Below are 223,291 nucleotides of genomic sequence, written 5' to 3'. Positions count from 1 at the left end.
CATCGACTACGGCACCTCTGAAGCCCACACGACCTATGGCGTGATCGGCATCAAGGTCTGGGTCTACAAGGGCGACATGCTGGCCAACGGCGAATTGCCGCCGGAAACCGCTGCCCCGCGCGAAGAAGAACGTCGTCCGCGCCGCGCTCCGCGTGGTGATCGTCCGGACGGTGCTCGCACCGGTCGTCCGGGTGGTCGTGGTCGTGGTGGTCCCCGCAAGGCGGACGCTGCTCCGGCGCCTGAAGGAGAATAACCATGCTGCAACCCTCTCGCAGAAAGTATCGCAAAGAGCAGAAGGGCCGCAACACCGGTCTGGCGACCCGTGGTACCCACGTGTCGTTCGGCGAATTCGGTCTGAAGGCCACCGGCCGTGGCCGTCTGACCGCTCGCCAGATCGAAGCTGCTCGTCGTGCCATCAATCGTCACATCAAGCGTGGCGGCCGTATCTGGATTCGCATTTTCCCGGATAAGCCCATCTCGCAGAAGCCTGCCGAAGTCCGTATGGGTAACGGTAAGGGCAACCCGGAGTACTGGGTTGCTGAAATTCAGCCCGGCAAGGTGCTCTACGAAATGGAAGGGGTTAGCGAAGAGCTCGCGCGTGAAGCTTTCCGCCTGGCCGCTGCCAAGCTGCCGATTTCGACCACGTTCGTCGCGCGTCATATCGGTGCTTAAGGAGTACTAACATGAAAGCTAGCGAACTCCGTTCGAAAGATGCCGCCGAGCTCGGCAAAGAGCTCGAAAGCCTGCTGAAGGCACAATTCGGTCTGCGCATGCAGAAGGCCACGCAGCAACTGGCCAACACCAGCCAGCTGCGCAACGTGCGTCGCGACATCGCGCGCGTTCGTACCTTGCTGACCGAGAAGGCAGGGAAATAAAGATGAGCGAAACTCAAAACACCCAAGTGGCCAAGCGCCAGCGCACGCTGGTTGGCAAGGTCGTCAGCAACAAGATGGACAAGACTGTCGTCGTGCTCGTTGAGCGCCGCGTCAAGCACCCCATCTTCGGCAAGATCATCATGCGTTCCGCGAAGTACAAGGCGCACGATGAATCGAACCAGTACAACGAAGGCGATACGGTTGAAATCGCTGAAGGCCGTCCCATCTCGCGCTCGAAGTCGTGGCGCGTGGTGCGTCTGGTTGAAGCCGCACGTATCATCTAAGTAAAGCAGTACATCGGAACGGCGCGCCGTTCTGATATAAGACGGCAAGGGATCAAACCCTTGCCGTTTTTTTTCGCCCGGATCTTTTGCTTCGAACTCAGGAATCAGGACATCATGCGCGGTTTCATGAATGCGGCGCGGTTTGGCTTGTTGATGGCTTGCGCATGGATGGCGGCGCTGCCGGCCGCCGCTCAGACTGCCGCGCCGTCGGGACAGCAGCCATCGCCGGCGCAGGATCCTGCAGCCCTGGGCCGCGCCTTGCTCGACGCCGGTCCCGATGCCAGGGTACGCATGGACGGCCTGTCGCGCGATCACGCGGCGATCTTCGGCACTGAAGACGCGAATGAGCAGGCCTTGATGGACCAGGATCGGGCCATCGGGGAACGCAGGGAACAGATGCGGATGCTGGAGAAGCTCTTCAGCGAGAAGCCTGCGGCCGGATCGCATCCGCCGACGATGATTCCATTGAAGCCGGGCGGGGACATGACCATGCCGGCTCTGACGCCGACCCCGTCCGGTTCGCAGCTGGACCGCGGCGCCCAGGACACGCGCCGCAGCCTGGATGACATGCAGCGGCGCGTCGACGGATTGCGGCGCGAGGCCGATGCGTTGGGGCAGCGTGGCCGCTGAGGGCCGGCCCCGTCAAGGGCGCCGCGCCAGTTCCCGCAACCGCCCCGCGATTCCCGTCGGGAAGTAATAGACCGACACCACGAACAGGATTCCCAGCCACAACAGCCACCGGTCTGGCTCGAACAGCAGCGCCAACGGCGCCACGCCCGACACCGCGTCGTGGATCACGTGGAGCCCATCTTGCAGATAGCTCTGCGCGAACACGAACAGGCTTGCGCCCACCACGGCGCCGTACATGGTGCCCATCCCGCCGATCACCAGCATCAGCAGAATGTTGAGCATGATCTCGAACGACAGCGAGGTATCCGGGCCGTTGTAGCGCAGCCAGAGCGCGTACATGGCGCCCGCAAGCGTGGCGAAGGCGGCCGCCAGCAGATTGGACAGGCTGCGGTAAAGCACCGTGCGGTAGCCGATGGCTTCGGCGCGGAACGGGTTCTCGCGTATGGCTTGCAACACCCGGCCGAAGGGCGAATTCACGATGCGCAGCAACAGCAGGAACAGCACCACGCAGACCGCTGCGATCAGGTAGTAGGTGATGACGCGGCCGTCCACCGTCACGCCGAAGATCTGCTCCGAGAAAGGCCGGAAGGCCGGCCGCAGCATCTGCGGCACCTTGAAGTTCAGCCCATCCTCGCCACCCGTCAGATCGGACAATTGCGACACCAGCGTCTGGAACGCCGCAGCGACGGCCAGGGTGATCATGGCGTAGAAGATCGCGCGCACGCGCAGGCTGGCCAGGCCGATCAGCAAGGCGAACGCAAGCGATACCACCAGGCCGCCGCCCAGGCCTGCGAACACCGCGGTCCAGCCCGGTTCCATGCGGATGCTGGCGATCGCCACGCCATACGCGCCGATGCCGAAGAACATGGTGTGCGCAAAGCTGACGATGCCGGTGTAGCCCAGCAGCAAGTCATAGCTCGCGACCAGGATCACGAACACCAGGATCTTCGCGGCCACCGCCAGCGACTTGGGACCGGGAAAGAGGAAGGGTGCGGCGGCAAGCAGGGCCACGATGGCGATAAGCGCCAGGGCCAGCAGCGTGCTGCGCGGAGGATCGCCGGAAAGCAGGCGTACGGACATGTCGGCGGTTCCTAGCGATTCGTGACCGGGTACACGCCTTGGGGACGCCACAGCAAGATGGCGACCATCAGCGCGATGTTCGAGAACAGGGCGGCCTTGGGCAGCAGGAAGCCGGTGTAGTTGGCCATCAGCCCCACCAGCAGCGCGCCGATCAGGCAGCCCACAGTGGAACCCAGGCCGCCGATCATGATGACGATGAAGATCAGCACGTTGACCTGCGCGCCCAGCTGCGGCACGACCGATTGCTGGTACATGCCCCATAGCACGCCGCCCAGTCCCGCCAGCATCGAGCCGGCCACGAACACGCCGACGAACAGATGACGGATGCGGTAGCCCAGGCTTTCCACCATCTCGCGGTCCTCGACGCCAGCGCGGATCAGAAGGCCCAGCTTGGTTCGGTTGAGCAGCCACAGCATGCCGGCCAGCACCAGCAGCCCCGTCAGCAGGGCGACAATGCGGAACTTCTCGATGGCGGCATCGCCCAGCAGGAATGCGCCGCGCAGCGCCTCGGGCAGCGGCAGGGAAATCGTCTGCGGACCCCACAGCATCTTGATGATCTCCTCGCCGATGATCATGCCGCCCATGGTGATGAGGATCTGCTTCAGATGCTGGCCGTAGACAGGCCGCACGATGACGCGTTCGAACGCCAGGCCCACTGCGCCCGCGACCAGCATGCCGACGATCATGGCGGGCAGCACCGCGCCCAGGTTGATCCACAAGCTGCCCGACTGGGTCCAGTCGGCCATGGAGCCCAGCACGGTTGCGGCCATGTACGCGCCGATTGCGATGAACAGGCCGTGGCCGAAGTTCAACACGTCCATCAGGCCGAAGACCAGCGTCATGCCCGAGGCCACGATGAAGATGATCATGCCCATGGCCAGCCCCGCCAGGGTCAGGGTGACCCAGGTGGAGAAGGAACCCACCAGGGGCAGGGCAAGTGCGGCCAGTGCGACCACCAGCAGCACGGGGCGCAGGTCCGCGCGCACGCGCGGCAGCGGGGTATCGAGTTCGAGCGTGCTCATTGATGGCTTCCCAGCGACAGGCCCAAGAGGCGCGTCTGTAGTTCATCGTCCGCGGCCAGTTCGGCCATGCCGCCTGCATGGACGACGCGGCCGTTGTCCATCACGGCGACGTGATCGCCGACCAGGCGCGCGAAGTTGAAGTTCTGCTCGACCAGCAGGATGGTGGTGGACGCCTGCTTCAGTTCAATGAAGGCGTCGATCATGTTCTGGATGATGGCGGGCGCCAGGCCTTTGCTGGGCTCGTCCACCAGCAGCAGCCGGCGCGGCTCGATGATGGCGCGCGCCACGGCCAGCATCTGCTTTTGACCGCCCGACAGCTTGCCGGCGGGATGTAGCCAGAACTTCTTCAATGCCGGAAAGAACCCGAAAATCCATTCCAGCCGCGCCGTATCCAGCTGGCTGGCGTTCCTGGCCTGGCGCGCCGCGAGCAGGATGTTCTCCTTCACGGACAGGTCGGCGAAGATGCCCATGCTTTCGGGCACGTAAGCCATGCCCATGCGTGCCATGTCGGGCGGCGAGGTGCGCGTGCCCGGGCCGCCGACGGGCGTGCCGTCAAAGCGCACCTGGCCTTGCGATGCGCGCCACAATCCCATGATGGTGCGCAGCGTGGTGGTCTTGCCGGCGCCGTTGCGGCCCAGCAGCATGGTCACGGCCGCCGGCGCGACCGCCAGGTCCACGCCGTGCAGGATGTGGTACGCGCCGATGTGCGTGTGCACGTTCTTCAATTCCAGCAACGCCTGCGTCATGCCGCCTTCTCCGCCGGGCTCACGCCCAGATAGGCCTGCTGCACGATGGGCGAGGCGATCACCGCCGCCGGGTCGCCGTCGGCCATCAGCTGGCCGTTGTGCAGCACCACGATGCGGTCCGCCAGTTCGCGCACCACGTCCATCTTGTGCTCCACGAGCAGAATCGTTTTCGTCGGATCGTTCTTGAGTTCGCGGATCAGGTCCAGCACGACGGGCACGTCGTCCACGCTCATGCCTGCCGTCGGTTCGTCGAACATGAAAACCTGCGGCTCCAGCGCGATCAGCATGGCGATCTCCAGCTTGCGCTGGTCGCCGTGCGGCAAGTCGGCGGCAGGCTGGTCACGGCGCGCGGACAGGCGGGTGCGTTCCAGCAGCGCGTCGGCGCGTTCGATCAGGCCCCGGTCGTCGCTCCAGGTGCGCCAGAACCGGATCTGGCGCCAGCTCATGCCTTGCTGGCGCGATTGCAGGGCCAGGCGCACGTTCTCATGCACGCTCAGGCGCGGGAACAGCTGGGTCAGCTGAAAGGCACGCCCCAGTCCCGCATGCATGCGCGCGGGGGCGGCCAGCGGGGTCAGGTCGCGCCCGTTCAGGCGCACCGTCCCGGCGCTGGCGCGCAGCTGCCCGGAGATCAGGTTGAAGTAGGTGGTCTTGCCCGCGCCGTTTGGGCCGACTATGGCGGTCAGGGTGCCAGGCGCAAAGCTGCAGCTGACTTCATTGACCGCCACGTGTCCGCCGAAACGGATCGTGAGCGATTGGGTTTCCAGCATGGATGGACTGCGCGCTCAGCGTTTGTTCTGGATCGGCACCGACATCTGGTCCGGCGTGATTTCCTTGACCAGGTCCTGCACGGCCCACGGCACCGACGGATCGTTCTTGATGCGGAAGTGGTACATGGACTGCATGGCCTGGTGGTCCTCGGGGCGGAAGGTCATCTTGCCCTTGGGCGTCTCGAAGCTCATGCCTTCCATGGCCTTGATCAGTGTGTCGGTATCGGAGTCGCCCTTGGTCTTGGCCAGCGCGGTGGCGATGGCGATGCCCGAGGCCATGCCGCCTGCGGTGAAGAAGTCCGGCGGCTGGCCGTAGCGCTTCTGGTGCTCCGCCACCAGCCAGTCGTTGATCGGATTCTTGGGGATGCCGTAGTAGTAATAGGTGGCGCCTTCCATGCCCGCCAGCGACTTCAGCGGCGTCATCGCGGCCAGCGTGTTGCCGCCCGTGGCGATCTCGATGCCGAAGCGCTTGGGGTCCAGGTCGGCGATCTTGAACGGGTTGCCCGCGCCCGCCCACAGGATGAAGATGATCTTGCGGCCCGGCTTGTCCTTCAACGCATCGAACAGGCGCTGCGCGCCGGCGGTGAAGTCGGTGGCGTTGGCGGGCAGGTATTCCTCGTGCACGATCTTGGCGTTCTTCAAGGCGCCCTTGAACGCCTTCACGCCGTCGCGGCCGAAGGCGTAGTCCTGCGCCAGCATGGCGATCGAGGTGCCGGCCTGGTCGAAGGCGACCGCGTTGGCGATGGCGTCCTGCGACGAATTGCGGCCGGTGCGGAAGATGTACTTGTTCCACTTGTCGCCCGTGATCGAATCCGCCACCGCGGGTTCGACCAGCAGGATCTTTTCGTACTCCTCGGCGATGGGCAGCATCGCCAGCGCGACGCCGGAAGAGGTGGGGCCGACGGCGATGTCGGCGTTGTCGTCCGCGTAGGCCGAGGCCAACTGCGCGCGCGCCACGTCGGGCTTGCCCTGGTTGTCTTTTTCGATCACGCGGATCTTGCGCCCGGCGACCGTCATGGTGCCTTGCGTCGCATATTCCAGCCCCAGCATCAGGCCGTTCTGGGTTTGCTTGGCGTAGGCCTCCAGGGGGCCGGTCTTGTCGTAGACGTGGGCGACGACGAAGTCTTTCGCCGCGATGGCGGAATTCATGCAGAGGCCGGCGAGCGCGGCGAGCAGGACGCGTTTCATGGGTATCTCCTGTTATTGGGGGCGGTCAGCCGCCGTGTGGTCCGGCGTGGCAAGGAACTGGCGGATGGCGTCGATCTGCGCAGCGACATTGAGAGCAGGGGCGTGGCCGCAATCGGGGAAGTCGATGCGCTGCGCGCGCGGCCCGCGGCGGGTCATGGCGTCGGCGACTTCGGGCAGCAGCAGGTCCGAATCGGCGCCGCGCAGCAACAGCAGCGGCATGCGCAGCGAGTCGTAACCATTCCAGCGGTCGTAGTCCCGCGGGTGGTTGCTGAACTGGCCGACGATGGCCGGATCGTAGTGCAGGGTGATCCGGCCGTCCGGCAGCCGGCGCACGGATGTTTCTGCCATACGGCGCCATTGCTCGTCGCTCTGCCAGCCGTAGGGCTTATAGGCGACGCGCAGCCAGGCTTCGAGTTCGGTGACCGTATCGAAGGCCGGCGGCGCGCCGACATAGGCCACGATGCGGTCGATGGCGGCCTGCGGCAGTTCGGGCCCGATGTCATTGACGACCAGGTGCGAGATCCGGTCGCGCAGGGTCGTGGCGGCAGCGTGCATGCCGGTGGCGCCGCCCATGGACGTTCCCACCCAGCGCACGCGATCCAGCGACAGCCCGTCCGCCAGGGCGCGGGCCAGCGTTGCATAGAAGTCGAGCTGGTATTCGGCGACCGGGTCGGGGCTCCATTGCGACAGGCCGCGGCCGATCGCGTCCGGGCAGATGATGCGGTAGTCGTCCGCCAGCGCCTGCGCCAGGTCGTCGAAGTCGCGGCCAGTGCGGGCCAGGCCATGCCACATGATGACGGGGGGCGCGTCCGCGGCGCCCCATTCGGTGTAATGCAGCTCGCGGCCTGCGCAGCGCAGATAGCGCGAAGCCGGCGCGTGGCGGCCGGCTGGTGCGGGCGCTGGTGCCATGAGTCTCCTCCCGGGTTGTCCAGGTTGTGTGCTTATCGGGCTGAATATAGACTTGCGCCAAGCGCGCCTTCAAGGCGCCGGACACCCCGCAGCAGGGTGAGTCAAGAATATGTAGACGCAGGATCACGAGCGCCCGGCCGCGGCGCAGGCGTCCAAGGAGACCGAACCATGTCCGATACGGAATTCGCCATTTCGGCCAGCGCTGGCGCTGACCGGCGCGACGAATGGCGCGCGGCGTTGTCGCACGCGTTCGGTCCCTTCGAGGTGCATGGCGGCCGGCCCGACAATTTCGCCGGACATGTGCGCTACGCGCGGCGGGGCAGCCTGCAGTTCAACGACCTCCATTACCAGGGACAGAAGCTGGAGCGCACCGCCGGCAACGTGTCGCGCCTGGATCAGGAGTTCTATACCTTCGGTCTGCCGCTGGCGGGACCTCTGGTTGTGCAGCAGCAGGGGCGGGAGTTCCAGGTCGAACCCGGCTGCGTCTATCTGATGAACCAGAGCCTGCCCTACCAGGCCACGGCACAGGGCGCTGCGGGGTACCGCAGCCTGAGCGTGTCTTTTCCGCGCAGCGCGCTATTGCAGCGCGATTCCCGCGTCGGCGCCTTCTACAAGCTGCGCGTCGACGACGGTTCGCCGCGCGGCGCTTTGCTGGCCAGCTACATGGACCACTTGTTCAAAGGCGTGGACGGCTGGTCGGATGTCGAGGCGGCGGAACTGGGCGAGCGCCTGATCGACCTGATCGTGCTGTTTCTGGTGCAATCAGGGCAGGGGCATGCATCGGAGTCGGACAGCAGCGTCACGCTGGCGCATCGGCAGCGCGTGCTGGCCTACATCCGCCAGCATTTGGCGGATCCCGCGTTGTCCCCGCAGCAGGTGGCGCAGGGCTGCGGCTTGTCGGTGGCCTATCTGCATCGCATCCTGCGCGCGGGCGGCCTGTCGGTGGAATCCTTCATCTTCGACCAGCGGCTCGACAAGTGCCGCGAGCTTTTGTTGAGCCCGCAGCACAGCCACCGCAGCATTGCCGAACTGGCCTATCAGGTGGGTTTCTCGCACCCCTCGCATTTCAGCCGACTGTTCAAGCGCCGCTTTGGCATGACGCCGCGCGATTTGCGGGCAAGTTCCTGAGCGGCCTTCTGCCGCGGACATCCCGGCCCGGTTCTCCAGGCATGAGGCAAAAAAAAGCCCCGCAGAAATCCTGCGGGGCTTTGTTGTCACTGCCAGGTCAGATGTGCGTGATGAACTTCGTGACCAGGTAGCCGTCGAACGTTTCCAGACCGCCTTCGCTGCCGATGCCGCTGTCCTTGATGCCGCCGAAGGGCGTCTCGGCCAGGGCGCTGCCGAAGTGGTTGATGTTGACCATGCCGGCTTCAAGGCCGTTGGAGACCTTGGTGGCCGTCTGCAGCGAGTTCGTGAACACGTAGGACGACAGGCCGAAGGGCAGGCTGTTCGCGCGGCGCAGCACTTCATCGGTATCCGTGAAACGGACCACCGGCGCGACCGGGCCGAAGGGCTCCTCGGTCATCAGCATGGAGTTGTCGGGCACTTCGGTCACGACCGTGGGGGCGAAGAAGAAGCCCTTGCGGTCCAGCGGGCCGCCGCCGACCACCACCTTGCCGCCGTGCTTCTTGGCGTCGTCGATGAAGGCGCTCATGGCGGGGACGCGGCGCTCGTGCGCCAGCGGGCCCATGTCGGTGCCGGCTTCCAGGCCGTCGCCGACCTTGATGTTCTTCAGCACTTCGGAGAAGCGCGCGAGGAACTGCTCGTAGGCGCCGTTCTGGACATAGAAGCGGGTCGGCGACACGCACACCTGGCCGGCGTTGCGGACCTTGAACTTGGCCAGCATGGTGGCGGCGCGGTCGATGTCGGCGTCGTCGAACACCAGCACGGGCGAGTGGCCGCCCAGTTCCATGGTGACGCGCTTCATGTGGGCGCCGGCCAGCGCGGCCAGCTGCTTGCCCACCGGCACGGAGCCGGTGAACGACACCTTGCGCACGATGGGCGAGCGGATCAGGTAGTCGGAGATCTTGGCGGGTTCGCCCCAGACGATGTTCAGGCAGCCCTTGGGCAGGCCGGCGTCGTGGAACATGCGCGCAATGGCCATGACGGCGCTGGGCGAGTCCTCGGGACCCTTCAGCACTACCGTGCAGCCGGCGCCGATGGCGGCGGCGATCTTGCGGATGGCCTGGTTGTACGGGAAGTTCCAGGGCGTGAACGCGGCGCAGACGCCGATGGGTTCGCGCACCACGATCTGGCGCACGTCAGGATTGCGCGGCGGGACCACGCGGCCGTAGATGCGACGGCATTCCTCGGCGTGCCAGTCGGCGTGTTCGGCGCAGGAGGTGACTTCGCCCACGGCTTCCGCCAGCGGCTTGCCCTGGTCCAGCGTCATGTTGCGGCCGATTTCCTGGGCGCGTTCGCGCGACAGCGTCGCAACCTTGCGCAGGATGGCCGAGCGGTCCATGGGAGAGGATTTCTTCCACGACTCGAACGCGCGCTGGGCGGCGGCTAGCGCGCGATCCAGATCCGCTTCGGTGGCGTGGGGCAGCTGGCCGAGAACTTCCAGCGTGGCCGGGTTGATGACGTCCTGGGTGCGCCTGCCCTCTCCGGCGACGAATTCGCCGTCGATATACAGCGCCAACTGTTCATACATGCCTGTCTTCCCTTGCGAAATAGGAGTGGATAGCGATCACTGTCGCCCACGCCAGTCTAAACCAGCTTGTCCGCGGCGGGGAGGGCCAATGCCCGGCGGCGCCTTGGAGCCAATCTGCTGGCGCAAGTCTTGCGTGCCCGCGCCGGCATGGACAAAATGGTGCATCTTTGGCTGTCTATCCGGCTACCTATTGTGCAACCCCTCGATGCGCGTCCGCCCAGCAAGCCCAGTTTCTACTCGCGCACCTTTTTCCGTTTCATAGACTGGTTGCGCAACCGGATCGCCCAGGCCTCGCTGGTCGGCGACCGTCCCATTTTCGACAATGACCAGTTTTCCTGGGTCGCCGCGCTCGAGGCCCAGGCGCCCGCCATCCGCGCTGAGCTGGCAGGCCTGCTCTCCGAACGCCAGCACCTCCCCGCCTTCCATGAAATCTCTCCCGACGTGGGCCAGATCACCTCGGACGACCAATGGAAGACTTTCGTCTTCATGGGCTACGGCCTGCGCTCCGAGCGCAATCTGGCGCGCTGCCCGGCGACCGCCCGGGCGCTGCAGGGAATCCCGGGCATCCGCACGGCGTTCTTCTCCATCCTGGAGGCCGGCAAGCGCATCCCCCTGCACACGGGGCCGTACAACGGCGTCCTGCGCCTGCACCTGGGGTTGGTGGTACCCGAACCGGCCGAGCAATGCTGGATCGAGGTCGGGGGCGAGCGTTACAGTTGGCGCGAAGGGCAGGCGGTGGTGTTCGACGACCTGTACCCGCACCAGGTCCACAACGACACCGCCGGACTGCGCGCCGTGCTCTTCGTGGACTTCGAGCGTCCCTGCCGCGCTCCGGTAAAATGGCTAAACCGCCTGGTGCTCATGGCTGCCCCCTTCACGGACGAAATCCGTCGCGGCAAGGCCAACCACGATGCCTGGGAGAAGGGCTACTACCGCCAGAAATAGGGGCGGATAGCCTCGGTTCACCCCGGTCACGGGGAAAGCGTGGCTTTTGTGGGTTATCCACACAAAGTGCTTGCGCTCAAAAATTAACCACGTTAGAATTATCAGCTTTCCCAGATTGTCGATCGAGTTGGCCCGCGCCTATGCAGGTTAGCCCGACGTGTTGGGGGAATACCCGCAGGATTTCAACCCAGGGTCGTTGCGTTGCCAACCAGTTGCGTGAGTAGGGCGAAAGCTCCAGACATGCCAACACAAAAGCAGGGCGGCAGACCTGACGGGACCAAAACTGGCAGGAATTGCAGTGTTCCCTTGTTGGGAAAACCGTATTTCCAGTTAAGTTGGAACAGGAAAAATCATGATCCAAATGCAGACCACGCTGGATGTGGCCGATAACACTGGTGCGCGTCATGTCATGTGCATTAAGGTGCTCGGTGGCTCCAAGCGCCGTTATGCCGGTATCGGCGACATCATCAAGGTGAGCGTCAAAGATGCGGCTCCGCGCGGACGCGTCAAGAAAGGCGAAATTTACAATGCCGTGGTGGTTCGTACCGCCAAGGGCGTGCGCCGTAAAGACGGTTCGCTGATTCGTTTCGGTGGCAATGCCGCTGTGTTGCTCAACGCCAAGCTGGAGCCCATCGGCACCCGCATCTTCGGACCCGTTACGCGTGAACTGCGTACCGAGAAGTTCATGAAGATCGTGTCGTTGGCCCCGGAAGTGCTGTAAGGAGCCCTACGATGAACAACATTCGTAAAGGCGACGAAGTCATCGTCCTGACCGGCCGCGACAAGAAGCGTCGCGGTACCGTGCTGGCGCGCGTCGATGCCGACCACGTTCTGGTCGAAGGCGTCAACGTCGTCAAGAAGCACGTGAAAGCCAACCCGATGGCTAACAACCCGGGCGGGATTGTCGAAAAGACCATGCCGATTCACATCTCGAACGTCGCGCTGTTCAACCCGGCCACCGGCCGTGGCGATCGCGTCGGCGTGCAAGAAGTCGAAGGCCGCAAGGTTCGCGTGTTCCGTTCCAATGGTGCCGTTGTCGGCGCCAAGGCGTAAGGGGCGATAGACATGTCTCGTTTGCAAGATCTCTACAAGAGCAAGGTCGCTGCCGACCTGCAAGCCAAGTTTGGCTACAAGAGCACGATGGAAGTGCCGCGCATCACCAAGATCACCCTGAACATGGGTGTGTCGGAAGCGGTGTCGGACAAGAAAGTCATCGAGCACGCTGTTGGCGACCTGACCAAGATCGCCGGCCAGAAGCCCGTCGTGACGAAGACCAAGAAGGCTATCGCCGGGTTCAAGATCCGCGAAAACTACCCGATCGGTTGCATGGTCACGCTGCGCGGTCAACGCATGTACGAATTCCTGGATCGCCTGGTGGCGGTTGCGCTGCCTCGCGTGCGCGACTTCCGCGGCATCTCGGGTCGTGCGTTCGACGGCCGTGGCAACTACAACATCGGGGTGAAAGAGCAGATCATTTTCCCCGAAATCGAGTACGACAAGATCGACGCGCTGCGTGGGCTGAACATCAGCATCACCACCACCGCGAAGACCGACGAAGAAGCCAAGGCGCTGTTGACGGCCTTCAGCTTCCCGTTCCGTAACTAAGGGGCTGATGACGTGGCTAAACTTTCCCTCATCAATCGCGACATCAAGCGCGCCAAGCTGGCTGACAAGTTCGCCGCCAAGCGCGCTGAGTTGAAGGCGATCATCGACGACCAGTCGAAGACCGACGAAGAACGTTACCAAGCTCGGCTCAAGCTGCAACAGCTGCCGCGCAATGCCAACCCGACGCGTCAACGTAACCGTTGCGTGGTCACCGGTCGTCCGCGCGGCGTGTTCCGCAAGTTCGGCCTGACGCGCCACAAACTGCGTGAAATGGCGATGAAGGGTGAAATCCCCGGCATCACCAAGGCCAGCTGGTAGGAGAAACAATATGAGCATGAGCGATCCCATCGCCGATATGCTGACCCGCATTCGCAATGCGCAGCAAGTGGACAAAGTTACGGTGAGCATGCCCTCCTCGAAGCTGAAGGCGGCCATTGCCGCTGTGCTGAAGGACGAAGGCTACATCGACAGCTTTGAAATCAAGGGCACCCAGGCCAAGCCTGAGCTCGAGATCACCCTGAAGTACTACGCTGGCCGTCCGGTCATCGAGCGCATCGAACGCGTTTCGCGCCCCGGTCTGCGTATCTACAAGGGCCGTACCAGCATTCCTCAGGTCATGAACGGCCTGGGCGTGGCTATCGTTTCGACCTCGCGCGGCGTCATGACCGACCGTAAGGCTCGCGCCAACGGCGTCGGCGGCGAAGTGCTGTGCTACGTGGCCTAAGGAGAAATTCGAATGTCACGTATCGCTAAGTATCCGGTCGAACTGCCCAAGGGTGTTGAAGCCAACATCCAGCAGGATCAGATCACCGTCAAGGGCCCGCTGGGCTCCCTGACCCAAGCCCTGACCGGCGACGTCACGATTGCGTTGGACAACGGCAAGCTCACGTTTGCCGCCGCCAACGACAGCCGTCACGCCAACGCCATGTCGGGTACCGTGCGCGCTCTGGTGGCCAACATGGTCACGGGCGTGAGCAAGGGCTTCGAGCGCAAGCTGACCCTGGTCGGCGTGGGTTACCGCGCATCGATCCAAGGCGACGCCGTTAAGCTGCAGCTCGGTTTCTCGCACGACGTTTTGCACCAGTTGCCGGCCGGCATCAAGGCCGAGTGCCCGACCCAGACGGAAATCGTCATCAAGGGCGCCAACAAGCAAGTCGTCGGTCAGATGGCCGCTGAAATCCGCGCGTACCGCGAACCCGAACCCTACAAGGGCAAGGGCGTGCGTTACTCGGACGAACGCGTCGTCATCAAAGAAACCAAGAAGAAATAACGGCGCACGCAAGGACGAATCATGGACAAAAAAGTTTCCCGTTTGCGTCGTGCGGTTCCGACCCGCCGGAAGATCAACGAGCTGCGCGTTCATCGCCTCTCGATTTTCCGCTCGAACCAGCACATCTACGCCAACATCATTTCGCCGGAAGGCGATCGCGTTTTGGTCAGCGCCTCGACGGTCGAAGCCGAAGTGCGCGCGCAACTGTCCGGCCAGTCCGGTCAGGGCGGCAACAAAGCCGCTGCGTCGCTGGTCGGCAAGCGCGTGGCCGAAAAGGCCAAGGCTGCCGGTATTGAACTGGTCGCTTTCGATCGCTCGGGCTTTCGTTACCATGGCCGCGTGAAAGCGCTGGCCGATGCCGCGCGTGAAGCCGGCCTGAAGTTCTAAGCGAGGATCTGTCAAATGGCTAAAGTACAAGGCAAGAACGCCGCGGAAAAAGAGAACGATGACGGCCTCCGCGAAAAGATGATCGCGGTCAACCGCGTGAGCAAAGTGGTCAAGGGTGGTCGCACCATGAGCTTTGCCGCGCTGACCGTGGTTGGCGATGGCGATGGCCGCATCGGCATGGGTAAGGGCAAGGCGCGTGAAGTGCCGGTGTCCGTTCAGAAGGCTATGGAACAGGCCCGTCGCGGCATGTTCAAGGTCGCTCTGAAGAACGGCACGCTGCACCACACCGTGGTTGGCAAGCATGGCGCCGCTACCGTGCTGATCTCGCCCGCTGCTGAAGGTACCGGCGTTATCGCCGGCGGCCCGATGCGCGCTATTTTTGATGTGATGGGTGTGCGTAACGTGGTTGCCAAGAGCCTGGGCTCGAGCAACCCCTACAACATGGTTCGCGCCACGTTGAACGGCCTGCGCGCCTCCATGACCCCGGCTGATGTTGCTGCCAAGCGCGGCAAGTCGGTCGAAGAAATCCTGGGGTAAATCATGGCTCAGAAGCAGATCAAAGTGACCCTCGTGCGCTCGGTGATCGGTACCAAGCAATCGCACCGTGACACGATTCGCGGTTTGGGCTTGGGCCGTATCAACAGCAGCCGCGTGCTGGTCGATACGCCCGAGGTGCGTGGGATGATCCGTAAGGTGGATTATCTCGTTTCCGTCTCGGAAGCCTAAGGAATCACCATGTCGGATATGCAACTTAATTCGCTGAAGCCCGCTGAGGGCAGCAAGCACGCCAAGCGCCGCGTCGGCCGTGGCATCGGTTCGGGTCTGGGTAAGACCGCCGGCCGTGGTCACAAGGGTCAGAAGTCGCGTTCGGGCGGTTTCCATAAGGTTGGCTTCGAAGGCGGTCAAATGCCGCTGCAGCGTCGCCTGCCCAAGCGTGGTTTCACCCCGCTCGGTCAGCACCTGTACGCCGAAGTCCGTCTGTCGGACCTGCAAGCCCTGCCCATCGACGAAGTCGACGTGCAAGTGCTGAAGGCCGCTGGCGTGATTGGCCAGGCGGTTCGTTTCGCCAAGGTCATCAAGTCGGGTGAACTCTCGCGCAAGGTCGTGCTCAAGGGCATTACCGCGACGGCCGGCGCTCGCGCCGCCATCGAAGCCGCGGGCGGCTCGCTTGCTTGATCACGAGGTGACGAGTGGCTAACGCGCAGGCATTGGGCAAAACCGGAGCACGGTACGGCGATCTGAAGCGCCGCCTCGTGTTCCTGGTGCTCGCCCTGGTGGTTTACCGTTTGGGTACACACATCCCCGTGCCGGGCATCAACCCGGATGCGCTGGCGGACTTGTTCCGTCAGAACCAGGGCGGGATCCTGGGCCTGTTCAACATGTTCTCGGGCGGGGCGCTCTCGCGCTTCTCGATTTTTGCCCTGGGGATCATGCCGTACATTTCGGCATCCATCATCATGCAGCTTATGTCTGTGGTGGTGCCGTCGCTGGAATCGCTCAAGAAAGAGGGCGAAGCCGGCCGTCGGAAGATCACCCAATACACCCGCTACGGCACGGTTGTGCTGGCGCTGGTGCAGGCTGTGGGCATTTCGGTAGCGTTGGAGTCCCAGCAGGGACTGGTGATCGATCCGGGCATGCTGTTCCGCTTTACGACCGTCGTGACCTTGGTCACCGGCACCATGTTCGTCATGTGGCTGGGTGAGCAAATCACGGAACGTGGTCTGGGCAACGGGATTTCCATCCTGATCTTCGCAGGTATCGTTGCGGGTCTGCCCGCGGCGCTGGCTGCACTGTTGGACCTGGTCCGCACCAACTCGATGTCCGTGCTTTCGGCACTGTTCATCGTGGCTCTGGTGGTGCTGGTTACCGCTTTTGTGGTGTTCGTGGAACGCGGACAGCGCAAGATCACGGTGAACTACGCCAAGCGTCAGGTCGGCAACAAGGTCTACGGTGGTCAAAGCTCGCATTTGCCGCTGAAGCTGAACATGGCAGGGGTGATTCCGCCGATCTTCGCATCGTCGATCATTCTGTTCCCGGCCACGATCACGAGCTGGTTCTCCAGCAGTGAGAACATGCGCTGGCTTAGCGACCTGGCTGCGGCCCTGTCGCCTCGTCAACCGCTCTACATCACGCTGTACTCGGTCGCGATTATTTTCTTCTGCTTTTTCTACACGGCTCTGGTGTTCAACAGCCGCGAAACGGCGGACAACCTGAAGAAGAGTGGTGCGTTTGTTCCGGGCATCCGTCCGGGCGAACAAACAGCGCGCTACATCGACAAGATCCTGATGCGTCTGACGCTCGCAGGTGCCATCTACATCACGTTGGTGTGCCTGTTGCCGGAATTCTTGGTGATGCGCTGGAACGTTCCTTTCTACTTCGGTGGTACGTCCCTGTTGATTATTGTGGTGGTGACGATGGATTTCATGGCGCAGGTTCAGGCCTACATGATGTCTCACCAGTACGACTCGTTGCTCAAGAAGGCTAACTTCAAGGGCGCGGGTTTGCCGATGCGGTAAGCAAAAGAATGTCCAAGGACGACGTCATTCAGATGCAAGGTGAGGTTCTTGAGAACCTCCCGAACGCGACATTTCGCGTCAAGCTCGAAAACGGCCACGTGGTGTTGGGCCATATTTCCGGCAAGATGCGTATGCATTACATCCGGATCCTGCCGGGTGACAAGGTCACAGTGGAGCTCACGCCCTATGACCTGACGCGAGCCAGGATAGTTTTCCGCTCCAAATGAGCGGAACCGGATTACGGAAAATTAGGAGTCAACCATGAAAGTAATGGCATCGGTTAAGCGGATCTGCCGCAACTGCAAAGTTATCAAACGTCACGGCGTGGTGCGCGTTATCTGCACCGACCCGCGTCACAAGCAGCGTCAAGGCTAACTCGGGTTAGCGACTACGCAACGGATTTATTCAAGGAACAGTCATGGCCCGTATTGCTGGCATTAACATTCCGCCGCAACAGCACGCCGAGATCGGCCTGACCGCCATTTTTGGCATCGGTCGTACGCGCGCTCGCAAGATTTGCGAAGCGGCAAACGTACCCTTTGACAAAAAGGTCAAGGATCTGAGCGACGCTGAATTGGAACGCGTCCGCGAACATGTTGGTTTGTTCACGGTTGAAGGCGACCTGCGTCGTGAAGTACAGCTCTCGATCAAGCGTTTGATCGACCTGGGAACCTACCGCGGCATGCGTCACAAGCGCGGTTTGCCCGTGCGCGGCCAGCGCACTCGCACCAACGCCCGCACCCGTAAGGGCCCGCGTCGTGCTGCTGCGTCCCTGAAGAAATAATCGAGGAACTGGATTATGGCGAAAGCTTCCACCAGCGGCGCTTCGCGCGTGCGCAAAAAGGTCAAGAAGAACGTCTCGGACGGCATCGCGCACGTTCACGCGTCGTTCAACAACACCATCATCACCATCACCGATCGTCAGGGCAACGCGCTGTCGTGGGCCACGTCGGGCGGTGCTGGCTTCAAGGGTTCGCGCAAGTCGACCCCGTTCGCCGCGCAGGTCGCTGCTGAAACGGCTGGCCGCGTTGCGCTGGAGTACGGCATCAAGACGCTGGAAGTGCGCATCAAGGGCCCCGGCCCTGGCCGCGAATCGTCGGTCCGCGCTCTGAACGCGCTGGGCATCAAGATTTCGTCCATCGCCGACATCACGCCCGTTCCGCACAACGGCTGCCGTCCGCCGAAGCGTCGTCGTATCTAAAGGGAATCCACATGGCTCGTTATACTGGACCCAAATGCAAGCTCTCGCGTCGCGAGGGTACTGATCTGTTCCTGAAGAGCGCCCGCCGCTCGCTGGATTCCAAGTGCAAGCTGGATTCCAAGCCTGGCCAACACGGCCGCACTTCGGGTGCCCGCACTTCCGACTACGGTCTGCAGCTGCGCGAAAAGCAAAAGCTCAAGCGCATGTACGGCGTGCTGGAAAAGCAATTCCGCAAGTACTTCGCTGAAGCCGAGCGTCGCCGTGGCAACACCGGCGAAACGCTGATCCAGCTGCTGGAATCGCGCCTGGACAACGTCGTCTACCGCATGGGCTTCGGCTCGACCCGCGCCGAAGCTCGCCAGCTGGTGAGCCACCGCGCCATCGAACTGAACGGCCACACGGCTGACATCGCTTCGATGCTGGTCAAGGCTGGCGACGTCGTGTCGGTCCGCGAAAAGGCCAAGAAGCAAGGCCGCATCAAGGAATCGCTCGACCTGGCCACCAGCATCGGCATCCCCCAGTGGGTGGAAGTCGATACGACCAAGTTGACCGGTACGTTCAAGTCGGCCCCCGATCGCGCTGACGTCGCTCGCGACATCAACGAATCGATGGTCGTCGAACTGTACTCGCGTTAATCAGGCCTGCCGGCGCTACCTTCGCAATGCGCCGGCGAGCTGGTCTCGCGACCCGTTCGCACGTCCCGCAGCAGCCCGCTTTCCGCCTTCAGGCGGAGCGGGCTTTGCGGTAAGTATTGGCCGGTGTTTTTCGCGCCGTCCGCATTTCAAGTTTCACCCTGTCCATCAGCCTTATCGGTGTAACGAGCCGAGGGTATTGAAAAGGAACACAGTAAATGTCCACTCAAGGTTTCCTGAAGCCGCGCTCCATTGAAGTCGAACCGGTCGGCACGCACCATGCCAAGATCGTGATGGAGCCGTTCGAGCGTGGCTACGGTCACACGCTGGGCAACGCCCTGCGCCGCATCCTGCTGTCTTCGATGACCGGCTACGCGCCGACCGAAGTCCAGATGACGGGCGTGGTGCACGAATACTCGACCATCCCGGGCGTTCGCGAAGATGTCGTCGACATCCTGCTGAACCTGAAGGGCGTGGTCTTCAAGCTGCACAATCGCGACGAAGTGACCCTGGTTCTGCGCAAGACCGGCGCGGGCACCGTGCTGGCCAGCGACATCGAGCTGCCGCACGACGTCGAGATCATCAACCCCGGCCATGCCATCTGCAACCTGACGGATGCAGGCAAGCTGGAAATGCAGATCAAGGTTGAAAAGGGCCGCGGCTACGTGCCGGGCAACGTGCGCGCGCTGTCGGAAGACCGCACCCACACCATCGGCCGCATCGTTCTGGACGCTTCGTTCAGCCCGGTCCGCCGCGTGAGCTACGCGGTTGAAAGCGCCCGTGTGGAACAGCGTACCGACCTGGACAAGCTGGTCCTGGACATCGAAACCAACGGCGTCATCTCGCCCGAGGAAGCGGTGCGCCAGTCGGCTCGCATCCTGATGGACCAGATCTCGGTCTTCGCCGCCCTGGAAGGCGCTGGCGATTCGTACGAAGCCCCGGTCCGCGGCACGCCGCAGATCGATCCGGTGCTGCTGCGCCCGGTCGACGACCTGGAACTGACCGTGCGTTCGGCCAACTGCCTGAAGGCCGAAAACATCTACTACATCGGCGACCTGATCCAGCGTACCGAAAACGAGCTGCTCAAGACCCCGAACCTGGGTCGCAAGTCGCTCAACGAGATCAAGGAAGTCCTGGCCGCACGCGGCCTGACGCTGGGCATGAAGCTCGAAAACTGGCCCCCCCTGGGCCTGGAGCGTCCCTAAGTCTTGAAAGGGTGCCGCCTCTGGAAAGGGGCGGTTCCCGCAGGCAGCCGGCCTCGCGCCGGCCAGTTTGCGAAACCGTCGTAAAATGCACCGTTTTCTACCGGACCGCGGCCTGATTGCAGGTTGATAGAAGAGCCGGCAACCCGATGGCTGACGCCATCTTTAGATTCAAAGGAAACTTATCATGCGTCACGGTAATGGCTTGCGTAAGCTCAACCGCACCAGCAGTCACCGTCTTGCCATGTTCCGCAACATGGCCGTTTCGTTGATCACCCACGAAGCCATCAAGACCACGCTGCCGAAGGCGAAAGAATTGCGCCGCGTCATCGAACCCCTGATCACGCTGGGCAAGGAGCCCACGCTCGCGAACAAGCGTCTGGCTTTTGCCCGTCTGCGCGATCGCGATGCGGTGGTGAAGCTGTTCGCCGAAATCGGCCCGCGCTACGCGGCCCGTAACGGCGGCTACACCCGCGTGCTGAAGATGGGCTTCCGTCAAGGCGACAACGCTCCCATGGCTTTCATGGAACTGGTTGACCGTCCGGAAGTCGATGAAGCCGCTGAGGACAGCGCCGAATAATTTCGGTAGCTCGATAAGCGACAAGGGCGGGTCTTCGGACCCGCCCTTGTTTTTTTTGTGCGGCCGCCGCGCGCTACGAGGCGTGCAGCTCGCTACGCAGTTGCGCCGCTGTTGCGGCCAGCGCCTCGGTTGCGGGCTGCGGCGGCATCTTGAAGGTCAGGTCCTGCTGCTCGATGTATTGGGTGGACGTGACGTCCTGCGGGTGATGCATGGGGATGACGTGGGCGTGCGCATGCGCCACGTGGATGCCGGTGAAGGCGAAGCCCACGCGTTCCACGTCATACAGGCGCTTCATGTGGCGTCCGAGCTTCTGGCCCAGGTTGAGGATGCTGCCTGCCAGGTCGGCCGGCATATCCTCGTAATAGGGATAGTGCTGCTTGGGGATGATGAGCACATGCCCGGGGCGCACCGGGTGGATATCGAGAAAGGCCAGCAGGCGTTCATCCTCGTGGACCACGTGCGCGGGGATTTCGTGACGGGCGATGCGGCAGAACAGGCAGTTATCGGACATGCGTGCCTCGGTGGGTGCGGGTGGCATGGCGGCGCGTTCAGGCCCGGCGGATCCGGACGATGGCCGCAATACCGATAAAATACCCCGAGTTACGTCCCATACGGGTATCCCGAGGAGCCTCCATGTTGCGAGATGACGACGTTGTGCTGGTCATCAGCAATGCGCCCGACCTGCTGCTGGCCAAGCGGATTGCGCATGTCCTGGTCGAAGACGGATTGGCCGCCTGCGTGAACCTTGGCGCGCCGGGCCTGTCCATCTACATGTGGAAAGGAGAGGTCGAAGGGGCGGAAGAAATCCCCATCCACATCAAGACCACATACGCGCGCCACCAGGCCGTAGTGCAGGCCCTGGCGCAGATGCATCCCTACGATGTGCCCGAGATCATCGTGCTGCCTGTCATTGGCGGCGCGGCGCCCTATCTGGACTGGGTGCGTGAACAGACGGCCGTCACGCAGAACAAGAGAGACTGATGTTGCAACTAGTCGGTATCGGCGCGCTCCGGCGCGAGTCCCGCGCGCCGCGCGCCTTCTTCAGGCAGTGGCTGGCCTTGTTGGCCATGATGCTGCTGTTGCTGGGCTGGCAGGCTGCCGCGCGCGCCGAGGCCGAGTTCCTGGAGCCCGAGAAGGCCTTCGTGTTCAGCGCCGAGATGGTGGCGCCTGAAACGCTGGAACTGCGCTACCGCGTCGCGCCGGGCTACTACATGTACCGCGAGCGCTTCGGCATCACCATCAGTCCCATCGGCGCCGCCAAGCTGGGCGAAGCCGTCTATCCCAAGGGCGAGGTCAAGTACGACCCGACCTTCGAGAAGGACATGGAGGTCTTCCACCAGGACGTGGTGATCCGCGTGCCGGTGGCTGCGGGCGGACAGCCCTTCACCCTGACCCTGACCGCGCAAGGCTGCGCCGATGCGGGGCTGTGCTACCCGCCCATGGACAGCAGCGTGAAACTCACGCCGGTGGCAGGTGGCTATGCACTGGCTGGACCGGGAGGAATCCCGGCCGCCGCGTCTGGCGCATCCAGCGGGCTCGGCGCGCTGGTCAACGCGGGCGACACCGGCCTGGCCGACGCCCTGGGCGGCCTGGGCTGGGTAAAGACCGCCGGCGTGTTCCTGGTGCTGGGCCTGTTGCTGGCATTCACGCCCTGCGTGTTGCCCATGATTCCCATCCTGTCCTCCATCGTGCTCGGCGGGGCCGCGCAGGCCAAGCCGTCGCGCGGCCGCGGCCTGGCTCTGGCCGCGACCTATGTGCTGGGCATGTCCGTCGTCTACACCGCGCTGGGCGTGGCGGCCGGATTGAGCGGGGCCGGACTCGCCGCCTGGCTGCAGACGCCTTGGATCCTGACCCTGTTCGCCATCCTGCTGGCTGTGTTGGCGCTGGCCATGTTCGATGCCTTCACGTTCCAGATGCCTGCCGGCATCCAGGGCTGGCTGTCGCAGCGCTCGGCGCGCATTCCGGGCGGGCGCTACACCGGCGCCTTGGTGATGGGCGCCTTGTCGGCGCTGATCGTCGGCCCCTGCGTGGCCGCGCCGTTGGCGGGCGCGCTGTTGTATATCTCGCAGACCGGGGACGTGGTGCTGGGCGGATCGGCGCTCTTCGCAATGGCCTGGGGCATGGGCGTGCCGCTCTTGATCGTGGGGGCGTCCTCGGGCGCCTTGCTGCCCAAGGCCGGTCCCTGGATGGACGGCGTGAAGCGCTTGTTCGGCATGCTCTTGCTGGCGACCGCCTGGTGGATGCTGATCCCGGTAGTGCCGACCTGGGTGCAGATGACGGGCTGGGCTTTCCTGGCCGTGGTTGCCGCCGTGATGCTGCGGGCGTTCGATGCCTTGCCCGATGGCGCGGGCGCTGCGCGCATGTTCGGCAAGGGTGTGGGCCTGTTGCTGGCGCTGGCGGCCGCGGCCTGGCTGATCGGCGCAGCCAGTGGCGGACGCGACGTGCTGCAGCCGTTGTCGCACCTGGCGGCGCGCGGCGATGCGCCCGTGGGCGCGGCGGCCAGCAGCGGCGAGGTGCACTTCACCCGCGTGCGCAACAACGCGGAACTGGACGCCTTGCTGGCGCAAAGCCGTCAGCCGGTGATGCTGGATTTCTACGCCGATTGGTGCGTGTCGTGCCGCGAGATGGAGCGCTTCACCTTTACCGATCCGGGCGTTGCGCAGCGCATGTCGGGCATGCTGCTGGTGCAGGCCGACGTGACCGCGAACAACGCCGATGACCGCGCGTTGCTCAAGCGCTTCCGCCTTTTCGGCCCGCCGGGCATCATGTTCTTCGAACCGGGTGGCAAGGAGCTGCCCGAGGCGCGCGTGGTGGGCTTCCAGGACGCCAAGCGCTTTACTGAATCGCTGGACAAGGTCCTGCTGCGCTGAACGCGCGCGGCTTTGCCGCAAGCGTGATCCGCCATACAAAAGGCCGCTGCATGGAACCGACCGTGCAGCGGCCTTTTTTTGCCGCGTGGCCTTTCTGTTCTGCGGACGCTAGCCCTGGCGCGTCGCGCGCACGTCGTGGTTCTGCCAACCCAGTTCAGCTGAGATGGCGTCGGCGCAGCGCTTGATGTCATCGATCAACGGACTGGTCCAGCGCACGTCGAACACGCCGGCTGCGCCGATGGCTGTGATCACCAGCACCACGTTGCCGTTGGAGTCGAACACGGGGGCGCTCAGGCCGTTGATGCCGGGGATGGGGTCGCCCATGGCGCGCGCGACGCCGCGCTGGCGGACTTCGCGCAGGGTCCGTTCGAACTTTTCTGTCTTGCCCAAAGAAGGCACGGCGCCCAGGCGCAGATGGTCTTCATGCAACAGGCTTTCTATTTTTTTGGGCGGCAGCAGCGCCGCGAACACCTTGCCCGTCGCCGTGTTGGTCAGCGACATGACCGTGCCGGTGCGCATGTTGACGTGGATGGGGTAGTTGGATTCGTGCAGGTGAACGATGACTGGCCCCAGGTTGCCCAGCACCGCGATGGCGATGGTTTGTCCGGTTCTTTCGGCGAACTCGCGCGTCATGGGGATGGCGATCTTGATGGGATCGAGCCGGTGCAGCGCCGCCAGCCCCAGCTGCAGCGCGAGCGGCCCCAACTCGTATTCGCCGGTGTTCGGGTCTTGCCTGACCAGGCCCAGATTGCCGTAACTGACGAGATAGGCGTGGGCGTTGGCGCCCGACATGCCGGCGGCTTTGGCCAGCGCGCCCAGCGGCAACGAAGACGAGTGTTCCAGCAGCGCCAGCAGAATCTTGCCGCCGACTTCGATGGACTGGATGCCGCGCCTGCGCGGCGGCGAGGCAGGAGCGTGATCGGCATTGCGCTTGCCGGAGCTGGGTCTGGTGGCCATTTTCTTTTATCGAATGAGATTGCCTATGTTAGTACTTTCGCTAATCGTGAACCATATTGACATTATCAAATGCGTTCTCTACAGTCGAAAGAATAAGAAGGCTGCCCCGGTTTTGCGATCGGGAGCAAGCCGCCCCAAGGGTATGGAGACAACGTGGAAGATTCTCGTCAATACGACTGCGACGTGTTGGTGGTCGGGTCGGGCGCGTCGGGCATGGCTGCCGCAATCACCGCGGCAACGTCAGGCCTGAAGGTCCTTATCGTTGAAAAAGAGCCGCGCTTCGGCGGCTCCACCGCGCGTTCCGGCGGCTGGCTGTGGATACCGGGCACCTCGCTGGCCAAGGTGCAGGGCATCCATGAAACGCCGGACGAAGGCCGCGCCTATCTGCGCCACGAAGCCGGCGACAGCTACAACGCTGAACGTGTGGATGCCTTTCTGGAGCAGGGGCCGCGCGCGGTGGACTTCTTCACGTCGAACACCGAAGTGCAGTTCGACATGCCGCTGGTGTTCCCCGACTATCACGCGGAAGCGCCCGGCGGAAAGCAGGGCGGACGCTCGATGGTGGCGCGGCCCTACGACGGCCGCAAGCTCGGCGCCCACGTCAGGGACCTGGCGCCCGCGCTGCCCGAGCTGACTGTGTTCGGCATGATGCTGGGCTCTGGCAAGGAGATCGTGCACTTCATGCGGGTCACGCGCTCGCTGGCCTCGGCCTGGTACGTGGCCAAGCGCCTGACCCGGCATTTCCTGGACGTGGCCAGGCATGGCCGCGGCATGACGCTGACCAACGGCAATGCGCTGGCGGGCCGGCTGGCGGCCTCCGCGTTCAAGCTGGGCGTGCCCCTGTGGCTGAACGCGCCGGCCAAGTCCCTCATCATCGAAGACGGCGCCGTGCGCGGCGCGGTCGTGCAGCGCGATGGCGCGGCCGTGCGCGTGCGCGCCGCGCGCGCCGTGGTGCTGGCTTCCGGCGGCTTTCCGTACGACATCGAACGCCGCAAGCAGCTGTATGCACACGCACCCAACGGCACGGAACACTACTCTCCGTCGCCCACGGGCAATAGCGGCGACGGGCTGCGCCTGGCCGAGAGCGCGGGCGGGCAGGTCAACACCGCCTTGCCCAATGCCGCGGCATGGGTGCCGGTGTCCGTGGTGACGCGCAAGGACGGCAGCCCGGGCTACATGCCGCACTTCATCGACCGCGCCAAGCCGGGCGTCATCGCCGTCACGCGCAATGGCCGTCGCTTCACCAACGAAGGCAGTTCGTACCACGACTTCGTGCAGGAGATGGTGCGCGCATGCGAGGGGCAGGGCGAGACCTGCGCCTGGCTGGTCTGCGACCACAAGACCCTGCGCAAGTATGGTCTGGGCAGCGTGGCGCCGTTCCCATTGCCCATCAAGCGCTATCTGGACACGGGCTATCTGACTCGCGGCGCGTCGGTGGCGGAACTGGCGCAGAAGACCGGCATTGATGCCGGCAGCCTGCGTCAGACGGTCGAAGCATACAACCGGGAGGCGGCGCTGGGCCGCGATCCGCAATTCGGCAAGGGCAGCAAGGCCTACAACCGCTATCAGGGCGATGCGCTGCATGGCCCGAATCCCTGCGTGGCGCCCATCGTGAAAGGGCCGTACTACGCGATCAAGGTCATGATCGGCGACATCGGCACTTTCGCCGGCCTGAAGGTCGATGGCCAGGGCCGCGCACTGAACGAACTGGGGGCGGTCATACCCGGCCTGTACGCCGTGGGCAACGACGCCTGCAGCATCATGGGCGGCAACTATCCGGGCGCGGGCATCACCTTGGGTCCGGCGCTGACCTTCGGCTATATCGCGGGCCAGAGCATTGCCGCCGCCGGCAAGGCCGCAGCGCGCGTGCAGGCGGACGCTTCCGCGCAGGCGGCCGCATGAGTGCCGCGCCGGCGGGACTGCTGCAGGGCAAGCTGGTCCTGGTGACGGGAGCGGGGCAGGGTAACGGACGGGCATTGGCGCTGGGCCTGGCGGCCGCGGGCGCGCGCGTGGTGGCGACCGACGTGCAGGCCGACAACGCCGCGCAGACGGCAGGCGCCATCATCGACACCGGCGGCGACGCCTGGAGCCACGCGCTCGACGTGACGGACCCCGAGGCATGCGCGGCGGTCGCGGCGCAGGTTCAATTGGAAGTGGGGCCGATCGACGTGCTGGTCAACAACGCCGGCATCCTGATCCGCGAAGGCATAGACAGCCCGCGCGCCGCCGAGAACTGGCGTCGCGTGCTGGACGTGAACCTGAACGGCAGCTTCAACATGATCCACGCCTTCCTGGGGGCGTTGCGCGCCACGCGCGGCGTCATCATCAACGTCGGCTCCATCGCGTCGTTCGCCGGGGTAGGCGCCACCCTGGGCTATTCGCCGTCCAAGGGCGGCGTGAAGATGATGACGCAGGCCATGGCGCGCGACCTCGCGCCCGACGGCATACGGGTCAACGCCATTGCGCCGGGCGTCATCGAAACGCCGATGACGCAGTACACGCGGGACGATCCCGCCCGGCTGGCGAACTTCATGCAGCGCATTCCGCTGGGACGGGTGGGACAGCCCGAAGACCTGGTGGGACCCGCCGTGTTCCTGGCTTCGCCGATGGCGCAGTACGTGACAGGCGTGTCCCTGCCGGTGGACGGCGGCTATCTCGCGGTATAGCGCCAGGCTCCACGGGCGAGAGGCAGAAAAAAGAATCATCGACGTGCAGCACATCTGAAAAACACAGGAGACAACGATGAAAGCAACGGGGATTTTTTCCACCTTGTCCAAGGCGGCCGTCTTGTGCGCGCTGGCGGTGGGCGCGCAGGCCTACGCCCAGGACATCAAGATCGGCTTTAACGGCGACCTGTCGGCTTCGCCGTCCGCGCAAAGCGGGCAGGCCGCGGTGCTGGGTTTGCGCACGGCCATTGACGACATCAATGCCAATGGCGGCCTGCTCGGCCGCAAGTTGGTGCTGGTGGTGCGCGATGACCTGTCGCAGCCGCCGAAGTCCATCCAGAACATGGCGGACCTGATCGATAACGAGAAGGTCGTGGCCATCGTTGGTCCCACCAATTCCGGCAACGCACTGGCCTGGAAGCACATCCCGAACCAGAAGAAGATCCCCGTCATGGGCGCCATCGGTTCCGGCACCGACATCACCAAGCCCATGCGCGCGGGCGCGGACAACTACATGTTCCGCGTTGGCATGGTGGACCGCGAACAGGTGGACGGCGTGATCGGCTACCTGAAGAAGAATCCCAAGGTCAAGAATGTAGGCTTCATGATCGAGACCACCGGCTACGGCCAGAGCGCGCTCAAGGACCTGGAGGAAGTCGGCGCGGCGCAAGGCGTCAAGGCCGTGGCGGTCGAGAAGTTCGGTGTGGCCGATACCGATATGACGTCGCAGCTGAACAAGCTGAAGGCGGCGGGCGTGGATACGGTGGTGATCTGGGCGCAGAGCACGCCGATCGCGCACGTGTTCCGCAGCATGGAGAAGATCAACTGGTTCCCGCTGACGCTGACCTCGTGGGCGGCGGACAATATCGCCTTCTACGATACGGCGGGCAAGACGCTGTCGGAGAAGCCCTTCTTCCTGCGCACCATCACCGACAACCGCACGGCCGCGCAGCAGAAGCTGTATGACCGCGTGTCGGCCAAGATGACCTCGCCCACCGCGTTCGGCTTCCTGGCGCATGCCTATGACGGCATGAACCTGCTGGGCATGGCGATCAAGCAGGCGAACTCCACCGATGGCGAGAAGGTGCGCCTGGCGCTGGAGAACCTGGATGGCACCTACGAAGGCGCGATGAAGACCTACACCAAGCCATTCTCGGCCACGGTGCACGATGCGCTGCTGGTAAGCGATTACAAGTGGGCGCACTGGCAGGACGGCAAGCTGGTGCCTTACGCCGACGACGTGACCGTCGCCGTCGCCAAGTAGCAGGACAGCGACAGGCATAAGGGGCCATCATGTTGGCGACATTGTTGCAGGCGCTCGTCAGCGGGCTAGCAGTGGGGGGCGCTTATGCGCTGGTGGCGCTGGGCTTCAGCATCACGTTCACGACCACGCGCACGCTCAACTTCGGGCATGGGGAATTCGTGTCCGTGGGCGCGTTCATCGGGGTAGGCGCCTTGTTCCTGTTTGCCGGCAAGCCGGTCACCACCGCGGCCTTCACGGGGCTGGAATTGAGCGGTTGGGAGTATCTGCTGGCGGGGCTTGCGGCGGTGCTGGTGATGGGCATGCTGGGCGTGCTGCTATACGTGTTCGGCGTGCGGCCGTTCGCTTCGCGCCCGGGCATGGCGTGGGTCATGAGCACGCTCGGCTTTGGCATCCTGCTGCAGAGCGCCGCGTTCGCGGTCTGGGGACCGGCGCCCGTCACGGTGCCGGCGCCCTTCGGCGACGACGTGATCCGCGTGTTCGGCGCGGGCGTGCGCAGCCAGGAACTGCTGTTGCTCGCCGTGGCGGTGGTGGTGATGGTGCTGTTCGACCGCATCATGAACCGCACGGTGCTGGGCAAGGCGATGCGGGCCGTGGCCGCCAATCCCGCGGTCGCCAACCTGATGGGCATCAATGTGAACGCGGTGATGACCGGCGCCTTCTTCGCCAGTTCGGCGTTGGCCGGGCTGGCGGGCTTTCTGGTCGCGCCGATCACGTCGGCTTCGATATTCATGGGCCTGGCCATCGGCCTGAAGGGCTTTTCCGGCGCGATGATAGGCGGCCTGTCGAATCCGCGCGGCTGCGTGCTGGGCGGCTTTGTGCTGGGGCTGCTGGAGTCCTACGTGAACCTCTGGCAGTCGCAATGGCGTGAAGTGGCGATCTTCGGATTGGTGATCCTGGTGCTGGCGGTCAAGCCCACCGGCCTGTTCGGCAAGCGTCTGGCGGAGAAGGTATGAAGCGGCACGGCCAGACCTTGATAACCGTGGCGCTCGCGGCGGCGCTAGCCTTGTTCGCCGCCCTGGTGGACAACGATTACTACCTGCGCATCGTGTTCATGGCTTGCGTGTACTACTTGTGCGCGGCGGGCGTGAACGTGCTGGTGGGGTATGCGGGACAGAAGTCGCTGGGGCAGGCGGGCCTCTTTGCAGCCGGCGCCTACACGGCGGCGTTGCTGACCTCGCGCTGGCAAGTCGATCCATGGCTGGCCCTGGCCGCGGCGCCCGTGGTGGCCGGCGTGTTCGGCGTGCTGATCGCCCTGCCGTCGCTGCGCGTGAAAGGGCCTTACCTGGCCATGGTGACGCTGGCCTTCGGCATCGTCATGGAGAAGATCGTCACCGAATGGGTGGACGTGTTTGGCGGCCCTTCGGGCCTGTTCGGCATCATGCCGCTGACCTGGGGCGGCAACCCGTTCACCAACCAGCAGTGGGTGTGGTTCGCGCTGGTGCTGTGCGTGGCGACGCAGCTCCTGCTGCGCAACGTGCTGGACGGGCGCTTCGGGCGCGCGCTGCTGTCGGTGCAGGCCGACGAGATCGCCTCGTCTTCCGTCGGGGTGCGCGTGTATCGCGCCAAGGTCATCGCCTTCGTGGTGGCGGCCGTGACCTGCGGCATTGCGGGCGCGCTGGTGGCGCAGCAGAACCAGTACATCAACTCGGACTTCATCGGCTTCAACCTGTCGATCTTCATCCTGCTGCTGGTGCTGTTCGGCGGTGCGGGCTCGAAGGCGGGGCCGGCCGTGGGCGCGATTGCGCTGACCATCATCGACGCGATGCTGGCGCGCTGGCCCTCGGTGCAGCATTTCTTCTACGGCGCATTGCTGCTGTTCGCGCTGTACTTCATGCCAGGCGGCGTGATGGGACTGTTCTCGCGCCGCACGCAGCGGGTCGCGGATGCGCGGCCGCAAGGCGCGGGCGAGGCGGCGGCCCCGCCCGCGGCCAAGCAGGCCGTTGGGGCGCAGGAAGACCTGCTGCTGGTGGTTGAGAGCCTCTCCAAGGCCTATGGCGGCGTGAAGCCGGCGCAGGACATTTCCTTCTGCCTGCGGCGCGGCCACGTGCATGCGCTGATCGGGCCGAACGGCGCGGGCAAAAGCACCCTCATCAACATGCTCAGCGGCGTGGTGCTGCCGGATGCGGGCGTGGTCCGTTTCCAGGGCACGGATATCGCGGGCGAGCGGCCGCATGTGATCTGCAAGCTGGGCATCGGCCGCAGCTTCCAGAACCTGCGCCTGTTCGGCGAGCTGTCGGTGCTGGATAACGTATTGCTGGGCCGCCACAGCCGCATGAAGAACGGCTTCTGGGCTGCGCTGCTGGGACTGCCGCGAGCACGGGCCGAGGAGCGTCGCGCGCGCGAGCACGCCTATCGCCTGGTGCGCATGGTGGGTCTGGAGCATCTGGCCGATACGCCGGCGGGCAGCCTGCCGTATGGCCTGCAGCGCAGGGTGGAACTGGCGCGCGCATTGGCCACCGAACCGACCTTGCTGCTGCTGGACGAGCCGGCGGCCGGGTTGAACCCGCAGGAGACCGCGGAACTGGGCGAGCTGCTGGTGCGCATCGGCGAGTCCTGCGGCATCACGCTGTTGATGGTCGAGCACCATATGGATCTGGTGATGGCGATTTCCGATCACGTGATCGTGCTGGACTACGGCATCAAGATCGCCGAGGGCAAGCCCGCCCAGGTGCAGGCGGACAAGCGCGTGATCGAGGCGTATCTGGGAACCGGCATGGCCTGAGGCCAGGCCATAGGCGTAGGAACAGGCCGTAAGACGATGCTGAAACTAGAATCCGTGCAGATTTCGTATGGCGCGATCCAGGCGGTGCGCGATGTGTCGCTGGAGATCCGCGCGGGCGAGATCGTGACCATCATCGGCGCTAACGGCGCGGGCAAGAGCACGCTCTTGAAGGGCGTGGCGGGCCTGGAGCCCTTGCAGCGCGGACGCGTGACCTTCGACGGGCGCGATATCACGCAGGTGGCGGCGCATCAGCGCGTGGGCCTGGGCCTGGCGCTGTCGCCGGAAGGGCGCGGCGTGTTCGCGGACCAGACCGTCTACGACAACCTGGTGCTGGGCGCCTACATCCGGCGCAGGGATCCCGCGGCAGTGGCCGAAGGCGTGGAGCGCGGCTACCGGCTGTTCCCGCGGCTGCGCGAACGGCGCGAGCAGCTGGCCGGCACCTTGTCGGGCGGCGAGCAGCAGATGCTGGCGATGGCGCGCGCGCTGATGAGCGAACCGCGCCTGCTGTGCCTGGACGAACCCTCGCTGGGGCTGGCGCCTTTGATCGTGCAGGACATCTTCGCGGCGATCTGCAAGCTGCGCGACGACGGGCTGACCATCGTGCTGGTGGAGCAGATGGCCAACCAGGCGTTGGGCGTGGCGGACCGGGCCTATGTGCTGGAGACCGGCCGCATCACCCTGAGCGGCTCGGGCGCGGAACTGCTGCGCGATCCCAACGTGCGGGCCGCATACCTCGGCGCGCATTGAGTCCAGGCCCCAGGCGCGATACCATGTCCGCGGCGCCGCGTGGGCGGCGCGTCCCATTCCCCTTCCAGGCCGGCGCCCGTGACGTCCCCGACAGTTGATGCAAGCCAGGACCGCACAGGTCTTATCTATCTTCAATTGATGTTCGTCATGGCCACATGGGGCCTGAACATCGTCTCGGTCAAGTACCTGACGCTGCACATGGATGTGCAGGCCCTGGCGGCCGTGCGCATCGTCATTGCGTTCATCACAGTCACCCTCATCATCAAGGCCCGCCGCGGCCGCATCCCCCGGCTCGGGCGCGCGGAGCTGGGCTGGGTTGCGCTGGCGGGCTTCCTGGTCGTGTACGCGCACCAGATTGCACTGGTGACAGGCCTGCGGGTGTCGTCAGCCGCGAACGGCACGCTCATCATGGCGACCAGCCCCTTGCTGTCGGCGTTGCTGGCGGCCATCTTCTATCGCGAGAAACTGACGCTGGTGCGCATTTCCGGCGCCTTGCTGGGTCTCCTGGGCGTGGGCATGGTGGTGGTCGGCAGCGGCGCGCGGATCGGCCTGACGGGTTGGGGCGATGCGATCGTGTTCGTGGCGGTGCTGGTGTTCGTCTGCGGCGGGCTGGTGATCCAGCGCATGTCGCGCAGCATGGATCCGCTGGGCATGCTCTGGTACATGTACCTGGCCGGCGGCCTGATGCTGGTGGTGCACGCGGCGCTGACGCCCGCGTCCTACCAGGGCGATACCTGGCAGATGACGTGGTGGCCGTGGCTGGTGCTGCTGTTTTCCGCGGTGATCGCCTCGGGCGTCAGCAACATCGTCTGGAATGCCGGCATCGCGCGGCTGGGCATCAGCCGGGCAGCCTTGTTCGTGAACTGGCTGCCGATCTTCGGCCTGCTGTTCGCGGCCCTGTTCCTGGACGAGCACGTCACGCCCACGCACGTCGCGGGACTGGCCTGCGTGCTGGCGGGAACCTGGCTGGGATTGCGGCGCGGGGCGCCGGCAGCGGGCCGCAATGCGGCCGCCAAGACTTGATTTGCGGCAGGCGTCGCGGGCGGCCCATGGTGGCCTGGCCCGCGATGCCGCAAGCGCTTAACGCTGGCTCTTCAGCAGCTTCGCGGCTTCGATCGCGAAGTACGTCAGGATGCCGTCGGCGCCGGCGCGCTTGAACGCCAGGAGTGCTTCCATCATGACCTTGTCGTGGTCCAGCCAGCCGTTGGCGGCGGCGGCCTTGATCATGGCGTACTCGCCGCTGACCTGGTAGGCGAAGGTGGGCACGCGGAACGTGTCCTTGACCCGGCGCAGCACGTCCAGGTAGGGCATGCCGGGCTTGACCATGACCATGTCGGCGCCTTCCTGCAGGTCGGCGGCGACTTCGCGCAGGGCTTCGTCGAGGTTGCCCGGATCCATCTGGTAAGCCATCTTGTTGGACTTGCCCAGGTTGGTGGCCGAGCCCACGGCGTCGCGGAACGGGCCGTAGAAGGCGCTGGCGTACTTGGCGGAGTAGGCCATGATCTGCGTGTGGATGTGGCCGTTGGCTTCCAGCGCGCGGCGCACGGCGCCGATGCGGCCGTCCATCATGTCGCTGGGCGCGACCATGTCGACGCCGGCCTCGGCTTGCGTGAGCGCCTGCTTGACCAGGATTTCGACGGTGGCTTCGTTGATGACGTAGCCGTTCTCGTCGATGACGCCGTCCTGGCCGTGGCTGGTGTAGGGGTCCAGCGCCACGTCGCACAGAATGCCGAGTTCGGGGACGTGCTTCTTCAGTTCACGCACCACGCGCGGGATCAGGCCATTGGGGTTGGTGGCTTCGATGCCGTCGGGCGTCTTGAGCGAGGGGTCGATGGCGGGGAACAGCGCCAGCACGGGAATGCCGAGGTCCACGCATTCGCGGGCCACCGGCAGCAGCGTGTCCAGCGAATAGCGGACCACGCCCGGCAGCGACGGCACGGCTTGCTGCAGGCCAGTGCCTTCGGCCACGAACACGGGATAGATCAGATCGTTGACCGTCAGGGCGTTTTCGCGCACCAGGCGGCGGGTGAAGTCGTCGCGGCGCAGGCGGCGCGGGCGGGATACCGGGAATTCAGGGGAGATGATCTGCGGGTTCATGGTACGACCTTGGGTGAAATCCAGTTTTCTATGTGCGCGCCGGCCTCTTCCAGGCCGATGCGTTCGGGCGCCGAGAAGGGGATGGTGTGCAGGGCGCCGATATCGGCCAGGTCCTTGCGCACGGAGAACACGGTGCGCACGCGCTGGCCGTAGGGCAGCTTGTCGGCCTTGGTCAGCAGCGCCAGCACCGGGCGGCCGGTGGGGGCGATGAAGTTGGCGAGGCGGCGGTCCAGTTCGGTGACGCCGCGGCGGATGTCGATGAGCAGCACGATGCCGGCCAGCGATTCGCGGTCGCGCAGATAGCCGCCCAGGATGTCGGCCCATTTTTCTTTTTCGTCGCGGGCCACGGAGGCGTAGCCGTAGCCGGGCAGGTCGACGAGATAGCCGATGTGGCCTTCCGGATCCAGCGGGTCGGGCAGGCTGAACATATTGATCAGGCGCGTGCGGCCCGGCGTCTTGCTGGAGAAGGCAAGGCGGCGCTGGTTGCACAGCACGTTGATGGCCGTGGATTTGCCGGCATTGGAGCGGCCGACAAAGCAGACCTCGGGAGCGCCGGCGGCCGGCAACTGGTCGAGGCGAGCCGCGGACGTGAGGAAAGAGGCGCGATGTAGGAGGGACACGGGTGGCTTTGGATACGGTTGGTTTCGAGCCCTATTGTATAATCCGGCGTTTGCAACAGTGGTCCCCGTGCGCGGAGCCGTCTTTTTTGCTTACTGTTTCGCTTGCTGAACGCTTTATCCGGCAAGTTCGCAGCAACATCGCAGGCAGGAAGGCAAAACAGGTTCGATACGGTATTCCAGGGTGTGCGGGCAGGCGTGGGCGCCTTTTTGCGCCTTGATCGATGCGATCGTCGAGGTCTTCATGAAGCGTGTGCTGTCCCGGATGTTGGTTGCGAGCGGGCTGTTGCTCGGCGCCTCCGCCTTATCTACTACGAGTTTCGCCGCCGAAGGCGCCGCGGGCCCGGTAAAACCAGATGCCGCCAAGGGCGGACAGCTGTTTGACCAGGGCGATGCGGCCAGGGGCATCATCGCCTGTGCGTCCTGTCATGGCGCGGCGGGCAATAGCACCATCCCGGTGAACCCCAACCTGGCCGCGCAGTCCCACGAGTACCTGGCCAAGCAATTGGCCGACTTCCAGGTCAAGCCCGGCGCCAAGCTGCCGGTGCGCAATGGCGCGGGCGGCAATCCCACCCCGATGACGGCCATGGCGCAGAACCTGACGCCCGCCGACATGCAGAACATCGCGCTGTACCTGGCGCAGCAGCCGCTCAAGGAGCCCGCCACGGCCGGCCAGGAGAAGCTGGTTGATCTGGGTCAAAAGATCTGGCGCGGCGGTTTGCCTGATCGCAAGGTTCCGGCTTGCGCCTCGTGCCATTCTGCCAATGGCGCGGGCATTCCCAGCCAGTACCCCCGGCTGTCGGGCCAGTTCCCCATGTACATTGAAGAGCAGCTGAAGCTGTTCCGCAGCGGCGACCGCAAGAACGACGTCATGTTCGCCATCGCGGACCGCATGTCGGACGCCGACATCAAGGCCGTGTCGGACTACGCCGCCGGTCTGCGGTAGGCGCCAGCCCGCCACGCGCGCGGCTGGTCCGCGTTCTGCAAACTCAGCGCAGCGGAACCTGCTTCCGCCGCGCGCTGTCTATGAGGGGGGTAGCCGATAGCGCGGCCCCCCTTTTTTCATGAATTCGACCCGTACACACTCCCGTCCTTCCCTGCGCAGCCTGCCCGGCGATTTCTTCGAATTGCTGGGTTCGATGCGTTTCGCCGTCAGCCTGCTGATGTTCATCTGCGTGGCGAGCCTGGTCGGGACCGTCCTGCAGCAGAACCGCTCGTCCAACAACTACATCGATCAATTCGGGCCGTTCTGGTTCGAAGTGTTCGACAAGTTCTCCATCTGGCACGTCTACAACAGCTGGTGGTTCCTGCTGATCATGGGGTTCCTGGTCGTGTCGACCTCGGTCTGCCTGATCCGCAACGCGCCCAAGATGCTGCGCGATGCGCGCTCGTTCCGCGAACATGTGCGCGCCAGCAGCTTGCGCGCCTTCCCGCACCGGGTGGAAACCGAAGAGCCCACCGACGTGCCGCAGACGGCTGCGGGCCTCAAATCCCTGTTGGGCCGGCTGGGTTATGCGGTGCGCGAACGCCAGGATGCGGATGGCGTGCTGCTGGCGGCGAAGAAGGGCAGCGCCAACCGCCTGGGCTACGTGTTCGCCCACGCCGCCATGGTCATCATCTGCATCGGCGGCCTGCTGGACAGCGAGTTGCCGGTGCGCCTGCAGGTCATGTTCGGTGGTAAGAAACCCATCGTCGAAAACATGCTGATCTCGGAAGTGCCGGAAAGCGGCCGCTTGTCGGTCGACAACCCGAGTTTCCGCGCCAGCGTCCTGGTGCCCGAGGGCGGCCAGGCCAGCACGGCGGTCGTGATGGTGGGCGACGGCGCCCTGGTGCAGCCCATGCCCTTCACGCTGAAGCTCAAGAAGTTCGTGGTCGACTATTACTCCACCGGCATGCCCAGCCGCTTCGCCAGCGAGGTCGAGGTCACCGACCCGGACACCGGCAAGAGTTTCGATTCCACCATCGAGGTCAATGAGCCGCTGCGCTTCAAGGGCATGACGGTCTACCAATCCAGCTTCGACGACGGCGGCAGCGCGGTGACGCTGAAAGGCTATCCGCTAGTAGGATCTGACGCCGCTACCTTCGCGGTTGACGGTACGGTGGGCAAGACCAGCGAAGTAACCGCTCACACTGCCCGCGGCGCGCGCAGCATGGGGATCGAGATCACGGCCCTGCGGCCCATCAACGTCGAGGATCTGACCGGCGGCGTGCCCAAGGGCGGCAACCAGAGCTTTGCCGATCATGTCGCGTCGGTGTCCGGCAGCGCCGCAGGCAAAAAGAACGAAAACCTGCGCAACGTCGGTCCCAGCGTCGAATACAAGCTGATCGACGATGCGGGCCAGGCCCACGAATTCCAGAATTACATGCTGCCCGTCGAGCTGGACGGCGCCGCCGTGTTCCTGGCCGGAGTGCGCAACAACGCCTCCGAGCCGTTCCGCTACCTGCGCATTCCGGCGGACGACGACAGCTCGATCGCCGAATTCATGCGCCTGCGCGCGACTCTGGCCGACCCCGCAGCGCGCCAGGAGGCCGCGCGCCGCTTCGCGGAACGCAACAGCCCGGCGGGGACGGATCGCCAGCCCCTGCAGACGGCCGCCGAGCGCGCCCTGGAAACCTTCGCCTCCGGCGGCTTGCAAGCCGTGGCGGCGTTCCTGCAGGCCAACACGCCGCCGCAGGACCTGGAACGGGCAGCCGACGTGGTGATCCGCCTGATCGGCGCCAGCATGAACGAGTTGCGCGCCATCGAGCGCGAGCGCGCCGGCCTGCCCCCCGTGGCCACCGAAGGCCCGGAGGCCGAACGCGCCGCCGTCTGGTCGCGCCTGTCCGTGGCCGCGCTGTCGGACCTGACCGTCTATCCGGCGCCAGTGTTCCTGTCGCTCGCGGACTTCAAGCACGTGCAGGCCAGCGTGTTCCAGGTCAGCCGCACGCCCGGCAAGAACACCGTCTACCTGGGCAGCCTGCTGCTGGTCCTGGGCGTGTTCTCGATGTTCTATATTCGAGACCGCCGCATCTGGATCTGGATCAAGCCGCAAGGCGGCGGCAGCAGCGTCCTGGCGGCCATGACGTCCCAGAAGCGTACACTCGACTTCAACCAGGAGTTTGAACGCTTCAAGCAGGCGCTGCTGCGCCAGAAGAGGTCTTAAGGTTTCCTATGTCCACTACGACCACTACGCATCCCGCGCCGGCGCAAACGTTGGCTGCCTCGCCTGATCAACTTTGGCAGGACGCCCTGTCCGAAACCGGCGACGGCCGCGCGCAGCGCGGCAGGCCCGACTGGACCGACGTCGTCTTCTTCCTGTTGCTGGCGGTGGGTGCGGGATTCGCGCTGACCCGCTACAGCAACGCGATGGACTATTACGAGAAGATCATCCTGTGCGGCACCGTCCCGGTGCTGGCCTGGATGGGCTGGCTGTGGCGCCCGCTGCGCCACCTGATGGTCGCCTGTGCCATTGCGGCGGGGTTGGCGCTGATGCTGTACGGCAACGACCTGGCCCGGGCCGAGCAGGTGTTCTTCCTGAAGTACCTGTTCTCGTCGCAGTCGGCCATCCTGTGGATGTGCGCGCTGTTCGCGCTGGCCATGGTCTGCTACTGGATCGGCTTCTTCAGCCCTACCGCCGCCTGGCTGGGCACGGCGCTGAGCTGGGGCGCGGTGTTCGCCGGCGTCACGGGCCTACTGGTGCGCTGGCGCGAAGGACACTTGATGGGCCCGGACCTGGGCCACATCCCGGTCAGCAACCTGTATGAAGTGTTCGTGCTGTTTGCGCTGATCACGGCGCTGTTCTACCTCTACTACGAACGCAAGTACGCCACGCGCGCGCTGGGCGGTTTCGTGATGCTGGTGGTGACGTCGGCCGTGGTGTTCCTGCTGTGGTACTCCTTCACGCGCGACGCCGGGCAGATCCAGCCGCTGGTGCCGGCGCTCAAGAGCTGGTGGATGAAGCTGCACGTTCCGGCCAATTTCATTGGCTACGGCACCTTCTCGCTGGCCGCCATGGTGGGCTTTGCCTACCTGGTGAAACAACATGGCCAGACCACGTCCTGGGCCAAGCTGGCGCCGCTGTTCGTGCTGGGCGTGCTGCTGTGCGCCGAGCCCATGGTGTTCCGTACCGATGGCCTGTCGGCCACCTGGATGCTGTACTTCGGCGTGGGCGCGGTGATCGTGGGCGCCATCCTGCTGGGACGCCGCCGCATCGCCGCGGCGCTGCCCTCGCTGGAAGTGCTGGACGACATCATGTATCGCGCCATCGCGATCGGCTTCGCGTTCTTCACCGTCGCCACCATCCTGGGCGCGCTGTGGGCGGCCGACGCCTGGGGCGCGTATTGGCAATGGGACCCCAAGGAAACCTGGGCGCTGATCGTCTGGCTCAACTACGCGGCCTGGCTGCACATGCGCCTGATCAAGGGCCTGCGCGGGACCATGGCGGCCTACTGGGCGCTGATGGGCCTGCTGATCACCGGCTTCGCCTTCCTGGGCGTGAACATGTTCCTGTCGGGCCTGCACTCCTACGGCGAACTGTAGGCGCTGACGGCCTGTTCAGGCAGTCAGCACGACCATCACCGGCTGGGGCGAGTACACCTTGACGCCAGGCGCATTGATGGTGTTCTGCAGGGTCAGGCTCGTCATGCGGACGATGGGCGCGCCGCGAACCAGCATGGTGAACGCGCCCGTCATGTAGCGCGACTGGCCCATGAAGGTCTGCGAGATCAGGCCGCCGCCCACGCCGGCGGTATCGCCCAGCGTGACCGGTATCACCGTCGCCATGTTGTGCACCGGCGCTGCCATCAACCATACATTCCAGACCACGGGGATACCCATGGACGAGGTCGCCGTGTCGATGTGCGGCACCGGCGGCACCGGGGTCTTGCAGACGTCGGGAACGCCCACGGCCAGGCTGGGCAATTGGCAGACTGCGAGCATGTTGATCTCCTTAGGCGGCGAGGGGGCGGCGATGCCGCGTGGGGTCAAAGGGAGGCGCGTCCGGCCGACCAGAGTTCGGCTTCAAGCAGGGGCGCGTCGTTTTCGATGATGCCGCGGCGTTGCGTCCAACGCGTGCCCTGGGTCAACGCGCGATGCATGCGCGTGCGCAGGAAGGTGGCGTCGCGCAGGTCGGCCCCGCCCAGGTCGGCCAGCGAGAAGTCGGCGTCGGTCAGGTTGGCGCCGCGGAAATCGGTGTCGGCGCAACGCGCGCGCTGGAAGATGCACAGCGACAGGCTGGCGCCGCGCAAGGAGGCGCCGTCCAGCGTTGTCTCGGCCCAGATGGCGCCGTCGAAACGGCCGCCCTGCAGGTCGGCGCCGCTCAGGTCGGCCTGAGGGAACAAGCACTGCGGGGCCGACGCGCCAGCGAAGCGCGCGCCGCGCAGCGACGCGCCCTTGAAGCCGGCCTGGCGCAGGTCGGCATTGCGGAAGTCCGCGCCGTCCAGCTGGCTGTCGGTGAAATGGCAGAGCGGGTAGGCTTGCGAGGAGAAGTCCTGCGCCGTCAGATCGCATTCGATGAACATGGTGCTTTCCGCGCCGGCGCCCGCCAGCACGATGCTGCGCAGGTCCAGCTGGTGGAACAGGGTGTAGCTCATCCGGGCCTGCGACAGGTCGGCGCGCGTCAGCACGCCGCGCGAGAACACCGAGCGTTCCACGCGGGCGGATCGCAAGGAGGCGCCTTCGAGCGAGGTGGAGTTGAACGCCGCTTCCCTCAGCTCGGCCCCTTCCAGGCTGGCCTGACCCAGATCGCATTCGGTGAAGCTGACGCCATGGGCGTGGCTGCGGTCCAGCACCGCCCCGCGGGCCTGACAGCGGAACAGCCGGGCCATATCCAGATTGGCGTCCGCGGCGTCCACGCCAGTCAGCACGCAGTTGAGGAATTGGCTGTCCTGCAACTGGCAACCGCTCATCCTGGCGCCGCTCAAATCCACCTGGTCGAAGAACGCGCCCGCCAGGTCCAGGCCGCGCAGGTCCCGGCCCGCCAGGCTGCGGTGCGCTATCGGCTCGCCGTGGCGCACCTGGTCCAGCAACTGATCCAGGTTCATGCGGCGTTCTCCGGCTGCCGGGCCGGCCAGAGCTTGGCGCCTTGGGTATGGGCGTCGTCCAGCCCGGTGCTGCCGTCCATCTGCGCCTGCGCGACATCCGCGCGAAAGAGGTTGGCGCCGGTCAGGTCGGCGCGCAGCAGGATGGCCTTGCCGAGCAGGCTGTTGATCAGGTTGGCGTTGCGCAGGCGCGCGCCGGTGAAATCGGCGCGCACGAAGTGGGTGTCGGGGGCGGCCATGCCGCTGAGGTCTGCCTCCCGCAGGCTGCAGTTCGAAAAGTCACTGGCGGCGACTTGCGCGCCACGCAAGTCGGCGCGATCGAGCATCGCGCCACGCATGCTGCCCACCTTGAACCGCATGCCGCGCAGGCAGGCGCCGGCAAGCGCTACGCGTCCCGCGTAGGCGCAGCCATCGAGCGTGGCGTTCTCCATGCTATGGCGGCCCGAGAACTCCACGTCCATGAAGCTGACGCGCAGCAAGTCCGCGCCGGAGAAGTCGGCGTTCGCCATCGTGCCCTGCATGAACACGCATTGATTCAAGCGCGCTTGGTGAAAGCGGCAATCCTCGAAGGCGGCCATCATCGCGGCCCATTGCTCGAAAGACGCGCCGCTCAGGTCGCAGCCGCGCAAGCGCGCCTGATGCAGGCGTCCCAGCAACCAGACGCTGCCGGCAAAGCTGCAATCTTCGCAGTTGGCATGGTCCCAGATGGTTTCCTTGATGCGGCTTTCGGTGAAGTCCGTCTGCACGCACTGCGTGCGGCCCAGGTTCGCGCGCGACATATCGGCGCCGCGCATACTGGTGCGCGCCAGGTCGGCGCCTGCCAGCACGGCGTCGGTGAGGTTGCAGCCGTCCAGCCGCGCGTCGGCGAGATTGGCGCCGGCCAGGATGGCGCGCTGGAAGTCGACGCCGGAAAGATCCATGCCGCTCAGGTCCGCGCCAGTCAGGTTCATGTCGCGGCAATCGCGATTGCCTTTCAGGCGGGCTTCCAGCTTCGAACGCGTGCGCCGTGCGCGCAACGGCGGCATGGGCGGGGGCGGCGAGAACTGATGCGCCGATTGCTGATAGGCCTGATGCACCTGCGGACCCAGGGTCTGGCTGAGCGGGGGCGGCACGCCTGGTGCATCCGGCGCGCCGCGCTCGGCCTGCGTGTGCGGGTTGGCATCGAAGTCGGCGATGTGCCGCTTCACCTTGCGTGGGTCGAAGCCGGCGGGAAGCTTGCCGTCATCCTCCAGCTTGCGCAGTGCGTCCATGTCGACCCCCGAGACCGCGGCCATGGAGGGCAGGTTGGGATCGGCCAGCGCGCGCGCGCCGGGACCGCCCGACAGGCGTTTGGCCTCTTCCAGCTCCCGCTGCATGCGCAGGATGGTCTGCGGCAGATCGGCCAGGTTAGGCGCCTTTGGCGGCGGCTGCAGGGGAACCATGTACAGATCGGGATCCAGGCCCTGGGCGAGCAGCGATTCGCGCTCGCGGGCATGCCGCCGTGCGGCGCCGGCATGCAGGTTGCGGTTCGACGGACGCTGGGCCGTGGCTTCCATGGCCGCCTGCGGCAGCTCGCCGCAGATGTCTTCCGGTACGAGCTGGGCATCCAGCAGGGCATGGACCGCGCCGAGCTCGGTATCGAGGCGCTGTCCCACCACAGTCTGGTAATGCGCCACGTCGCGCTCCTGGCCGGCGTGTTCCAGCGCGGGCATGATGTGCAGGATATCTGCCGCATCGTCTTCGCGTACCGGCAGCGCGCCATGCCAGATCAGCGCCAGCTGCGTGCGGTCGGGGAAGAACCAGGCCGTGGTCAGGCGCAACGCGACTTCCTCGAGCGCGCTGCCATCGGCCTGGCGGCTGAAGAAACAGCGGGCGCGCCAGTCGGGCAGGCGGCCGCGCAGCACCTCGCGTTCAGGGTGCATGTTCCACAGTTCATAGTCGGCGCCGCCGGCAAGCGCCGAATTGGCGGGCCCCCATTGGTCGGGCGGGGCGGCATTGAAGAAGCGCCAGTCCATGTCGGACGCGAAGCCCGGGAAGTCATGTTCCAGCCACTGCTGGCCATACTGGCGGCCCAGCAGCGCGGCCCGCTGCGGCCAGTCCATGGGCATGGCGGTGAAACCGGCGGGCGCGACGCGCTGGGAGGGCGATGCGACGCGTTCCTGCGGGTGTTCGATGTTGGGCAGCCGGCGCACGCGCACGCCGTTGACGTCCCCTTCCTGCGCGCCTATGCCCTGCGGGTTTTCTGCGCAGCCGGGGCCGCCGTAGGCGCGGCTCCAGTCCAGACGCATGCGCTCGAAGGGCTGGGGGGCGGTGGCCTTGCCATCGAGCCAGTAGCGGTCGCCGAAGACCAGCAATGATTTGTCGATCGCGCCCACCTTCAGGCGCACGGCGCAGGCGCCGGGACTCTTGGGATCATGCGGATAGGCGTGGCCGGCGACCAGCACTTCCGGACACAGCTTGGGCGTGGCCAGGTCCAGCAGGCCGCCAGCTTCGGCGCCTGCCAGCTTCCAAAGTTCCTGGTCCATGAGCAGCGTGGGCGCGTGCGCGATATCGACCAGCGCGAACACCGCCACGCCCAGCACGTCGCGGCGTTGCCAGCGGTAGGGGCGGGTAAGCAGGCCCAGGCGGAACGGCTTGATGGTCTTCATGGCTATCCGGTGGCCTGGTCCACGACGACCTCCCGGGTCGCGGGATCGACGCGCACCTGTATGGTCTTGCCGACGCCGAAATCGGCCAGGTGCAAGGGCGACAGGGGCACGCTGAGCGTGCGCGACAGCGCGGGCGTGGCGCTGGTGGCGGCCACGTCCAGGTCCAGCTCGATGACGAAGTACAAGGTATCGCCGATGCGGCGGCGCGTGTCGCGTGCCGCCGTCACCCGCGCGGTGCCGGGCAGTCCGCTGACGCGCAAACCGTCCTGCCGCTGCACTTCCTTGCGTCCCGCCGCGCGACGCTGGCGCTCGCGCCACAACATGTACGCCGCCTGCGCCAGGGACAGCAACAGGCCCAGCCATACCCACTTGGCCCAGCTGGGCCATGCATCGATGAAGTCGGACATGGCGGCCTTAGATGATGCTCCAGAGACCGACCATCGACGCGCCCAGGCCCACCTTTTCCGCAGTGACCGCGTCGAACTGGTAGCTGGCGCCGGTGGTGCGGTACGAGACCATCTGTCCGATGCTGCTGACCATGGCGTAGTTGGTGAACGAGAGGTTCAGCATGACCGTGGTGCGGAACAGCGCCAGGCGATGCATGCCGAATTCCGCCTTGGCCACTGCCAGGCCGATGGAGAATGGCGTGGCCTGAAGCCAGCTTTCCTTGGAAAGATCCTTGACGTTGGCAGCGTCCATCACGACATCGGCAGGGGTTTTCAGCGTGATGTTGCCGTCGGCCTTGACCAATACGGTGGATCCCGTCGACTCCATGTCTATCTTGCCCTTGGCCTTGAGATCCATGGTGGACGTTTCGGACTCCACGTGCATCGCGGTCTTGGCCTTGACGTCCATGTTCGCGTCGGTGGAAAGCACTTCGACCTTGCCCTTGGCCTTCTCGGTGAGCATGCCGGTCTTGACGTGATGCAGCGAGTCGCCTTCGTTCACGTAGACCTGCTCGCCGTTCTTCAAGGTTTCCTTGAAGAGACCCGTGATCTCGCGTTCCTCGCCCTTGGCTGCGACCGTCGTCTTCAGGCCGTTGTCGAACTTCTCGTCCATCAGGCCGTCTTTCACGTTGACCGTGCGCGATGCCTTGACGGTGTATTCCTCGTGCCCCTTCACGAAAACGTCGCGCGTCTTGTCGACATGCAGCTTGTCGGTGCCGGTGACCTTGATGTCGCGGTTGCCGCCGATCCTGGTGGTGTCGTTGTCGCCGATGGTGGTGCTGCGGTTCTCGTCGGTCGAATGGAATTCGTTGGCTTCCACCTCGGTGCAGAGTTCGCGTTCCGCATGCAGCCAGATGCGTTCGCTGCCGCTCTTGTCCTCGAACATGAGCGCGTTCGCCGTCGCGGGCGTGCCGCTCTTGGAGCGGCTCAGGAAGCCGCTTTGCGTGGCGTTGTCCGGCAGGTCCCAGGGCGGCAGGTTGTTGGCGTTGAAGACGCGGCCGATCACGATGGGGCGGTCGGGCTGGCCGCCGATGAAGTCGACGATCACTTCATCGCGCACGCGCGGCAGCTGGATGCCGCCAAAGCCGCCGCCGGCCCAAGGGCTGGACACGCGCACCCAGCACGAGCTGTTCTCGTCCTTCTTGCCATAGCGGTCCCAATGGAACTGCACCTTGATGCGGCCCATCTTGTCCGTCCAGATTTCCTCTCCTTCCTTGCCCACTACCGTGGCGGTCTGCGGGCCATGGGTGCGCGGAACGGGAGTCACGCGCGGCGCGCGGAATTGTGTGCTGGACGGCAGCACGACGAACTCCAGGTCGAAGTCGCCGGGATCGGGCTGGCCGCTGGCATAGCCTGTTTCACGGATCCGGTAGTAGGTGCTGACGACGAGGTACTCGCGGTTCTCGGCCTGGCGCGGATGATTGCGCAGCGTGAAGAGATGGCCCGTGGCCAGCCCGCGGGCGTTGGAGCCGCCGGCGCTTTGCTCCTTTCTGCATTGCAGGTCTTCGAGCCGCACGCGGGTGTAGTGCTCCGCGTCGTCAGGATTGGTGTAGCCCCCTTGCCATTCGTACATCTCCAGGTCGCCATGGTCGTGCGCGCCGGGGTTGTTGCGGCGCGCTTCCAGGCTGGCGGCGGGCGTGAGCGGATGGTAGTCCGTGGTGGCAAAGGCGCCGGGCGTGATCTGTTCGGCCACTTCCCATTTGTAGACGTGGTCTTCGCGCGGGATGGTGATGCGGTCCGGCCCGTAATAGGGAATCTGCTCGTAGCCCGAGACGGGCTCGTGCTGCGTGATGTCGTCGGTGAGGACCAGGGTGTGCTTGCCCTTGTCGTGCTTGAACCAGAAGTAGATGCCCTCGTGCTCCATCAGGCGGCTGATGAAGGCGTAGTCGGTTTCCTGGTACTGGACGCAGTATTCCCAATTGCGGTAGCTGTCCACCAGCTTGAACTCGATGGGATAGTCGTAGTCCTTCAGCACTTCCCGGATGACGTCGGGCACGCTCTTGTTCTGGAATATCTTGTTGTCCGAGGTCTGGGTCAGGTACCAGAGCCACGGCCGCACCGTGGCGCGGTAGATGGTGTAGCGCGAGGTGTTGTTCTCGCGGCCCACCAGCGCGCAACGCGTGATGTGTCCGCTGAGATAGCGCGGTGCGGCGGACCCGGTTTCGATCTCCAGCGTCAGCGGCTTGCCCAGCAGCGACTTCATATCCAGCGAATAGGATTCCGAGACCAGCTCGACCTCCAGTTCGTACAGCTGCGAAAGGCTCTCGGCGCCATGCATGGCGCGGAACTTCAGTTGCTCCGGCGGCAGGGGCGTATGCGCCTTGACGACACGTTCGCTGGGCACGTTGCGGTCCATCTCACCGTCTCCTTATGAGAATGCTTCGCCTGTTGCTGCGTTTGCTGCTTTCGATTTCTTCGCGGGCGCGCGCCAGGCGCGTCACGATGACTGCAATGGGATGTCCGGCCACGCGATGGGGCCGCTTGCATAGGCGGGCAGGGGCTCGTCACGAACGGGTCTGCGCCGGGGAAATCTGTCTCTGGATCTGATGCGCGCCGGTCTTGCCGCCAGCGTGAGCGCCGATTGTAGGCAGGGGCGAAAGCGCCGGAGAAGCGCTCTCACATGCTTTTGTGTTTTTTACGCTTCGGTAACAGTCCTTCCGTGATGCGCCCGATTCCGTAAGGTCTGTGTCCAAAAATCAATGCAGCAGGGAGACAAGTGTTCAATTGTTTACTCGGGTGTTAGCTATCTGTAAGAAAAATCTGTAGTTGTTAGGTTGCCGTTGCATGCGGAAAGAGATGCCTAGAATTCACCCTTCCGTGAAGCAGCGCGGAGCGTAGTGGTTGTATCCAGGCAGCATCCCAGCAGGCATTTAACTGATGACTATGGAATTCGCCGACATCCTCAATACACTCGATTCACGTCTGCCCTGCGGGGAAGACCTCGAATACGACGCCGACTTCCTGCAACTGCAGCAAGCCGCGGCGGGGCGCGACGAACAGCAGTTCGGGTCGACCATCATTGCCGCGCAGCCGCCTGACTGGCGCGAAGTCGAACGCCTGGCGCGCGCGCTGCTGGAACGCACCCGCGACCTGCGCATCATTGGCCTGTTGACCTCAGCCTGGACCGAAATCCGCGGCCTGCCCGGCTATGGCGATGGCCTGGCGCTGGCCGTCGATACCCTGGAACGCTATTGGGAGCCGGTGCATCCACGCCTGGACAGCGTGGGGGAAGACGATCCCATGCCGCGCATGAACGCATTGGCGGCCTTTGGCGACATGCAGGGCTGTGCGCGCAGCCTGCGTTCGGCCAGCCTGATCAGCGGCGTGCATGGACAACTCACCGTGCGCGATACCGAAGCGCTGCTGGACGGCAGCCGCCAGGATGCGGACGGCTATCCAGGCGGGCGTCCGCGCCTGGTCGAACGCTTGCGCCAGGCATGGACGCAAAGCGATGCCGACGTGCAGGCGCTGGCCTCAGCCGCCGATGCGCTGCGGCGCATTCAGAAACTCGTGACGGACAAATTGGGCGCCGCGTGGGCGCCCGACTATGCGGCCATCCTGCGCACGCTGGACCTGGTGCTGGACGCGGCGCGCGATCCGCAATCCGCGAGGCCGACCGCGGCGCCGGCCGACGAGGCGCGGACCGCGGCAGAGGCGCCAGCCACGCAGCCGGTCGCGAGCGCGGCGGATCACGCCGCACGCTGGCAGGACGCGACGATCCAGTCGCGCGACGAGGCCGTGGCGATGCTGTCCAAGGTCTGTGCGTACTTCGAGGCCAACGAGCCCGGCCATCCCGCGCCTTACCTCATCCGCAGGGCGCAGCAGCTCATCCCAATGAGTTTTCACGACATCATCAGGAATCTGGCGCCCCAGGGGCTGGAGCAGTTCGAGGCATGGCTGCCGCGGTCCGAGGCGAACCGGCAGGAACCGTAAGGCGGGCCAGCCGCCGCACCAACAAGAGGAGACGACATCATGGCGACCAGCCTGAAGGGAAGCGGCCAGAAGTTCATTGCAAGAAACCGCGCGCCGCGGGTGCAGATCGAATACGACGTGGAGATCTACGGCGCTGAACGCAAGATCCAGTTGCCGTTCGTGATGGGCGTGCTGGCGGACCTGGCCGGCAAGTCCGAAACGCCGCAGCCGGAAGTGGGCGAGCGCAAGTTCCTCGACATCGACATCGACAACTTCGATGAACGCATGCGTTCCATCCAGCCGCGCGTGGCGTTCCAGGTGCCCAACACGCTGACGGGCGAAGGCAACCTGAATGTGGACGTCACATTCGAGAGCATCGACGATTTTTCGCCGGCCACCGTCGCTCGCAAGGTTGGCGCGCTGAACGAATTGCTGAGCGCGCGCACCCAGCTGGCGAACCTGTTGACCTACATGGACGGCAAGACCGGCGCCGAGGAACTGATCGGCAGCGTGCTCAAGAATCCAGCGCTGATGAACGCGCTGGCGGCCGCGCCGAAGCCGCAAGAGGAGCCGCGCGCATCCGATGCCCCCGCGCCGGACCCGGCCGCCTGATTTCCGCTTGAATCGCTTTTCGGAGAATGCCATGACCGCAGTGGCCAAACGCGCCGACGCGCGTGCTGTCGAGACCCTGCAGGCGGACGATCTTTCCGCCCTGCTGAAGAAGGAATTCAAGCCCAAGACCGAGCAGGCGCAGGAGGCGGTGGAACACGCCGTGCGCACGCTGGCGCATCAGGCGCTTGAGAACAGCGGCGTCGGCCTGTCGTCGGACGCCTACCGCACCATCCAGGCCATCATCGCCGAGATCGACCGCAAGATGTCGGAGCAGATCAACCGCGTGATGCACCACCCCGACTTCCAGCAGCTGGAGGGCGCGTGGCGCGGCCTGCATTACCTGGTCACCAACACCGAGACCGACGAACTTCTGAAGATCCGCGTGATGTGCCTGTCCAAGTCGGAACTGGGCCGCACGCTCAAGCGGCACAAGGGCGTGGGCTGGGACCAGAGCCCGATCTTCAAGCGCGTGTACGAGGAAGAGTACGGCCAGTTCGGCGGGGAGCCCATCGGCTGCCTGGTCGGCGACTACTACTTTGACCACAGTCCGCCCGACGTGGAACTGCTGGGCGAGATCGCCAAGATCTCATCCGCCGCGCACTGCCCCTTCATTGCGGGGGCTTCGCCCAACGTGATGCAGATGGATTCGTGGCAGGAACTGGCCAACCCGCGCGACCTGACCAAGATCTTCACCAACACGGAATACGCCGCATGGCGCAGCCTGCGCGAATCCGAGGACTCGCGCTACATCGGGCTGGCGATGCCGCGCTTCCTGGCGCGGCTGCCCTACGGCGCGCGCACCAATCCCGTCGACGAATTCGACTTCGAGGAAGACACAGACGGCGCGAACCACGACCGCTACACCTGGACCAATTCCGCCTATGCCATGGCGGCCAACGTGAACCGCTCGTTCAAGCTGTACGGCTGGTGCACGTCCATCCGCGGCGTGGAGTCCGGCGGCGCGGTGGAGAACCTGCCGTGCCACAGCTTTCCCACCGATGACGGCGGCGTGGACCTGAAGTGCCCGACCGAGATCGCCATCAGCGACAGGCGGGAGGCCGAACTGGCCAAGAACGGCTTCATGCCGCTGGTGCATCGGAAGAACTCCGACTTCGCCGCCTTCATCGGCGCGCAGTCGCTGCAAAAGCCGCACGACTACTACGAGGCCGACGCCTCGGCCAATGCCAAGCTGGCCGCGCGCCTGCCGTATCTCTTCGCATGCTGCCGTTTCGCGCATTACCTGAAGTGCATCGTGCGCGACAAGATCGGCTCGTTCCGCGAACGCGACGACATGGAGCGCTGGCTGAACGACTGGATCATGAATTACGTCGATGGCGATCCGGTGAACTCCTCGCAGGAAACCAAGGCGCGCAAGCCCCTGGCCGCGGCCGAGGTGCAGGTGCAGGAGATCGAGGACAACCCGGGCTATTACTCCGCCAAGTTTTTCCTGCGGCCGCACTATCAGCTGGAAGGGCTGACGGTGTCGCTGCGGCTGGTTTCCAAGCTGCCTTCGCTCAAACAGAACGAAGGCTGAGTGGCGCTGACAAGTCGGGGCGCAACCGTGCCCCATAACTCCAGGAGACAGATGTGGCAGTGGATATGTTCATGAAGATCGATGGCGCCAACGGTGAATCCAAGGACGCCAACCACAAGGACTGGACCGATATCGTGTCCTTTTCATGGGGCGCAACCCAGCCAGGCAACCTGGCCAGCGGTGGCGGCCTGGGCGCGGGCAAGGCAAGCTTCAACGATCTGCACGTAGTGGCCCGCATCGACAAGGCCGCGCCAGCCGTGATGAAGCACTGCGCCAGCGGCAAGCACCTCAGCAAGATCGAGCTGTCCATGTGCAAGGCGGGCGGCGAGCAGATCGAGTACTCCAAGATCACGCTGGAGGACGTGCTGGTGTCGTCGGTGCAGATATCCGGGGACCGCAGTGCCGAAGGCGTGGTGGTGAACTTCGCGTTCCAGGCGGCCAAGGTCAAGCAGCAGTACTGGGAGCAGACCGACAAGGGCGGCAAGGGCGCGGAAAGCCTGGTGGCTTGGGACATCAAGCAGAACAAGGAAGTGGGCTAGGGCGGAGACACCCATGTCCATCGCTGCGGTTCCCTTCGGCGCGCTCAGCCTGGCTGGCCAATTGGACGAGCTGCAGGCGCAGGTGCGCCGGCAGCCCGCCGACGCGGACCTGCGCGCCCAGCTGTTCCAGCTGCTGGCGGTGCAGGGGGATTGGGCGCGCGCGGCCGAGCAGCTCAACGTCTGCGGGCATCTGAACGCGCAGGCGCGGCCGACGCAGGTGCTTTACGCCAGCGCCATCGCGGCGGAACGCGAGCGCGAGGCCGTGCTTGCCGGGCAAGGCGAACCCGCGCTGCTGGACGAGCCCGCTGATTGGCTGCGGGCCATGATATCGGCGCTGCGCCTGGACGGCACTGCGCCAGGCCAGGCGGCCGAGCTGCGCGGCAAGGCTTTCGAGGATGCCAGCGCGCGTGCCGGCCTGCTGGAACTGGCGGCGCAAGAGACGGCGCAGCCGTTCCAATGGATCTGCGATGGCGACAGCCGCCTTGGTCCGGTGTTCGAGTTCCTGGCGGGCGGGCGCTACGTGTGGCTGCCCTTCGCCGGGCTCAAGCGCGTGCGTCTGCTTGCGCCGGAAGGCCTGTGCGACCTGGTCTGGGCGCAGGCCGAGATCGAACTGGAAGACGGCCGGGTGCGGCAGGGCCTGGTGCCGGCGCGCTATCCGGCAGCGCCCGGCGCGCGCATGGTCGAACTGTCCGACTCGGCCAAGCTGGGCAGGACGACCGATTGGCGCGCCTTGCATGGCGATACCTACGCAGGCGTGGGGCAGAAGATGTGGCTGACGGATGCCGCGGAAGTCGCGCTGCTCGAGGTACGCAGCCTGGAGCTGGCGTGATGGGCCACGCCGATCGTCCGCGCGATTGGGAGCCGTTGTCGCGCGGCCAGCGCGCGGCGCGAGACCGGTTGCAGCCGTCGCTGCTGGATCGCCTGATGGACAACGAGCCCGCCAAGCGCGAAGAACCGCGCGAAAACGCCATGTTGACGCATGAGGCGCTGCGCGCGGCGGTGCTGCGGGACCTGCGCTGGCTGCTCAATACCGTCAACCTGCAGGCGTCCCAGGACCTGTCGGCGCACCGGCCGGTAGCGGCCTCGGCGCTGAACTTCGGCGTGCGCGCCATGGCGGGAAAGCGCATGTCGGAGATCGACTGGATCGACGTCGAAGAGTCGATCCGCGCAGCGATCTCCGCGTTCGAGCCGCGCATCCTGGACTCGTCGGTGGAAGTACGCTGCGTGTCCGATGCCGGCACGCTGGAACACCACAATGTGCTGAGCCTGGAGATACGCGGCATGCTGTGGTGCGTGCCGCAGCCGCTCGAGTTCCTGTTCCGCACGGACATCGACCTGGAAAGCGGCCACATGGATCTGCGCGATCTGGGCGGTGCCTGATGGACGATCGCCTGCTGGATTACTACAACCGGGAACTGGTCTATCTGCGGGAGCTGGGCGCGGAGTTTGCGCAGGCCCATCCCAAGGTGGCGGCGCGGCTGGGCATGAATGCCACGGAGGTCGCCGATCCTTACGTCGAGCGTCTGCTGGAGGGCTTCAGCTTTCTGACCGCCCGCATCCATATGAAGATGGATGCCGAGTTTCCGCGCTTCTCGCAGCGGCTGCTGGAGGTGGTCTATCCCAACTACCTGGCGCCCACGCCGGCGATGGCCATCGTGCAGTTCGCGCCCAGCATGAACGAAGGCACCTTGGCGGGCGGCTTTGAATTGCCGCGCGGCACGTTGCTGCGCGGCCGCGTGGCGCGCGGCGAGCAGACGCCTTGCGACTTCACCACCGGCCACGCCCTGCGCCTGTGGCCCTTGCAGGTCACGCAGGCGGAATTCACCGCCGCGCCGCAGGATCTGCCGCTGGCGCGGCTGGGCCTGGCCGGGCGCGCCGCTCGCGTGCTGAGCGCGCTGCGCATCCGGATAGAGGTTTGCGGCGGGCAGCGCCTGGAGGACCTGGATCTCGATCAGCTGGTGTTCCACCTGAACGGCCAGGACCTGCAAATGCAGCGTCTGCTTGAAGTCGTGATGGGGCATACCGTGGCGGTGCTGGGCCATGACACCGCGAGACCGGTGGCATGGATCAACAGACTGCCGCCGGACGCGGTACGCCACGAAGGTTTTGCCGACGAACAGGCGTTGCTGCCGGGCGACGCCCGCGTGTTCCAGGGCTATCGCCTTCTGCAAGAGTATTTCGCATTCGCGCAGCGCTATCTGTTCTTCAGCATCAACGGATTGAAGCGGGGGCTGCGCACGCCCGCGATGCCCCAGGGCGCGCAGCGCGAAACCCGCGCATTCGATCTGACTCTGCTGTTCTCGATGGCGGCGCCGGAGCTGGAAGGCGCGATATCGGCCGCCAACCTGGCGCTGCATTGCGTGCCGGTGATCAACCTGTTCGCCAAGCGGGCGGACCGCGTGGCGGTTACGCCCAGGACTTCCGAGTACCACGTCGTCATCGACCGCAGCCGCCCGCTGGACTACGAGGTCTACGGGGTGACGCGCGTCGCGGGCCATGCCGCCGCGCAGCGGCAGGAGCAGGAATTCCGGCCGTTCTACGGTTCGCTGGGCAGCGATCCCGAAGAGCACGGCGCGTACTTTTCCATGCGCCGCGAGCCGCGGCTGGTGTCCGATAGCGCGCAACGCAACGGCACCCGTAGCGGCTACATCGGCAGCGAAGTGTTCCTGTCGCTGGTGGACCGGCGCGAGGCGCCGTTCTCGGGCGACCTGCGCCACCTGACCCTGGAAACCCTGTGCACGAACCGCGATCTGGCACTGCTGTTGCCGCTGGGCGGCGATACCGACATGACCTTGCGCGTGTCGGCGCCGGTGCGCGCGGTCAAGGTGCTGCACGGACCCACGCGGCCCCGCGCGGCGCTGGCCGAAAACGCGGCCACCTGGCACCTGATCAGCCACCTGGGCCTGAACTACCTCAGCCTGACCGACCTGGACGCCGAGCAGGGCGCGCAGACCTTGCGCGAAATGCTGCACGTGTACGGCAACCTGGCCGAGCCGGGCGTGCGCAGGCACATCGCGGGCCTGCGGCACGTCAGCGCCACGCCGGTGCATCACCGTCTGCCCGTGCCCGGCCCCATCGTCCACGGGCGCGGCGTGCGCATCGCGCTGCAGGTGGACGAGACCGCGTTTTCGGGCATCAGCCCTTATCTGTTTGGCGCCGTGCTGGAGCAGTTCTTCGCCCGCCACGTATCGATCAACCTGATGTCGGAGCTGGTCCTCTCGACCCTGCAGCGCGGCGAGGTCGCCCGCTACAAGCCCCGCATGGGACGCCGGCCCGTGGTCTAGGGGCTGTGCACATTAAAAGGAGCGCGTGATGAAGTCCGCCGCACATCTGAACCGCATGGCTTACGACCCCGTCCATCTGCTGGGCGAGCTGCTGCGCCGCGAAGACGACGGCAGCTATGCCGTGGCCTGCGATGGCCGCGTCTGGACCGTGCAGCGCGCCGCCAGCTGCCTGCTGGAGCCGCAGCCGGGCGACGAAGTGCTGATCAGCGGGCCGGACCCCGCCCGCATCTACCTGATCGCCGTCACCGTGCAGGCCGATCCCGCACGCACCACGCTGCAGGCGGAGGGCGAATTGCTGCTGCGCTCGGGCAGCATCCGCATGGTGGCCAGGCAGCTGCATGCCACGGTGGGCGAAGTCCGTCTGGTGGGCCGCAGCTACGAGGCGGTGATGGACCGCATGACGCTGATGGCGCGGCTGTCGCAGCGCAGCGTCAGCGAGATGGACCAGGTGCGCGCTGGCGCCATCGATTTCCAGGCCGAGCAGAGCGCGCGGCTGCACGCGGCCTACACGGTGGTGACGGGCGGCGACCTGGTGAAGGTGGACGCCAAGCAGATACACATGGGGTAGGACGGTGGATATCGCCCAGCCCGTTGCCGACCCCGTCCATCCGTCCGCCGCGCCTGATGGCGCGCTGGCGCAATGGTGGCGCGCGGTCGAACGCGAACCGTACGCCCATGACCTGTTCCATGCCTTGCGCTGGATCGATGCGCTTTCGGGCGCGCGCAAGCCCTTGGGACGCGACACGGTCGCGCGCCACGAACCCGTGCGGCTGCGGCAGGAGCCGTCGATGGCGTTCGCGCCGTCCACCGTGGCCGCCGCGCGCGCCGCCACGGGCGGGCGGCCCGCGGAACTGTCGATTTACAGCTTCGGCCTGTTCGGCCCCAATGGACCCTTGCCCCTGCACCTGACAGAGCATGCCCGCGAGCGTCTGGCGCATCACGGGGACCGCACGCTGTCCGCATTTGCCGACGTGTTCCATCACCGGCTCATCCTGCTGTTCTACCGCGCCTGGGCGGACGCGCAGAGCACGGTCAGCCTGGACCGCAAGGATGAGCGCTTCACTCGCTACGTAGCCAGCCTGCTGCATATGGGCGAGCCGTCGATGCGCCGCCGCGACGCGGTGCTGGACCACGCCAAGTACCACATGGCGGGCCATCTGACGCGACAGACCCGCAACCCGGAAGGGCTCAAGCACATCTTGCAATCGTTCTTCGGCCTGCCCGTGCGCATCCGCGAGTTCGTGCCGCAATGGATCCGCCTGGAACCAGCCCAGCGGCTGGGCCTGGGCGGCTTTGCGGGGCTGGGGCGCGACACGGTGCTGGGCGTGGCGGTGCGAGATGCCCAGCACAAATTCCGCATCGAGATCGGCCCGCTGGCGCTGGAGGACTACCAGAGCTTTCTGCCGGGAGGCATACGCGCCCGCCAGCTGACGCATTGGGTCAGGCATTACATCGGCATGGAGCTGGCCTGGGACCTGAGACCGGTGCTGCGCGCGGAGGACGCGCGTGGCGTGAACCTGGGCGCCGCGCGTCCGCTGGGCCTGTCCTCATGGCTGGGCAAGCGCCGGCCCGAGCAAGGCGAGGCGGGCGATCTTCTGCTGGACTACGAAAGCCGCGGCGCCAGGCCGCCACGTGGCCGTGCGCCGGCCTCAACCTCAACGACGACGCGCGCGTGACGCGCCACCCTGCCATGTCCGATATCGGCCGCATCGACCTCTTCGGCAAGCTCAATCCACTGCTCTACCAGACGCTGGAGGGCGCCACCGCGTTCTGCAAGCTGCGAGGCAACCCCTATGTGGAGCTGGTGCATTGGGTGCACCAGATCCTGCACGCGCAAGACAGCGACCTGCATCGCATCGCGCGCCGCTTCGAGCTGGACCTGGCCGCCTTGCAGGCCGACCTGACGGCGGAGCTGGACCGCCTGCCGTCCGGCGCGGGCTCGGTCTCCGACCTGTCCGAACACATCGACCATGCGGTCGAAAGGGCCTGGGTGCTGGGCTCGCTGCGCTATGGCGCGGCGCGCATCCGCAGCGGCCATCTGCTGGCGGGACTGGCGCGGACCTATGCGCTGCGTCACGTGCTGCTGGGCATGTCGGCCCAGTTCTCGCGCATCGCGCCGGACACGCTGTTGGAACAGCTGCAGGAGATCGTGCAGGGCTCGCCGGAAGACGCGGCCGAGACTGCGCCCGTTGCCGCTGCCGGGGCGCCGGACGCGGGCGGTTCCGCGCTGGCGCGGTTCGCCGTCGACCTGACGGCGCGCGCGCGCGCGGGCGAGATCGACCCGGTTTCGGGACGCGATGAGGAAATCCGCCAGCTCATCGACGTGCTGATGCGGAGGCGGCAGAACAATCCGCTGTTGGCCGGCGAGGCCGGCGTCGGCAAGACGGCCGTGGTGGAAGGGCTGGCGCTGCGCCTGGCCGCAGGCGAGGTGCCGCCGCAGCTGCGCGATGTGGCGCTGTACCTGCTGGATATTGGCCTGCTGCAGGCGGGCGCGGGCGTGAAGGGCGAATTCGAGCAGCGGCTGCGCGGTGTCATCGACGAGGTGCAGGCCAGCGAGAAGCCGGTGGTGCTGTTCATCGACGAGATCCACACGCTGGTGGGCGCGGGCGGCGCGGCAGGGACCGGAGACGCGGCCAATCTGTTGAAGCCGGCGCTGGCGCGCGGCGAGCTGCGCACCATCGGCGCCACCACCTGGTCGGAATACAAGAAGTACATCGAGAAAGACCCCGCATTGAGCCGCCGCTTTCAGGTCATACAGGTGCACGAGCCCGACGAGGCGCGCGCATTCGGCATGTTGCGCGGACTGGCTGAAACGCTGCAGGCGCATCATGGCGTGCTGCTGCTGGACGAGGCGATCGAAGCGGCGGTGACGCTGTCGCACCGCTACATTCCGGCGCGCCAGCTGCCCGACAAGGCCGTTGCGTTGCTGGACACGGCCTGCGCGCGCGTCGCCGTCAGCCAGCATGCGGCGCCGCCCAGCCTGGAGGATGCGCGCAGGCGGGTCCAGGCGCTGGAGCTGGCTCAACGCATCGCCGAACGCGAGCTGCGTCTGGGCGAGGGCGATGCGCAGCGGGTCGGACGCCTGGCGGCCGAGCAGGCCGTCGCCGCGAAAGAGGAGCAGGCGCTGGCGGAGCGCTGGGAGTCGGAACGCGCGCTGGCCGGAGAGGTGCTGAATTTGCGCCAGACGCTGGAGCTCGCCTCCTCCGATGCGCAGGAAGACCAGCGCCGCGCACTGGCGCAGGCGCGCATAGCGCTGGCGGCCAGTCAGGATGAATCCGCGATGGTGCATTGCGCGGTCGATGCCGCCGCCGTGGCCGCAGTGGTGGCCGACTGGACCGGCATTCCCGTGGGCCGCATGCTGCGGGACGAGGCGCGCGCGGTGCTGGACCTGGCGGACACGCTTTCGGCGCGTGTGATCGGCCAGCGAGATGCCCTGGAAGCGGTGGCGCGCCGCGTCCAGACTTCGCGGGCCGGCCTGACCGACCCGGACAAGCCGGTAGGCGTGTTCCTGCTCTGCGGCCCCAGCGGCGTCGGCAAGACGGAGACCGCGCTGGCGCTGGCCGAGGCGCTTTACGGCGGCGAGCAGAACCTGATCACCATCAACATGAGCGAGTTCCAGGAGTCGCACACGGTGTCCACGCTCAAGGGTGCGCCGCCGGGGTATGTGGGGTATGGCGAGGGCGGCGTGCTGACCGAGGCCGTGCGCCGGCGGCCCTACAGCGTGGTGTTGCTGGACGAGGTGGAGAAAGCGCATGCCGATGTGCACGAGATCTTCTTCCAGGTCTTTGACAAAGGCTGGATGGAGGACGGCGAGGGGCGCTATATCGATTTCCGCAATGCGGTGATCATCCTGACCTCCAACGTGGGCGCGGAACGGATCGCGACGCTATGCCGCGATCCCGAGCTGCTGCCCGACGCCGCCGCGTTGGCCGCGGCATTGCGCGAGCCGCTGCTGCAAGCCTTTCCAGCCGCGCTGTTGGGGCGGCTGGTGGCGGTGCCCTACCTGCCGCTGCCGGACGCCATGCTGGCGCGCATCGTGGACCTGCAGTTCGAGCGCGTGGGCCGCCGCCTGCTCGAGCAGCACGGCATCGTGCTGGAGGTGACGCCCGAGGCCACTGCGCTGGTGGTGGCGCGCTGCGCGGAAGTGGAGTCGGGGGCGCGCATGGTGGATGCCGTCCTGACCAATACCGTGCTGCCCCGGATCAGCCGGGAACTGCTGGGCGCCTCCATGCAGGACCGCAGGCTGAGCAAAGTAGGCCTGTCGGTCGCCGACGGGGAGTTCCGCTATGACTACGCCTGAGGCCTCAGCGGTTCTTGTCGCCGGGTTCTGGCTTGACGGGCGCGGGCCGCAGGTAGCCGCCGATCTCGCGCAGATGATCGGACGCGCTGCGGCCGTCTGCCGCGTCGCGCGGGCGGCCCAGCGCGTCGTCGACGGGATGGGCCCGGTGCTCGGCCAATGCGTCGTGCGCGGGCAGGGCGGACGGGGTGCCGTCCGAGAAGATGCTGGGCGTGTCGTCGCCCGGCGCATCGAACAGCGCCAGGGGATCGGTGGGCGGGCGCGACACCGCGCCGTCGCCGGGCGGCAGGTGGCGCAGGGGATCTTCCGGGTTGCGCGCCTGCGCGGAGTCCAGATCGAAGGGGTGTGTGGAGACGTCCGGCGCGCTGCCCACGGGCAGGGTGCCGGGGCCGATCAGGTCGCTGAAGATGTCGTCGTCGACCACGGCGGCCGCGCTGGCCGCCGGAGCCTCCGGCGCGGCCGCTGCGGCGCGCAGCCGGTAGTCGCCGATCTGCAGCTCGTCGCCTGGATGCAGCGGCACTTCCTGGTCGCGCGCGAGCGCCTGGCCATTGACGCTGACCGTGCTCATGTCGCTCAGGTTGAGCAGAAAGCCGGCGTCATCGTCGTTGACGCGGATCGCCGCCTGCACGCGGCAGATGCCGCGCGTCGGATCGGGCAGGGCCAATTGGTTGTCGAGACTGCGGCCTACCGTGCCGCCGGGCGCCGTGAACACGGCGTGGATGGGTTCGAAGGCCGGATCGCCGGCACGCTGGAACACGGTGAGTTTCACGCCTGTCTCCTGGGCGCCGTCGGCGCGTTAACGGATCTGGGACGCTTGCGCCGCCTGGAATGCCGGTCCCCACTGGGGGTGTCCGGCCTCATTCGGCGCGAGCTGGAACGAGGGCTGCAGCTGCAGGATGCGCGCGAAGCTGTCCTCGCACAGTTGGCGATAGTTGGTCACGCAGTAGCTGAAGGCCTGCAGCTTGAGCGCTTCGACCCGCATGGGCGTGGGCGCGGTGGCAAGCGCGTCGGAAGTCGCCACCGTGCGCACGACGGCTCCGAAGCGGCTGGCGGCATATTCGTCGCGCACCTGCTGCAGCGCTTCCACGGCTTGCGGCGATGGGGTGGAAGCACAGGCTGCAAGCAGCGCGAGCGTGGATATCAAGCAAATGCGTGCGGACTGTTTCATGGCGCGGGCGTGTCGTTCGGAGTGTGTAGGCCTGGTCATTCCGCCGATGATAGCGGCCCGCCGTGCAAGGTATGCGTCGCGGCGTAACAGACGTGTGTACTTTTATTTCCGAGGTCTTATGAACGGTCCATGCCTACGAGTGATTCCGACGGGACGGCGGCGCACCGCGGCGATTCTCGCGGCTGCGTTGACGGCGGCGATGCTCGCGGCATGCTCGTCGACGGCCAAGCGAGTGCCCGTGCCGTACGCGATCGAACTGCGCGCGGATCCGAAAGTGAACCAGAACGCCAGCGGCAGGCCCTCGCCGGTGCAGGTGACGATCTATGAACTGAAATCGGCCAGCATCTTCGAATCGCGCGACTTCTTCACCTTGCAGGGCGATGCGCATGCGGCGCTGGGCGCGGAGCTGCTCAATGTCGACCAGGTCATCCTGAAACCGGGTGAAACCAAGGTGGTGCAGTACCCAGGCAACGCCGAGGCGCGCGTGGTGGGCGTGGTGGCGGCCTATCGCGAACTGGAGCAAAGCAAGTGGCGGCTGCTGGTGTCGTTGCCCGAGGCGCAGAACACCAACATCTACAAGGTCTGGCAGTTTTCGCCGAACGAGGAGACGGTGAAGGTCGCGGTCAAGCGCGACGGGCTGGAAGAAGTGGATCGCAGCCGTTCGTGGTGGCCCTTTTAGAAGCGAAGAGAACCGCACATGGTGAGTAGAGACAAAGTGATCTGGTCGGAGGGCATGTTCCTGCGGCCGCAGCATTTCCAGCAGTTTGAACGCCATATGCTGCATACCGCGCAGCAGCGCGCAGCCACGCTCCAGGGATGCTTCTGGGGCTTTGGCCAGCTGTCGCTGGACCGCGACGCGCTGGCGATCGGCAAGGTGGCGCTGACCCGGGCGCAAGGCGTCATGCCCGATGGCACGCCTTTCGATTTCTCGCATCCGGACGCGGCGCCCGCGGCGTTCGAAGTACCGGCGCAGACGCGCGGCGCGCGCATCATGCTGGCCCTGCCGCGCGTGCGCGCCGGCGCCAGCGACGTCATCTACGAAGGCGAGGAAGACACGCTGGCGCGCTATCTGGTGCACGAGGCCGAAGTGGAAGACAGCGGCTCCGTGGCGCTGGAACCCGTCCTGATGCAGCTCGGACGCTTGCGGTTGCGATTGATGCTGGAGGACGAACTTACCGACGACTGGCTGGGCCTGGGCGTGGCGCGCGTGCTGGAGCGGCGTTCGGACAACCGGGTGGTGCTGGACGAAGGCTATGTGGCGCCGTGGCTGGCGGCGGGCGAGCATCCGGTTCTGCGGGGCTTCGTCGATGAACTGCAGGGGCTGCTCGACGCGCGCAGCGAGGCGCTGGCCTCGCGCCTGTCGCAGCCCGGCCGCGGCGGCGTTTCCGAGGTGTCGGACTTCATGCTGCTGGAAACCGTCAACCGCTATATGGGTTCGATCTGGCATGTGCGGCAGCTTCCCGCGCAGCATCCCGAACGTCTGTTCCACGACTGGCTGATGCTGGCCTGCGACCTGGCCACCTTCACGTCCGCCACGCGCCGGCCCGGTGTGCTGCCGGACTACGTGCACGATGATCTGCAGGGCAGCTTCACGCCTTTGATGAACGAGCTGCGCCGCTCCCTGTCGGCCGTGCTGGAGCAGCGCGCCTTGCAGATACCGCTGCAGGACCGCGGCCAGGGCGTGCGCGTGGCGCAGATCCAGGACGCGGAACTGTTGCAGTCGGCCGGCTTCGTGCTGGCGGTGCATGCGGACCTGGGCGTGGAGACCGTGCGGGCGCGCTTTCCGGCGCAGGTCAAGATCGGTCCGGTGGAACGCATCCGCGACCTGGTGCACCTGCAATTGCCGGGCGTCGCCGTGCGCGCGCTGCCGGTGGCGCCGCGACAGATTCCGTACAGCGCCGGACATGTCTATTTCGAACTGGATAAGAGCGGCGAATTCTGGAAGCAGCTGGAGCGCACCGGCGCGCTGGCGTTGCATCTGGCGGGCGATTTTCCCGGGCTGACGATGGAGTTCTGGGCGCTGCGCGACTGAGCGCGGCCAAACCAGGCGGAGACAACTATGCATGCTTCGGATCACACGCTGGCCGGCCCTCCGGGCGGCATCGGCGAAGGCGCTGCCAATACGGCGGGCAGGCTGCGTCCCCACGATTACGTCATCAGCGGCGCCAATCCGCTGGTGGCGGCGGCCAACCCGCTGCTGGACCTGATCCCGCAGATCCGCGCCACGGCGACGCATCCCTCGCCTGCGATGCTGCGCGAGCACCTGCTGGACGAAGTGCGGCAGTTCGAGCTGCGCGCGCAGCAGGCGGGCATCCCCAACGAAACCATACTGGGCGCGCGCTACTGCCTGTGCACGGCGCTGGACGAGGCCGCGGCGCTCACGCCATGGGGCGGGGGCGGCGTGTGGTCCGCGCACAGCCTGCTGGTCACGTTCCACAACGAGACCTGGGGCGGAGAAAAGTTCTTCCAGCTGCTGGCCAAGCTGTCGCAGAACCCCGGGCAGCACCTGGATCTGCTGGAGTTGCTGTATTACTGCCTGCTGCTGGGCTTCGAAGGGCGCTACCGCGTGATCGACAACGGCCGCTCGCAGCTGGAAACGCTGCGCCAGCGCCTCTTGCGGATCCTGCGCGGCGCGCGCGGCGATTATCCGCTGGCGCTGTCTCCGCATTGGCGCGACGAGCCGGCGCAGACGCCATTGCGCCGCCTGCCCGTGCCGCTGTGGGTGTTCGGCGCGTTGGCAGCCGTCCTGGCGCTGGCCCTGTACTGGGGCCTGGGCTGGCGTCTGGGCAGCGAGTCCGACGGCGTATTCGCGTCCATCGCCAAGCTGCGTCCGCCCACGGTGCAGATCGCCCCGACCGCCGTGAAGCGGCCCGCGCCCGCGCCGCGGCTGGCGGTGTTCCTGGCGCCCGAGATCCGCGACCAGTTGGTCACCGTGCGCGATGAGGTGGACCGCAGCGTGGTGGTGCTGCGAGGCGACGGCGTATTCGAATCTGGCGCCAGTTCCGTGCGCGACCAGTACCTGCCGGTGCTGTCGCGCGTGGCCGATGCCTTGCGCGAGACGCAGGGCAGCATCCTGGTGCGCGGCTACTCCGACAACACGCCGATGCGCAGTGCACGCTTTCCGTCCAACTGGCATTTGTCGCAGGCGCGCGCGGATGCGGTCAAGGACATGCTGGAGCAACGCCTGGGCCAGACGGCCCGCGTGCGCGCGGAAGGGCGCGGCGACGCTGATCCGGTGGCGCCCAATGACACGGCCGCGGGCCGCGCGCTGAACCGGCGGGTGGAGATCACGGTGCTGGTGCCGCCGGTGGCGCACGAGCAGGGAGGACAGGAATGATCTACAGGCTGTTCGGATGGTTCTTCAGCCGCCGCGTGTGGAACTTCCTGGGGCTGGTGGCCCTGGCGGTGCTGATCTGGATCGCGGGGCCGCTCATCGCCATCGGCACGGTGCGCCCGCTGGAAAGCGAAACGGTGCGCATCGCCGTCATCGTGGCGATGTTCGCGATCTGGCTGCTGCGGCTGTTGTGGCGCAAATGGCGCGAAGGGCGCTTGAACGCGCAGCTGCTGAGCCAGTTGCGGCGGCCCCGGCCCAAGGCGGAAAAGCCGCTGGAGGAAGCCGCCGGCAACGACGAGATACGCCAGCTGGAGGCGCGCTTTCACGAGGCCGTGGAACTGCTGCGCAAGACCCGCTTCGAGAGCCGCGGCAGGCGCGGCGCGCTGGACCGGTTCTCCAAGCAGTACCTGTATCAGCTGCCCTGGTACGTGATCATCGGCGCGCCGGGCGCGGGCAAGACCACCGCGCTGGTGAATTCAGGCTTGAACTTTCCTCTGGCCGAACGCTACGGCAAGGTGGCCTTGCGCGGCGTGGGCGGCACGCGCAATTGCGACTGGTGGTTCACTGACGATGCCGTGTTGCTGGACACGGCGGGGCGCTACACCACGCACGAAAGCGATCCGACCGGCGACGAAGAAGAGTGGCGCGGCTTTCTCGGCCTGCTGTCCAAGTACCGCGGCCGCCAGCCCATCAACGGCGCCATGCTCACTGTCAGCGTCGAAGACCTGCTGTCGGCGTCGGATGCGGAACGGGCGCAGCATGCGGCAGTGCTGCGACGCCGCCTGCAGGAATTGCGCGAGCAGCTGGGCATCGCATTCCCGGTGTATGTGCTGGTGACCAAGACGGATCTGCTGTCCGGCTTCGAAGAGTACTTCGCTTCCTTTACCCGAGAGGAGCTGGCGCAGATCTGGGGCTTTACCTTGCCGTATGCGCGCGCGCAGGAGCCGGGTTTCGACCTGTATGAAGCCTTTCACGAAGAGTATGCGCTGTTGCAGCGGCGGTTGGATGACGCCTTGCCTGAAGTGGTGGCGGCCGAGAGCGATCCTGCGCGGCGCGCGCTTGCCTACATGTTGCCGCAGCAGTTCGCGGGCCTGCAGGCCATCCTGGGCCATTTCCTGAGCGATGTGTTCGCGACTTCGAAGTTCGAGGCGCGGGTCATTCCGCGAGGCGTCTACTTCACCAGCGGCACGCAGGGCGGAGAGACCTTCGACCAGGTGACTGGCCATCTGAAGCGCTACCTGCGCATCGACGGCGGCGCCGCGCCCGCGGCCAGCGTGCCGGGCGAGGCGGAAGGACGCAGCTACTTCCTGAAGAACCTGCTGCAGGACGTCATCTTCCGCGAGGCCGGCCTGGCCAGCCGCAACCTGCGTTGGGAACGCCGCTATCGGCAGTTGCACTGGGCGGGGTACGGCCTGGTGACAGCGGCCTTCCTGGCCTTGGTCGCGGGTTGGACGATGAGCTATCGCAACAACGCCGATTACGTGGAAGAGGTGGCGCGGCGGGTGCCGGCGGTGGAGAAGCTGAGCCGCGACATCAAGATCACGCGCACCGGCGACCTGCTGGGGCTGATGCCCTTCCTGGACAGCCTCTGGTACCTGCCCCAGCACGAGGGCTTCGAGATCGACAATCCGCCCCTGAGCTATCGCTATGGCCTCTACCAGGGCCAGAAGCTGCGGGCGGCGGCGCAGGGCGTGTACGGCAACACGCTGGACCAGGTGCTGCTGCCGCAGGTGGCGCGGCGCGTCGAGACCGCCCTGCGCGACGCCTCGGCCAGCGACCTGGAGTATTCCTACGAGGCGCTGCGGGCCTATCTGATGCTGTACGAGGCCGAACGCTACGACGCGGAGTTCATGCATGCGTGGCTGCTCTCGGACATGCAGGCCACCCTGCCTGAAGGCTACACGCGGCGCCAGTATGAGCAGCTGTCGCTGCACCTGCGCAACCTGACGCAGAGCCACGTGCTGGCGTCGCCGTTTCCCAAGGACGACGCGCTGGTGGCCCAGGCGCGCGAGAAGCTGGCGCGCTACACGCTGGCGCAACGCGCCTACAGCCGGCTGCGCCGCACCCTGGCCAACGCCGACGCGGCGCCCGAGATCACGGTGGTGACGCTGGGCGGCGCGCAGGCCAGCGCCGTCTTCGTGCGCAAGAGCGGCAAGCCGTTGAGCCAGGGCATTCCCGCGCTCTACAGCTATCGCGGCTATTGGGACGTGTTCAACAAGCGCGTGACCGGCGTGGCCGAGGTGCTGCGTTCGGATGATGCGTGGATCCTGAACATCCCGTTGCGCAGCCAGCTGGACCAGACGGCGCAACGCCAGCTGGTGGTCGACATCAAGCGCTTGTACATGAACGACTACGTGGCGCAGTGGGACGGCTATCTGAACGATATGCAGCTGGCGCCCAGCAAGTCGCTGCTGCAGAACATCCAGATGGCGCGCACCTTGTCCGCGCCGGAGTCTCCGCTGGTGCAGCTGGTGCGCGGCGTTGCGCGCGAGACCTCCTTGCTGCGCGATACCGGCAAGGATGACCGCTCGCTGGTGGACCAGGCGCGCGACCGCGTCAGCAGCACGCGCGAGGCGCTGGAGCAGATGTTCGGGCCAACCGGGCCCGGCGCGGCCATGCGGGCCGACGCCACCGACGAGAAGCTGGAGCGCATCGTGGACCAGCATTTCGAGCCGTACCGTCGGCTGGCCGAAGGCGAGGGCGCGGCGGCCGGCGCCACCTCGCCGATCGCAGCTACCACCGGCCTCATCAACGAGCTCTATACCTATCTGACGGCGGCGGATGCGGCCTTGCGCAGCGGCAGCCCCGCACCCAGCTCGGATTCCGTGACCAAGCTGAGGGCCGAGGCGGGCCGCTTGCCAGGGCCGCTGCGCGACGTGCTCAACTCGCTGTCGGTGAACGCGTCCGGCGAGGTGTCCGACGTGGCCCGCGCGCGCATGGGCGAGACCGTGTCCGCCACCATCGGCATGTTCTGCGGCCAGTCCGTGGCCGGACGCTATCCGTTTTCGAGCCGTTCGGCGCGCGACGTGGCGCCCAACGATATGGCGCGGCTGTTCGGGCCCAATGGCCTGATGGACGACTTCTTCCAGAAGAACCTGGCGAACCAGATCGACGTTTCCGGACAGCGCTGGCGCTTCAAGCCCGGCATCGACGGCAAGTCGGGGGAGAACTCCACCACGCTGGACGCGTTCCAGCGCGCGGGCGTGATCCGCGACGTGTATTTCATGGCGGGCAACCCCATGCCCTCGTATCGGGTGGCCATCAGGCCCGTGGAAATGGACGCGGGCATTACCCAGTTCGTGATGGACGTGGATGGCCAGGCGGTGCGCTACGCGCATGGTCCGCAGGTGGCGACCACGGTGCAGTGGCCCGGTCCGCGCGGCAGCAACCAGGTGCGCATCGAGCTCACGCCGCAGGTCGGCGCGGCTGGCATGACCACGTCGGGCCCCTGGGCGCTGAACCGCATGCTGGACCGCGCCCAGCTGCGACGGGGGGCCACGCCGGAGGTCACGCTGGCCACATTCGATCTGGGCGGGCGCAAGGTGGTGCTGGAGATCACCGCCAGCAGCGTCAAGAGCCCTTTCCATCTGGCCGAGATGCAGGCGTTCGCCTGCCCGGGCGCGTCGTGAACAGGACATGGACATGGAGCTAGCAGTGGAGCGTGGGCGTGTGGGCTGGTACGGCAAGATTCCGGCGGCGGGCGACTTCGTGCACCGGCGCCTGCCGCGCGAGCTGATCACCTGGTGGGACCGCTGGCTGCAGTTCGGGCTGGCGGCGCTGAAGCAGGCGCCGGACGTCAATGCCGCGCGCGGTTTCGCGTCGGCGCCCATCTGGAATTTCGCGATTCCCGCCGGGCCGGGCGCGGGTGTCGCACAGCTGGGCTGCATCACGCCCAGCCGCGACCGGGTGGGCCGGGGCTACCCGCTGTGCGTGGTCATGGCCGTACCGCCCGCGCAGTACCACAGCAGCATCCTGGATGGCGCCAGCGACTACTACCGGCAGATCGGCGCCAGCATGCTGGCGGCGGTGCGCCATGGCTGCCCGGCGGAGCAGTTCGACCGCAGCCTGCAGCAGGTGCGTACGCCTGCCGCAGCGCCGGGCGCCGCCGCGCCGCGCGGCGGCAGCGACATCATGGATATCCTGAGCGCCGGCCGCGAGCAGGATTCCGCGCCGCTGGCGCGCCGCGCGCTGGGCGCCTGGCCCGACCTGCCGTTCTGCTTCAACCCCAGTTCCCACACCAGCTATTGGTGGACCAACCAGGCGGACGGCGCGGCCTTGCAGACCTACATCCATGGCGGCGCGCTGAACGCGACGCTGTTCGCCAGGCTGTTCTCATCCCTGCCGACCTGGCATCCCTGAATCTGCCGGAGGACCGCGCATGCTACGAACTTCAGCTGTGCCGCCTGGACCGGGCGCGGGGGGCTTCCCGGCCGCGCCAGATGTGGAGCGCCTGGACGATATCCTGCGCCTGTCGCCCGGGCGGCAGCGTGAACAGGAGATCCTGCGCGTGGTCGCCGGCCTGTCCGCGTCCCTGGCCGCCATGCACGAAGGCGGCCGGGCACATGGCGGCATTTGCCCAGATGCCGTGGTCCGCGACGGGCAGGGTTTTGCCGTCCTGGCGCCGCCTTTCGATGCGGCGCCCGATGACGAAGACGCAGCGCGGCATGCCGGTTACGCCGCGTTCGAACAGTACACGGACGATCCGGGGCATTCTTGCGGCCCCTGGACGGACGTGTACGGGCTGGCGGCGCTGGCGTACTTCCTGGCGACGGGCGCGGCCCCTCCAGGCGCGCTGGCGCGCCGTGTACGGGACGATTGCCCGCCTCTGGATGAGTGGCATCCGGGCGCCTATCGGGCGGCCTTCTGCGCCGCCGTGGACGAGGGCCTGGCGATGGAGGCGCAGGCGAGGCCGCGGACAGCCGTGGCGCTTGCTGCGGCGATGGGCGTGATCCCGCCGGCGGTGCCGGCTCCTGCGGCGGTTTCTGTGGCCGCTCCTGTGGAGGATCCGGAGCCGGACATGACCGCGCCTTCATTGATGATGGAGACGCCCGCCGGCGACCTTGCCGATCCGCCGCCGGCCGCCGCTCGCCTGACCGCGATGCGGCCGGAACACCCGACGCGCGCGCGGCGCATGCTGCCGCTGGCCGTGGCGGGCCTTTTGCTGCTTGCGGCGGGGGGATATGCATGGCTGCGGCCGGCACAGCCGCCGGTGGAGCTGGCTGGCGTGGCGCCGCCTCAAGCTCAGCAGCAACCCCAGCCCCAATCGGAGCCACCGTCCCAACCGCCGCCGCAACCCCTGCCGCCGTCGGAACCACAGCCGCAACCCGCGCCCGCGCCGACTCCACCGACCCCGCCGGATTCCCCCGCCGCGGCCCTACCAGCCTCGCCGCCGCAGGCCGCAGCCACTGGCTCCACCATGCCGTCCGCCAGCCCGAAGCCAGATAGCGCCCCTGAGCCTGAAGCCGCGGCAGCCCCCGCCGCGTCAGAGCCCGCCGCGCCCGCGACGCCGCCGCCTCAGGCGGCGCCTGTCACGGTGCGCGTGGCCGTGCGTCCGTGGGGAGAGGTGGTGGTCAATGGCCGCTCGCGCGGCGTCAGCCCGCCGCTGCGCGAACTGTCCCTGCCGCCAGGCCGTTACCAGGTGACGGTGCGCAACGCATCAGCGGGCGATTACCGCATGACCCTGACAGTAGCGCCGGGCCGGCCGGCTTCCATCACGCATGAGTTCGAGTGAAATGAGCGGCATCGCGCCCCTATGCGGCGCGCGGTCCGCGCCGCGGATGGCGGCAGCCCCTCAGGGCAGCGTGGATTCGCCCTTGAGCAGGTCGTCCAGCGTTTCGCGCTGGCGCACGACGTAGTACTTGTCACCGTCGACCATGGCTTCCGCCGCGCGGGGGCGGGCGTTGTAATTGCTGGCCATGGCCATGCTGTAGGCGCCCGCGGACTCCACCGCCAGCAGGTCGCCCTGTTGGAGAGCAAGCTTGCGCTGCCGGGCCAGCCAGTCGGCGCTTTCGCAGACCGGGCCGACGATGTCGTATAGGGTTTCGTCGCCCGCGCGCGGATGCACGGGGCGCACGCCGTGGAAGGCTTCGTACAGCGCGGGACGCAGCAGGTCGTTCATGGCGGCGTCGACGATGGCGAAGTTGCGCGCTTCCGAGTGCTTCAGGTACTGGACCCGCGTGAGCAGCACGCCGGCGTTGCCCACCAGCGAGCGGCCGGGCTCCAGCACCAGGTGCAGATGGCCGAAGCCGCGCGCGTTCAGGCGTTCGAAGACACGGTCCAGCAAGGCCTGGGGCGAGGGCGGGATCTCATCCGTATAGCGGATGCCCAGGCCGCCGCCCAGGTCCAGATGGACGATCCGGATGCCGGCCTGATCCAGCTTTTCGATCAGGTCCAGCAGCTTTTCCAGCGCGTCGAAATAGGGACTGATGTCGGTGAGCTGCGAACCGATGTGGCAGTCCACGCCCACGATTTCCAGGGCCGGCAGCGACTGGGCCAGGCGGTAGACGTCCAGCGCCGATTCGATGGCGATGCCGAACTTGTTTTCCTTCAGGCCGGTGGAGATGTATGGATGCGTCTGCGCATCCACGTCCGGATTCACCCGCAGCGAAACGGGCGCGCGCAGACCCATGTCATGCGCGATGTCCGACAGCCGGCGCAGTTCGGCTTCGGACTCGACGTTGAAGCACTTGACCTTGGCGGCCAGCGCGGCGCGCATTTCCCAGGCCTGCTTGCCCACGCCGGAAAATACGATCCTGGACGGGTCCGCACCGGCCGCCAGGGCGCGCTTGAGCTCGCCGCCGGAAACGATGTCGAAGCCCGCGCCCAGGCGCGCGAATTCCTTCAGGACGGCCAGGTTGGAATTGGCCTTCATGCCGTAGCAGACCAGCACCGGATGCTGGCCGACGGCATTGCGGTAGGATTCCCAGGCAGCCTTGAGCGCGGCGCGCGAGTAAACGTACAACGGCGTGCCCAGCTTTTCGGCCAGGTGATCCAGCGGCACGTCCTCGGCGTACAGGACATTGTTGCGGAACTGGAAGTACGGATGACCGGCCAGTTCAGGCTGCGCGGGGAATCGGGGGGTCATGGAATGGACTGCACCGGCGGGATGGCCGTCGGTTGCGGCTGCGGCTGCGTGCGCGAGGGCGGCTTGCCGTCCGGCGTCGGCATGTACAAGGGGCCCTTATACCCGCAGGCGGCAACCATGCCGGTCGCCAGCAGCGTGGCTACAATGCGAAGGACCATGCGGCGAAATGCCAAGTGGAACACTGGGAACTCCTAAATCTTGCAGGCTCGATTATGACCGAAACCGAATTTCTTGCGTTGATCGACCAGGTGCTGAACAGCATCGAAAGCCAGGCCGATGACTGGGCGGCTTCGCTCGATGTCGACGTCGAAACCAGCCGCAGCGGCAATGTGCTGACGATGGTTTTCGAGGACAACACCCATGTGGTGGTGAACAGCCAGGCTGCCATGCAGGAGCTGTGGGTCGCGGCGCGCAGCGGCGGCTTTCACTACCGCTACGATGGCCAGCACTGGAACGATACCCGAGGCGGCCCGCAGTTGCCGGATGCCCTGTCGCAGATCTGTTCCGCGGCAGCCGGCGTACCCGTGACGATACGCCTGTAAAACGTCAGCTTCAGGCGAAAAAAAGGCCGGCCCCATGGGGCCGGCCTTGTCATTTGCGCGTCAGAACGGAATCTTCTGGGACCAGGGCGTGTTGCCTTGCGTGCCTACGCCCGGCGCCACCTTGATCCGGGTTTCCTCGCTGGTGCTGCCGTTCAGGCCGTTGAGGAACTCACCCAGCGTGTCGGCCTCGGGCAAGCCCAGGCGCGCCACCGCTTGTCCGGGCGGGAATTCGGAGAAGTAGAACTCGCCGTTTTCGACCAGCAGGCCATCGGGGCGGGGACGCGGCTTCTCTTCGGGCACGCCCTTGAGGACCGTCTGCATGTAATCGACCCAGATCGGCATGGCGACGCCGCCGCCGGTTTCGCGCGAACCCAGGGACTTGGGCTGGTCAAAGCCCAGCCATGCGGTGGCGACCAGCGACGGGGTGTAGCCGGAGAACCAGGCGTCCACCGATTCGTTGGTGGTGCCGGTCTTGCCTGCGATGTCGTTGCGCTTGAGCAGGACGCGGGCGCGCGCTGCGGTGCCGTAGGTGGCCACGCCGCGCAGGATGTCGTCCATGACCCAGGCCGTGCGCGGATCGATGGCGCGGGCCGCGGCGTCGCCGGCCACGACCGGCTTGGACTGCATGATGACCTTGCCGCTGCTGTCGGAGACGCGGTCGATCAGGTAGGGCGTGACGCGGTAGCCGCCATTGGCGAACACCGAGAAGGCGCCGGCCAGCTGCAAGGGCGTGACCGAGCCCGCGCCCAGCGCCAGCGGCAACACGGCGGGCTGGCGGGCCTTGTCGAAGCCGAAGCGGGTCAGGTAGTCCTGCGCGTACTGCGGGCCGATGGCCTGCAGGATACGGATCGACACCATGTTCTTGGACTTGTACAGGCCCTGGCGCAGGGTCAGCATGGGTTCGTACTGGTTGCCGTAGTTCTTCGGGTTCCAGGCCTTGGAGCCGGTCTGCGCGGCCGTCAGTTCGAAGGGCTGGTCCGAGATCTGCGTGCCCGGGGTCAGGCCGCGTTCCAGCGAAGCGGCGTAGATGAAGGGCTTGATGTTCGAACCCGGCTGGCGCCAGGCTTGCGTCACCCGGTTGAAGTTGCCGCGGTAGAAGTCAAAGCCGCCGACCATGGCGCGGATGGCGCCATCTTGCGGCGACAGCGCCACGAAGGCCGCCTGCACCGAAGGCAGGTTGATGATTTCCCAGTTGTCGCCGAACTTGCGGATGTAGACCACGGAGCCGCGCTTGATGCGCTGCTCGGGCTTGGCCTTGTCGTTCAGCGCGCGCGCCACGACGCCCAGCACCTTCTTGTCGGTGACGGTGATGATCTCGCGCGAGCTGCGCGCCAGCTTCACTTCGGTGGGGCTGGCCGACAGCACCAGCGCCGTCAGCAGGTCACCGCTGTCGCTGAACTTGTCGAACACGCCGTCCAGGAATTCGTCCAGCGCCTGCGGGTTATTCTCGGTGCCCGGCGGCAGGTCGAGCTGTTCCTCGGGGCCGGGGTAGGGCGCGCGGCGCGTGTATTCCAGCACGCCTTCGCGCACGGCGCGGTAGGCCGCTTCCTGGTCCTTGGACTGCACGGTGGTGTAGATATTGATGCCGCGCGAATAGACGTTGTCCTGGTACACGTTGAACAACAGCTGGCGTGCCAGTTCCGCCACGTACTCGCCATGGATGGAATAGCCGCCGGCCGGCGTGCCTTCCGCGGACTTCATGACGATGGGCTGGGCCAGCGCCTGCTGGTATTCCGGTTCGGTCAGGTAGCCCAGCGAGTGCATGCGGCCCAGCACGTAGCGCTGGCGCAGCTCGGCGCGCGGGCGGTTGGCGATAGGGTTGAAACGCGAGGGCGCCTTGGGGATGCCGGCCAGCATGGCGGCTTCCGCAGGCGTGACTTCGGACAGGGGCTTGCCGAAGTAGGTGCGCGAGGCGGCCGCGAAACCATAGGCGCGGTGGCCCAGGTAGATCTGGTTCATGTAGAGCTCGAGGATCTGGTCCTTGGTGAGCTCCGACTCGATCTTGAAGGTCAGCAGCAGTTCATAGAACTTGCGCGAATAGGTCTTTTCCGACGACAGGTAGAAGTTGCGCGCCACCTGCATCGTGATGGTGCTGGCGCCCTGCGACTTCGACATGCTGACCAGGTTGGTCAGGCCGGCGCGCGCCACGCCCATCCAGTCGATCCCGCCGTGCTGGTAGAAGCGGTCGTCCTCGGCCGCCAGCACCGCGGACTTCATGACGTCCGGGATTTCGTTGAAGCGCAGCACGTTGCGGCGCTCTTCGCCGAATTCGCCGATCAGGACGCGGTCCGCCGTAAAGACGCGCAGCGGCACCCGGGGGCGGTAGTCCGTCATGGCGTTCAGGTCGGGCAGGTTGGGCCAGGCCAGCGCCAACGCCATCCCAGCCAGCAGCACGCCGCACAGGAACAGGCCGGCAAAGAAAATGCCGGTTTTTACGAAGAATCGCAGTATCGGGGAACCGCTCTTGGCGGGCTTGTCTTTCTTGGAGGAATTCTGGGGCTTGCTCATCGCGGCGATTTTACGGGTATCTCCGGGTCCGTCTTGGCACGGGGCACCGGTTTCTGTAACAAAATCGTTCAGTGTGGTAGGCGGGCAACTGGCGGCTGATGTGATAATGCCGTCATGAACTTTTCCGCTAACTCATGTCCGGAGGCTGACCCGGACCCGGCGTCCTCCTGCGAGACGCCCGAAAACCAGCCTTGCGCGATCGAGTGCACAGGCAAGGCCGCCACGCTGCCGCATGACCTGCCGGTTTTCCTGGTCGGGATGATGGGCGCGGGCAAGACCACCATAGGGCGTGGCCTGGCGCGTGCCCTGGGGCGCGAGTTTATGGACTTGGATCATGAGCTCGAGGCGCGTTGCGGCGTGCGGGTGCCGGTAATCTTCGAAATCGAGGGCGAAGCCGGTTTTCGTCGCCGGGAATCTGCCGCCTTGGAAGAGTGTACCCAACGGCGCAACATAATTCTTGCGACCGGCGGCGGCGCGATCCTGGCGCCGGAAAACCGTCAGCGCCTGCGCGAGCGCGGCATCGTGGTCTACCTGCGCGCCAGCGTGGACGAACTGTTCCGCCGCACCTGCCGCGACCGCAACCGTCCCCTGTTGGCCACGGCCGACCCGCGCGGCACGCTGCGCGACCTCATGACCCTGCGGGAACCCCTCTATAAGGAAGTAGCCGACCTGGTGGTGGAGACGGGCGCCATGCCCATACACACCCTGGTCAAGGCGCTGCTGCCGCAACTGCAAGCCTTCGAGAAGCGCATATGAACGTAGTACACGTGGACACCCCGGGCGGAGCCTACCCGATCCACATCGGCCCCGGCCGCCTGGACGCCCTGGACCAGTGCATCCCCGCCGACGCCACCGCGATCGCCGTGGTGACCAACCCGACCGTCGCCGCCCTGTACGGCGAGCGCGCCGAAGCCGCGCTGGCCCGGACCGGCAAGCGGGTGCTGCGCATCGAATTGCCCGACGGCGAGGCCTATAAGGACTGGCAGTCGCTGAACCTGATCTTCGACGCGCTGCTGGGCAACCGCCTGGACCGCCGCTGCGTGCTGGTGGCGCTGGGCGGCGGCGTCATCGGCGACATGACCGGTTTCGCGGCCGCGGTCTATATGCGCGGCGTGCGCTTCCTGCAGGTGCCCACGACCCTGCTGTCGCAGGTCGATTCGTCGGTGGGCGGCAAGACCGCCGTCAACCATCCGCTGGGCAAGAACATGATCGGGGCGTTCTACCAGCCGGTCGCCGTCGAGATCGATACCGACGTGCTGAACACGCTGCCGGCGCGCGAGGTGTCCGCGGGCCTGGCGGAAGTGATCAAGTACGGCCTGATCCTGGACCCGGAATTCTGGTCCTGGTGCGAGGACAATGCGCAGAAGCTGCGCGAACTGGACCCCGAGGCGGTCGCCTACGCCATCCGCCGCTCCTGCGAACTCAAGGCGCAAGTGGTGGGCAAGGACGAGCGCGAGTCGGGCCTGCGCGCCATCCTCAACCTGGGCCACACCTTCGGCCACGCCATCGAATCCGGCCTGGGCTACGGCGCCTGGCTGCATGGCGAAGCCGTCGGTTGCGGCATGGTGCAGGCTGCCGAGCTGTCGGCCGACGTCGCCGGCTTTGACCGTGCCGACGTGGAGCGCGTGCGCGCGCTGGTGGCCGCCATCGGCTGTCCCGTCGTGGCCCCCGACCTGGGCGCCGACCGCTGGCTGGACCTGATGCAGGTCGACAAGAAGACCGAAGGCGGCTCGATCCGCTATGTGCTCATGACCCGCATCGGCGAGGCCATGATGCGCGCGGCCCCCGACGACGCCGTGCGCGCCGTGCTGGCCCGCACCACCCAATAGCCGTGATGGAGACGGTGTTGCAGATGAAAGAACTGGCTTCCTATGCATCCCACCCGTCTCAATCGCGCGGGCGGACCTATGCCGAGCCGCCGCCGGAAAACCGGACGGAGTTCCAGCGCGACCGCGATCGCATCGTCCATTCCAGCGCCTTCCGGCGCCTGGAGTACAAGACCCAGGTCTTCGTGAACCACGAGGGCGACCTGTTCCGCACCCGCCTGACCCACAGCCTGGAAGTGGCCCAGATTGCGCGCACGCTGGCGCGCAGCCTGGGCCTGTCCGAAGACCTGACCGAAGCCATCTCGCTGGCGCACGACCTGGGCCACACGCCGTTCGGTCATGCGGGCCAGGACGAACTCAACGCCTGCATGCGCGAATTGGCGCCGGAGGCGGGCGGCTTCGAGCACAATCTGCAAAGCCTGCGGGTGGTGGACGAACTGGAAGAACGCTACGCGGACTTCAACGGCCTGAACCTGTGCTTCGAAACGCGCGAAGGCATCCTCAAGCATTGTTCGGCCGCGCATGCGCGGCAGCTGGGCGACGTGGGCCAGCGCTTCCTGGACCGCACCCAACCCTCGCTGGAGGCGCAGTTGGCCAACCTGGCGGACGAGGTCGCCTACAACAACCACGACATCGACGACGGCCTGCGCTCGGGCCTGATCACGCTGGAACAGCTGAAGGAAGTGTCGATCTTCGAGCGCCACCACGCCCACGTGCTGGAAAGCTATCCGGGGCTGGCTGCGCGTCGCGCGGTGGCCGAGACCATACGCCGCATGATCAATACGCTGATCGTCGACCTGACGCGGACCTCGTTGGCGCGCATCCGCGAGTTCGCGCCCGCCACTGCCGACGACGTGCGCCGCGCGCCGCCGCTGGCGACCTTTTCGCCCGAGATCCGGAGCGAGGCCGACGCGCTGAAGAAATTCCTGTTCGACAACCTGTACCGCCACTACCGCGTGTTGCGCATGACGACCAAGGCGCGGCGCATCGTGCGCGAGCTGTTCGCGGCTTTCCTGGACGATCCGCGGCTGTTGCCGCCCGACTATCGCCGGCCGGCTTTCAACGAGCAGGCCCGCGCCATCGCCGACTACATCGCGGGCATGACGGACCGCTACGCCATCCGCGAGCACAAGCGCCTGTTCGAGATGGCCTGAGGCCCGCGGGCCTCAGGCTTGCGCCGCGGCCTCAGCCCGCCAGATAGCGCTGCGTCAGCAGCACCCAGTAGGCAGCGCCCACGGGCAGGCTGTGGTCGTTGAAGTCATAGCCCGGGTTGTGCACCATGCAGGCCCCATGCCCGCTGTTGAAGCCTTCCGCCGAGCCATCGCCATTGCCCACCAGCAGGTAGGACCCTGGCACTTCCTCCAGCATGAAGGCGAAGTCCTCGCTGCCGGTCAGCGCGCGGGTCTGGAGTTCCACCTGGTCGGCGCCTACCAGTTCCACCGCCACCTGGCGCGCGAAATCGGTTTCTTCGCGGGTGTTGACCAGCACGGGATAACCGCGGCCGTAGTCGATGGTGGCGCGCACCTGATAGCTGGCCGCCTGGCTGTGGACCAGTTCCGTGATGCGGGCTTGCAGCGTGTCGCGCACGCCGCGGTCCAGCGCGCGCACGCTGAGTTTCAGCGTGGCGGTCTGGGGGATGACGTTGTTGGCTTTGCCCGCGTTGAATGCGCCGACCGTGATCACCGCCATGTGCAGGGGATCGATATTGCGGGCGACGATGCTTTGCAGGCCCAGCACGATGGCCGCGCCAGCCACCACCGGATCGGCGGCGCAATGCGGCATCGCGCCGTGCCCGCCCACGCCTTCCAGCACGATGGTGACGTTGTCGGACGAAGCCATCGCGGCGCCGTCGCGCAGCAGCAGGCGGCCTTGCGGATGGCCCGGCATGTTGTGCATGGCGAAGATGGCGTCGCAGGGATACTTGCTGAACAGTCCGTCTTCCATCATGCGCTTGGCGCCGCCCAGGCCTTCCTCGGCGGGCTGGAAGATCAGGTTGAGCGTGCCGTCGAAGTCGCCATGCCTGGCCAGGTGGTGCGCGGCCGCCAGCAGCATGGCGGTGTGGCCGTCGTGGCCGCAGGCGTGCATGACGCCTTCGTTGCAGCTGGCGTGTTCCAGGCCCGTCGCTTCCTGGATGGGCAGGGCGTCCATGTCGGCGCGCAGGCCCAGGCGCTTGCCGCCGCTGCCGCGGCGCAACTGCCCCACCACGCCGGTGCCGCCCAGCCCGCGTTCCACTTCATAGCCCCATTGCGTCAGGCACTGCGCCACCAGGTCGCTGGTGCGGAATTCCTGGAAGCCGAGTTCGGGGTGGCGGTGGATGTCGCGGCGGATCGAGACGAATTCGTCGGCCTGGGCGGTCATCGCCTGCAGGATGGGATGCATGTCGGAGAGGTCCTGGAATCGGGTCACTGGTTGCCTGCCAGTTTCACGTGGCTGGAGATTTCGCGAAAGCGCTCGGTCTCGGCGCGGTACATGGCGTCGGCCTGTTCCGCGCTCATGGGGGCGGAGACTTCGATGTTCTGGTGCGCCAGGCTGTCCTTCACCGCCGCATCCTGCATGGCGGCGTTGAGCGCTGCGTTCAGGCGCGCCACCACGTCTTGCGGCGTGTCGCGCTTGACGAAGTAGCCAGTCCAGGTGGTGAAGTTGAAGCCCTTGATCAGTTGGCCTTCGTTGACCGACGGCACGGTCTTGAGCGCGGGCAACTGGCTGCGCTGCGGGTCCAGGCTGGCCAGCAGCTTGATGCGGCCCTGCTCGGCCAGCGCCACCTGCTGCTGCGACAGCGGCAGGATGGCCAGGTCCACCTGGCCGCCGCCGATGTCCTGCATCAACGGCGCGCCGCCCTTGTAGGGCACATGCATCATGTTGGCGCCGATGGTGCGCGCCATGTGCTCGCCCAGCACGTGGTACAGCGAACCCACCCCCACGCTGCCGAACGTCAGCGGCTGGGTGGCCGAGCGCGAGCGCGCCAGCGTGACCAGCTCGTCGGCATTGTTGGCGGGCAGGTCGGCGCGCGCCACGATCACCAATGGGGCCATGCCGATCATCTGCACCAGGCGGAAATCCTCGCTCTTGAGCTTGACCGCGGGATTGGCAATGGGGGACAGGATCAGCTCGTTGGGCGAGCCCTGGAACAGGTAATAGCCGTCAGCCTTGGCGCCCAGCACCTTCTGCGCGCCCAGCGCGCCGCTCACGCCGCCCAGGTTCTCCACCAGCACGGGTTGGCCCAGTTGCTTGGAGACGGGCGGGGCCACCACGCGGGCGATGGAATCGGACGCGCCGCCGGCCGGGTAGGGCACCATCATCATGACGGGCCGGTCGGGATAGTCTGCGGCCCGGGCGCCCTGGGCCAGCAGCGCCGCGCCCAGCGCCAGCGCACAGCCGGCCAGGCGCAGGCCATTGGAAAGCATGCTCACGAAATTCCCCTTGGAATGATCTAGTCGTGATCCGCATGCTAGGGACAGGCCTCGCTAGTTGTCTAACGAATTGTTATTCTGGAAGCTAGAAAAAAAACTCATACTTAATCGGGACCCGGGCATGAATCTCAAGCAGCTCGAACATCTGCTGGCCGTGGCCGAGGCGGGTTCCTTCAGCCGTGCGGCCGAACGCCTGTACCTGACCCAGTCGGCGCTCAGCCGCAGCATCCGCCTGCTGGAAGAAGACCTGGGCGCGCGCCTGCTGGACCGCATGGGCAAGCGCACGGAGCTGACCCCGCTGGGCCTGACCGTCGCCGGCCGCGCGCGGCGCATCCTGTTCGAATCGGGCGAGCTGCGCCGCAGCGCGGAACTGCTGACCCAGGGCGACCGGGGCAGCATCAGCATCGGATTGGGTTCAGGGCCGGGCGTCATGCTCATGACGCCGCTGCTGGCGCACGTGGCGCAGCACTATCCGCAGTTGCGGCTGGACGTGATGCGCGGCTCGCCCGAGGCCCATCTGGCGCTGTTGCGCCAGCGGCGCCTGGACGCGCTGGTGGTCGATACGCGCGGCATCGTGCCGGCGGCCGACCTGCGCATCGAACCCATCTCGGAAATGCGCGCCGGATTCATCTGCCGCCGCGGCCATCCGCTGGCCCAGGCCGGGCGGCCGGCGCGCTTCGCGGAGGTTGCGGCCTATCCGCTGGCGTCCACGTTTCTTGCAGCGGATACCGTGCGCATCGTGGTCGACCATTTCGGCGTCGAGGCGGATCCGCAGACCGCGATGCGCCTGCGCTGCGATGAAATCGGCAGCGTGCTGGAAGCGGTGCGCGTGTCGGACGCGGTATTCCTGGGCATCGTGGGCGCGGCGCGGGTCGGCATCGCCGCGGGCGAACTGACGGAACTGCCTACCGACCCGCCGCTGCGCAGCCACGCGCTGTTTGCAATGGTGACGCTGACGGGCCGCACCGAGGCGCCGGCGATGGCGCTGGTGCGTGAATTCGTGGCCCAGCGCCTGCGCGATTGAACGCGCCGATTGACGTGCTTCAGCGCTGCTTGCGGTAGGGCTCGTCCTCGGGCACGAAGGTGGCTTCCGCGAGCGCGTCGCGGGTCCATTCCTGCATGGCGGGCAGCGCCTGCACGGCGTCCATGTAGTCGCGCACCGGGCCGGACGCCGCGATGCCATAGGTCGTGAAACGCGAGACCACCGGCGCGAAGAAGGCGTCGGCGATCGAGAACTCGCCGAACAGGAACGGCCCGCCCTGGCCGAATGCCGCGCGCGTGTTGCGCCAGATCGCTTGCAGGCGCTCGATGTCCTGTTGCGCGGCCGCAGGAAAGTCGATGCCGGGCAGGTGCGCTTCGACGTTCATGGGCAGCGCCTGGCGCATCGCGCCAAAGCCGCTGTGCATCTGCGCGGTGAGCGACCGCGCGCGGGCCCGGGCGCGCGCGTCCTGGGGCCACAGGCGGGCTTCGGGATGGCGTTCGGCCAGGTACTCGCAGATCGCCAGCGTGTCCCAGATCGCGAACTCGCCATCCAGCAGCACCGGAACCAGCCCCGCGGGCGACACCGCGCCCACGCGGCGCGAGAATTCCTCGGTGAAGAAGCCGAGCTTCTGCTCGGTAAAGGGTATGCCTGCGGCGCGCAGGGCGATCCATGGCCGCAGGGACCAGGACGAGTAGTTCTTGTTGCCGATGATCAAGGTGTACATGCCGCGATCCTTCCTAGCCGTTGATGTGATGATTCAGGCGCCGGTTCAGCGGCGCAGCAGCTTGCCCAGGTATTGTCCGGTGTGGCTGGCGGACGTGCCGGCCACGTCTTCGGGCGTGCCCTGCGCCACCACGCGCCCGCCGCCGTCGCCGCCTTCGGGACCCATGTCGACCACCCAGTCCGCGGTCTTGATGACGTCCAGGTTGTGTTCGATGATCAGCACCGTGTTGCCGCTGTCGACCAGCTGGTTCAGCACCTGCAGCAGCAGCTCGATGTCGCGGAAATGCAGGCCCGTGGTGGGCTCGTCCAGGATGTAGAGCGTGCGGCCGGTGCTGCGCCGCGACAGTTCCTGCGACAGCTTCACGCGCTGCGCTTCACCGCCCGACAGGGTGGTCGCGCTCTGGCCCAGCCGGATATACGACAGGCCCACGTCGATCAGCGTGTGCAGCTTGCGGGCGATGGCCGGCACGGACTCGAAGTATTCCAGCGCCTGCTCGACCGTCAGGTCCAGCACTTCGCTGATGTTGCGGCCGCGATAGCGGATTTCCAGCGTTTCGCGGTTGTAGCGCTTGCCGTGGCAGACGTCGCAAGGCACGTACATGTCGGGCAGGAAATGCATTTCGACCTTGACCACGCCGTCGCCCTGGCAGGCCTCGCAGCGCCCGCCCTTGACGTTGAAGCTGAAGCGCCCCGGGTCGTAGCCGCGGGTGCGCGCTTCCGGCACGCCCGCGAAGAGTTCGCGGATGGGCGTGAACAGGCCCGTGTAGGTCGCGGGGTTGCTGCGCGGCGTGCGGCCGATGGGGCTCTGGTCCACGCTGATGATCTTGTCGAAGTTCTCCAGCCCCTGCATCGACACGTAAGGAGCGGGTTCGCTCTGCGCATGATGCAGCTGGCGCGACACGGCGACCGCCAGGGTGTCGTTGACCAGCGTGGACTTGCCCGAACCGGACACGCCGGTCACGCACACCAGCCGGCCCGCGGGGATGCGCAGGTCCACGTTCTTCAGGTTGTTGCCGCTGGCGCCCGTCAGGGTCAGCCAGGACAGTTCGTCGTTGACGGGGCGTCGCTTCGGGATGGCGATGGCGCGCGCGCCGCTCAGGTACTGGCCGGTCAGCGACTGGGGGTCGCGCTGCACGGTTTCCGGGTCGCCCTGCGCCACCACCTGGCCGCCGTGCTCGCCCGCGCCCGGTCCCATGTCCACGACCCAGTCGGCCATGCGGATCATGTCTTCGTCGTGCTCCACGACGATGACGCTATTGCCTAGGTCGCGCAGGTGCTGCAGGGTGCCGATGAGGCGGTCGTTGTCGCGCTGGTGCAGGCCGATGGAGGGCTCGTCCAGCACGTACATCACGCCGGTCAGGCCCGATCCGATCTGGCTGGCCAGCCGGATGCGCTGCGCCTCGCCGCCCGAGATGGTATCGGCGCTGCGGTCCAGCGACAGATAGTTCAGGCCGACGTTGTTCAGGAAGCTCAGGCGCGCCTCGATCTCGCGCACGATGCGTTGCGCGATCTCCTGCTTGGCGCCCGTCAGGCTCAGGTCGCGGAACCAGGTAAGGCAGGTCGACAGCGGCATGGCCTCGACCTCGTAGATGGCCTGGCCGTGGCGTTCGCCGCCGCGCGGATCCTGGCCGATCAGCACGTTGCGGGCCTCGGGCCGCAGGCGCGAGCCGCCGCAGTCCGGGCAGGTCTTGATGTTGCGGTACTTGCCGAGCTCTTCGCGCACGGTGGCCGAATCGGTTTCGCGCCAACGGCGCTCCAGGTTCGGGATCACGCCTTCGAATGTATGGCGCTTGACCGTGCTGCGGCCTTTTTCGTTCAGGTAGAGGAACGAGATCTCTTCGTCGCCGGAGCCGTACAGCACCTTGTCGCGCAACGCCTCGGGCAGTTCCTCGAAGGGCGCTTCGATGTCGAATTCATAGTGCGCCGCCAGGCTGGTCAAGAGCGAATGCGTGAAGGCGTTGCGGCGGTCCCAGCCGCGGATGGCGCCGGCCGCCAGGCTCAGCTCCGGGAAGGCGACCACGCGCTTGGGGTCGAAGAAGCCGACCTGGCCGATGCCATCGCAACTGGGGCAGGCGCCCATGGGATTGTTGAAGCTGAACAGGCGCGGCTCCAGCTCGGGCAGGCTGTGGCTGCACACCGGGCAGGCGTAGCGGCTGGAGAAGACCTGTTCGCGGCCGCTGTCCATGTCCAGCGCCAGGGCGCGGCCCTCGGCCAGCTGCAACGCGGTCTCGAAGCTTTCCGCCAGGCGCTGCTTGCTTTCAGGCTTGATGCGCAGCCGGTCGATGACGACGTCGATGTCGTGCTTCTCGGTCTTCTTCAGCGGCGCCATGCCGTCGATTTCGGTCAGCTGGCCGTCCACGCGCAGACGCACGTAGCCCTGCGCCTGCAGGCTGGCGCATTCGTCCTCGAAACTGCCTTTCTTGCCGCGGGCTATGGGCGCCAGTACCGCCAGCCGGGTTTCGGGCGTCCAGGACAGCACCGCGTCCACCATCTGGCTGACGCTTTGCGCCTGTAATGGCAGGCCGTGGTCAGGGCAATAGGGCGTACCGACCCGCGCGTACAGGAGGCGCAGGTAGTCGTGGATCTCGGTGATGGTGCCGACGGTGGAGCGGGGGTTGTGGCCCGCGGCCTTCTGTTCGATGGAGATGGCCGGGGACAGGCCCTCGATCAGGTCCACGTCCGGCTTGTCCATCAGCTGCAGGAACTGGCGGGCGTAGGCGGACAGGCTTTCCACGTAGCGGCGTTGGCCTTCCGCGTACAGCGTGTCGAAGGCCAGCGACGATTTGCCCGAGCCGGACAAGCCGGTGACGACCACCAGCTTGTGGCGTGGCAGGTCGAGCGAGACGTTCTTGAGATTGTGGGTGCGCGCACCCCGAATGCGTATTGTCACGTCCATCGGGCTCTTTTAAGCGGTTTCAAAGGCCAACTTGGTACTATAGCGCGCCGAATCCCCCTGCGTTCGGGGCAGTACTCCAGCCTGGATAGACCCGGGGGGCGGCGCCGCACCGCCAGATCAGACCGTGGGCGTGTGACATCCACGCGCGCGGGCGAGTCCTAGTCATCGTTGAATTTTTCGCATGCAGGCAGATAAAAAACTGAAATTGACCCCGTCCGAACGCCGCGCCAGCGTGGCGCTGGCCGGACTTTTCGCCGCGCGGATGCTGGGGCTGTTCCTGTTGCTGCCCGTCTTCGCCGTGGCCGCCGCCGGCATGCCGGGCGGGGACGATCCGGCCCGCGTTGGCCTGGCGCTGGGCATGTACGGCCTGACCCAGGCCTTCATGCAGATTCCCTTCGGCCTGGCGTCCGACCGCTGGGGCCGGCGTCCCGTGGTGCTGTTCGGCCTGCTGCTGTTCGTGGCGGGCAGCATCGTCTGTGCACAGGCGTCCGACGTGTACTGGATCACCATCGGCCGCGCCATCCAGGGCGCCGGGGCGATTTCCGCGGCCGTCACCGCCTGGCTGGCGGATTCCACCCGCGACGAGGTCCGCACCCGGGCCATGGCCATGGTGGGCGGGTCGATCGGCCTGTCCTTCGCCGTGTCGCTGGTCCTGTCGCCCGTGCTGGTGGGCTGGTGGGGCCTGTCCGGCCTGTTCTGGACCATCGCCTGTCTGGGCGTGATCTGCCTGGCCGTGGCCGGCTGGGTGGTGCCCGTGGTGCCGCTGACCCAGGCCCGCACCATGCAGGCGGCCCGGCCGCGCGAAGTCCTGACCCACAGCGACCTGCTGCGCCTGAATTTCGGCGTTTTTGTCCTGCACCTGATCCAGGTGGCGCTGTTTGTCGTGGTGCCCGCCCTGCTGGCGAAGGTGGGCGGCCTGGACGCGCGCGAGCTCTGGAAGGTCTATCTGCCGGTCATCCTGGTTTCCTTCGTGCTGATGGTGCCGGTGGTGTTCGTCGCCGAAAAGCGCCGCGCCCATCGCGGTGCCCTGCGCGCCGCCGTGGCCGGGCTGGCGCTGGTGTGCGCCTTGCTGCCCGCGGCCAGCCATGGCTTCTACACCCTGGCAGCCGCCCTGACGGGCTTCTTCGTGGCCTTCAATGTGCTGGAAGCCCTGCAGCCGTCGCTGGTGTCGCGGGTCGCGCCGCAGGCCTACAAGGGCCTGGCGCTGGGCTTCTACAACACCGCCCAGGCCGCCGGCCTGTTCGCGGGTGGCGCGCTGGGCGGCTGGCTGGCCTCGCATTCCGGTTCCAGCGCCGTTTTCATCGCCGCCGCCGCCCTGTCGGCGATCTGGCTGGCGGTGACCTGGGCCCTGCGGCCGTTGCCCGAGGCGGACCGCCCCGCGTCGGCGCGGGCGGGCTGAAAAATCGCGGATCGCACCCCGAATAGCGGTCAATAGCCACGAAAATCGGGCCGCCGGGGTGGACGGCTTTGTCACATCCTGGTTTGGCGCGGCGGGCGCTTTTCGTCGATAATACGCATCAAATCAGGGCTTCACTCAGGGTTCAACCCGGCGTCGCCGGTCATCGTTGCGGTGACCGGCGTGTTTCATGAAGCCGGTCTTCAACATCATCGCTTTTATGTTGTTGCCGGCGCGTCCGCGGCAACGCACACGCAGGCTGTCAACAACAGAGGGACAACGGCATGGCATCGGTTAACAAAGTCATACTCGTGGGCAATCTGGGACGCGACCCGGAAGTCCGCTACAGCCCCGAAGGGGCGGCAATCTGCAATATGTCCATTGCCACCACCTCCACCTGGAAAGACAAGGCTTCGGGCGAACGCCGCGAAGAAACGGAATGGCACCGCGTCGTCATGTACAACCGCCTGGCTGAAATCGCCGGCGAGTACCTGAAGAAGGGCCGCTCGGTCTACATCGAAGGCCGCCTGAAGACGCGCAAGTGGCAAGACAAGGACACCGGCGCTGACCGCTACAGCACCGAAATCGTTGCCGACCAGATGCAGATGCTGGGCGGCCGCGAAGACGGCGGCGGCGGTGGCGCAAGCTTCGGCGGCGGTGGCGGCTACGACGACGCGCCTTCGCGCCCGCAGCAGCAGCGCGCCCCGGCCCAACGCCCGGCCCCGCAACAGCGCCCGGCTCCCGCCGCGGCTCCGGCCAGCAGCGGCGCTAATCTGGCGGATATGGACGACGATATTCCGTTCTAAGCCACAGCGCGGCATCAGACTTCAACAAGAACCCGGTAAATTCCTGATTTACCGGGTTTTTTGTTGCCCCTGGTGGTAGTGTGGGCCGACGCGTTCGAGAGGCCGACTCGCGGATGGGGCGCCATTCCGGCATAGGTGAGGCGAAGTCCCGGTGTTGCTTGAATTATTTTGTTTCACAAAACCCCCTTGCGCTATCTACCTAGTAGTAGATAAGATTCATCCATCGACGCAGCAAACCAACCACCCGCCGACGTCGAAACCAGAAATACAGTAGGACCGCTTTTTTATTTCCCTTCTTGTCTACCTATAAGTAGATAGTTTTTTGAATCGCTACGCAATCGTTATCTGGAGATCAACCATGAAGACCCTCGTATCCGCCCTGATCCTGTCCGCTTCCTTCATTGGCGCCGCCCAAGCCGGCGAACTGGACTATCCGCCTGCCCTGAACACCGAAAGCACGGTGACCCGCGCCCAAGTGCAGCAAGAGCTGGCCCAGGCCCGCGCCAATGGCGAACTGGTGTCTGGCGAAGAAGGCTACGCCGCCACGATCTTTGCCGCCTCTGGCGACAAGAGCCGCGCCCAGGTCCAGAAGGAACTGGCCGCCGCCCGTGCCCAAGGCCTGACCGACAGCGCCGAACTGGCTTACCCGCCCGTGCAAGGCTGAGTTTTTTTCCCTCGATGTTTATCTATAAGTAGATAGCTCCATCGAAACCCTGATGCAGCACCTGATCCTTACTGGAGATCAACCATGAAGACCCTCGTATCCGCCCTGATCCTGTCCGCTTCCTTCATCGGCGCCGCCCAAGCCGGCGAACTGGACTATCCGCCTCCCCTGAACACCGAAAGCACGGTGACCCGCGCCCAGGTGCAGCAGGAACTGGCCGAAGCGCGCGCCAATGGCGAGCTGGTGTCGGGCGAAGAAGGCTACGCCGCCACGATGTTTGCCTCGGCCGGCGACAAGAGCCGCAAGCAAGTGCAGCAGGAATTGGCCGCCGCCCGCGCGCATGGCCTGACCGACAGCGGTGAGCTGGACTACCCGCCCGTGCAAGGCTGAGCTTCATGCCGGTACATGCGGATCCCGGGGGGCGGGATGATTCCCGGCCGGGGTCCGCAAGGGTTTTGGAGCAGTGGCAACGCTGCCGGAACCGATGACGAATCAACCTATTAGTAGGTAATATTCAGCCATGGACACTCCTACTTCCAACACCACTCGCGAACAGCTTCTGGCCCATGCCGAGAAGCTGATCCGCACGCGCGGATGCAACGGCTTCAGCTACCGCGACCTGGCTGAGCATGTGGGCGTAAAGACGTCCAGCATCCACTATTACTTTCCGGGCAAGGACGACTTGCTCTACGAGGCCGTCGAAGCCTACAGCGCACGCGCGCTGGCAGCCATGCGCGGGATCGACACGTCGCTGCCGGCGCAAGCGCAGCTCGACCAATATCTGTCGATGATGGAATCGCGCGCCTGCGGGTCGGGCGAGCTCTGCCTGGCCGGCATGCTGGCGGCCGAGGTCAATTCGCTGCCCGAACGCGTGCGTGGCGCATTGCAAGGATTCTTCCGCGCGCACGAAGCCTGGTTGGCACGCGTGCTGGCCGAAGGCGCGGCGCAGGGCACGATGAAGTTCTCTGGCACGCCGGAGGCGGCTGGCCGCGCGGTGTTCGCCACGGTGCAAGGTTGCATATTGGTGGCGCGCCTGTTCCAACAGCCCGCGGCATTGTGCGAGGCCATCGGCGCGCTGTACGTGGAGTGCGACGGCAAGCACGGCGGCGCCGCCTGAGCGTTCCCGCTCCACGCAGCCCATCAACCACGGCCGCCATGCGCAAGCAGGCGGCCGTTGTGTTTTGCGCGGCGGGATCAGGCCGCGAGCAGCGCCCGCGCCATGTCGACGCTGGTGCGCGCCTGGATACCCAGGTCGCGCATGCGTTGCTGGAAGGTTGCCTGTGCGTCTTCGAAGCCCGCGACGGGGCTCATGCAGTCCGTCAGCAACACCAGGCGCGACAGGTCGCGGCCGGGCAGGTGCTCGGCCAGGTGTTCGACAGTGGCCTTGACGCAATGGCTGCCGGCCTGGCCGGCGATCAGGATGAGTTCGGCGCGGTCCAGCGAATCGAGCAGGCTGCGGTTGAGCTGGCTGCGCGGATCGTCGGCATCAGGGACTTCGGCCATCAGCGCGCTGTAGTGTTCGGTCCAGGGGTTCATGCCCTTGGGCACCTTGCGCACGATGAACTGGCGCTCGTCTTCCCAACGGCTGTAGGCCGCGCGCACGTCCGCATGCACGTTATGGCCCCAGGTGCCGATTTCGCAATGCAGCGGCCACACCATCAGCGTGTAGCGGCCGCGCGCTTCGAGTTCGTCCAGGTACGACAGGGTACGCGGCAAGTCGTCGTCGTGGCGGGGCCGGAAATCGCCCGCGCGCAGCTGCGCCGCCGTGATCTGCGTGTACGGCGCTACGGGCTGGCCGTCGCCGGTGGACCAGAAGGTCGGATGGGCGATGTCCAGGCGATGGTGCGAATCCAGCGTCACCGTGATCGAGGTAAGCGCGGGCGCGGTCGTGTCGATGAAGTGCGCGAGCCGCTGCATGTCGGCGTGGGCGCCGGCCACAGGCAGGGCGGGCGCGTGCGCGGCGCCCGTCACGGGATCCGTGGGCAGGTACGACTCGGGCAGGTCGCAGAAGTCATTCTGCGGATCGATGATCAGTAGATGATTGGAGCGCGGCATGACGACGTTCGGGACAGGCGAACTCGAAATATAGAACGGGATGGCCATGTCTTTCTAGAAAAGTACCAGATGCTCGGCGCGGTCTGGTAACTGCTTGAGCAGCTCGCGCCACTGCAGCCAGACGCTGCCCCCGGCTGAAACGGCGATCACTGCGATAACGATCCACATGTCAGGCTCCTGGAAAATTTCGCACGGCCGTGCGAAATTAAGGTAAAGAATTGCCGGCACGGGCCGGCGCTGGAAATACGGCTACTCGAGGTACTTGAAACTGCGGTAGGTGGAAATCAATCGTTCATAGGCCGCCCGCACGCGCTGGGGAGCCTTGGGATCCCGCAGGAAGCGGGCATCGTGCATCAGCCCGATCATCAGGCTGTAGACCTCGAATACGAGCTGCTCGGGATCCGTGTCCGGCCTGACGTGGCCGGCTTCGAGCGCCTGGTTGACCGTGCGCAGCATGGCGCTGCGCCAGCGCCGTAGATTGCCCTCCAGCACCGAGCGCAGCGGGGATTCCACGTCGTCGTATTCGAAGGCGCCGGCCACGTAGATGCAGCCCGTCAGCGTTTCGACATTGCTGGCGCGCTCGATCCAGAGCGAGACCAGGGCGTTGAGCCGCGGCAGGCCGCGGGGATGGGCCAGGGCCGGGGTGAACACGGCTTCAAGGAAGCGCCGGTCGTATTCGTCCAGCACCGCCTGCTGCAGGGCTTCCAGCGAGCCCACGCGCGAGAACACGCCGCTCTTGCTGATGCCCAGGCGCTTGGCCACCTGGCCGAGCGACAGGCTCTCCATGCCTTGCGCCGCGGCCATGTCCAGGGCCGCGTCCACAATGGCCGCGAAGGTCAGCTCGCTTTTCTCGGTTTTGGCAGTCATGCGGCAAATTTAGCACGACCGTGCGAAATTGGCCTCGCTTTTTTTCAGGGTCGCGCCCCGCAAAAAAAACCGGACAGCCAGGCTGTCCGGTCTTGTTGCGGCAAAGCGCGCCGGGATCAGGCCTGGTTGGCCTTGAACTCCAGGCGGTACTTGTGCAGCAGCGGCTCGGTGTAGCCGTTGGGCTGGGTCAGGCCTTCGAACACCAGCGCGCAGGCAGCCTTGAATGCCAGCGAGGTGTCGAAGTTGCCGGCCATCGGGCGGTAGAGCGTATCGCCCGCGTTTTGGCCGTCGACCACCTTGGCCATGCGCTTGAAGGTTTCCATGACCTGCTCGCGGTTGGTCACGCCGTGGCGCAGCCAGTTGGCGATGTGCTGGCTGGAGATGCGCAGCGTGGCGCGGTCTTCCATCAGGCCGACGTTGTGGATGTCCGGCACCTTGGAGCAGCCCACGCCCTGGTCGATCCAGCGCACCACGTAGCCCAGGATGCCCTGCACGTTGTTGTCGAGCTCCTGCTGGATGTCCTGCGCGGACCACTTGGACGGATCGCCGACCGGCACCGTCAGCAGGCCGCCCAGCAGGTCATCGCGCACGCTGTCGAGCTTGGTGCGTTCCAGCTCCTGCTGCACCGCCTGCACGTCGATCTGGTGGTAGTGCAACGCGTGCAGCGTGGCTGCGGTGGGCGAAGGCACCCAGGCGGTGTTGGCGCCGGCCTTGGGATGGGCGATCTTCTGTTCCAGCATGGCGGCCATCAGGTCCGGCATGGCCCACATGCCCTTGCCGATCTGGGCGCGGCCGCGCAGGCCGGCATCCAGGCCGACCAGCACGTTGTTGCGCTCGTAGGCGGTGATCCAGGCGGTGGACTTCATGTCGCCCTTGCGCAGCATCGGGCCGGCTTCCATGCTGGAGTGCATTTCGTCGCCGGTGCGGTCCAGGAAGCCGGTGTTGATGAAGGCCACGCGCGCGGCGGCGGCCTCGATGCACGCCTTGAGGTTGATGCTGGTGCGGCGCTCTTCGTCCATGATGCCCATTTTCAGGGTGTTGCGCGGCAGCTTGAGCAGGTCTTCGACGCGGTCGAACAGTTCGCTGGCGAAGGCGGCTTCGACGGGGCCGTGCATCTTCGGCTTCACGATGTAGACGGACCCGGTGCGCGAATTCAGCTTGTGCTTGCGGTCCTGCAGCGCGGCCAGGCTGGTGACCACGGCGTCCAGGATGCCTTCGGGGATTTCGCGGCCCTCGCGGTCCAGGATGGCCGGGTTGGTCATCAGGTGGCCGACGTTGCGCACGAACATGAGCGAACGGCCATGCAGGGTCAGCGGCGAACCGTCGGGACGCGTGTAGTCGCGGTCGGCGTTGAGCTTGCGGGTGAAGGTCTTGCCGCCCTTGGTGACCTCTTCGGTCAAGTCGCCCTTCATCAGGCCGAGCCAGTTGCGGTAGATATGGACCTTGTCCTCGGCATCCACGGCGGCGACGGAATCCTCGCAGTCCATGATGGTGGTGAGCGCGGCTTCCACCAGCACGTCCTTGACGCCTGCGGCGTCGGTGGCGCCGATGCTGTGGCTGCGGTCGATCTGGATTTCGAAGTGCAGGCCGTTGTTCTTGAGCAGGATGGCCGTAGGCGCGGAGGCCTCGCCCTGGTAGCCGGCCAATTGCGCGGGATTCTTCAGGCCGGTCGAGCCATTGGCCAGCGCCACGCGCAGTTGACCGCTTTCCACGGTGTAGCCGCGGGCGTCGGCATGCGAGCCCTGGGCCAGCGGGGCGGCGGTGTCCAGGAAGGCGCGGGCGCGGGCGATGACGGCGGCGCCGCGTTCCGGGTTGTAGCCGCGGCCCGTGTCGCCGGGCGTGGCGGGGATGGCGTCGGTGCCGTAGAGCGCGTCGTACAGGCTGCCCCAGCGCGCGTTGGCGGCGTTCAGCGCGTAGCGCGAGTTGGACATGGGCACGACCAGCTGCGGGCCGGCCTGCTGCGAAATCTCGGTGTCGACGTTGTCGGTGGTGGCGCGCACACTGGCCGGCTGCGGCAGCAGGTAGCCGATGCCTTCCAGGAATTTGCGGTAGGCGGCCGGATCGGCGATGGGGCCGGGGTGGGCGCGGTGCCATGCGTCGAGCTCGGCCTGCAGGCGGTCGCGTTCGGCCAGCAACGCGCGGTTCTTCGGAGCCAGGTCGTCCACCAGGGCCGCGAAGCCTTGCCAGAAGCCTTCGGCATCCAGGCCGGTGCCGGGCAGGGCTTCCTGTTCGATGAATTGATTGAGATTGGCCGCCACTTGCAGGCCGTGGTGCTGGATGCGTTGAGTCATGCGGTTCTCTAGCGGTAAGGGACTGGCCGACGCCGCGCGCCGGGCGTATCTGGTCTCGACATCATCGTTCGCGCCTGCCGCAATGTCCATATCAAAACCCACTGGTCATACCAGTTTGTGCACTGCCGTATGGGCAAAGCCGTAATTTTTATGGTTTTATATCAGCTACTTACGGGGGTGTGATGCAAGAGGTCCGATCGGGGATGCGCTTGGTCATACCACTGGTGCGGAGAGTGCATGTACGCGGAAACTGAAGAAAAGCCTCGCCAGGTGGCGGACGAGGTCGCCGAACGGATCGAACGCCTGATCCTGGACGGCGTGCTGAAGGCCGGCCAGGCGCTGCCTTCCGAACGGCGTCTGACCGAGAAGCTGGGCGTGTCGCGCACGGCCCTACGCGAAGGGCTCAAGCTCTTGCGCGCGCGCGAGATCATCCACACCGCGCAAGGCAAGGGTTCGTATGTGGCGCACATATCCAAGGTGGATGCCGGTCCGCTGATGCACCTGTTCAATTCGCAGCCGCGCACGCTCTACGACCTGCTGGAAGTGCGTTCGCTGCTGGAAGCCGAGTCTGCCCGGCTGGCGGCCATACGCGGCACCGAGGCGGATTTCATCATGATCCGCCGCCGTTATGACGAAATGGTGGCGGCGCAGGGCACGGCCACCGACACGGCGACGCACGCGCATCTGGACCATGCCTTTCACCTGGCCATCTGCGAGGCTTCGCACAATCCGGTGCTGGTGCACACGCTGCAATCGCTGACGGACTTGCTGCTGGGCTCGGTCTTCGCCTGCGTCAACAACCTCTACCACCGCCAACCTGAGAAACGCCAGATCGACCGGCAGCACACGCGCCTGTTCAATGCGGTGACGGCGCGCCAGCCGGAGCAGGCGCGCAAGGCGGCCGCGGACCACGTGGACAGCGTGCGCCAGAGCCTGGCCGATATCGAGCAGGAAGAGCAGCGCCTGGTGCGCGCGACGCTGCGGCTGGAAGGCTGGAGCTAGCGTCCTGCGCTCTCGCGGGGCAGGACGCATGAGGGCGCGTCGTGGTTCAGCGGTCGGCCATGGCGCCGCTGCCCACCAGCGCCAGTGGCTTGCCCGCGTACACGCGGCCAAAGCGGTTGTTGATGAACGCGTCCAGATCGATGGCTTCCTGCCCGACGAACCCGCGTTGCGGCAATGCGCCCTGCGCCACCAGATCCAGCGCGGCGCAGATGCCGGCGGCGGTGGACAGCTGGATCGCGCTCAGGCGATGGCCGTCGACGTCCGCGCCGAAGATGCGGATGGGATAGGACTCCTCTTCCAGCCGGCCATGGCGGCGGCCCGATGCCGAAGCCTGGATCACGATCACGTCCTGTTCGGTCGTGGGAATGGCGGCTTCGAAAATTTCCTTGAGCAGGTCGCGGCGGTCCCGCAAGCGCAAGTCGTTGAGCAGCAATTTCATGATGCTGCAGTGGCCCGGGTAGCGCACCGATTTGTAGTCCACGTTGCGGGCGCGACCGCGCAAGGTGGCGGGCAGGGTGCCCAGTCCGCCGGACGTGTTGAAGGCTTCGTACTCCACGCCGTCCAGCGCGAAGGTCTCGTAGCCTTCCAGCGCGGGCACGCTGGTCAGTTGGCCGTCGACGATGGCCTCGCAGGGATTGCAGTACTCGTTGATCAGTCCCTCGGTGCTCCAGGTCAGGTTGTAGCGCAGGCTGTTGGAGGGATAGCGCGGCAGGGCGCCCACGCGCATGCGCAGATCCAGCAGGGTATCGAAGCGGCGCGCCAGCGCGTTGCCGACCACGCCGATGAAACCCGGGGCCAGGCCGCATTGCGGCATCAGCACGCTGCGGGCGTCTTCCGCCAGCGCCTGGATGGCGTGCGTGCTGGCCACGTCTTCGGTCAGGTCGAAGTAGTGCACCCCCGCCTTGGCGCACAGGCCGGCCACCGCGGCGGCGCGGTGAAAGGGCAGCGCGTTGATGACCGCGTAACGCCCCTCGATGCATTGCGCCACGGAGTCGTCGCCGGAAATCTGACGGGTTTCACAACCCAGTTCGGCCACGATGCGCAGCCGTTCGGGATCCTGGTCGGCTACCAGTACCGAATAGCCGCCGCTGCGTTCCAGCATCAGGGCAATGGCGAAACCGATTTTTCCGGCGCCCAGAAGTACGACGGGCCGGGGAGAGGCGGTGGTCATGGTGCGGCTCCTGCATGGATGGGGGAGAGGGTGAGCTCATCCTATGCGCGGTCGCTGTCGATGTGTAGAGACTAAATAGTCGAATCGGCCATAGGTAACGTCAATTCGACTTAATTAAATATCGAAACGTCAAAAACAAAGCCCTCCGGTTTGGGGCCGGAGGGCTTTGGGGCGCTGCCTGGCCGGGGAGGCCAGGGGGGGATCAGCTGCCCAGGGGCGGGTAGTCCAGGTTGCCGAAGGTGACCAGGCCTTCCGACTTGGCCTGGGCCAGTTCGGTGCGGACTTCGGCGCGGGTCAGCGAGGTGGCTTGTTCAGCCGCGGCGACGGGCGGGTAGTCCAGGTTGCCGAAGGTCACTTCACCGGCGTTCTTGGCTTGTTGCAGTTCAGCTTGCACTTGCTGCGAGGTCAGGGTCGACTTCGGGGCGATGGCGGCGGGGTAGCCTTCTTCGCCGAAGGTGTATTGGCCCGAGGCCTTGGCTTGTTGCAGTTCGGCTTGGACCTGAGCGCGGGTCGGGCCCTGATCAGCCTCGGCGGCTTGGGCGCCGGCAGCCAGAACGGACGTGGACAGCATCAAAGCGGTAGCAAGGGTTTTCATAGCAGACCTCCAATGTCTTGAGCTTGGGAGCCGAACCGCTGGCCTGATTGCCTGGGGTTCGCTTGCTGTGTCCCGATGAGATGCATTCTGGGCGCAAATCATCTCCGGATAAACCCTGATTCTCTGAAAACATCTTTCCAAAAAGAAGACTAATAGGTTTCCATTTCACCAAATGGCACCATGGGTGGTGGAATTTCCATTTGATGACACCATAGGAGGTAGTCCACCCGGTAGGGCGGAGGTCTGGCGGCGGGGGGAGTGGGGGGCGCAGCCCCGGAAAAGCCCGGGACCGGCAAGGAGGAGGGAATCAGCGGTTCAGTTCGACCAGCGCGGCGTTGTATTCCGCCTGGGCTTCGTCCAGTTTGCGCTGGGCTTTGTCGATCTTGTCCTGCTTGCCCTTGGCGCGGGCCTGCTTGAGCTCGCTTTCGCGCTCGGCGACCTTGTTCTGCTTCTCGCGCACGTCGGCTTCGCGCTGGGATTGCAGGCGGCTGTCGGTGCAATTCGCTTTGGCTTCGGCCAGGGCCTTGCGCAGGCCGGCTTCGCGGCGGGTATTGTTCTGCGCCTTGGCAGCGGCGATGTCGTTTTCGATTTCGCAGAACTTGGCGGCGCAGCCGCGCTGGGCCGAGCAATCGCTGGCGGCCTGGGCCGGAATGGCCACGAAGGCGGCGGCTGCGGCGGCCGTCAAGGCCAGGGATTTGAGCAATGAGGGCATGCGTGGTCTCCGTAATGCGTTGCGGAGGTTCCATCATGGGCCTTGCGCGCGATGCTCGCAATGCGCGGCATCAACGCAGCCTCAGCGCGGCGCGGACCCCGCCGATCGACCGGGTTCGTTGCCGCGCCGGCAGGACGTCAGCGGATCAGCGTGCCGGCCAGTGCGGCGGCGACCAGCAGCGCGCCCAGCCAGAGGTTGGCGCGGAACAGCATGAAGTTGCGGTCGGGGCGCTGGATGTCGAAGACCTTCAACTGCCACGCCAGGTGCACGGCCACCGCCACCATGCCGACCTGATAGGCCCACGACAGGCCGATGGCGTAGCCGCCCCAGGCCCACAGCACGATGGTGGCCAGATAGAAGCCGCCGATCCAGAGCTTGCCCTGATCGCCAAAGCGCATGGCGGTGGAATGCAGGCCCAGGCTGCGGTCGTCGCGCACGTCCACGTAGGCGTAGATGCTGTCGTAGCCCACCTGCCACAGCACGGCGCCCGCCCACATGGCGATGGCGGCCAGCGGCACGTGGTTCTGCGTGTCCGACCAGGCCATCAGCATGCCCCAGTTGAAGCAGATGCCCAGCACCACTTGCGGCCAGTAGGTGACACGCTTGCACAGCGGGTAGATGAAGACGAAAGGCAGCACGGCCACGGCCAGCCAGCGGCTCATTTCGTTCAGGAAGAACAGCAGCGACCCGCAGACCAGCAATTGCCCGAGCAGGAACCAGACCGCGTTCTTCATCGTCAGCTGGCCGCTGGTCAGAGGGCGGAAACGCGTGCGCTCGACGTGCTTGTCGAAGTTGCGGTCGCACATGTCGTTGACGGTGCAGCCGATGCCGCGCATCAGCAGGGCGCCCAGCGAAAACACGATCAGCCGCTGCAGGTCCGGCAGGCCGCCCGCGGCCTGGATCAGCGCCGCAATGGCCGGCAGCAGGGTCAGCCAGGTGCCGATCGGGCGGTCCAGGCGGCACAGGCGGGCATAGGGCCGCCAGGACTTGGGCAGCCAGCGTTCGACCCAGTCGGTGAAAACGATGTCGCTGAGGTCGACGGGAGATTGTTGGGGGGCGCTCACTGTCACGGCGAAACGGAATGGGAAAACCAAGAGCATAAAACAACGGCGGCCGGACATCGCGCCCGGCCGCCGTTCATGTCCTACCCCCCCTTCGAGGCACCCGCGTCATATCGTCACTGTCGTGGCGAAAGCGGGGCCGCACGGATCCGGGCTCCGCCGGTCCGTAGCGGCGCCCCCCTGGGGGGGAAGCGCCACAGGCGCTTCGGGGGGGACCTACTACACCTCGGCTTTTAGCAGCTTGCCGAGGATGGCGATGCCGCGGCGGATCTTGTCTTCCGGCACGGTGGCAAAGCTCAGGCGCAGCGTGTTGGTCTTGCCGGCGCCGCAATAGAACGGCGCGCCGGGCACGAACGCCACGTTTTGCGCGATGGCCTTTTCCAGCAGCTTGGTGCTGTCGATGTGCTCGGGCAACGTCAGCCAGATGAACATGCCGCCTTCCGGCTTGGTCCAGGTGACGGTGTCCGGGAATTCCTGCTTGATGGCATCCAGCATGCAGCTGCCCTGAGCGCGGTAGATCTCGCGGACGTTGGGCAGGTGCTCTTCCAGGAAGCCTTCCTTGACGATCTCGTACACGGCCATCTGCGTCAGCGTGGGCGTGTGCAGGTCGGTGGCCTGCTTGGCTTGCACCAGTTTGTTGATGAGCGGGCGTGCGGCGGCGATGTAGCCCAGGCGCAGGCCGGGGGCCAGCACCTTGGAGAACGTGCCCAGGCGCACGACGTTGGCGCCGTACTCGGCGGCCAGCGCGATCAGGCCCGGCTGCGGTTCGCCTGCGTAGCGCAGTTCGCCGTAGGGATCGTCCTCGACGATGGTCAGGTTCAGTTCCGCGGCGCGCTTGACCAGCGCGATGCGGCGTTCCAGGCTCAGCGTGCGGCCGGTGGGGTTCTGGAAGTTGGGCAGGGCGTACAGGAAGCGGGCGCCTTCGGCCAGTTCAGGCGTGATGGCTTCGGGGATCAGGCCGCCTTCGTCGGTGGGCACCGGCACGAAGTTGGGCTGGTACAGGCTGAACGATTGCAGCGCGCCCAGGTAGCTGGGGTCTTCGACCAGCACCTTGCTGTCCTTGTCGATCAGCACCTTGCCCAGCAGGTCCAGCGCTTGCTGCGAACCCGACACGATCAGGATCTGGTCGGCGGCGACGCTGGCGCCGGCCTTGTTCAGGTCGTCAGCAACCCATTGGCGCAGCGGCGCAAAACCTTCGGTGGGGCCGTACTGCAGCGCGGCGCGACCGTTGGTGGACAGTACCTTGTCGAATGCCGCGCGAACTACCTCTACCGGGAAGCCGCCGGGCGCCGGCAGGCCGCCAGCGAACGAGATGACTTCGGGGCGCTCGGTTACCTTGAGGATTTCGCGGATGGCGGAGCTGGTGAGTTGCTGGGCGCGTTCCGAAAAGGAAAACGCAGGTTCGAGAGGCTTGTCCATGGAGTGCTTCTTGATCAAGAAGGGTAGGAAAATACGGGCGGTTGATCCCTTGGGGTGGCCCGGCGGAAAAAACATTCGGCAAAAAACTATTGTCCCACACGGCAGCGGCCCGGCCCCCTTAATGGCGCCAAGCCCTAAAATCACCTGCATCGATAACCGCCTGTACAGTTACATTTCCCATGTTCGAAGCCGCTCCCATCGTCGCCGATTCCAAGGCCGCCCTGTATGCCGGACTGGTCGCCCAGGCCCGCGCCCTGCTCGAAGGCGAGCATGACCGCATCGCCAATGCCGCCAACCTGAGCGCGCTGGCCTATCAGGCCCTGCCCGAACTGAACTGGGCGGGCTTCTATTTCTACGACGGCACGGAACTGGTGCTGGGCCCCTTCCAGGGCAAGCCGGCCTGCGTGCGCATCCCGCTGAACCGCGGCGTGTGCGGCGCGGCCGCCAGCCAGCGCCAGACCCAACTGGTGCCCGACGTGCATGCCTTTCCCGGCCACATCGCCTGCGATGCGGCCTCGCGCTCCGAGATCGTGGTGCCGCTGGTGCACCAGGGCCAGTTGATCGGCGTGTGGGACGTGGACAGCCCCGTGCCCGACCGCTTTGACGAAGACGACCGCCAGGGCATGGAAGCCCTGTGCGCGGTGTTCCTGGCCAGCCTGGGCTGAGGCGCGGCGTTGACAGCGTTGCGGGCTCCCGGTAGATTCCCGCATCTGCGCTTGCAGACCACTGCATTCAATCCATACATGATTCATCAGGCCAACCAATCCGCTTTCCCGTTCCGCGCCCAGGGCGTGGTGCTGGTTTGCGCCGGCCTGAAATCCAAAAAACAGCCGCTCATCTGACCGGAGCATGCTGTTCCGTCTGATGGGCGACGGAACAGCGGCCTCCTGGCGGCGCTTGGCGCCGTCCGCGCATCCTCTAGTATCCCGAGCACTTCTGTACGGTCCCCAACCACGGTCCGCTTACACCGAAGGAGTGTTCTCATGCAATCTCATCATCAATCTCCGATCCAGGGCGTCTGGGTGCCGCTGGTCACGCCGTTTGCCGGCGGCGCCGTGGATGGCGGGGCCTTGCGCCGGCTGGTGCGCCACTATGCCGCCGCGGGCGTGGACGGGCTGGTCGTGTGCGGCAGCACCGGCGAGGCCGCATCGCTGGATGACGCCGAGCAACTGGCGGTGCTGGACGCCGTGCTGACCGAAGCGGGCCGGCTGCCCGTCATCATGGGCCTGGCGGGCAACCACCACGGACACGTGATGCAGCGCCTGGCCGCCTTCGGCACGCGTCCGCTGGCCGGCATCCTGGCGCCCGCGCCGTATTACGTGCGGCCCGGCCAGGAAGGCGCCGCCGCCTATTTCCGCTGCCTGGCCGATGCCTCGCGCTTCCCCCTGGTGCTCTACGACATTCCCTATCGCACCGGCACGACGCTGGACACGGCGACGCTGCTGGCGCTGGCCGCGCACCCGAACATCGCGGCGATCAAGGACTGCGGCGGTTCGCTGGAAAAGACCATCGCGCTGATCGCCGACGGCAACATGCACGTGCTGGCAGGCGAGGACCTGCAGGCGCTGTCCGTGATGAGCCTGGGGGGTTCGGGCATGATCGCGGCCGCCGCGCATATCCGCCCCGATCTGTTCGTGGCCATGCATCAGGCGGTGAAGGCGCAGCAGCTGGACTTGGCCAGGAAGCTGTTCCACGCGCTGGTCCCCATCATCCAGCTGACGTTCGCCGAGCCCAATCCCGGCCCCCTGAAGGCGCAGTTGGGACGGCAGGGCCTGCTGAGCGAGGAGCTGCGCATGCCCATGCCGTCCGCCAGCGCGGGCTTGGCCGCGCGCATGGACGCCGCCGTGGCGGGGCTGAACCGGCAATATCCCTGCCAGTAGCACGAACTTGGTGAGCAGTCCGCCAGCTTTGTGGCCTTCGGATTCATTTTGTAATAAATGTCCTACCGGGAAGCTGACGGATTGCTTATCATGCGCCCATTCTTCGGGTGAAACAGAACGTTCATGGCCCAAGCTTTTGTAGCCTTGTCCGCCTGGCAAGTCATGCTGGCGGGCCTGCTTTTCTTCGGCGGCATCTATCTGGTCTTCGGTGCGGCCACCTGGCTGCTGACGCACCACATCCTGCCGGCGCTGGGCATCGGACGCCCGCTGGATCCGCGTCCGCTGGCGCCGGGGCAACTGCGGCGCGAGTTCGCGCAATCCGGCCTGTCCATCCTGCTGTTCGGCACCGGAATGATTTTTCCGTGGGGCCTGTTGCAGCTGGGCTGGGCGCACCTGGATCCGGATGCCAGCTGGCAAAAGATCACGCTCGAAATCCTGGTGCTGGTGGCCTGGAACGACGTGCATTTCTGGATCAACCACCGCCTGCTGCACACCAAGCTGCTGCGCCGCTTCCACTTGCCGCATCACCGTTCGGTCGTGACCACGCCGTTCTCGACCTATAGCTTTCATCCCATCGAGGCGCTGATGCTGGGCAACGTGATCATGCTGCCCATGGTGCTGCATGACTTCAGCTTCTGGTCGCTGGCGTCGGTGCCGCTGTTCAGCCTGTTCTTCAACTGCATCGGCCACGCCAACTACGACTTCTTCCCCAATGTGTCCTACGCGCATTGGTTCGCCGCCAGCCGCCGCCATCATCTGCACCACGCCTGCTACAACGGCAATTACGGCTTCCAGTTCACCTTCATGGACCGCCTGTTCCGCACCCGCCTGAAGGCCGAGGCGGCGCAGTCCCAGCTGAATGCTTTCCGGCAACGAGAATCGCTTGGCGGGCGCGCTTAAGCGGCAGCGCCGGCTGCCGTCGCTGCGCAACCGGCGCGACTGGCAAAGCCTGGCCTATCTGGGCGCATTGCCCGCGCTGGCGGCCTGGCAATGGGTGCACGGGTTCTGGTGGCCGCTGTACGGCCTGATGCTGTTCCTGACCCTGGGCGTGGGTGTCATCCACCACAACCACACGCATATCCGCATGTGGCGGGGGCGCTGGACCAACCGCGCCACCGATTTCTGGATCACGCTGCTGCAGGGCCATCCGACCTTCGTGTTCTACCCGGCGCACGTGGCCAATCACCACCGCTACAAGCACGGCGCGCGCGACGTGGCGCGCACCTACCGCTTCGGTGGCGACACCAACCATCTGTGGGGCTACCTGATCCATCCCTTGCAGGCCGGCTGGGTGCTGTACCCGCTGTTCTTCGCCTGGCTGGGCCGCCTGCGCCGCCACTGGCCGGGCGCCTGGCGCTATTGCATGGCGCAGTACGGCGTGTGGCTGGGCCTGTGGGGCGGACTGCTGGCCGTGAATCCCATGAAAGCGCTGGTGTTCGTCATCGTGCCGCAGTTGCACGGCCTGCACTGGCTGCTGGCCACCAACTATCTGCAGCATGCCCATGCCGACGGCGGCCCCCGGGCCGTCGCGGGCCTGAACTATGCGCGCAATTTCGAAGGGCTGGTCAATCCGCTGCTCTTCAACATCGGCCTGCATACCGCGCACCACGAGCACCCGCGGGCGCACTGGTCCGAACTGGAGCGCCTGCATCGCGAGCAATACCGCAGCCGCGTGAATCCGGCGTTGAACGAGCCCGGCCTCACGCCCTACATGTTCCGCGTGTTCGTGCTGGGCGCCTTCCTGCCTCGCTTTCGCAGCCGTTCATGCATGGCGCCCGAGCACATCCGCTAGCGCCACACACCCTATATCCACCAGAGGCCTCTCATGCCCATCGCGTTTCATCGTGTCTATCTGGAAAGCGCCGGCTATTTCATGCCGGGCGAACCCGTGTCCAACGATGCCATGGACAGCTACATCGCGCCGCTGAATCGCATGTCCAGCCGCATCAAGAGCCGCATCCTGGCCGAGAACGGCATCAAGCAGCGCTACTACGCGATCGACCAGGAAGGCGCCACGGTGTTCAGCAACGCGCAACTGGCGGCCAATGCCATCCGCGATTGCCTGCGGCGCAACGACAGCGACCTGTCCGCCGTGTCGCTGCTGGCCAGCGGCTCGTCGGGCGGGGACGCGCTGATGCCGGGCTTCTCCAACATGATCCAGGGCGAGCTGGCCGTGCATCCGATGGAAACTTTGTCGGTGCACGGCATCTGCGCCGCGGGCGTATCGGCCATCCAGACGGCCGCGCAGGGTGTGGAGCTGGGCGGCCATGCCAGCGCCCTGGCCGTGGCCAGCGAGCTGCCGTCGCGGCTGTTCAAGCGTTCGCGCTTTGCGGCGCGCGGCTACGACGCCGACTTCGACGCGCATTTCCTGCGCTGGATGCTGTCCGACGGCGCGGGAGCGGTGCTGCTGGGCAATAGCGGCCGGCCCCTGCCGGGCGCTTCGCAGGGCGTGCGCCTGCGCTTGAAGTGGGTGCACCAGCGCTCGTTCTCGGGCGACTATCCGGTGTGCATGCAGCTGGGCCTGTCGGCCGACCGCGCTCGCGGCCATCTGGACTATCCGTCCTGGAACGAGGCCGAGGCCGACGGTGCGCTGTCGCTGCGCCAGGACATCCGCCTGCTGCCGCACCTGTTCGACATCGGCATCCATGAATACGCCAAGCTGGTGCGCGACGGCTGGGTGGATCCGGATCAGGTCGACCACTTCCTGTGCCACTACTCATCGGAGAAGTTCATTCCGGTGGTGGAAGACCTGATGGAGAAGGCCGGCCTGGTGATCCCGCGCGAGCGCTGGTTCAGCAACCTGGCGTGGCGCGGCAATACCGGCGCGGCGTCCATCCTGATCATGCTGGCGGAGTTCCTGGAAACGCGCGAAGTGAAACCGGGCGAGCAGATCTTCTGCTACATCCCGGAATCAGGCCGTTTCATGGCCGCCTACATGCTGCTGGAGGCCGAGGCCGTCCACGCCCCGCAAGTCGCCGCGGGCGCGCCGGCCGCGGCTGCGCCGCGCGAGGACGCGAACAGCGATGACGCTGCCGCCATCGCGCCGCCGCATGACCCGGACATGGCGCCCCAGGGCCTGGGCCAGCTGCTGACCGAATTGGCCGCAATCTGGCACGACTACCGCTCGCGCGTGTGGCGCACGCCGGTGGTGCGGCGCCTGCGCAACCGCCAATTCCAGACGGCCGACTACCTGAACTGGATGGAGAACTGGATTCCGCAGGTGCGCGAAGGCAGCAAGTGGATGCGCGAAGGCGCGGCCTCGCTGACGGAGCAATACGCGCCGCTTGCGGCGTTGATCGACACGCATGCGGGCGAAGAGCAGAACGACTTCCAGATCCTGTTCCAGGACTATCGCACCGCGGGCGGCGAGGTCGCCGACATTGACGCCCTGCGCCGCAATCCCGGCGGCGAAGCGCTCAACGCCTATCTGCACGGCCTGGCCGCCACGCGCGACCCCATCGGCCTGCTGGGCGCCATCTACATCATCGAAGGCACGGGCCAGCGCATCGTGCCGGCGCTGCTGCCGCTGCTCAAGGCCAGCCTGAAACTGCCGCCGGACGCCTTCCGCTTCCTGGAGTATCACGGTCACAACGACGAGCATCACCTGGCGCGCTGGCTGTCGGCGGTGGAACTGGCGCTGGATTGCGATGAGGACGGCCGCGCCGAGCAGCGCATCGTCGACACGGCGCGCCGCACGGCCGCGCTTTACCTGATGCAGTTCCACCACGTGATGGAAGGCGAGGCGTGATGAGCAAAGAACCCGAGTTCCTCGCCAAGCCGCACGATCCCGCCGATCCCAGCCCCTGGCTTGCGCTCTACCTGGACCGCAGCACGCCCTTGCCGGACAAGGTGAAGAAGGCCTGGCTGACGGATTCCAGCTGCGCTTCGCGCCAATACCTGCTGCCGTTCCTGCGGCCGTTGGCGCGCGCCTTCATCATCCTGATCCAGGTCATCAAGACCTTCCTGCCGCGCCGCTGGTCGCATTCGAAGCTGCTGCACCGCATCCTGGCGTGGGGCTTGAAGCGCTTCGTGTCGCCGGAGGCCAACTGGCTGATCCTGCGCCACTTCCACCTGGGCGCGCAGATTCTGTCGTTCATCGCCGCCAACTCGCCGGTGCCGGTCACGACCACGCCGCTGGAGCCGCGCGATATCGATGACCTGAAGGACGAACTCTTCGTCAAGCATGACCTGAACCTGTTCAACTTCGTCATCCGCCTGAACCAGGCGCTGCGCGATGCGGGCGTGGAAATGCATGCGCCGCAGCGGGTCGATTTTTCGATGATCCGTGATCCCGATCTGCGGCTCGAAGACATGCCGCAGGGCAAGCTGAATTTCCTGGACCTGCAAAGCGCCATCGAGCTTTTCACGCCGCTATATCAGCTGATGCTGACCGACAATGACTTCTGGCGCGCGGCCAATTCGCTGCAGCTGGACGAGACCATCGGCATCTATGCGGCCAAGCTGCTGGGCGCGCCGCAGCACCTGATCCTGGTCAACAACAACCATCCGCTGGTGCCGATGTCGACCCTGCGCGCGGGCTACCGGCTGGTGCTGCACGGGCTGTCCACCGAGATGCTGCACAGCCTGCTGATGGAAATGAAAGAGGCGCAGCAAGGCGGGGAGCCGCCCGCGCCGATCGCCTGAGTCCTTACCGCTTTTCGGCGTATACGCCGAAGCGTTGCAACTGGGCTTCGCTGTTGCCGATTTCGCGCAGGCTCTCCTCGCCGCTGTGCGCCACCAGCATGGCGGCCAGCGTCTGCGCGATGGACAGCGCAGGCACCACCGAGGGGAACAGCGAGGGCGTGTCGTTGGCCACCAGCAGCAGCGCCTTGGCGCCCGGGGCGATCGGCGACACTGCGCTGTCCGTGACCGCCACCACGCCGGCGCCGCGCTCACGCGCGAATTCCACGGCCGTGACTGCCGCCTGCGCATAAGGCGCCTGGCTGAAGGCGACCAGCGCGTCATCCGGTCCGATGCGGCGCAACTCATCGGCCAAGGTGCCGCCGACGCCGCTGAGCAAGGTCACCTTGTCCAGGAACATGCCGCAGGCATAGCTGAAGTGATAGGCGGCTGGATACAGGCTGCGCAGACCGATGACATAGATGCGGCGCGCGCCCGCCAGCAGGCCATGCGCGGCCTTCAGCGCGGGCAGGGCGGCGGGACCCAGGCTGCTGCCCAGGTTGCGCACTTCGGCGTCGAGGATGTCGGCGACCAGCCCCGCGTCTGCGTCGTGCTGTGGACGCTTGCGCAGCGCGGTGGCGCGGCCCGCGAAGCTGGACCCGCCTTCGGCCAACCAGTCGCGGTAGGGCTGGCGGAACGCTTCGTAGGTATCGAAACCCAGCTGCCGCGCCAGGCGTAGCATGACGCCGGCCTGCACGCCGGCATGGCCGGCCGCGGCGCGCATCGACTCCAGGGCGATGTCCTTGGGATGATCGATCGCATAGCGGGCCGCCTGCCGCAGCTTGGGCGGCAGGGCGGAAAACTGGGCTTCGATCAGTTTGTCGATGGCGGCTTTATCCATCTGCGCTCCGGGTAAGGTGCCGCGTATTATGGCGCATCGTCCGCCAGCGCCAGGTCGATGGCGCTGGCCAGCGCGTCCACCGCGAAGGCCAGTTCATCGGCCGTGCTGAGGTAGGGCGGCGCCAGCAGCACGTGGTCGCCAAGCTTGCCGTCTATGGTGCCGCCGCCCGGATAGCACAGCAGGCCCAGTTCGCGCGCCTGCGTCTTGATGCGCGCATGCAGGCGGCGCTGCGGCGCGAACGCGCGCAGGCTGCCGGGATCCTCGGCCAGCTCCACGCTCCAGAACAGGCCCCGGCCGCGGATGTCGGCGACGTGCGGGTGTCGTTCCAGGCGCGCTGCCAGCATGGCGCCGAACTGCGCGCCCATGTCGGCGACGCGCGCCACCAGCTTGTCGCGCAGCACGATGCGCTGCACTGCCAGCGCCGCGGCGCAAGCCACCGGATGGCCGACGTAGGTGTAGCCGTGCTGGAACGAGCCAGAGCCCGCGTTGATGGCGCCGATGACGCTGTCGTGCGCCAGCACCGCGCCGATAGGCACATAACCGCCGCCCAGACCCTTGGCCAGCGTCAGCAGATCCGGCACCACGCCTTCCTGCTCGAAGGCGTGATAACTGCCGGTGCGGCCTAGCCCGCACATGACCTCGTCCAGGATCAAGAGCACGCCATGGCGGTCGCATACCTGGCGGATCTTGCGAAAGTAGCCCGGTACCGGCGCGACCGTTCCCGCAGTGGCGCCGACCACGGTTTCCGCGATGAAGGCGGATACCGTGGTCGGACCCAGCCGCAGGATCTCTGCGTCCAGTTCCGCCGCCAGGCGGTCGGTGTATTGCTCGTCGCTTTCCCCGGCTTCGCGGTAGTGCAGGGCAAAGCAGGGCGAGACGTGATGGCTTTCGATCAACACGGGCTGGTACAGCGCGCGGCGGCCTGCGTTGCCGCCCACCGACAAGGCCGCCAACGTGTTGCCGTGATAGCTCTGGCGCCGTGCGATGTAGCGGTAGCGCCCGGGCTCGCCGCGCTCGACGTGGTACTGGCGCGCCATCTTCAGGGCGGTCTCGACCGCTTCCGAACCGCCCGAAACGAAGTAGGCGTTGCCCAGGCCCGCCGGGCTGTTGGCCGCCAGGAGATCGGCCAGTTCTTCGGCGGCCGGGGTGGTGAAGAAGCTGGTGTGCGCGTATTCCAGCGCGTCGAGCTGCGCGACGGCCGCGGCGCGCACTTCGGGGTGAGCGTGTCCCAGGCACGAGACCGCCGCGCCGCCCGAGGCGTCGAAGTAGCGTCGGCCTTCCTGGTCGACGATGAAGCTGCCTTCGCCCTTGATGGCGATGGGCAGGGGGCTGGAGTTGCGATGGATGATGCGGCTCATGGCGTCGTGAGTGGTGTGGTTTGTCAAATAAAACACATGGTATATTTGTTGTGAAAATAAACCAAACGGTTTTATTGCCACGTAGGCCGTTGCATCGTCATCATTCGCTCAAGGGGGCGTCATGAAGTTTTCCCATCTGTTGCGTCGTTGGACTTTCGGGATTGCGGCGGCTGCCGCGTTGGGCGCGGCTGCTCCGGCCAGCGCCGCCTGGCCGGAGCAGCCGGTGCGCCTGGTGGTGCCGTTCGCCGCTGGCGGCACGACCGACTTGCTGGGCCGCCTGATGGCCGAAGGCCTGGGCGCGGAACTCGGCCAGTCCGTGGTGGTGGTCAACAAGGCCGGCGCGGGCGGCAGCCTGGGCGCGTCCGAGGTGGCGCATGCACAGCCGGACGGCTACACCTTGCTGCTGGGCACGCCCGGCACGCAGATCATCAACGCCTACGTCTACAAGAAGATCGGCTACGACCCGGCCAAGGACTTCGCGCCGGTCGCCTACGTGGCGCAGGTGCCCAACGTGGTGCTGACCCATCCCGGCTCTGGCCTGAAGAGCATGGACGACCTGCTGCGTACCGCGCGCGCCGAGCCCGGCCGCCTGAACTGGGGATCGCCCGGCGTGGGCAGCTCGGGCCATCTGGCGCTGGAGATGATCAAGCGCATGGGCAAGGTGGACATCCGCCACGTGCCGTACAAGGGCGCGAGCCAGGCCAATAATGACCTGCTGGGGGGCCAGATCGACCTGTCGGCCGACAACCTGCCCACCGCCTTGCCGCTGATCAAGGCGGGCAAGCTGGTGGCGCTGGGCGTGACCTCGGCCCAACCAGTGGCCGCCGCGCCGGGCGTGGCCGCCATTGCGCAGTCCGTGCCGGGATTCGAACTGACCTCGTGGTTCGTGGTGATGGCCCCGGCCGGCACGCCGCAGCCCGTCATTGACAAACTGAACGCCGCCGCCCAGCGGGTGCTGGATGCGCCCGCCACGCGCGAACGCTTGGCCGCCTTGGCCGCGCAGCCCATGGGCGGCACGCCGCAAGCCTTGGCGCAGCATCTGCAGACGGAGCGCGAGAAGTACCGCGTCCTGATCGAAGGCACCGACATCCGTCCGGAATAAGCGGGGAAACGCATGGGCAAGCGCACGAAGAAAAGGCTGGCGGTGGCGCGCTTCTGGTACGAAGGCAACGCCTTCTGTCCGGCGCCCTGCACTATGGCGGATTTCGAACGACGCGAGTGGCGCAAGGGCGGCGACGCCCTGGCCGCCGCCGCCGGCACGGCCACCGAACTGGGCGAAGTGGCCGAGTTCGCCCGCGCGCATCCGGACTGGGAGGTCGTGGCCTTGCGCTGCGCGTCCGCTCTGCCTGGCGGGCCGATAGACGACGCCGTGCACCGTGCCTTTACCGAAGAGGTGCTGGCCGGACTGGCCGCGGATGAGGATGGCTGGGACGCCGTCTACCTGTCGTTGCATGGCGCCGCCATCACCGACCTGCGCCAGACACCCGATCTGGATTTCGTGCGGGCCGTGCGGGCCTTGTTGCCCGACGTGCCCCTGGGCGCGAGCTTCGACCTGCACGCCAACCTGGCCCCTGAGCTGGGCGGCCTGCTGGACTGCGCCAGCGGCTACAAGACCTATCCCCACATAGACATGCGCGAGGCGGCGAGCCGGGTGCTCGACATGTTGCTGCGCACGCAGGCCGGCACGCTGTCGCCGCGGGTGCTGGTGGCCAAGCCGGACCTGCTGTTGTCCAGCTTCAACATGCGCACCGATGCCGGGCCCATGCGCGAATTGCAGGATCTCGCGGCAGTCCAGTGCGGCGAGGGCGTGGTCGAAGTCTCGGTGTTTGGCGGCTTTCCGTATGCGGACACCGTCGATACCGGGGCATCGGTGCTGGTGGTGGCCGACATGACTCGCGATGCCGCCGGCGCGCGGGCGCAGGCCGTGGCCGAAACCATGAAGGCGGAGATGCGGCGTCTGGAGCCCGCGTTTGCGGTCACCTTGCCGACGCCGCAACAGGGATTGGCGCAAGCCGTGGAAGCGGCGCGCGCGGGCGGCCTGGTGGCCGTCACCGACCCGGGCGACAACCCCTTGTCGGGAGGCGTGTGCGACACGCCGGCGCTGTTCCGCGCCTTGCTGGATGCGTCGATCGACCTGCCTTGCGTGTTCGCCAGTTTCGCGGATCCGGAGGCAGTGCAGCGCGTGCACGAAGCGGGCTTGGGCGGCCACTGCGAACTGGAACTGGGCGGCCGCGTGAGCCGCGATTTCGGCGCGCCGGTGCGTGCGGCGTTCCGGGTTGAACGCTACACCGATGGCGAATTCAGCAATACGGGTCCGATGGAAACGGGCGTGCGCACGAGCTGCGGCCGCACCGCGCTGCTGTCGCTGCGCGACAGGCCCAATGTGCAGGTCATCGTCACCGAGCTGGTGGCGCCGGCCAACGATCCGGGCTTCTTCACCTTGCATGGCCTCGATCTCGATCAGGTGCGGCTGCTGTGCGTGAAGGCCAAGAACCACTTCCGAGCGGCCTTCCTGCCGCTGTGCGCTGCGATCATCGACGTCGACGCGCCCGGCCCCGCGGCGCTGGACCTGCGGCTGCTGCCGTTCCGGCATGCGCGCAGGACGCATTGACCAGCGCGCAAGACCTGCGGGAATAGCGGCGCGGACCTGCGCGCCTTGGTGTTGACCCTGCGTTACACGGCAAGGGCCTTGCGCTATATTGCGACCCTTGTCCCGCAGGCCCGCCGGGCGGCGTCCGCGCTGTCGTATCCCTCTTCCGGAAGTCGTTTACATGCCCCAGACACTTGAAGTCATCGCCACCCTCCTGTTCGCCGTGGCGGTTCTTCATACCTTCTCGGTTCCGTTCTTCGCGCGGCTCGCGCACCGTGGCGGACCGCATGCGGGCTTCTGGCATCTGTTCTCCGAAGTCGAGGCCGTGTTCGGCGTCTGGGCCTTCGTGCTGATCGTGGCGATGGCGGCGCTGGCCGGCCCCTCGCATGCCATCGAGTACATGGACACGCGCAACTTCACCGAGCCGCTGTTCGTCTTCGTGATCATGGTGGTGGCGGCCAGCCGGCCTATATTGGAACTGGTGGGGACGCTGGTGCGCCTGGTGGCGCGCGTGCTGCCGCTGCCGCGCGAACTCGCCACTTTCTTTGTCGTGATGTCGCTGGTACCGTTGGGCGGCTCCTTCATCACCGAACCCGCCGCGATGACGCTGGCTGCCATTCTGCTGCGCGACGCCTATTTCCGCAGCAGCGGGCGCGCGGGCTTCAAATACCTGACGCTGGGCGTGCTGTTCGTCAACGTCTCCATCGGCGGCGTGCTGACTTCCTATGCCGCGCCGCCCGTGCTGATGGTGGCCTCCACCTTCGGCTGGGACTCCACCTTCATGGTGCAGCATTTCGGCTGGCGCGCCGCGATTGCCGTCTGCCTGAATGCGGCGCTGTTGACCTTCATCTGCCGCAAGGCGCTGCTGGAGCGCTCGGTGGGCACGGGCGGCGGCGTCGACGCGCCCGAAGGCGGCGATGCGCGCGGGCCGGTGCCGCTGCTGGTCATGCTGGTGCACCTGGTCTTCCTGGTCGCCGTGGTGCTCAGCGCGCATCATCCGGCCATCTTCCTGGGCCTGTTGATGATGTTCATCGGCTTTGCCGAAGCCTACAAGCGCCACCAGAGCCGCCTGATGATCAAGGAAGGCCTGATGGTCGGCTTCTTCCTGGCCGGGCTGGTGGTGCTGGGCGGCCTGCAGAAGTGGTGGCTGCAGGACCTGCTGGGCGGGCTTGAACCTTTCGTGCTGTTCTGGGGCGCTACCGCGCTCACCGCCATCACCGACAACGCCGCGCTGACCTACCTGGGCTCGCTGGTCGAAGGCACCAGCGAGGCCTGGCGCTACATGCTGGTGGCCGGCGCGGTCACGGGCGGCGGGCTGACGGTGATCGCCAATGCGCCCAACCCGGCTGGCTTCGCCATCCTGAAGAACCACTTCCCGGACGGCAGCATTTCGTCGGGGCGGCTGTTCATGTCGGCCCTGGCGCCGACCCTGGTGGCGGCGGTCATGTTCCTGCTTCCTGTCTAGGGAGACGGCCCTCGGGATGCCCCTGAGGCGCCGCCCAAGGCGGGCCGCCGGGGCCGGACACCGGCCGTTCACGAAAAACCGCTAAAATTCAAGACTTTCCCGTATTTTTTCCGGCCTCGCCCACCCGCCGCTTTCCGTTCGGACCAGGTCTTGCGACCCGATCCGGCCCCGGACATTGCGTCCGGCGACAGCGGCTCTTGATATGCCGGGCCCGCGCCTGGGAGCCCTAGATGCCCATTTACGCTTACAAGTGCAGCGCCTGCGGCCATGCCAAAGACGTCTTGCAGAAGATTTCCGATGCGCCGCTTTCGGTTTGCCCCGAATGTGGCGAAAGCACGTTCTCCAAGCAGGTGACCGCGGCTGGGTTCCAGCTCAAGGGCTCCGGCTGGTATGTCACGGACTTCCGCGGCAACGGCAGCGGCGGTTCGGCCTCGGCCAGCACGCCGGCCCCGGCTGAAAGCGCCGCGCCCGCAGCCGCAGCCGCGCCCGCAGCTCCGGCCGCCCCGGCGACGCCTGCAGCCGGTAGCGCCGCCTCCTAGAGCACACGCGATGCGTATGCGCGTCATCAAGAAGTACTTCATCACCGGCCTGCTGATCTGGGTTCCCCTGGTCATCACGGTGTGGGTGCTGGGCTTGCTGGTCGCGACCCTCGAAGGGTTCGTGCCCGGCTTCCTGTCGTCCGAATCGCTGTTCGGCATCGACATCCCCGGCTTCCGCTTCGTCCTGGTCATCGTGGTGGTGCTTCTGACGGGCGTATTCGCCGCCAACCTGATCGGCCGCACCATGGTGGACCAGTGGGAAAACCTGCTGGGACGCATACCGCTGGTGCGTTCGATCTACAACTCGGTCAAGCAGGTCAGCGATACCGTGCTTGCTCCGAATGGTCAGGCGTTCCGCCGCGCGGTGCTGGTGCAGTATCCGCGCGCCGGCAGCTGGACCATCGCTTTCGTTACCGGCACGCCCAGCGGCGAAGTGGCCGACCGGCTTCCCGGCGATCACATCAGCGTGTACGTGCCGACCACGCCGAATCCCACGTCCGGCTTTTTCCTGATGGTTCCGCGCGCTGACGTCATGGATCTTCAGATGAGCGTGGACGCGGCATTGAAGTACATCGTTTCCATGGGCGTGGTCGCCCCGGTCCAGGCGGCGACGCCCGCGGACCGGCCGGCCGCGCCCGTCCCGGCTCCCGGCGTGCAAGACACGCCTCGCGCCGATTTGTAACCCTTACGCTATAACCAAGCACATAAACGGAGTCCCCCGCATGCGTACCTGCTACACCGGCCAGGTTTGCCGTGACCATCTCGGCCAGACCGTCACCCTGTACGGCTGGGTGAACCGCCGCCGCGACCACGGCGGGGTCATCTTCATCGACCTGCGCGACCGCGCGGGCCTGGCGCAGATCGTGTTCGATCCGGACAATGCCGCCTTCGCCACCGCGGAGCGCCTGCGCAACGAATTCTGCATCCGCGTCACCGGCCTGGTGCGCGAGCGTCCGGCGGGCACCGCCAACGCCGAGCTGGCTTCGGGCGAAATCGAAGTGCTCTGCAAGGAAGTCGAGATCCTGAACGCGTCGGTCACGCCGCCGTTCCAACTGGACGACGACAACCTCTCGGAAACGACGCGCCTCACGCACCGCGTGCTGGACCTGCGCCGTCCGCAGATGCAGCGCAACCTGATGCTGCGCTACCGCGTGTCCATCGAAGTGCGCAAGTTCCTGGACCAGCTGGGCTTCATCGACATCGAAACCCCGATGCTGACCAAGAGCACGCCCGAAGGCGCGCGCGACTACCTGGTGCCTTCGCGCGTCAACGCCGGCCACTTCTTCGCGCTGCCGCAATCGCCGCAGCTGTTCAAGCAGATGCTGATGGTGTCCGGTTTCGACCGCTACTACCAGATCACCAAGTGCTTCCGCGACGAAGACCTGCGCGCCGACCGCCAGCCCGAATTCACCCAGATCGACTGCGAAACCTCGTTCCTGAACGAGTTCGAGATCCGTGAAATCTTCGAGAACATGATTCGCCACGTGTTCAAGGTGGTGCAGGACGTCGATCTGCCGACGCCGTTCCCGATCATGACCTGGACCGAAGCCATGCGCCGCTACGGCTCGGACAAGCCGGACCTGCGCGTGAACCTCGAATTCACCGACATGACCGACGTCATGCGCGACGTGGACTTCAAGGTGTTCGCCGCCGCCGCCACGGCGCCCGGCAGCCGCGTGGTCGCCTTGCGCGTGCCGGGCGGCGCCGAGATGTCGCGCAGCGAGATCGACGGCTACACCCAGTTCGTCGGCATCTACGGCGCCAAGGGCCTGGCCTACATCAAGGTCAACGAAGTGGCCAAGGGCCGCGACGGCCTGCAATCGCCCATCGTCAAGAACCTGCATGACGCTGCCCTGGCCGAACTGGTCAAGCGCACCGGCGCGCAGGACGGCGACATCATTTTCTTCGGCGCTGACCGTGAAAAGGTCGTCAACGACGCCATCGGCGCGCTGCGCGTGAAGATCGGCCACAGCGAATTCGGCAAGAAGACCGGCCTGTCCACCGCCGGCTGGAAGCCGCTGTGGGTTGTCGACTTCCCGATGTTCGAATACGACGAGGAAGACGGCCGCTACACCGCCGCCCACCACCCCTTCACCAGCCCGAAGGACGGCCACGAGGACTTCCTGGAATCCGATCCCAGCAAGGCTTTCGCCAAGGCCTACGACATGGTGCTGAACGGTTGGGAAATCGGCGGCGGCTCGGTCCGTATCCACCGCGAGGAAGTGCAGAGCAAGGTGTTCCGCGCGCTCAAGATCGGCGCCGAGGAAGCCCGCGAGAAGTTCGGCTTCCTGCTCGACGCGCTGCAATACGGCGCGCCTCCGCATGGTGGCATCGCTTTCGGCCTGGATCGCATCGTCACGATGATGACTGGCGCCGAATCGATCCGCGACGTGATCGCCTTCCCGAAGACCCAGCGCGCCCAGTGTCTGCTGACGCAAGCGCCGTCCGAGGTCGACGAGAAGCAATTGCGCGAACTGCACATCCGTCTGCGCAACGTAGAAACGAAGTGATCCCCCCCGAAGCGCCGTAGGCGCTTCCCCTCCCAGGGGGGGCCGCTACGGACCGGCGGAGCCGGATCCGTGCGGCCCGGCTTGGGGGGCGTTGTTTGCTTGCGGGGTTCGCGTCTCGATTGAGCAGTGAAAGTTGTTGTTCCTGGAGGGCAGGGGCGTGCGCCGCAAGCGCAGGAACTGTCTTCTGAATTGGAGTAATCTGGCAAACGCCGCCTGCTTGTGGGCGGTGCTGGCCGGGCTGCTTTTTTTGCTGCGGCCGGTGGTTCCCCAGTTTTGAAAGGCGCCATTTTCCATGTCGCTCATCCGCGTCGTCAGCTACAACATACATAAGGGCCGCTCGGCATTGGGCCGGCGCGACTCCCTGAACGAATTGCGTCTGGGCCTGTATGGCCTGCGTCCGGATCTGGTCTTCCTACAGGAAGTCCAGGGCCGCAATGAGCAGAAATCCCTGCTCGACGCCCAGCACGAATCGCTTGCCGCCGCCTTGCGGCTGGACGTGGCCTACGGCCGCAATGCCATCCGCCATGAGACGGACCACGGCAACGCGCTGTTGTCGCGTTTCCCTATCCTCGACCACGAAAACCAGGACATCTCCGACCATCGGCTGGAGCAGCGCGGACTGCTGCACGCGCGCATCGAACTCGACGGGCGCGCGGTGCATTGCTTCGTCGTGCACCTGGGCTTGTTCGCCGGCAGCCGCAGCCGCCAGATCCTGGCGCTGACCGAGCGCATCCGCCGCATGGTGCCGGACGGTGAGCCGATCCTCATCGCGGGTGATTTCAACGATTGGGGCGACCGTCTGGCGCCCCTGTTCGTGCAGCAGCTGGGCCTGTATGAAGTGTTCTCGCATGCCCCGCGCAGCCATGGCGGCGAATTGCCGCGCCTGCGCGACTCCGTCAAACGGCTGAGCAACGCGCTGCGCGGGCTGCCCAATAGCGGCGTGTCCGTCATGGAACGCACCAATCAACTCGGCATGGATGGCAATTCGCGCCTGCTGCTGCCGCCGCCCCGCACCTTCCCCGCGGTGTTCCCCTGGTTCCGTCTGGACCGCATCTACCAGCGCGGCTTTGCCGTGCGCAGCGCGCGCGTGCTGCGCGGCCGCGAATGGGCCAGGCTTTCCGATCATTCCCCCTTGCTGGCCGAGCTGGAACTGCCGTGAGGGCAGAGCAGTCCAAGCTGGACTGGACGGTGGGCAACGATATCCGGTTGCTCCAGAACGGCTCCGACTTCTTTCCGGCGCTGTGCGCAGCCATCGACGCCGCCCAGGTCAGCGTGCACCTGGAAACCTACATCTTCACCCCGGACCGCACCGGTTCCCAGGTGTTGGACTGCCTGGAGGCGGCCGTGCGGCGCGGAGTCAAGGTGCGCGTGGTGCTCGACGGTTTCGGCAGCGCAGAGTTCGTCGATCCCTTGCGTACGCGCCTGACCAACGCCGGCGCGCAGTGCCGCATCTTCCGTCCCGAGCCGCGCTGGTTCGCGCGCTACATTCCGTCGCGCAGCCGGCTGCGCCGCCTGCACCGAAAGGTCACTGTGGTCGACGGGCGCATCGCCTTCATCGGCGGCATCAACATCATCGACGACTACGATGACCGCGATCCGACGGACGGCATCACCGGGCCGCGCTTCGATTTCGCCGTGCAGATACAGGGGCCGCTGGTCACCGAGGCCGCCTATGCCCAGGAACTGCTGTGGGTGCGGCTGAACTGGGCGCGCCTGCGCCGTCATCCGCGCGACTGGAACCGCATGCGGCTGCTCAAGCCGCGCCACGCTTCCGTGGCGCCCTGTGGCGACCTGCGCGCCGCGCTGGTGCTGCGCGACAACCTGCGCTTTCGCCAGACCTTCGAGCGCGCCTATCTATACGGTATCGCGCATGCGCGCCGCGACATCCTGATCGCCAACGCCTACTTCTTCCCCGGCCGCCAGTTCCGCCGCGCGCTGGCCAAGGCTGCGGCGCGCGGCGTGCGCGTGCGCCTCTTGCTGCAGGGCAAGATCGAGTACCGCATGCAGTACCACGCCACGCGCTCGCTGTATGACCAGCTGCTGCGCGACGGCATCGAGATCTACGAATACATGCCGAGCTACTTGCACGCCAAGGTGGCGGTCATCGACAACGTGGCGACGGTGGGCTCGTCCAATCTGGACCCCTTCAGCCTGCTGCTGGCGCGCGAAGCCAACGTGGTGGTGGACGACCAGCCATTCTCGTGGGACCTGCAGGAACGGCTGGAGACCGCCATCCGGGAGGGCGGGCGCTTCATCCGACCGCTGGAGTATCAGCGCCGGGGATGGCTGCGGCGCTGGGTCGACGCGGTGTCCTACACGCTGCTGCGCATCGGGGTGGCGCTGACGGGGACGTCGGACAAGTACTGAGCGCGGGCGTTCAGGCGCGCCGCTTCAGCAAGCCCAGCGCCAGCGCCGTGCCGACCAGGATAATGGCCGCGCCTGCCGCGATCGACGGCGTGATGCTCTCGTCCAGGAACCACGATCCCCACAGCACGCCGAAGATCGGCACCAGGAAGGTGACGCTGACGGCGCCGGTGGGGCCGACATTGGCGATCAGACGGAAGAAAATGATGTACGCCGCGCCCGTGCACAGCACCGCCAGCAGGATGGTGGCGATCCAGGCCTGCATGGACGCTGGCGCTTCGGGCCAGTGCGTGACCGCAAGCGGCAGCAGCACCAGCGTCGCGCCTATCATGCTGCCGGTGGCGTTGGCCAGGGCATCCACGCCTGTCAGGAAACGCTTGGTCCAGTTTGCTGCAATGCCATAGAACACCGGCGCCGACACTGCGGCCAGGACCGCTGGTCCGGTACCGCCATCGCTGAAGTTCAGCTTGTCCCACACCAGCACGACGATGCCGACCACGCCTATCAACAACCCCAGGGAGCGCGTCCAGGCGAGCTTGTCCTTCAGCCACAGCCAGCCGATGACCGCGCCCCATACCGGCGTCACGGCATTGGCTACCGACAGGAAGCCTGCGCCCAGCGATTGGGCTGCATAGGCGAACAGCAGGAACGGCACGGCCGCGTTCAGCACGCCCACCATCAGCAAGGCTTTCCAGTGCCGGGCGATGACGGGCAGCTTGCCGCGCCACAGCGCGGCGGGCAGCAGGACCAGCGCGGCCAGCCCTACGCGCAGCTCGATCAGTGCAATCGGTCCGAATTCCGGCACCGCCAGGCGCATGAACAGAAAGGAGCCGCCCCAAACGGCGGCCAGGAGCAGCAGATCCAGCAAATTGCGTTGACGCATGTTCAGTCCCGCGAGGGGCTCATTTGCGGTTTGTGGCCAGGTTCTTCATCTTGACCCGGTAGGCCAGCAGGGCGCAGGTCAGCGACAGGACAATACACAGCACCAGGCCCGCGCGCACTCCGTTTAGTACTGTGCTATGGGAAATGATGATGCCGACCACGGCAGTCCCCAGCGCGCTGCCGATGGCGCGCGTGGTCTGGACCAGGGCGGAGGCTACGCCCACGTCGCGCCGCTCGCTCAGCATCTGCATGAACAGAGTCAGGTTCGGAAGCAGGAAGCCCAGCGCACAGCCGTTGACAAAGAAGGCGGCCAGGATCCACCAGGCCGAGGTCCCCGGCGAGATCAGCAGCACCATCAGCGAACCAGCTGCCAGCAGGCAGCCGCCGAACACCATCAGGCGCTGCGGTTCGGTCTGCTTGGGGAACAGGCGGCCGTTGATGATGCTGCCCACCGAAATCGCGGCAACCAGCGGCGTGAGCAGCAGCCCAGCCTCGCTGGGGGTGTAGTTCAGTACCTGTTGCAAGAGCAGCGGGCTGTAGAAGATCAGCACGAACATGACCGCGCCCACCATCATCGCCGCCAGGTTCAGCAGGCGGGATTCCGCGCCGCCGAGCACGCGCAGCGGAAAGATGGGTGAGCTTACGCGCCGTTCCGTGGGAATCAGGATGGCGATAGCCGCCACACCCACCACCGCCAGGCCCAAGCCCAGCATGGGGTGGGCATGGTCGCCGCTGGCAAACGCCAGTTCCAGCGCGGCCAGCGGCGCGCCCACCGCCAGCACCAGCAGGATGGCGCCCAGCCAGTCGATCTTGCGGCTGCCGTCGTGGATGGGGCGGATGCGGGGAAAGTAGCGGGCCAGCAGGAAAAACGCACCCGCGGCCGCGATCGGCGCAATGAAGAAGGCCGCGCGCCAGCCCAGCGCCTGCGTCGCGGCCCCGCCCAGAACCGGCCCGATGCCGCTGGCCATGGCGAACGCCGCTGACACCAGCGCCATCCAGCGCACCCGCTGCTTGGCATCGGGGAACAGGTCAGCCGGCGCGGCGAATGCGGTCGCGATCATCATCCCGCCGCCTATGCCCTGTAGCGACCGGAAAATGATCAGCTGCATCATGCTTTGCGACAGGCCACAGGCGATAGAGCCCAGTGCCACGATCAGCACCGACAGCAACATCAGGGGCTTGCGGCCAAACATGTCGCCCAGCCGCCCGAAAATCAGGATGGACGCCGCGGTGGCCAGCAGATAGCCCGTTCCCACCCAAGCGTACAGCGCCATGCCGTTCAGCGCCTCGGCCACGCGCGGCAGCGTGGTGCTGATGATGGTGGAATCCAGCGCGGCCAGGACTACCGTCGCCGAAACCCCCGCCATGCCCATCAGCAGGTCGCGTCGTGTATGGGCGGGGGCGGTTGGGGGCGGTGATTCGGGCGGCGGCGTCATGCCGCAGAGCATATCACCCGCGCGTCAGGGATTTCACTTATAGAAGGTGTGATAACCCCAGAAAACAGCGATGACCAGCACCACCATGATCCAAGACCAACGCGAATTGGACAGCCCGCGCGGCTCTGGTTCGGGGGGAGGGGGCGGCGGCGCGAGGCGGGGCTGGGCGGCCATGTAGTCGATGAAGGTGGCGAAGAACTTCTCGATGATCTTCTCGCCGGCCTTCAGCACCAGCCCCTCGCCGCATTCGGCCAGCTTGCCTCCGGTCATCCCCGCGACCGTGTAGGCCACGCGGGTACCCTGGTCCTTGGTGCTGAGATTGATCTGGGCGGTGCCGATGGCCAGACAAGCCGCACGGCCCTTGCCTTCGAACACCAGGGTGCAACTGTCGGGGGCATTGACGTCCGAGAGCAGGATCTCGCCGTCATAGTCCGTGTCCAGGCCGGCAATCTTGGCCCGCAGCGTGACCGCGTACTCCGTGTCGCTGCGCTTGTCGACAGCGATGCATCCGGGGATACATCGCTGTAAAACGGCCGGATCCGTCAGAGCGTCCCAAGTCTGGTGCTGGGTTGAAGGAATCCACTGGGCATCTGCAATGCGCATGATTGTCTCCTTGGAAGAGCCTTACATGCCCATTGTGATACTGCTTTGGCCGTTTGGCTACCGCCCGGAGTCGCCGTCTTCGGAGAACTCTCCTTTAGTCCCGGGAGTGCAAAGGGCCGCCAGCCAGGCAAGCAGCGCGACGTACAGGCTGATGGTGCGCATGCCGCGGTACATCAGTTCGGTCAGTCCGAAAATGGTGAAGCCCAAAGTAAGCGCCAAGCCCATTGCTGCTGCAACCCTGATCTCGGTGGGGTAACGGTTGTGGAAGCGCTTGGCGAATGCAACCGCTGGCACGGCGTACACCGCAAGCAAGGCCACGCCACCCAGCAAGCCGAAACTGGTCAACATATACAGCATGTCGTTGTGCGGTTCGCCGAAATCGGCGGCGACGAAAGGCGCGACAATGCCTTCAGCGACGCGGGCTTGCAACTCGTCTGGGAATCGGTTCGTGGCTCCCAGTCCGAACCACGGATGCTTTTCGACCATATCCACCGAAGCTCGCCAGAGCTGTAGACGGATACAGACGGAGGTCTCTGCGATGCGATTGGTGGTTGTGCATTCCCGCACTTCCTCGAATCCTTGGTCTACTCGCTCGCGCAATGCCTGGCTAGTGGAACCGAGAGCAACCAGTGCGGCAACGCCCAGGACCGCCACCATTGCCAGCTTGATGGGGTGGCGGAACTTGCCCAAGAGCAACAATCCAATCGCAAAGAAGATGGGCAGCGCCATCCAGCCCGTGCGGGTCTCGGTCAGGATAAAAGCTCCAAACACGATGACGCCCGTTAGCACCTTCAGCGCGCGTTCCGCGCGCGGGTAGCGAGTAAGTTGCCACCGAATGCTGTAGACGATAAAGACGACAGCGAGCAGCATCAGATTGCCGTAGCCTACAGCGTTGTATTCAGGTGTATTGGGACGTTGGAACTTGGGCAGAACAAGCCAGATCACGATCGACGCCGAAGCCCAGCCTGCGAGGATGAATCCCCAGACAGACTGCCGGAGCATCTTGCGGTCGATGGCCAGAAAGGCGCCCAGCAGGATCGGGAATGCGATGGCGAACCGAGCCCCTCTTTCCAGGGATGGACCATGGACAGCACCATTGGCCAGTTGGGATAAAACAACGGCGACCAACGGAAGAAATGTTGCGATAATTAAGGGTTGATGCCGACAGAGCGAGCTGATCGTCACCCGCCATCCGCCTTGGCGTGTGAAACATTTGATGAGGCAACAGGCCAAAAGCAGGTAAAAAACGCCACTGCCGCCACCCGTTGTGAGATTTGAGAGTGGAAGTAACGCAACAAGACAGACTAGAGCGAAATCCATGCGATATGGCATAAAGAGAATTGAAAATTACGGAATGATGCGAGCCACATCGAGGCGGTAACGCTTTCAATATTGTGCTTTAAATGGCTCCAAGAGACAATAGCGCCGACTGATAGGCGCAGGCTTCGTCCGTCAGTTTTGAGGCCTGAATAGTTTTGCTACTTGAATTTATATTGCGACAACGAGCTTTCAATCTGAGTTCAAATTAGAAGCCATCGGCACCTGGACCATATGCTTTATCTGCTCGTTGCATTTCTGATTTCTTTCGCGTCGTCTTTATTGCTGGTGAGATATAACTCTCTGCATAGTCGTTTTACGGCCGACTGCGATACCACGGGGGTTCAGAAATATCATGACCAGCCCGTCCCGCGCGTGGGTGGATTGGCGCTTGTCTTTGCCATGGCGTGCATTCTTGCTGTGGCAATAACACGCGAGCCGGAGCTGGGTAATGATCCCATGATCCTATGGCTGGTATCTTTGCCTGCATTCCTGGGGGGGCTGGCAGAGGATCTGACCAAGCGGGTTCGCGTGCTTTCCAGATTGATTCTCGCCATGATATCTGGGGTTGCTGCTTATTATTTTCTTGATGCGACCCTAACGCGCCTGGATATATTCGGAGTGGATTGGTTTTTGCAATTTGGCGTGATTTCGCTGGTTTGCACCACGATAGCCATCGCGGGAGCCGCCAATGCCATCAATATTATTGATGGATATAATGGATTGGCCGCGGTGGTTTCCGCCATGATTTTTGCCGGATTTGCCTACGTGTCGTATTATCTTGGGGATCGTTTGCTCCTCATTTCAAGCGTCGGAATGATCGGAGCAATCATGGGATTTCTACTGTGGAATTATCCTAGGGGTTTGATATTCCTCGGCGATGGTGGCGCGTATTTCATCGGTTTCATGATCGGCGTGATTTCCGTGTTGATGCTTGCGCGTCATCCCTCTGTCTCTGCGTGGTTTCCGCTGCTGCTTTGCATATATCCCGTCTTTGAGACGCTCTTTTCGATTTATCGGAAGAGAATCTTGCGAGGGCATTCCCCAGGGGTGCCGGACGGGGTACATTTGCACATGCTCATATACAAGCGGCTCATACGCTGGGCGTGGGGGGGGGGTAAGGACTTTCGGCACCGATATGGCCGAAATGCGATGACATCGCCTTATCTGTGGTTGTTATCGTCATTTGCTGTCATACCAGCAGTACTGTTCTGGCAATATCAGTATATTCTTATAGCTTGTGTATTTGGGTTTTCGATTGCTTATGTGGTGCTGTATCGGAAATTGGTCAGATTCCGCGCTCCATCTTGGTTGGTCATCCGTAAGCGACGTCAACGCAAGTAGTGGGTCAGGTCTCATGGCGTAACGCCATTGCGGCCTAAAAACAACGAATGGAGCCAATTGCCGTGCTTGGTGGGCCTGAGGCGCACCGGCGGGTCGTATCATCCAGTAATATTCTGGCGTTTGTTATTGTTCACGTTGATCCGCCCCCAAATATATGGCGGTGTCTCAGGGGTGGAGCACAGTGCTGAGAAAAAAAAACTTATTTGTTATTGCGGCGCTGTTTGCGACGTTCTTCGTGCTTTTGCTGCCCGTGCGCCCCGACTGGGAGGCCGATGCCACTGTGCGGCTGGTTGCTACCGGTCAGAAGAATCCTGCCTCCAAGTCGGCGGAAATCTGGGTAGACGCTGAAACGACGCGCCAGATGCTGGCGAACATCATTCACCAAGATTCCGCGTGGGAGACACGCGAAGGGTTCCTGCTTTCGTTCAGGAACCAGCCGGGTGCGATTGAGGCGAAAGTTCATGTCGAGCCGGGTACCAAAATGACCCTCACTCGTCATGACTATTCCGGCATCCTGGAGCTGACCGTCGACGGACGTACGCAGACCCTGGACTTGTACTCTCCCGGGCGAGAGTCCCTCACAATTGATCTGGCTTCGCTCGCAGATATGTCCATCAGCATTCCACGGACTGCGGACAAGATCATCCCCAATTTTCTTGGGGCTTTCGTCTGCGCACTATTGGCGGGTTGGGCCATGGGACGCAGGCGAACCTTGCCAAGCCTTGATGCTGCCAACACGACATGGAATTGGCGCCAGATCGTGTTGCTGGCGTTGCCGGCCTTTGCGATCTACATAATTTCGCTGTTGGCGTACTGGCCGGCACAGATGTCGCCGGACTCCATAACACAGTGGAATCAGCTCGTAAGTGGCCGCTACGACGACTCGCACCCGGTTCTATCTACGCTGTTCTATGCGATTCCATATGGAATCTACCCATCACCGGCGATATTGATGGTGTTTCAGGCGACGCTGTTCGCATGGGTAGGCGCCATGGCAGTCAGCGAAGCCATGGCTTGGGGCCTCAGCCGGCGTATGGCATGGGTGGCAGCCTTCGCATTTCCCTTGTTTCCGCCTAACTTTCTGCTTGCGTCCACAATGTGGAAGGATGTTTCCTTCGCAATGGCGCTGCTGCTCATGACCGTGCTGGCCGCTCGGCAGGTCCGGCTGCGTTTCACGTTGAGTGACGGTACATTGCTGGCGCTAACCATTGTCGGCATGCTAGTCGTGGGCTTGAGGCACAATGGGCTACTGATCACTCCTCCGTTCTTCCTGCTGCTCCTATGCTTGGCAAGGGGTAAGGTTGCCCGCATCAAGGTGGGTCTGGCGCTTGCTGCGCAGTTAATTGCGTTCGTGATGCTAAAGACTGTCGTCCTCTCGGCGCTCGGGGCGTCCGGCATTGGGGCGCACTATAAGGCCATCTACGCGTTGCACGTGCTTGGCGCAATGAAACAGGCCGATGTGCAGTGGGAGCCTCAGGAAAAACGGCTACTCGAACAGACCCTGCCGGAGGAGGATTGGCAGCGGGACTACCGATGCGAGAATATCGTGCCCTTATTCTGGAGTCCGAACATTTCGTATAAATTCCTGGCGCATAATCAAGCAGAGTTGAATATGCTGGCGCTCAAGTCGATCGTCCGACATCCGCTGGTTTTCTTGAAACACCAACTGTGTCTTTCGGGATTGGTGTGGCGAATCGGAACCAACGAAAACGAATGGCTCACCTTATCTCCTTTGGTGATTTACGACATGCCGCTGACCCGAGAGCTAGGGGTAAAGGAGGATTCAAAAATACCTTGGTTGAAGCAGCGAGTCAGCGCGGTGCATGAGAATATTCTGGCGAAAGAGAATACGCTTTTGCGGCCTGCTTTGTACGTTTTTCTCGGCTTGTTTGCGCTGGTGATGCTGGTCGTGCGACGTGGCAAGGCTGTCATGCTCATAGCCGTTCCGCTAGTGTTTAATTGTCTTGGGCTTTTAATAATGATTGGGTCGCAAGACTATCGTTATATGTGGCCTTCAGTGCTGGCCTCGTTATTCATTATCTTACTGGGCGCAACCTTGGCGTTCCCCCGGACAACGACAGATACTGTTGTTTCAAAGGCTTAATTTTCATGTCAATTGCCTTGTATTCAATCCTTCTGCTTTGCGTGTCCGGCCTTGCTGTAGGAAATCTGTTGCTCAAAAAAACGGCGACGACTATTGTCCATGTGCCGCAAGACATATTTGGACTGATTTTCAATCCGTGGTTCTATGCTGCTGTTGCCGTCTACGGGGGGTCGACTCTGCTTTGGATCATGATTCTGCGCAAAGTATCGTTGGGTTTGGCCTACCCCATGTTTGCTTTGGGATTCATTATTGTGCCAGTGTTGGATTATCTGCTTTTCAAGGAGCAGTTGCGTTCCACCACGATCATTGGCGGGTTAATCATAATTATTGGCGTCGCGGTAGCGACGCGGGGAGGCTGAGATGCGATCGAGCACATGGGTGGTCATCGCCGCTTATAACGAGGGACAGGTTATTCGCGCAGTGGTGACAGGCTTGAAAGCGGAGTGGCCGAACGTCGTGGTAGTCGATGACGGCAGCGCGGACTCGACCGCCGCTGAAGCCGAGGCAGCAGGCGCCTTCGTGATTCGGCATCCCATCAATCTTGGGCAGGGTGCGGCGTTGGCGACTGGCCTCCAATACTGCATCGAAATTGGTGCGAAATATATTGTCAACTTCGATGCCGACGGTCAGCACCATGTCGAGGATATCCAGGTGCTGGTGGATCGAGCGTCTCAGCCGGATGTGGATATCGTCATCGGCAGCCGCTTTCTTGGCGAAACGCGCGCAATGCCAGGGCGGCGCAGGTTGTTGCTTAAGGCGGCCGTACTCTTTACGCGCATTACTACTGGTCTGAAGGTCACGGACGCGCACAATGGGCTGCGTTGCTTCACGCTGGAAGCGGCCAAAAAGATAAGAATCAACCAGAACCGGATGGCACACGCCTCAGAGATTCTGGAAGAGGTCGCTCGACACAAGTTGCGCGTCGCGGAGGTTCCTGTGACCATCACCTATACCGAGTATTCACTCGCCAAAGGTCAGCGTCTATCCAACTCCATAAACATATTGCTCGAATTGTTCCTGGGGCGGCTCCATAAATGATTGCTCAAATTTTTCTTACATTGGGCTTTGCTGCTCTCGCGGCTTGCGGTTGGTTGCGGATGGGCCGCGTCCGTGTCTTCGCCAGTGCGCTAACGCTCATATGCCTTGCCGGCATTTACTTCATATGGTCGCCTACCGATCTGACTGTGGTTGCCAATTTTCTGGGGGTTGGCCGCGGAGCGGATTTGTTGTTGTACATTTTCCTGACTTTCGTGATGTTCGAACTCTTGATGGTTCGAATTCGCGATAAAGAACGCGATGAACTCATCACGCGCCTGGCTCGGCGGCTTGCTATTGAAGAGGCCAAGCATCGGGCCGAGCGGCGTGCTCCCGGAGCTTGATGCCCAACTTGATCCTTACTCGTCGCCGTGCGGTATGCCGGCAAATTCTTAAGCTAGTTGTGGCTCGGATAACGCCGAGTCTTTGCACATGATCCAAAGTCAGACAGAAACGAGCAAGCCTGCCGACGCGTCGACGCGTGGGGCTGGGGATGACCAGGAAGCGGGCAAGGAACTTGCTCGGCTTAGGGCGGAATTGGCCCGTGTGTCGGATGAACTGGTGGTGGTTGCCGCCCAGCAGCAGGAACTCCGGGACTCGATGGCGTTTCGCGTGGGCACGGCCATATCCAAGAGTCCCATTGGTGCACTGTATCGCGCCTTGAAGCGATCGTCTCACAGCGGGGGCGCACCTGATCAAGAGGCTGCCCCGTCAGTTCCTGTAGTTGAGTCTACTCCCGCTGCGCACGAACCCGTGCCCGTCAATGAGCCCGCGCCATCCTCCCTACAGAAGAAAACGCATACTGAATTTGATGTTGCTGAGATCGCAGCGTTGCCGGAACATGTGCCGATTTCCATCGCGCACCCCCATTGGCTAGGTATTCGCAGTTCGGCGAGTCAGCTGTTCGATCATCTGCTGCTGGTTACCGATTTGCTCACCCCCGAGGATGCGCGTGAATTCGTGGTGTTGTTGCTGTCGCGCAAGCCACGGGCCGTCGTGCTGCAGGGATTTCCTTTTGCTTACCAGCATATCGTCGAAGCGATGCATCGGTTGGCGCCAGAGGTGCCAGTATGCGTGGTCTGGCACGGAACTTTCATGCAGGCGAGTGAGGATTACGCCTGGCGCAGTTTTCGGCGAGTATGTGCCCTGGCACGAGAAGGAAAAATCCGCCGTATAGGCTGCGTGAAACAAGGGCAGGAGCAAGTGCTGCGGCGTCAAGGTCTGGACGCCGCATTCCTCCTCAACAGCTATCGAGCGATTCCTGAACGAGCAGCACCCGTGGGCTCAGGCCCGTCAGCGCTAGGGATATGGAGCATCTCTGAACTCAGGCACAAGCCGCCGTACGAGATGCTCGCTGCCGCATCGATGGTGCCCAATTGCAAGGTCGTCGGCTCCGTTGCGTCTCCCCGCATGTTGGAGTTCTGCGAGGAATTCGGCATCGCCAATGATTTTGTGGGAAGAATGATCCCCCAGGTAGAGATGCCTCGCTATCTGAAGACAGCGCACCTCAATTTGTATGTGACCTTGAACGAATGTGCTCCCATGCTGCCGCTGGAGAGTTTTGCCGTGGGCGTGCCTTGCATCGTAGGCCCTAATACTCCCTATTTCGCCAACAATGGCTATTTGCAGGATCGCCTCGTAGTGAAGGTCCCGGACGATGCTTACGCAATTGCACAGTGCATTGAGCGGGCGTTGAGTGAGCGGGACGAGATAGTGGCCGCTTATCGGGAATACATAGTCGGGCACAACTCGGAGTCGGCTCGAACAGTGCAGCAATTCTTGGATTTCTAATGCGCACTATCTGCTTTGTCACCTACGAACTTTATCCTGTCACCCGAGGTGGGTGTGGGGCGTTGCTATACAACGTAGCGTGCCAGCTACTGCAAGCTGGTCACCGCGTCGTGTTCTTGCTCGACGTGGACCGCCCGACATTTGAGCGGTTCGATCTCGAAGAACGGCTGCTTCTGCCGCAATCCGAGAATTGCGTTGCTTATCAGTTGTCGGCGGTGCTGCCGGAAGGCACGTTGTCACGCGAGGATTTCAGTTCCTGGTATGAGTGGCGATCTTACCTGCTGTCGCTCGGTGCGCAGCACGTACACGAAGCCGAGCGCCCCGATCTGATCGAGTTCTTCGATTACCACGGTGTTGCTTATTACTCCTTGTGCGAAAAGCTCGCGCTTGGTCGGTTTGAAGGCAGTCATATCGCGGTGCGTTTCCACGCAACGATTGAGGCGATGGACAGGGTCGATCTGACCAATTTCCTCAGCCCGGAGTTGTGGACGCTGTATTCGCTGGAACGCGGGGCGCTCGATCTAGCTGAGACGGTAATCGCACCGTCGCATTCGTTCTATGAACGTTCGTTGTCAAATCTCTACCCAGGTTCACGCGGACGCGAACGTATTGCAGTACCTCCTTTGCGCAAGGCTTTGACTCGGCACCAAGCTCCGAAGCGAGACCCGCAGGCCGTACTTTGCTACGGGCGCTTGTTTTCCATCAAAGGCGTAGACCTGATGGTGGATGCGGCCGTGCTGTGGATGCAGCAGTGTCCGGAGATCAGGCCCAAGTTCTACTTTGTTGGCGGTGACTCCATGCAGCCACCTGATGGCGGTGGGGAGTATGCTGAGTATTTGAAACGCCGTATCCCCGCAGAATTGAAACAGTACTTCCACTTTACCGGCCACATGAGCCACGAGGCGATGGAGGAGTTGCTGGCAGACGTCCGTTTTGCGGTGTTCGCAAACCGTTACGAATCATTTTGCTACGCCGCGCACGAGCTCTATGCAGCCCACGTGCCGCTTATTGTGTCCGCAATCCCTGGCTTTGCAGATTTCTTCGAGCACGAAAAGAATGCGCTGGTCTTTGATGAAACGAGGGCGGACTCCCTCGTACAATCCATGGATCGGCTGTGGCACGACGGCGATCTACGCGCCAGGCTTGCGTTTCCCTATCCGGTGATTCCGCAGAACGTGGCGCCAGTCTACGAGGAAGAGCACCTCGAGAGTTGGATGGATGCCGCGCAGCGGAAGGCAACACTGGCGCCACTGCGTATTACGACGTTGATAGTCGCGGCATCATTGTCCGATGCCAGGCAGACGGCAAGGCCATTACGTGGGGCCGAGGGACACCACTATCTGGTGCTCCTGCCTGCGGAATCCTATCCCGATGAAATTTCAGCGTATCTGTTCGGTCGCAACGTGGTATGCGTTGATCTGGACGGGAAGGTTCAGGATTTCCATAGCCTGCGAGCGACTGACGCGATCCTTATTCTGCGCAGCGGCGATACCGTCGATGGGCAGTACCTGACGGCTGCGGCACGCATCCTGTCCCAATTCGCGAACGTGCCGTTCGTGACATGTTGGCAACATCGCCTTACCTCCGCGGCCGGTTCTATTGATACCTACGCGCTATCATTGGGCATGGACGTGGCGCCGATGAGCGGGCGCAGCCCGTTCACCAGGGCAGTGTTCCGCACAAGTCCAGATAGGCTGATCCTCGACAGCTTTGACACCAATCTGGGCGAGTACGCAGAGTTGGGCTTTCTTTGGAGCCTGACCGCCGCCTCGGGACCGGGTATCGTGATTCCTGAAGTGTGGATCAAGCCGACGGTGGAGAGCTACGAGCCGCCGACGCCGAAGCAGCTTTCATACCTCTTGAACCGAGACTCTAGCAGTGTTCGCCGCACGCGTTTGGCACAGTTTGCAGTGGCGAACTGGAATGTCGTGCCGAACGTCATTGAGCGGCAGGAAATCGCTGCAGAAATGCGCGCGTTGCCCCCAGAGCTGACGCATCTGCTTTTGCGGATAGGTCACAAGATTGTTCAGCTGTACACGCGTTTTGGATTGGCGCGAACAATCATAAAATGGGCGCGGCGGCGAATTCGCGCGGTGTCAATGGGTATGCCGAAAATTCGTTGAGAGAATAATAATCATAGAGGTATATCTTGATTAAAGAAGTAAGTGCGATAGGGCACGATATCGTGTTCAAGCACCGGCATCTAATTTTTCAGATGATAAAAAGGGAGGTCTTGGGCCGGTATCGTGGCTCAGTGATTGGCCTTGGTTGGTCGTTCTTCAACCCCTTATTGCTGCTGATTGTCTACACCTTCGTTTTTTCGGTTGTGTTCAAGGCGCGGTGGGGCGGTGCCGGTGGCGTGCAGCCGCAATCCCATGGCGATTTCGCGGTAATCCTGTTTGCCGGCCTGATCATGAATAACCTGTTCGTCGAGTGCATGAACAGGGCGCCTTCACTCATCCTCAATAACGTAAGCTACGTCAAGAAAGTAGTGTTCCCGCTCGAAACGCTGATAGTCATCGCGATAGGCTCGGCACTCTTCCATCTCTTGATCAGTTTTGTGGTCCTGATCATTGCGCAGCTGATTTTCCTTGGACATATTCCTTGGACCGCAATTTACTTTCCCTTGATTCTTGCGCCGCTGCTGCTGCTTTCACTGGGGCTGTCGTGGTTCCTGGCCGGATTAGGCGTGTACATCAGAGACATGACGCAGGCTGTGTCACTGGCTACCATCGTCCTGACCTTTGTTTCGCCAATCTTCTATCCGCTGTCTGCGTTGCCGCCCAATATGCAGGGGTACGTCAAACTGAATCCGATCACTTTCGTTGTCGAGGAAACTCGTAACGCCGTGATCTTTGGAAAGCCATTCAATTGGTCGGGTTGGCTAGTCTATACGGTGGTGGGTGCGTTGGTGGCGATGATCGGTTTGGCATGGTTCCAGAAGGTTCGCAAGGGATTTGCCGATGTACTCTGACGACTTTTCCATTCACGTTGAGAACCTCGGCAAACGCTACTCAGCCTACGCCAAGCCGCAAGACCGGCTGAAAGAGGCGATTTGGGGTCGGGTGTCGTCCGCATTGGGCCGCGCTCCGCGCAGCATGGCCCAAGATTTCTGGGCGCTTTCCGGCGTTTCCTTTGACGTAAAGAAGGGCGAGACGGTTGGCATTGTGGGCCGAAATGGCTCCGGCAAGTCCACGTTGCTCCAAATGATCTGTGGCACCGTGACGCCCAGTCAGGGAACCATACAAACGCGTGGCAGGGTTGCCGCGTTGCTCGAGCTTGGAGCGGGCTTCAATCCTGAATTTACGGGGCGGGAAAACGTATACCTGAACGCATCGCTTCTGGGCCTGACCCACGAGCAGATCGACGCTAGATTTGACCGTATCGCGGGATTTGCTGACATTGGCGAGTTTATAGAGAGCCCTGTCAAGAAATACTCCAGTGGCATGTTTGCGCGACTCGCATTCTCCGTAGCCATTCACACTGAACCGGATATCCTGATCGTCGACGAAATCCTTGCGGTTGGCGATGCAGCTTTTCAACGGCGGTGCTTGAAGAAGTTCTACGAAATACGGGATGCCGGTTGCACGATTCTGTTCGTCTCGCATGACCAATATCAGGTCAAGAGCATCTGCCAGCGGGCCCTGTATCTGGAGCGCGGCAAGCAAAAGGCCTTTGGTCCCGCTGGTCGTGTAATCGATCAGTACACGATTGACATGCAGGAGGCGCTCAGGGAGTTCGAGGCGCGTGAGGAAGTGCTGACCAATCATCAGCATGTCGCACTGCCGGCCGAATTGGAGCAACTCGATACCTCGAATCCAGAGGATATGCCTGGAAGGGAGGCTACGCCGCCCGAAAGCGTCGCGCCGGCGGCCGAGCTTGCCGCCGCGGTCGCCGTGTCCGAGGTCGAACCGGAACGACTGTACACGATTGACGATGTGTGGCTGACGAATGACGCGGGTGAGCGGATTGAACACGTAGCCACGGGCGATAATCTGAATTTAAATGTTGAGTATCGAGCGCTGACTAGCAAGTTGCCGCCTGAGACCAGTTTCGTCTTCAATCTGTACCGACATGACGGCTTGTATGTATGCGGAACGACAACCCTCATGGACGGGTTCACCGCGCATGAATCCGTCGCTGCCGGTAAGTTTGCCGTGCACTTTCCCAAATTGTCTCTGCTGAGTGGGTCCTACAAGTGGCGTGTGGCCCTAAACGATGGCCGTGGATTTGTTGTCTACGCGGAAGCCAAGGACGTATGTCAGTTTCACGTGTTGGACAATTTTGAGGCAGTGGGTGTCGTCTCATTGGAACGGAAGTGGACTTTTGAAGTCGAATCCTCTCGCGACGCGGTGTGAATTGTTTGTTGGGATATAAATGGAACGTCTGAACTTCAATGAAAGCGGCGCATACGAGGGGATCGAAGCGGCCGTCCACATAGCGCGCTATTCTTTTGCCAAGCACTGTTGTGCGGGCAAGAGGGTCCTGGATATCGCGTGTGGCGAGGGCTACGGTTCGCGTCTGCTCGCAAATTGGGGCGCGAGCGCGGTAGTTGGTGTGGATGTTTCCGAAGAGGCTATCGCCAATGCCCAACGCTACTTTTCCAACGATAAAGTTTCGTTCCTGAAGGGCACGGCAGAGTCCATTACCGAGCAATTCGAGCCACATAGCTTTGACATGATTGTTTCGTTCGAAACAATCGAGCATGTGCAGGACCCGGTGCTATTTTTGCGTAATATAAAGGCGTTGCTCAAGCCCTCCGGAATTATTGCAATCAGCTGCCCGAATGATTGGTGGTATTTCCCAACGGAAGAACAACGTAACCCGTTCCATTTGCGAAAATATCATTTTGACGAATTCAAGGAACAGGCCGAAAGTGTATTGGGGCGGCCTGACGCATGGTTTCTAGGCGGTCCGATTTTCGGTTTCGCCAATCTGCGGCATGAGGGATATTTGGCAGCGGATGGTGTTTCCGGCCAAATCCAAATGCAAAGAACATCGGCAGCTCGGGAGGCGCAATTTGTGCCCGCTGAATTCGGTGGCGGCCCTCAACCGTCGAACGCGAGCTATTTCTTGGGTATCTGGGGAGCTTCGGACTACGCGTTGACCAGCAATGCGGGCGCCGCGATACTCCCGCTTTCCATGGATAGTTTCAAGACGGGAGTATTTCAGGGACACCTTCCTCAGAAAGACGGTCTGCAGACGATCTCCGTTCCTGCAGGACCGGAGGAGAAAGTCTGCGCCGATGAGGGATTTGCAGCAATTGGCGCGCTCGCTCGGTCAGTCCGAGATTTCGGACTGAAAGCAGAAGTCGCGGCGGCCGAATTGGGCCTGATGCGGGAGCAGGCGGCCGGAAACCAGATCGTCAGTGAGTTGTATGCAGTAATCGATTCCGTCCGATCAGACGCGGTGAAGTTGCAACGAGATTTGTCGTCGTTCCGTCCGCAATTGGCTTGGTACCGTGAACGAGAGGAGGAGCGGGTGCGGGCGTTGGAGGACGCCGGTATCTGGAAGGCCGAGATGGAGCGCGCGCTGGAGGAGTTGGGTATTGCCCAATCCAAGGCGGAGAGTACGGTGGTTGCGTTGGGTCATGCTCATGAGGAGATCCAGAGAATTACCTTGGAAGCGGCGCGGTATCGAAAGCTCAGTGCCATCTTGCCAAGCTGGTTCAGGTCGGGCATTGTGTCGGTGTACCGCAAGCTTCGGCCCGGCAAGGAAGGTAAACGGCCTTAGCGTTGCCGTCTCTTTCTTGCCAAAGGCAAATTTTGAAAACAGTCTATGCTTTCAAAAGGGGCTAAGCTGGTTTGAGCATTCTATTAAGGCTCATTTATGACTCAAACTGCCCAGGGCACGCAGCTGATGTCTGCAGAACAAGAAACGCTGCCCGGTACAGACCGGAGCGCCATCGGCCGCCGACCAAAAATTGCTTTGGTCATAGATACTGACGATTGGGCTTTTTCAAATATTGCTCGCATGCTCGAAGTTCACCTCTCGGGCATTTTCGAGTTCAAAATAATCCCGTCTTCCGTCCTCACGTGTGTGGACCATATATTTCTTGCTGCGGCGGGTTGCGATATGGTTCATTTTTTTTGGCGTGAGTACATGCGCCTGATCGAGTCGCCGCTCTCCAAAATCCATGTCGAGCGTTTTGGCTTCTCCTTCGATGAATTCAAGCGCCGCTATTTGAACAAGCCCGTCACCACGGGTGTGTACGACCACCTTTTCCTCAATCCGGAGGAGCGTCAGCTGCGGTCGAATTTTTTTCGCAACGAAGTGACCGCATATAGCGTAGCGTCCAAACGTCTCGAGAAGATATATCGCGAGCTACAGGAGTATCCGCCGCCAACTGCTGTGCTGGAGGATGGCGTATCGCTCGATATGTTCAAACCGGCCGGTCTGGCGAGATTCAATCTTCCCATGGAGCGGCCGATCGTGATTGGCTGGGCCGGCAACAGCAAATGGGCGGCGGAGCAGGACGATGTCAAAGGCTTCAATACGATACTTTTGCCCGCCCTTCAGATATTGAAGGGTGAGGGGTTCGACATATTGTCACGCTTTGCGGACCGGCAGGTCGAACTTGTCCCGCACTCAAGTATGCCCGGGTATTACAACTCGATAGATGTTTATGCCTGTACATCAAAGTCCGAAGGAACGCCAAATCCCGTGTTGGAGGCGATGGCTTGCGGTGTTCCCGTCGTCAGTATGGATGTCGGAGTTGTGCCGGAGGTATTCGGACCCGAGCAGCAGAAATTCATTGTCCGCGAACGCTCGGTTGAGGCCCTTGTTGAAGCTCTGCGTCGACTGCTGACGCAACCACGGCTCTTTCAAATACTCTCAGCAGAGAACCTGCGATCTATCCAACCCTGGGACTGGAAGTTTAAGGCCCAGGAGTTTGCGGCCTTTTTTGATCACGTGCTGCGCCAGCGCTCCGCTAGCTGATTTATATAAATGTTTCCATTTGGCGCAGCGCAGGGCGGCATTCACCCATTTAAAAGTATATGAACCTAAAGGAAATTGGCGCATTCGCCAACTTCGGCGCTGAGACCTATCGGCTCCTCCCGGAGCACTATCGTTTTGCAACCCTCCGGCCAGTGCCTTGGCCATCGACCGCCGCGGATTATGTGGTAGCGAGCGGGGGCAGAGCATTGGTGTTGGGTGATTTTTATGACGCACCTGCCGATGCGGGGCTTACTTTTCATCCTATTTCTGGTGTCGATGCGCAGGGTGTTCCGCATATATGGTACTTCGACAACTGGGCTGGCTACGCCGAAGAGATTATTGGCAAAGCTTCTGCGCCGCATGCATGGGTGGTGTCATCGGGCTTTCTGTCTGCACTGCTCGATCCGCGCCCCATGTTGCGTGCACTCAAGCGGCTTTGCTTGGAGCAAGGCGCCGAGGTGTTTTTTGTACACGCCAATGGTGAAGGTATCTTTCGCACGTGGACAGAAGGCCAATTTAGGGAGTTCCTGAAAGCGAGCGGGTTTGAGCTTGCCACGCCGCCGGGCGGAACGGGCCTTGAAGTCTGCATTGCGACTATCACGCCTCAAAGCTACCAGGCATATCTGCGGCGCCAAGGCTTGGCGCCAGAGCTGCTGGATGTCGATTTTCTCTTGATTTCCACGGAAGATGCGACCGTTAGGGCAACCGGCGGGATTGGCACATACGTAAAGAACATCAAGGCGCTTGACAGGCGCGCCGCGGTGTTAATGTGCGATATAGATTTGGCGCCTGCAGGATTGGATGGAAGAACACTGGTTCCGCGCATGTTTGTGGATAGCCTCGGCCGCGAGAATTTTTTCGACGGACTTGGCTTAATTGAGGTATGCCGCGCTATTCTTTACTTGCTGCCGCGCGTTGCCGTGCTGGAGTCGCAGGATTACAAGTCCATCGCTTATCGGTTGGTGCAATCGAAACGCACGGGAGGACTGCCACAGTCTATTCAGCTGCGCGTGTTCATGCACGGCTCGATCGACTACATGAAATACGGGGTTCAGGATGAGTCGGCGATGGACTATACGCCGTACGAACTGGGGCAGGCGGTAAGAGACAGTTATATATTTCAACAGGCAGATGAATGCTATGCGCCATCCCGATATCTGGCAGTCCAGCTACTGCAGGAGGAATTCGGCTATAGCCTGAATAATCTCTCCGTGAGACGGCTGCCTTTCGACCTCAGCACGGTTCCGGGTGAAATTCAAGGCGAGCTGACTGCGATCAAGCGTATCGTATTCGTGGGCAAATACAGTCGACTGAAAGGTTGGCCGGACTTTGTCGCGGCCATGGAAGGCTTGTACGACGCTGGCAATCTGACAGGAATCGAAGAGATTGTTTCGTTGGGACCGGTCGGCCCGGGCAACGAAGACCGCGCGCGTCTTGAGCGGTTGTGCGCGTACAAGGACTATCATCTTTCGCATTCCGAGTTGCTTGCATTCTTGGCGAAACACAGATGCGACTCGTTGTTCGTTGTGCCGTCACGCGGCGAGAACTATCCTTTCGTCATCCTGGAGCAGATGCTGATGGGTACCCGGCTGGTGGCCTACAACACCGGTGGCGCCGTAGAGGTGGTTGACGACGAGGAGTTTGTCCGCGCCTATTTCTCGGATCCGCATGCAGCTGCGCTACAGAAAAAAATCGGCGCAATGCTGGTGCAGGATGTCCGGGATAGCGATCAGGAATTGCGGGCCTCGCGCCAGCGCGTGCGGGATCGGCAGATTTCGGTGAATCGAGGATGGAGTCGGGAAGCTGCACAACCGGCAGGGCTAATCGCCATGTCCTTGCCCGACTTGCGACGCTGCGAGATCACGGTTGTTATCCCCGTATACAACACCTCGATGGAATTGGTCGATGAGTTGCTGCGATCGTTGCTGGGGTCGCGGGTAAGACCGTCCGAAGTGATTTTGGTTGATGACGGTTCGGCCGATGGTTATGGCGCGGGATTGAGCGAGTGCGTGGAACGGGCTTTGGGCGGCGTCATCAAGTGGCGCGTGCATTCGCAAGCCAATCGAGGACTCGCGGGAGCCAGAAATGCTGGCTTGGCGTTGTCGACAACTCCTTATACGTTTTTTATAGATAGCGACGACCTATTGCTCCCTGCGACGCTGGAGGAGGCATGGATTGCGTTGCAATTAGATCCGGATTTGGTGATTGCAACGGGTTTTGCCGTGCATTTCTCTGAACAAGGCAGTTTGCCAAAAACGCCGGAACCGGCAAGAGATGGCTGGTTCTGGAAGCCTTTGGGTATACCCGAGGCGCGCGCGCTCGCGATGTTGGAGAATCAATATTTGACCGCTAATGTCATGGCGCGGACCGCAGCGCTGCGTGAGTCCGGAGGTTGGGACGAGAGGGATAAGTCCACATGGGAGGATTGGGCCTTTTTCTCCAAGCTTGCATGGGAAGGCAAGCGCTTTTCTCTGATTCCAAGTATGGGCTATTTATACCGCAATACACCAGGCAGCATGTCGAAGACATACAACCGCTATTTCGGCCGCCGGCGGTTGATCCGCAATATTGCAGGTATGAGCAGATTGGACGCGAATGCGCTATTCAGCCTGATCAATGTCGACAGCGGTGGCGGCGCGCAGCTCAAAGGGCCGAGTCTGTCCGAGAAAGAGGTTGAGTTAATCAACCTCCTTCGCTCATTGATACAGAAGCCGCGGTTGCGGCGATTGGTCGTTGCGGGATATCGCTGGTACACGAAGGTACGGAGATTTTTCAGATGACGACTTGCGCGGCCCGCCGTCCGTCGGGCGCATTTTCCGTGCTTATGTCGGTTTATGCGGGAGAACGCGCAGCGTGGCTCGATCAGGCATTTGCCAGTCTGGCCGCATCAACGGTTTGGCCAGCGGAAATAGTACTTGTCCAGGATGGCCCGTTGGGAAAGGACTTGGTCGAGGTCATTGGTCGCTATCGCGCCGTTTTGCCGATGAGCTTGCTGCCACTGGAGCGGAATGTCGGCCTGGGGCCCGCCTTGTCGGCCGGCCTGTCATTGTGCCGGCAGGAGTGGGTTGCCCGATTTGACACCGACGATCTGCTCGAGCCGGATCGATTTGAAAGGCAATTGACCTATCTAACCGAGCACCCGGATGTGGACATCCTTGGAGGCTGGATTCGTGAGTTCGAATCGGATCCTGAGCTGGAAGCAGGAAGGGTCCGCCGCGTGCCCGAAACCCATCAGGCTGTGCTGGCATACGCGCGGCGTCGGAATCCCTTTAACCATATGACGGTGATGTTTCGCCGAGAACTGGCTCTAAATCATGGCGGCTACCAGGGAGAGCGGCTTTACGAAGATTACGCCTTGTGGGTGAGGATGCTTCAAGGAGGCGCTGTGGCGGCAAATATCCCCGGCGTTTTGGTAAAGGCTAGGGCCGGGGAGGGCATGTTTCAGCGGCGAGGCGGGGTGGGCTATGTGCGAAGTGAAGCGGCCGTACAGTGGTCCTTTTACAGGTGTGGATTTATCGGACCATGGCGTCTGGCGCTGAATCTGGCGCAGCGACTACCGGTTAGAATCCTACCCGGCACCGTTCGGCGTTGGATTTACCAGCAGTTTCTGCGTGCCTAGCCGTGAACACACCAGACATTTCGACATGACAACATCCCTACTCGTTACGGGCGGCGCCGGCTACATCGGTTCGCATACGCTGCTCGAACTCATCAAGGCTGGCCACAAGCCTATCGTGCTTGATAACTTCAGCAACAGTTGCGCCGAAGTGCTCAGCAGAGTGGAGGAGTTAAGCGGTTGCGCCATCGATCTGATTGAAGGTGACATCCGGGACGAGGCTGCGGTCGTGCGGGTGTTTGAAGCGCGTCGTCAAGCGAATGAGCCGGTAGCGGGCGTCGTTCACTTCGCGGCATTGAAAGCAGTGGGCGAGTCGGTCGAAAAGCCGATCGACTACTACGACAACAATGTCGGCGGTACGTTGTGCCTGCTGAGGGCAATGGAAAAATGCGATGTCCGCACTCTGGTGTTCAGTTCCTCCGCCACAGTGTATGGCGAGCCCTTGAGCTTGCCCTACACCGAAGATCACCGATTTGCGCCCACCAATCCCTACGGTCATACCAAAGCAATGGTGGAGCAGATTCTGATGGACTGGTGTCGTGCCTCGGATGACCGAAGCGCGGTTGCGTTGCGTTACTTCAATCCGATCGGCGCGCATCCCAGCGGCCGCATAGGTGAGGCGCCGCAGGGGCGTCCGAACAACCTGTTCCCCTTCATTACGCAGGTCGCAGTTGGAAAGCGCGACAAGCTGAGTGTGTTTGGAAATGATTACGAAACGGTCGATGGCACGGGTGTCCGAGACTATTTGCACGTGGTTGACCTCGCCATTGGCCATGTCCTTGCCGTGGCGTATTTGGCTGGCGGCAATCGTGGATTCAAGGGGATCAACCTCGGTACGGGCCGTGGCACAAGCGTATTGGAGCTTGCGCAGACTTTCGAACGTGTCACGGGTCGAAAAGTGCCTTATGAAATTCTGCCGCGCAGATCTGGCGACATCGCTCAAGCATGGGCGGATCCTACTGTGGCTGCCACACTCCTGGGTTGGCGTGCCAGCCGGGACATCGAGGAAATGTGCATCGATGGCTGGCGTTGGCAGAGCCAGAACCCAGACGGATATCAATCGGCCTTGAAAAAGTAGTCGCCTATGCGCATTCTCATCGTCCGCACCTCATCCCTAGGTGATCTCGTGCACATGTTGCCGGCAATATCCGACATTGCCCGCCATGTGTCCGATGCCCAGATCGACTGGATCGCGGAAGAAGCCTTTGCCGACATTCCTGCCTGGCATCCGGCCGTCAATCAGGTCATCAAGGTCGCCCATCGTCGCTGGCGCAAGGCCTGGTGGTCGGCGGAGGTGCGGGCGGAGCGCAAAGCGCTGAAAGAGCGGCTGCGCTCGGTGCAGTACGACATCGTCCTGGACATGCAGGCGCTCCTGAAATCCGCCTGGCTGGTGCGCCAGACCCGTGGCGTACGGCACGGGCTGGACTGGCGCTCTGCGCGCGAGCCGCTGGCGTCGCTGTTCTACAACGTGCGGCACAGGGTGGAATTCTGGCAGCCGGCGGTGATCCGCCAGCGCAAGCTGGCCGCCCTGACGTTCGGCTACCAATACGCCGGTGCGCCCGATTTCGGTCTGCAGGCTTTTGCGCGCCAGGCGACGCAGCCTGCGGCGGACCTGGTGCTGGAAGTCGGCAGCGAGGGTATGAACGTCGGCGAACTGCCGCGCTTGCACCATCTGGATACGGACCGCGGCTACGCCGTGATCATGCCGTCGGCCAGCCGCGACGACAAACTCTGGCCGGAAGAAGACTGGCGCGTCGTGTTCCGCCGCCTGCGCGAGGCCGGCTGCACCCTGAAATTGTTGGCGGGGAACGAGCAGGAGGCCGAGCGGGCCCGCTTGCTGATCGCCGGCATGGATGGGGCTGAGGTGATGCCCCGCATGGACCTGACGGCAGTGGCGCGTTTGCTGGCTGGGTCCCGCCTGATGGTGGGGCTGGACAGCGGTCTGACCCACCTGTCGGCTGCCCTGGGCCGTCCCACCATCGGCATTTACCGTGCCTCCACGCCGGTGCGCACCCCGCTGGTCGGTTCCAGCTACACCGCCAGCCTGGGCGACCGCGGGGCTTCGCCGTCGCGCGAGGCCGTGATGGCGGCGGTGGAGCAGGCCTTGGCCGCCCAGTGACATGAATCGCGGCGCTTACTCGCTGGCGCTCAGGGCTCTATCACCGCTGGTCTGGCTGTGGATGGGCCACCGCGCCCGGCGCGCGGGCGGACAATGGGAAATCTTCTCTTCTGAACGCTTCGGCCACGCCGCGCCTGCCACGGCTACGGCCGCTGCCGCGTCCTGGACCGCACCGGTCTGGGTGCATGCCGTCAGCCTGGGCGAGACGCGCGCCGCACAGCCTCTGCTGCAAGCGTTGCTGGACCGCGGCCTGCCGGTGTTGCTGACGCACATGACAGCCACCGGCCGGGCCGAGGGCGCACGCCAGTACGCGGATGCGATCGCCCGCGGCCAGTTGCGCCAGGCATGGCTGCCTTATGACTTTCCCGGCGCAACCCGCCGTTTCATGGCGGCGTATCGGCCGCGTTGCGGCCTGCTCATCGAACGCGAGATCTGGCCGAACCTGCTGGCGGCCGCGCGCGGCGCTGGCGTGCCCATGGCGTTGGTGAGCGCCCGGTTTTCGGCGTCGTCGCTGCGCCAGGCGGGCAGGATGGGCGGTGTGATGCGTGAAGCGCTGGGCGGGCTTGACTCGGTGCTGGCGCAGACCGCGGAGGACGCGGACCGGCTGGTGCAGGCTGGGGCGCCGCAGCCCATCGTGACGGGCAATCTGAAATTCGATCTGGTCTTGCCGGCGCCGCAGGTTGCTGCGGGGCAAGCCTGGCGCGAACAGCTGGGCCGACGTGTGGTGGCGGTGGCCAGTACGCGGGAGGGCGAGGATAGCGGTTTCATCGAGGCCATCAAGCGTCACGCCGCGGTGCCGGGCGCGCCCTTGTTCCTGTTGATTCCGCGTCATCCGCAGCGCTTTGACGAGGCTGCGCGTCTGTTGTCGGAGGCCGGGCTGCCGTATGTCCGGCGTTCCGAAGGCGTAGCGCCGGGGCCGGGTACGGCGGTGCTGCTGGGCGACACGTTGGGCGAGATGGCATTCCACTACGCCGCGTCGGATGTGGCGATCGTGGCGGGCAGTTTCGCGCCGCTGGGCGGGCAGAATCTGATCGAGGCCTGTGCGGCGGGCGTGCCGGTCATCGTGGGCCCGCACACCTTCAATTTCAAGCAGGCGGCGGAAGACGCCATCGCGGCGGGCGCGGTGCTGCGTGCGGCCGACGCTGGCCAGGCGGTGGAAGCGGCCATGGCATTGCTGACGGACGAGCCGCGCCGCCAGCGCACGGCTGAGGCGGCGCTGGCATGGTTCCGCATGCATTCGGGAGCCACGGGGCGCACGCTGGACGCGCTGGCGCCTTGGTTGGAGGCAGGAAAGGGGGGCTAGCGCCCGCTTCACCGGCGTGTGCGCCGGATGGGGCTTCAGGGGGCGGCAGGCGGAGTCTTGGGAACCAGGGTCACCGCGCCCGGATTCAGTTCCTGATTGAAGCGGCGCGGGTCGCGGCCTTCGTCCTCGGGACGCACGCCCAGCCAGCCCTGGCCCAACGCATAAACCCCCAGATTCGCCAGCAGGATGAGGATGAAGAGCACGCGCATGGCCGGGGTCTCCCGTTCAGGCTTGGTCGTCCAGGGTGGCGCGGGCGACCGCGGCCAGGCCGTCCAGGACGGGGTGATCCAGATAGATGGGCACGGGGGCCGCACCTTCGGTGCCGCCCGCGTCCGCCAGCAGGCGTTCGATTTCCTGATGCACTTCAGGCCAACCGCCGCCCGCCGCGTAGATCTGCGGCGTCTGGCCGTAGCGCTGGCGTCCCGCCAGCCATTGGCGCACGACGGCGCCGGCCTGCGCGGCGGCGATGCCGGAGGCGATGGCTTCGTGCGTGTCCGTGGGATAGGCCACGACCTGGCCGTTGGCGATGGGCAGGTTGGCGGTGCCGTGGGCCAGGGCGCTGCGCATCATGGCCGGGCCTGGCAGGATCAGGCCGCCGGCAAAGACGTTGTCGGGGCCGACGGTGTCGATGGTGGTGGCCGTGCCGAAGCTGGCCAGCACGAAGGGCGGGTGCGCGCCAGGCAGGCGCGACAGCACGCCCAGCAGTGAGGCCCAGCGGTCGGCGCCCAGCTGCGTGGGCGTCTTGTAGCTGTTGACCAACCCCAGCGTGGTTGCTTGCGACGGCGACCAGGTCACCGGGCAGCCATGTTTTTGCAGGATGGTGGCGATGGCCGCGCCGCGGGCCTCGCCGGCGACGTTCACGCCCAGCGCGCGCATGGGGCGGCGCGGCAAGGCGGACAGCCAGCGGTCCAGGGCGTCCAGGTCCAGCCCGTCGAAGGCGACCGCCGCGGGTTCGCGCGGCGTGTCGGGGTTGCTGGCGTCCAGCCAACCCACCTTGAGACGGCTGTTGCCGGAGTCGATGAGAATAATCATGCTTGGCGTCGAATCGAGATTTCACCGACCAGGATCGGTTGGGTGCCCTCGGGGGTTTGCACCAGCAGGCGGCCTTGTTCGTCCACGCCGCAGGCGGTGCCGCCTAGAAGAATAGCGCCCTTGTCCAGCACGTTGACCTTGCGGCCGGCCAAAGCGTCCACCTGGTCGAAACGCGGCCTGAAGGCGCCAAAGCCTTCGCGCTCCAGGGCCTGGACCGCTTCCAGCCAGGCCATGGCGCTGGCGCAGACCAGGTCGGCGGCGGAGGCCTGGCGGGCGGCGGCTGCCTGCACCTGGCTCCAGTCGGCGACTTCGCGTTCCAGCGCCAGCGACAGTCGGGCGGCGTCGGTCAGGTTCACGCCCATGCCGATGACGACCGTATGGCCCGCCTCGCTGCCGCCGGGGTTGCGGGTAGTCTCGACCAGTACGCCTGCCAGCTTGGCGTCGTGCCACTGCACGTCGTTGGGCCACTTCATGCACAGCCCGGCGGCTTGCGGGCCGGCGACGGTGCGCAGAGCTTCGCAGGCGGCGATGCCGGCCAGCGGCGACAGGGCGGGCAGTTGCGCGGGCGGCAGGTGCACGTCGAAGGCACAGGAGAACATCAGCGTGGAGCCCGTGCGGTTCTGCCACGGACGGCCGGCGCGGCCGCGGCCGGTTTCCTGCAGGTGCGTGCCCAGCAGCCAGGGTTTGCCGCCGCTGCCTGCGCGAGCGCGGGCCAGGAGGTCGGCATTGGTCGATCCGGTGCTACCGATCCAGGAGATGTCCTGGAAGGCGGGCAGGCGCGTGCTGAGCGTGCGGGCCAGGGTTTCCGGCGCGGGCAGGTCGATGGGGCTGGCTTGAGCGGACATGGCGGCGATTGTAGGGCACGCGGCCCGCGCTCGCGGTCTGCCGGCGCCAGCGTTTATGATTGGCGATACATTTTGCATCGGTATTCTGTCTTCATGCCGCATTCCGCTTCGTCCGCACCTGCCGCCGCCGCGCCCTTCCGTTTCGAAGGAGGCGTGTGCCATGTGGCCGGCGACTGGAGCGTGCTGGCGCTGGCAGAGCCTGGAGAGGTCCAACGCCGCCGCGAGGCGCTGGCCTGCGCCACCGATGGCGGCGCGCGCTGGGACCTGCACGGCATCGGCCGGCTGGACACGATAGGCGCGCTGCTGATCTGGGAAGCCTGGGGCCACAAGCTGCCCGAGCGCGTGCGCTGGTCCGCCGGCCAGCAGGACGTTTTCAACGCGCTGGCCCTGAACAAGGGCGAGACCCCGGCCGCCGCGCCCAAGCGCGACCCATTGAGCTGGCTGCGTGCGATGGGCGAGGCGATCTTCCAGGCTATCGACAATGGCCGCGCCTTGCTCATCATGCTGGGGCAACTGGTCCTGGACCTGGGCGGCATGCTGCTGCGCCCGCGGCTGGGGCCGTGGCGCGAAATTTCGGCGCAGGTGTACCGCACCGGCGCTCAGGCGCTGGGCATCACGGCGCTGGTCGGGTTCCTGATCGGCGTGGTGCTGTCCTACCTGTCGGCGCAGCAGCTGCAGATGTTCGGCGCCGACCGTTTCATCGTGCGCCTGCTGGGCGTATCCATCGTGCGCGAACTGGGGCCGGTGCTGGCCGCCATCCTGGTGGCGGGCCGTTCGGGCTCGGCCATCACGGCGCAGATCGGCGTGATGCGGGTGACGCAGGAACTCGATGCGATGCTGGTCATGGGCATTTCGCATGGGCAGCGCCTGATCCTGCCGCGGGTGGTGGCGCTGGCTGTGACCATGCCGTTATTGGTGCTGTGGACGGACGCCATGGCGCTGTTGGGCGGCATGCTCGCCGCGCAGATGCAGCTGGGCGTGTCGGCGCAATGGTTCCTGCAGTCGCTGCCGGACGCGATTTCGCTGACCAACTACTGGATCGGCATCCTCAAGGGCGTGACCTTCGGCATGCTGATCGCGCTGATCGCCTGCCATTTCGGGCTGCGTATCCAGCCCAACACGGAAAGCCTGGGTCGCGGCACCACCACATCGGTGGTCACCTCGATTACCGGCGTGATCCTGCTGGACGCGCTGTATGCCGTGATTTTCAGCTCGGTGGGCATCTGATGAACAGCGCCGCCCAGCACAAGCTTTTCACCGAGGATGGCGTTACGGTAGAACCCGTCATCACCGTGCGCGGGCTGCGCACGGCGTTTGGCGACCACGTGGTGCACGACAATTTGGACCTGACCGTCTTCCCCGGCGAGATTCTGGTGCTGGTGGGCGGCTCGGGCACGGGCAAGACGGTGCTGCTGCGGCAGATCATCGGGTTGGACCGGCCGGCCGCGGGCACGGTGCGGGTGCTGGGTCATTCGCTGTTCGAACTGACGGCGGCTGAACGCCGGCGGCTGTCCTATCGCTGGGGCATGCTGTTCCAGGCGGGGGCGTTGTTCTCCGCGCTGTCGGTGTTCGACAATGTGGCCTTGCCGCTGCGCGAACTGCGCACCGTGCCGGAAGACCTGGTGCGCGATGTCGTCATGTGCCGGCTGGCGATGGTGGGCCTGTCGGCGCGCGATGCCGACAAGCGGCCGTCGGACCTGTCCGGCGGCATGGTCAAGCGCGTGGCGCTGGCGCGTGCGCTGTCGCTGGATCCGGAGCTGCTGTTCCTGGACGAACCCACGGCTGGCCTGGACCCCCTGCGCTCCGACGAGTTCGTGGACCTGGTGCGCAGCCTGCACCGGCAATTGGGATTCACCGTCGTCATGGTGACGCACGACCTGGACACGCTGCTGGCGCTGGCCACGCGCGTCGCCGTGCTGGCGGACAAACGGGTGATCGTGTGCGACACGGTGCCGGAAGTATTGAAGGTCGATCACCCGTTCATTCACACGTTCTTCCTGGGCGAGCGCGGCCTGCGCGCGCTGGGGGATCTGGCGCCGAAGGGATTGCATCATGGAAAACCGTAGTCATGCGCTCATGGCCGGCATCTTCACGCTGGCCTTGCTGGCCGCAGCCGCCTTGGTGGCCATCTGGATCGGACGCGACCGGACTCAGCTGCAGCCATACGAAATCATCTCCGCGACCGCCGTCAGCGGCCTGAACCCGCAGTCCACGGTGCGCTATCAGGGCGTGCCGGTGGGCAAGGTGCAGTCCCTGGCCCTGAACCCGGACAAGCCCGGGCAGGTACGCATCCGCATCGGCGTGGCGCCCAACACGCCGATCACCGAGTCCACCTGGGCCGAACTGGGCGTGCAGGGCGTGACCGGCATTTCCAACGTGGAGCTGCGCGATGACGGCACCTCGATGAAGCGGCTGGCGTCGTCGGCCGCGCATCCGGCAGCCATTCCGCTGCGCCCCGGTTTTCTCGACCGCATCGAGCAGCGCGGCGGCAAGCTGATCTCCAACGTCGAGGAGGTCACCGAGCAGCTGCGGCGCGTGCTCAGCGAGCAGAACGTGCAGGCGCTCACCGCCAGCCTGCAGAACGCCAACGACATCACCCAGTCGCTCAGGGGGGCCAGCCAGGATCTGGCGCCTACGCTGGCCAAGCTCGGTCCCCTGATCGATTCGCTGGACAAGACCTCGCGCCAGGCCGACCGCGCCGCGCGGGAAGTCGGCGACCTGGCGGCGCAGGCCCGCCAGTCGCTGGCCCGCCTGAACGCGCCGGATGGTCCCCTGTCCGCCGCCACCAGCAGCCTCAACGACATCGCCCTGGCCGCCGCGCGGCTGGATGGCGAGACCCTGCCCGCCATCACCAGCATGGCCACCAACGTCAGCGCGGCCGCGCGCGGCGCCACCGTTACTCTGCGCCGTGTGGACAACACGCCGCAATCGTTCCTGTTCGGCCCGGCGCCCCGCGAGCCCGGGCCCGGCGAGGCCGGTTTTGCAGGCTTCGGGAGATCGCCCAAATGATGAAGATGCGTAGCGCCGTTCTAATCCTGACGCTGGCCCTGGCCGGTTGCGGCATCGGCCGCGTGGCAGCCCCGCCTTCGGTATTCGACCTGGGCCTGGACTCCCGGCCCACGCCGGCCTTGCCCGCGCGCGCGCCGCTTGCGCTGGTCTTCCAGGCCGTGCCCAGCCTGTCCGACACGGGGGTGACCTGGCGCGTGGGAGACAGCGCCGCGCCCAAGGCCTATGCCAGTTACCGCTGGGCCTCGCCGCCGGCGGACCTGGTGCGTCAGCGCCTCACGGAGCGCCTGTCGCGCCAGGGGCCGGTGCTGGACGAGCGCGTCACCCTGCAGACGCCGCAATTGCAGGTGTCGTTGTCCCAGTTCGAACAGGTATTCGCGGCCGACGGCCAGTCCAGCGAAGGCCGCGTGCTGCTGCAGGCGGTCTTGCTCAGCGGCCGCAGCGTGGTGGGCCAGACGCGCATCGAGGCCCGCGCGCCCGCGCCCACGCAGGACGCGCAGGGCGGAGTCGCGGCATTGCGTCAGGCGACGGACGATGCCGCGGACCAATTGGCGCAGTGGCTTGCCACGACGCCCAAGCCCGCCGCCAGGCCGGGCGGTTAAGATCGCTGTTTTTCCCGCATCCTGAGTCACGCCATGTCCGCACGCACTGAAACCCACGCCTTCAACGGAGCCGCCGGCCGCATCGATTGCGCCGTGGACTGGCCCGCGGGTACGCCGCGAGGCTGGGCGCTGGTTCTGCATCCGCACCCGCTGCAGGGCGGCGCGCGCGAGAACAAGGTGGTCACGACCCTGTCGCGCGCCTGCGTGCAGCATGGCCTGGTTGCGGTGCGGCCCAATTTCCGCGGCGTCGGGCAGTCCGAGGGCGTCTTCGACAAATCCGTGGGCGAAACCCAGGACATGCTGGCGGTCGTGGCGCAGATGCGCGAGCTGCACCCGGAACTGGCCCAGGCGCCGTGGGTGCTGGCCGGCTTTTCGTTCGGCACTGCCGTCGCCGCGCAGACCTATGCCGCCCTCGCCGAGCAGGGCGACACGGTACTGCCCTCCGCCCTGATGCTGATGGGCCCCGCCGTGAACCGCTTCCAGTCGCACGAAGTGCAGGTGCCGGACGATACGCTGATGGTGCACGGCGAGGAAGACGAAGTCGTGCCGCTGTCCGAAGCCATGGACTGGGCGCGCCCGCGTTCCATCCCCGTGGTGGTGGTGCCGGGCGCATCGCACTTCTTCCACGGCAAGCTCCTGGTGCTGCGCCAGTTGGTGCAGGCGCGGCTGAAGGTTGCGCTGGACTAAAACCGGGGGCGCCGCTTGCGCGGCGCAGCAGGTTCAGCCCGGCCAGCGCGAGCCGCGGATCACGCTGCAGAAATTGCCGGGCCTGAAGGCCGGTTCCTTGTCGGCGATGACATCGGCCTTGACGTTGCCGAAGGTCGTCTGCGGCTTGTGTTTGATGCCGTCGTAGAACGCCTGGATGATTTCTTCCTTGAAGCCTGGCCCGCGTGGATGCGCAGCGACCACGGCTTCGCGCTGGGTGTCGCTGTAGTCGCCGTAGGTCAGGCCCAGCACGTCCATTTCCACGCCCGCCGTCACCAGCGCGACCACCGGATGCATGAATTCGGGAATGCCGGGCGTCGTGTGCAGCGCAATGGCGGTCCACACCAGATCGATGTCTTGTTGGGCGATGCCGCGGCTGCCAAGGAAATCGCGCGCCGCGTTGGCGCCGTCCACTTCGAAGCGGCAGCAGTCGCTGCTGTGCTGATGCGTCAGGCCCATGTCGTGGAACATGCAGCCGCAATAGAGCAATTCCGGGTCGAACTTCAGTCCGCGCCGCTTGCCGGCAAGCGCGCCGAAGTAGTAGACCCGGCTGGAATGGTGGAACAGCAGCGGGGTGGCGGTGTCGCGCACCAATTCCGTGATTTCGCGGGCGAGCTTGCTGTCGGGGATCTGAATGCCGTCGATGACAGGGTTCATGGCGGGAGTCCTTGCGTGGGGTTGGGGGTTCGATAAATTCTCCCGCCGCACTAGAATGGCTTCAATTGTCGTAATACGCCAGATTCCGCCAAAACATGCGATTTCCCGACGCCTGCCGTCCAGGCGCGATGCCATGACCAAGACCATAGCCATTCTTGCGCTGCCCGGCGTCCAGATGCTGGATGTCTCCGGCCCCCTGGACGTATTCGCCCAGGCCAATGCCGAACTTGGCCGCGAGCTATATGCGCTGCGCGTGGTGGGCTATGAGGCCGGGCCCATCCGCTGTTCGTCGGGCGCGCGCCTGCTGCCCGACCTGGCGGTGGGCGATCCGATCGCGCGTCTCGATACCCTGTTGGTCGCCGGTACGCCGCAGGCCGCCAGCGCAATGCTCAGCAGTTCCGCCTTGCGCTGGCTGCGCGTGACGGCCCGGGGCGCCCGGCGCTATGGCTCCGTCTGCACTGGCGCGTTCATGCTGGCCGCAGCCGGCCTGCTGGATGGCCGGCGCGTGACGACCCATTGGAACGCGGCTGCGCAATTGCGCCTGGCCTATCCCAAGGTGACCGTCGAGGAAGACGCCCTGCATGTGCGCGACGGCAAGGTGCGCACTTCCGCCGGCGTCACGGCCGGACTGGATCTGGCGCTGTCGCTGGTGGAGGAGGATCTGGGCCGGGAGGTGGCCGCCAACGTGGCTGCGCAGTTGGTGATGTTCTTCAAGCGCCCCGGCGGACAACTGCAGTTCAGCCGCAAGGGGCAGGCCGGTCCGGTCGGGCGCTCGGCCCTGCAAGAAGTCCAGCGCTGGGTCGCCGGCAATCCCGGGCTGCCGTTGTCGGTGGACGCGCTGGCCGAGCACGCCGGCCTGAGTCCCCGGCATTTTGCGCGGCTGTTTCATGCCGAGGTCGGCGTCACGCCGGCCGCGTGGGTGGAGATGACGCGCATCGCCGCAGCCCGCGCGCTGCTGGAGGCGGGCGCCGCCACGCCCAAGCAGGCGGCCGCGCAATGCGGCTTTGCCAACGTCGACACCTTGCGCCGCGCCTTCGTCAAGCACGTGGGGGTTTCTCCGGCTGTGTACCGCCGGCATCACGGCGGCGGTACGGATTGATCCGTTGCCACATCCCGAGGCCGGCAGGTTGCATCAAGTTGCATGTTTTAAATGCGCGGGAACCCCGGGCGGGCCGGACGGGTCTGATCGACTGCCTATAATTGTCAGCCACTTGCCCCGCGCCGGCGGGCGTCATTACTGGACCCACGTTGCCGATGAAGAATTTGCCTTACTCCGCTCACTCCCCCGTTGTCTTTACCCGTCGCCTGCTGTCAGGCGCGGTGCTGTCAGCCATGCTGGCGGCTTCGATGCCGGTCTGGGCGCAGCAGGCTCCCGCCGCGGCGCCCGCCGCAGCCGCCGGCGCCGCGGCCCCGGCGCCGAATGCTTCGGCGGTGGTGCCCGTGGGCGACGTCTCGGCCGTGCCGGCCCCCACGATCGCGGCCAAGGCCTGGATCGTGATGGACGTGAACAGCGGCCAGACCCTGGCCGCTTCCAACCCGGACATGAAGGTGGAACCGGCATCGCTCACCAAGATCATGACGGCCTATGTCGTGTTCAACGCGCTGGACGAAAAGCGCCTGACGCTGGAGCAGACCGTGCCGGTGTCCGAGCGCGCCTGGCGCACGGGCGGTTCGCGCATGTTCATCGAACCGCGCAAGCCGGTCACGGTCGACGAACTCAACCAGGGCATGATCGTGCAGTCCGGCAACGACGCCTCCGTGGCCCTGGCCGAGGCCGTGGGCGGCAGCGAGGCTTCGTTCGCTTCGCTGATGAACCAGGAAGCCGAACGCCTGGGCATGCGCAACACGCACTTCATGAACGCCACGGGTCTGCCCGATCCGCAGCACATGACGTCCACGCGCGATCTGGCGATCCTGTCGTCGCACCTGATCACGGATCATCCGGACCACTTCCACTACTACAAGCAGAAGAGCTACACCTACAACAAGATCACCCAGCCCAACCGCAACCGCCTGCTGTGGGCCGACCCGTCGGTGGACGGCATGAAGACCGGCCACACCGATTCGGCCGGCTATTGCCTGGTGTCGACCGCGGTACGCGGCGACCGCCGCATCCTGGTGGTCGTGGTGGGCACGGACAGCGAAGCCACGCGCGCCGAGGAAAGCCTGAAGCTGCTGAACTGGAGCTTCCAGAACTTCGATACCGTGAAGCTGTTCGACAAGAGCCAGCCCGGCATCGATGCGCGCGTCTGGGAAGGCACGGTTGAAAACGTCAAGCTGGGCCCGCCCAACCCCGTGTCGATCGCGGTGCCGCGCGGCAAGGCCGGCGACCTGAAGCCGGTGGCGCAGCGCACGGATCCGCTGATCGCCCCGCTGGCCAAGGGCCAGCAGGTCGGCACCCTGCAGTTCACGCTGGACGGCAAGGTGCTGCGCACCGAACCGCTGGTGGTGCAGGACGCGGTCGAACGCGCCGGCTTCTTCGGCCGCATGGTCGATACCGTCAAGCGCTGGTTCGAGTAATTCCGCCGCGCCGCGGGCGCTATCGCGGGTGTAAGCTAGCAACGGGCGTTTCGCATGAAACGCCCGTGCTCTATTCACGGGACGGACCGGACGGTTCGTCCCTCTCCATTTCATATTCAGGAGTGCCTCATGATTCCGGGCGTGCCGGGCGAAAGCCAGGTGTATCTCAACGGTGAGTTTCTGCGCGTGGACGAGGCCAAGGTCTCCGTCCTGGACCGCGGCTTCATTTTCGGCGATGGCATCTACGAAGTCGTCCCCGTGTACCAAGGCAATGCGTTCCGCATGGCCGAACACCTCAACCGCCTGGACCGCAGCCTGGCTGCCTTGCGGATCGCGCAGCCCTTCGACCGCGCGGGCTGGATCGACCTGATCCAGCAATTGCTGGCGCGCACCAACCTTGAAACCTGCATCGTCTACCTGCAGGTGACGCGTGGCGTGGCCAAGCGCGACCACCAGTTCCCCTCGACGCCCGTGGCGCCGACGGTTTTCGGCATGATCTCGGCCTGGGCGCCGCCGCCTGCCGCGCAGCGCGAACGCGGCTTGAGCGCCATCAGCATCCCGGACGAGCGCTGGCTGCATTGCGAGATCAAATCGGTGTCGTTGCTGGGCAACGTGCTGGCCAAGCAGCAGGCCGTCGATGCGCAGGTCGAAGAAGTGGTGCAGTTCCGCGACGGCTATCTGACCGAAGGCTCGTCCACCAATATCTGGGTGGTCTCCGGCGGCAAGCTGCTGGCGCCGCCCAAGAACAACCTCATCCTGGAAGGCATCCGCTATGGTCTGATGGGCGAGCTGGCCGCCGAGGCCGGCATCCCGTTCGAGTCGCGCCCGATCTCGCGGCAAGAGGTGGAAGAGGCCGACGAGCTGATGCTGTCCTCGGCCACCAAGGAAGTGCTGGCCATCGTCTCGCTGGACGGCAAGCCGGTGGGCTCGGGCAAGCCCGGCCCTGTTTTTGCGCAATTGCGGGCGGGTTATGATGCCCGCATCGCCGCGCTCTGAGTCCGGCGTTACCGGGTGGCTCCCGCGGGGCCGCCCCGGCGGCCTTGCCGGCTGGCGGTTTGCCCCCATATAGACAAGATCTGGCCGCCCCGTGGCAGGCATCCCCGGGTGCAGTATCGAGCCGTGGCCGCGCCCTGGGGGGCAACACCAAACAGGTAATAGGCACATCATGCAACATATCCCGCCCGAAGACTCCCTCATCGAATATCCCAGCGACTTTCCCATCAAGGTCATGGGCAAGCAGCATCCCGAATTCGCGCAGACGCTGACCGAAGTCGTGCTGCAGTTCGATCCCGAGTTCGACGCCGCCACGGTGGAAATGCGGCCCAGCAAGGGCGGCAACTACATGGGCCTGACCTTCACGGTGCGCGCGACCTCGCGCGAGCAGCTGGACGCGCTCTACCGCGCCCTGCACGGTCATCCGATGGTGTCCATCGTCCTCTAGCGCAAGAGCAGGACAGCTGTGATCAAGTGGCTCGCGCGGCCGGCCGACTACCTGTCGGTCTGGCACGACATGCAGGCGTACACCAATCTGCGCGGCGCCGATACGCCTGACGAGATCTGGCTCTGCGAACACGCGCCGGTCTACACCCTGGGGCAGGCAGGCCTGCCCCAGCACGTGCTCAACCCCGGCAACATTCCCATCGTCCATTGCGACCGCGGCGGGCAGGTGACCTACCACGGTCCTGGCCAGGTCATGGCCTATGCGCTGTTCGACCTGCGCCGCGCCGACATCTACGTCAAGGAATACGTCAATCTGCTGGAAGGCGCGGTCATCGACACGCTGGCCCAGATGGGCGTGGCCGACGCCTGCCGCAAGCCCGGCGCGCCGGGCGTCTACGTCCCCGATCCGGACGGGGGCGAGCTGGCCAAGATCGCGGCGCTGGGCATCAAGATCCGCAACGGCCGTGCCTACCATGGCGTGTCGTTGAACGTGCAGATGGACTTGACGCCGTTCCTGGGCATCAATCCCTGCGGCTATGCGGGCCTGCGCACCGTGGACATGGCGGCCTGTGGCGCGCGCCGCGAGCCCACCGAGACGGGCGAGGCGCTGGCGCGCAATCTGGCGCAGGCCTGGGACCGCGCAAGGAACAAGACATGAAGACCTTTAGCGCGGCCGACGTGGCCGCAACCACGCCAGAAGCACTGGCCCGCCTGCGCGAACAAGGGCCGGCCGAGGACTATGCGGCCTGGATCCGCGCGGCGGCCGAACTGGGGCTGATCGAAGCCCAGACCATCTACGGCCAGATGCTGCTGGACGGCGCCGGCGTGGAGCGCGATCCGGAACAGGGGCTGACGTGGTTCAAGCGCGCCGCCCATGCCGATCACCCCATGGCCATCAACATGGTGGGCCGCTGCTACGAGAACGGCTGGGGCGTGCCGCGTGACGACACGGTCGCGGCCTACTGGTTCCGCCTGGCCGCGGACAAGGGTCTGGACTGGGGCATGTACAACTATGCTCACATGCTGCGCAGCGGCCGCGGCAGCGTGGCGCAGGATCCCGCGGCGGCGCTGGCCCTTTACCAAAAGGCGGCAGACGCCGGCCACGTGAAGTCCATCGGCGTCGTCGGCCGCTTTTACGAGGCTGGCGAGGTGGTCGAGCAGGACATGGAACGCGCCTTCGACTGTTATCAACGCTGCGCCGAAGGCGGCGATTTCCGCGGCATGTTCCACCTGGGTCGGCTGCTCTTGCTGCGCGGACGGAAGCAGGACGCCGTGCAATGGCTGGTGCGCGTGCCTGAAACCGCCACGCCTGCGTTTCTGCAGGAAGCCAACACCATGCTGCAGGACAGCGGTTTTCCGGCGTTGTACGAGTAGGAGAGGTGTAGCGCGGCAGGGCAGAGGTAAGCACTCTCGCGCTTTACGCATCCTACGTGCTCAGTCTTTCCTCAAAAACCACTTCCACCGTAATCCGCTCGCCCGTGCCGCATTCGCCATCCAGGCGGTCCAGCAGCAACTGGCCGGCGCGCCGGCCCAGGAGGGCGGCGTCGGCGCCCAGGGTGGTCAAGCCCTGCGCCCACTGCGCGGCGCTGCCGTCGTCCGAGTAGCCCAGCACCGCCAGGTCCTGCGGCACGTGCAGGTCGCGGTTGTGGGCTTCCGAGACCGAGGCCGCGGCCAGCAGATCGCTCGTGCAGAACACCGCATCGAAGATCGTGTTGGTGGTCAGCAAGCGCAGGAAGGCCATGCGGCCGTCGTTCATGTGCTGCACTTCAGGCTGCACGATGTCCGCTGCCAGTTCCAATCCGAGTGCGGCTGCACTGCTGATGAAGCCTTCGCGCCGGGCGCGTTCCCACGGGTTGTCTGCGCTGACGCAGGCGACGCGCGCATGGCGCTTGGCGGCCAGGTGCCGCGCCGCCATGCGGCCGGCTTCCGCGTTGTCGACCACCACGGCGCCGTCCAGCGGCTGTGCGGACAGGCTCCAGGTCTCCACGACGGGGATCTCCAGCGCCGCCAGGGCAGCGCGCAGGGCGGGATCGTCCAGCGGGCCGATGGCCAGGGCGGCGGCGGGGCGCAGCTCGCCCAGCAGGGGCTGTGACTGGGCCTCATGCCAGGGGCCGGCGGCCAGATAGTAGCCCGCAGGCAGCAGCAATCCGGCGCAGGCCTGGATGGCGCGGGCCGCGGGCGCCCAGTCCAGTCGGGGTGCGATCAGGGCGATGGGGTGGGGCGGGGGCAGGGAAGACATGGGCAAAACCGGCGGATTCGTCAGGCGTGACGATAACCCAGCCCGGCTGCGGCCAAGGAGGTTTGCCGCCCGGGGGACGGGACCCCGCGCGGCGGATCCGGGCGGCGGAGGGTAAAATGCCGTTTTTGTCTCAGACCCGGCGCGCGCTCGCGCCGGTCATGAAGGTGCTCCATGTCCACGCTCGCCGAGTCTCCTGTTCCCTCGAACGAATCCGCCGCTGCGCCCGCGGAAGCGGTCTACGATCCGACGCAAAAGCAGAAATCGCAGGCCAAGACCGCGCGCATCCCGATCAAGATCGTTCCGGCCGAGCGCCTGAAGAAGCCTGAATGGATCCGCGTGAAGGCCGCCGCGCCCGGCTCGCGCTTCTACGACATCAAGCGCATCCTGCGCGAGCACAACCTGCACACGGTGTGCGAGGAAGCGTCCTGCCCGAACATCGGTGAATGCTTCGGCAAGGGCACGGCCACGTTCATGATCATGGGCGACAAGTGCACCCGCCGCTGCCCCTTCTGTGATGTGGGCCACGGCCGCCCGGATCCACTGGACACCAACGAACCCCTGAACCTGGCGCGCACCATCGCCGCGATGAAGCTGTCCTATGTCGTGATCACCTCGGTGGACCGCGACGACCTGCGCGACGGCGGCGCCGGCCACTTCGTGGATTGCATCACGCACATCCGCGAACTGTCGCCCAGCACCCGCATCGAGGTGCTGGTGCCCGATTTCCGCGGCCGCCTGGACCGCGCGCTGACCATCCTGAACGCCGGTCCCCCGGACGTCATGAACCACAACCTGGAAACCGTGCCGCGCCTGTACAAGCAGGCGCGCCCGGGCTCGGACTACATGCACTCGCTGAAGCTGCTGGCCGAGTTCAAGAAGCTGCACCCCGAAGTCCCCACCAAGTCCGGCCTGATGCTGGGCCTGGGCGAGACCGACGAGGAAATCCTGCAGGTGATGCGGGATATGCGCGAGCACAACGTGGACATGCTGACGATCGGGCAGTATCTGCAGCCGTCGGAACACCATCTGCCGGTGCTGCGGTACGTGCATCCGGATACTTTCGCCATGTTCGAGCGCGAAGCTTATGCGATGGGGTTCTCGCATGCGGCGGTGGGTGCGATGGTGCGGTCTTCGTACCACGCCGACGAACAGGCGCACGCCGCTGGCGTGAACTGATTCAGCAGGCCGGCGCGTCGGCGAACGGCGCGCCGTTGCGGTCCTTCTCGGACAGCAGGGGCGGTTGCACGCAGGGCCAGGCAATTGCCAGCTGCGGATCGTTCCAACGTATGCAGCGTTCGTGCTGCGGGGCGTAATAGTCCGTGGTCTTGTACAGCACCTCGGCAAACTCGGACAGCGTCAGGAAGCCGTGGGCGAAGCCTTCCGGTATCCACACCTGGCGCCTGTTCTCCGCGCTCAGTAGCGTGCCCACCCATTTCCCGTATGTCGGCGAGCCGCGCCGCAGATCCACCGCTACGTCGAAGATCTCGCCCGCGCACACGCGCACCAGCTTGCCCTGCGCCTGTTCGACCTGATAGTGCAGCCCGCGCAAGACGCCCTGTACCGAACGCGAATGATTGTCCTGCACGAAGCTGGGGCGCAGCCCCGTCGCTGCTTCGAACGCGGCCTGGTTATAGCTCTCGAAGAAAAAGCCGCGTTCGTCGCCCACTACCCTGGGCTCCAGGATCAGCACATCGGGAATGGCTTGAGGGATGGCTTTCATCAAAATACCTTGTCCACCAGGATGCGCATCAGATATTCGCCGTAGCCACTCTTGGCCAGGGGTGCGGCCAGCTTTGCCAGCGCGTCGGCGTTGATCCAGCCTTGGCGGAAGGCGATTTCCTCGGGGCAGGCTACTTTCAGTCCCTGGCGATGTTCCAGCGTGGCGATGAACTGGCCGGCCTCGAGCAATGATTCATGGGTGCCGGTATCCAGCCAGGCGTAGCCGCGGCCCATGATTTCTACGGCCAGCCGGCCCTGTTCCAGGTAGCGCTGGTTGACGTCGGTGATCTCGAGTTCGCCGCGCGCGGACGGCCGGATGCCGTGGGCGATATCAATGACGTCGTTGTCGTAGAAGTACAGCCCGGTCACGGCATAGCTGGAGCGCGGCTGCACAGGCTTTTCCTCGATGGACAGTACCTTGCCGTGCTGGTCGAATTCCGCCACGCCGTAGCGTTCCGCGTCCTGGACATGGTAGGCGAACACAGTAGCGCCTTCCGTGCGCGCGTCGGCCCGTTGCAGCAGTCGGGGCAGTTCATGGCCGTAGAAGATGTTGTCGCCCAACACCAAGGCGCAGGCATCCTGGCCGATGAAGGGCGCGCCGATGAGGAATGCCTGCGCCAGGCCGTCGGGCGCAGGCTGCACCGCATACTCGAGATTCAGCCCCCACTGCGAGCCGTCGCCCAGCAGTTGCTGGAAGCGCGGCGTGTCCTGCGGCGTGGAAATGACCAGGATGTCGCGGATGCCCGCCAGCATCAGCGTGCTTAGCGGGTAGTAGATCATCGGTTTGTCGAAGACCGGCAGCAGTTGTTTGCTGATGGCTAGCGTCGCCGGGTGCAGCCGGGCGCCCGAGCCGCCGGCCAGAACTATGCCTTTGCGCGCCATGCGGGGTCTCCAGGGGTGACGAGTTGATCCAGGGTACGGTCGACCTGTTCGGTCCAGGGCGGCATTTGCCGTTGCAGCGCGCGCGACAGCACGGCGGTGTCCAGCACGGAATTGAGCGGCCGTTGCGCAGCAGCGGGATAGTCGCGCGTGGCGACGGCGCGAATCCGCTCGGGAGCCAGCGCCAGGGTGGCGCCGCGCGCGGCGGCGCCAGCGACGACGTACTGTGCGTAGCCGTGCCAGCTGGTGGAGCCGGCGGCGGCCAGATGGTAGGTGCCTGCGGGCAGCTGGTCCGCGCGGCGGCGCTGGATCGCGAGCGCCGTCAGGTCGGCGATCAGTGTGGCCGACGTCGGCGCGCCATGCTGGTCCGCAACCACGTCCAGGCTTTCCCGTTCCCGCGCCAGGCGCAGCACCGTCGCCAGGAAATTGCCGCCATGCGTGGAGTAGACCCAGCTGGTTCTGAATATCAATGCATCGCAGCCGCTAGCCAGGATGGCGTGTTCGCCTTCGAGCTTGCTGCGGCCGTACACGTTCAGGGGGTTGGGAGCGTCGGTCTCCGTGTAGGGCCGCTCCTGCGTGCCGTCGAATACGTAGTCGGTCGAATAGTGCACCAGCAAGGCGCCGGCCGCACGCGCATGGCGGGCCAGGGTGGCCACCGCGAGCGCATTGACCTGGTGGGCGGTGTCGGGATCACTCTCAGCCTGGTCCACCGCCGTGCAGGCGGCCGCATTCACGATCACGTCAGGCCGGTGGAGCGTCAGAATCGTGAGCAGCGCATCCTGGTCGCGCAGGTCGGCGTCGCCGCGGCCCAGCGCCACGACCTCTCCCAAGGGGAGCAGGGCGCGGCACAGTTCCCGGCCGACCTGGCCGTCCTTGCCCAGCAATAAGATCTTCACGCGGCCCTTGCTAAGTCTCGTAGCGTTTTTTGGCCCAGTCGCGATACGCGCCACTGGCGACGTTCGCCACCCATTGGGGGTGGCCCAGGTACCAGAGTACCGTTTTTCGAATGCCGGTTTCGAATGTTTCGGCGGGCGTCCAGCCCAGCTCGCGCCGCAGGCGGCCGGCATCGACCGCATAGCGGCGGTCATGGCCAGGCCGGTCGGTGACATGCTTGATCTGGGCTGAATAGGGCTGCCCGTCGGCCCTGGGGCTGAGTTCATCGAGCAGCGCGCAGACGTGGCGCACCACGTCGAGGTTGGTTTTTTCGTTCCAACCGCCCACGTTGTAGGTCGCGCCCGGTTGCCCGGCCTCCAGGATCTTGCGGATCGCATCGCAATGGTCCGCCACATACAGCCAGTCGCGGATCTGCTTGCCGTCGCCATAGATCGGCAGGGACTTGCCGGCGAGCGCGTTGCGGATGACCAGCGGGATCAGCTTTTCCGGGAACTGGTAGGGGCCGTAGTTATTGGCGCAGTTCGAGGTCAGCACCGGCAGGCCGTAGGTGGTGTGGAATGCCCGCACCAGATGGTCGCTGGCGGCTTTGCTGGCGGAATAGGGACTGTTGGGCGCGTAGGGAGTCGTTTCCGTGAACGCGGGGTCGGTGTTTCCCAGTGTGCCGTAGACCTCGTCGGTGGACACATGCACGAAGCGCAGGCGCGCCTGTTCGCCTGTCGGCAGGCCGGTCCAGTAGTCACGCACCGCCGTCAGCAGGCGGGACGTGCCCACGATGTTGGCCTGGATGAAGGGCTCGGGATCGGCGATGGAGCGGTCGACGTGGGTTTCGGCAGCGAAATTGATCACGGCCCGCGGTTTATGGGCACGCAGCAGGCGCGCAACCGCCTCCTGATTGCCGATATCACCCTGTACCAAGGTGTGCCTGGGATCGCCGCGCAGCGGCGCCAGATTGTCGGGGTTGCCGGCGTAGGTGAGCTTGTCCAGCGTAACGACGGGTTCGTCGCTGCGGGCAAGCCAATCCAAGACGAAATTGGAACCGATGAAACCGGCTCCTCCGGTGACCACAATACTCATTTCTTCAAATCCTCAGGTCCCTGCGGCGCCAGGCGCGGCAGGGCCGCGAGACTACTTGCGCGCCTGGGCGCCCGCCCAGAACGTGTCTTTCTGTCCCGCATGCTGGTTTATACAACGCGCCAGCACGAACATCAGATCCGACAGCCGGTTCAGATACTGCCGCACGGGCGGGTTCACCGGTTCGACCCGGGCCAGCGCCACCACGGCCCGCTCGGCCCGGCGGCAGACCGTGCGCGCCATGTGCGCCTGCGCCGAACCGCGCGAACCGCCGGGCAGGATGAATTCGCGCAGAGGCGGCAGCGCCGCGTTGTAGTGGGCCAGGCGCGCGTCCAGGCGGGCGATGTGGTCGTCCGTGAGCGCGGTATGGCCAGGGATGCAGAGTTCCGCGCCCATGTCGAACAGGTCGTGCTGGATGGCCAGCAGATCCGCGGATATCTCGGCGGGCAGGTCCTCGGTCAGCAGTACGCCGATCACGCTGTTCAGTTCGTCGACGTCGCCGATGGCCGCGATGCGCGGGGCGTCTTTGGGCGTGCGTGATCCGTCCCCCAGGCCCGTGGTGCCGTCGTCTCCCGTGCGGGTGGCGATGACGGATAAGCGATTGGCCATGGGGCTCCTGAAATGAGTGACGAAAGGTATGGGTTTTGCGTCCAGCCATGAAACATGGGGGGGCGCGTCGCGGGTTCCGCAATCAACTGTCAGAATTGTTGCGTCCGGGCGAGGGAACTGTTGCACAAGGGCGGTATCCTAGCACTGTGGAAAGCGGGGACGCCGGTTCCGTGCTTTCCCTGCAATCGGAGGATATCTGCATGATTTTTGACCGCAAGTATGCAATACCCATGGCCGCCGCGGCAGCCGTGGCCGTCGTCACGCTGGCCGCGCCGCTGGCGTTCGCGCAGCAGGCCGATGCCAGCGGGGAAGTGCGGCGGGTGGACCCGGCGGGCGGCAAGGTCACGATCAAGCATGACGCCATCAAGGCGCTGGACCTGCCCGCGATGACGCTGGTCTATGAAGCGGATCCGGCGCTGCTGGCCAAGATCAAGGCGGGCGACAAGGTGCGCTTCACGGCGGTCCGCAAGGACGGCAAGTACATCGTGACGGCGATCAGCAACTAGCGTCGCCGGGATGGCGCCGCGCGCACGCCGGGCGGCGCAGCGGGCCTGCTGGTCAAAAGAAAACGCCGTGCGCAGCGCCAGGCTGCGGACGGCGTTTTGCTGGCGGCGCGCAGGGCGCGCCCGCGGTTTACAGCACGTAGCGCGCCAGATCCTGGCTGCTGGCGGCTTCGGCCAACTGCGCGTTGACGTAGGCGGCGTCGATCTTCACATGCTTGTCGCTGCTGGAGGTCGCGTCGAAGGACAGTTCGTCCAGCAGTTTCTCCATTACCGTATACAGGCGGCGGGCGCCGATGTTCTCGGTGGTTTCGTTGACCTCGTAGGCGAGCTCCGCCAGGCGGCGCACGCCTTCTTCCGTGAACTCCAGCTGCAGGTCCTCGGTGGCCATCAGCGCCGTGTACTGCTTGGTCAGCGAGGCGTCCGTGTCGGACAAGATGCGCACGAAGTCCTCGGCGGTCAGCGATTCCAGTTCGACGCGGATCGGGAAACGGCCCTGCAGTTCAGGGATCAGGTCCGAAGGGCGCGACAGGTGGAAGGCGCCAGACGCGATGAACAGGATGTGGTCGGTGCGGACCATGCCGTAGCGCGTGTTGACGGTGGTGCCTTCGACCAGCGGCAGCAGGTCGCGCTGCACGCCTTGGCGCGAGACGTCCGCGCCACCGGATTCCTGGCGGGCCGCGATCTTGTCGATTTCGTCCAGGAAGACGATGCCGTTCTGCTCGACGTTGTTGATCGCCACGGTGCGCAGGTCTTCTTCGTTGACGCGCTTGGCGGCTTCTTCGTCGACGATCAGCTTGAAGGCTTCGCGCACCTTCATCTTCTTGGGCTTCTTCTTGTCGCGGGCCATGCCGGCGAACATGCCGCGCAGCTGCTCGGCCATTTCTTCCATGCCGGGGGGCGTCATGACGTCCATTTGCGGCACGGCCTGGGCGACTTCGATTTCGATTTCCAGGTCATCGATCTTGCCTTCGCGCAGGCGCTTGCGGAAGGTCTGGCGGGCGCTGTTGTCTTCGCCGCGTTCCGGCTCGCCGGAGGCGCCGCGCGGGGGCGGCACCAGGGCGTCCAGGATGCGGTCTTCGGCGGCGTCTTCTGCCTGGGTGCGCACGCGGCGCATTTCCAGTTCGCGGGTCTGCTTGATCGAGTATTCGGTCAGGTCGCGGATGATGGTGTCGACGTCGCGGCCCACATAGCCCACTTCGGTGAACTTGGTGGCTTCGATCTTGATGAAGGGCGCGTTGGCCAGCTTGGCCAGGCGGCGCGCGATTTCGGTCTTGCCCACGCCGGTGGGGCCGATCATGAGGATGTTCTTGGGGTGGATCTCGTGGCGCAGGGGTTCGGCGACCTGCTGGCGGCGCCAGCGGTTGCGCAGCGCCACGGCCACGGCGCGCTTGGCGCGGTTCTGGCCGACGATGTACTTGTCGAGTTCGGAGACGATCTCTCCGGGCGTCATGTTGGATGCGGACATGAGGGCGGATCCTTGAAGCTAGGGCGGGCTGGGGTGGCGGCCGCGGCGCGACTGGCGCGCCGCGTGGCGGGCGTCAGTCGCCCAGCGTTTCGATGACGTGGTTCTGGTTGGTGTAGATGCAGAGGTCGCCGGCGATTTCCAGCGATTGCTTGACGACGGCTTCCGGGGAAAGCTCGGTGTTGCGCAGCAGCGCCAGCGCGGCCGACTGCGCATAGGCGCCGCCAGAGCCGATGGCCGCCAGGCCGTGTTCCGGCTCGAGCACGTCGCCGTTGCCAGTCAACACCAGCGTGTGCTCGGCGTCGGCCACGATCAGCATGGCTTCCAGGCGGCGCAGGACGCGGTCGGTGCGCCAGTCGCGGGTCAGTTCGACCGCGGCGCGCATCAGGTTGCCCTGGTGTTTTTCCAGCTTGGCCTCGAAGCGTTCCTGCAGGGTGAACGCGTCGGCGGTGGCGCCGGCAAAGCCGGCCAGAATCTTGTCGTGGTACAGGCGGCGGATCTTGCGGGCGGTGCCCTTGATGACGATGTTGCCCAGGGTGACCTGGCCATCGCCGCCCAGTGCGACGCGGTTGCCGCGGCGCACGCACACGATGGTGGTGGCGTGAAATTGTTCCATGCGTTCCTTCCTATGAAGGGATTAGCTGGGGGCGGTTCTGGGGAAATCAAGGCGGGACGGTTGCGTCCCCTTTGCGTGCCGGCCCAAGAAAAAAGGCCATGCTGGAAACCAGCATAGCCTTTCAGCGTAGGGCTTGAATACGGGACGGATCAGTCGCCGTAGAGCTTCTGGCGCATCTCGCGGCGTTCCTGCGCTTCGAGCGACAGGGTGGCCGTGGGGCGGGCCAAGAGGCGCGGGATGCCGATGGGTTCGCCGGTTTCCTCACACCAGCCGTATTCGCCGCTGTCGATGCGGGCGATGGACTGTTGCACCTTCTTCAGCAGCTTGCGCTCGCGGTCGCGGGTGCGCAGCTCCAGGGCGTGTTCTTCCTCGATCGTGGCGCGGTCGGCGGGATCGGGCACGAACTGCGTTTCGCGCAGGTGCTCGGTGGTTTCGCCGGCGTTGGCCAGGATGTCCTGCTCGAGTTGTTTGAGCCGTTCCTTGAAGAAAGCCAGCTGGCGTTCGTTCATATAGTCGGACTCGGGCATGGCCAGCAATTCCTTCTCGCTGGGCAGATCAATCGCCGTATCGCTCGTCGACTTGCTTGATTTCTTGGTTGCTGCCTTGGTAGCCATGAAAACACTCCACTATGAATCGATCCTGGCGCGGGCGTTCATTCCCGGTCCGTATTACTTGTTGCCTACGCTATTCGTACCTCACAGTACTGCCTTCGTCGCATCACGTCACGTCAGGAAGGGGGATTACCCCGCCAGGCACTGCTCCAAGCCCCGGGTGAAAATCTCCTGGGGCAGCTTACGGCCGATGAAAACCATCTTGGTGGACGGTTTTTCGGCTGCGGTCCACGGCTTGCCGGGTTCGGCGCCCATCATCATGTGCACACCCTGGAACAACATGCGGCGGTTGATGCCCTTCATGTACAGGATGCCCTTGTAGCGCATCAGGTCGGGACCATAGACCTGCACCACGCCGCCCAGGAATTCCTCAAGGCGCGCGGGATCGAACGGCTTGTTGGAACGGAACACGAACGCGCCGATTTCGTCGTCGTGCTGGTGGTGGTGATGATGGTGGGCATGATTGCAATGCGCCCCGCAGTCGCCTTCGTGATCATGGTCATGATCGTGGCCATGGTCATGCCCATGGTCGTGATCGTGGCCGTGGTCATGGGCGGCGTCGGGGTGCTCATCGGCCAGGAAATCCGGGTCGATGTCCAGAATGGAATTCAGGTTGAAGCCGCTGATGTCGATGATGGACTTCAGGTCGACTTCGCCGAAGTTGACCGGCGTGATCGGCGCGCGCGGGTTCATGTGAACCAGGCGGTGGCGCAGCGCTTCGTAGTCGACTTCGTTGACCAGGTCGCGCTTGGAGATCAGGATGCGGTCGGCGAAACCGACTTGCTTCTGGGCTTCGGGCTGGGCGTCAAGGGTGGCCATGCCGTGCTTGGCGTCGACCACCGTGACCACCGCGTCCAGGCGGTAGTACTCGGCAATGTCGTCATCCATGAAGAACGTCTGGCAGACGGGGCCGGGGTTGGCCATGCCGGTCGTTTCGATGATGACGCGTTCGAAAGACAGTTCGCCGGCTTCGCGCTTGGCGCGCAGTTCGCCCAGCGTGCGCATCAGGTCGCCGCGCACCGTGCAGCAGACGCAACCGTTGGACAGCTCGATGATTTCTTCGTCGCGGTCCTGCACCAGCAGGTCGTTGTCGATGCTTTCCGGCCCGAACTCGTTTTCGATGACCGCCACGCGGCGGCCATGGTATTCGGTCAGGATGCGTTTGAGCAGGGTGGTCTTGCCCGCACCGAGAAAGCCGGTGAGGATGGTGACGGGAACCATTTTGTCCAAACTGCGCGGGGTGTTCATGGCGAAGCTGCTAGCGTGAAGTCAAGGCGTTAAACAGGAACTCTCGGCGGGGATCGCAACCCTGTCTTGCAACGCCGTCTTGCGACGTTTCGACGGGGTTTCCCAGTCTTTGCCGGAGGGTGTTTGCCGCAGGCTGCGTGGGCCGCCTGCAGCGGCCGGACGCAGGATTACAGCACAGTCGGGGGCAGGGGGCAAACCCAGGGTCAACCCTGGGGCCGTAGCCATCCAGATGGCGTCCGTACGCCGTCAAGTATCGGGCGATACCACTATTTGGGGGCGGTTTGCCCGATTTCAAGAGCGCGATGCGCGCATCCGGATGAAACGGCCTGTACGGGCTTGCTGCCGATGGCGGAGAACCGCGGGCGGGCTGCCCGCCAGCACTAGTTCTTAATGATGGTGGTGGCCGTGGCCGGCGTCCGCGGCGGGCTGCTTCTGCTGGCATTGGGGGCACAGCGCGCGGATTTCGGTTTCGTGGGTGGCCAGGGCATAGCCGGTCTGGGCGACGCGTTCAGCCAGTTGGCGGCTCATGGCGGGGTCGGACACTTCCGCGACTGCGCCGCAGCCCGTACAGACGACCAGCAGGTCGTGGGGCGCGCCGCCCGCGTCGTGGCAGGCGCTCCAGGCGTTGACGGCGTCCAGGCGGTGGATCAGGCCCTCGTCCATCAGGAAGTCCAGGGCGCGGTACACGGTCGGGGGCGCGGCGCCCGGATGCACGGCGCGCATTGCATCCAGCAATTCATAGGCCTTCAGGCTGCGGCCATGGCGCAGCAGCAGTTCCAGCACCTTGCGGCGGATGGGGGTGAGGCGGCGCCCGCGCTGCTCGCACAGCGCTTCGGCGACGCTGAGCTGGGCGCCGACGGTATCGCTGCGAGGGGTGCGGGGCGGTGCGGACATGGCTGGCTTTATCTCTATGGAAAACGCGCGCGATGCGCGCGAGATGCCTGGAAGGTAGCAGAAAACATCCAGATGCGGGCGAACGCCGTGGAATCAAGCCGTTTAGTTATGATATAACATAATAAAACTGGCTGTAGCCGCTATTTGCCTCCGCATTCTTTCCATGTCCCATTTCACGCTTTTGCCCCGGCGGCCCGGTGCCGCGCCGCGGCAAACACTCCCGCCGCGTTCCGCCTTCCTGGTCTCCGCCTGGCGCCGCATGGCCGCGGCCGTGGTCGCTGCGGCGGCCTTGTGGGCCTTGACCGGTTGGGCGCTGGATTGGTGGGTGCGATGAACGCGCCGGTCACCATCGAGCTGGACGACGCGTCCTTCGGTTGGCATGGGCACGCCGCGCTCAAATCGGTGTCGGGGCGTTTCGCCGCGGGCGGCATGACCGCCGTAGTGGGTCCCAACGGAGCGGGAAAGTCCACGCTGATCAAGGGCATCATGGGTGTGCTGCGTCCCATGGCCGGCAGCGTGCGCATCAGCGGCGCGGGCCGTTCGGAACTAGCCTGGCTGCCCCAGGCCGCGGAGCTGGACCGTTCGTTCCCGGTGTCGGTGCTGGACCTGGTGGCAATGGGCGCCTGGCGCCGAGTGGGGGGATGGCGCAGATATGCGAACCAGGAGCTCGAGCGCTGCATGGACGCGCTGGAGACCGTGGGCATGGCCGACGCGGCCGGACGCGGCGTGGACGCGCTGTCGGGCGGGCAGATGCAGCGTGCGCTGTTCGCGAGGATGCTGGTGCAGGACGCGCCCGTGCTGCTGCTGGATGAACCCTTCGCCGCCGTGGACAGCCACACGGCGGACGACCTGATGGCCCTGCTTTGCGGCCTGCATGGCCAGGGCCGCACCGTGATTGCGGTGCTGCATGACCTGGATCTGGTGCGTGACCATTTCCCCGAGTGCCTGCTGCTGTCCGGTTCGGTGGTGGCCTGGGGAGACACCGAGCACACGCTGAACGACGCGCATCTGAAGCGGGCGCGGCAGTGGTTGGCGGAGGTCCGCGCATGAGCCTGGCGCAATGGGTGGCGTCGCCCTTCCTGGATTACGGTTTCATGCGACGCGCGCTGGCCGGCGCCTGCGCCCTGTCGCTGGGCGCGGCGCCGCTGGGCGTGTTCCTGGTGCTGCGGCGCATGAGCCTGATGGGCGATGCCATGTCGCATGCCATCCTGCCTGGCGTGGCGGCGGGCTTTCTGCTGGCCGGACTGTCGCTGGGCGCAATGATGCTGGGCGGCATCGTCACGGGGCTGGCCGTGGCGTTGCTGGCGGGATTGGTGGCGCGCATGACGCCGCTGCGCGAGGACGCCAGCTTTGCCGCGTTCTATTTGATATCGCTGGGGCTGGGCGTGCTGCTGGTGTCCCTGCGCGGCTCCAATATGGATCTGCTGCACGTGTTGTTCGGCACGGTGCTGGGGCTGGACGACGCGGCATTGCTGCTGGTGACGGCCACGGCCAGCGTGACCCTCCTGGCGTTGGCCGCGATCTATCGGCTGCTGGTGGCCGAATGCCTGGACCCGGGTTTCCTGCGTGCCAGCGGCGGCGGCGGAGGCTGGGTCCACATGGCTTTCCTGGTGCTGGTGGTGGTGAACCTGGTGGCGGGCTTTCAGGTGCTGGGCACGTTGATGGTGGTCGGCATCATGATGCTGCCGGCCGCCGCCGCGCGCTTCTGGGTCCGCTCTGCCGCCCGCCAGATCCCGCTGGCCGCGGGACTGGGCGTGACAGCCTCGACGACCGGTCTGCTCATTTCGTACCACTTCAATGTGCCGGCCTCGCCCGCGATCATCCTGGCGGCCGGCGCCTTTTATCTGTTTTCCATCGTGGGCGGCCCGCAAGGCGGGCTGCTGCCGGCGCGACGCCGCATGCGCCGCGCCTGACTCATCCAATAGGAGATACGCCATGCGTTTCCATTCCCTGGCGCGCCGCCGCGCGCTGCTCGCCACGGCCGGCCTGTGCCTGTCGGCGCTGTTCGGAACCGCGCAGGCCGCCGAACCGTTGAAGGCCGTGGCTAGCTTTTCCATCCTGGGCGATATCGTGCGGGAAGTGGGCGGCGCCGACGTCAGCGTGGCTACGCTGGTGGGGCCCGATGGCGACGCGCACGAATATGAGCCGACGCCGGGCGATGCGAAGAAGCTGGCTGCCGCGCGCGTGCTGTTCGTCAACGGCCTGGATTTCGAGACCTGGATGCCGCGCCTGGCGAAAGCGTCGGGTTTTGCCGGCGCTACCGTGGTCGCGTCCCAGGGCGTGAAGACGCGCACGTTCGCGGGCGGCGGGCATGATGATGGGCACGACCACGACCACGACCACGACCACGATCATGGCCATGGTCATCACCATCACGGCGGCGCCGATCCGCACGCATGGCAGAACCTGGCCAATGGCGTCATCTGCGCCCGCAATGTGGCCGAAGGGTTGGCTGCCGCCGATCCCGCGCATGCCGACGCCTACCGCCAGCGCGCGCAAGCCTATATCGCGCGCCTGCAGGCGCTGGACGCGCAGGTCCGCAAGACCTTTGCCGCGATTCCGGCCGAGCGCCGCAAGATCGTGACTTCCCATGACGCCTTCGGTTATTTCGGCGATGCCTACGGCGTGGCGTTCATTCCCGTGATGGGCGTGTCGACGGATGCGGAACCCGCCGCAGGCGAGGTGGCCCGCATCATCGAACAGGTCAAGCGCGAGCGTGTGCCTGCGGTATTCGTGGAGAACATCAGCAGCCCCAAGCTGGTCCAGCAGATCTCCCGCGAAACCGGGGCCAAGGTGGGTGGTACGCTTTATTCCGACGCCCTGTCCAAGCCCGGACAGCCCGGCGCCACCTACCTGGAAATGTTTGAATGGAACGCACGTCAGCTCGCCGCGGCCATGCAGCCCTGACCGCGGCGGCGATGCTGCTGGCGGCAGGCGCCGCCAGCGCGCACCCGCATATGTGGATCGATGCCCGCGCGGCGATCGATATCGATGGACAGCAGCGCATCACGGCGGTGCGGCAGGTCTGGCTGTTTGACGAGATGTTCGGCGCCTACGCCACGCAGGGATTGAAGAAGGGCAAGGACGGTTCGCTGTCGCCCGAGATCCTGCAGGGCATGGCGCGGGACTGGATGCAGGCGTTGGGCGAACCGATCTCGCACTACTTCACCCGCGTCACCGTGGACGGCAAGACCTTGGCTTTCGCGGCCCCGCAAGATGCGCGCGTCGACTGGAGCCCAAAGACCACGCGGCTGACGCTGTCCTTCACTTTGCCGCTGGCCACGCCAGTGGCGCCGGACGCAGGCGGCGCGCAGGTGGACATCTACGATCCCACCTATTTCGTGGCCTACGCCTTCGATGAGAGCGGCGCGGTATCGCTGGGCGGACAGGGCGCCAAGACCTGCACGTCCGCCTACCGCAAGCCCAAGGAACTGGATTGGAAAACCATGCAGCAATTGGCCGCGATCCCGGCCGACCCGGACGCCTTGCCGGACGAGCTTTTTGCGATCACCAAGGGGCTGACGCACCGCATCGAGGTGCGGTGCGGGTAATGCTCGCGCTGCTGGCCGTGCTGCTGCTGGGCGGCGCGGGCGCGGCCGCGGCCGCGGCCCAGGGCGCGCACCCCTTCGGCGTGCCGGAGAGCGGGGCGGGCGCGGGCGGGCCGGGTTGGCTGGCCGGCTTCTTTGGTCAGGTATCGGTCTGGCAAAGCCATTTCTACCGCCAGCTGACGGGCGCGGTGCGCGCCTGGCAGGCCGAAGGCGGCGCGGCCTGGGCCTTGATCGGCCTGTCCTTTGCCTATGGCGTATTCCATGCCCTGGGGCCGGGACATGGCAAGGCCGTGATCTCTTCCTACGTGCTGGCCAACCGCCAGACCGCGCGCAACGGCGCGCTGCTGGCGCTGGCGTCCGCGCTGATCCAGGCGTTGGTGGCGATTGCGCTGGTGGCGGTGCTGGCGCTGATCTTCAACGCCACCGCGGCCACGATGAACAACGCGACGCGCTGGCTGGAACTCGGCTCCTATGCGCTGGTGACCTTGTTGGGCATGTGGCTGGTGTGGGTCAAGGCGGTTCGTCCGCTGTTGCGGACCCGTGCTGGACGGGCGTCTACGGGGTCGATGCCAGAGCACGGCCATGGACATGAGCACACTCACCATCATCACCACGATCACGATCACGATTGCGGCTGCGGCCACGCACATGTGCCCGCGCCGGCGCAGGTGTCTGGCCCGTTGAACTGGCGTCGCGCGGCAACGGCGATTCTGGCCGTGGGCTTGCGCCCGTGCAGCGGCGCGTTGATCGTGCTGGTGTTCGCGCTGGCGCAGGGCTTTTTTCTGGCCGGCGTGGCCTCGGCCCTGGCGATGGGCCTGGGTACCGGACTGACGGTGGCGGCGCTGGCGTGCCTGGCGGTTGCGGCCGGGGGCGCGGCCACGCGCGTCGGCAGCCGGCTGTCCGGTGTTGGCGCGGCGCGCCTGCGCTATGGCGTGGAAGCGCTGGCGGCACTGGCGGTGCTGTTGCTGGGGGTGATGCTGCTGGGCGGCGTGATCGCGGGAGGCGGCTAGGGAACGGTCGCGCGAATTTGCGTAGCTGTTTCACCAGAATGCGTCGGACCCGACGCGTTCAGGATTTGCGTCCGGCCCGAGGATGCGCCTGGTCGTAGGCGCGGGCCAGGTGCTGGAAATCCAGCCGCGTATAGATCTGTGTGGTGGAGATGTTGGCGTGGCCCAGCATTTCCTGCACCGCGCGCAGGTCCTGCGCGGATTGCAGCACATGGCTGGCGAAGCTGTGGCGCAGCACGTGCGGGTGCACGTGCGTGGGCACGCCGGCCTGCTGCGCGATGCGAGCCAGCTGCAGTTGCACCACGCGCGGCGAGATGCGCCGACCGCGCGCGCCCAGGAACAACGCGGCTGCGTCCTCGGGCTGCGCCGTGAAGGGCGTGAGCTGCGGGCGCGCCGCGATCCATTTGCGCAGGGCGGCCAGAGCCGCCTGGCCCACCGGCACCGAGCGGCGCTTGCCGCCCTTGCCCAGCACGATGACCTCGGCCTCTTCCAGGCTCAGCCAGCCGCGCGATTCGTAATTGCCGGAGCGTTCATAGCGCAGGTCCAGCCCGACCAGCTCCGACAGCCGCAGGCCGCTGGAATAGAGCAGTTCGAACATGGCCTGGTCGCGCAGCGCCGCGGGTTCGTTCGCCACTTGCGCGGGCGCGCGGTCCAGCAAGGCCTGGGTCTGCTCCACGGACAGGGCCTTGGGCAGGCCGCGCGGCGCCTTGGGGGCGCGCACGCCGGCCACCGGATTGCCGGCCAGCTCGATGGCCGGGGCCCACCATTGATAGAAGCCACGCCAGGCCGCCAGCGTGCGCGCAAGGCTGCGGGGCCCGCGGCCCTGGGCATGCAGGCGCGCCACGAACTGGCGGATGTGGCCGTTGCCGATCTTGTCCAGCGGCAGCTTGGCCTGGTCGGCAAGCTCGCGCAGGAAATGCAGTTCGCGGCGATAGCCGTCCAGTGTGTGGGGCGAGTAGCGCCGGTTGGTTTCCAGATGGCGCAGCCAGGCGCTCATGGCGTCCGGCAGGGGAGTATCGGGCGGGGCCGCGTCTTGCGCTTGCGTGGCTGTCGGCATGGCGTCCGCCCGTGTCACCGCTAGGCCTTGGGCGAGGCCGGATTCAGCCGATGCAGCGCCGCGGAAGCCAGCTGGCCGATGGATTCCAGGAAGGTCGTGCCCATTTCAGGCGTGAAGCGCTCGGCGTCGTCCGAACCCAGCACCAGCAGGCCGACGGCGGGGCCGTCCGCTTCCAGGCGCAGCGGCACCAGCGCCAGCGACTTGGGCTTGGCATCCAGCCAGCCGGCCGCTTCGAATTCGGTGTCGGTGCCGCAGTACGGCGTCTTCAGGCTGTCGGTAAAGGTGCGTACGTCCTGCGTGACGGGTTCGCCGTAGCCGGTTGCGGGCAATTCCGACAGGTCCCACAGGCGCAGCGCCACATGGTTCAGCTCGAACTGTTCGGCCAGCCCCAGGGCGATTTCGCCTGGTACATGCTGCGGATCGCATTCGGACAGCAGGCGGCAGCACCACTTGGCCACATGGGTGCCGATGCTTTCGTTGGCGGTGGCGTTGCGCACGAGTTCGTTCAGGCGCCATTCGAGTTCGCGGTTGCGCTCGCGCAGCGTCAGGATCTGGCGTTCGCCCAGCGAAATGGCGCGCGAGCCATGCGGATGCGGCACCTGCAACGTGGCGAAGACGTCAGCGTGATCGTCGAAGAAGCCGGGGTTCTCTTGCAGGAAATCAGCGACGTCCTGAGCGGTAATAGCGGTATCAGTCATGGCTTATCGGTTCAGCCCCATGGAGAAGACGAGCTTGTCGATATCGACCTGCCCCGTGAAGACGGACTCGGCAGGGCCGGTCATGCGCAATTGCTCGCCGTTCCAGGCGACGGTCAGCACGCCGCCGCGCGCTTGCACGCGCACCGGCGAGTCCAGCAGGCCGCGGCGGATGCCGGCCGCGACGGCGGCGCAGGCGCCCGTGCCGCAGGCCAGGGTTTCGCCGGCGCCGCGTTCGAACACGCGCAGGCGGATGTTGTTGCGATCCACGATTTGCATGAAGCCGGCGTTGACGCGGCGCGGGAAGCGCGGATGGGTTTCGATCAGGGGACCGAGAACGGACACGGGCGCGGTGTCGACGTCGTCCACCACCTGCACGGCGTGCGGATTGGAAATCGCCACGGCGGACAGCGCGACGGTGCGCGGCAGGCCGGCGGGCGCGTCCAGTTCCAGTTCCCACAGCGCGTCCTGGCCTTCGACCCGCGATGCGAGGCCTGCGGTGTCGAACGGCAGCGCGGCGGGCTCGAAGCGCGTGCTGCCCATGTCGACGGTGACCTGCTCGTCGTCGCCCTGGTCCAGCACCAGGATGCCGGTGGCGATTTCGGCGCGCAGCGGGTTGCGGTCGGACAGGCCCTGCTCGTGCACGAAGCGCACGAAGCAGCGCGCGCCATTGCCGCAGTGCTCGACCTCGCTGCCGTCGGAATTGAAAATGCGGTAACGGAAATCGGCATCGGGCCGGGTCGCGCGTTCGACCAGGAGGATCTGGTCGGCGCCGATGCCGAAATGCCGGTCGCCCAAGGCGCGGGCGCGCTCGGGCGTCATTTCGATGGTCTGGCGGACCCCGTCGAGCACGACGAAATCGTTGCCCGCGCCATGCATTTTGGTGAAGTTCCAGTTCATCACTGGATTATCGCCCATATTGGGGCGCGAGCTGCGGACTCAGTAGAGTTTGGGTTCGCCCGGCGGACGGGTCTTGAAGCGGCGATGGACCCAGTAGTACTGGCTGGGGCAGCGGCGCACCCAGGATTCCAGCTCGCGGTTCAGGCGCGCGGTGGCGTCTTCCAGCGATTCGGTCCCGGGGAAGTCGGCCAGCGGCGGCAGCACTTCGACGTGGTAGCGGCCGGTATCCGGGTTCCAGAAGTCCAGGATGGGCAGCACGGCGGCATCCCATTTCTTGGCCAGCTGGGCGGTGGCGAGCAACGTCGCCGCAGGCACGCCGAAGAACGGCGCGAAGGTGGCGCCCTGGCGGCCGAAGTCCATGTCCGGCAGGTAGTAGACGGGGCGGGGCTCACGCAGGTGGCGGATCAGGTCGCGCACGCCGTCCTTGCGGCTGACCAGAAAGACCTCGTTGAAGCGCTTGCGGCCGGCGGCCACGATGGCGTCGACCTGGGGATCGCTTTGGGGCGTGTACATGGTGGCGGCGCTGGGCACCTCCATGGTGAGCCGCGTCGCGGCCGCGTCCAGCCCGATGAAATGGGGCGCCAGCAGGATGACCGGGCGGCCCTGCGCGGTCAGCGCGTTGATGCGGTCCGCGCCAGTTTGCGTAACCATGTCTTTGATGGCTTCGGGCGTGCCGTACCAGAGCACGCCGCGGTCGACGATGGATTGCGCCAGCGCGCGGAAATGGTCCGCGACCCACTGTTCGCGCACGTGTTCCGGCTGGTCGGGAAAGCACAGTTCCAGATTGCGGCGCACGATGCGGGCGCGCGACTTGGCCAGCCGCGGGGCCAGCCAGCCCAGGGTTGCGCCGATGCGCTGCCGGGTCGACGGCTTGATGCGGCCGAACCATTTCAACAGGGATGTCAGCGCGCGCGTTTTGAAATCAGTCATGGTCGGTAATAGGGAGCGGACAGGGCGCGGTGGTTCAGCTTGCCGGAGTAGCAGCGTCGGCGGCGGGAGCCGGCGGCGCGCCGCGCGGCGTCTTGTAGCGGTTGTAGCTCCAGAGGTATTGCTCCGGGCAGCGGCGGATCAGCGTTTCCATGGCGGCGTTGAGCAGCGCGGCCTGCTCGGCGGCGTCGGCGGGCAGCGGCTCGGGCACGCGCACATAGTGGATGCGCCAGCCCCGGCCTCCCGGCAGTCGTTCGCCTGCGGTCAGGATGATGGGTACGCCCGTCTGCGTGGCCAGCTTGCCGGGGAGCGTCATGGTGTAGGCCATGCGCCCGAAGAACGGCGCCCAGACGCCGTCGCCCACGCTGGGCGCCTGGTCGGGCAGCATGCCGACGGATTCGCCGCGGCGCAGGGCGCGCACGAATTCGCGCACTCCCTGCATGGTGGCCGGCACGGCGTTGACGGCCGAGGTGTTGCGCGCGGTTTCCAGCAGCGGGGCCAGGACGTCCTTGCGCGGCGGCCGGAACATGACGGTCATGGGCATCTGGCGGGCCAGGTAGCGCGCGGTGATCTCGAAGCAGCCCAGATGCGGCGTCAGGAACAGGATGCCGCGGTTCTCGGCGCGGGCCGCGCTGACCACGTCGTTGTCGTCCGAGATCACCTGGGCCAGGCTTTGTTCATTGCGGAACCAGACCCGCGGGCTCTCCAGGATCATGGCGCCGATTTCGCCCGCCGCGCGTCGCGCGAAGGCCGGATCGGGGTAGCCGGCCTGGGCCGCGTTGGCCTGCAGCCGCCGGCGATACTTGCCCGGCCAGGCGTAGATCGCACGCCCGGCCAGCCGCCCCACGGCATGCGCGACGGAAAGGGGCAGGGCGGCGAATGATCTGAACAGGAAGAGCAGCATGCGGCAGAAAAATGGGACGGACAGAAAGTGCGCCTGGGTCTGGGGCTATATGCATACGTCCCCCAGCTTTGGCGGCAGAACCGCATTTTCGCTTAAAATAGCGCAGTCGCCGAGTTAACCGACAACTTGCGGGGCGACGGCAAGGGTACAGCGCTTTGCGCGCCTCTTGCCAAATCCGCTAAAGCGTCGCGCCCAGATTTGCGTATGTCTTGCGGTCAGGGGTGCAACGCGCCTCGTGAACCTATGCGCCGGCAACGCCGGCCACCAAGGACGCATCTGTGGCCAACAACGACTTTCTCTTTACTTCCGAATCCGTCTCCGAAGGGCACCCCGACAAGGTTGCCGACCAGATCTCCGACTCGATCCTGGACGCGATCTTCACGCAGGACCCGAATGCGCGCGTCGCAGCCGAGACCCTCTGCAACACCGGTCTGGTAGTGCTGGCTGGCGAAATCACCACCACCGCCAACGTCGACTACATCCAGGTCGCGCGCGACACGATCCGCCGCATCGGCTACGACAACACCGAATACGGCATCGACTACAAGGGCTGCGCGGTGCTGGTCGCCTACGACAAGCAGTCGCCGGATATCGCCCAGGGCGTGGACCGCAGCTCCGAGGACTACCTGAACCAGGGCGCGGGCGACCAGGGCCTGATGTTCGGCTATGCCTGCGACGAAACCCCCGACCTGATGCCGGCCCCGATCTGGTACGCGCACCGCCTGGTGCAGCGCCAGAGCGAACTGCGCAAGGACGGCCGTCTGCCGTGGCTGCGTCCCGACGCCAAGTCGCAGGTGACGTTCCGCTACATCGACGGCCGCCCGGCTGAAGTCGACACCGTTGTGCTGTCGACCCAGCACGCGCCCGAGGTCTCGCAAGAGACCATCCGCGAAGCGGTGATCGAAGACATCATCAAGCCCAGCTTCCCCGAAGGCCTGATCACGCCGCAAACGAAGTTCCTGGTCAACCCGACCGGCCGCTTCGTCATCGGCGGTCCGCAAGGCGATTGCGGCCTGACCGGCCGCAAGATCATCGTCGACACCTACGGCGGCGCATGCCCGCACGGCGGCGGCGCGTTCTCGGGCAAGGATCCTTCCAAGGTCGACCGCTCGGCCGCCTACGCCGCCCGCTACGTGGCCAAGAACATCGTGGCCGCCGGCCTGGCGCGCCAGTGCCAGGTGCAGGTCAGCTACGCCATCGGCGTGGCCGAGCCCATCAACATCACCGTCTACACGGAAGGCACGGGCGTCATCCCCGACGACCAGATCGCCAAGCTGGTGCGCGAGCACTTCGATCTGCGTCCGAAGGGCATCGTCAACATGCTGGATCTGCTGCGCCCGATCTACGCCAAGACCGCGGCCTATGGCCACTTCGGCCGTTCCGAGCCGGAATTCTCGTGGGAAGCCACGGACAAGGTGCAGGCGCTGAAGAAGAGCGCGTAACCCTTTCAAGCCGACAAAATGCCCCCGCGCTGCGGGGGCATTTTTTATGCAGCCACGGATGAGCGCGGCGGCTCAATGGACGGACCATGGCGGCGGCAATCCCGTGGCCTGGCCGATGGCCTCCAGTTCACGCGCCAGGGCCTCGGGAATACGCAGGCCTTCTGCAAGAGCCGCCTGCTCGCAGGCGGCAGCCCGCGCTCCCGGTAGACGGGCTTGCGCGCCGCCGCGCTGGTGGAAGCCCGCGGCCCATTCGCGCATATAGTCGGCAAACGACGCCGAGCCCGCGCGTTGCGGATTCACCAGCCAGATCAAAGTGCTTTGTCCGCCCGCTGCGCCGCTGCGCGGGGTGTGATGGACCTTCTGGCGCGACTCGGGCTCGGCGCCGGCCAGTGCGCCAGCCAGGCACTCGGCCATGATGGCTAGCCCCATCCCCTTGTGGCCGGACATCGGCAATAAGGCGCCTTCCAAGGCGGCGTCGGCGGCGGTGGTCGACTGGCCGGCGCCGTCCAGGGCCCAGTCCGCAGGAATGTCGCGCCCTTCCCGGGCCGCCAGCAGGATGTGGCCGCGCGCGGCCACGCTGCAGGCCATGTCGAAGACCAGAGGCGCAGCGCCAGGGACGGGGCAGCCAAAGGCGATCGGGTTGTTGCCCACCGTCCGCCCCGCATAGCCTGGCAAGGCCATGAGCGGAGGCGTGCGTTGGAACACCAGGGCGATGTAGCCGCGCTCAGCCGCCAGCAGGACATAGTGGCCCAGGGCGCCCAGGTGTCCGCAGTCGCGGATGCGACATATGACGGAAACCTCTGTTTCCAGCATCGCCAGGCCTTCCTGTATCGCTATCAGGGCGGCCACCTGGCCCAGGGCGCCGTCGGCGTCGATGGTGCAGATGCCAGGGCTGCGCCGCACGCCGATGTCGGGCTCGGGGTTCACTTCGCCGGAGCGCAGCTTCTCCAGATAGGAGGCCAGGCGCGTCAGGCCGTGGGTGGCGACGCCTCGCAGTTCCGTGCGCACCATCGCGCCAGAGGCCAGCGCCGCATGTTCGGCGCTGACGCCCGCGTGTTGCAGGACGGCAGCGACCCAGCCGGTCAGCTGGGCGGCGCTAGCGGTCGGCCCGCTCATGCCCGCAGCTCCGGCGCGTGCTCGCGCAAGTGACGCATGAAGCCGAGTTCGATGCGGGAGATGGAGACTTCGGTGTCGCCCAGCACTTCGCTTTGCGTCATCCGGCCGGCGGCCACGCGCAGCATGGTTTCCCGCAGCTTGGTCGCGGCTTGCTCCAGCGTCTGCCCGTCCGTCAGGATGCCGCTGACGTCCACGTCGATGTTGTCGGCAAAGCGCTGCGCAGTGGTCGGATTTCCAGTCAACTTGATGGTGGGCGACAGCGGATGCCCCACCGGATTGCCCACCCCTGTATTAAACAGAATCAGGTGCGCTCCGCCCGCGGCCAGCGCGGCGATGTTCTCTACGCCTGGCGCAGGCGCATCCATGAACACCAATCCTTTGCAGCGAGGCTTTTCGCCGTAGCCGACCACCTCCTGCAGCGGCGAGGTGCCTCCTTTGCGTACCGCTCCCAGCGATTTCTCTTCCACCGTGGTCAGGCCGCCCGCGATGTTGTCCTCGCCCAGCGGCCACAGTTGCAGCCCTTGAAAGGCAGACTGGGCCTCCAGGCGAGTCACGGCCGCCAGCAGTCGCGCCGCGACTTCCGGCTTGCTGGCGCGTGCGGCGAGGCTGGCCTCGGCGCCCACGATTTCGTCGGTCTCGGACAGAATCACGACACCGCCAGCCTCTACCAGCCAGTCAGCCACCAATCCGGTGGTCGCGTTGGCGGTCAAGCCCGAGGTGGCGTCGGAGGCCCCGCATTCGACGCCGATCACCAGCTCGCTCAAGGGCATGGGCGCGCGCACGATGTCCGAACTTTCGACCACCAGCGCAGCGGCATCGCGGATTCCTTGCGCGACCGCTTCGATGGTGCCTCCGGCGCTCTGCACATCGAGCGCCCGTACCGGGCGTCCGGCCGCTCCTGCGGCTGCGGCCAGGCGGTGCGTGGTGACGGGTTCCAGGCCGACGATCAACACTGCGGCCACATTGGGATGAGTGGCATAGTTCAGCAGCACGCGATCGTGCTGGGCCAGATCGTCTCCGAACTGGCCGCGGCCATAGGCAACGCAAATGGGCACCGTGCCCTTGACGGATTCGCAGATGCGGCGAGCCACCGGGTTGACGTTGTCCATCGCGGCGATGACGGCAACATGGTTGCGGATGCCGAAACTGCCATCGCCGCGCGGGTATCCCCAGACGGATGCGTTCATGAACGATCTCCCCTGCCGCGCAGGCTTTCCAAATTGTGAAGATGAATATGGGCGCCTGCCGGTATCGCACGCAGGGCGCGGCCGATGGACGCGCCGTATTTGCGCACTTCGCAGCCTGCGGCGATGTCGGCCACAGCGAACTTGTGGCCGGAGGGGATAGCGTCGCGCAAAGTGACGCGGTACGCGGCCGAGCCGGCTGCCACCGCGATGGCGCTGCCGGCGGCCAAGGGCACGAAGGCCGTGGCCACGTGGTCGCTCTGGTCGATCATCAGGGCGAGATTGGCGGTCATCATTGAACCTCATAGCGAAGAATGGCGTCGCGGTAGTAGCCGGATTCGGCCTCCAGCGCCTTGGAAAACGCGGACTGCTGCAGACCGGTGACCTGGATGCCCAGCTCCTGCAGGCGGGCCTGCACGGGGGCCTGGCCCAACAGCCGTTCAAAGGCGGTGGAAATCTTGCGCACCTCGTCCTTGGCGGTCTTGCCCGGCATGAAAAAGCCGTACCATACTTGCGGCAGGCCCTGCTGAAACTGGGTCTGCTCGGAAATCGCGGGCACCTGAGGAAGCAGCGGGGAGCGCTGTTGCGCCAACACGGCTACCGTGACGAGGCTGCCCCCGTCCAGCAGGCTCTTGGCGGCCGAATACCCGACGGCGCCATATCGGGTGGATCCCGACAGTACGCCCGTCAGCACGTCAGGCGCACCCTTGTATGGCACCGGCAGGAATTGTCCGCCGGCCTGATGAGCCACGTCTTCCAGGGCGATATGCATGGGCGTGCCGCGTCCGGGTATGCCGATGGACAAGTCGCGCCGCTCCTTCAGGCCTTGCAGCAATGCGTCAGGGCTGGCGTTGGTCCCCGCCTTGGCGACAACCACCGACGGCACAACGCCGACCTGCAGTACCGGCAACAGGGATTCCAGCGGCCGGTAGTACTCATCCTTCAGCAGATGTGGCGCAATGGTGATTTCCTGGTTGCCCCCTGCCAACAGGGTCGTCTGGCCATCGGGCGCATTCATGACCGCGCGGGCGGCAATCGTGCCGCTGCCGCCGGGGCGGTTTTCCACCACCACGGGACGTTGCAGTTCCGTTCCCAGTTGCTGGGCCAGATAGCGCGCCATGACATCCACGCCGCCGCCAGCCGGCAACGACACGACGATGCGGATGGCTTGATCCTCGGCCCGGGCAGCGCCAGTCAGTAACAGCGCGCCCAGCGCGACCATGACTGCGCGTTGCAGCCAGGGCAGGCCCTTGCGGGGCGCGCCTGGCCGCTTGTGCATTTCAGACATCATGTCCTCCTTCAGCGTCCGGCGTCAGGTTCGGCCGAGCTGAAAAAACCTTGCCCTAGAGCGTGTCGAACACCGGCCGCACCGTGCGGTTCCGTAGCAGCCATTGGCCGTCCCGCAGGCACAGCTCATCGCTGTACTCCGCGATGGTTTCCGGCTGCCGGGCAGCCACCGGCAACACGGGCGGCAGCGGTTCCTGGCCCAGATGGCGGTAGACCGAGACATAGCTGAAGGCGCGTATCTGGCCGGGGCTAACCGGTTCCAGCAGCACGTTGGTGAGGATGTGGCGCGTCAGGCGTTGGACGGGGCGGGCCTTGAACGACGAGAGCAGCGCGGCACGGCCTTCGATGCGCTCATCGGGGCGTTGCAGTACGCCATCGACCGCGAACAGATCGGCAGCCTCGTCGTACCTTGCCGCATCCACCAGCATTGCAAAGCGCTGGATGGCGGCGATGCAGGCCATGTGATCCTGCGGCGTGATTGCTTCGATGGTCATGTTTTTGAATGTCTCCTTTGGGTGGGCCTTATTTTTGCCGCATTTTTTCTAAACGTGATGCCAATCGTCGTTAGAATTTCTAATGTCACCCATGGAATTGCTTGATAGCCAACATCACGATGAGCCGCAGACTTCCTCCTTTGAAGGCGCTTCAGGTATTCGAGGCGGCCGCGCGTCTGCGCAGCTTCGCGCAGGCCGCGCAGGACCTGCACGTCACCCCCGCGGCGGTCAGCCAGCAGATCAAGGGCCTGGAAGAATGGCTCGGCTTTGCGGTGTTCCGCCGCACGCGCGCGGGGCTAGAGCTGACGGAGCGGGGCGAGAGCCTGGCGCCCGCGCTCAAAAGCGCATTCGACTTGATCCAGACGGCGACAGAGGACGTGACCGGCCCGCAAGCCGCCGCCACGCTGACCTTGAGCGTGCTGCCCAATTTTGCGATGCGTTGGCTGATACCCAGGCTGCCTGATTTCACGCGGCGTCATCCCTGGATCCAGATCAAGCTGTTATCGGTGACCCATGCGCTGACGGATTTCTACGACACTTGCGATCTGGCCATTCGGGCGTATGAGCACGACCCGCAGTTCTGCTTCGAGCCGCTGGTCAGTCCGGACATGGTGCCCATGCTGTCGCCGCAGCTGTACCGGCGCGGCGCGCTGTTGCAGCCCGACGAACTGCTGCGCTTCCCGCTGCTGCATATCACCACGTCGCCGGAGGATTGGCCCCGCTGGTTTCGGGAAACGCGCCGGGACGGGGAACGTCTGCCTGATCCCGCCCTGCTCGCCAAGGGGCACCAGTTCGACTCCTATGTCGTGGCGGTCGAGGCGGCACTCGCAGGCATGGGCGTCGTGCTTGGCCGGCCTTCGTTCGCCACTGAAATGTTGCGGCGCAAGGAACTGCTGGTTCCCTTCGAACGTCCCATCGCGAGCAACAAGAGCTGGTATCTTGTGTATCCGCGCGCCGAGCTGCCGCGCAAATGCAGGGTGTTTCGCGAGTGGCTCTTGAGCACATGCGCTGCCAGATAGCGTTGCATGCCTGGCAGCGGATGTGGTGGGCACGCGGACCTTACAGTCCCCAGGCCGACAGGTCGGGCCGGCGCAGCTTAGGCGCCAGCACCGGCTCCAGCGCCGCGGCGCAATCCAGCATTGCCGCGTCGCCGCCTGCCGGCGCCAGCAACTGCACCGCCATGGGCATGCCTTCGGCATCGATGCCCACGGGCAGCGAGATGGCGGCCGCGCCCAGGAAGTTGGCGGGACGCAGCAGCTTGCCCAGTCCGGCGTGGCGCGTATCGTCGGCGTCCAGCGCTTGCGCGGCCTGGTCGCAGGCGGGCATCAGCAGGGCGTCCAGGCCTTGCATCGCTTGCGCGAACGCGGCCATGTCGGCGGCGCGGCGTTGCAGCGCGGCTTCGTAGTCGGCCTGCGCGATGCGGCCGCCGGCCGCGATGCGCTTGCGCACCACTTCCCACAGCGGCGTGGCCGGGTCTTCGGCCAGCGCGCCGTAATAGCGGTAGGCCTCATAGGCCAGCACCAGCGAGTTGTCGTCGGCCATGCGGGCAAAGGACAGGGCCGCGGGCGGATGCCAGGGCGTGGGCGTGTAGCCGGCCCGCGCCAGGTTTTCCTCGGCTTCGCGCCAGGCTCGCAGGCCGGCGTCGGCCAAGGAAGCGGGCCAGGCGTCGGGCGCCAGTACCGCCACCGGACTGGGGGCGCGCGCGGCGGGCTGGCGCAAGGCGGCGATGGCGCTTGCGGGAAATTCCAGCGTGGCCGCGTCGCCGATGTCGGGGCCGGCCAGCAGTCGGGTGAGCAGCCGGGCATCCGCCACCGTGCGTGTGATCGGACCCAGCACGTCCAGCGTGTCCGACAAGGGCAGACAGCCGGCGCGGCTGATCACGCCGGTGGACGGCTTGTAGCCCACCAGGCCATTCAGAGCCGCCGGCGCGCGCACCGAGCCGCCGGTGTCGCCACCCAGCGCCAGCGGCGCCAGGCCCGCGGCCACGGCCACGCCGGCGCCGCTGGACGAGCCGCCCGGCGCGCGCGCCGTCTGCGCGTCCCAAGGGTTGCGCGCCGTGCCTTGGGTGGGGTTCTGGCCCGACAGGCCAAAGGCGAACTCGGTCATGCGGGTCTTGCCCAGCACCACCATGCCCTGGGCGGCCAGCTTGTGCAGCGGCACCGCCGTTTCACCGCTGATCCGGCCTTGCAAGGCAAGCGAACCCAGGCTGGCGCTGACGCCGTCCCATTGCACGCTGTCCTTCACCGCCACGGGCACGCCGTGCAGGGGACCTAGCACAATGCCCGCGGCCAGCAGGCGGTCGGCGGCGTCGGCCTGGGCCAGCGCGCGCTCGGCCGTGACTTCACTGTAGGCAGCCAGCGCGGGGGCGCGCTCGATGCGGTCCAGGAAGTGGGTGGTGACCTGGCGCGAACTCAGTTCGCGCCGGCGGATGGCGCCGGCCAGGGCCTGGGCGTCTTGGAAGTGCAGGGCGGTGTCTAGTGCTGGCATGGGTCTCATCGGAAAAGAAAAAGCTTTCCGGTCCCGCGGGAACCGGAAAGCGCTATTGCGTGACGTTCGTTCTCTCTGCTTACTTCAGGCTCTGGCCCTTGGTTTCCGGCATGCGGATGAAGGTGATCAGGGTGATCACGGCGCCCGCCAGCACGTAGTAGAAGAACCAGCGCTCCATGCCCTTGCTTTGCAGCCAGGTCAGCAGGTAGGGCGTGGTGCCGCCCAGCAGGGCCACGACCAGGTTGTACGGCGTGCCGATGCCGACGGCGCGCACGCTGGTGGGGAACTGTTCCGACATGATGGCCGGCGCGATCGAGGTGTACATGGCGTACAGCACCAGGCCGAACAGCTCCACCGCCAGGATCGAACCGAACGACGGGCCCAGCGTGGTCATCAGCGGATAGAAGAACACCAGGTAGCCGGCGGCGAAGAAGATCAGCTGCGGCTTGCGGCCGATGCGATCGGACAGGATGCCGAACAGCGGCTGCACCAGCATGAACACGATCAGCGCGACGGTGTTGGCGGCGAACGCGGTCTTCGGGTCGGCATGCACCTGGCGGATGGCGTAGGTGGGCACGTAGGCCACGAAGATGTAGAACGCGAACGTGGTCAGGATGGAGAAGCCCACGATGCGTAGCACTTCACGCGGATGGTCGCGCAGCAGCGTGCGCAGCGGCTGCTTTTCGACGCCAGCCTTCTTGGCGTGCGAGAACGCTTCGGTCTCCGGGATCGAGCGGCGGATCCACATGCCGGCCAGGCCGCCCAGCGCGCCCAGGAAGAACGGAATGCGCCAGCCCCAGGCGGCCATCTCGACCTTGGTCAAGGTCGAGGTCAGCACCCAGCCGATGGCCGAGGCGGCCAGGATGCCCACGGCGGCGCTGAAGAACACGAAGCTGGAATAGAAGCCGCGCTTGTTGGGCGGCGCCATTTCCGCCAGGAAGGTCGTGGCCGAGGCATACTCTCCGCCCAGCGACAGGCCTTGCAAGAGGCGCGCAGCGGTCAGCAGCAACGGAGCAGCCAGGCCGATGGAGGCGTAGGTGGGGGTGACGGCGATGATCAGCGAGCCGCCGGCCATCATCAGGATGGTCAGGCCCAGCGCGGCCTTGCGGCCGTAGCGGTCGGAGAAGATGCCCAGCAGCCAGCCGCCGACCGGACGCATGAAGAAGCCCACCGCGAAAATGCCGAAGGTCGCCAGCAGGGCCGTGGTTTCATTGCCTTCGGGGAAGAACTGGCTGGAGAAGAATATGGCGAAGGACGCGTAGATGGTCCAGTCGAACCATTCGACGGCATTGCCTACACTACCGGCCAGAATGGTGCGCGAGCGGGAAACGGGCGCGGTGCCGGCCGAGGCGGCTGCCCCCTGCGGCTTGCGCAGGGGCGCTGAAGTGCTGCTCATGAAAACCTCAAATAAGAATTTATTTTTGGTCAAAAAGACCGTTTAATTTTGTGTTTTTATCAATGCGCGAACGTTAATTTAATGAATATAGACACGTCAAGTAAGGGTAAGCCCCTAGCTCCGGGGCTGGACGACACCGATCTCGCCTGTCTCATCGCGCTGCAGGCGGACCCGCGTGCGTCCTGGCGCGAGCTGGGAGCCGCCACCGGCATTCCCGAGCGCACTGTCGCGCGCCGCATCAAGCGCCTGATGGATGCCGATGCCCTGCGTGTCATCGCGGAACCCGATCCCCTGGCCACCGGCCGCGGCGTGGTGCTGCACGCCTGGGTGCGCTGCCGGTCGGGCCGCGTGCCCGAGGTGGCCGATCAGCTGGCGCGGCTGGACCTGAGCCAGCTGGTGGTCACGCTGGCCGGTTCGGCCGACCTGATGGCCGAGCTGACGCTGGCGGACGCGGCCGACATGCCGGACGTGGTCACGCGTGTGCTGCCGTCCATCGACGGGGTGGAGCACGTGGAGGCGCGGCTGGTGTTGCGGCCGTTCCGGCGCGCCGGCCAGTGGCGCATCCAGGCCCTGCCCGATGCGGCGGCGGCCGAGTCCGCCATGGCGCAGCCGCCCGCGGCGTTGACGGACGCCGAGCAGCGCATGGTGGCCTGGCTGATGCGTGATGGCCGCGCCAGCCTGGCCGAACTGGCCGAGCAGGCTGGCGTCAGCGAGCCCACCGCGCAGCGTCTCTTGCACAACATGGTGGAGCGCCGCGCGCTGAGTTTCCGTGTGGAAGTGGAGCCGGCGCTGGTCGGCTTTCCTGTGGAGGCGGTTATCTCCGTGCAGGTGCGCCCTCAAGCCGTGGACGCGCTGGCCGCGCATCTGGCGCTGGATCCCAACACCCGCTGCCTGTTCGGCACCAGCGGCGCGTCGCAGCTGTTCTGGCACGTGCTGTGCCGCGACAGCCTGCACCTGTGGGACGTGGTGACGCGCCGCCTGGGCGAGCTGGATGGCGTGTTGAACAGCGAAGTCGGCGTGGTGATGCGGGCGCACAAGCGCTGCGGCATCGTGCGCGCCGGCGCGCGGCTGGGGGCGGACGCGTAGCGTTGCGTGCCCGTCAGTGCGGAATATGACGCCGCGTGTTCACCAGACCGCGTCGTCCGAACCGGGCGCACGCAAATGCCGGGCGAAGCGCTGCGACAGGAACTCCACGAAAGCGATCGTCTTGGCCGGCAGGTTCAGGCGTTCGGGATACAGCGCGTGGATGTCCGCGCGCGGCGTGCGCCAGTCGGCCAGCACCGCGCGCAGGCGGCCGGCGCGCAGGTGCTCGGCCGTTTCCCATTCCGAACGCATGACGATGCCGTGGCCGTCCAGCGCCCATTCCAGGGCGCTTTGCCCGTCGTTGGAACTGAGCGGACCGCGCACTTTCACGGTCTCCGCGCGCTGGCCCGATTCCAGCCGCCAGGTGCCGTAGGCCACGTCGTTCTCGCGCACCACGATGCAGCGGTGGCGTTGCAGGTCGCCCGGCGCGCGCGGCTCGCCATGGATTTCGAGGTAGCGCGGCGACGCGCACAGCAGCCGCCGATTGGAGGCGATCTTGCGCGCGGTCAGGCGCGCATCGGGCAGGTCGCCAAAGCGCACCGCCACGTCGAAGCCTTCCTCGATCAGGTTCAGCGGCCTGTCGGTCAGCCGCATCTGCACTTCCACTTCCGGGTACTGGCGGGCGAAGTCCGACACGGCGGGCACGATGTGGGCGCGGCCGAAGCCGAACGTGGCGTTCAGCCGCAGCAGCCCTTGGGGACGGGCGCGGGCGCTCGATACGGAACGTTCCAGCGCCTCCAGGTCCGTCAGGATGCGTGCGCCCTCGGCCAGATATAGCTCACCTTCCTGCGTGACGCTGACCCGGCGGGTGGTGCGGTTCAGCAACCGCACGCCCAGGCGCTGCTCCAGCTTGGCCAGGCGCGTGCTGACCGCGGGCGGCGTCAGGCCCAGTTCGCGGGCGGTGGCGGACAGATTGCCGTGCTTCACTACCAGTGAGAAGAAGGCGAGATCGGAGAGGGCGTCCATGCGCTTATTTATAAACTGAATTTAATAAAGCTTTATCTGGATAAGCAATTATAAGAAGAAGACCCGCTTATACACTGGCCTCACCACTAAAGAGCCGCCTGCGCGGCCAACCGAGGAGACCAGGAATGAAGATCAACAAAGCGGCCGGCGTTCTATGCGCGGCCATTGCCGCATCCTGTTGGACCCAACCGGCCGCCGCCGCCGACGCCTTTCCCCAGCGCGCCGTGACGCTCATCGTGCCGTTCGCGCCCGGCGGCAGCGTGGATATCGCCGCGCGACTGATTTCGGACGCCTGGGGCCGCGCCCTGGGGCAGAGTGTCGTGGTGGAGAACCGCGCCGGCGCTTCCGGCAACATCGGCATGGCCGCAGTGGCGCGCGCGGAGCCCAACGGCTACACGCTGGCCGTCAACACCATGTCGCTGGCGATCAACCCGGCGCTGTTCCAGAACATGCCGTTCGACACGGCCAAGGACCTGCGTTCGGTCGGCACGATAGGAACGTCGCAGCATGTGCTGACGGTGACCAACCAGTTGCCCGTGGCCAATGTGAGCGAGCTGCTGGCCTATGTGCGCGCGCGGCCCGCCAACGACCTGAGCTTCGGTTCGGCAGGCACGGGCAGCACGTTCCACATGGCCGCGGAACTGTTCAAGTCGGTGTCCAAGACCCAGATCCTGCACGTGCCCTACAAGGGCGGCGGCCCGGCCATGGTGGACACCATCAGCGGCCAGGTGCAGATGAGCTTTCCGGTGCTGTCCGCAGCCAAGCCACAGGTCGACGGCAAGAAGCTCAAGGCGTTGGGCGTGACCGGCACCACGCGTTCGCCGCTCTTGCCCGACGTGCCCACCATCGCCGAGTCCGGGCTGCCCGGCTACGAGTTCAACACCTGGTTCGTGATCAGCGCGCCCGCGGGCACGCCGCAAGCCGTGATCGACACGCTGAACGCCAAGCTCGAACAAGCCCTGCGTTCGCCGGAGCTGGCGCAGCGCATGGGCCGCGAGGGCTTCGATCCGCTGATTTCCTCGCCCGCCAAGACGGACGCCATGGTAGCCGCCGAGATGACGCGCTGGGCTGGCATCGTCAAGGACGCCGGCATCCAGGCCAACTGACCGGGCCGCAAGACCCAACTACGAAGGACGCAAGACATGCCCGGCATGACGCTGTACGACAAACTGGTGGCCAGCCATGAGGTGGCCCGGATCGACGACGAGCACATCCTGCTCTACGTCGACCTGCACATCATGAACGAATACACCAGCCCGCAGGCCTTCAGCGGCCTGGCCGCGCGCGGGCGCGGCGTGCTGCGCCCCGGGCAGCAGATGGCGGTGGTGGACCACATCATCCCCACGCATCCGGTGCCGGCGGCACTGCGCGTGATCGCCGACGACGCTTCGTCGCGCCAGGCGCTGAACCTCAAGCGCAATTGCGACGAGCAGGGCATCGCGCTGTTCGACACCACCGATCCGCTGCAAGGCATCGAACACGTGATCGCGCCCGAGCATGGCATGGTGCTGCCGGGCATGGTGGTGCTGTGCGGTGACAGCCACACCACCACCTACGGCGCGCTGGGCGCGCTGGGCTTCGGCATCGGCACGTCCGAAGTCGAACACATATTGGCCACGCAGACGCTGGCGTACCGGGTGGCGCGCAACATGCGCATTCGCGTCGATGGCGCGCTGCCGGCCGGCGTCACCGCCAAGGACCTGGTGATCTGCGTCGTGCACCGCATCGGCGCGCAAGGCGCGCGCGGCCATGCGGTGGAGTTCTGCGGCGAGGCCATCGCCGCGCTGTCCGCCGAGGCCCGCATGACCTTGTGCAACATGACGGTGGAAGCCGGCGCCCGTGCCGCGCTGATCGCGCCGGACGCCACCACCGAGGCCTACGTCGCCGCGCATGCGCCCGAACTTCAAGGCGAGACGCTGGCCCAGGCCCGCGCCCATTGGGCCACGCTGCGCTCGGACGGGGACGCCGTGTTCGATGCCGAGCACGTGCTGGATGCCGCCGCGATCGCGCCCTTCGTCACCTGGGGCACCAGCCCGGACCAGGCCATGCCGGTGGATGGCGTGGTGCCGGACCCGCAGGCCGAGCCCGACGCGCTGGCCCGCCTGGCGCTGGAGAAGGCCATGGACTATATCGGCCTGACGCCGGGTACGCCGATAGCCGGCGTGCCGATAGACCGCGTGTTCATCGGCTCCTGCACCAACGGACGCATCGAGGATCTGCGCGCGGCGGCAGCCGTGGTGCGCGGCCGCAAGGTAGCGGCCGGCGTGCGGGCCATGGTGGTGCCCGGATCGGGTGCGGTGCGCGCACAGGCCGAGGCCGAAGGCATTGCGGCGCAATTTATCGAGGCCGGCTTCGAATGGCGCCAGCCTGGCTGTTCCATGTGCCTGGCCATGAACGACGACGTGCTCAGCCCGGGCGAGCGCTGCGCCTCCACCACCAACCGCAATTTCGAAGGCCGGCAGGGGCGCGCAGGACGTACGCACCTGATGTCTCCGGCGATGGCCGCCGCCGCCGCGCTGGCCGGCCGCATTGTCGACGTCCGCGTCTGGGAGCAACACGCATGACCGCAACCATCGAGGGCGTTGCCGCGCCGCTGCCTTTTTCCAATCTGGACACCGACCAGATCATGCCCAAGCAGTTTCTGCGCATCATCGACAAGGCAGGGCTGGACCGCGGCCTGCTGCATGACCTGCGCTTTGATGCGGGCGGCGCGCCCAGGCCCGATTTCGTGCTGAACCAGCCCGCCTATGCCGGGGCGTCCATCGTGGTCGCGGGGCCGAATTTCGGCTGCGGCTCCAGTCGCGAGCATGCGGTGTGGGGCTTGCAGCAGTTCGGCATCCGCGCGGTGATCGCGCCCAGCTTCGGCGAGATCTTCTACTTCAATGCCGTAAACAACGGCCTGCTGCTGATCAGCCTGGCGCCGGCCGAGATCGACGCCTTGCTCGCCAGGGTGTCCAATACGGCCACCAACCGCGTCAGCATCGATGTGGCGGCAGGGAGCGTCACCGCCATGGACGGCTGGACAGCGGCGTTCACGCTGCCAGAACGTCACCGCCGCATGTACGTGCAGGGGCAGGACATGGTGGGCGCCTCATTGCAGCAGCTGGACGAGGTGGAACGTTTCGAGGCCGGGCATTGGGCGCGGCACCCCTGGATGAAAGACCTGGCGCGCCGCGTGCGCGACCGCCTGGACCGAGAGGCCATATGACCGCATTCTTCGACCTGCCCGTGCGCCGCATCGCGGCCAACGGCATCGAGATCGCAGCCCGCGTCGACGGCGCTGGCCCGCCGTTGCTGTTGCTGCACGGCCATCCCCAGACCCACGCCATCTGGCATCGCGTCTGGCCGGAACTGGCGCGCCACCGCACTTGCGTGGCGGCGGACCTGCGCGGCTACGGCGATAGCGACAAGCCTGCCGCATCGCCGGACCATTCTGCCCATTCCAAGCGCGAGATGGCGGCCGACATGATCGAGCTGATGCGCGCCCTGGGCCACGAGCGCTTCGAGGTGCTGGCGCACGACCGCGGCGCGCGCGTGGCGCACCGGCTGGCGCTGGACCATCCCGCCGCCGTCAGCCGCATGATGCTGCTGGACATCGCGCCCACGCTGGACATGTACGAAGGCACCACGCGCGCCTTCGCCCAGGCCTATTTCCACTGGTTCTGGCTGATCCAGCCGGCGCCGCTGCCCGAAACCATGATCCAGCGCGACCCGGTGTTCTACCTGCGTTCCGTGATGGGCGGACGGCCTGGCGGGCTGGCGCACTTTTCCGCCGAGGCCATGGCCGAGTACGAACGCGCGGCGCAACTGCCCGGCTGGGCCACGGGCATCTGCGAGGACTACCGCGCTTCCGCCACGCTGGACCTGGAGCACGACCGCGCCGGCCGGGAGGCCGGCGAACGCCTGCGCATGCCACTGCGTGCGCTGTGGGGCGAGCGCGGCGCGGTGGGCCGGAACTTCGACGTGCTGGCGCTGTGGCGCGCGATCGCCGACGAGGTGTCCGGAGGCCCGTTGCCGGGCGCGCACTATCTTGCGGAAGAGTGCCCGGACGCGCTGCTGGCGCAGGCCGGAGAGTTCTTCGGCTGGCGCTAGCGGCAGGGCTCGGCCCGCATGTAGCACCCCGCGCGCGGACAGGCATTCAAGTCCGGGCGGGGCATAGGGCCTTCTAAAAGGGGACGCACTGCCGGTGTTAACCTACGCCCGATGAATCAGCACCACGTCGACCTCTCCAAACTCCCCGACGCCGAAGACGCGCAACGCGCCTTCAAGGCTTCGGATTCGCCCTGCGTGGCCGTCTGCTCCACGCTGTTTGACGACATCTGCCGCGGCTGCGGCCGCACCGCCATGGAAGTCGCCAACTGGGTGTTCATGACGGAAGAGGAAAAGCGCGAAGTCTGGGTGCGCATCACGGCGCAAGGGTATCCCCGCCGCAACAACTAGCCGGCGGCCGCGCAGGCCGTCTTGGGCATGTCACATGGCGCGGGCTAAATCGCGCTATTGCCCACTTCCGGCTCCATCATGCGCATCGTCCTGGTCACGGATGCCTGGCATCCGCAAGTCAATGGCGTCGTCCGCACCTGGACGACCATGCAGCAGATCCTCGGAGAATGGGGCCACGAGCTGATCGTGGTGAACCCGCAGGGCAGCCGCACCGTGCCGGCGCCTTCCGAGCCCGACCTGCGGCTGTGTCTGCAGCCCGGCCGGCAATTGCGCCGCATCCTGGGCGACCTCGTGCCCGACGCCCTGCATATCGCCACCGAAGGTCCGCTGGGACTGGCCGCCCGCCGCATGGCGCTGGCGCGGGGCTGGCGCTTCACGACTTCGTTCCACACCATGTTCCCGGACTACCTGCAGGCGCGCATGGGCATCCCGGCGGCCTTGCCCTGGCGCTATCTGCGCTGGTTTCACCGGCCCTCGCAGCGGGTGCTGGTGCCGACGCCCACGGTGCGCGACGTGCTGGCGCGGCGCGGCCTGGCGAACCTGCAGATCTGGTCGCGCGGGGTGGACCCGCGCAAGTTCCAGCCGGGGGCGGGCGAGGCCTTCCCGGACCTGCCCCGTCCCGTATTCCTGAGCGTGGGCCGCGTGGCGCGCGAGAAGAATCTGGACGCCTTCCTGTCGCTGGACCTGCCGGGCAGCAAGGTAGTGGTGGGGGCGGGGCCGGATGAGGCGCGGCTGAAGAAGCGCTTTCCCGACGCGATTTTCCTGGGCATGCGGCAAGACGAAGCGCTGCCGGCGCTCTACGGGTCGGCCGACGCCTTCGTCTTCCCCAGCCTGACGGACACCTTCGGTCTGGTCATGCTGGAGGCCATGGCCTGCGGCACGCCGGTGGCCGCTTTCCGCAGCGAAGCGCCGCTGGCGGTGGTGACCCAGGGCGTCACCGGTTTCCTGGACGAAGACCTGGCCCATGCCTGCCGCTCGGCCCTGTCGCTGGACCGCCATGCGGTGCGCGAACATGCCCTGACGCGCAGCTGGGACTCGGTGGCCGCGACCCTGCTGGCTGCACTGGTGCCGCTGGATGGGAGCGCCCGCGGCGCGGAACATGCCGAGGCGTCGTGCGTCCCTGAAGGGGCCATGCTTGCGCGGCGGCCGGGTGGCGAAATGCCCGCCAGGGAGCCAGGGGTTTGATCCCTGGCGCACGGTTCCCGGGTACAATGCCCGGCAATCCTGAGGAGCGTTGCGACGACCCTGCGGTTCCCGCCAGCCGGCACGGCAAGCGGAGCCAGGCTCGCCAGGCTCAGGAATCCTTGTTCAAGCGGCGCGCCTTGCGCGGCGCTACAGCAACGGCGCTCACCTTTGTCGCATATGGCGGGAAAGGCGAGCACTCGACCTTCGTGGTGCCTTCGCGTTGTCCGGCCATATCCTGCGCCGTTCGTATTTCACGTGGAGCCTACACACCATGAACGCTGTGACCGATAAATCCTTCTCCGACTACCTCGTCGCCGACATGTCGCTGGCCGGCTGGGGCCGCCGCGAACTCGCCATCGCCGAAACCGAAATGCCCGGCCTGATGGCCATCCGCGAGGAATTCGCCGCCAAGCAGCCGCTCAAGGGCGCGCGCATCGCCGGCAGCCTGCACATGACCATCCAGACCGGCGTGCTGATCGAAACGCTGGTGGCCCTGGGCGCCGAAGTGCGCTGGGCCTCGTGCAACATCTTCTCCACGCAGGATCACGCCGCCGCCGCCATCGCCGCATCGGGCACCCCGGTCTTCGCCGTCAAGGGCGAAACGCTGGAAGAGTACTGGCAGTACACCCACAAGATCTTCGAATGGCCCAATGGCGAAAACGCCAACATGATCCTCGACGACGGCGGCGACGCCACCTTGATGCTGCACCTGGGCACCAAGGCCGAGAAGGACATCTCGGTGCTGGCCAACCCGGGCAGCGACGAAGAGCGCATCCTGTTCGCCGCCATCAAGGAAACCCTCAAGCGCGATCCCAAGTGGTATTCGACCCGCCTGGCCCTGATCAAGGGCGTGACGGAAGAAACCACCACCGGCGTGCATCGCCTGTACCAGATGTCGCAAAAGGGCGAGCTGGCCTTTGCCGCCATCAACGTCAACGACTCGGTCACCAAGTCCAAGTTCGACAACCTGTACGGCTGCCGTGAATCGCTGGTCGACGGCATCAAGCGCGCCACCGACGTAATGGTCGCCGGCAAGGTTGCCGTCGTGGCCGGCTACGGCGACGTGGGCAAGGGCTGCGCCCAGGCGCTGGTCGCGCTGCGCGCCCAGGTCTGGGTCACCGAAGTCGATCCGATCTGCGCCCTGCAGGCTGCCATGGAAGGCTTCAAGGTCGTGACCATGGAAGAAGCCGCCGCGCACGGCGACATCTTCGTCACCGCCACCGGCAACTACCACGTCATCACGCGTGAGCACATGAACGCCATGAAGGACCAGGCCATCGTGTGCAACATCGGCCACTTCGACAACGAAATCGACGTCGCCAGCCTGGCCGACTGCAAGTGGGAAGAGATCAAGCCGCAAGTCGACCACGTCATCTTCCCGGACGGCAAGCGCATCATCCTGCTGGCCCAGGGCCGCCTGGTGAACCTGGGTTGCGCCACCGGCCACCCGTCGTTCGTGATGTCGTCGTCGTTCGCCAACCAGACCATCGCCCAGATCGAGCTGTTCACGCGCAACGAAGCCTACCAGTCGGGTCAGGTCTACGTGCTGCCCAAGCACCTGGACGAGAAGGTCGCCCGCCTGCACCTGAAGAAGCTGGGCGTGAAGCTCACGACGCTGCGCCAGGATCAGGCCGACTACATCAACGTGCCGGTCGAAGGCCCCTACAAGCCCGAGCACTACCGCTATTGATGGTTGTAGCAAAATAGGAAAGTGCCGCGCCATGCCGGCGCGGGCTTTCCGGTCCGCAGGACCCCTGTCGCGTACGTATCGCCGCGGCAGGGCCGGCGGGCTCACAACAGGAGATCGAACATGGCATTGATACTCGTCTGGATCCTGAACGCGGTGGCCCTGCTGGCCGTGGCCTACCTGCTGCCCGGCATCACCGTGGCCAGCTTCGGATCGGCGCTCATCGCCGCGCTGGTGCTGGGCCTGGTGAACATGCTGGTCAAACCGGTGCTGGTGCTGCTGACACTGCCCATCACGATCGTCACTCTCGGTCTCTTCCTCATCGTCATCAACGCCTTGTTGTTCTGGTTCGTCGGCTCCGTGCTGAAGGGCTTCCAGGTCAACGGGTTCTGGTGGGCCGTGGGCGGTGCGATCCTGTACAGCATCATCTCTGGCCTGCTCACGAAGCTGATCCCCTAATGTCTGACTCGACTACTCCCGCTTTCAGTCTGGAATTCTTCCCTCCGCGCGACCTGGCCGGCCAGGAGCGGCTGGTGCGCGCGGCCAAGCAGATGCTGGCCATCCAGCCCAAGTACGTCAGCGTGACCTTCGGCGCGGGCGGCTCCACCCGCGCCGGCACGGCGGATGCCGTGCGCACGCTGCGCAACCTGGGCTGCGAGGCGGCGCCGCACCTGTCGTGCGTCGGCGCCACGCGCCAGGATCTGCGGGACATCCTCCAGGCCTACAAGAACGAGGGCGTGCGGCGCGTGGTGGCCCTGCGCGGCGACCTGCCCTCGGGCATGGGCGGCGATGCGGGCGAACTGCGCTACGCCAACGAGCTGGTGTCGTTCATCCGCGAGGAAACGGGCGACTGGTTCCACATCGAAGTGGCGGCCTATCCCGAAATGCATCCCCAGGCGGCCAATCCCTCCGCCGACCTGAACCATTTCGTGAACAAGGTGAAAGCCGGCGCCGACGCCGCGATCACGCAGTACTTCTTCAACGCCGACGCCTACTTCGACTTCGTCGACCGGGCCCAGGCCAAGGGTGTGAACGTGCCCATCGTGCCGGGCATCATGCCCATCACGAACCACACGCAGCTGCTGCGCTTCTCGGAAATGTGCGGCGCGGAAGTGCCGCGCTGGATCCGCCTGCGCCTGGCCGAGTTCGGCGACGACAAGGCCTCCATCCGCGCCTTTGGCGTGGACGTGGTGACCGAACTGTGCCAGACGTTGCTGGACAACGGCGCGCCGGGCCTGCATTTCTACACCTTGAACCACGCGGAAGCGCCGCTGGCGGTGTGGAAGGAGCTAGCGGTGCAGGCGTAACAGGCTGCACCCGCCATAAAGGCCAAGCCCACCCGCGAGGGTGGGCTTTTCTTTGGGCAGCCCGCTGCTTACTCGGGTTGGATTCCCGCCTGCCGGATCTGCTGACCCCAGGCGTCGTACTGGCCGCGCACGAATTGCTGCAAGGGATCACCCGTGGCCAGGTCGGGCTCCATGCCCATGGCGCGCAGTTTTTCCTGGATCGCAGGCTCGCGCATCGTGGCCGTCAGTTGCTCGGACCACCACTTCGCCGCCTCGGGCGCGAGGCCGCCGGGGCCGGCCACGCCGATCCAGCCGGTCAGGTCCAGGCTGCCCATGCCAAGTTCCTGGGCGGTGGGAACGGAGGGCAGGATGGTCGAGCGCTTGTTGGAAACCAGGGCCACGGCGTTCAGGTTCTTGGCGCGGATCTGCGGCAGCACGGCCCCCAGGTCGGCCGCCACGAAATCGATGCGCCCGCCCAGCAGATCGGTGATGGCTGCCGGTTGGCCCTTATAGGGCACGGCCAGCACCTCGGCGCCCGCTGCGCGGCTGAACGCCGCCGCGACCACCTGGCCCGTGCCCGAGCCATAGCCGCTGGTCACCGAATTCGGCTTTTCCTTGGCTGCCGCCACCAGTTGGCGCGCGTCGCCATGCTGGCCGGCGGCGCGCGTGACGATGACCACGTCGAAGCGCACCACACGCCCGACCTGGGTGAAGTCCTTCATGGCGTCATAGCGCTGGAAGGCCTTGGACAGGTAGGGGCCGGACGAGCTGGTGGCGCTGGAACTCGGCATCATGGTGTAGCCGTCGGGCGCGGCCCGCGCCACCGTGTCCACGCCCAGCACGCCCAGCGCGCCGGGCTTGTTCTCGACGATGATCTGCGCGCCGGTACGGGCGCGGATATCGTCCACCACCACGCGCGAGACGTTGTCGATGGTGCTACCGGCAGGAAAGCCGACCACGAAATGGATGGGCTTGTCCGCCTGCGGATAGCCGGGGGCTGCGCCTGTCAGGGACGGCAGGCACAGCGCGGCGGCGATCAGGGCGGATCGGATGTTGTTTTTCATGTCTGTCTCCTCGTGCTTTGGAACCTTAGGACGTCCGGCCGGCCTGGGCTTCCGCCAGGATCTCGACTGTGTGTTCGCCCAGGCCGGGCGGATGCCGCCGGATCTCTGCCGGCGTGCGGCTGAAGCGGACGGGCAGGCCCGCCTGGATCAGGCGCCCTTCGGTGGGGTGCTCGGATTCATGCCAGAAGCCGGTGGCCCGCAAGTGCGGGTCGGCCAGCAGTTCCTCGAAGCCGTTGACCGGAGCATAGGGGATGTCGGCGGTCGCCAGCAGTTCGATCCATTGCGCGGTGGTGCGCTTGCCCAGCACGCCTTCGACGTAGCTGTACAGCTCGGGAAAATGCTTGCTGCGGCTGTTGAGCGTCAAGTAGCGCGGGTCCTGCGCCATCTCGGGGTTGCCGGCCAGCGCAAAGAAGCGCTGCCATTGCGGCGTGGTGTAAGGCACCACGCTCATGTAGCCGTCCTGCGTGCGGAACGGGCGGCGGTACTCATTGAGCAGGCGCGTATAGCCCGCCGGCCCTTCGGGCGGCACGAAGGTCAGCCCCGCCAGATGTTCCGGCGCCAGGAAGGCCACCATGCATTCGAACATCGGCACTTCCACGGCCTGGCCGCCCGCGCCGCGCTCGCGCGCCAACAGGGCGCTGGTGACGGCGTTGGCCACGTACAGCGCCACCACCTTGTCGGCGACCACGGAATTGACATAGCGCGGCGCCTGCTCGCCCGCGCCGCCCTGCAGCCAGGCCATGCCCGACGCGGCCTGGATGGTGTCGTCGATGGCGGCGCGTCCCGCGTAAGGGCCTTGCTCCGAATAGCCATAGCAGGCGCAATAGACCAGTTCGGGAAAACGGGGCTGCAGCGTCGCGTAATCCAGGCCCAGGCGGCGCATCGCCGGGGCGCGCATGTTGGAGATGAAGACGTCGGCGCCGCCGATCAACGCGTCCAGTTGCGCACGGCCTTCGGGGGTCTTGGCATCGATCACCGCGCTGCGCTTATTGCGGTTCAGGTTCAGATGGGTATGGCTCATGGCGGCATGGCGCTGGGGGGTGACGTGACGGAACACGTCGCCCTCGGCGGATTCCACCTTGATGACGTCGGCGCCCATGTCGCCCAGCATCTGGGTGGCCATGGGCCCCATGCCGACGCTGGTCATGTCGACGACGCGTATGCCGTGCAGTGGTCCGGGCATGTTCAGTCCTCCCCCAGCAGGCGGCGCGCCAGGCGCAAGTGCGGGCGGTCGATCATCTTGCCGTCCAGCCGCAAGGTGCCCGCGCCCGGGTTGGCGGCGAAGGCGGCAATGACCGCGCGGGCCCATTGCAATTGGCCGTCGTCCGGGCTCAGCGCCGCGTTGACCGCGGCTACGTGGCGCGGATGGATGGCCATCTTGCCGACGAAGCCGTCGCGAAAGGCTTCGCCGGCCTCGGCTGCCAGAACCTCGGGCGCGTCCAGGTCGACGCAGACCGTGTCGATGGCGCGCACGCCGGCCGCGGCGGCCGACATCAGGCACAGCGAGCGCGCCAGACGGAAGGGCTCCGTGTAGCGGCCCGCCTCGCGGTTGCGCAGCGCGCCGACGTCGGCGGCCAGGTCTTCCGCACCCCAGGACAGCCCCCACAGCCGCGGCGTGGCGTCGCGGTAGTCGTGCAGGCTGAACAGGGACTGCGCGGTCTCGGTGACGATGGCGAGGATGCGTGTGACGCCAGGGGCCGTGCCGGCCGTGGCCTCGAAGGCGTCAAGATAGTGCGACAGGTGCAGGAGACCATCGCGGCCGGCGCACTTGGGCAGCACGATGCCGTAGGGGGCGGCGGGCATCACGGCGGCCAGATCGGCCAGGGCGTCGCCGCCGTCCAGCGCGTTGATGCGCACCCAAAGTTGCTTGCCTGCCGTGCCGCGTTCCAGCATGGCGCGGACTTCCTTGCGTGCAGCAGGCTTCTGGTCCGGGGCGACGGAGTCTTCCAGGTCCAGGATCAGGGCATCGGCGGCGCTGGCGGCCGCGTGATCGAACTTGCGCCCGGAATCGCCGGGCACGAACAGCAGGGAGCGGGTCATCGTGATCCTCCTGGGCGGCGGCAAACTCAGGCCGGACGCTTGCGCATCAAGGCCGAACGCTTGCACGTGGCCACGACTTCGTCGCGATGATTCAGCGCGGTGTGCTCGAACTCGACGATGCCCGCGTTGGGCCGGGATTTGCTTTCGCGCACCGACAGCACGCGGGTGCGCACGTGCAGGGTGTCGCCCGCGAAAACCGGCTTGGGGAAGTTCACGTCGGTCATGCCCAGATTGGCCACGGTGGTGCCCAGGGTGGTGTCGTTGACCGTCATGCCGATCAGCAGGCCCAGCGTGAACAGGCTGTTGACCAGGGGCTTGCCGAACTCCGTCTGCGCGGCGAAATGCGCGTCCAGATGCAGCGGCTGCACGTTCATCGTCAGGGAACTGAACAGCACGTTGTCCATTTCGGTCAGGGTGCGGGTCCAGGCGTGCTCGAACGCCTGTCCGGGCGAAAACTGTTCGTAATAAAGGCCAGCCATGTTCTTTCCTTCATGTAGAGAGCGCCGGGGTATTGGCCCGGAATTCGAGCGGCCGCTACCGGTAATCCCGATCCGCGTTCTTACTCTTGAACAAAAGTTTATATTCATGAACGAAGGCGAGCAATGGTTTTGGCTAGTCGTAAACCCGCAGGAGCCTGCGCAGCCGCGGAGGACGCAGGCGCGCGCCGCCAGCGCGGGTGACGCGGCGGAAAGCAGGAAGGGGAGGTAAAGGCGCGGCCGCCAGGCGCCTCTCGGGGCAGCCAGGCGGCCGGAGCGGCGGAAGCCCTTTTAGGGGCTGGCCTTAGTAGGCAGTCACGGCGGGCGCCGGGCTGTCCAGGCGTTGCGTGAGTTCGCGGCCGGCGGCAAGCAAGGTCTGGCCGATGAGGTCGGCGCGGGAGGCGGAACGGTCCAGCGGAGCGCCCACGACCAGCGCCAGCACGGCGCCGTACAACACCAGCGGCGCGGCAACCGACAGGGTATCGGCCTGATGCTCCGCCAGATTGACGTGCCAGCCGCGCCGGGCTTCGGAATCGATCAGCTGCAGCAGTTGCTTGTGGGTCTTGACCGTCTTGCTGGTATAGCGGTCCAGGGGCAGGCGCGCGACCAGCGCCTCGCGTTCGGCAGGCGGCATGGCGCCCAGCAGGGCACGCCCGGAGGCCGATGCATGCAGCGGTTTTTGCTGGCCGACCCTGGCCGTGAAGCGCACGATGCGTTCGGGCTCGGCCACGTCCAGGTAGACCACCTGGTCGCCCGACCGTTGCGCCAGGATCAGGGTCTCGTCCAATTCGTCGCGCAGCGCCTCCAGCGTGGGCCGGATGCGTGTGGTCAGCTGGTCATGCTCGGCCACAGTGCGGGCCTCGTTCAGCCAGCGGCGGGTGAGGTAATAACGGCCCGCAGTCTGATGCGCGTAGCCGTCGCCTTCCAGCGTGTCCAGCAAGGCCAGGCAGCTGGACTTGGGGATGCCCAGTCCGGCCGAAAGCTGCGACAGCGTGGCCGGCGCCCGCGTCGCGGCGAAGAATTGCAGGATGTCCAGGACGCGCCTGGCGCTTTTTACGTCGTTCGTACTCATGCACGCGAATATATATTCATGAACGGGCAGCAGCAACCGCCGCCGCCCGCCGCGCCATCAGTCGGCGTACACCCCCGCCTTGCGGATGATGCCGCCCCATTTGTCGACCTCGGATTGCAGCCAGGTCTGCAGGCCTTGCGGCGTCTGCTTGGATTCCGGCACGATCTCGGCGCCCAGTTCCGCCATCTTCTGCGTGAAGGCAGGATCCTTCAGCGCGGCGCGCAGGGCCTCGTTGAACTTCGCGACGGCTTCTGGCGGCGTGCCCTTGGGCGCGTAGACGCCATGCCACACCTTGACCTCGAAGCCCTTCAGGCCGTTCTCCTGCAGGGTCGGCGCATCAGGCAGCGTCTTGATGCGCTCCAGCGTGGTGACGCCGTACAGCTTCACGCGGTCGGCCTTGATCTGCGGAATGGTCTGGGTGGTCTGATCGCACAGCACGTCCACCTGGCCGCCCAGCAGCGCGGTCATCGCCGGCGCCGTGCCGGCATAGGGCACGGTGGTGAACTGCACGCCCAGCGATTCCTGCAGCAGCATGCCGCAGAGCTGCGACACCGCGCCCAGGCCGGCGTTGGCCAGGTTGATCTTGTTGCCGTTTTCCTTGGCGTACTTGATGAAGTCCTTCATGCCGTCCGCGGGCAGGTCCTTGCGGCCCAGCAGCGTCATGGGCACGTCGGCCACCTGGCCGACATAGGCGAAGTCCGTCAGCGGGTTGAACGACAGCTTGCGGTACAGCGCCGGCGCGGTGGCCATGCCGTTGTGGTGGATCAGGAAGGTGTAGCCGTCGGGCGCGGCGCGCGCCACGTGCTGGGACGCCAGCGTGCCGCCCGCACCGGTGCGGTTCTCGATGATGATGCTTTGGCCCAGCGTCTTGGACATGGACGCGCCCAGGCTGCGCGCCACGACATCGGTCGGCCCGCCCGCCGCGAACGGCACGACCAGCGAAATGGGATGGTTGGGATAGGCGCCTTGCGCGCCGGCGGCGCCGGAAACCAGGCAGGACAGGGCCAGCACGGGCCATGCTGCACGCTTGAGGGCGCGCGCGTAGATAGGGGGCATGTCTCGCTCCTTGTGGTGTTGTCGGGGCCCCCAAGGCAAAGCATGACGGCCGGACACCAGTGTGGCGCGACAGCGCCCGGATGAGAATTCGCGGTTCCGCAAGCCGGGTTTCGGCTGCTGGAAAGGAGGGTTTACGCGGAAGGCGATATGAGCGGGGGATTTTCCTGCTCTTCCTGCGAACCGAGTCCGCTGCACGGGAGGGCCGCGGCTTGCACGCGGTCATGAAAGTAACGGTGAAAAATCTCCCAGTCCCGGTACTGCGCGGACGCCACCTGGAAGGCGCACAGCCGGCCCACCAAGCTGCAGATCCAGTCAGCACATTGAAGGGTCTGGAACAGGTGGCTCTCACCTTGAATCAGCGGCTCGACCAGCGTTCTGCATCGGTCGGTGGCATCTTCGAACATCGCCAGCGTGCAGGCTTCGACATTCATTTCGCGCCATCGGCTGCCCGCCTGTTGCTCGTCGATCAAAAGCATGAAGGTGGCCTGCCTTGCCGAGAAAAAGCGATCCGCGCGCCGGACTATGCGTAGCAATTGCTGCTTGAAGATCTCCGCGGGTTGATGCGATGCCGCGTCTGTTGTCTTTTGCTCGCCGCTGTAAATCACGTGTCCGCCAATCTGTCTGATCCGGTTCAGCAAACGCCCCGTTGCGGTCCGCAACTGCTGGTACTTTTCAACATTCCGGACGGTATAGAGTTGCGCGCCCTTCTTTTCCCAGCGGTACGCAGGTTGGTCTTGCCGTTCCAGTTCGAACTTCAATAGATGGCATTTCAGTTTGTAGAAGTAGATGGCGAATTCGCGCACGGATTCAACAGGCAGGACCACCCCCCGAAGCCGAACACCGGGCTTGTCCGGTGCTTGTCGTGATCACGAGAGACGAATGGGCCAATGTGGCCGAACTCGTCCAGATACATGACGTAATGCATGACGTAACCCTTTGTCCGACACGTGGCTTGCATACGAATCGAAGCAGTGTAGGGCGCGGGAGACGGCTGGCTTTCCTTCAGTGAATGGAAAGATCGCACCCAAATTCAAAATGGCAACGATTCATGCCGCACAAAAACACGAAAGCCCGCAGCAATGAATTGCGCGGGCCTCGGAAGGTGGGCATATGGCGTGCATATACGTTGAAGAAACTGTAAAGCAGATTCCGGTCGTGCTGCAAGGGATCAAGGCGTCCGGAACACATAAATGCGCGCGGAAGCCTGCGGTATCAGACGGAGTCCCGGGTTCTGGCCTGGGAGGCTTGGCATGTTCCTGCCGGAAACCGCCCCTAGTTCGCCTGATCCTTCCCCGGATCTTCCGCCAGCACCTGCGGCGCCGGATAGTTCGACTCGGGCGCATCCACCGGCTCCGCGCGCAGCGGCTGGTGCACGCGGCTGGGAGGCACCAGCGAATCGGGCGAGTCGGGATTGGTCCACAGCGGGTCCGGGATCTCGGCGAAGACCTGGCGCAGGCGTTCGCCCCAGGTGCCGCGGATCATGCGGAAGTACTCGTTGTGCTCGTCGATGCTGGCGAAATGCGTGACGCGCAGCGAGTGCGTGTCGTAGACCAGCAGGTCCAGCGGCAGGCCCACCGAGATATTGGAGCGCAGCGTGGAGTCCATGGAGATCAGGGCGCACTTGGCCGCTTCGTCCAGCGAGGTGTCGGGACGCAGCACGCGGTCCAGGATGGGCTTGCCGTATTTGGCTTCGCCGATCTGGAAGTACGGGCATTCCTGGCCGGCTTCGATGAAGTTGCCGGCCGAATACACCTGGAACAGGCGGCAGCGTTCGGCGCCGATCTGGCCGCCGAAGATCAGGTTGACGTTGAAGTCCACGCCCTGCTCGCGCAGGGCCGGGGCTTCGTGGTGATAGACGCTGCGCACCGCCGCGCCGACGCGGCGGGTGGCCTCGAACATGTCGGGCGCGTTCCAGACGGTTTCGCCGCCTTCGTCGTGCTGGCGCGCCAGCGCGTTCAGCACCGCCTGGCTGACCGCCAGGTTGCCCGAACTCATCAGCACCATGACGCGGTCGCCCGGGCGCTCGAACACGGTCATTTTGCGGAAGACGCTGATCTGGTCGACTCCGGCGTTGGTGCGGGAGTCGGCCAGGAATACCAGGCCGGAATCAAGGCGGGCTGCGACGCAGTAGGTCATGATCAGAATTAGGGAAAACCACGCCGCATTGTATTGCGGCGCGGCTGGCGGGATGTTACTGCTGGGCGCTGGTCTGGACCTGCACGCTGACCTCCATGGATTCCTGGCCGCCGCCGCTGCGCACGCCGCGCACCGGCGAAGCCGAGTCGTAGTCCCGCGCCACCGCCAGCCGGCAATGGCAGTCCGAGGCGAATTGGCGGTTGGTGATGTCCACGCTGGTCCAGCCCACGTCGGGCAGCCAGACGTCGGCCCAGGCGTGGCTGGCGGCGTGTTCGGCGGTGGTGTACAGGTAGCCGCTGACGTAGCGCGCGGGCACGCCCAGGCCGCGCACGCAGGCCAGGAAGAGGTGGGCATGGTCCTGGCAGACGCCGTGGCCCATGGCCAGCACCTGGTTGGCGGCGGTGGTGACATCGGTGGTGCCGGGCTCGTAGGCGACGCGGTCGCTGACCGCGGTGGCCAGGGCCAGCACGTCGTCCGGCGTATGCAGACCGCCCGGCAGCGCGTCGCGCACGAAGGCCATGACGGTGTCGTCGGCCTGGGTCAGCGGCGTCTGCACGCAATAGGCGTGCACCGGCAGGCGGCTGTCCTCGCTGCCCAGCAGGCCGCGTTCCAGCGGCGCCACCAGCACCTGCCCGACCACGCGCAACTCGATGTCGGTGTGCGGCTGGTTGAGCGTCAGCGTGTGCGTGATGTTGCCGTAGGCATCCACCTGCTTGTCCAGTTCGCCGGGGGCTTCGATATGCCAGCGCAGCACGCGCTGGTGCTCGTCGTCGCGCGGGGTCAGGCGCAAGGTCTGGATGCTGTAGGTGACCGGGGCGGTGTAGCGGTAGTGAGTGACGTGGGTGATGATCTGTTTCATTCCGGTCTCCGGTCTAGGCCGACAGCGGCACCAGGAAATCCTGGCTGATCCGGTTGCCCAGATCGTTGATGCGGTCGAGGAAGTGCTCCAGGTATTGATGCAGGCCGCTGTCCAGGATGTCCTCGACGCGACCGTATTGCAGTTCCGCGCACAGCATGCCGGCGCGCCTCTCGGTTTCGGTCGAGCGTTGGTTGGAGACACGCGCCAGGTCGTCGGCCACTGCGCGCATCGAGGCCAGCAGCGAGCGCGGCATGTCGCCGTGCAGGATCAGCAGCTCGGCCACGCGGTCGGGGGTGATGACGTCGCGATATACCTTGCGGTAAATCTCCAGGCCGGACACCGAGCTGAGCAGCGCCGACCAGCGGTAGAACTCGCTTTGCAGCGCCGCCGCGCCGGCGCCCTCGGTTCGGCCATCGTGGCCGTTGGACCCGCGTTCATGGAACTTCACGTCCAGCATGCGCGCGGTGTTGTCGGCGCGTTCCAGGTGCATGCCGATGCGCAGGAAGTACAGGGCCTCGTCCTCCAGCATGGTGCCGATGGTGACGCCGCGCGCCAGGTGCGAACGGAACTTGACCCATTCGAAGAACTCGCCCGGGTTGCGTTCCAGCAAGCCCGTGTGCAGGTGCTTGAGCAGTTCCAGCCAGGTGGTGTTGTAGGTTTCCCAGACCTCGGTGGTGAGGCTGCCGCGCACGGCGCGCGCGTTCTCGCGGGCGGCGCGCATGCAGGAATAGATGGACGAGGGGTTCTCGGGATCGCGCACCATGTACTGCAGCACGTCGTGCGGCGAGATGGAGGCGTACTTGCTCTGGTACAAGCCTTGCAGCTCGGAGATGCGCAGCACGCCCAGCCACGAGCCTTCGCGCCGCTGCGCGTCCTGCGGCAGCAGCGACATCTGCAGGTTCACGTCCAGCATGCGGGCGGTGTTTTCGGCGCGTTCGGTGTAGCGGCACATCCAGAACAGATTGTCGGCGGTTCGGCTCAGCATGTTCAGTCCTCCTCCAGCACCCAGGTGTCCTTGGTGCCGCCGCCCTGGCTGCTGTTGACCACCAGCGAGCCCTCGGTCAGCGCCACGCGGCACAGGCCGCCCGGCACGGTGCGGATGTCCTTGCCGCACAGCACGTAGGGGCGCAGGTCCACATGGCGCGGCGCCACGCCCGATTCCACGTAGGTCGGCACGGTGGACAGCGCCAGCGTGGGCTGCGCGATGTAATTGGCGGGGTTGGCGCGCACGCGGTCCTTGAAGGCCTCGACCTCGGCGCGCGAGGCAGACGGCCCCACCAGCATGCCGTAGCCGCCCGAGCCATGGACTTCCTTCACCACCAGTTCGTGCATGTGGGCCAGCACGTGCGACAGCTCGTCGGGCCGGTTGCAGCGCCAGGTGGGGACGTTGGACAGTATCGGCTCCTCGCCCAGATAGAAGCGGATCATGTCGGGCACGTACAGATAGGTGGACTTGTCGTCGGCGATCCCGGTGCCGATGGCGTTGGCCAGCGTCACGCGGCCGGCGCGGTACACCGACAGCAGGCCGGGCACGCCCAGCGCGGAGTCGGCGCGGAATGACAGCGGATCGAGGAAGTCGTCGTCCAGGCGGCGGTAGATCACGTCGACCTTGCGCGGCCCCTGCGTGGTGCGCATGTAGACGGTGTTCTGTTCGACGAACAGGTCCTGGCCTTCGACGAGTTCCACGCCCATCTGCTGCGCCAGGAAGGCGTGTTCGAAGTAGGCCGAGTTGTACATGCCGGGCGTCAGCACCACCACGGTGGGATCGTCGCCGCCATGCGGCGCGACTTCGCGCAGGTTGTCCAGCAGCAGGTCCGGGTAGTGCGCCACCGGTTCCACCTTGATGCGGCTGAAGGCGTCGGGCATCAGCCGCATCGACATCTTGCGGTTCTCCAGCATGTAGGACACGCCGGATGGCACCCGCAGATTGTCTTCCAGCACATAGAACTCGCCCGCGCCGGCGCGCACGATATCCACCCCGGCGATGTGGCAGTAGATGTCCTCGGCCACGTCCACGTCCTGCATCTCGGGACGGTATTGGGCGTTCAGGAACACCTGCTCGGCGGGCACCACGTCCGCGCGCACGATGTCGTGCCCGTGATAGATGTCGTGGATGAACATATTGAGCGCGCGCACCCGCTGCTTCAGGCCGGCTTCCAGCAAACGCCATTCGGCGGCGGGGATGACGCGCGGGATCAGGTCGAAGGGGATCAGGCGTTCGGTGCCGGCCGCGTCGCCCGCCACCGAAAACGTGATGCCGACCCGGCGAAAGCTCAGGTCTGCTTCCAGGCGGCGCGCGGCCATGGCCTGCGCGGACTGCTCGTCATGCCAGCGCTCGAAAGCCTGGTAGTGGGAGCGTATGCCGCCGGCGCTGTCGCGCATTTCGTCATAGGCGGCGGGACGGGATGATCTGTCCTTCATGGCTCCTCCGGTACAGGTGCCGGCAGCCGGCTCGCGCGCGGCCGCCGTCCGGCCGATATCCGGCCGGTTGCAATGGATTAAGCAACCCGCATGCCAGCCTGGCTGGCGCGCGCGGGGGGCGCCCCTGAGAACCAATATCCTCCGAAGGGCGTTGCGGCGCCATCGCCGCGGCGGCTGAGGCCAGGGGATGGCGTGGGCGCCAGGCGCGGATTGGCCGGGGCTGGCGGGTGGATCGGGGTCAGCGGGGCTGGCGCGGAAATGCTTGGCCAGGGGAACGGGTGGGGCGGCGCTGCCGAAGAAAGCGCCCGGAAGTGCGCGGGCGCTGCGTGCTGCGGCCGGGGTCTGGGCTAGGCCCGGCAGCAGTCCCTATGATAGGTCGTGCACCGTATTGGTGCAAACTGGTGGAGCAGAACTGGTGCGTCAGTTCATGCGGAAGCTGTGCAGCGTGGTGCCGCTGGTGCCGCCTTGTTCCAGCGGCGCCTGGGGCACCCAGCCGTCCTGGGTCAGTACCGCGTCCAGCGGGAAGTCGTGGGCGGCGGGTTCATAACCGGCGTCCAGCTCGCCGCAGCTCCAGGCGATGCCGATGGCGATGAACGGGTGGCCGCGGTCGCGCAGCGCGGCCAGGGTGCGGTCGTAATAGCCGCCGCCATAGCCCAGGCGGTCGCCCTGTTCGGTGTAGCCCAGGGTGGGGACCAGCACCACGTCGGGCAGCAGTTCGGCGCCGGCGACGGGTTCCTGGATGCCGTAGGGGCCGGCACGCAATTCGGCATCCGGCGTCCAGGGCAGGAAGGCCAGCGGGGCATTGCGTTCGCGCACCACGGGCAGGGCCACGGTCACGCCGTTTTCGACCCATTGTTCTAGCAGCGGGCGCAGGTCCGGTTCGTCGGCCATGGGCCAGAAGGCGGCCACGGTAGCGGGCGCGGGGCGGCCCGCGCGCACGGCCTCATCGCGCGCCACATTCAGCCAGGTGAACAGGCGCGCGCGCATGAGCAGGCCGCCGCGGCTACGCTGGTCTTCCGGCAGTTCGGCGCGCAGTTTCCGCAATCGCGCGCGTAGCGGTACTGCGGTATCCTCTGGAGTATTTTGCGTAGTCATGCGGTGGCTGTAAGAGGGATGGACAAATGATGGCGAATGTGCGGACGCATGCGGACGAACAGGTGGATTGCCGGCATGCTGGCGTACGGCAAGGCCAGTGTATGAGGGACAGGGCATGACACAGACTCTGCAACCCGGACGGTATCAGAAAACCGCGCGGAAATCCGGGTCCGCCGCCGCCACCGAGGCCGCTCCCGGCCTGCGCCGCTGGCTGCCGCTGCTGGCGCTGTTCACCGCGGCCTGTGCACCGGTGGACGCGCAGCAGCGCAGCGCGTCGGTCAACACCCAGCCCCAGCCTCAGCCCGCCGTTCAGGCCGCGCAACCCGCCATTTCCGTGCCGCCCGCGGTGCTGGCCGGCCTGCCGCCGACTTCCCAGACCCCCGCGCTCGCCGCCGTGGTCGCTGCGCGCGAAGCCATGAACCGCAAGCAGTGGTCCGTGCTGGGCGCGCTGGTGCCGCAGGCCAAGCCGGATCCGCTGGGCATGTATCCCGAATATTGGTTGCTGCGCTATCAGTTGTGGACCCCGCCCGCCACCGGCCGGCCCACCGCCGACCTGCAGAAGTTCATCAGCGGCAATTCCGACGCCTACCTGGCCGACCGCCTGCGCGGCGACTGGCTGCTGGCCGCGGCCCGCAGCGGGGACTTCGAAACCGTGCGCAAGCTCGCGCCCGTGAAGAACAGCAATGCGCAGATCGAGTGCGCCATCCTCGATGCCAAGCACATGACCGGGCAGCGCGCCACGGCGGCGCAGGCCGCGGCCGTGTTCGCGCCGGGCGGCGCCTGCTGGGCGCTGTACGACCAGCTGGTCGCCGACGGCATCATGGGTTGGGAGCAATTGGAACCCCAGCTGCGCGACGCCATCGAAGCCAACAAGACCGCCGACGCGCGCAAGTTCGCGCAGTACATGTTCGAGCCGGGCGACCTGAAAACCTATGACCAGCTCATGAAGGACCCCATGAAGTGGCTGACGCGCCAGAGCCGTCAACCCGTGGGCCGCAACGAGAAGGAACTGGTGACGATCGCCTTGGCGCGCCTGGCGCGTTCCGACGTCAGCGTGGCGGATTCCTACCTGCGCCGCGAATGGGGCAAGTCCGGGGACTGGTCCAAGTCCATGGCCAAGTCGAACCTGGCCTGGGTCCGCGGCCAGTACGCGCTGGTCGCCGCGCTGAATCTCGACAGCCGCGCCGACGACTGGTACCACGAGGCCGGCCACATCCGCATGACGGAATACAACGCCGCCTGGAAGGTGCGCGCCGCCTTGCGCCAGCCCAAGATCGACTGGAAATGGGTCATGGAATCCATCGACCAGATGCCCGCCTCGCAGCAGGCCGATTCGTCCTGGATCTACTGGAAGGCCCGCGGCCAGGCCGCGCGCGGCAACAAGGAACAGGCCGCCACCGCCTACGCCAGCATCGCCGACCGCTTCGACTTTTACGGCCAGCTGGCTGCCGAGGAACTGGGCCGCCGCATCACCGTGCCGCCGCGCCCCGCGCCCCTCAGCGACCAGGAAATCACCGAGGCCCGCGCCAACCCCGGCCTGCGCCGCGCGATCCAGCTCTTCCGCCTGGGTTGGCGCGCCGAAGCCGTGCCGGAATGGAACTTCACGCTGCGCGGCATGAGCGATCGTCAACTGATGGCCGCCGCCGAATTGGCGCGCGCCGAGAACATCTATGACCGCGTGGTCAACACCTCCGACCGCACGGAAAAAGAGTTCGACTTCAGCCAGCGCTTCATCGCGCCCTTCGAAGGCCGCGTCACCGCCAAGGCCAACGCCATCGCGCTGGATCCGGCCTGGGTCTATGGCCTGATCCGCCAGGAATCGCGCTTCATCATGGACGCGCGTTCGCACGTCGGCGCGTCCGGCCTGATGCAGCTGATGCCGGCCACGGCCAAGTGGGTCGCGGGCAAGATCGGCATGAGCAACTTCACGCCCGACAGCGTCAACGACTTCGACACCAACACCGAACTCGGCACCAACTATCTGAACATGGTGCTGCGTGACCTGAACGGTTCGCAGATGCTGGCCAGCGCAGGCTATAACGCTGGCCCGCGCCGTCCGCACAACTGGCGCTCGACCTTCACGCATCCAGTGGAAGGCGCGATCTTTGCCGAGACCATCCCGTTCAACGAGACGCGCACCTACGTCAAGAACGTGATGTCCAACTCGGTGTATTACGCCGCCATGTTCACCGGCCAGCCCCAGTCCCTGAAGGAACGCCTGGGCAACATCGTGCCGCTGGGCGCGGAAAGCACTTCGATCCCATGACGCGGGATCCGGCCACGGACGGCCTGCAGGTCTATATCGTGGGCGGAGCGGTGCGCGATGCGCTGCTCGGCCTCCCCCCCGGCGACCACGACTGGGTCGTGGTTGGCGCCACACCCGAGGACATGGCTCGCCGCGGCTTCGTGCCCGTGGGCGGCGATTTCCCCGTGTTCCTGCATCCGCGCAGCAAAGAGGAATACGCGCTGGCGCGCACCGAGCGCAAGTCGGGGCGGGGCTACAAGGGCTTCACGTTCTATACGGGCGCCGACGTCACGCTGGAAGAGGATCTGCGCCGCCGCGACCTGACCGTCAACGCCATCGCGCAGAAGCAGGACGGCGAGCTGGTTGATCCCCTGGGCGGGGCCGCCGACGTGCGCGACCGCATCTTCCGCCACGTTGGCGAGGCCTTCGAAGAGGATCCGGTACGCATTCTGCGGCTGGCCCGGTTCGCGGCCCGCTTTGCCGATTTTTCCGTGGCGCCCGAGACCCTGGCGCTGTGCCGCCGCATGGTCGAGGCCGGCGAGGCCGACGCGCTGGTGGCAGAACGGGTCTGGAAGGAATTGTCGCGCGGCCTGATGGCGGCGGCGCCGTCGCGCATGCTGGGCATCCTGCAGCAATGCGGCGCGCTGGCGCGCGTGATGCCCGAGCTGCAAGGGGTGGAACAGACCGCGGCCGACGTGGATCGCGCGGCCGCGCAGGGCCTGTCGCTGCCGGGGCGCTATGCCTTGCTGTGTCGACTGACGCCTGAACGCGACGCCATGGGCCGCCGCCTGCGCGTGCCCACGGAATGCAACGATTACGCGCGGCTATTGCCGGAAGTGTTGGCGGGGCTGGACGCGGTGGAGCAAGGCGCCGATCCCGCGGATGCGCAACTGGCGCTGATGGAGCGCGCCGATGCGCTGCGCAAGCCGGAACGCTTTCTGGATCTGCTGGATGCGGCGGCCGTGCTGCGCTCCGTGGACCGAGCGGCCTGGCAATCGCGCGTGGCAATCGTGCGCGGCGTGGACGCCGGAGCTATCGCCAAAGCTTGCGCCGGAGAACCGGCGCGCATCAAGGAGCAGGTGCGCGCCGCGCGCCTGGAGCGCCTGCGGGCGCAGTGATTCCGCTATGGATCTGAAAACGTGGCGGCCATGCCTATGAGGCCGCCACGCGTTCCTACAGCTTGCCCAACCGGTCGCCGCGCGAGAACCCTGCCAGCGGTTCGGTGATGCCGCGTCCCACCGCCAACACCTTGAACAGTTCGCCCATCTCCGATTCGGACAAGAGCTTCTGCACGGGCGCCACGGCTTGCGCGTATTGCTGCACGTCGCTCGGATCCAGTTGCGCCAACAGATCCATCAGCCCCGCATTCATCAGGAAGCGGGCCTGCGAGGTATAGCCCAGGACTTGCATGCCGGCCTCGAGCGCGGCATCCGCCATGGCGGTGAAATCGACGTGCGCGGTGATGTCCTGCAGGCCCGGCGCGGTGAACGGATCGCCGTGGGCGTGATGGCGCAGGTGGCACATGAGCGTGCCGCCGGCCCGCTGCGGATGGTAGTACTCGCTGCGCGGAAAGCCGTAGTCCAGCAGCAGCGCCGCGCCGCGTTCCAGCCAGCCGCCCATGGCGGCGATCCAGGCTTCGCCTTGCAGGTTGATCTCGGACACGTAACCGGGCAGGGCCGGCATGCGGGCGGCGACAGCGGCGGCTAGCGCCGGCGGCGCCGGGCGGTCTTCCCAGACGAAGCCTTGCGCGGCGTCCACCGCCACGCCGCGCTCCAGCACGTCGCCCGTATCGCTCCAGCGGAAGATCGACACCGGCATCGCGTCCAGTACTTCGTTGGCCAGCACGCAGCCGGCAAAGCGCTGGGGCAGCGCGTCCAGCCATTGCACGCGCTCGCCGAATGCCGCCAGCCTTTCAGCCTGGCGGGCGCGCAGGTCGGCCGACACTTCCAGGATCAGGTAGCGGGTTTGATCCAGGCCCATCGCATCCAGTTCGCGCAGCACGCCTTCGGCCAGGGCGCCGGTGCCGGCGCCGAATTCCAGCACGGCGTCGGTCTGCGTCTGGCGCAGCACCTGGGCGGCCTGGCGGGCCAGCGTGCGGGCGAACAGCGGCGTCAGCTGGGGCGCGGTGACGAAGTCGCCGGCAGGCGTGCGGACGTCGCCGTCGGCCTCGGCCAGCTTGACGTTGCCGGCCGCGTAATAGCCCAGCCCGGGCGCGTACAGAGCCTGCGCCATCCAGTGGTCGAACGACAGCCAGCCGCCATGGGCGGCGATGGTGGCGCGCAGATGCGCGGCAGCGGCTGCGCTGTGTTCCTCGGCGGCGGGAGTAAGGGCGGGCAGGTTGGCGGGGGCGGATCGTTGCATGGTCGGGCGGTGCGTGGACAAGCGGTCATTTTCCCAAAAAACAAACCCCGCGACAGGCGCGGGGTTTGTGTTGGGTTCAAGCGGGCGGATTAGCCGCGGCGGTCAGCCGACTTGCCGAAGCGCTTGGCGGGGCCGCCGGGGCGCTTGTCGAACGAGGGCTTGCCACGGAAACCGCCTTCCGGACGGTCGCCGCCGCGGAAGCCGCCTTCACGCTGCGGACGGTCACCGAAGCTGGGACGGTCGCCAAAGCTCGGGCGGTCGCCAAAGCTGGCGCGGTCGTTGTAGCTGGGGCGCGAGTCGCGGTCGCCGCCACGGAAACCGCCTTCACGCGGGCCGCGCTCGCTGAACGGGCGGGCATCGCGCTGGGGGCGGTCGCCGTAGCTGGGGCGGTCGCCGAAGCTGGGACGCGAATCGCGGTCGCCGCCGCGGAAGCCGCCTTCGCGCTGCGGACGGTCACCGAAGGGGCGGTTGCCCTGGTAGCCGCCTTCACGCTGCGGACGGTCGCCGAAGCTCGGACGATCGCTGAAGGAACGGGCCGGGCGGTCGCCGAACGGGCGATTGCCTTGGTAGCCGCCTTCGCGCGGGCCGCCCTCGCGGTTGCCTTGATAGCCGCCTTCACGCGGCTTGAATTCGCCACGCGGGCCGCCGAAGGAACGGCCTTCGCGGTTGCCCTGGTAGCCGCCGCCGGGACGCTTGCCGAACGGCTTGCCGCCACGCGGGCCGGCGCCGCCAGCCGAGGGGCGCGGGGTGCGCTTGGGTTCCAGGCCGGCGATCACTTCGGGGGTGATCGATTGGCCGATGTAGTGCTCGATGCGGCGGACCTTATGGCGCTCGGAATGCGTTGCCAGCGTGAAGGCCAGGCCGCTGCGGCCGGCGCGGCCGGTACGGCCGATACGGTGCACGTAGTCTTCGGCTTGCATCGGCAGGTCGAAGTTGACGGCGTGGCTGATGCCTTGCACGTCGATGCCGCGGGCAGCCACGTCGGTGGCGACCAGGATGCGCAGTTGGCCGCGCTGCAGTTGCGACAGCGTGCGGGTGCGTTGGCGCTGGTTCATGTCGCCGTGCAGGGCGGCGGCGGCAAAGCCTTGGTCGGCCAGGCGGTCGGCCAGATCGTCGGCGCCGCGCTTGGTCGACGTGAAGACGATGGCCTGGTCCAGCGAGGCGTCGCGCAGCACGTGGTCCAGCAGCTGCATCTTGTGGCTGGCATCGTCCGCGTACAGCAGGCTTTGCGTGATGTTGGTGTGCTTTTCCTTGGCGCCGGCGATCTCGATGCGCTGCGGCTCGCGCATCATGCGCGAGGCCAGCTTGGCGACGGTGCCGTCCAGCGTGGCCGAGAACAGCAGCGTCTGGCGGCCTTCCGGCAGGCGGCTGACGATGGTCTCGATATCTTCGATGAAGCCCATGTCCAGCATGCGGTCGGCTTCGTCCAGCACCAGCGTGTGCACGGTGTTCAGCTTGACGCGGCCCGAGTTCAGGTGGTCGATCAGGCGGCCGGGGGTGGCGACCAGCACGTCCACGCGGCGCGACAGCGCCTTCAGCTGCGCGCCGTAAGGCATGCCGCCGACGACGGTGGCGGTGCGCAGGTCGGCCAGCTTGCGGCCGTAGGTGGCGGTGGCGTCCGTGACTTGCAGGGCCAGTTCGCGGGTCGGGGTCAGCACCAGCACTTGCACGCCGACGCCCTTGTTGGCGGGCATCTGGGCGATGCGGTGCAGGGCCGGCAGCATGAAGGCCGCGGTCTTGCCGCTACCCGTCTGCGAGGACACCATCAGGTCGTGGCCAGCCAGCGCTTGCGGAATGGCCGAAGCTTGGACGGGAGTGGGGGAGGTGAAGCCAGCGTCTTGAATGGCCGACAACAGAGCGGGCGCAAGACCCAGGTTTTCGAAAGACATTACTTTCCCTTGCCGCAATCAATGCGACGCAGTGCTTGGTCGGGCCAGGGGATTAGGCGGCCGGATCCAGGCGACGGTTGATGGAGCATCGTGCCGACCGAATCAACCGTGCGCGTGGCGCGTTCTCGTGTACTGAGTGGAACGCAGGGCGAAAGGAAAGGAGGTCAGGAATCGATGATGTTCGGCATGGGGCCGGGGCTGTGTCACCCGGCAGACTGCGAAAATTTCCGCTAAATCAAGGCGGTAAATGCCGAACTCGTTTTGTGCAGTGCGGCGATCATAACCCGAATTCGCCCTGCATGGGAATTATTTTTTTGTCCAGCTCCCAATCAATAGGGTTTTTCCCTTGGTTGGTCAGCCACTGATTGGTGGCCAGGAAGTGGCCGCAGCCCAGGAAGGGTACTGGGGGCCTTCTGGCGGACAGGGGCGAGGGGTGGTTGGACATCAGGACCAGGTGGCCGCTGTTGTCCGGGAGCAACGCCCGCTTGGCCTGGGCATGGGCTCCCCACAGCATGAAAACCTTGGGCGACGGGTCGCGCGCGACCAGGGCGATCAACGCATCCGTCACCGTTTCCCAACCACGCTTGGCATGCGAGGCGGGCTGGCCGTCTTCCACGGTCAGCGCGGTGTTCAGCAGCAGCACGCCCTGATCCGCCCAATCGCTCAGGTCGTTGCCGGCCGGCACGCGGGTGCCCGGAAACTCCTGGGCGATCTCATTGAAGATGTTACGCAGGCTGGGCGGCCGCTTGCAGTCGTCGGGTACTGAGAAGGCCAGACCTTGGGCCTGACCGGGGCCGTGGTACGGATCTTGTCCCAGGATCACCACGCGCACGTCCGACGGCTCCAGGCCGTGCAGGGCGCGGAAAGGCGTGGCCGGATAGACCACCGCGCCTTCTTCCAGGCGCTTGTCCACATGGGCGATCACGCCGGCCAGCGCGTCGGCCACGGCGCGTGTCTCGAAAGCGACTTTCCAGGCGGAGGAGAGCTGCGCGGCCTGAGTGGCCAGGGAGGAGTGGAGTAGGCGGTTGTCCTGGTGCATGGGCGCAATTGTGGCACAGCCTTCCGAGGACGCCGGGCGGGGCATTGAGGGCCGAAAAAGCGCTCTTCTACTGTCAACTATCAGAATTTTCTGGTGCGGAACGGCCTGCCATTCGCTTAACTTGCGACAAATCTTGCTGACCAGAATTCGTGCATTGCGCCAAACAACCAGAACCGCGCATTTGCACGTAGTCCCTCCCAAATGAAAACGAACAGACCTTTGCAGGTAGGCGCAATCGCTGCATCCGCGGGCGGTTTCATTAAGAAAAATCCAGAAGCAATGGCTTTCATATGAAGCTGACCGCAGTGGCCTTGCTGGCGGTGTTCGCATCCCCCTTGGCAGCCCAACCCATACTGCCCGCGGCCGCTGACCGCGCCACCGAGATCCAGCGCCGCCAGGAACAGGAGCTCGAGGCGCAGCGCGCGCGCGCCGCGCAGCGTCCAGACGTCCTGTCCGCGCCCGAGGCGCCGGCCGCGGGGGAAGGGCCGCTGGTCTTTCCCGAGGAAAGCCGGTGCTTCGTGCTGCGCGAAGTGCAATGGGACTCCCCCGAACCGCCGTCGGCGCTGCGCCGCGCGGCCGAGTCCGCCATCGGCCCCTGCCTGGGCGGACAGGGTTTGAAGAAGTTGCAGGAGCATTTGCACGCGCTGCTCATCGCTCAAGGATTGATCACCGCGCGCGTACTGGTGCCGGAGCAATCCTTGGCCGCAGGCGAGTTGCAGTTGCGTTACGTGCCAGGCCGCATTTCGGCAGTCCAGAGCGAGGGCGCCGCGGGCTGGTGGCGCACGGCGCTGCCGACCGGCCCGGGCGGCGAACTGAATCAGCGCGATCTGGACCAGGCCTTGGAAAACATCCGGCGGCTTGGCGGCCAGGCCGATGCCACCATAGACGTGGAGCCAGGTCCGAGCGTCGGCGACTCCGACATCCTCATCAAGCCCGGCAGCGGCAAGCGTTGGCACGCCTACCTGGGCGGTGACAACGGCGGCATGGAGTCCACCGGCAAGGAACAGATCAACGCCGGCCTCACGCTGGATTCTCCGTTGTTCCTGTATGACCAGTTGTCGGTTTCATGGAACAGCAACGCCGCGCTGCGCCGCGATGACGCCGGAACGCGCGCGGCCTCCATGAACTACAGCATTCCCTTCGGGTACTGGACGCTGTTCGCCGGCGCCAGCCGTTCGCGCTATCGCCAGACCGTGGCGGGTCTGGACGAGCCGGTCATCTACGGCGGCACCACCAAGCAGATCGAGGCGGGCGTGTCCGTGGTGCCTTATCGGGCTGGCGCCTACAAGGGCACGGTGACGCTGAAATTCCTGCGCAAGCGCGTCAACAGCACGATCAACGACGTCGATATCGACGTGCAGCGACGCGACATCGCTGGCTATGAGTTCGGTTATGGGCATCGCCAGTACATCGGCCCCGCCGCGCTGGACGTAGGCGGCGGCGTGCGCGGAACGCTGCCGCAGTTCTCCGACCGTCCCGGCTACATCTACGGCGATCCCGACTGGAACGGGCGCAGCACCCTGCTCACGGCCAACGCCGGACTGCATCTGCCGTTCAAGGTGGCGGGCCAGCAAGTGGCGTATCAGGCCAATTGGCAGATCCAGCACGCCAAGACCGCGGTGGTGCCGGCGGACTACTTCACCATCGGCAATCGCTACGCCGTGCGCGGCTTCGATGGCGAGATGACGCTGGCCGCCGAAGACGGCTGGACGTTGCGCCAAGACCTGTCGCTGAACCTCGGCGATCTGGGTCAGCAGTTCTACACCGGGTTGGACGTCGGACGGGTCGGAGGCCCGTCGGCGGAGTACCTGTCCGGCCGCACGCTGATCGGCGCGGTGACCGGCATGCGCGGCCGGATCGCCCTGCCCGGCCTGAGCGCGAGTTACGACCTGTCGGCGGGTTGGCCCTTGAAGAGACCAGAAAGCCTGAAGACCCAGAGCACCGTACTGGCTGCGTCACTGATGTTCGAGTTTTAGCGTCAAGCGCGGCCGGGCCACGCCCGCGCCTCGCTCCTTGCGCCGCGAGTCCCGCAGCGCGCCACAAGAACCGACTACCGAGTGTGCCTCATGTCCAAATTCCGTTCCGCCATCGTGTGGCTCGTGCTGTACACCCAGGTCTGGACGCCGGTCCTGGCGCAGACGCTACCTATCTCAGTGGACCGGAATGCTCCGGGCCAACGGCCAGTGGTGGGCGTGACCAACGGGGTGCCGGTCGTGAACATCGCGCCGCCTTCCGCGGGCGGGGTGTCGAACAACAAGTTCACGGACTTCAACGTCGGCCGCTCCGGCGTGGTGTTGAACAACAGCGGCGGGGCCAGCCAGACGCAACTGGCGGGCCAGGTCGCGGGCAACCCCATGCTGGGCAACCAGCGCGCGACGACCATCCTGAATCAGGTCACTGCCCCCAATCCGTCGCAGCTGGCCGGCGCGCTTGAAGTGGCGGGCAACCGGGCCAATGTCATCGTCGCCAACCCGGCCGGCATCACCTGCAACGGCTGCGGCTTCCTGAACGCGGACCGCGCCACGCTCACCACCGGCAAGCCCGCTGTCGGGCCAGACGGCAGCATCGGTCTGGACATAGCGAGCGGCAAGATCCGGGTCGAAGGCGACGGCCTGCTCGGCGGGAACGTCGGCCAGGTGGACCTGATGGCGCGCACATTGGAGATCAACGCGGGCATCTGGGCGCAGCGCCTGAACGTAACGGCGGGTGCATCGCGGGTGGATTACGGCTCTGGCGCGGTGTCGGCTCGCGAAGGCGAGGGCGCCGCGCCTGCGGTGGCGCTGGACACGGCGGCACTGGGCGGCATGTACGCCAACAGCATACGGCTGATCGGCACGGAAGCCGGCGTGGGCGTGAACGTGGGCGGCAATCTCGTGGCGCTTACGGGTGATCTGGAGGTGAGCGCCGCCGGGGACCTGCGCATCACTCCCAGCGGCACCGTGCAGGCCGCGAAGAACTTGCAGATGGCGGCGGGCCGCGATCTTGAAGTGGCAGGCGCGGCGCAGGCGTCGGGCACGGTGGCTTTGCGCGCAGGCGGGCAAGCCGCAATCCGCGGGGCGGTGAGCGCGGGCGGGGAACTGGCGGTCAACGCCCTGGGCGACGTGACCGTGGGGGCGCAGGGCAGCCTGCAGACGCAGGACGCGCTGCGCATGGCCGCAGGGCGAGACCTGGCCTTGTCGGGCTCTCTGCTGATGGGCGATCAGGATCTGAGCGCGCAGGCCGGCCGCCATGTGCGCGCCGGCGTTGCGACCCGCGTGCCGGATCCTGTGCCGCCCGTGACCGGCGGTTCGGATTCGGGCGGCGACCCGGCAACGGACGCTGGTTCGGGTACGGGTTCGGGGTCCGGCCAGGATGGTAATCCGCCGCCGGCGAAGTCCGGCGAGACGGCAGCGGGCGATGGCTCCGCGGGCCTGGTGTCGGCCAAGGGGACGGTGGCGCTACAGGCCGCACGAGACATCCAATTGCCGGGCCGCGTCGTCGCATCGCGCGAGTTGCAGGTCCAGGCCGGCGGCGAACTTTCATCCGCTGCGGGCGCGAAGTTGCAGTCGGGCAAGTCGATGAGCCTGCGCGCGGGCGAAGACGTGAGCCTGGCAGGGTCGGCGTTGACGGATGGCGCGTTGTCCATCGACAGCGCGCGCGGCCTGAAGGTGGACGGCAGCGCGCTGGCCTACGGCGGCGCGCTGCAGATGCGCAGTGGCGGCGATATCCAGCTGGGCGCCGCCAGCAAGACGCAGGGACACGTCGTCGAAGCCATGGCGACACGCGACTTGCGGGCTGGCGGAACCATGGCGGCGGCGGGCGACGTCCGCCTGCAAGCCGGCCGTGATACGGCTGTCTCCGCGGCCATCGGCGCCGATGGCGACCTGACGCTGGAAGCGCGGGGCGGCATGCAGGTGAGCGGGCAACTGGCCAGCACCGGCAAGGCGCGGCTGCAAGCAGGCGGCGACGCGGCGCTGACGGGCAGCGTGCGCAGCAATGGCGACCTCGACGTCCGGGCGGACGGCAAGCTGTCGCTAGATGGTACGGCCGGCGCCACGGCTGGCGCGCTGAGGCTGGCATCGGCCGGCGACCTGAGCATCGGCGCGGGCGGCGTGGCGCAGGCGGGCGGCCTGGCGGACCTGCGCACGGGCGCTGCGTTCCGGTCGGCGGGCGAGGTGTCATCAGTACAGGCGTTGACGGTGGCGGCCGCAGGCGATGCCGCCGTCGATGGCAAGCTGCTTGCCGGAGGTCCGCTGTCGGTGGATAGCATCGGCAAGCTCGTCGCGGGCGCGGGTTCCATCCTGCAATCCGAAGGCGCGATGCAGTTGCGGGCGGGACGCGAACTGACCCTCGCTGGGGTTGCTGAAACCAATGCGGGATTGGCGTTTCAGGCGGGTCAGGGCATGCGCATCGACGGCAACGCTCTGGCGTATGGCGGCACCTTGTCGCTTGCCGCCGGCGGCGATCTGTTGCTGGGGGCTGCTAGCCGTACCCAGGGCGTAGGCATCGCAGCACGAGCCGACGGCGACCTGACCGCAGCCGGCGCCATGGGTTCACGCGCAGACATCGCATTGACCGCCGGCCGCGACATATCGCTCGCCGGCAAAGGTTCGACGGCCGGGAACCTGGATCTGCGGGCCGCGCGCGACTTGCGAGGCAATACGCAGGCGCAGTGGGAAGTCGAGGGCGGCGTGGCGGCGCAAGCCGGTCAGGATCTGGCGCTCGCGGGCGCATTGCAAAGCAATGGCGGCATTGAATTGATCGCCGCGCGCCACGCAACCGTGGATGGCACGTTGACCGCCGCCACGGGCGCTTTGCGCTTGGCAGCAGGGAGCGACCTGGCGATCGGCGCGCAAGGCCGCGTGGCGGCCAAGGGGCGTGTGGAAGCCCTGGCGGGCGGCGATCTGCTGGTCTCCGGCGCCTTGAGTTCCCTGGATGAATTGTCCGCGCAGGCGGCGCGCAACGCCTCGGTAAGCGGCAAGCTGTACGCCGCGGGTCCGCTGGATCTGCGCGCGCGCGGGGATCTCGCCCTCATCCAAGGCGGGCATGTGCAAAGCGACCGGACGCTGCGCCTGAACGCAGGCCAGGATCTCACATTGGCCGGCACGACGTTGACCGATGGCGGCATGACGCTGGAAGCCGTGCGCGATTTGCGCGTGGCAGGCGATGCGTTGGCGTTCGGCGATCGCTTGCGCGCATCCGCCGGGCGGGACTTGTCGCTGGGCGCTGCCAGCAGATTGCAGGGCAAAGGCGTGAGCCTGGACGCGGCCCGCGACGCGCGGGCCGACGGCACGCTGGTGTCCACGGCCGATGCGGCGCTGACGGCCGGCGGCGATGTCGCGGCCCAAGGCACGATCAGCGCAGACGGCAGGTTGGACCTTACCGCTGGCGGGACGGCGCAAATCGCCGCGACGGGTCGGATCGAGTCGGCTGATGTCGCGCGTTTGAGCGCGGGCGGCGACGTAACCATGGCGGGTGAGCTGCGCGGCAATCAAGGCGTGAGCCTGCAAGCCGCAGGCGACCTGAAGCTGGATGGCGTGGCCGCCTCGGCCCAGGGCGAACTCGCATTGCGCGCCGGGCGGGATATGGCTTTGGGCGCCGGCAGCCAGGCGCTGGCTGGCGGCGCATTGAGCGCACTGGCGGGCGCCTCCCTGACGGCTGCCGGCATTGTGTCATCGCTGGCCGATGTGGCGCTGGACGCGGCCGCGGACCTGACGCTCAAGGGCCAGACCTTGGCTGTGGGCGATCTGCGATTGCGCACGGACGGGACGCTGGCTTCGACCTCGGACGCGCGCATACAGGCCGACGGCTCGGTGGTCGCGGACGCGGCCACGGCCGCGCTTGCCGGCCAGTGGATCGCCGGCCGCAGCGCAGATCTGCGCACCCGCGGGGACTTGAAGGTCGACGGTTCCGTCCTGGCGCGCGACGGCGCGCTCTCTGCTGTCAGCGGCGGCGATCTCGCGCTGGGCGCGGCGGGCGCGTTGCAGGCAGGCGGGCTGTTGGAGGCGCAGTCCGGCGGCAAGCTGATTCTTGACGGGACCCTCTCCGGCGAGAAGGATATCCGCCTGACGGCCACGACGGATGCGCTGTTGAACGGCAAGACGATCGCCAACGGCCTGTTGAACGTCACGGCTGGCGGAGATCTGCGCGTGGGCAAGGACGGGCTGGCGCAAGGCAGCCGCAGCCTGATGCTCGACGCGGGACAGGATCTGCATATCGCGGGCACCGCCGGCACGGCAGACGGCGCGGGCAGCGGCGGCACGCTGCGTGCACAAGCGGGCCGGGATCTCTTTGTGACCGGCGTGGTGACCGGCGGCACACCAGCCAGCCTCGCGGCGCGCAGGCATATCGGCATCGATGGCACCGTCACCGCGCTGTCTGGCGGATTGACCGCCGACGCCGGAGGCGATCTTAAAGTCGCTGCCGGCGGCCGCATGCAGGCCGCCACGGACCTGTCCCTGCTCGCAGCGGGAGATGTCGGCACCGACGGCACGCTGGCTGCCGGCGGCGCGCTGATGCTGCAAGCCGGGGGCGACGCCAGGTTGGGTGGCGTGGTGGCCGCGTTGGGCGAGATCGCCACGTCCAAGGCTGGCGACATGTCCGTGTTGGCGGGGCGTGACCTGATCGTCAAACAGGGCGCCCAGGTGCAGGCAGCAGGCGCCTTGAACGCGCTCGCGGGCCGCGACCTCTTTGTCGCTGGCGCTTTGGCGTCGGTGCGCGACCTGGCCTTGGCGGCTGCACGCGATGCGCGAGTGGAAGGGTCCGTTGCCAGCGATGCCAATCTGACCATGACGGGCCGGAATATCGTAGTGGGCGCGAACGGTCTGGTGCAGGCCGCAAACAAGCTCGCCGCGACGGCGGACGAACTCCTGGACGTGGCGGGCCGCATGCTGGCCGGCCGCGAACAGGCCCTGACCGCGGGTGACCGCGTCAAGATTGATGGCACAGTCGCGGCGCTGCAAGGCGACCTGTCGCTGCAGGCCGCGCGCGGCGATCTGACGCTCGGCGCCGGTTCGCAGGTGCAGGCGGGCGGCGTCCTGGTTGCCGCTGCGGGCGGCACGTTGCAGACGTTGGGGTCGGCTTCCGCCGGCCGCGGTCTGACGCTGCGCGCGGCCAAGGACGCGCTGCTCGGCGGCATCATCGCCACGCAGGCGGGCGCGCTGTCCGCCAGTGCGGCGGGCGACTTGCGGATCGCCGCCGACGGCCGCCTGCAATCCGCGGCCGCACTGATCCTGGACGCAGGCGGGAAGCTCGCCAATGCGGGCGTGGCCGTGGCGGCCACGAATGCCACCCTGACCGCAGGTTTCTCGCTCGCCAACACCGGCGCGGTGCTGGCCGGCGGCGATCTCGACGTTCGCACCCAAGGCCTGCTGGACAATGCCGGCAGGCTGGCTGCGGGCGTGGGCGCGGATGGCGTGCTCAATCAGCCAGGCAGCTTGCGTTTGACGGCAGGCTCCATTCAGCATGCCGGCGCCAGTCTCGCCGGCAAGGACATGACGCTGACGGCCACGGACTCGGGCGCGGCGGCGGGCGATATGTCGCTCGCGGGCGGTACGCTGTCGGCCAACAATCTGATGACGCTGTCGGCCAAGGGCGATATCGACACCGCCGGCGCAACCCTTCATGGCGGCGGCCTGGACTTGTCCGCCGCCAACTTGCGCAACGCAGGCGGCAAGATCACCTCCGCCGGCGATGCCCGCATCGATCTGGGTGCGGGCGGGACGCTGGACAACACCGGCGGCCTGATCGCGGCCGCGGGCAACGCGCGCATCAATGCGGGTACGCTGGACAACCGCGATGGCACGGTGGCGGGCGGCGACCTGAACGTCACCGTCGCGGACACGCTCAACAACCAGCGCGGACTGATCCAGGCCGATCGGACGCTGACGCTGTTGGCGTCCCGCCTGGATAACCGCGACACGCTGAATGGCACCGGCACGTCCGCGCGCGGCGTGTTGGGCAAGATCGTGAGCATCGTGGCCGACGGGGTGGACAACCGGGGCGGCGCCGTCAACGCGGGCGAGAGCCTCGCCATCAAGACCAGGGAGGTCGACAACACCGCCGGCGAAGTGGTCTCGCAGGGCGACGCGCGCATCGAGACCGACACGCTGAAAAACGTGCAGGGCAAGGTGTTGGCCGGCAAGAGCCTGGCCGTCATCGTCAAAACCCTGGAAGGTCTGGGGGTGGTGGAGTCCGCCGGCGATCTTTCCTTCGAATATGCCGGCGCGCTGAACCAGAGCGGCGACATCATCGCGGGCCGCGACCTGAACCTGGCGGTGGGTGGCGCCATGGACAACAGCGCCCGGCTCAGCGCCGGCCGCGACCTGAACATCAAGGCCGACTCGTTGCACAACCAGGCCACGGGCGAACTGCTGGCGGGGCGCAACAACAACCTCAACGTCACCAATGGTCTGACCAACGAGGGCTTGATAGACGGCGGCGTCACCAACATCAGGGCCGGCAGCCTGAACAACCTGGGCCGCATATTCGGCGACGCCATTTCCATCGGCGCGGGTACGCTGGTCAACGACGTGGGGGCGGGCGGCGGGGCCGTGATCGCCTCGCGCGGCGATCTGGATCTGGGCGCCACCAACCTCGTGAACCGCGAGCATGCGCTGATCTACGCGGCGAAAGACCTGCGCATCGGCGGCGCGCTGGACGCCATTGGCCGCGCCGTCGGCCAGGCCGTGTCGTTGATCAACGCATCGGCCACCATCGAAGCCGCCGGCGATGCCCGCATTTCGGCCGCATCGCTGATCAACCGGAACGATCACTACGCCAACGAAACCGTGGTGGTGTCGTCCAAGCCCAAGGTGTACTTCACGCCAGAAGGCACGACGGACATGTACGACGCCGAAACCAACTGGCTGTGCGACGAAGTCACGCCCATGTGCAGCAAGGATCCGGCGTGGCTGAATGACGATCCCGAACGCAAGCTGTTGTTGCCGTCGACCAAGTACCCGGCGGATCGCTACGGCCCTCCGTTCGATTATGTGCCGCGCACCAAAGGCAAGGCGGGCCGGGATGTGCCCATTCCGCCGGCCTATGCCAAGGCCTACGACGTCTGCTCCGGCGGCGATAACGGCGGCGACTGCACGCAAGTGCCCGAAAAGTTCAAGTATGCCAACGATGCGCGCGTATGGGCGGTCTTCGGCGTGACTCCGCCCGCGGGCGATATGCCCGTTTGGCGGGAACCGGATCGTCCCTGCAGGACGAGTGCCGAATGCACGGCGGAAAGCGAACGCCGCAAGGCTCACGACGAGGCCTATGCCGCCTACAAGGCCCGGCATTTGGAACTGGACGCGCGCATCCACGAGTTCAACGCCGACCACGCCAATCGGTTGGTGGGCAATTTCACCTACTACCAGGTGACCGAAACCGTCACCGAATCGCGCACGACCTCCACCGATCCCGCCCGCATCCTGTCGGGCGGCAATATGACGCTGACCGGCGCCGTCACCAACAACAAGAGTCAGATCGCGGCGGGCGGCGCGTTGTCGATATCCGGACCGGAAATCAACAACATCGGCGCCGGCGGCACGCGCACCATCACCCGCAACGGCACGGCAACCGTGACGCAGGAGCGCCGCCGGGACCGCAAGGAATACTCCACTCCCTACACCGTCACGCTGGCCGCCCAGCCCATCGAATTGCCCATCGCCACAGCGGGCGGCAATGTGCAGGTCGGCCTGAGCGGCAAGACGCCCGGTTCTACGGCGATCGGCAAGCCGGGCGCGGTTCAGGTCGCCAGCCTCGACCTCCCGGGCGGCAAGGCCGTCCGCACCGTATCCAATCCGGCCAGCATTCCCGACAGCCAACTGTTCACCATCAACGGCCGGCCGGACGCGCAGTACATCGTGTCCACCGATCCGCGTTTCACGGGCCAACGCCCCTACGTCTCCAGCGACTATCTGTTCGACCTGCTGCGCCAGCCCGGCGCGTTGCCGGGAACCTCGATCGACAACACGGCAGGCGCGGGCGCTGGCCTGACGGGAGATCGCAAGCAGGGGGACAACCCGTCTGGCGGCGTCAACGCCAATACAGGCGCCGATGGCCATGTGTCCGGCGGTTCCTCGGGGACCGGGGTTGCCGCCGGCGGCGCGCTGACCGGGTCCCGGCTGGGCGGTTGGGCCGCGCTGATTCCGCCGGGCGCCAAGTTCCTCACGCCCTCGGGCCAACCCAGGCGCCTGGGCGACGGCTTCTATGAACAGAAGGCGGTGTCCGACCAGATCCTGGCCACCACCGGCCAGCGCTTCCTGGAGAACTACAGCGACAACGACGCGCAGTACAAGGCCCTGCTCGCAGCGGGCGCCAAGTTCGCGCTAGACAACGGCGTCAAGCTTGGCTCCGCGCTGACCGAGGCCCAGCAGCGTCAGCTCACCACCGACCTGGTCTGGCTGGTGGAACAGACCGTCACCTTGCCCGACGGCAGCACCGAAACCGTGCTGGTGCCGCAGGTCTACCTGGTGGTGCGCGAAGGCGACCTCAAGGGCGACGGCACGCTCATGGCCGGGCGCGATGTGAAAATCGCCGCCGAAGGCAAAGTCACCAATAGCGGCACCATCGGTTCGCGGCAAGCCACCGTCGTCACCGCCGGCAACATCGTCAACCAAGCTGGCGGCACCATTCAGGGCGGCAGCGTCAATCTCGCCGCGCGGGAAGACCTGGCCAACATCGCGTCCCTGATCAAAGGCGACAAGGTCGCCCTGACCGCCGGGCGCGACATCGCGCTGACCTCGACCGCCGGTTCCGAAAACCACGGCAGCACCTGGGGCACGCACCTCACCGGCGTGGCGCGGGTAGAGGCGGGCACCCTCGACATGCAGGCCGGCCGCGACCTGACGCTGACCGCCGCGCAGGTCATGGTCAAGGACGACGCGCGTCTGCAAGCCGGTCGCGACATCACGCTGGCCACGCTGACGGAAAGCCATGGCGAAAGCATGGCGCTCAACCGGCGCAATCGTCATGACCTGAGCACCAGCAAGGAAATCGGCTCCGTCATCGACGCCGGCCGCAACCTGACCCTGATCGCAGGCCAGGATGTCAACGCTCGTGCGGCCGATGTCACCGCCGGCAAGCAGTTGGCGGTCGCGGCGGGGCGCGACATCAACCTGACCGCGGGCGTGGAGACGGGCTCTGCGCGCGACGAGGTCCACTACAAGACCAAGGGCTTCCTGTCTTCCAAGACCACCCACACCATCAAGTCGGGCGACTGGACGCAGGCGCAGGGCTCGACCTTCACCGGCGATACCGCCGTGCTGATGGCCGGAAGGGATTTGAACGTCATCGGCTCCAACGTCGGCGCGCAGAAGAACCTGGTCATGAACGCCGAGCGCGACGTGAACATCCTGCCCGGCGTCAACACCACGGACAGCTATGACTACAAGAAAGTCACCAAGTCCGGTCTCGGCGCGACCGGTGGCTTGAGCTACGGCAAACGCCAGCAGACAGACTCGCTCGATGGCAAGAAAGTCTTCCACACGGCCAGCACCGTGGGCAGCGTCGAAGGCGACGTGCTCATCAACGCCGGCAAGACCTTGAATATCGTGGGCAGCAACGTGGTCGCGCCCAAGGGCGACGTGACCCTGATCGGCCAGCAGGTCAACATCGCCGCCGCCCAGGACTCCGCCCGTGAAAGAGAGTTTCACGAGGTCAAGCAAAGCGGCCTCAGCATCAACGCCAAGAACCCCTTGCTTGATGCCATGCAAACCGCGAACCGCATGGGCAACGCCGCCGGCAAGACCGACAACAAGATCATGAAGGCCCTGGCCTTGGTGACCACGGGCGTGGCGGCGGTCAACACCTACGATGAAGTGATGGCGGACCCGCAGAGCGCGGGCGGCGTGACGCTGAGCCTGGACATCGGCAGCAGCAAGACCCAGACCATCACCAACCGCAACACGACGTCCTCGGTCGGCTCCAACATCGCGGCGGGCAAGGACCTCACCGTCATCGCCAAGGGCGCAGGCGCCGATTCGGACATCACA

210 protein-coding genes and 1 riboswitch (1 of these 211 cut by a window edge) are annotated in these 223,291 nt (G+C 65.7%); of the genes, 128 read left to right on the top strand and 82 right to left on the bottom strand.

What is annotated here, in order from left to right; genetic code table 11:
• The 5 genes from rpsC to AC1RHV_RS12310 form a co-directional block, all read left to right on the top strand.
• A protein-coding gene (gene rpsC / locus AC1RHV_RS12330; RefSeq protein ID WP_042795906.1) for a 30S ribosomal protein S3 crosses the window boundary here: on the top strand, window positions 1–253 show its 3' end. 542 nt of this gene lie to the left of the window's left edge; 253 of the gene's 795 nt are visible here — the last part of the coding sequence; the start codon falls outside the window, past its left edge; the stop codon is at window positions 251–253.
• 2 nt (window positions 254–255) lie between these two features.
• Window positions 256–672 (top strand): 50S ribosomal protein L16, encoded by a 417-nt coding sequence (gene rplP / locus AC1RHV_RS12325; protein ID WP_006389610.1) that lies wholly within the window; start codon window positions 256–258, stop codon window positions 670–672.
• Window positions 673–683: 11 nt separating this feature from the next.
• The gene (gene rpmC, locus AC1RHV_RS12320; protein ID WP_003806912.1) at window positions 684–875 is read left to right on the top strand and encodes a 50S ribosomal protein L29; all 192 of its coding nucleotides are present in this window, start codon (window positions 684–686) and stop codon (window positions 873–875) included.
• 2 nt (window positions 876–877) lie between these two features.
• Window positions 878–1,159: a 30S ribosomal protein S17 gene (rpsQ, locus tag AC1RHV_RS12315; RefSeq protein ID WP_006216549.1), complete on the top strand. Its 282-nt coding sequence runs from the start codon at window positions 878–880 to the stop codon at window positions 1,157–1,159.
• Window positions 1,160–1,273: 114 nt separating this feature from the next.
• Window positions 1,274–1,789 (top strand): hypothetical protein, encoded by a 516-nt coding sequence (locus AC1RHV_RS12310; RefSeq protein ID WP_175160065.1) that lies wholly within the window; start codon window positions 1,274–1,276, stop codon window positions 1,787–1,789.
• A 12-nt stretch (window positions 1,790–1,801) separates the two neighbouring features.
• Here AC1RHV_RS12310 and AC1RHV_RS12305 read toward each other — a convergent pair whose 3' ends face one another.
• The 6 genes from AC1RHV_RS12305 to AC1RHV_RS12280 are packed head-to-tail and all read right to left on the bottom strand — an operon-like array spanning window position 1,802 to window position 7,501.
• On the bottom strand, window positions 1,802–2,869 hold the full coding sequence (locus AC1RHV_RS12305) for a branched-chain amino acid ABC transporter permease (protein ID WP_054457281.1): 1,068 nt from the start codon (window positions 2,867–2,869) through the stop codon (window positions 1,802–1,804).
• Between the two features lie 11 nt (window positions 2,870–2,880).
• Entirely contained in the window at window positions 2,881–3,891 is a 1,011-nt protein-coding gene (locus tag AC1RHV_RS12300; protein ID WP_054457279.1) for a branched-chain amino acid ABC transporter permease, read from the bottom strand.
• Complete coding sequence (locus AC1RHV_RS12295) at window positions 3,888–4,637, bottom strand: ABC transporter ATP-binding protein (RefSeq protein ID WP_346544626.1); 750 nt, start codon at window positions 4,635–4,637, stop codon at window positions 3,888–3,890. Before AC1RHV_RS12295 ends, AC1RHV_RS12300 begins: the two co-directional genes overlap by 4 nt.
• A complete protein-coding gene (locus AC1RHV_RS12290; protein WP_054457275.1) occupies window positions 4,634–5,404 on the bottom strand; it encodes an ABC transporter ATP-binding protein in 771 nt (256 codons plus the stop codon). The genes AC1RHV_RS12295 and AC1RHV_RS12290 overlap by 4 nt, the downstream gene beginning before the upstream one ends.
• 15 nt (window positions 5,405–5,419) lie before the next feature.
• Window positions 5,420–6,592 (bottom strand): substrate-binding domain-containing protein, encoded by a 1,173-nt coding sequence (locus AC1RHV_RS12285; protein ID WP_119449747.1) that lies wholly within the window; start codon window positions 6,590–6,592, stop codon window positions 5,420–5,422.
• 12 nt (window positions 6,593–6,604) lie between these two features.
• Window positions 6,605–7,501, bottom strand: a complete 897-nt coding sequence (locus AC1RHV_RS12280) for an alpha/beta fold hydrolase (RefSeq protein ID WP_054457271.1) — start codon at window positions 7,499–7,501, stop codon at window positions 6,605–6,607.
• Window positions 7,502–7,669: 168 nt separating this feature from the next.
• Between AC1RHV_RS12280 and AC1RHV_RS12275 the strand changes: the two genes are divergently transcribed.
• Complete coding sequence (locus AC1RHV_RS12275) at window positions 7,670–8,629, top strand: AraC-like ligand-binding domain-containing protein (protein ID WP_054457269.1); 960 nt, start codon at window positions 7,670–7,672, stop codon at window positions 8,627–8,629.
• A gap of 97 nt (window positions 8,630–8,726) precedes the next feature.
• Here AC1RHV_RS12275 and AC1RHV_RS12270 read toward each other — a convergent pair whose 3' ends face one another.
• Entirely contained in the window at window positions 8,727–10,154 is a 1,428-nt protein-coding gene (locus tag AC1RHV_RS12270; RefSeq protein ID WP_054457266.1) for an NAD-dependent succinate-semialdehyde dehydrogenase, read from the bottom strand.
• 192 nt (window positions 10,155–10,346) lie between these two features.
• Between AC1RHV_RS12270 and AC1RHV_RS12265 the strand changes: the two genes are divergently transcribed.
• The 19 genes from AC1RHV_RS12265 to rplQ all read left to right on the top strand — a co-directional run bounded on the left by AC1RHV_RS12265 (window position 10,347) and on the right by rplQ (window position 20,492).
• Complete coding sequence (locus AC1RHV_RS12265; protein ID WP_492300928.1) at window positions 10,347–11,099, top strand: aspartyl/asparaginyl beta-hydroxylase domain-containing protein; 753 nt, start codon at window positions 10,347–10,349, stop codon at window positions 11,097–11,099.
• A 352-nt stretch (window positions 11,100–11,451) separates the two neighbouring features.
• On the top strand, window positions 11,452–11,820 hold the full coding sequence (rplN, locus tag AC1RHV_RS12260; RefSeq protein ID WP_006216531.1) for a 50S ribosomal protein L14: 369 nt from the start codon (window positions 11,452–11,454) through the stop codon (window positions 11,818–11,820).
• 11 nt (window positions 11,821–11,831) lie between these two features.
• Window positions 11,832–12,152, top strand: coding sequence for a 50S ribosomal protein L24 (rplX, locus tag AC1RHV_RS12255; RefSeq protein WP_006389623.1), 321 nt, complete (start codon window positions 11,832–11,834; stop codon window positions 12,150–12,152).
• Between the two features lie 12 nt (window positions 12,153–12,164).
• On the top strand, window positions 12,165–12,704 hold the full coding sequence (gene rplE / locus AC1RHV_RS12250; protein WP_054457265.1) for a 50S ribosomal protein L5: 540 nt from the start codon (window positions 12,165–12,167) through the stop codon (window positions 12,702–12,704).
• A 12-nt stretch (window positions 12,705–12,716) separates the two neighbouring features.
• Entirely contained in the window at window positions 12,717–13,022 is a 306-nt protein-coding gene (rpsN, locus tag AC1RHV_RS12245) for a 30S ribosomal protein S14 (protein WP_006216527.1), read from the top strand.
• 10 nt (window positions 13,023–13,032) lie between these two features.
• Window positions 13,033–13,428 (top strand): 30S ribosomal protein S8, encoded by a 396-nt coding sequence (gene rpsH, locus AC1RHV_RS12240; protein ID WP_006216525.1) that lies wholly within the window; start codon window positions 13,033–13,035, stop codon window positions 13,426–13,428.
• 12 nt (window positions 13,429–13,440) lie between these two features.
• Window positions 13,441–13,974, top strand: a complete 534-nt coding sequence (gene rplF / locus AC1RHV_RS12235; RefSeq protein ID WP_054457262.1) for a 50S ribosomal protein L6 — start codon at window positions 13,441–13,443, stop codon at window positions 13,972–13,974.
• Window positions 13,975–13,995: 21 nt separating this feature from the next.
• Window positions 13,996–14,361, top strand: coding sequence for a 50S ribosomal protein L18 (rplR, locus tag AC1RHV_RS12230; protein ID WP_054457260.1), 366 nt, complete (start codon window positions 13,996–13,998; stop codon window positions 14,359–14,361).
• Between the two features lie 15 nt (window positions 14,362–14,376).
• On the top strand, window positions 14,377–14,898 hold the full coding sequence (rpsE, locus tag AC1RHV_RS12225; RefSeq protein WP_013397003.1) for a 30S ribosomal protein S5: 522 nt from the start codon (window positions 14,377–14,379) through the stop codon (window positions 14,896–14,898).
• Window positions 14,899–14,901: 3 nt separating this feature from the next.
• Window positions 14,902–15,087, top strand: coding sequence for a 50S ribosomal protein L30 (gene rpmD / locus AC1RHV_RS12220; protein WP_175133197.1), 186 nt, complete (start codon window positions 14,902–14,904; stop codon window positions 15,085–15,087).
• A 9-nt stretch (window positions 15,088–15,096) separates the two neighbouring features.
• A complete protein-coding gene (gene rplO, locus AC1RHV_RS12215; RefSeq protein ID WP_059379401.1) occupies window positions 15,097–15,537 on the top strand; it encodes a 50S ribosomal protein L15 in 441 nt (146 codons plus the stop codon).
• Between the two features lie 14 nt (window positions 15,538–15,551).
• The gene (secY, locus tag AC1RHV_RS12210; protein WP_013397001.1) at window positions 15,552–16,877 is read left to right on the top strand and encodes a preprotein translocase subunit SecY; all 1,326 of its coding nucleotides are present in this window, start codon (window positions 15,552–15,554) and stop codon (window positions 16,875–16,877) included.
• Between the two features lie 8 nt (window positions 16,878–16,885).
• Window positions 16,886–17,104 carry a translation initiation factor IF-1 gene (gene infA, locus AC1RHV_RS12205; protein ID WP_003806927.1) on the top strand — a complete coding sequence of 73 codons (219 nt, stop codon included), beginning with the start codon at window positions 16,886–16,888 and terminating at the stop codon, window positions 17,102–17,104.
• Window positions 17,105–17,138: 34 nt separating this feature from the next.
• Window positions 17,139–17,252, top strand: a complete 114-nt coding sequence (gene rpmJ, locus AC1RHV_RS12200) for a 50S ribosomal protein L36 (protein WP_003806928.1) — start codon at window positions 17,139–17,141, stop codon at window positions 17,250–17,252.
• 43 nt (window positions 17,253–17,295) lie between these two features.
• Entirely contained in the window at window positions 17,296–17,661 is a 366-nt protein-coding gene (gene rpsM / locus AC1RHV_RS12195) for a 30S ribosomal protein S13 (RefSeq protein WP_008168996.1), read from the top strand.
• 15 nt (window positions 17,662–17,676) lie between these two features.
• Window positions 17,677–18,078, top strand: coding sequence for a 30S ribosomal protein S11 (gene rpsK / locus AC1RHV_RS12190; RefSeq protein ID WP_006216516.1), 402 nt, complete (start codon window positions 17,677–17,679; stop codon window positions 18,076–18,078).
• An 11-nt stretch (window positions 18,079–18,089) separates the two neighbouring features.
• Entirely contained in the window at window positions 18,090–18,713 is a 624-nt protein-coding gene (rpsD, locus tag AC1RHV_RS12185) for a 30S ribosomal protein S4 (protein ID WP_054457258.1), read from the top strand.
• Between the two features lie 215 nt (window positions 18,714–18,928).
• On the top strand, window positions 18,929–19,915 hold the full coding sequence (locus tag AC1RHV_RS12180) for a DNA-directed RNA polymerase subunit alpha (protein ID WP_006216514.1): 987 nt from the start codon (window positions 18,929–18,931) through the stop codon (window positions 19,913–19,915).
• A 184-nt stretch (window positions 19,916–20,099) separates the two neighbouring features.
• The gene (gene rplQ, locus AC1RHV_RS12175) at window positions 20,100–20,492 is read left to right on the top strand and encodes a 50S ribosomal protein L17 (protein ID WP_006389635.1); all 393 of its coding nucleotides are present in this window, start codon (window positions 20,100–20,102) and stop codon (window positions 20,490–20,492) included.
• Between the two features lie 73 nt (window positions 20,493–20,565).
• Here the strand turns inward: rplQ and AC1RHV_RS12170 are convergent, their stop codons facing one another.
• The gene (locus AC1RHV_RS12170; RefSeq protein ID WP_054457256.1) at window positions 20,566–21,003 is read right to left on the bottom strand and encodes an HIT family protein; all 438 of its coding nucleotides are present in this window, start codon (window positions 21,001–21,003) and stop codon (window positions 20,566–20,568) included.
• Window positions 21,004–21,125: 122 nt separating this feature from the next.
• On the opposite strand from AC1RHV_RS12170, the gene cutA reads away from it, so the two are divergent.
• Window positions 21,126–21,473 (top strand): divalent-cation tolerance protein CutA, encoded by a 348-nt coding sequence (gene cutA, locus AC1RHV_RS12165; RefSeq protein ID WP_054457254.1) that lies wholly within the window; start codon window positions 21,126–21,128, stop codon window positions 21,471–21,473.
• Entirely contained in the window at window positions 21,473–23,362 is a 1,890-nt protein-coding gene (gene dsbD / locus AC1RHV_RS12160; RefSeq protein WP_156337431.1) for a protein-disulfide reductase DsbD, read from the top strand. Before cutA ends, dsbD begins: the two co-directional genes overlap by 1 nt.
• Window positions 23,363–23,470: 108 nt before the next feature.
• Here the strand turns inward: dsbD and AC1RHV_RS12155 are convergent, their stop codons facing one another.
• Window positions 23,471–24,319 carry an IclR family transcriptional regulator gene (locus AC1RHV_RS12155; RefSeq protein ID WP_082401217.1) on the bottom strand — a complete coding sequence of 283 codons (849 nt, stop codon included), beginning with the start codon at window positions 24,317–24,319 and terminating at the stop codon, window positions 23,471–23,473.
• Between the two features lie 153 nt (window positions 24,320–24,472).
• Between AC1RHV_RS12155 and AC1RHV_RS12150 the strand changes: the two genes are divergently transcribed.
• From AC1RHV_RS12150 to AC1RHV_RS12120, 7 genes are all read left to right on the top strand, one after another.
• Window positions 24,473–26,221 carry an FAD-dependent oxidoreductase gene (locus tag AC1RHV_RS12150; protein WP_492300923.1) on the top strand — a complete coding sequence of 583 codons (1,749 nt, stop codon included), beginning with the start codon at window positions 24,473–24,475 and terminating at the stop codon, window positions 26,219–26,221.
• Window positions 26,218–26,985, top strand: a complete 768-nt coding sequence (locus tag AC1RHV_RS12145) for an SDR family NAD(P)-dependent oxidoreductase (protein WP_054457250.1) — start codon at window positions 26,218–26,220, stop codon at window positions 26,983–26,985. The genes AC1RHV_RS12150 and AC1RHV_RS12145 overlap by 4 nt, the downstream gene beginning before the upstream one ends.
• 76 nt (window positions 26,986–27,061) lie before the next feature.
• A complete protein-coding gene (locus tag AC1RHV_RS12140) occupies window positions 27,062–28,249 on the top strand; it encodes an ABC transporter substrate-binding protein (RefSeq protein ID WP_119449743.1) in 1,188 nt (395 codons plus the stop codon).
• A 29-nt stretch (window positions 28,250–28,278) separates the two neighbouring features.
• Window positions 28,279–29,202, top strand: coding sequence for a branched-chain amino acid ABC transporter permease (locus AC1RHV_RS12135; RefSeq protein WP_054457247.1), 924 nt, complete (start codon window positions 28,279–28,281; stop codon window positions 29,200–29,202).
• Window positions 29,199–30,971: a branched-chain amino acid ABC transporter ATP-binding protein/permease gene (locus AC1RHV_RS12130; RefSeq protein WP_313387911.1), complete on the top strand. Its 1,773-nt coding sequence runs from the start codon at window positions 29,199–29,201 to the stop codon at window positions 30,969–30,971. The genes AC1RHV_RS12135 and AC1RHV_RS12130 overlap by 4 nt, the downstream gene beginning before the upstream one ends.
• Before the next feature lie 36 nt (window positions 30,972–31,007).
• Window positions 31,008–31,718 (top strand): ABC transporter ATP-binding protein, encoded by a 711-nt coding sequence (locus tag AC1RHV_RS12125; protein WP_492300920.1) that lies wholly within the window; start codon window positions 31,008–31,010, stop codon window positions 31,716–31,718.
• Window positions 31,719–31,856: 138 nt separating this feature from the next.
• The gene (locus AC1RHV_RS12120; RefSeq protein ID WP_119449922.1) at window positions 31,857–32,741 is read left to right on the top strand and encodes a DMT family transporter; all 885 of its coding nucleotides are present in this window, start codon (window positions 31,857–31,859) and stop codon (window positions 32,739–32,741) included.
• A gap of 57 nt (window positions 32,742–32,798) precedes the next feature.
• On the opposite strand, the gene hemB is transcribed toward AC1RHV_RS12120, so the two are convergent.
• Both hemB and yihA read right to left on the bottom strand, forming a co-directional pair.
• Window positions 32,799–33,815, bottom strand: coding sequence for a porphobilinogen synthase (gene hemB / locus AC1RHV_RS12115; protein ID WP_054457239.1), 1,017 nt, complete (start codon window positions 33,813–33,815; stop codon window positions 32,799–32,801).
• A complete protein-coding gene (gene yihA, locus AC1RHV_RS12110; protein ID WP_042795930.1) occupies window positions 33,812–34,435 on the bottom strand; it encodes a ribosome biogenesis GTP-binding protein YihA/YsxC in 624 nt (207 codons plus the stop codon). Before yihA ends, hemB begins: the two co-directional genes overlap by 4 nt.
• Before the next feature lie 241 nt (window positions 34,436–34,676).
• On the opposite strand from yihA, the gene AC1RHV_RS12105 reads away from it, so the two are divergent.
• The 3 genes from AC1RHV_RS12105 to ccsB all read left to right on the top strand — a co-directional run bounded on the left by AC1RHV_RS12105 (window position 34,677) and on the right by ccsB (window position 38,951).
• Window positions 34,677–35,378 carry a c-type cytochrome gene (locus AC1RHV_RS12105; protein ID WP_042797483.1) on the top strand — a complete coding sequence of 234 codons (702 nt, stop codon included), beginning with the start codon at window positions 34,677–34,679 and terminating at the stop codon, window positions 35,376–35,378.
• Between the two features lie 118 nt (window positions 35,379–35,496).
• A complete protein-coding gene (locus AC1RHV_RS12100; RefSeq protein ID WP_175160055.1) occupies window positions 35,497–37,575 on the top strand; it encodes a cytochrome c biogenesis protein ResB in 2,079 nt (692 codons plus the stop codon).
• Between the two features lie 8 nt (window positions 37,576–37,583).
• A complete protein-coding gene (gene ccsB, locus AC1RHV_RS12095; protein ID WP_054457234.1) occupies window positions 37,584–38,951 on the top strand; it encodes a c-type cytochrome biogenesis protein CcsB in 1,368 nt (455 codons plus the stop codon).
• A 15-nt stretch (window positions 38,952–38,966) separates the two neighbouring features.
• Here ccsB and AC1RHV_RS12090 read toward each other — a convergent pair whose 3' ends face one another.
• Genes AC1RHV_RS12090 through AC1RHV_RS12070 form a run of 5 tightly spaced genes read right to left on the bottom strand, consistent with a single transcriptional unit; the run spans window position 38,967 to window position 45,879 of the window.
• Window positions 38,967–39,350 (bottom strand): DUF4150 domain-containing protein, encoded by a 384-nt coding sequence (locus AC1RHV_RS12090; protein ID WP_054457232.1) that lies wholly within the window; start codon window positions 39,348–39,350, stop codon window positions 38,967–38,969.
• 44 nt (window positions 39,351–39,394) lie between these two features.
• Window positions 39,395–40,453 (bottom strand): pentapeptide repeat-containing protein, encoded by a 1,059-nt coding sequence (locus AC1RHV_RS12085; protein WP_492300917.1) that lies wholly within the window; start codon window positions 40,451–40,453, stop codon window positions 39,395–39,397.
• Window positions 40,450–43,077, bottom strand: coding sequence for a DUF2169 family type VI secretion system accessory protein (locus AC1RHV_RS12080; protein ID WP_492300915.1), 2,628 nt, complete (start codon window positions 43,075–43,077; stop codon window positions 40,450–40,452). The genes AC1RHV_RS12085 and AC1RHV_RS12080 overlap by 4 nt, the downstream gene beginning before the upstream one ends.
• A gap of 2 nt (window positions 43,078–43,079) precedes the next feature.
• Entirely contained in the window at window positions 43,080–43,484 is a 405-nt protein-coding gene (locus AC1RHV_RS12075) for a hypothetical protein (RefSeq protein WP_175160050.1), read from the bottom strand.
• A gap of 7 nt (window positions 43,485–43,491) precedes the next feature.
• Entirely contained in the window at window positions 43,492–45,879 is a 2,388-nt protein-coding gene (locus AC1RHV_RS12070) for a type VI secretion system Vgr family protein (protein ID WP_054457222.1), read from the bottom strand.
• Window positions 45,880–46,406: 527 nt separating this feature from the next.
• Between AC1RHV_RS12070 and tssA the strand changes: the two genes are divergently transcribed.
• From tssA to tssH, 10 genes are all read left to right on the top strand, one after another.
• Complete coding sequence (gene tssA, locus AC1RHV_RS12065; protein WP_492301748.1) at window positions 46,407–47,456, top strand: type VI secretion system protein TssA; 1,050 nt, start codon at window positions 46,407–46,409, stop codon at window positions 47,454–47,456.
• Window positions 47,457–47,495: 39 nt separating this feature from the next.
• Window positions 47,496–48,047, top strand: coding sequence for a type VI secretion system contractile sheath small subunit (tssB, locus tag AC1RHV_RS12060; protein WP_054457219.1), 552 nt, complete (start codon window positions 47,496–47,498; stop codon window positions 48,045–48,047).
• A 31-nt stretch (window positions 48,048–48,078) separates the two neighbouring features.
• Window positions 48,079–49,581, top strand: coding sequence for a type VI secretion system contractile sheath large subunit (gene tssC, locus AC1RHV_RS12055; RefSeq protein ID WP_059379448.1), 1,503 nt, complete (start codon window positions 48,079–48,081; stop codon window positions 49,579–49,581).
• 71 nt (window positions 49,582–49,652) lie between these two features.
• A complete protein-coding gene (locus AC1RHV_RS12050; protein WP_088607795.1) occupies window positions 49,653–50,120 on the top strand; it encodes an Hcp family type VI secretion system effector in 468 nt (155 codons plus the stop codon).
• A gap of 13 nt (window positions 50,121–50,133) precedes the next feature.
• Entirely contained in the window at window positions 50,134–50,949 is an 816-nt protein-coding gene (locus AC1RHV_RS12045; RefSeq protein ID WP_119449737.1) for a type VI secretion system accessory protein TagJ, read from the top strand.
• Window positions 50,949–51,500: a type VI secretion system baseplate subunit TssE gene (tssE, locus tag AC1RHV_RS12040; protein ID WP_054457215.1), complete on the top strand. Its 552-nt coding sequence runs from the start codon at window positions 50,949–50,951 to the stop codon at window positions 51,498–51,500. Before AC1RHV_RS12045 ends, tssE begins: the two co-directional genes overlap by 1 nt.
• Entirely contained in the window at window positions 51,500–53,404 is a 1,905-nt protein-coding gene (tssF, locus tag AC1RHV_RS12035) for a type VI secretion system baseplate subunit TssF (protein WP_054457212.1), read from the top strand. The genes tssE and tssF overlap by 1 nt, the downstream gene beginning before the upstream one ends.
• A 28-nt stretch (window positions 53,405–53,432) precedes the next feature.
• Window positions 53,433–53,972: a DUF3540 domain-containing protein gene (locus AC1RHV_RS12030; RefSeq protein WP_054457211.1), complete on the top strand. Its 540-nt coding sequence runs from the start codon at window positions 53,433–53,435 to the stop codon at window positions 53,970–53,972.
• Between the two features lie 4 nt (window positions 53,973–53,976).
• Window positions 53,977–55,080 carry a type VI secretion system baseplate subunit TssG gene (tssG, locus tag AC1RHV_RS12025; protein ID WP_119449734.1) on the top strand — a complete coding sequence of 368 codons (1,104 nt, stop codon included), beginning with the start codon at window positions 53,977–53,979 and terminating at the stop codon, window positions 55,078–55,080.
• 14 nt (window positions 55,081–55,094) lie between these two features.
• Complete coding sequence (gene tssH, locus AC1RHV_RS12020; protein WP_192330418.1) at window positions 55,095–57,704, top strand: type VI secretion system ATPase TssH; 2,610 nt, start codon at window positions 55,095–55,097, stop codon at window positions 57,702–57,704.
• A gap of 4 nt (window positions 57,705–57,708) precedes the next feature.
• Here tssH and AC1RHV_RS12015 read toward each other — a convergent pair whose 3' ends face one another.
• Window positions 57,709–58,470, bottom strand: a complete 762-nt coding sequence (locus tag AC1RHV_RS12015) for an FHA domain-containing protein (RefSeq protein ID WP_175160037.1) — start codon at window positions 58,468–58,470, stop codon at window positions 57,709–57,711.
• Window positions 58,471–58,497: 27 nt separating this feature from the next.
• The gene (locus AC1RHV_RS12010; protein WP_054457206.1) at window positions 58,498–58,869 is read right to left on the bottom strand and encodes a TssQ family T6SS-associated lipoprotein; all 372 of its coding nucleotides are present in this window, start codon (window positions 58,867–58,869) and stop codon (window positions 58,498–58,500) included.
• Between the two features lie 118 nt (window positions 58,870–58,987).
• Here AC1RHV_RS12010 and tssJ point away from each other — a divergent pair, with 118 nt between their 5' ends.
• The 6 genes from tssJ to AC1RHV_RS11980 are packed head-to-tail and all read left to right on the top strand — an operon-like array spanning window position 58,988 to window position 67,934.
• Complete coding sequence (gene tssJ, locus AC1RHV_RS12005) at window positions 58,988–59,548, top strand: type VI secretion system lipoprotein TssJ (RefSeq protein ID WP_054457203.1); 561 nt, start codon at window positions 58,988–58,990, stop codon at window positions 59,546–59,548.
• Between the two features lie 18 nt (window positions 59,549–59,566).
• A complete protein-coding gene (tssK, locus tag AC1RHV_RS12000) occupies window positions 59,567–60,901 on the top strand; it encodes a type VI secretion system baseplate subunit TssK (protein WP_175181586.1) in 1,335 nt (444 codons plus the stop codon).
• A 27-nt stretch (window positions 60,902–60,928) separates the two neighbouring features.
• The gene (locus AC1RHV_RS11995) at window positions 60,929–62,206 is read left to right on the top strand and encodes a DotU family type VI secretion system protein (protein ID WP_054457200.1); all 1,278 of its coding nucleotides are present in this window, start codon (window positions 60,929–60,931) and stop codon (window positions 62,204–62,206) included.
• On the top strand, window positions 62,203–65,832 hold the full coding sequence (gene tssM, locus AC1RHV_RS11990) for a type VI secretion system membrane subunit TssM (RefSeq protein WP_054457198.1): 3,630 nt from the start codon (window positions 62,203–62,205) through the stop codon (window positions 65,830–65,832). Before AC1RHV_RS11995 ends, tssM begins: the two co-directional genes overlap by 4 nt.
• A 13-nt stretch (window positions 65,833–65,845) precedes the next feature.
• Window positions 65,846–66,562, top strand: a complete 717-nt coding sequence (gene tagF, locus AC1RHV_RS11985; RefSeq protein WP_054457308.1) for a type VI secretion system-associated protein TagF — start codon at window positions 65,846–65,848, stop codon at window positions 66,560–66,562.
• Window positions 66,563–66,581: 19 nt separating this feature from the next.
• Window positions 66,582–67,934, top strand: coding sequence for a hypothetical protein (locus AC1RHV_RS11980; protein ID WP_492300909.1), 1,353 nt, complete (start codon window positions 66,582–66,584; stop codon window positions 67,932–67,934).
• A 60-nt stretch (window positions 67,935–67,994) separates the two neighbouring features.
• Here the strand turns inward: AC1RHV_RS11980 and lysA are convergent, their stop codons facing one another.
• Together lysA and lptM are read right to left on the bottom strand one after the other, a co-directional pair.
• Complete coding sequence (gene lysA, locus AC1RHV_RS11975; protein ID WP_313387458.1) at window positions 67,995–69,287, bottom strand: diaminopimelate decarboxylase; 1,293 nt, start codon at window positions 69,285–69,287, stop codon at window positions 67,995–67,997.
• Window positions 69,284–69,445 (bottom strand): LPS translocon maturation chaperone LptM, encoded by a 162-nt coding sequence (gene lptM / locus AC1RHV_RS11970; RefSeq protein WP_225589042.1) that lies wholly within the window; start codon window positions 69,443–69,445, stop codon window positions 69,284–69,286. The genes lysA and lptM overlap by 4 nt, the downstream gene beginning before the upstream one ends.
• Window positions 69,446–69,499: 54 nt before the next feature.
• Between lptM and cyaY the strand changes: the two genes are divergently transcribed.
• Window positions 69,500–69,829: an iron donor protein CyaY gene (gene cyaY, locus AC1RHV_RS11965; RefSeq protein ID WP_013396958.1), complete on the top strand. Its 330-nt coding sequence runs from the start codon at window positions 69,500–69,502 to the stop codon at window positions 69,827–69,829.
• A 60-nt stretch (window positions 69,830–69,889) separates the two neighbouring features.
• Here cyaY and AC1RHV_RS11960 read toward each other — a convergent pair whose 3' ends face one another.
• On the bottom strand, window positions 69,890–72,337 hold the full coding sequence (locus AC1RHV_RS11960; protein WP_492300907.1) for a penicillin-binding protein 1A: 2,448 nt from the start codon (window positions 72,335–72,337) through the stop codon (window positions 69,890–69,892).
• A 114-nt stretch (window positions 72,338–72,451) separates the two neighbouring features.
• On the opposite strand from AC1RHV_RS11960, the gene AC1RHV_RS11955 reads away from it, so the two are divergent.
• Genes AC1RHV_RS11955 through AC1RHV_RS11945 form a run of 3 tightly spaced genes read left to right on the top strand, consistent with a single transcriptional unit; the run spans window position 72,452 to window position 75,317 of the window.
• Window positions 72,452–73,093, top strand: coding sequence for a shikimate kinase (locus AC1RHV_RS11955; RefSeq protein ID WP_054457189.1), 642 nt, complete (start codon window positions 72,452–72,454; stop codon window positions 73,091–73,093).
• On the top strand, window positions 73,090–74,166 hold the full coding sequence (aroB, locus tag AC1RHV_RS11950) for a 3-dehydroquinate synthase (RefSeq protein ID WP_492300905.1): 1,077 nt from the start codon (window positions 73,090–73,092) through the stop codon (window positions 74,164–74,166). Before AC1RHV_RS11955 ends, aroB begins: the two co-directional genes overlap by 4 nt.
• Window positions 74,167–74,189: 23 nt before the next feature.
• Window positions 74,190–75,317 (top strand): deoxyguanosinetriphosphate triphosphohydrolase, encoded by a 1,128-nt coding sequence (locus AC1RHV_RS11945; RefSeq protein ID WP_175181583.1) that lies wholly within the window; start codon window positions 74,190–74,192, stop codon window positions 75,315–75,317.
• A 31-nt stretch (window positions 75,318–75,348) separates the two neighbouring features.
• Here AC1RHV_RS11945 and AC1RHV_RS11940 read toward each other — a convergent pair whose 3' ends face one another.
• Both AC1RHV_RS11940 and AC1RHV_RS11935 read right to left on the bottom strand, forming a co-directional pair.
• Window positions 75,349–76,542, bottom strand: a complete 1,194-nt coding sequence (locus AC1RHV_RS11940; protein WP_054457184.1) for a M20 aminoacylase family protein — start codon at window positions 76,540–76,542, stop codon at window positions 75,349–75,351.
• A 23-nt stretch (window positions 76,543–76,565) separates the two neighbouring features.
• A complete protein-coding gene (locus tag AC1RHV_RS11935; protein WP_492301746.1) occupies window positions 76,566–77,567 on the bottom strand; it encodes a tripartite tricarboxylate transporter substrate binding protein in 1,002 nt (333 codons plus the stop codon).
• 127 nt (window positions 77,568–77,694) lie between these two features.
• On the opposite strand from AC1RHV_RS11935, the gene AC1RHV_RS11930 reads away from it, so the two are divergent.
• A complete protein-coding gene (locus AC1RHV_RS11930) occupies window positions 77,695–78,597 on the top strand; it encodes a LysR family transcriptional regulator (protein ID WP_054457181.1) in 903 nt (300 codons plus the stop codon).
• Window positions 78,598–78,616: 19 nt separating this feature from the next.
• On the opposite strand, the gene AC1RHV_RS11925 is transcribed toward AC1RHV_RS11930, so the two are convergent.
• Together AC1RHV_RS11925 and uvrA are read right to left on the bottom strand one after the other, a co-directional pair.
• Window positions 78,617–79,279: a glutathione S-transferase family protein gene (locus AC1RHV_RS11925; RefSeq protein ID WP_492300903.1), complete on the bottom strand. Its 663-nt coding sequence runs from the start codon at window positions 79,277–79,279 to the stop codon at window positions 78,617–78,619.
• Window positions 79,280–79,324: 45 nt separating this feature from the next.
• Complete coding sequence (gene uvrA / locus AC1RHV_RS11920; RefSeq protein WP_370126359.1) at window positions 79,325–82,168, bottom strand: excinuclease ABC subunit UvrA; 2,844 nt, start codon at window positions 82,166–82,168, stop codon at window positions 79,325–79,327.
• A 187-nt stretch (window positions 82,169–82,355) separates the two neighbouring features.
• On the opposite strand from uvrA, the gene AC1RHV_RS11915 reads away from it, so the two are divergent.
• From AC1RHV_RS11915 to AC1RHV_RS11895, 5 genes are all read left to right on the top strand, one after another.
• Window positions 82,356–83,573, top strand: a complete 1,218-nt coding sequence (locus AC1RHV_RS11915) for an MFS transporter (protein WP_492300901.1) — start codon at window positions 82,356–82,358, stop codon at window positions 83,571–83,573.
• A 281-nt stretch (window positions 83,574–83,854) separates the two neighbouring features.
• Window positions 83,855–84,376, top strand: coding sequence for a single-stranded DNA-binding protein (ssb, locus tag AC1RHV_RS11910; RefSeq protein WP_119449719.1), 522 nt, complete (start codon window positions 83,855–83,857; stop codon window positions 84,374–84,376).
• Window positions 84,377–84,734: 358 nt separating this feature from the next.
• A complete protein-coding gene (locus AC1RHV_RS11905) occupies window positions 84,735–85,040 on the top strand; it encodes a DUF4148 domain-containing protein (protein WP_042795957.1) in 306 nt (101 codons plus the stop codon).
• Window positions 85,041–85,124: 84 nt separating this feature from the next.
• Window positions 85,125–85,430: a DUF4148 domain-containing protein gene (locus AC1RHV_RS11900; RefSeq protein ID WP_054457161.1), complete on the top strand. Its 306-nt coding sequence runs from the start codon at window positions 85,125–85,127 to the stop codon at window positions 85,428–85,430.
• Between the two features lie 130 nt (window positions 85,431–85,560).
• Window positions 85,561–86,157, top strand: a complete 597-nt coding sequence (locus AC1RHV_RS11895) for a TetR/AcrR family transcriptional regulator (protein ID WP_054457159.1) — start codon at window positions 85,561–85,563, stop codon at window positions 86,155–86,157.
• Window positions 86,158–86,234: 77 nt separating this feature from the next.
• Here AC1RHV_RS11895 and AC1RHV_RS11890 read toward each other — a convergent pair whose 3' ends face one another.
• From AC1RHV_RS11890 to AC1RHV_RS11880, 3 genes are all read right to left on the bottom strand, one after another.
• Window positions 86,235–87,095: a cysteine hydrolase family protein gene (locus AC1RHV_RS11890; RefSeq protein ID WP_054457305.1), complete on the bottom strand. Its 861-nt coding sequence runs from the start codon at window positions 87,093–87,095 to the stop codon at window positions 86,235–86,237.
• A 249-nt stretch (window positions 87,096–87,344) separates the two neighbouring features.
• Window positions 87,345–87,962 (bottom strand): TetR/AcrR family transcriptional regulator, encoded by a 618-nt coding sequence (locus tag AC1RHV_RS11885; protein ID WP_175181581.1) that lies wholly within the window; start codon window positions 87,960–87,962, stop codon window positions 87,345–87,347.
• A 116-nt stretch (window positions 87,963–88,078) separates the two neighbouring features.
• Window positions 88,079–90,253, bottom strand: a complete 2,175-nt coding sequence (locus AC1RHV_RS11880; protein WP_119449716.1) for a malate synthase G — start codon at window positions 90,251–90,253, stop codon at window positions 88,079–88,081.
• A gap of 237 nt (window positions 90,254–90,490) precedes the next feature.
• Between AC1RHV_RS11880 and glcC the strand changes: the two genes are divergently transcribed.
• On the top strand, window positions 90,491–91,255 hold the full coding sequence (glcC, locus tag AC1RHV_RS11875; protein WP_013396917.1) for a transcriptional regulator GlcC: 765 nt from the start codon (window positions 90,491–90,493) through the stop codon (window positions 91,253–91,255).
• Window positions 91,256–91,301: 46 nt separating this feature from the next.
• On the opposite strand, the gene AC1RHV_RS11870 is transcribed toward glcC, so the two are convergent.
• The 5 genes from AC1RHV_RS11870 to AC1RHV_RS11850 form a co-directional block, all read right to left on the bottom strand.
• Window positions 91,302–92,426, bottom strand: a complete 1,125-nt coding sequence (locus tag AC1RHV_RS11870) for a saccharopine dehydrogenase family protein (RefSeq protein ID WP_192354814.1) — start codon at window positions 92,424–92,426, stop codon at window positions 91,302–91,304.
• 202 nt (window positions 92,427–92,628) lie between these two features.
• Window positions 92,629–93,021: a DUF4148 domain-containing protein gene (locus AC1RHV_RS11865; protein ID WP_492300896.1), complete on the bottom strand. Its 393-nt coding sequence runs from the start codon at window positions 93,019–93,021 to the stop codon at window positions 92,629–92,631.
• A gap of 307 nt (window positions 93,022–93,328) precedes the next feature.
• Entirely contained in the window at window positions 93,329–93,733 is a 405-nt protein-coding gene (locus AC1RHV_RS11860) for a DUF1090 domain-containing protein (RefSeq protein ID WP_054457151.1), read from the bottom strand.
• 137 nt (window positions 93,734–93,870) lie between these two features.
• A complete protein-coding gene (gene ubiA / locus AC1RHV_RS11855; RefSeq protein WP_054457303.1) occupies window positions 93,871–94,797 on the bottom strand; it encodes a 4-hydroxybenzoate octaprenyltransferase in 927 nt (308 codons plus the stop codon).
• Between the two features lie 216 nt (window positions 94,798–95,013).
• Window positions 95,014–96,213: an aminotransferase-like domain-containing protein gene (locus AC1RHV_RS11850; protein WP_119451792.1), complete on the bottom strand. Its 1,200-nt coding sequence runs from the start codon at window positions 96,211–96,213 to the stop codon at window positions 95,014–95,016.
• A gap of 179 nt (window positions 96,214–96,392) precedes the next feature.
• Between AC1RHV_RS11850 and AC1RHV_RS11845 the strand changes: the two genes are divergently transcribed.
• From AC1RHV_RS11845 to AC1RHV_RS11820, 6 genes are all read left to right on the top strand, one after another.
• A complete protein-coding gene (locus AC1RHV_RS11845) occupies window positions 96,393–96,878 on the top strand; it encodes a GAF domain-containing protein (RefSeq protein WP_054457149.1) in 486 nt (161 codons plus the stop codon).
• A gap of 318 nt (window positions 96,879–97,196) precedes the next feature.
• Window positions 97,197–98,093 carry a 4-hydroxy-tetrahydrodipicolinate synthase gene (gene dapA, locus AC1RHV_RS11840; protein WP_054457147.1) on the top strand — a complete coding sequence of 299 codons (897 nt, stop codon included), beginning with the start codon at window positions 97,197–97,199 and terminating at the stop codon, window positions 98,091–98,093.
• A gap of 123 nt (window positions 98,094–98,216) precedes the next feature.
• Window positions 98,217–98,993 carry a sterol desaturase family protein gene (locus AC1RHV_RS11835; RefSeq protein ID WP_306634650.1) on the top strand — a complete coding sequence of 259 codons (777 nt, stop codon included), beginning with the start codon at window positions 98,217–98,219 and terminating at the stop codon, window positions 98,991–98,993.
• Entirely contained in the window at window positions 98,953–99,885 is a 933-nt protein-coding gene (locus tag AC1RHV_RS11830) for a fatty acid desaturase family protein (RefSeq protein WP_254593331.1), read from the top strand. Before AC1RHV_RS11835 ends, AC1RHV_RS11830 begins: the two co-directional genes overlap by 41 nt.
• A gap of 33 nt (window positions 99,886–99,918) precedes the next feature.
• Window positions 99,919–101,841 (top strand): iron-containing redox enzyme family protein, encoded by a 1,923-nt coding sequence (locus tag AC1RHV_RS11825; protein WP_492300893.1) that lies wholly within the window; start codon window positions 99,919–99,921, stop codon window positions 101,839–101,841.
• A complete protein-coding gene (locus tag AC1RHV_RS11820; RefSeq protein ID WP_054457139.1) occupies window positions 101,841–102,737 on the top strand; it encodes a DUF6999 family protein in 897 nt (298 codons plus the stop codon). Before AC1RHV_RS11825 ends, AC1RHV_RS11820 begins: the two co-directional genes overlap by 1 nt.
• A 4-nt stretch (window positions 102,738–102,741) precedes the next feature.
• Here AC1RHV_RS11820 and AC1RHV_RS11815 read toward each other — a convergent pair whose 3' ends face one another.
• Together AC1RHV_RS11815 and AC1RHV_RS11810 are read right to left on the bottom strand one after the other, a co-directional pair.
• The gene (locus AC1RHV_RS11815) at window positions 102,742–103,614 is read right to left on the bottom strand and encodes a MurR/RpiR family transcriptional regulator (RefSeq protein WP_119451790.1); all 873 of its coding nucleotides are present in this window, start codon (window positions 103,612–103,614) and stop codon (window positions 102,742–102,744) included.
• Window positions 103,615–103,640: 26 nt separating this feature from the next.
• The gene (locus AC1RHV_RS11810) at window positions 103,641–104,972 is read right to left on the bottom strand and encodes an aspartate aminotransferase family protein (RefSeq protein WP_346544670.1); all 1,332 of its coding nucleotides are present in this window, start codon (window positions 104,970–104,972) and stop codon (window positions 103,641–103,643) included.
• A 121-nt stretch (window positions 104,973–105,093) separates the two neighbouring features.
• On the opposite strand from AC1RHV_RS11810, the gene AC1RHV_RS11805 reads away from it, so the two are divergent.
• The 8 genes from AC1RHV_RS11805 to clsB all read left to right on the top strand — a co-directional run bounded on the left by AC1RHV_RS11805 (window position 105,094) and on the right by clsB (window position 114,443).
• Window positions 105,094–106,074 carry a Bug family tripartite tricarboxylate transporter substrate binding protein gene (locus AC1RHV_RS11805; protein ID WP_310533194.1) on the top strand — a complete coding sequence of 327 codons (981 nt, stop codon included), beginning with the start codon at window positions 105,094–105,096 and terminating at the stop codon, window positions 106,072–106,074.
• Between the two features lie 12 nt (window positions 106,075–106,086).
• Entirely contained in the window at window positions 106,087–107,583 is a 1,497-nt protein-coding gene (locus AC1RHV_RS11800) for a M81 family metallopeptidase (protein ID WP_492300890.1), read from the top strand.
• A 160-nt stretch (window positions 107,584–107,743) separates the two neighbouring features.
• Complete coding sequence (locus tag AC1RHV_RS11795) at window positions 107,744–109,027, top strand: putative Na+/H+ antiporter (protein ID WP_492300889.1); 1,284 nt, start codon at window positions 107,744–107,746, stop codon at window positions 109,025–109,027.
• A gap of 230 nt (window positions 109,028–109,257) precedes the next feature.
• The gene (locus tag AC1RHV_RS11790; protein WP_054457129.1) at window positions 109,258–109,566 is read left to right on the top strand and encodes an FmdB family zinc ribbon protein; all 309 of its coding nucleotides are present in this window, start codon (window positions 109,258–109,260) and stop codon (window positions 109,564–109,566) included.
• 16 nt (window positions 109,567–109,582) lie between these two features.
• Window positions 109,583–110,248 carry a DUF502 domain-containing protein gene (locus tag AC1RHV_RS11785; protein ID WP_370881493.1) on the top strand — a complete coding sequence of 222 codons (666 nt, stop codon included), beginning with the start codon at window positions 109,583–109,585 and terminating at the stop codon, window positions 110,246–110,248.
• A gap of 40 nt (window positions 110,249–110,288) precedes the next feature.
• On the top strand, window positions 110,289–112,076 hold the full coding sequence (gene aspS, locus AC1RHV_RS11780) for an aspartate--tRNA ligase (protein WP_054457125.1): 1,788 nt from the start codon (window positions 110,289–110,291) through the stop codon (window positions 112,074–112,076).
• A 292-nt stretch (window positions 112,077–112,368) separates the two neighbouring features.
• Entirely contained in the window at window positions 112,369–113,235 is an 867-nt protein-coding gene (locus tag AC1RHV_RS11775; protein ID WP_054457124.1) for an endonuclease/exonuclease/phosphatase family protein, read from the top strand.
• Window positions 113,232–114,443 (top strand): cardiolipin synthase ClsB, encoded by a 1,212-nt coding sequence (gene clsB, locus AC1RHV_RS11770; protein WP_492300888.1) that lies wholly within the window; start codon window positions 113,232–113,234, stop codon window positions 114,441–114,443. Before AC1RHV_RS11775 ends, clsB begins: the two co-directional genes overlap by 4 nt.
• Window positions 114,444–114,453: 10 nt before the next feature.
• Here clsB and AC1RHV_RS11765 read toward each other — a convergent pair whose 3' ends face one another.
• From AC1RHV_RS11765 to AC1RHV_RS11750, 4 genes are all read right to left on the bottom strand, one after another.
• Entirely contained in the window at window positions 114,454–115,323 is an 870-nt protein-coding gene (locus tag AC1RHV_RS11765; protein WP_492300886.1) for a DMT family transporter, read from the bottom strand.
• A 19-nt stretch (window positions 115,324–115,342) separates the two neighbouring features.
• Window positions 115,343–116,695 carry an MFS transporter gene (locus AC1RHV_RS11760; RefSeq protein WP_054457118.1) on the bottom strand — a complete coding sequence of 451 codons (1,353 nt, stop codon included), beginning with the start codon at window positions 116,693–116,695 and terminating at the stop codon, window positions 115,343–115,345.
• A 96-nt stretch (window positions 116,696–116,791) separates the two neighbouring features.
• Window positions 116,792–117,361 carry an SRPBCC family protein gene (locus tag AC1RHV_RS11755; protein WP_054457116.1) on the bottom strand — a complete coding sequence of 190 codons (570 nt, stop codon included), beginning with the start codon at window positions 117,359–117,361 and terminating at the stop codon, window positions 116,792–116,794.
• A 57-nt stretch (window positions 117,362–117,418) separates the two neighbouring features.
• Window positions 117,419–118,681, bottom strand: a complete 1,263-nt coding sequence (locus AC1RHV_RS11750; protein ID WP_492300884.1) for an O-antigen ligase family protein — start codon at window positions 118,679–118,681, stop codon at window positions 117,419–117,421.
• 231 nt (window positions 118,682–118,912) lie between these two features.
• On the opposite strand from AC1RHV_RS11750, the gene AC1RHV_RS11745 reads away from it, so the two are divergent.
• The 16 genes from AC1RHV_RS11745 to AC1RHV_RS11670 all read left to right on the top strand — a co-directional run bounded on the left by AC1RHV_RS11745 (window position 118,913) and on the right by AC1RHV_RS11670 (window position 138,929).
• On the top strand, window positions 118,913–120,022 hold the full coding sequence (locus tag AC1RHV_RS11745; protein ID WP_054457111.1) for an MraY family glycosyltransferase: 1,110 nt from the start codon (window positions 118,913–118,915) through the stop codon (window positions 120,020–120,022).
• Window positions 120,023–120,203: 181 nt separating this feature from the next.
• Window positions 120,204–122,126 (top strand): glycosyltransferase family protein, encoded by a 1,923-nt coding sequence (locus AC1RHV_RS11740; protein ID WP_306650574.1) that lies wholly within the window; start codon window positions 120,204–120,206, stop codon window positions 122,124–122,126.
• A gap of 5 nt (window positions 122,127–122,131) precedes the next feature.
• The gene (locus tag AC1RHV_RS11735; protein WP_156337423.1) at window positions 122,132–122,485 is read left to right on the top strand and encodes a DMT family transporter; all 354 of its coding nucleotides are present in this window, start codon (window positions 122,132–122,134) and stop codon (window positions 122,483–122,485) included.
• A gap of 1 nt (window position 122,486) precedes the next feature.
• Complete coding sequence (locus tag AC1RHV_RS11730) at window positions 122,487–123,164, top strand: glycosyltransferase family 2 protein (protein WP_192353152.1); 678 nt, start codon at window positions 122,487–122,489, stop codon at window positions 123,162–123,164.
• Complete coding sequence (locus tag AC1RHV_RS11725) at window positions 123,161–123,505, top strand: DUF2304 domain-containing protein (RefSeq protein ID WP_054457104.1); 345 nt, start codon at window positions 123,161–123,163, stop codon at window positions 123,503–123,505. Before AC1RHV_RS11730 ends, AC1RHV_RS11725 begins: the two co-directional genes overlap by 4 nt.
• A gap of 88 nt (window positions 123,506–123,593) precedes the next feature.
• Entirely contained in the window at window positions 123,594–124,952 is a 1,359-nt protein-coding gene (locus AC1RHV_RS11720; RefSeq protein WP_192353151.1) for a hypothetical protein, read from the top strand.
• 110 nt (window positions 124,953–125,062) lie between these two features.
• The gene (locus tag AC1RHV_RS11715; protein WP_370539847.1) at window positions 125,063–127,075 is read left to right on the top strand and encodes a glycosyltransferase family 4 protein; all 2,013 of its coding nucleotides are present in this window, start codon (window positions 125,063–125,065) and stop codon (window positions 127,073–127,075) included.
• A 26-nt stretch (window positions 127,076–127,101) separates the two neighbouring features.
• Window positions 127,102–127,926, top strand: coding sequence for an ABC transporter permease (locus AC1RHV_RS11710; RefSeq protein ID WP_492300880.1), 825 nt, complete (start codon window positions 127,102–127,104; stop codon window positions 127,924–127,926).
• Entirely contained in the window at window positions 127,916–129,310 is a 1,395-nt protein-coding gene (locus AC1RHV_RS11705) for an ABC transporter ATP-binding protein (protein ID WP_192353149.1), read from the top strand. The genes AC1RHV_RS11710 and AC1RHV_RS11705 overlap by 11 nt, the downstream gene beginning before the upstream one ends.
• Window positions 129,311–129,329: 19 nt before the next feature.
• Entirely contained in the window at window positions 129,330–130,685 is a 1,356-nt protein-coding gene (locus tag AC1RHV_RS11700; RefSeq protein WP_192353148.1) for a class I SAM-dependent methyltransferase, read from the top strand.
• A gap of 96 nt (window positions 130,686–130,781) precedes the next feature.
• Window positions 130,782–131,891, top strand: a complete 1,110-nt coding sequence (locus AC1RHV_RS11695; RefSeq protein WP_192353147.1) for a glycosyltransferase — start codon at window positions 130,782–130,784, stop codon at window positions 131,889–131,891.
• 59 nt (window positions 131,892–131,950) lie between these two features.
• Entirely contained in the window at window positions 131,951–134,671 is a 2,721-nt protein-coding gene (locus tag AC1RHV_RS11690) for a glycosyltransferase (protein WP_192353146.1), read from the top strand.
• Complete coding sequence (locus tag AC1RHV_RS11685) at window positions 134,668–135,510, top strand: glycosyltransferase (RefSeq protein ID WP_082401211.1); 843 nt, start codon at window positions 134,668–134,670, stop codon at window positions 135,508–135,510. The genes AC1RHV_RS11690 and AC1RHV_RS11685 overlap by 4 nt, the downstream gene beginning before the upstream one ends.
• Before the next feature lie 25 nt (window positions 135,511–135,535).
• Complete coding sequence (gene galE, locus AC1RHV_RS11680; protein WP_054457091.1) at window positions 135,536–136,585, top strand: UDP-glucose 4-epimerase GalE; 1,050 nt, start codon at window positions 135,536–135,538, stop codon at window positions 136,583–136,585.
• Window positions 136,586–136,591: 6 nt separating this feature from the next.
• Complete coding sequence (gene waaC, locus AC1RHV_RS11675) at window positions 136,592–137,626, top strand: lipopolysaccharide heptosyltransferase I (protein WP_492300877.1); 1,035 nt, start codon at window positions 136,592–136,594, stop codon at window positions 137,624–137,626.
• Between the two features lies 1 nt (window position 137,627).
• Window positions 137,628–138,929, top strand: coding sequence for a 3-deoxy-D-manno-octulosonic acid transferase (locus AC1RHV_RS11670; protein ID WP_492300875.1), 1,302 nt, complete (start codon window positions 137,628–137,630; stop codon window positions 138,927–138,929).
• A gap of 35 nt (window positions 138,930–138,964) precedes the next feature.
• Here the strand turns inward: AC1RHV_RS11670 and AC1RHV_RS11665 are convergent, their stop codons facing one another.
• From AC1RHV_RS11665 to AC1RHV_RS11655, 3 genes are read right to left on the bottom strand one after another with little or no spacing between them, the layout of a single operon-like run.
• Window positions 138,965–139,138 (bottom strand): hypothetical protein, encoded by a 174-nt coding sequence (locus AC1RHV_RS11665; RefSeq protein ID WP_166738313.1) that lies wholly within the window; start codon window positions 139,136–139,138, stop codon window positions 138,965–138,967.
• A gap of 16 nt (window positions 139,139–139,154) precedes the next feature.
• On the bottom strand, window positions 139,155–139,961 hold the full coding sequence (locus tag AC1RHV_RS11660) for a type III pantothenate kinase (protein WP_492300873.1): 807 nt from the start codon (window positions 139,959–139,961) through the stop codon (window positions 139,155–139,157).
• Window positions 139,958–140,806: a biotin--[acetyl-CoA-carboxylase] ligase gene (locus tag AC1RHV_RS11655; protein WP_306650592.1), complete on the bottom strand. Its 849-nt coding sequence runs from the start codon at window positions 140,804–140,806 to the stop codon at window positions 139,958–139,960. The genes AC1RHV_RS11660 and AC1RHV_RS11655 overlap by 4 nt, the downstream gene beginning before the upstream one ends.
• A 93-nt stretch (window positions 140,807–140,899) precedes the next feature.
• Between AC1RHV_RS11655 and AC1RHV_RS11650 the strand changes: the two genes are divergently transcribed.
• The 5 genes from AC1RHV_RS11650 to AC1RHV_RS11630 are packed head-to-tail and all read left to right on the top strand — an operon-like array spanning window position 140,900 to window position 145,101.
• Window positions 140,900–142,033: an MlaE family ABC transporter permease gene (locus AC1RHV_RS11650; protein ID WP_054457082.1), complete on the top strand. Its 1,134-nt coding sequence runs from the start codon at window positions 140,900–140,902 to the stop codon at window positions 142,031–142,033.
• On the top strand, window positions 142,033–142,872 hold the full coding sequence (locus tag AC1RHV_RS11645; protein WP_054457079.1) for an ABC transporter ATP-binding protein: 840 nt from the start codon (window positions 142,033–142,035) through the stop codon (window positions 142,870–142,872). Before AC1RHV_RS11650 ends, AC1RHV_RS11645 begins: the two co-directional genes overlap by 1 nt.
• On the top strand, window positions 142,859–143,815 hold the full coding sequence (locus AC1RHV_RS11640; RefSeq protein ID WP_175159965.1) for an MlaD family protein: 957 nt from the start codon (window positions 142,859–142,861) through the stop codon (window positions 143,813–143,815). Before AC1RHV_RS11645 ends, AC1RHV_RS11640 begins: the two co-directional genes overlap by 14 nt.
• Entirely contained in the window at window positions 143,815–144,414 is a 600-nt protein-coding gene (locus AC1RHV_RS11635) for an ABC-type transport auxiliary lipoprotein family protein (protein WP_492301744.1), read from the top strand. Before AC1RHV_RS11640 ends, AC1RHV_RS11635 begins: the two co-directional genes overlap by 1 nt.
• A 33-nt stretch (window positions 144,415–144,447) precedes the next feature.
• The gene (locus AC1RHV_RS11630; protein WP_054457076.1) at window positions 144,448–145,101 is read left to right on the top strand and encodes an alpha/beta hydrolase; all 654 of its coding nucleotides are present in this window, start codon (window positions 144,448–144,450) and stop codon (window positions 145,099–145,101) included.
• 33 nt (window positions 145,102–145,134) lie between these two features.
• Here the strand turns inward: AC1RHV_RS11630 and AC1RHV_RS11625 are convergent, their stop codons facing one another.
• On the bottom strand, window positions 145,135–145,776 hold the full coding sequence (locus tag AC1RHV_RS11625; RefSeq protein ID WP_125471172.1) for an HD domain-containing protein: 642 nt from the start codon (window positions 145,774–145,776) through the stop codon (window positions 145,135–145,137).
• 133 nt (window positions 145,777–145,909) lie between these two features.
• Here AC1RHV_RS11625 and AC1RHV_RS11620 point away from each other — a divergent pair, with 133 nt between their 5' ends.
• The 6 genes from AC1RHV_RS11620 (at window position 145,910) to AC1RHV_RS11595 (ending at window position 151,110) form a co-directional block, all read left to right on the top strand.
• Window positions 145,910–146,875 carry a GlxA family transcriptional regulator gene (locus AC1RHV_RS11620; RefSeq protein WP_175159963.1) on the top strand — a complete coding sequence of 322 codons (966 nt, stop codon included), beginning with the start codon at window positions 145,910–145,912 and terminating at the stop codon, window positions 146,873–146,875.
• Between the two features lie 155 nt (window positions 146,876–147,030).
• Complete coding sequence (locus AC1RHV_RS11615) at window positions 147,031–148,296, top strand: D-alanyl-D-alanine carboxypeptidase family protein (RefSeq protein ID WP_118933510.1); 1,266 nt, start codon at window positions 147,031–147,033, stop codon at window positions 148,294–148,296.
• Between the two features lie 129 nt (window positions 148,297–148,425).
• The gene (locus AC1RHV_RS11610; RefSeq protein ID WP_492300870.1) at window positions 148,426–149,292 is read left to right on the top strand and encodes a D-amino acid aminotransferase; all 867 of its coding nucleotides are present in this window, start codon (window positions 148,426–148,428) and stop codon (window positions 149,290–149,292) included.
• Between the two features lie 169 nt (window positions 149,293–149,461).
• Complete coding sequence (locus AC1RHV_RS11605) at window positions 149,462–149,737, top strand: YbeD family protein (protein WP_054457066.1); 276 nt, start codon at window positions 149,462–149,464, stop codon at window positions 149,735–149,737.
• Between the two features lie 18 nt (window positions 149,738–149,755).
• The gene (lipB, locus tag AC1RHV_RS11600; protein ID WP_054457064.1) at window positions 149,756–150,394 is read left to right on the top strand and encodes a lipoyl(octanoyl) transferase LipB; all 639 of its coding nucleotides are present in this window, start codon (window positions 149,756–149,758) and stop codon (window positions 150,392–150,394) included.
• On the top strand, window positions 150,391–151,110 hold the full coding sequence (locus tag AC1RHV_RS11595) for a tetratricopeptide repeat protein (protein ID WP_125471169.1): 720 nt from the start codon (window positions 150,391–150,393) through the stop codon (window positions 151,108–151,110). Before lipB ends, AC1RHV_RS11595 begins: the two co-directional genes overlap by 4 nt.
• Before the next feature lie 52 nt (window positions 151,111–151,162).
• Here AC1RHV_RS11595 and AC1RHV_RS11590 read toward each other — a convergent pair whose 3' ends face one another.
• Complete coding sequence (locus AC1RHV_RS11590) at window positions 151,163–151,975, bottom strand: substrate-binding domain-containing protein (protein WP_192330351.1); 813 nt, start codon at window positions 151,973–151,975, stop codon at window positions 151,163–151,165.
• A 171-nt stretch (window positions 151,976–152,146) separates the two neighbouring features.
• Here AC1RHV_RS11590 and lipA point away from each other — a divergent pair, with 171 nt between their 5' ends.
• Window positions 152,147–153,151, top strand: a complete 1,005-nt coding sequence (gene lipA, locus AC1RHV_RS11585) for a lipoyl synthase (protein ID WP_054457058.1) — start codon at window positions 152,147–152,149, stop codon at window positions 153,149–153,151.
• Between the two features lies 1 nt (window position 153,152).
• On the opposite strand, the gene rfbC is transcribed toward lipA, so the two are convergent.
• Genes rfbC through AC1RHV_RS11560 form a run of 5 tightly spaced genes read right to left on the bottom strand, consistent with a single transcriptional unit; the run spans window position 153,153 to window position 157,147 of the window.
• Window positions 153,153–153,695, bottom strand: coding sequence for a dTDP-4-dehydrorhamnose 3,5-epimerase (gene rfbC, locus AC1RHV_RS11580; RefSeq protein ID WP_175164188.1), 543 nt, complete (start codon window positions 153,693–153,695; stop codon window positions 153,153–153,155).
• Window positions 153,695–154,576, bottom strand: a complete 882-nt coding sequence (rfbA, locus tag AC1RHV_RS11575) for a glucose-1-phosphate thymidylyltransferase RfbA (RefSeq protein ID WP_175164190.1) — start codon at window positions 154,574–154,576, stop codon at window positions 153,695–153,697. Before rfbA ends, rfbC begins: the two co-directional genes overlap by 1 nt.
• Window positions 154,558–155,469 (bottom strand): dTDP-4-dehydrorhamnose reductase, encoded by a 912-nt coding sequence (rfbD, locus tag AC1RHV_RS11570; protein WP_492300866.1) that lies wholly within the window; start codon window positions 155,467–155,469, stop codon window positions 154,558–154,560. The genes rfbA and rfbD overlap by 19 nt, the downstream gene beginning before the upstream one ends.
• A 10-nt stretch (window positions 155,470–155,479) precedes the next feature.
• Window positions 155,480–156,541, bottom strand: a complete 1,062-nt coding sequence (gene rfbB, locus AC1RHV_RS11565; protein WP_306650600.1) for a dTDP-glucose 4,6-dehydratase — start codon at window positions 156,539–156,541, stop codon at window positions 155,480–155,482.
• A gap of 51 nt (window positions 156,542–156,592) precedes the next feature.
• The gene (locus AC1RHV_RS11560; RefSeq protein WP_054457048.1) at window positions 156,593–157,147 is read right to left on the bottom strand and encodes a cob(I)yrinic acid a,c-diamide adenosyltransferase; all 555 of its coding nucleotides are present in this window, start codon (window positions 157,145–157,147) and stop codon (window positions 156,593–156,595) included.
• Window positions 157,148–157,347: 200 nt separating this feature from the next.
• Here AC1RHV_RS11560 and AC1RHV_RS11555 point away from each other — a divergent pair, with 200 nt between their 5' ends.
• Window positions 157,348–157,653: a copper-binding protein gene (locus AC1RHV_RS11555; RefSeq protein ID WP_054457046.1), complete on the top strand. Its 306-nt coding sequence runs from the start codon at window positions 157,348–157,350 to the stop codon at window positions 157,651–157,653.
• A gap of 127 nt (window positions 157,654–157,780) precedes the next feature.
• On the opposite strand, the gene hslU is transcribed toward AC1RHV_RS11555, so the two are convergent.
• From hslU to AC1RHV_RS11530, 5 genes are all read right to left on the bottom strand, one after another.
• Window positions 157,781–159,115, bottom strand: a complete 1,335-nt coding sequence (hslU, locus tag AC1RHV_RS11550; protein WP_054457045.1) for an ATP-dependent protease ATPase subunit HslU — start codon at window positions 159,113–159,115, stop codon at window positions 157,781–157,783.
• A 73-nt stretch (window positions 159,116–159,188) separates the two neighbouring features.
• A complete protein-coding gene (gene hslV / locus AC1RHV_RS11545) occupies window positions 159,189–159,728 on the bottom strand; it encodes an ATP-dependent protease subunit HslV (protein ID WP_013396837.1) in 540 nt (179 codons plus the stop codon).
• Window positions 159,729–159,877: 149 nt separating this feature from the next.
• A complete protein-coding gene (gene dksA / locus AC1RHV_RS11540) occupies window positions 159,878–160,342 on the bottom strand; it encodes an RNA polymerase-binding protein DksA (protein ID WP_006389752.1) in 465 nt (154 codons plus the stop codon).
• 126 nt (window positions 160,343–160,468) lie between these two features.
• Window positions 160,469–161,587: a CobW family GTP-binding protein gene (locus AC1RHV_RS11535; protein WP_054457043.1), complete on the bottom strand. Its 1,119-nt coding sequence runs from the start codon at window positions 161,585–161,587 to the stop codon at window positions 160,469–160,471.
• A 387-nt stretch (window positions 161,588–161,974) separates the two neighbouring features.
• On the bottom strand, window positions 161,975–162,481 hold the full coding sequence (locus tag AC1RHV_RS11530; protein WP_013396835.1) for a Fur family transcriptional regulator: 507 nt from the start codon (window positions 162,479–162,481) through the stop codon (window positions 161,975–161,977).
• 330 nt (window positions 162,482–162,811) lie between these two features.
• Here AC1RHV_RS11530 and AC1RHV_RS11525 point away from each other — a divergent pair, with 330 nt between their 5' ends.
• From AC1RHV_RS11525 to AC1RHV_RS11505, 5 genes are read left to right on the top strand one after another with little or no spacing between them, the layout of a single operon-like run.
• Window positions 162,812–163,531: a metal ABC transporter ATP-binding protein gene (locus AC1RHV_RS11525; RefSeq protein WP_119450151.1), complete on the top strand. Its 720-nt coding sequence runs from the start codon at window positions 162,812–162,814 to the stop codon at window positions 163,529–163,531.
• Window positions 163,528–164,394 (top strand): metal ABC transporter permease, encoded by an 867-nt coding sequence (locus tag AC1RHV_RS11520; protein ID WP_054457039.1) that lies wholly within the window; start codon window positions 163,528–163,530, stop codon window positions 164,392–164,394. The genes AC1RHV_RS11525 and AC1RHV_RS11520 overlap by 4 nt, the downstream gene beginning before the upstream one ends.
• A 22-nt stretch (window positions 164,395–164,416) precedes the next feature.
• Window positions 164,417–165,388 (top strand): metal ABC transporter substrate-binding protein, encoded by a 972-nt coding sequence (locus tag AC1RHV_RS11515; protein WP_492300862.1) that lies wholly within the window; start codon window positions 164,417–164,419, stop codon window positions 165,386–165,388.
• Window positions 165,349–166,032 carry a DUF1007 family protein gene (locus tag AC1RHV_RS11510; RefSeq protein ID WP_492300860.1) on the top strand — a complete coding sequence of 228 codons (684 nt, stop codon included), beginning with the start codon at window positions 165,349–165,351 and terminating at the stop codon, window positions 166,030–166,032. The genes AC1RHV_RS11515 and AC1RHV_RS11510 overlap by 40 nt, the downstream gene beginning before the upstream one ends.
• Window positions 166,032–167,039: a nickel/cobalt transporter gene (locus AC1RHV_RS11505; protein WP_492300859.1), complete on the top strand. Its 1,008-nt coding sequence runs from the start codon at window positions 166,032–166,034 to the stop codon at window positions 167,037–167,039. The genes AC1RHV_RS11510 and AC1RHV_RS11505 overlap by 1 nt, the downstream gene beginning before the upstream one ends.
• A 58-nt stretch (window positions 167,040–167,097) precedes the next feature.
• Here the strand turns inward: AC1RHV_RS11505 and xerC are convergent, their stop codons facing one another.
• From xerC to AC1RHV_RS11480, 5 genes are read right to left on the bottom strand one after another with little or no spacing between them, the layout of a single operon-like run.
• On the bottom strand, window positions 167,098–168,093 hold the full coding sequence (gene xerC, locus AC1RHV_RS11500; protein WP_192330334.1) for a tyrosine recombinase XerC: 996 nt from the start codon (window positions 168,091–168,093) through the stop codon (window positions 167,098–167,100).
• Between the two features lie 20 nt (window positions 168,094–168,113).
• Window positions 168,114–168,791 carry a DUF484 family protein gene (locus tag AC1RHV_RS11495; protein ID WP_054457030.1) on the bottom strand — a complete coding sequence of 226 codons (678 nt, stop codon included), beginning with the start codon at window positions 168,789–168,791 and terminating at the stop codon, window positions 168,114–168,116.
• A gap of 3 nt (window positions 168,792–168,794) precedes the next feature.
• Complete coding sequence (dapF, locus tag AC1RHV_RS11490; RefSeq protein WP_492300857.1) at window positions 168,795–169,706, bottom strand: diaminopimelate epimerase; 912 nt, start codon at window positions 169,704–169,706, stop codon at window positions 168,795–168,797.
• 21 nt (window positions 169,707–169,727) lie between these two features.
• Entirely contained in the window at window positions 169,728–170,618 is an 891-nt protein-coding gene (locus tag AC1RHV_RS11485) for a lysophospholipid acyltransferase family protein (RefSeq protein WP_054457026.1), read from the bottom strand.
• A 34-nt stretch (window positions 170,619–170,652) separates the two neighbouring features.
• Complete coding sequence (locus AC1RHV_RS11480) at window positions 170,653–171,519, bottom strand: lysophospholipid acyltransferase family protein (RefSeq protein WP_054457024.1); 867 nt, start codon at window positions 171,517–171,519, stop codon at window positions 170,653–170,655.
• Between the two features lie 278 nt (window positions 171,520–171,797).
• Between AC1RHV_RS11480 and metK the strand changes: the two genes are divergently transcribed.
• Window positions 171,798–172,961, top strand: a complete 1,164-nt coding sequence (gene metK, locus AC1RHV_RS11475; RefSeq protein WP_059374170.1) for a methionine adenosyltransferase — start codon at window positions 171,798–171,800, stop codon at window positions 172,959–172,961.
• Between the two features lie 72 nt (window positions 172,962–173,033).
• Here metK and AC1RHV_RS11470 read toward each other — a convergent pair whose 3' ends face one another.
• From AC1RHV_RS11470 to AC1RHV_RS11450, 5 genes are read right to left on the bottom strand one after another with little or no spacing between them, the layout of a single operon-like run.
• Window positions 173,034–174,077: an Ldh family oxidoreductase gene (locus AC1RHV_RS11470; RefSeq protein WP_460360452.1), complete on the bottom strand. Its 1,044-nt coding sequence runs from the start codon at window positions 174,075–174,077 to the stop codon at window positions 173,034–173,036.
• Window positions 174,074–175,264, bottom strand: a complete 1,191-nt coding sequence (locus AC1RHV_RS11465) for a UxaA family hydrolase (RefSeq protein WP_192330326.1) — start codon at window positions 175,262–175,264, stop codon at window positions 174,074–174,076. Before AC1RHV_RS11465 ends, AC1RHV_RS11470 begins: the two co-directional genes overlap by 4 nt.
• Window positions 175,261–175,557 (bottom strand): UxaA family hydrolase, encoded by a 297-nt coding sequence (locus tag AC1RHV_RS11460; protein ID WP_225596923.1) that lies wholly within the window; start codon window positions 175,555–175,557, stop codon window positions 175,261–175,263. Before AC1RHV_RS11460 ends, AC1RHV_RS11465 begins: the two co-directional genes overlap by 4 nt.
• Window positions 175,554–176,549 carry a Bug family tripartite tricarboxylate transporter substrate binding protein gene (locus AC1RHV_RS11455; protein ID WP_192330325.1) on the bottom strand — a complete coding sequence of 332 codons (996 nt, stop codon included), beginning with the start codon at window positions 176,547–176,549 and terminating at the stop codon, window positions 175,554–175,556. Before AC1RHV_RS11455 ends, AC1RHV_RS11460 begins: the two co-directional genes overlap by 4 nt.
• Before the next feature lie 55 nt (window positions 176,550–176,604).
• Window positions 176,605–177,042: a nuclear transport factor 2 family protein gene (locus tag AC1RHV_RS11450; protein WP_192330324.1), complete on the bottom strand. Its 438-nt coding sequence runs from the start codon at window positions 177,040–177,042 to the stop codon at window positions 176,605–176,607.
• Window positions 177,043–177,143: 101 nt separating this feature from the next.
• Between AC1RHV_RS11450 and AC1RHV_RS11445 the strand changes: the two genes are divergently transcribed.
• Window positions 177,144–178,061: a LysR substrate-binding domain-containing protein gene (locus tag AC1RHV_RS11445; RefSeq protein ID WP_192330323.1), complete on the top strand. Its 918-nt coding sequence runs from the start codon at window positions 177,144–177,146 to the stop codon at window positions 178,059–178,061.
• Window positions 178,062–178,101: 40 nt separating this feature from the next.
• On the opposite strand, the gene AC1RHV_RS11440 is transcribed toward AC1RHV_RS11445, so the two are convergent.
• Both AC1RHV_RS11440 and AC1RHV_RS11435 read right to left on the bottom strand, forming a co-directional pair.
• Window positions 178,102–179,529, bottom strand: a complete 1,428-nt coding sequence (locus tag AC1RHV_RS11440; RefSeq protein WP_492300854.1) for an amidase — start codon at window positions 179,527–179,529, stop codon at window positions 178,102–178,104.
• 79 nt (window positions 179,530–179,608) lie between these two features.
• A complete protein-coding gene (locus AC1RHV_RS11435; RefSeq protein ID WP_054457017.1) occupies window positions 179,609–180,925 on the bottom strand; it encodes an MFS transporter in 1,317 nt (438 codons plus the stop codon).
• An 81-nt stretch (window positions 180,926–181,006) separates the two neighbouring features.
• Between AC1RHV_RS11435 and AC1RHV_RS11430 the strand changes: the two genes are divergently transcribed.
• Window positions 181,007–182,011 carry an Lrp/AsnC family transcriptional regulator gene (locus tag AC1RHV_RS11430; protein ID WP_492300852.1) on the top strand — a complete coding sequence of 335 codons (1,005 nt, stop codon included), beginning with the start codon at window positions 181,007–181,009 and terminating at the stop codon, window positions 182,009–182,011.
• A gap of 39 nt (window positions 182,012–182,050) precedes the next feature.
• Here the strand turns inward: AC1RHV_RS11430 and AC1RHV_RS11425 are convergent, their stop codons facing one another.
• Window positions 182,051–182,974 (bottom strand): LysR family transcriptional regulator, encoded by a 924-nt coding sequence (locus AC1RHV_RS11425; RefSeq protein ID WP_175162360.1) that lies wholly within the window; start codon window positions 182,972–182,974, stop codon window positions 182,051–182,053.
• A 125-nt stretch (window positions 182,975–183,099) separates the two neighbouring features.
• Between AC1RHV_RS11425 and AC1RHV_RS11420 the strand changes: the two genes are divergently transcribed.
• From AC1RHV_RS11420 to metF, 9 genes are all read left to right on the top strand, one after another.
• Complete coding sequence (locus AC1RHV_RS11420; protein WP_054457011.1) at window positions 183,100–184,080, top strand: Bug family tripartite tricarboxylate transporter substrate binding protein; 981 nt, start codon at window positions 183,100–183,102, stop codon at window positions 184,078–184,080.
• Between the two features lie 36 nt (window positions 184,081–184,116).
• On the top strand, window positions 184,117–185,538 hold the full coding sequence (gene leuC / locus AC1RHV_RS11415) for a 3-isopropylmalate dehydratase large subunit (protein WP_492300850.1): 1,422 nt from the start codon (window positions 184,117–184,119) through the stop codon (window positions 185,536–185,538).
• A complete protein-coding gene (gene leuD, locus AC1RHV_RS11410; RefSeq protein ID WP_054457007.1) occupies window positions 185,535–186,182 on the top strand; it encodes a 3-isopropylmalate dehydratase small subunit in 648 nt (215 codons plus the stop codon). The genes leuC and leuD overlap by 4 nt, the downstream gene beginning before the upstream one ends.
• Window positions 186,179–187,066: an alpha/beta fold hydrolase gene (locus AC1RHV_RS11405; protein WP_492300848.1), complete on the top strand. Its 888-nt coding sequence runs from the start codon at window positions 186,179–186,181 to the stop codon at window positions 187,064–187,066. Before leuD ends, AC1RHV_RS11405 begins: the two co-directional genes overlap by 4 nt.
• 111 nt (window positions 187,067–187,177) lie before the next feature.
• On the top strand, window positions 187,178–187,414 hold the full coding sequence (locus AC1RHV_RS11400) for a DUF1289 domain-containing protein (RefSeq protein ID WP_054457003.1): 237 nt from the start codon (window positions 187,178–187,180) through the stop codon (window positions 187,412–187,414).
• Between the two features lie 78 nt (window positions 187,415–187,492).
• A complete protein-coding gene (locus tag AC1RHV_RS11395) occupies window positions 187,493–188,599 on the top strand; it encodes a glycosyltransferase family 4 protein (RefSeq protein WP_175162368.1) in 1,107 nt (368 codons plus the stop codon).
• 35 nt (window positions 188,600–188,634) lie between these two features.
• Window positions 188,635–188,770, top strand: a riboswitch (S-adenosyl-L-homocysteine riboswitch).
• A 100-nt stretch (window positions 188,771–188,870) separates the two neighbouring features.
• Window positions 188,871–190,289, top strand: a complete 1,419-nt coding sequence (gene ahcY, locus AC1RHV_RS11390) for an adenosylhomocysteinase (protein ID WP_054457001.1) — start codon at window positions 188,871–188,873, stop codon at window positions 190,287–190,289.
• 120 nt (window positions 190,290–190,409) lie between these two features.
• A complete protein-coding gene (locus AC1RHV_RS11385) occupies window positions 190,410–190,745 on the top strand; it encodes a phage holin family protein (protein ID WP_006389784.1) in 336 nt (111 codons plus the stop codon).
• Window positions 190,745–191,593: a methylenetetrahydrofolate reductase [NAD(P)H] gene (metF, locus tag AC1RHV_RS11380; RefSeq protein ID WP_119450159.1), complete on the top strand. Its 849-nt coding sequence runs from the start codon at window positions 190,745–190,747 to the stop codon at window positions 191,591–191,593. Before AC1RHV_RS11385 ends, metF begins: the two co-directional genes overlap by 1 nt.
• A gap of 68 nt (window positions 191,594–191,661) precedes the next feature.
• Here the strand turns inward: metF and AC1RHV_RS11375 are convergent, their stop codons facing one another.
• The 12 genes from AC1RHV_RS11375 to AC1RHV_RS11320 form a co-directional block, all read right to left on the bottom strand.
• Complete coding sequence (locus AC1RHV_RS11375) at window positions 191,662–192,636, bottom strand: Bug family tripartite tricarboxylate transporter substrate binding protein (protein ID WP_125471149.1); 975 nt, start codon at window positions 192,634–192,636, stop codon at window positions 191,662–191,664.
• A gap of 25 nt (window positions 192,637–192,661) precedes the next feature.
• Window positions 192,662–193,819, bottom strand: a complete 1,158-nt coding sequence (locus AC1RHV_RS11370) for a CaiB/BaiF CoA transferase family protein (protein WP_492300846.1) — start codon at window positions 193,817–193,819, stop codon at window positions 192,662–192,664.
• Window positions 193,820–193,821: 2 nt separating this feature from the next.
• Window positions 193,822–194,676 carry an HpcH/HpaI aldolase/citrate lyase family protein gene (locus AC1RHV_RS11365; RefSeq protein WP_492300844.1) on the bottom strand — a complete coding sequence of 285 codons (855 nt, stop codon included), beginning with the start codon at window positions 194,674–194,676 and terminating at the stop codon, window positions 193,822–193,824.
• 26 nt (window positions 194,677–194,702) lie between these two features.
• The gene (locus AC1RHV_RS11360) at window positions 194,703–195,155 is read right to left on the bottom strand and encodes a MaoC family dehydratase (RefSeq protein WP_042796041.1); all 453 of its coding nucleotides are present in this window, start codon (window positions 195,153–195,155) and stop codon (window positions 194,703–194,705) included.
• Between the two features lie 301 nt (window positions 195,156–195,456).
• Window positions 195,457–196,224: an IclR family transcriptional regulator gene (locus tag AC1RHV_RS11355; protein ID WP_054456990.1), complete on the bottom strand. Its 768-nt coding sequence runs from the start codon at window positions 196,222–196,224 to the stop codon at window positions 195,457–195,459.
• Between the two features lie 57 nt (window positions 196,225–196,281).
• On the bottom strand, window positions 196,282–197,280 hold the full coding sequence (locus tag AC1RHV_RS11350; RefSeq protein WP_125471146.1) for a tripartite tricarboxylate transporter substrate-binding protein: 999 nt from the start codon (window positions 197,278–197,280) through the stop codon (window positions 196,282–196,284).
• 131 nt (window positions 197,281–197,411) lie between these two features.
• A complete protein-coding gene (locus AC1RHV_RS11345; RefSeq protein WP_306650627.1) occupies window positions 197,412–198,083 on the bottom strand; it encodes a DUF3800 domain-containing protein in 672 nt (223 codons plus the stop codon).
• 469 nt (window positions 198,084–198,552) lie between these two features.
• Entirely contained in the window at window positions 198,553–199,416 is an 864-nt protein-coding gene (locus AC1RHV_RS11340; protein WP_492300842.1) for a proteasome-type protease, read from the bottom strand.
• A 55-nt stretch (window positions 199,417–199,471) separates the two neighbouring features.
• A complete protein-coding gene (locus AC1RHV_RS11335) occupies window positions 199,472–200,275 on the bottom strand; it encodes a transglutaminase family protein (RefSeq protein WP_054456981.1) in 804 nt (267 codons plus the stop codon).
• 13 nt (window positions 200,276–200,288) lie between these two features.
• Window positions 200,289–201,260 carry an alpha-E domain-containing protein gene (locus AC1RHV_RS11330; protein WP_054456979.1) on the bottom strand — a complete coding sequence of 324 codons (972 nt, stop codon included), beginning with the start codon at window positions 201,258–201,260 and terminating at the stop codon, window positions 200,289–200,291.
• A 2-nt stretch (window positions 201,261–201,262) separates the two neighbouring features.
• On the bottom strand, window positions 201,263–202,696 hold the full coding sequence (locus tag AC1RHV_RS11325; protein WP_119450165.1) for a circularly permuted type 2 ATP-grasp protein: 1,434 nt from the start codon (window positions 202,694–202,696) through the stop codon (window positions 201,263–201,265).
• Window positions 202,697–203,116: 420 nt separating this feature from the next.
• Window positions 203,117–203,791, bottom strand: coding sequence for a 5-formyltetrahydrofolate cyclo-ligase (locus AC1RHV_RS11320; RefSeq protein WP_054456975.1), 675 nt, complete (start codon window positions 203,789–203,791; stop codon window positions 203,117–203,119).
• Window positions 203,792–203,906: 115 nt separating this feature from the next.
• Here AC1RHV_RS11320 and AC1RHV_RS11315 point away from each other — a divergent pair, with 115 nt between their 5' ends.
• Window positions 203,907–206,057 (top strand): lytic transglycosylase domain-containing protein, encoded by a 2,151-nt coding sequence (locus tag AC1RHV_RS11315; RefSeq protein WP_192353129.1) that lies wholly within the window; start codon window positions 203,907–203,909, stop codon window positions 206,055–206,057.
• A complete protein-coding gene (locus tag AC1RHV_RS11310; RefSeq protein ID WP_119450167.1) occupies window positions 206,054–207,154 on the top strand; it encodes a tRNA nucleotidyltransferase/poly(A) polymerase-related protein in 1,101 nt (366 codons plus the stop codon). Before AC1RHV_RS11315 ends, AC1RHV_RS11310 begins: the two co-directional genes overlap by 4 nt.
• 55 nt (window positions 207,155–207,209) lie before the next feature.
• Here AC1RHV_RS11310 and AC1RHV_RS11305 read toward each other — a convergent pair whose 3' ends face one another.
• From AC1RHV_RS11305 to AC1RHV_RS11295, 3 genes are all read right to left on the bottom strand, one after another.
• Window positions 207,210–208,397 carry a class I SAM-dependent methyltransferase gene (locus tag AC1RHV_RS11305; protein ID WP_492300839.1) on the bottom strand — a complete coding sequence of 396 codons (1,188 nt, stop codon included), beginning with the start codon at window positions 208,395–208,397 and terminating at the stop codon, window positions 207,210–207,212.
• An 89-nt stretch (window positions 208,398–208,486) separates the two neighbouring features.
• Entirely contained in the window at window positions 208,487–210,286 is a 1,800-nt protein-coding gene (locus AC1RHV_RS11300; protein WP_054456966.1) for a DEAD/DEAH box helicase, read from the bottom strand.
• A 277-nt stretch (window positions 210,287–210,563) separates the two neighbouring features.
• Complete coding sequence (locus AC1RHV_RS11295; protein WP_492300838.1) at window positions 210,564–211,325, bottom strand: uracil-DNA glycosylase; 762 nt, start codon at window positions 211,323–211,325, stop codon at window positions 210,564–210,566.
• Between the two features lie 290 nt (window positions 211,326–211,615).
• On the opposite strand from AC1RHV_RS11295, the gene AC1RHV_RS11290 reads away from it, so the two are divergent.
• Together AC1RHV_RS11290 and AC1RHV_RS11285 are read left to right on the top strand one after the other, a co-directional pair.
• A complete protein-coding gene (locus AC1RHV_RS11290) occupies window positions 211,616–213,301 on the top strand; it encodes a ShlB/FhaC/HecB family hemolysin secretion/activation protein (RefSeq protein WP_492300836.1) in 1,686 nt (561 codons plus the stop codon).
• Window positions 213,302–213,391: 90 nt separating this feature from the next.
• A partial coding sequence (locus AC1RHV_RS11285; RefSeq protein ID WP_492300834.1) for a two-partner secretion domain-containing protein occupies window positions 213,392–223,291 on the top strand: 9,900 nt, incomplete at its 3' end.

The organism is Achromobacter sp. GW823-FHT04E03, assembly GCF_058796095.1.
Note: the sequence above shows the minus strand (reverse complement) of the source record. Positions and strands in the feature narration are given on the sequence as shown.

What these genes read in the sequence shown, in the direction of transcription:
- rplP (WP_006389610.1), top strand. Translation starts at nt 256, where the DNA reads ATGCTGCAACCCTCTCGCAGAAAGTATCGCAAAGAGCAGAAGGGCCGC.
- rpmC (WP_003806912.1), top strand. Translation starts at nt 684, where the DNA reads ATGAAAGCTAGCGAACTCCGTTCGAAAGATGCCGCCGAGCTCGGCAAA.
- rpsQ (WP_006216549.1), top strand. Translation starts at nt 878, where the DNA reads ATGAGCGAAACTCAAAACACCCAAGTGGCCAAGCGCCAGCGCACGCTG.
- AC1RHV_RS12310 (WP_175160065.1), top strand. Translation starts at nt 1,274, where the DNA reads ATGCGCGGTTTCATGAATGCGGCGCGGTTTGGCTTGTTGATGGCTTGC.
- AC1RHV_RS12305 (WP_054457281.1), bottom strand. Translation starts at nt 2,869, where the DNA reads ATGTCCGTACGCCTGCTTTCCGGCGATCCTCCGCGCAGCACGCTGCTG.
- AC1RHV_RS12300 (WP_054457279.1), bottom strand. Translation starts at nt 3,891, where the DNA reads ATGAGCACGCTCGAACTCGATACCCCGCTGCCGCGCGTGCGCGCGGAC.
- AC1RHV_RS12295 (WP_346544626.1), bottom strand. Translation starts at nt 4,637, where the DNA reads ATGACGCAGGCGTTGCTGGAATTGAAGAACGTGCACACGCACATCGGC.
- AC1RHV_RS12290 (WP_054457275.1), bottom strand. Translation starts at nt 5,404, where the DNA reads ATGCTGGAAACCCAATCGCTCACGATCCGTTTCGGCGGACACGTGGCG.
- AC1RHV_RS12285 (WP_119449747.1), bottom strand. Translation starts at nt 6,592, where the DNA reads ATGAAACGCGTCCTGCTCGCCGCGCTCGCCGGCCTCTGCATGAATTCC.
- AC1RHV_RS12280 (WP_054457271.1), bottom strand. Translation starts at nt 7,501, where the DNA reads ATGGCACCAGCGCCCGCACCAGCCGGCCGCCACGCGCCGGCTTCGCGC.
- AC1RHV_RS12275 (WP_054457269.1), top strand. Translation starts at nt 7,670, where the DNA reads ATGTCCGATACGGAATTCGCCATTTCGGCCAGCGCTGGCGCTGACCGG.
- AC1RHV_RS12270 (WP_054457266.1), bottom strand. Translation starts at nt 10,154, where the DNA reads ATGTATGAACAGTTGGCGCTGTATATCGACGGCGAATTCGTCGCCGGA.
- rplN (WP_006216531.1), top strand. Translation starts at nt 11,452, where the DNA reads ATGATCCAAATGCAGACCACGCTGGATGTGGCCGATAACACTGGTGCG.
- rplX (WP_006389623.1), top strand. Translation starts at nt 11,832, where the DNA reads ATGAACAACATTCGTAAAGGCGACGAAGTCATCGTCCTGACCGGCCGC.
- rplE (WP_054457265.1), top strand. Translation starts at nt 12,165, where the DNA reads ATGTCTCGTTTGCAAGATCTCTACAAGAGCAAGGTCGCTGCCGACCTG.
- rpsH (WP_006216525.1), top strand. Translation starts at nt 13,033, where the DNA reads ATGAGCATGAGCGATCCCATCGCCGATATGCTGACCCGCATTCGCAAT.
- rplF (WP_054457262.1), top strand. Translation starts at nt 13,441, where the DNA reads ATGTCACGTATCGCTAAGTATCCGGTCGAACTGCCCAAGGGTGTTGAA.
- rplR (WP_054457260.1), top strand. Translation starts at nt 13,996, where the DNA reads ATGGACAAAAAAGTTTCCCGTTTGCGTCGTGCGGTTCCGACCCGCCGG.
- rpsE (WP_013397003.1), top strand. Translation starts at nt 14,377, where the DNA reads ATGGCTAAAGTACAAGGCAAGAACGCCGCGGAAAAAGAGAACGATGAC.
- rpmD (WP_175133197.1), top strand. Translation starts at nt 14,902, where the DNA reads ATGGCTCAGAAGCAGATCAAAGTGACCCTCGTGCGCTCGGTGATCGGT.
- rplO (WP_059379401.1), top strand. Translation starts at nt 15,097, where the DNA reads ATGTCGGATATGCAACTTAATTCGCTGAAGCCCGCTGAGGGCAGCAAG.
- infA (WP_003806927.1), top strand. Translation starts at nt 16,886, where the DNA reads ATGTCCAAGGACGACGTCATTCAGATGCAAGGTGAGGTTCTTGAGAAC.
- rpmJ (WP_003806928.1), top strand. Translation starts at nt 17,139, where the DNA reads ATGAAAGTAATGGCATCGGTTAAGCGGATCTGCCGCAACTGCAAAGTT.
- rpsM (WP_008168996.1), top strand. Translation starts at nt 17,296, where the DNA reads ATGGCCCGTATTGCTGGCATTAACATTCCGCCGCAACAGCACGCCGAG.
- rpsK (WP_006216516.1), top strand. Translation starts at nt 17,677, where the DNA reads ATGGCGAAAGCTTCCACCAGCGGCGCTTCGCGCGTGCGCAAAAAGGTC.
- rpsD (WP_054457258.1), top strand. Translation starts at nt 18,090, where the DNA reads ATGGCTCGTTATACTGGACCCAAATGCAAGCTCTCGCGTCGCGAGGGT.
- AC1RHV_RS12180 (WP_006216514.1), top strand. Translation starts at nt 18,929, where the DNA reads ATGTCCACTCAAGGTTTCCTGAAGCCGCGCTCCATTGAAGTCGAACCG.
- rplQ (WP_006389635.1), top strand. Translation starts at nt 20,100, where the DNA reads ATGCGTCACGGTAATGGCTTGCGTAAGCTCAACCGCACCAGCAGTCAC.
- AC1RHV_RS12170 (WP_054457256.1), bottom strand. Translation starts at nt 21,003, where the DNA reads ATGTCCGATAACTGCCTGTTCTGCCGCATCGCCCGTCACGAAATCCCC.
- cutA (WP_054457254.1), top strand. Translation starts at nt 21,126, where the DNA reads ATGTTGCGAGATGACGACGTTGTGCTGGTCATCAGCAATGCGCCCGAC.
- dsbD (WP_156337431.1), top strand. Translation starts at nt 21,473, where the DNA reads ATGTTGCAACTAGTCGGTATCGGCGCGCTCCGGCGCGAGTCCCGCGCG.
- AC1RHV_RS12155 (WP_082401217.1), bottom strand. Translation starts at nt 24,319, where the DNA reads ATGGCCACCAGACCCAGCTCCGGCAAGCGCAATGCCGATCACGCTCCT.
- AC1RHV_RS12145 (WP_054457250.1), top strand. Translation starts at nt 26,218, where the DNA reads ATGAGTGCCGCGCCGGCGGGACTGCTGCAGGGCAAGCTGGTCCTGGTG.
- AC1RHV_RS12140 (WP_119449743.1), top strand. Translation starts at nt 27,062, where the DNA reads ATGAAAGCAACGGGGATTTTTTCCACCTTGTCCAAGGCGGCCGTCTTG.
- AC1RHV_RS12135 (WP_054457247.1), top strand. Translation starts at nt 28,279, where the DNA reads ATGTTGGCGACATTGTTGCAGGCGCTCGTCAGCGGGCTAGCAGTGGGG.
- AC1RHV_RS12130 (WP_313387911.1), top strand. Translation starts at nt 29,199, where the DNA reads ATGAAGCGGCACGGCCAGACCTTGATAACCGTGGCGCTCGCGGCGGCG.
- AC1RHV_RS12125 (WP_492300920.1), top strand. Translation starts at nt 31,008, where the DNA reads ATGCTGAAACTAGAATCCGTGCAGATTTCGTATGGCGCGATCCAGGCG.
- AC1RHV_RS12120 (WP_119449922.1), top strand. Translation starts at nt 31,857, where the DNA reads ATGTTCGTCATGGCCACATGGGGCCTGAACATCGTCTCGGTCAAGTAC.
- hemB (WP_054457239.1), bottom strand. Translation starts at nt 33,815, where the DNA reads ATGAACCCGCAGATCATCTCCCCTGAATTCCCGGTATCCCGCCCGCGC.
- AC1RHV_RS12105 (WP_042797483.1), top strand. Translation starts at nt 34,677, where the DNA reads ATGAAGCGTGTGCTGTCCCGGATGTTGGTTGCGAGCGGGCTGTTGCTC.
- AC1RHV_RS12100 (WP_175160055.1), top strand. Translation starts at nt 35,497, where the DNA reads ATGAATTCGACCCGTACACACTCCCGTCCTTCCCTGCGCAGCCTGCCC.
- ccsB (WP_054457234.1), top strand. Translation starts at nt 37,584, where the DNA reads ATGTCCACTACGACCACTACGCATCCCGCGCCGGCGCAAACGTTGGCT.
- AC1RHV_RS12090 (WP_054457232.1), bottom strand. Translation starts at nt 39,350, where the DNA reads ATGCTCGCAGTCTGCCAATTGCCCAGCCTGGCCGTGGGCGTTCCCGAC.
- AC1RHV_RS12085 (WP_492300917.1), bottom strand. Translation starts at nt 40,453, where the DNA reads ATGAACCTGGATCAGTTGCTGGACCAGGTGCGCCACGGCGAGCCGATA.
- AC1RHV_RS12080 (WP_492300915.1), bottom strand. Translation starts at nt 43,077, where the DNA reads ATGAAGACCATCAAGCCGTTCCGCCTGGGCCTGCTTACCCGCCCCTAC.
- AC1RHV_RS12075 (WP_175160050.1), bottom strand. Translation starts at nt 43,484, where the DNA reads ATGTCCGACTTCATCGATGCATGGCCCAGCTGGGCCAAGTGGGTATGG.
- AC1RHV_RS12070 (WP_054457222.1), bottom strand. Translation starts at nt 45,879, where the DNA reads ATGGACCGCAACGTGCCCAGCGAACGTGTCGTCAAGGCGCATACGCCC.
- tssA (WP_492301748.1), top strand. Translation starts at nt 46,407, where the DNA reads ATGGAATTCGCCGACATCCTCAATACACTCGATTCACGTCTGCCCTGC.
- tssB (WP_054457219.1), top strand. Translation starts at nt 47,496, where the DNA reads ATGGCGACCAGCCTGAAGGGAAGCGGCCAGAAGTTCATTGCAAGAAAC.
- tssC (WP_059379448.1), top strand. Translation starts at nt 48,079, where the DNA reads ATGACCGCAGTGGCCAAACGCGCCGACGCGCGTGCTGTCGAGACCCTG.
- AC1RHV_RS12050 (WP_088607795.1), top strand. Translation starts at nt 49,653, where the DNA reads ATGAAGATCGATGGCGCCAACGGTGAATCCAAGGACGCCAACCACAAG.
- AC1RHV_RS12045 (WP_119449737.1), top strand. Translation starts at nt 50,134, where the DNA reads ATGTCCATCGCTGCGGTTCCCTTCGGCGCGCTCAGCCTGGCTGGCCAA.
- tssE (WP_054457215.1), top strand. Translation starts at nt 50,949, where the DNA reads ATGGGCCACGCCGATCGTCCGCGCGATTGGGAGCCGTTGTCGCGCGGC.
- tssF (WP_054457212.1), top strand. Translation starts at nt 51,500, where the DNA reads ATGGACGATCGCCTGCTGGATTACTACAACCGGGAACTGGTCTATCTG.
- AC1RHV_RS12030 (WP_054457211.1), top strand. Translation starts at nt 53,433, where the DNA reads ATGAAGTCCGCCGCACATCTGAACCGCATGGCTTACGACCCCGTCCAT.
- tssH (WP_192330418.1), top strand. Translation starts at nt 55,095, where the DNA reads ATGTCCGATATCGGCCGCATCGACCTCTTCGGCAAGCTCAATCCACTG.
- AC1RHV_RS12010 (WP_054457206.1), bottom strand. Translation starts at nt 58,869, where the DNA reads ATGAAACAGTCCGCACGCATTTGCTTGATATCCACGCTCGCGCTGCTT.
- tssJ (WP_054457203.1), top strand. Translation starts at nt 58,988, where the DNA reads ATGAACGGTCCATGCCTACGAGTGATTCCGACGGGACGGCGGCGCACC.
- tssK (WP_175181586.1), top strand. Translation starts at nt 59,567, where the DNA reads ATGGTGAGTAGAGACAAAGTGATCTGGTCGGAGGGCATGTTCCTGCGG.
- AC1RHV_RS11995 (WP_054457200.1), top strand. Translation starts at nt 60,929, where the DNA reads ATGCATGCTTCGGATCACACGCTGGCCGGCCCTCCGGGCGGCATCGGC.
- tssM (WP_054457198.1), top strand. Translation starts at nt 62,203, where the DNA reads ATGATCTACAGGCTGTTCGGATGGTTCTTCAGCCGCCGCGTGTGGAAC.
- tagF (WP_054457308.1), top strand. Translation starts at nt 65,846, where the DNA reads ATGGAGCTAGCAGTGGAGCGTGGGCGTGTGGGCTGGTACGGCAAGATT.
- AC1RHV_RS11980 (WP_492300909.1), top strand. Translation starts at nt 66,582, where the DNA reads ATGCTACGAACTTCAGCTGTGCCGCCTGGACCGGGCGCGGGGGGCTTC.
- lysA (WP_313387458.1), bottom strand. Translation starts at nt 69,287, where the DNA reads ATGACCCCCCGATTCCCCGCGCAGCCTGAACTGGCCGGTCATCCGTAC.
- lptM (WP_225589042.1), bottom strand. Translation starts at nt 69,445, where the DNA reads ATGGTCCTTCGCATTGTAGCCACGCTGCTGGCGACCGGCATGGTTGCC.
- cyaY (WP_013396958.1), top strand. Translation starts at nt 69,500, where the DNA reads ATGACCGAAACCGAATTTCTTGCGTTGATCGACCAGGTGCTGAACAGC.
- AC1RHV_RS11960 (WP_492300907.1), bottom strand. Translation starts at nt 72,337, where the DNA reads ATGAGCAAGCCCCAGAATTCCTCCAAGAAAGACAAGCCCGCCAAGAGC.
- AC1RHV_RS11955 (WP_054457189.1), top strand. Translation starts at nt 72,452, where the DNA reads ATGAACTTTTCCGCTAACTCATGTCCGGAGGCTGACCCGGACCCGGCG.
- aroB (WP_492300905.1), top strand. Translation starts at nt 73,090, where the DNA reads ATGAACGTAGTACACGTGGACACCCCGGGCGGAGCCTACCCGATCCAC.
- AC1RHV_RS11945 (WP_175181583.1), top strand. Translation starts at nt 74,190, where the DNA reads ATGAAAGAACTGGCTTCCTATGCATCCCACCCGTCTCAATCGCGCGGG.
- AC1RHV_RS11940 (WP_054457184.1), bottom strand. Translation starts at nt 76,542, where the DNA reads ATGCATCCCATCCTGCAGGCGATGACCGCCCAGGCCGACGAATTCGTC.
- AC1RHV_RS11935 (WP_492301746.1), bottom strand. Translation starts at nt 77,567, where the DNA reads ATGCTTTCCAATGGCCTGCGCCTGGCCGGCTGTGCGCTGGCGCTGGGC.
- AC1RHV_RS11930 (WP_054457181.1), top strand. Translation starts at nt 77,695, where the DNA reads ATGAATCTCAAGCAGCTCGAACATCTGCTGGCCGTGGCCGAGGCGGGT.
- AC1RHV_RS11925 (WP_492300903.1), bottom strand. Translation starts at nt 79,279, where the DNA reads ATGTACACCTTGATCATCGGCAACAAGAACTACTCGTCCTGGTCCCTG.
- AC1RHV_RS11915 (WP_492300901.1), top strand. Translation starts at nt 82,356, where the DNA reads ATGCAGGCAGATAAAAAACTGAAATTGACCCCGTCCGAACGCCGCGCC.
- ssb (WP_119449719.1), top strand. Translation starts at nt 83,855, where the DNA reads ATGGCATCGGTTAACAAAGTCATACTCGTGGGCAATCTGGGACGCGAC.
- AC1RHV_RS11905 (WP_042795957.1), top strand. Translation starts at nt 84,735, where the DNA reads ATGAAGACCCTCGTATCCGCCCTGATCCTGTCCGCTTCCTTCATTGGC.
- AC1RHV_RS11900 (WP_054457161.1), top strand. Translation starts at nt 85,125, where the DNA reads ATGAAGACCCTCGTATCCGCCCTGATCCTGTCCGCTTCCTTCATCGGC.
- AC1RHV_RS11895 (WP_054457159.1), top strand. Translation starts at nt 85,561, where the DNA reads ATGGACACTCCTACTTCCAACACCACTCGCGAACAGCTTCTGGCCCAT.
- AC1RHV_RS11890 (WP_054457305.1), bottom strand. Translation starts at nt 87,095, where the DNA reads ATGCCGCGCTCCAATCATCTACTGATCATCGATCCGCAGAATGACTTC.
- AC1RHV_RS11885 (WP_175181581.1), bottom strand. Translation starts at nt 87,962, where the DNA reads ATGACTGCCAAAACCGAGAAAAGCGAGCTGACCTTCGCGGCCATTGTG.
- AC1RHV_RS11880 (WP_119449716.1), bottom strand. Translation starts at nt 90,253, where the DNA reads ATGACTCAACGCATCCAGCACCACGGCCTGCAAGTGGCGGCCAATCTC.
- glcC (WP_013396917.1), top strand. Translation starts at nt 90,491, where the DNA reads ATGTACGCGGAAACTGAAGAAAAGCCTCGCCAGGTGGCGGACGAGGTC.
- AC1RHV_RS11870 (WP_192354814.1), bottom strand. Translation starts at nt 92,426, where the DNA reads ATGACCACCGCCTCTCCCCGGCCCGTCGTACTTCTGGGCGCCGGAAAA.
- AC1RHV_RS11865 (WP_492300896.1), bottom strand. Translation starts at nt 93,021, where the DNA reads ATGAAAACCCTTGCTACCGCTTTGATGCTGTCCACGTCCGTTCTGGCT.
- AC1RHV_RS11860 (WP_054457151.1), bottom strand. Translation starts at nt 93,733, where the DNA reads ATGCCCTCATTGCTCAAATCCCTGGCCTTGACGGCCGCCGCAGCCGCC.
- AC1RHV_RS11850 (WP_119451792.1), bottom strand. Translation starts at nt 96,213, where the DNA reads ATGGACAAGCCTCTCGAACCTGCGTTTTCCTTTTCGGAACGCGCCCAG.
- AC1RHV_RS11845 (WP_054457149.1), top strand. Translation starts at nt 96,393, where the DNA reads ATGTTCGAAGCCGCTCCCATCGTCGCCGATTCCAAGGCCGCCCTGTAT.
- dapA (WP_054457147.1), top strand. Translation starts at nt 97,197, where the DNA reads ATGCAATCTCATCATCAATCTCCGATCCAGGGCGTCTGGGTGCCGCTG.
- AC1RHV_RS11835 (WP_306634650.1), top strand. Translation starts at nt 98,217, where the DNA reads ATGGCCCAAGCTTTTGTAGCCTTGTCCGCCTGGCAAGTCATGCTGGCG.
- AC1RHV_RS11830 (WP_254593331.1), top strand. Translation starts at nt 98,953, where the DNA reads ATGCTTTCCGGCAACGAGAATCGCTTGGCGGGCGCGCTTAAGCGGCAG.
- AC1RHV_RS11825 (WP_492300893.1), top strand. Translation starts at nt 99,919, where the DNA reads ATGCCCATCGCGTTTCATCGTGTCTATCTGGAAAGCGCCGGCTATTTC.
- AC1RHV_RS11820 (WP_054457139.1), top strand. Translation starts at nt 101,841, where the DNA reads ATGAGCAAAGAACCCGAGTTCCTCGCCAAGCCGCACGATCCCGCCGAT.
- AC1RHV_RS11815 (WP_119451790.1), bottom strand. Translation starts at nt 103,614, where the DNA reads ATGGATAAAGCCGCCATCGACAAACTGATCGAAGCCCAGTTTTCCGCC.
- AC1RHV_RS11810 (WP_346544670.1), bottom strand. Translation starts at nt 104,972, where the DNA reads ATGAGCCGCATCATCCATCGCAACTCCAGCCCCCTGCCCATCGCCATC.
- AC1RHV_RS11805 (WP_310533194.1), top strand. Translation starts at nt 105,094, where the DNA reads ATGAAGTTTTCCCATCTGTTGCGTCGTTGGACTTTCGGGATTGCGGCG.
- AC1RHV_RS11800 (WP_492300890.1), top strand. Translation starts at nt 106,087, where the DNA reads ATGGGCAAGCGCACGAAGAAAAGGCTGGCGGTGGCGCGCTTCTGGTAC.
- AC1RHV_RS11795 (WP_492300889.1), top strand. Translation starts at nt 107,744, where the DNA reads ATGCCCCAGACACTTGAAGTCATCGCCACCCTCCTGTTCGCCGTGGCG.
- AC1RHV_RS11790 (WP_054457129.1), top strand. Translation starts at nt 109,258, where the DNA reads ATGCCCATTTACGCTTACAAGTGCAGCGCCTGCGGCCATGCCAAAGAC.
- AC1RHV_RS11785 (WP_370881493.1), top strand. Translation starts at nt 109,583, where the DNA reads ATGCGCGTCATCAAGAAGTACTTCATCACCGGCCTGCTGATCTGGGTT.
- aspS (WP_054457125.1), top strand. Translation starts at nt 110,289, where the DNA reads ATGCGTACCTGCTACACCGGCCAGGTTTGCCGTGACCATCTCGGCCAG.
- AC1RHV_RS11775 (WP_054457124.1), top strand. Translation starts at nt 112,369, where the DNA reads ATGTCGCTCATCCGCGTCGTCAGCTACAACATACATAAGGGCCGCTCG.
- AC1RHV_RS11765 (WP_492300886.1), bottom strand. Translation starts at nt 115,323, where the DNA reads ATGCGTCAACGCAATTTGCTGGATCTGCTGCTCCTGGCCGCCGTTTGG.
- AC1RHV_RS11760 (WP_054457118.1), bottom strand. Translation starts at nt 116,695, where the DNA reads ATGGGCATGGCGGGGGTTTCGGCGACGGTAGTCCTGGCCGCGCTGGAT.
- AC1RHV_RS11755 (WP_054457116.1), bottom strand. Translation starts at nt 117,361, where the DNA reads ATGCGCATTGCAGATGCCCAGTGGATTCCTTCAACCCAGCACCAGACT.
- AC1RHV_RS11750 (WP_492300884.1), bottom strand. Translation starts at nt 118,681, where the DNA reads ATGGATTTCGCTCTAGTCTGTCTTGTTGCGTTACTTCCACTCTCAAAT.
- AC1RHV_RS11745 (WP_054457111.1), top strand. Translation starts at nt 118,913, where the DNA reads ATGCTTTATCTGCTCGTTGCATTTCTGATTTCTTTCGCGTCGTCTTTA.
- AC1RHV_RS11735 (WP_156337423.1), top strand. Translation starts at nt 122,132, where the DNA reads ATGTCAATTGCCTTGTATTCAATCCTTCTGCTTTGCGTGTCCGGCCTT.
- AC1RHV_RS11730 (WP_192353152.1), top strand. Translation starts at nt 122,487, where the DNA reads ATGCGATCGAGCACATGGGTGGTCATCGCCGCTTATAACGAGGGACAG.
- AC1RHV_RS11725 (WP_054457104.1), top strand. Translation starts at nt 123,161, where the DNA reads ATGATTGCTCAAATTTTTCTTACATTGGGCTTTGCTGCTCTCGCGGCT.
- AC1RHV_RS11720 (WP_192353151.1), top strand. Translation starts at nt 123,594, where the DNA reads ATGATCCAAAGTCAGACAGAAACGAGCAAGCCTGCCGACGCGTCGACG.
- AC1RHV_RS11705 (WP_192353149.1), top strand. Translation starts at nt 127,916, where the DNA reads ATGTACTCTGACGACTTTTCCATTCACGTTGAGAACCTCGGCAAACGC.
- AC1RHV_RS11700 (WP_192353148.1), top strand. Translation starts at nt 129,330, where the DNA reads ATGGAACGTCTGAACTTCAATGAAAGCGGCGCATACGAGGGGATCGAA.
- AC1RHV_RS11695 (WP_192353147.1), top strand. Translation starts at nt 130,782, where the DNA reads ATGACTCAAACTGCCCAGGGCACGCAGCTGATGTCTGCAGAACAAGAA.
- AC1RHV_RS11690 (WP_192353146.1), top strand. Translation starts at nt 131,951, where the DNA reads ATGAACCTAAAGGAAATTGGCGCATTCGCCAACTTCGGCGCTGAGACC.
- AC1RHV_RS11685 (WP_082401211.1), top strand. Translation starts at nt 134,668, where the DNA reads ATGACGACTTGCGCGGCCCGCCGTCCGTCGGGCGCATTTTCCGTGCTT.
- galE (WP_054457091.1), top strand. Translation starts at nt 135,536, where the DNA reads ATGACAACATCCCTACTCGTTACGGGCGGCGCCGGCTACATCGGTTCG.
- waaC (WP_492300877.1), top strand. Translation starts at nt 136,592, where the DNA reads ATGCGCATTCTCATCGTCCGCACCTCATCCCTAGGTGATCTCGTGCAC.
- AC1RHV_RS11670 (WP_492300875.1), top strand. Translation starts at nt 137,628, where the DNA reads ATGAATCGCGGCGCTTACTCGCTGGCGCTCAGGGCTCTATCACCGCTG.
- AC1RHV_RS11665 (WP_166738313.1), bottom strand. Translation starts at nt 139,138, where the DNA reads ATGCGCGTGCTCTTCATCCTCATCCTGCTGGCGAATCTGGGGGTTTAT.
- AC1RHV_RS11660 (WP_492300873.1), bottom strand. Translation starts at nt 139,961, where the DNA reads ATGATTATTCTCATCGACTCCGGCAACAGCCGTCTCAAGGTGGGTTGG.
- AC1RHV_RS11655 (WP_306650592.1), bottom strand. Translation starts at nt 140,806, where the DNA reads ATGTCCGCTCAAGCCAGCCCCATCGACCTGCCCGCGCCGGAAACCCTG.
- AC1RHV_RS11650 (WP_054457082.1), top strand. Translation starts at nt 140,900, where the DNA reads ATGCCGCATTCCGCTTCGTCCGCACCTGCCGCCGCCGCGCCCTTCCGT.
- AC1RHV_RS11645 (WP_054457079.1), top strand. Translation starts at nt 142,033, where the DNA reads ATGAACAGCGCCGCCCAGCACAAGCTTTTCACCGAGGATGGCGTTACG.
- AC1RHV_RS11640 (WP_175159965.1), top strand. Translation starts at nt 142,859, where the DNA reads ATGGAAAACCGTAGTCATGCGCTCATGGCCGGCATCTTCACGCTGGCC.
- AC1RHV_RS11635 (WP_492301744.1), top strand. Translation starts at nt 143,815, where the DNA reads ATGAAGATGCGTAGCGCCGTTCTAATCCTGACGCTGGCCCTGGCCGGT.
- AC1RHV_RS11630 (WP_054457076.1), top strand. Translation starts at nt 144,448, where the DNA reads ATGTCCGCACGCACTGAAACCCACGCCTTCAACGGAGCCGCCGGCCGC.
- AC1RHV_RS11625 (WP_125471172.1), bottom strand. Translation starts at nt 145,776, where the DNA reads ATGAACCCTGTCATCGACGGCATTCAGATCCCCGACAGCAAGCTCGCC.
- AC1RHV_RS11620 (WP_175159963.1), top strand. Translation starts at nt 145,910, where the DNA reads ATGACCAAGACCATAGCCATTCTTGCGCTGCCCGGCGTCCAGATGCTG.
- AC1RHV_RS11615 (WP_118933510.1), top strand. Translation starts at nt 147,031, where the DNA reads ATGAAGAATTTGCCTTACTCCGCTCACTCCCCCGTTGTCTTTACCCGT.
- AC1RHV_RS11610 (WP_492300870.1), top strand. Translation starts at nt 148,426, where the DNA reads ATGATTCCGGGCGTGCCGGGCGAAAGCCAGGTGTATCTCAACGGTGAG.
- AC1RHV_RS11605 (WP_054457066.1), top strand. Translation starts at nt 149,462, where the DNA reads ATGCAACATATCCCGCCCGAAGACTCCCTCATCGAATATCCCAGCGAC.
- AC1RHV_RS11595 (WP_125471169.1), top strand. Translation starts at nt 150,391, where the DNA reads ATGAAGACCTTTAGCGCGGCCGACGTGGCCGCAACCACGCCAGAAGCA.
- AC1RHV_RS11590 (WP_192330351.1), bottom strand. Translation starts at nt 151,975, where the DNA reads ATGTCTTCCCTGCCCCCGCCCCACCCCATCGCCCTGATCGCACCCCGA.
- lipA (WP_054457058.1), top strand. Translation starts at nt 152,147, where the DNA reads ATGTCCACGCTCGCCGAGTCTCCTGTTCCCTCGAACGAATCCGCCGCT.
- rfbC (WP_175164188.1), bottom strand. Translation starts at nt 153,695, where the DNA reads ATGAAAGCCATCCCTCAAGCCATTCCCGATGTGCTGATCCTGGAGCCC.
- rfbA (WP_175164190.1), bottom strand. Translation starts at nt 154,576, where the DNA reads ATGGCGCGCAAAGGCATAGTTCTGGCCGGCGGCTCGGGCGCCCGGCTG.
- rfbB (WP_306650600.1), bottom strand. Translation starts at nt 156,541, where the DNA reads ATGAGTATTGTGGTCACCGGAGGAGCCGGTTTCATCGGTTCCAATTTC.
- AC1RHV_RS11560 (WP_054457048.1), bottom strand. Translation starts at nt 157,147, where the DNA reads ATGGCCAATCGCTTATCCGTCATCGCCACCCGCACGGGAGACGACGGC.
- AC1RHV_RS11555 (WP_054457046.1), top strand. Translation starts at nt 157,348, where the DNA reads ATGATTTTTGACCGCAAGTATGCAATACCCATGGCCGCCGCGGCAGCC.
- hslU (WP_054457045.1), bottom strand. Translation starts at nt 159,115, where the DNA reads ATGTCCGCATCCAACATGACGCCCGGAGAGATCGTCTCCGAACTCGAC.
- hslV (WP_013396837.1), bottom strand. Translation starts at nt 159,728, where the DNA reads ATGGAACAATTTCACGCCACCACCATCGTGTGCGTGCGCCGCGGCAAC.
- dksA (WP_006389752.1), bottom strand. Translation starts at nt 160,342, where the DNA reads ATGGCTACCAAGGCAGCAACCAAGAAATCAAGCAAGTCGACGAGCGAT.
- AC1RHV_RS11535 (WP_054457043.1), bottom strand. Translation starts at nt 161,587, where the DNA reads ATGAACACCCCGCGCAGTTTGGACAAAATGGTTCCCGTCACCATCCTC.
- AC1RHV_RS11530 (WP_013396835.1), bottom strand. Translation starts at nt 162,481, where the DNA reads ATGTCCGCACCGCCCCGCACCCCTCGCAGCGATACCGTCGGCGCCCAG.
- AC1RHV_RS11525 (WP_119450151.1), top strand. Translation starts at nt 162,812, where the DNA reads ATGAACGCGCCGGTCACCATCGAGCTGGACGACGCGTCCTTCGGTTGG.
- AC1RHV_RS11520 (WP_054457039.1), top strand. Translation starts at nt 163,528, where the DNA reads ATGAGCCTGGCGCAATGGGTGGCGTCGCCCTTCCTGGATTACGGTTTC.
- AC1RHV_RS11515 (WP_492300862.1), top strand. Translation starts at nt 164,417, where the DNA reads ATGCGTTTCCATTCCCTGGCGCGCCGCCGCGCGCTGCTCGCCACGGCC.
- AC1RHV_RS11510 (WP_492300860.1), top strand. Translation starts at nt 165,349, where the DNA reads ATGGAACGCACGTCAGCTCGCCGCGGCCATGCAGCCCTGACCGCGGCG.
- AC1RHV_RS11505 (WP_492300859.1), top strand. Translation starts at nt 166,032, where the DNA reads ATGCTCGCGCTGCTGGCCGTGCTGCTGCTGGGCGGCGCGGGCGCGGCC.
- xerC (WP_192330334.1), bottom strand. Translation starts at nt 168,093, where the DNA reads ATGCCGACAGCCACGCAAGCGCAAGACGCGGCCCCGCCCGATACTCCC.
- AC1RHV_RS11495 (WP_054457030.1), bottom strand. Translation starts at nt 168,791, where the DNA reads ATGACTGATACCGCTATTACCGCTCAGGACGTCGCTGATTTCCTGCAA.
- dapF (WP_492300857.1), bottom strand. Translation starts at nt 169,706, where the DNA reads ATGGGCGATAATCCAGTGATGAACTGGAACTTCACCAAAATGCATGGC.
- AC1RHV_RS11485 (WP_054457026.1), bottom strand. Translation starts at nt 170,618, where the DNA reads ATGACTGATTTCAAAACGCGCGCGCTGACATCCCTGTTGAAATGGTTC.
- AC1RHV_RS11480 (WP_054457024.1), bottom strand. Translation starts at nt 171,519, where the DNA reads ATGCTGCTCTTCCTGTTCAGATCATTCGCCGCCCTGCCCCTTTCCGTC.
- AC1RHV_RS11470 (WP_460360452.1), bottom strand. Translation starts at nt 174,077, where the DNA reads ATGAGCGGGCCGACCGCTAGCGCCGCCCAGCTGACCGGCTGGGTCGCT.
- AC1RHV_RS11465 (WP_192330326.1), bottom strand. Translation starts at nt 175,264, where the DNA reads ATGAACGCATCCGTCTGGGGATACCCGCGCGGCGATGGCAGTTTCGGC.
- AC1RHV_RS11460 (WP_225596923.1), bottom strand. Translation starts at nt 175,557, where the DNA reads ATGATGACCGCCAATCTCGCCCTGATGATCGACCAGAGCGACCACGTG.
- AC1RHV_RS11455 (WP_192330325.1), bottom strand. Translation starts at nt 176,549, where the DNA reads ATGTCTGAAATGCACAAGCGGCCAGGCGCGCCCCGCAAGGGCCTGCCC.
- AC1RHV_RS11450 (WP_192330324.1), bottom strand. Translation starts at nt 177,042, where the DNA reads ATGACCATCGAAGCAATCACGCCGCAGGATCACATGGCCTGCATCGCC.
- AC1RHV_RS11440 (WP_492300854.1), bottom strand. Translation starts at nt 179,529, where the DNA reads ATGCCAGCACTAGACACCGCCCTGCACTTCCAAGACGCCCAGGCCCTG.
- AC1RHV_RS11435 (WP_054457017.1), bottom strand. Translation starts at nt 180,925, where the DNA reads ATGAGCAGCACTTCAGCGCCCCTGCGCAAGCCGCAGGGGGCAGCCGCC.
- AC1RHV_RS11430 (WP_492300852.1), top strand. Translation starts at nt 181,007, where the DNA reads ATGAATATAGACACGTCAAGTAAGGGTAAGCCCCTAGCTCCGGGGCTG.
- AC1RHV_RS11425 (WP_175162360.1), bottom strand. Translation starts at nt 182,974, where the DNA reads ATGGACGCCCTCTCCGATCTCGCCTTCTTCTCACTGGTAGTGAAGCAC.
- AC1RHV_RS11420 (WP_054457011.1), top strand. Translation starts at nt 183,100, where the DNA reads ATGAAGATCAACAAAGCGGCCGGCGTTCTATGCGCGGCCATTGCCGCA.
- leuC (WP_492300850.1), top strand. Translation starts at nt 184,117, where the DNA reads ATGCCCGGCATGACGCTGTACGACAAACTGGTGGCCAGCCATGAGGTG.
- leuD (WP_054457007.1), top strand. Translation starts at nt 185,535, where the DNA reads ATGACCGCAACCATCGAGGGCGTTGCCGCGCCGCTGCCTTTTTCCAAT.
- AC1RHV_RS11405 (WP_492300848.1), top strand. Translation starts at nt 186,179, where the DNA reads ATGACCGCATTCTTCGACCTGCCCGTGCGCCGCATCGCGGCCAACGGC.
- AC1RHV_RS11400 (WP_054457003.1), top strand. Translation starts at nt 187,178, where the DNA reads ATGAATCAGCACCACGTCGACCTCTCCAAACTCCCCGACGCCGAAGAC.
- AC1RHV_RS11395 (WP_175162368.1), top strand. Translation starts at nt 187,493, where the DNA reads ATGCGCATCGTCCTGGTCACGGATGCCTGGCATCCGCAAGTCAATGGC.
- ahcY (WP_054457001.1), top strand. Translation starts at nt 188,871, where the DNA reads ATGAACGCTGTGACCGATAAATCCTTCTCCGACTACCTCGTCGCCGAC.
- AC1RHV_RS11385 (WP_006389784.1), top strand. Translation starts at nt 190,410, where the DNA reads ATGGCATTGATACTCGTCTGGATCCTGAACGCGGTGGCCCTGCTGGCC.
- metF (WP_119450159.1), top strand. Translation starts at nt 190,745, where the DNA reads ATGTCTGACTCGACTACTCCCGCTTTCAGTCTGGAATTCTTCCCTCCG.
- AC1RHV_RS11375 (WP_125471149.1), bottom strand. Translation starts at nt 192,636, where the DNA reads ATGAAAAACAACATCCGATCCGCCCTGATCGCCGCCGCGCTGTGCCTG.
- AC1RHV_RS11370 (WP_492300846.1), bottom strand. Translation starts at nt 193,819, where the DNA reads ATGCCCGGACCACTGCACGGCATACGCGTCGTCGACATGACCAGCGTC.
- AC1RHV_RS11365 (WP_492300844.1), bottom strand. Translation starts at nt 194,676, where the DNA reads ATGACCCGCTCCCTGCTGTTCGTGCCCGGCGATTCCGGGCGCAAGTTC.
- AC1RHV_RS11360 (WP_042796041.1), bottom strand. Translation starts at nt 195,155, where the DNA reads ATGGCTGGCCTTTATTACGAACAGTTTTCGCCCGGACAGGCGTTCGAG.
- AC1RHV_RS11355 (WP_054456990.1), bottom strand. Translation starts at nt 196,224, where the DNA reads ATGAGTACGAACGACGTAAAAAGCGCCAGGCGCGTCCTGGACATCCTG.
- AC1RHV_RS11350 (WP_125471146.1), bottom strand. Translation starts at nt 197,280, where the DNA reads ATGCCCCCTATCTACGCGCGCGCCCTCAAGCGTGCAGCATGGCCCGTG.
- AC1RHV_RS11340 (WP_492300842.1), bottom strand. Translation starts at nt 199,416, where the DNA reads ATGACCTACTGCGTCGCAGCCCGCCTTGATTCCGGCCTGGTATTCCTG.
- AC1RHV_RS11335 (WP_054456981.1), bottom strand. Translation starts at nt 200,275, where the DNA reads ATGAAACAGATCATCACCCACGTCACTCACTACCGCTACACCGCCCCG.
- AC1RHV_RS11330 (WP_054456979.1), bottom strand. Translation starts at nt 201,260, where the DNA reads ATGCTGAGCCGAACCGCCGACAATCTGTTCTGGATGTGCCGCTACACC.
- AC1RHV_RS11325 (WP_119450165.1), bottom strand. Translation starts at nt 202,696, where the DNA reads ATGAAGGACAGATCATCCCGTCCCGCCGCCTATGACGAAATGCGCGAC.
- AC1RHV_RS11320 (WP_054456975.1), bottom strand. Translation starts at nt 203,791, where the DNA reads ATGACTACGCAAAATACTCCAGAGGATACCGCAGTACCGCTACGCGCG.
- AC1RHV_RS11315 (WP_192353129.1), top strand. Translation starts at nt 203,907, where the DNA reads ATGACACAGACTCTGCAACCCGGACGGTATCAGAAAACCGCGCGGAAA.
- AC1RHV_RS11310 (WP_119450167.1), top strand. Translation starts at nt 206,054, where the DNA reads ATGACGCGGGATCCGGCCACGGACGGCCTGCAGGTCTATATCGTGGGC.
- AC1RHV_RS11305 (WP_492300839.1), bottom strand. Translation starts at nt 208,397, where the DNA reads ATGCAACGATCCGCCCCCGCCAACCTGCCCGCCCTTACTCCCGCCGCC.
- AC1RHV_RS11300 (WP_054456966.1), bottom strand. Translation starts at nt 210,286, where the DNA reads ATGTCTTTCGAAAACCTGGGTCTTGCGCCCGCTCTGTTGTCGGCCATT.
- AC1RHV_RS11295 (WP_492300838.1), bottom strand. Translation starts at nt 211,325, where the DNA reads ATGCACCAGGACAACCGCCTACTCCACTCCTCCCTGGCCACTCAGGCC.
- AC1RHV_RS11290 (WP_492300836.1), top strand. Translation starts at nt 211,616, where the DNA reads ATGAAGCTGACCGCAGTGGCCTTGCTGGCGGTGTTCGCATCCCCCTTG.